The organism is Pseudomonas brassicacearum, assembly GCF_009601685.2.
Taxonomy (GTDB): Bacteria; Pseudomonadota; Gammaproteobacteria; order Pseudomonadales; family Pseudomonadaceae; genus Aquipseudomonas; species Aquipseudomonas kilonensis_B.
Map to the genome: position 1 here is coordinate 170,250 of NZ_CP045701.2, position 230,686 is coordinate 400,935.

Sequence of the window (230,686 nt, forward strand, 5' to 3'; positions counted from 1 at the left end):
GCAAGTGCTCGAAGGTGCAGTGCTGGACATGGAGCAAGGCGACAACGCCGAAACCGCTCGTCTGAACGGCTACCTGCACGCCATCGTCGCCCATGAACAGACGCCCGACAGCGAATGGCTGCAACTGACCTTCCGCTTCGTCGACAAAGACCCGCAGAAACTCGACTACATCTCCCGCCTGATCGCCCGCGGCACCGCGCAGAAGCACTTCGTACCTGGCGCCTGATTCGGCGGCGCTTTGAATACGCCATCGCGAGCAAGCTCGCTCCCACAGTGATTTGTTCACTGGCCACAGTTTTTGTGCCCTGCGCAAATCCCCCTGTGGGAGCGAGCTTGCTCGCGATGGGGCCATGAGCTTCAACACCGATCACTGATCCAATTTTGAAACATCCGTCGACTACTCTGGTCCATCCCAGCTGCTAGGCTGCTGTGCAGGCCTTCATTTTTCGACAGAACCTTTGCCCATGCTCGCACCCCTGCTGTTTGCCTGTGGTCTTGTCCTGGCCTCCACCTCGGCCGTGGCCATGACGATCTACAAATCCACCGATGCCAATGGCGTGGTGTCCTATAGCGATCGCCCCAGCAAGGGCGCCCAGGTGTTCGTGTTCCGCGATCGCATGGTCGAGCGCCTGGAGCGACAGGTGTTCCTCGATATCAAGAAGCACAAAGGCGCGGACGCGGTGTTCGTGCGCAACGATCTGTACGCGCCGGTGGAGATCGAGTTGAGTTTCGCCGGGCTGCGCAACGTCAGCGGGGCACCGAGCCGACCGATTCGTCGGGTGCTGCCGGCGCGCAGCAACCTGCGCCTGGCGCTGCTCACGGCCACGCGGCCCGGCAGGCCGCTGGTGTATACCCCAAGGTTCGAATACTCCCTGGGCGACCCTGCAGGCGCGGCACAGGCCTATCGGTACCCGTTGCCGTGGCGGGGCGGGCCGTTCCGGCTGAGCCAGGGTGCCAACGGCCAGTACAGCCATTACGGTCCGAAGAGCCGCTACGCCATGGACATCGCCATGCCCGTGGGCACGCCGATCATCGCGGCGCGGGGCGGCGTGGTCATCAAGACCGAAAACCAGCAGACCGGCCGTGGGGACGACCCTTCGGGCAACTTCGTGCGGGTGCTGCACGATGACGGGACCATGGGCGTCTATCTGCACTTGCAGAAAGGTTCGGTGAGCGTACGGGAAGGGCAGCGGATCGGGGTGGGCACGCCGTTGGCGTTGTCGGGCAATACCGGCAACAGCTCAGGCCCGCACCTGCATTTTGTGGTGCAGCGCAATACCGGCTTGGGGCTGGTGTCGATTCCCTACCAGTTCAATCAACCGGTGGGCGACTTGCCCAACTTTGCGCTGGGCAAGCAGTAGAACCTAGGCGTGATGAGGATGCTTTCGTGGTGGAGGGATTTATCTGTGGGAGCAAGGCATGCCCGCGATGAAAGCGACGCGGTCTTTCAGAAATCGCGTCGCCTGTATCGCGAGCAAGCTTTGCTCCCACAGCTTTGCCACCGGCTCGCCGGAACGGGTTGACACTCAATCGAGCATCAACACCTTCGCCAGGATGATCTTCGGCCCTTTCATCTTCTTGATGATGATCCGCAGGCCTTCGACTTCCAGCACTTCTTCCTCTTCCGGTACGCGCTTGAGGGTTTCATAGACCAACCCGGCCAGGGTTTCGGCTTCGATGTGGTCCAGGTCGATGCCCAGCAAGCGCTCGACCTTGAACAGCGGCGTATCACCCCGTACCAGCAGCTTGCCCGGCTGGTAGGCCAGGATGCCGCGTTCGGCCTTGCGGTGTTCGTCCTGGATATCGCCCACCAACACTTCCAGCACGTCTTCCATGGTCAGGTAGCCGATGATGTTGCCGTCGGCTTCCTCGACCAAGGCGAAGTGCGAACCGCCCTTGCGGAACTGTTCCAGCAATTGCGACAGCGGCATGTGCCGCGACACGCGCTCCAGCGGCCGAGTCAGTTCGGCCAGGTTGAACGACTCGGGGATGTGATCCAGGGCCGCCAGTTCCAGCAGCAGGTCCTTGATGTGCAGCAGGCCGACGAACTCCTGGCGCTCGCTGTCATACACCGGATAACGGCTGAACTTGTGGCGACGGAACATCGCCAGGATTTCCTTGAGCGGCGCGTTGAACTCCAGCGTCACCAGGTCTTCCCGGGAGTTGGCCCAGTCCACCACTTCCAGTTCGCCCATCTCCACGGCCGAGGCCAGCACGCGCATGCCTTGGTCGCTCGGGTCCTGGCCACGGCTGGAGTGCAGGATCAGCTTCAGTTCTTCGCGGCTGTAGTGGTGCTCGTGATGCGGGCCAGGCTCGCCTTGGCCGGCGATGCGCAAGATGGCGTTGGCACTGGCGTTGAGCAGGTAGATCGCCGGGTACATGGCCCAGTAGAACAGGTACAGCGGCACGGCGGTCCACAGCGACAGCAGCTCGGGCTTGCGGATCGCCCAGGATTTGGGCGCCAGTTCACCGACCACGATGTGCAGGTACGAAATGATGAAGAACGCGGTGAAGAACGACACGCCCTTGATCACTTCCGGCGACTGTACGCCGACCGCGCCCAGCAACGGCTCGAGGATGTGGGCGAACGCCGGCTCACCGACCCAGCCCAGGCCCAGGGAGGCCAGGGTGATACCCAGCTGGCACGCCGACAGGTAGGCGTCGAGCTGGCTATGGACGGTGCGCAGGATGTGCCCGCGCCAGCCGTTCTGCTCGGCAATGGCCTCGACCCGGGTCGAGCGCAGCTTGACCATGGCGAATTCGGCCGCAACGAAAAAACCGTTGAGCAAAACCAGGATCAGAGCAAAAAGAATCATGCCGAATTCGGCGAAGAGGGTAACGAGGGACAAGCCAGGGGAAGGGTCCATGATGGAGTTTTGCGGGTTCCGTATAGTCGTAGGAATTAAAAAATGAGCGCCTGAAAAGGCAGGCGCAAGTCAGTCAATGTAGCGGCTGACTGGGCGATTGCCTAGGGGGCGTGCTCAATCAGCGGGATGGGCCAGGCGTGTGCGAGTCACCTGGGCCGGGGCGAAATGGCAGGTAAAGGTGCTGCCATGGCCGGGTACGCTGCTGATTTCCATGCGGGCGCGATGGCGCAGCAGGACGTGTTTGACGATGGCCAGGCCCAGCCCGGTGCCCCCGGTATTGGAGTTGCGGCTGGAGTCGACACGGTAGAAACGTTCGGTCAGGCGCGGCAAATGCTTGCTGTCGATGCCGATCCCCGAATCCCGCACGCTCAGGTGCGCGCCTTGCTCATCGCCCCACCAGCGCACATGGATCCGGCCTTGCTCCGGGGTGTACTTGACCGCGTTGAACACCAGGTTGGAAAAGGCACTGCGCAGTTCCGCCTCGCTGCCTTTGAGCTGCACGGCAGGGTCGGCCTCCAGGGTGATGGTCTGCTGCTTGGAGCCGGACAGTTCCTGCGCATCTTCGACAATGGTTTGCAGCAGGTCGTCGATGGGCACTGGCTGGTTGTCCGACGGGTAATCGGTGGCTTCCAGCTTCGCCAGCAGCAACAAGTCGTTGAGTAGGGTCTGCATGCGCCCGCTTTGCTGGTGCATCTGCTGCAAGGCCCGGCTCCAGCGCGGGTTCACCTCCTCGACGTTGTCGAGCAGGGTTTCCAGGTAACCACAGATCACCGTCAACGGCGTGCGCAGTTCGTGGGAAACGTTGGCGATGAAGTCCTTGCGCATCTGTTCCAGCTGATGAATACGCGTGACGTCGCGCACCAGCATCAAGTGCTCATTGTTGCCATAGCGCGTGATGTACAGCTGGATGCGTAGCCGGTCATTGGTGGGCGAAGGGATCTCCAGCGGCTCGGCGTAATTGGCCTGCTCGAAATACTCCTTGAAGCGCGGATGACGCACCAGGTTGGTCACCGGCTGGCCGCTGTCCTGGGGCGTCTTGAGGCCCAGCAGGGTCTCGGCGGCGCGGTTCCACCACTCCAGGTTGCCGTCGCTGTCGAGCATGATCACCGCGTCTTTCAGCGCGGCGGTGGACTCCTGGACCCGGTCGATCACCGCCTGCAGGCGTCCGCGAACGCGCTGGTCGCGCCGTTGCAGGTGGTAGATGCTGTCGAACACCTCACCCCACAGGCCATAGCCGTCGGGCGGCGCTTCGTCGGGTTGGTGCAGGCGCAGCCATTCATGCAGGCGCAGCAATTGCTTGAGCGTCCAGGCCAGGTAAAGCCCCAGGCCCGCGGCCAGGCTCCAACCGTAGTAACCACTGATCAGGCCGATCAGCAAACAGCCGGTCACCAGCAACAACATGTGGCGAATCAGGGTGCCATGCCAGTTTTGGTTCACGTGACGCGCGTCCTTGTCAGCTTTGTCGGGCGGTAAGGGCTCGGATCAGGCCTTGGTCGAAAAACGATAACCGGTGCCGCGCACGGTTTGTACCAGATTTTCATAGGCGTCGCCGAGTGCCTTGCGCAGGCGCCGGATGTGCACGTCCACGGTGCGCTCTTCGACATAGACGTTGCCGCCCCAGACCTGGTCCAGCAGTTGGCCGCGGGTGTAGGCACGTTCCTGGTGAGTCATGAAAAATTGCAGCAGGCGGTATTCGGTCGGGCCCATCTCGGCGGGTTTGCCGTCGATGGTCACGCGGTGGCTGATCGGGTCGAGCAGCAGGCCACCGACTTCGATGGGGGCTTCGCCATCGGTCGGCCCGGCGCGTCGCAGCACGGCCTTCAGGCGCGCTACCAGCTCCCGCGGGGAAAACGGCTTGGTGATGTAGTCGTCGGCACCGACCTCCAGGCCCTGGATCTTGTTGTCCTCTTCGCCCTTGGCGGTGAGCATGATGATCGGAATATCGCCGGTCAGCTCGTCGCGCTTGAGGCGTCGCGCCAGTTCGATGCCAGACGTGCCGGGCAGCATCCAGTCCAGCAGAATCAGGTCGGGCTTGCGGTCGACGATGATGGCGTGGGCCTGTTGAGAGTTTTCTGCTTCCATGCAGTCATAGCCGGCCATCTCCAACGCAACAGCGATCATCTCGCGGATGGGCGCCTCGTCGTCGACGATCAGAATGCTCCTGCCAACCATGGGGTAATCCTCTTGTCATTTAACTGTCTTGCGCCGCATTAGATAACGGAATTATTGCAGTCGTGTGACACTTATTTCGGCACCCGGCAGTGTAGAGGATCCTGGACTAAGCTTTTCAGTCCGATTCCTGACAACTGCAAAAGAAGGTTTCCATGAAACAAATGACTGTTTCTTTCAAAGCCCTGCTGATGGCGGCTGCCCTGACGCTGCCTGGATTGGCGATGGCAGCCGATCCTGCGATGGAGAAGGACGGCATGTTCACCGACCATAAGGGCATGACGCTGTACACCTTCGCCAAGGACTCGGCCGGCAAGTCGATGTGCAATGACAAGTGTGCGGCCAATTGGCCACCGCTGATGGCTGAGGCGGGTGATAAATCCATGGGGGACTGGACCGTGATCAAGCGTGATGACGGCTCAATGCAGTGGGCCTATCAGGGCATGCCGCTGTACACCTTCGTGATGGACAAGAAGGCCGGAGACATGACTGGCGACGGTAAAATGGATGGCGCCTGGAAGGTTGCCAAGGCCAAGTAACGCGTCCCATTAAGACGCTTTTTTGTGGCGAGGGAGCTTGCTCCCGCTGGGCTGCGAAGCGGCCCAAAATCTTGCGGTCGCTGCGCAACCGAGCGGGAGCAAGCTCCCTCGCCACAAAGGCTTTCATGACCCAAGGTTCAGTGGGGGGCAGCGGATTCAGCGCAACGCGTAATCCAGCACGATCCCCACGAAAATCGCCAGCCCGGCCCAGTGGTTGTGCAGGAATGCCTGGAAGCAGCGCATCCGGTCCCGGTTACGGGTGTACCAGAACTCCCAGGCGAAGCATGCGGCAGCGGCCACCAGCCCCAGGTGGAACCAGCCGCCCAGCTGGAATTTCGACCCGGCCAACAGCAGGCAGCCCAAGGCCAGGCCTTGCAACGTCAGGATGATCACACGGTCGGCATCGCCAAACAGGATCGCCGTGGATTTCACGCCGATGCGCAGGTCATCGTCCCGGTCGGTCATCGCGTAATAGGTGTCGTAGCCCACCGTCCACAGCAGGTTGGCGATGTACAGCAGCCAGGCGGCGGCCGGCAGATGACCGGTTTCGGCGGTGAACGCCATTGGCATGCCCCAGGAGAACGCCGCGCCCAGGACCACTTGCGGGTAATAGGTATAGCGCTTCATGAACGGGTAGCTGAGTGCCAGCGCCAAACCCCCGAGGGAGAGCAGGATGGTCGGTGCGTTGGTGCACAGCACCAGCAGGAAACTCACGCTCATCAGCACGGCGAAGAACACCAGTGCCTCTTTCGAACTGATCTTGCCGCTCACCAGCGGGCGCTGCTCGGTGCGCTTGACGTGACCGTCGACCTTGCGGTCGGCCCAGTCATTGATCACACAACCGCCGGCGCGGGTCAGCACCACGCCGAGGACGAAAATCACCACGTTGGCGATGGACGGCGAGCCTTCCCCGGCAATCCACAACGCCCACAACGTCGGCCACAGCAGTAGGTAGATGCCGATGGGCTTGTCCATGCGGGTCAGTTGCACGAAGTCCCAGGCCCGTGGGTTCAGGCGATTCAAGGATTTGAGCAGTTGCACGTACATCAAAAACTCTCCGAATAGGCGCGGGCGACGGTCCACAGGCGCGGCAGGAAAATTTCCGCCACCAGCACGCTCAACGCACCGCGATCGAAGCGTGAACGGCGACCCCACAGCCCGCTGGCGCGCACTTCTTCCGGCAACCCGGCCTCGGGGTAATGGCAAACTTCGATGGCTCGGCGCTGGAACGCCTGGTCGCAAAACAGCAACTCCCCCAGGGAACGGCTGCCCAGTTCGTCCATCTGCAAGCCGTCACCCTGCAAGGCGCTGCGCGCCGCCACACTGCGGGCGAACACCCACGGCTGGTCATGGCCGCGCAGATACACCTCGCGTACCCAGCCCTCGCTGCCCTCGGCCAGGTCCAGGGCGGCGCATTCGTCGGCGCGCAATGGTTGCCAGCCTTCGAACAACGGCGTCACGCTGAAATGGCCGTCCGACAGGCGCGTGAGGCGCCGGGTCAGGGAGCCTTCGTCGAACAGCCAGTCGAGGACACCCGCATCGGGGCGAGGCGACAGCAGGGGCTGGGGCAGCCATTGGAGTGTAGGAAATATCGAATTTGTATGCGGCACAGAGGTCTTGAATGGCAGCAAATGAGGGCGCGAGCTTACCATGTCGGTCGGTGATTTTGACTGGCCTGGCCTGCCGTCCCGCCGATCATGCTTGCATCTGTGGCAACCGATCAGTACAAAACGGCCCTGAGCCGGAAAATACCGGCCAAGGCCTGACATCTTGAGGAAATATTGGAATGAAGAAGTGGCAATGTATCGTCTGCGGCCTGATCTACAACGAAGCTGACGGCTGGCCTGACGATGGCATCGCGCCCGGCACTCGCTGGGAGGACGTACCGGCAGACTGGCTGTGCCCGGACTGTGGCGTCGGCAAAATGGATTTCGAAATGATCGAAATCAACTGATCGTTTCATCAAATGGAGAGCAACATGAGCGCACCTGTCGTCATCGTCGGTACGGGCCTGGCCGGTTATAACCTGGCCCGGGAGTTTCGCAAGCTCGACAGCGAAACCCCGTTGCTGCTGATCACCGCGGACGACGGGCGCTCGTATTCCAAGCCGATGCTCTCCACAGGCTTTGGAAAAAACAAGGATGCCGACGGCCTGAGCATGGCCGAACCGGGGGCCATGGCCGAGCAACTCAAGGCCCAAGTACGCACCCACACCCGCATCAGCGGCATCGATCCGGGCCACAAGCGGCTGTGGATCGGCGAAGAGGCGGTGAGCTACCGTGACCTGATCCTGGCCTGGGGCGCCGAAACCGTGCGCGTGCCGGTGCAGGGCGATGCGGCGGAGCTGATTTTTCCGATCAACGACTTGGAAGACTACGCACGCTTCAGGGCCGCGGCCGCTGGCAAGCGTCGGGTGTTGTTGCTCGGCGCTGGCCTGATTGGTTGTGAGTTCGCTAACGACCTGAGCCTGGGTGGCTACGAAGTGCAACTGGTGGCGCCGTGCGAGCAAGTCATGCCGACGCTGCTGCACCCGGCCGCTGCCGCAGCGGTCCAGGCCGGGCTGGAAAGCCTCGGCGCGCGTTTCCACCTGGGCCCCGTGCTCAACCGTTTGCAGAAGGTCGCCGACGGGCTGGAGGCGCACCTGTCCGACGGCCAGGTGATTGCCTGTGACCTGGTAGTCTCGGCCATCGGCTTGCGCCCACGCATCGACCTGGCGGCCGCCGCCGGTCTGGTGGTCAACCGTGGCGTTGTGGTCGACCGTCAGTTGAAAACTTCCCACGCCAACATCTACGCCCTGGGTGACTGCGCCGAGGTCGACGGCTTGAACCTGCTGTATGTCATGCCGCTGATGAGCTGCGCCCGGGCCCTGGCCCAGACCCTGGCCGGCAACCCGACGGCCGTCAGCTACGGCGCCATGCCGATTACCGTAAAAACCCCGGTGTGCCCACTGGTGGTGTCGCCACCACCGCGAGGCAGCGAGGGTGTGTGGAGCGTCGAAGGGCAGGGTGCGGACATCAAGGCGTTATGCCGCGACGCTCAAGGCAACCTGCTGGGCTACGCGCTGACAGGCACGGCGGTGATGGAGAAACTGGCGCTGAACAAGGAACTTCCACCCTTGCTGGCGTAAATACTGGTCGTTCTGTCGCAAAAACCCTACTTTTGGTCCCACAAAGGTCGCCCGGACACTGGCGCCGTTTTCGGCACCGTGCCATCCTCACTCCCGTCTGCCGCAGAGTAGAGCCTGCGGCGCCTTAGGGGCCGTTCCAAAGAGAACGGCACGGACATAACAACAAAAAAACCGTCAAAGGGGCTTCATTCATGCGTAAACCAGAACTCGCCGCCGCTATCGCGGAAAAAGCAGACCTCACCAAAGAACAAGCCAACCGCGTCCTCAACGCCGTCCTCGAAGAAATCACCGGCGCCCTGCACCGCAAGGACAGCGTCACCTTGGTGGGCTTCGGCACTTTCCTGCAACGCCACCGCGGCGCCCGCACCGGCAAAAACCCACAGACCGGTGAGCCGGTGAAGATCAAGGCCAGCAACACCGTTGCCTTCAAACCAGGCAAGTTCTTGAAAGACAGCGTCAACCCATAATTGCTGCGAGTACCTCAACCAGGGGGAAGAAAGCGGCAATCAAAAGGGCATACCGATGAATCGGTATGCCCTTTTTTTGTGCTGGGTGTCCCGTTGTAGGAGCTGCCGAAGGCTGCGATCTTTTGATCTTTTGATCTTTCGCTTGAGACTCAAGCATCAGGGAAAAGATCGCAGCCTCGCTTCGCTCGGCAGCTCCTACACGCGATGACGTGCGCCTAATCCGCAGAGGTCTTCGGCGCTGCCAACGCCTTCAAGGCCGCCTTTCGCTCGTCGATCGGCAATTTGCCGAGCTTTTCCACCGCCGCATAAAACCCAATCCAATCGCCGCCCTTGTGCTTGAACAGCGCCGCAAACGCCGGCACCCACTGGTCATACAGCCCGAACGGCAGCAATCGCGCATTGTTCAGAGGGGCATAGACCCAGGCATCGTAGCGTTTGTCGCCTGCCCATTGAGTGTCGCGCAACTGCTCATAGTCGGTGCGCAGGCGTTCGAATTCCGCAGCTTTGCGTTGGCGCATCTGTTCAGCTGTCAGGGGTTGGGCATAGAGGGTTTCCAGGCGCTGGCGGGTGTCGAGAATCAATTGGATGAATTGGTCACGCTGGCGTACCCGTTTACCGTTATCCGGCGCCAGGCCTCGACTGGCGCGCCATTGCCGGCTGCCTTCCTGCTCGACGAAGGTGGCGAAGGACTCATTGAATTCTGTGTCGTCCTTTACATAAAAGCGCTGGTGCGCCAGTTCATGGAAAATCAGCGTCGCCAGGCGTTCGTCGCCCCAATGCATCATCGAACTCAGGATCGGATCGTTGAACCAGCCCAGTGTCGAATAGGCCTCTACACCACCGATCGACACGTCCATGCCCTGCAAACGCCGCAATGCGGCTTCGCCACGGGCTGCGCCCTGACTGTAGTAACCGCGATAAGCCACGCAACCGGCAATGGGGAAACAATGATTTTGCGGCGCCAGGGAAAACTCTGGCGTGGTGAAGACATTCCAGACTACGAACGGGCGGCCAATGTCGGCATACAGGCGATAGCTTTTGTTGTCCGGCAAATGCAGGTGATCACTGGCGAACGTCCGTGCCTCGCGCGCCTGGGTCAGGTGCGCTTTCAGTTGGGCATCGCGAGCAGGGTCGGCGATGACCTGGTCGACAGGCTCTCGGGCCTGCAACAACCGCAGTTGCCCACCGACGAGCTGGCTGTAATAAGCGGCGCTTGTGCAACCGTTCAGTAACAAAAGCAGGAGACTTGGAAACAAAATCTGGAAAACACGGTCGAGTAACCGATGGCTTGAACGCGGCCTGATCAATTGGAATCACCCTGGGAAGTCTGTCCACAAGACTATCTCGCTTGCCTGGAGCTTCGCTATGCGCGTGTTGATGCTGACGAGCGGCCTGTTGCTGCTGACCGGTTGCGCCGGTTTGCCTGACCCTGATCCATCCCAGGCGTGGATCGACCTGGGAAACCAGCAGGACACCGCGCTGCAAGCGCTAAAAGTCGATGACAAGACGTCTATCGACCGGCGCTATTTCGAAGTGCAACCCGGCAGCCATGAGCTGACGGTGCGTTATCAGTTTGCCGTCGAGCCCGGCAACATCGGCCCGGATGCCGAGCCGCTGTGGCGTGATTGCCGGTTGAATGTGAAGTTCAAGGATTTCAACGCGGGCCAACGTTACCAACTGCAGGCCGGCAGCATCGGTTTCCGGCCATGGGCCAAGCTTTACGATCAACAACGCAAAGTAGTGGGACAAGGTACGCCGGCGGGCTGCCAACACACTTGATTGGCGCTATGCTCAGTGCCTGATTTCCGGGAAATTCACCATGCGCTTACCTCTGCTGTTACTTGCCCTGGTCTCCATGGGCGGTTGTGCAACGAGCCCGCTGCCCCAGGTCGACCCGAACATGGCGTGGATCGATTTCGCTACCCCCATGCCGGGCGGCAAAATGTTGATGGCTGAAAGCCTCGATGGCCAGCGATTGCGGGACGGAAGGTTCTTTCAGGTTTCGCCGGGCAGTCACGAACTGAAAGTGCGCTTCGACTTCGAAGTGTTTAGCGGTGGTGGGTTGGGTATGCAAGCTGAACCGCGGGAGCGGTTGTGCTACATGCTCGTGCGTTATGACCATTTCGAGGCGGGCCAGCGTTATCGCCTGGAGGCTCGCAACCTGGCGTTCACACCCAGCGCCCGACTTTATAACGCCAAGCGTGAAATCGTGGCCGAAGAACGGCAGGTCAATTGCGTTCCGTAGGACTGCTTAGCTGTCGTTCTTCTGGTAGATGATCTTTTTGGTGCCGTTTTCGCAACTGCCCACGACCATATTTTCGTCGTGCACTTCATCATTGGTCACGATTTCCAATGTGTAGGAAGGCACGTTATTGGCCTGGATCTTCGCTTCGATTTCCGCTTTCAGCTCTTCGCAGGGTTTGGGGTCTGCAAGGGCTGATGCAGCGAATGCACAGCCGATGACCACCAGGGCTGATCGTTTCATGTTCGAATTCCTCATGGCAGCGCGCACTGCCTGTGCGCTGAAACTGCAGGCTTCATTCGATCATAATTGCGCCAGGGTAAACAGCTCGACCGTATTCAAGAAATCGCAGCCTTCAGCAGCGCCTGCAAAGGCTGCGACCCTTTCATGCGTCAGTTCACCAGCGTCGCATCCAGGGTGATCTGGGCGTTCAGCACCTTGGAAACCGGACACCCTTCCTTGGCCTTCTTGCTCAGTTCGTCGAATTGCGCCTGGCTGGCGCCGGGAATTTTCGCCTTGAGTACCAACTTGACTGCCGTGATCGCGAAACCGCCATCGACCTGGTCCAGGGTCACTTCAGCGTTGGTGTCGATGCTGTCGGCCTTGAGCCCGGCATCGCCGAGGATCATCGAAAAGGCCATGGAAAAACAGCCGGCATGGGCCGCGCCAATCAGTTCCTCCGGGTTGGTGCCCTTGCCGCCTTCGAAGCGCGCCTTGAAGCCATAGGGCGCTTCGCGCAACACACCGGTTTCCGTGGAAATGGAGCCGATACCAGTTTTCAGGTCACCTTCCCAATGAGCCGATGCTTTCTTGATGATAGCCATGTCTGCCTCCTGAAGATCCGGCGCGAGAGACGCGCCTGGGTGTTTTTTTAGCTGTCTGGGTTGTGAGGATAGACCGCCCGGAAAAGTTCACCTTGTCGATTAGCCGACGAATTTAGTAGGAAATTTCTTCGCAGCTATTGAAACTCGGGTATATGCCCACATTGCATGGAGCACACCTTTAGAAACGGCAGGCTTTTGCCCTTGGAAAAGCCCGGAACGCCGTTGGAGATCCCGGCCCATGAAACAGCTGTCCGAAGTGAAATTCTCAACCCTCGACCTGGTGCCTGTCCGCGCCGATGGCAATGCCGCCCAGTCCTTGCGCAACTCGCTGGACCTGGCGCAGCACGTGGAAAAATACGGTTACACCCGCTTCTGGGTGGCCGAGCACCACAACATGGACGGTATCGCCAGCTCCGCGACGGCGGTGCTGCTGGGGTATCTGGCGGGGGGAACTTCGACCATTCGTGTCGGCTCCGGCGGGGTCATGTTGCCCAATCACGCGCCGTTGATCATCGCCGAACAGTTCGGCACGCTGGAAAGCCTCTACCCGGGTCGGATCGACCTGGGGTTGGGGCGTGCGCCCGGTTCCGACCAGATGACCGCCCGGGCGCTGCGTCGTGAGCGCTCCGGCAGCGCGGACGATTTCCCTGAAGACGTGGCCGAACTGATGCGCTATTTGGGCCCGCGCACCCCGGACCAACGCATTATTGCCATGCCCGGCACCGGCACCAACGTGCCGGTGTGGTTGCTGGGGTCGAGCCTGTTCAGTGCACAACTGGCCGGTGAGCGCGGTTTGCCTTACGCGTTCGCCTCCCATTTCGCACCGCGCTACATGCACGAGGCAATTCGTATCTACCGCAACCACTTCAAGCCGTCGGCAGTGCTCGACAAGCCTTATGTGATGCTCGGTGTGCCGCTGGTGGCGGCAGACACGGATGAACAGGCCGATTACCTGGCGACGTCGGTGTATCAGCGGATCCTGGCGCTGATGCGCGGCCAGAGCCTGGTGCAGCGTCCACCGGTGGAAACCATGAACGGCCTCTGGTTACCCCACGAGAAAGAAGCGGTGGGTGATTTCCTTGGCCTGGCCATGGTCGGCGGCCCGCAGAAGATTCGCGCCAAGCTGGAGGTACTGATCGAGCAAACCCAGGCCGATGAGCTGATTTTTACCAGCGACCTGTATGAACACGCTGATCGCCTGCACTCGTATGAGTTGCTGGCGCAGGTCATGAAGGGCTGAGTTGCGGCAATAAAAAGCCGACGCTGTGCGTCGGCTTTGAACTGAACGCGCTATCAGCCGCGTTTGTAGACGATTTCCTTTGTACCGCCCTCACAGGTGCCTACGACTTTTCCGTCAGCCGCTGCGCCTTTATCGACGATTTCCAGCGAATACCCTGACACTCCCTTGGCGTCCAACTTCGCTGCGATTTCGCTTTTCAGCTCTTCGCAGGGCTTGCCGGCCGCAAACGCGCCACCGGCAAGGCTTAGCAAACCCAGGGCTACCATCAAATTTTTCATCGCTCGCACTCCTTGGTCGGATCAATAGGGCAGGGATCGAACAGACATGACGCGCTTGCCAGATAGCGCATCGCCATTCCCTATGGCACTCCGCCAGCGTGCAAGTTCACCGCCCCTCAGCTATTGGCAATCCGGAAGCCGACCTTGATGGTCACTTGGAAGTGCGCGGCCCGGCCATTTTCGATGTGACCACGGGTTTCCGTGACTTCGAACCACTCCAGGAGCTTGAGGCTTTTGCTGGCCTCGGCCAGGGCGTTGTTGATGGCGTCTTCTATGCTGGTGGGAGAGGAGCCGACCAGCTCGACTTTTTTGTAGGTGTGATGATCAGTCATGACGTTCTCCTTGGTTGTCTTTAACAGCCTAGCAGCGATTTTTCGCCTTACGTGTGGCGCCGTTTATGCCTTGAAGTTCAGATTTACTGCACTTTCAGAAGCGGTCGCAGTCCCAATTCACACACGCCACTCAACCACTGCAGGAGAGAGCCACCATGGCCAGCAATTCGTTACGCAAAGCCTCGTTGCAAAGCATGGAAGCGGAGATCGAGAGTCTGCTCAAGTCGTTGGAAAGCCTGAAGGACGACGCTTCGGACGAGTCGCGTAAGACCCTCAAGTCGCTCAAGGCCAATGCCGAGAACGCGCTGAAACATTCTCGCCATCTGCTCAGTGACGCGTATGAAGAGGTCAAGGTGAAAACCCGTGAAACCGGGATCGCCACCCGCGACTACGCGCAGGAACACCCATGGACCACGGCCGGTGTCGCGGTCGGTGCGCTTGGTTTGCTGGCTGCTTACTTGCTGTGCAAACGCGGTGACTGAGCCGGTTGGCTCAGCTCATGCTTGAGCCACTGGGCCAATTGTCGAGCGCGCCCGTCTGCGGCGCGCTTGGGTAGCCATAACGCCAGCCGCGCCGCCGTTTCATCGAACCCCCACGGCGCGACCAGGCGACCTGCGCGCACATCCTCGGCCACCAACGGCTCGGGTGCGATCGCCACGCCGAGCCCCGCTACGGCGGCCTCCAGCAAATAATACAGATGCTCGAATCCTTGCCCGAACTTCAATGCCCGAGGGTCAAGGTCGTTTTGCTGTGCCCAGGTCGGCCAGGCCTGTGGGCGGGACGTGGTATGCAGCAACGATTCATCCAGCAGCGCGCTGGCCGGTGCAGCCTGCAAGCGGGCGAATCCGGCGTAGTGCGGACTCATGACCGGGCCGATCTGCTCGCTCACCAGTTCATACACCTGCATGTCGGCCGGCCAGGGCGGCTCGGCGAATACCAGCAAGGCATCCAGTCCTGGTCGCCTGGGGTCCAGGTCACCCTCGCCAGCGGACAGGTGCAGGCGCAAATCCGGCAGGTCGGCATTGAGCCTGCCCAGGCGGGGAATAAACCAGCGCGCCAGCAGGCTTCCCGAGCAGCCCAGGACGAACGGGGCATCTGCCGTGCTTTGCGTCAGTTCTGCGCACACGCTGCGTAACCGCTCGAACGCGTCAGTGCTGGCATCGCGCAGACGCATGCCGGCATCTGTGAGTTTCAAGCCGCGTCCATCCTTGATGAACAGGCTGACACCCAAATGCTCTTCAAGCACCTTCAACTGTCGGCTCACGGCACCGTGGGTGACGTGCAGCTGTTCGGCCGCCTGGCTTACGCTGTTCAGGCGGGCGGTGGCCTCGAAGGCGCGCAAGGCATTGAGGGGGGGAAGGTCGTGGCTCATTTATCTGTGAGTTTTTCTGACAGGTTGTGGCGATCTTATCGGTTTTCAGCTGGGAATGTCAGGGGTAGAGTGAGCGTCATTGTCTTTCAATACATTTTTTGCCTGGAGCGCCCGATGACCCAGTCTACGACCCCTTTAAACCTGCGCAGCGGCCCCGATGCCAACGGCCTGTTCGGTGCGTTCGGCGGCCGCTATGTGGCCGAAACCCTGATGCCGCTGATCCTCGATCTGGCTCGCGAATACGAATTGGCGAAGGAAGATCCGGCATTCATTGAGGAATTGGCCTACTTCCAGCGTGACTATGTCGGTCGTCCGAGCCCGCTGTACTTCGCCGAGCGCCTGACCGAATACTGCGGCGGCGCCAAGATCTACCTCAAGCGTGAAGAGCTGAACCACACCGGCGCGCACAAGATCAATAACTGCATCGGCCAGATCCTGTTGGCGCGGCGCATGGGCAAGAAACGCATCATCGCCGAGACCGGCGCTGGCATGCACGGCGTGGCCACCGCCACCGTGGCCGCGCGTTTTGGCCTCGATTGCGTGATCTACATGGGCACTACCGACATTGAGCGGCAGCAGGCCAACGTGTTCCGCATGAAACTGCTGGGCGCCGAAGTTATCCCGGTGGTCGCGGGCACCGGTACCCTGAAAGATGCAATGAACGAGGCCCTGCGCGACTGGGTCACCAACGTCGACAGCACGTTCTACCTGATCGGCACTGTGGCTGGCCCGCATCCGTATCCGGCGATGGTGCGCGACTTCCAAGCCGTGATCGGCAAGGAAACCCGCGAGCAACTGCAAGCCCAGGAAGGTCGCCTGCCGGACAGCCTGGTGGCGTGCATCGGCGGCGGCTCCAACGCCATGGGCCTGTTCCACCCGTTCCTGGACGACAAGAGCGTCGAGATCATCGGCGTCGAAGCCGCCGGTTATGGCATCGAGACCGGTAAGCATGCGGCGAGCCTGAACGGCGGCGTCCCCGGTGTACTGCACGGCAACCGCACCTTCCTGTTGCAGGACGATGACGGTCAGATCATCGACGCCCATTCGATTTCGGCGGGTCTCGACTACCCCGGCATCGGTCCGGAACACGCCTGGTTGCACGATATTGGTCGCGTCCAGTACACCTCGGTGACCGACGCCGAAGCTCTGGAAGCCTTTCACAAATGCTGCCGCCTGGAAGGGATCATTCCTGCATTGGAAAGCGCCCATGCCCTGGCGGAAGTGTTCAAACGCGCACCCAACCTGCCGAAAGATCACCTGATGGTGGTCAACCTGTCCGGCCGTGGCGACAAAGACATGCAAACCGTGATGCACCACATGGAACAGTCCCAGCAGGAGAAACACTGATGAGCCGCCTGCAAACCCGTTTTGCCGAACTCAAGGAACAGAACCGCGCCGCCCTGGTGACTTTTGTCACGGCTGGCGACCCGGACTACGACACCTCCCTGGCAATCCTCAAGGGCCTGCCAGCGGCCGGTGCCGACGTGATCGAGTTGGGCATGCCGTTCACCGATCCGATGGCCGACGGCCCGGCGATCCAATTGGCGAATATTCGTGCCTTGGGCGCCCAGCAGAACCTGGCGAAAACCCTGCAGATGGTTCGTGAGTTCCGCAAGGACAACAGCGAGACACCGCTGGTGCTGATGGGGTACTTCAACCCGATCCACCGTTATGGCGTGCAGCGTTTCATCGGCGAGGCGCTGGAATCTGGTGTCGATGGCCTGATCGTTGTGGACATGCCGCCCGAGCACAACAGCGAACTGTGCGAACCGGCCCAGGCAGCCGGCCTGGATTTTATCCGCCTGACCACGCCAACCACAGACGACGTGCGTTTGCCGACGGTGCTCAACGGCAGTTCGGGCTTTGTGTACTACGTGTCGGTGGCGGGTGTGACCGGTGCCGGTGCCGCGACACTGGAGCACGTGGAAGAAGCCGTGGCACGCCTGCGTCGCCACACCGATTTGCCGATCAGCATTGGTTTCGGTATCCGTACGCCGGAGCAGGCGGCGGCCATCGCACGATTGGCTGATGGAGTGGTGGTTGGCTCGGCGCTGATCGACCATATCGCCAATGCCGATACATCGGAACAGGCGATTGATGGCGTGTTGAGCTTGTGTGCCGCCCTGGCTGATGGTGTGCGAAAGGCGCGTCTGGGCTGATGCCTGGTTCGGCTTTGTAGGAGCTGGCTAAGCCTGCGATTTTTTTATCTTTCGCTCCAGACTCAATTGGCAGTGAAAAGATCGCAGCCTCGCTTCGCTCGTCAGCTCCTACGGACCCAGCGGGATCAAGCTCCCTCGCCACAATGGTATCAAGGCAACTCCAACCCGCCCCCGGCCTTGTGCAGCTTGCGCAAATGCTCGCCGATCGCTTTCACATTGGCCTCGCTCGCAGCAATTTCAGCGGCGCGACTCGGCTCAAGCAATGCCCGGACTTCCTTGTCCAGGTCGCCAGTCAGCGTTTGAAGCTGTTTCTGACGCAAGCTGCTTTGCGATTCCAGGCGTTGCCACTCGCGCGGTTGCGGCAAGCCGTAACCGCTGCTGCCCAGCAGTTCGGCCGGGCGGCTCAGGAAACCGCTGTTGGCGAGGATCTGCTGCAGTGTCGCGTTGGCCCTTTCCATGCCGCCATTGTGCAATTCACGGGCACCGAGGTAGCGCTGTTTGACTTCATCCTGCGCCAACAGCAGTTGCCGACGATAACTGGCCTGTTCCAGCAGCAATAACGCTGCGCTGGTGCGCAGGTCGGCCTGTTCGAACCAGACGCGGCGTTCGGCGGCGTCCAGGGCCAGCCAGTCTTCCACCGTTTGTTGCTTGATCGGCAGATACTTCTTCAGCACATCGAACATCGCCTGGTACCGATCGCGGAATGAGTCGAAGCGGTAGCCCAGGCGCAAGGCTTCCTTGGGATCATCCAGCACGCTGGTGTCCGCCAGGCCGCGGCCTTTGAGTACTTCCAACAAGCCGTTAGGCATGATGCTGTCCAGGCCCTTGAGCTGCTCGTTATTGCTGCCGCTGCGCAGCAGCTTCAAGCTTTCAACGGCGCAGTTGTTGGACAGGAAGTAATAGTTGCCGTCATAGCTCCAATGCATTTCGGCGGCGTGCTCGACCGTCTCCTCGATCTCAGTGCGCGACAGGTTCAGCGGCACCGATGCCAGGCTGCGCAGCTCGGTCTTGGTGTATTCATCGATCACCTGGGCCAACGGCAATACGAACAGGCGCGACGGGTATTTGCCTACCAACCCATCCCAACTCGATAGCTGCACATCGCTCACGAAGGCGCGGTATGACAGTACCAGGTGTTGGTCCAGATCCAGGCGGCAGTCCGAGCCACGTGGGCGACCCGGTGCGCAGATCACCAGCCGGAGCATGCTGTGGCCCCAGCGGCTCACCCAGTTCTGATTGGCTTCGGCCAGCAGGTAATCAATGGAATAGACTCGCTCTGGATCGACCTTGCCCAGTGGCGTCTTGGCGAAGTCGTTGCCGGCGTTGAGGAACGCGAACGATTTGGCGCAGGTGTCCTTGGCGGCGGGCGCCCAGCCGAAGTGTTCCTGGTAGTAGCGATACAGGGCGGGGCGTCGGCAGGCGTAGCTCGGGTCGAGGAGAAAGTACTCCATATTGACCGCGACAAATTCCTTGGGGCTGCTCGTTTCGTAGATGTCCGGGCTGCGGGCGACCTGGCGGTTGTGCTGTTCCCGTTCACCGCGTCGGCCAACGTATTGCGGCCAGCCGGCCAGGTCCAGCAAGCGCGGATCATCGCTGAGGGTGAAACGGCGGTCGTTCTGGCCCCGGCATTCATCGGGAAGACCGATGAGCCCCGCGCTGCTGTTGCGTCGAGTGCAGCGCTGGATCAGCGTACGCTCGGCATCTGGCCATAGACGCGAGCGGTCATAAATGTGGGTCAGTTCGTGCAGGACCGTGGCGAGCATTTCCCGTCGTACGGTGCCGTGGGGGCGATGAGTCTTTTGCGTCGCGGCACTGCCGTCGACAAGGCCGTCGAGCAGGTTGCTATTGAGGTCCAGTTGCGACACCAGCGAGGCCTGGCCGTAGGCGTTGGCGGGCATCTGGTCGGTCCAGCCGACATCGATGCGTCGGTCCAGCCGCTCGATGAAGCGTGGCGGCAGCGCCTGCATGGCTTCATCGAGCAGCGCCTGGCTGGCCTGCTGTTGCGCCGGGCTCAGTCCCTCGGTGTTGAGGTGCAGTTGCAGGCCAGCCTGGGCCATGCTGCCCGTGAGCAGCAAGACCCCGGCCGCCAGCCAGGCGGCGAACCGCCTCACAATGCGAGGATGGCTTCGGCGAGAACCTGGTCACTGGCGTCGCGGGCTTCCGGCACGCGGGTGCGCAAGGTATCGAAGGCGGCCTCGAGATGAGCACCACGAATCTCCCCATTGCTGGCGACAAAACTGGCCGCATCGTCATGGGCTTCGCGGACGATTTTTGAATCACGGATGGAAGTGGTGGTGTCGGAAGTGAAATCAATCGTGCGCTGGGACGCGCGGACGATGATGTTACTGGTGGCTACCAGGGTGTGTGCCTGGGCCACATCGGCCAACACCAGCAGGCCTAGGGCGGCAGCAATCAGCGGGCTACGCATGGAACGACTCCGGAGAAATAAGGATAACTATTGGACGAGAATTGCTTGTGCCAGTTCAAGGTCGCTGACGTGAAGTTTTGGCTGGGTCCGGCGCAGGTAATCCAAGGCCGATTCCAGTTGTGCACCTCGCAACTGCCCGTCGCTGGCAACGAAGGCCGCAGCGTCATCGTGAGCGGCGACGATCAGTTTATGGTCGAAGGGCGCGGAGGTCACCATGCTCGTGGCATAGCCGCTGACCACCACTTGCTGGGTGGACACATCGAAGGCATGGGCCGGAACTGACCAGCAAAAAGCTACGAAGAAAGACGCTAAGAACAGATATGAGTAAGAACGCATGGGGCTCGACGATTGATGGCGAGCCTGAAGGCTAGCGCAAACCTGCGGGCCAGAGCCAGCGTTGAAACATCGGAACACCATTTGGCGCCCGATGTTTCATGTTGCATCAGATCACCAGGATGGCTTGGGCCAGCTGCGCATCGGTAGCGTTGAGCTGTGGTGCTTGCTGGCGGATGTAATCCAAAGCGCTTTCCAGCTTCACACCACGGATGGCGCCTTCGCTGGCCACGAAGCTGGCAGCGTCATCTCGGGCGGCTTGAACGATCTTGTTGTCCCGCAATGATGAAGTTGCATCGGAAGTCACGTCGGACGTGGCCTTGAGTGCGCCAACGATGGAGTCAGTGGTGACGATAAAGCTGCTGGCATTGGAGTGGGCGGCTACGGCCAGCAGGGCAACTGCGCTGAGCAGGCGAAGACGGTTCATGGTGAGACTCCTTGAATAATGAGGTGATGCCGGTGCTTGTAGCTGAAAGAGCAGACGCATGCTCGACTCGCTTCGCCACGTTTGCATCGATATTAGGACAGAACGCGTTGGGTGACAGCCCTTGCGAGAGCCATTGGCACGATGACGCTCACATTGGTGCTATGGCTCAAGATTAACTGTACTGGTCTGTTTTTATTTTTATGAAACTGTTGTATCTCTGCGGTCTTGCCAAAGTACGGTCCCGGAAACGACAAGACCCGTCGCGGTTTCCCGCGACGGGTCTTGTTTGTTCAATTCGGTGCTGGCGGTGGACCCGGTGGGTCAGGGCCAGCGACGCTGAGTTAGCGCCAGAACGGCTTGCTCAGCTCTTCGTAACGTTGTGCTTCGCTGATACCGGCGTCAGCCAGCAGGCGCGAATCCAGACGAGCCAGTTGGTGGCGGCTGGCGATGCGGCGCTGCCACAACATCAGGTTAGCGATAACGCGAAGAGGCAGGGAAGCCTGGTTTTTTTCAGCTTTGTCTTCGAAAAACAGCTCGGAACTGAGTGTACGTTCCATGGTTGACATCCTTCCGCTTGTGGCGGGATTAGGTAGTGGTTTAACTGGTGCCCATGATCCTCTCGTTTGGCCAGTCTCTCTAGATACAGTTCATCTGTATTGTGAGAGACCAGTTAACTGTTAAAGAGCGGTGTACTGGTCGATATTGAGGCAACTGTACTTGTCTGCACTGCATTGGTGCGTTTTTGGCAAATGTCTGATGTTTTGTGGGAAAAGACTGTAAGAAAACACCGGTACAGCAGTACAGTTTTTGTCGCGTCAGGCTCGAGTGACGGCCTTCAATCAAAACTGTATTTGCGACAACCGGTGATCCAGCTGTATCAGATGGCCAACATGCGCCCGGTTTCTTCGAGGTTCACGTGCCAGCTCAGTGCATCGCGCAGGATATGCGGGGTATGCCCACCCAGGGCGCACGCTGCTTCGAAATATTCATTCAACGCTTGGCGGTAGGATGGGTGCACGCAGTTGTCGATCACCACGCGTGCCCGCTCCCTTGGCGCCAGGCCGCGCAGGTCGGCCAGGCCAATCTCGGTCACCAGGATGTCGACATCGTGCTCGGTATGGTCCACATGGCTGACCATCGGCACGACACTGGAAATGGCGCCGCCCTTGGCAATCGACTTGGTGACGAAAATCGCCAGGTGGGCGTTGCGGGCGAAATCCCCCGAACCGCCGATGCCATTCATCATCCGAGTGCCACAGACATGGGTGGAGTTGACGTTGCCGTACAGGTCGAACTCCAGCGCGGTGTTGATACCGATGATGCCCAGGCGACGTACGACCTCGGGATGGTTGGAGATTTCCTGTGGGCGCAGGACCAGTTTGTCCTTATACCTTTCCAGGTTTCCGAACACATCGGTGTTGCGTCGGCTCGACAGCGTGATAGAACTGCCCGAGGCGAAGCTCAGCTTGCCAGCGTCGATCAAGTCAAATGTCGAATCCTGCAGGACCTCGGAATACATGGTCAGGTCTTCGAACGGAGAATCGATCAGCCCGCACATCACGGCGTTGGCGATGTTGCCAATTCCGGCCTGCAACGGCCCGAGCTTGTTGGTCATGCGTCCGGCCGCAACTTCCTGCTTGAAGAAGTCGATCAGGTGATCGGCGATGGCCTGGGTGTCGCTGTCCGGTGGCGCGACGGTCGAAGGCGAATCCCCTTGGTTGGTGATGACGATGGCGGCAATTTTTTCCGGCGGGATCGGGATGGCAGGGCTGCCAATACGGTCGTCCACTTTTACCAGGGGGATTGGGGTGCGGGTCGGGCGATAGGTCGGGATGTAGATGTCGTGCAGCCCTTCCAGGTTCGGGTTGTGGGCCAGGTTGATCTCGATGATCACTTGCCGGGCGAAGATGGCGAAACTGGCCGAGTTACCCACTGATGTGGTCGGTACGATATGCCCTTGTTCGGTGATGGCCACTGCTTCGATCACGGCAATATCGGGCAGCTTGAGCTGGCCGTTGCGCAGTTGTTCGACGGTTTCCGAGAGATGCTGGTCGATGAACATCACCTCGCCCGCGTTGATTGCCTTGCGCAACGTGCTGTCGACCTGGAATGGCATGCGTCGCGCCAGCACGCCGGCCTCAGTGAGTTCCTTGTCGAGGTCGTTACCCAGGCTCGCACCCGTCATCAGGCTGATTTTCAGCGGGGTGACCTTGGCGCGCTCAGCCAGGGCGTGGGGCACTGCTTTCGCTTCTCCGGCGCGGGTAAAGCCGCTCATGCCGACGGTCATGCCGTCCTGAATCAACAAGGCTGCTTCGGCAGCACTCATCACTTTATTCAATAACGAAGGCAGGCGGATGCGATCACGGTACATAGGTTGTTATCTCGGGCTGGAAAGCAAGATGCGCAGTCTAGTGAATTCGCGCTGTGCCCGACCCGCTACAAAGGTCGCATTTGACGCCTCTATTACGGGTGTTTCAGGCAAAACATTATTACCGGATCGGTAACGTTCGGCCTTGATACAAATCAAAACGCCCCGACAAGTCGGGGCGTTGATGGCGAAGCCGTGAGTGTTATTCCACCGCTTTGACCATGTCCTCGATGACCTTCTTGGCGTCACCGAACACCATCATGGTCTTGTCGAGATAGAACAGTTCGTTGTCCAGGCCGGCATAGCCGCTGGCCATCGAGCGCTTGTTGACGATGATGGTCTTGGCCTTGAAGGCTTCGAGGATCGGCATGCCGGCAATCGGCGACTTCGGATCGTTCTTCGCCGCCGGGTTGACCACGTCGTTGGCGCCGAGCACCAGCACCACGTCGGCCTGGCCGAACTCGGAGTTGATGTCTTCCATCTCGAACACCTGGTCGTAAGGCACTTCGGCCTCGGCCAGTAGCACGTTCATGTGCCCGGGCATGCGACCGGCCACCGGGTGGATCGCGTATTTAACGGTCACACCGTGGTGGGTCAGCTTCTCGGTCAGCTCTTTCAGCGCGTGCTGCGCCCGTGCCACCGCCAGGCCATAGCCTGGAACAATGATCACCGTGTCGGCGTTGGTCAGCAGGAAAGTTGCGTCGTCAGCCGAGCCGGATTTCACTGGACGGGCTTCTTTGGAGCCTGCCGGGCCGGCCGCATCTGCGGTGTTGCCGAAACCGCCGAGCAACACGTTGAAGAACGAACGGTTCATCGCCTTGCACATGATGTACGACAGGATCGCACCACTGGAACCTACCAACGAACCGGCAATGATCAGCATCGAGTTATTCAGCGAGAAGCCAATACCCGCCGCGGCCCAACCGGAATAACTGTTGAGCATCGAGACCACCACCGGCATGTCCGCGCCGCCGATCGGGATGATGATCAGCACGCCCAGTACAAAAGCCAGGGCCAGCATCAGGGCGAACGCGCCGAGGTTGCCAGTGAACATGAAGGTCAGGCCCAGGCCCAGCGTTGCCAGGCCCAGGATCAGGTTGAGTTTGTGCTGGCCGCCGAACTGTACCGGTGCGCCCTGGAACAGACGGAACTTGTACTTGCCCGACAGCTTGCCGAAAGCGATCACCGAACCGGAAAAGGTAATTGCACCGATGGCTGCGCCGAGGAACAGCTCCAGACGGTTACCGGCCGGAATCGAATCGCCCAATTGTTTGACGATACCCAGCGATTGCGGCTCGACCACTGCGGCAATCGCAATGAACACCGCCGCCAGGCCGATCATGCTGTGCATGAATGCCACCAGCTCCGGCATCTTGGTCATCTCGACGCGCTTGGCCATGATCGAGCCGGCGGTGCCGCCGATCAGCAGGCCGACGATGACGTAGCCTATGCCGGCTGTCGCTAGCTCAGCGCCCAGCTTATAGATGAGGCCCACAGTGGTGAGCACCGCCAGCGCCATGCCGAGCATGCCGAACAGGTTGCCACGGCGAGAGGTAGTGGGGTGCGACAGGCCTTTGAGGGCCTGGATGAAGCAGATCGACGCGATCAGGTAGAGCGTCGTTACCAGGTTCATGCTCATTACTTGGGCGCCTCTTCTTTTACGGCTTTCGGGGCTTTTTTCTTGAACATCTCAAGCATGCGGCGCGTCACCAGGAAGCCACCGAACACGTTCACCGCGGCCAGGGCCACGGCGAGGGTGCCCATGGTCTTGCCCAGTGGCGTTACGGTCAGCGCGGCGGCGAGCATGGCGCCGACGATCACGATCGCCGAAATGGCATTGGTCACCGCCATCAATGGCGTGTGCAGCGCAGGTGTTACGTTCCAGACCACGTGGTAACCGACATAAATTGCCAGCACGAAGATGATCAGGTTGTAGATACCGGGGGAGATAAGCTCTTCCATTGTCTGAATCCCTGCTTAGGCGTTTTTGCGGATGACTTGGCCGTCGCGGCACATCAGGCACGCGGCGACGATGTCGTCTTCCAGGTTCACGTCGAACTGACCTTCCTTGGTGAAGACCAGCTTCAGGAAGTCCAGCAGGTTGCGGGCATACAGCGCCGAAGCATCGGCCGCGACTTCGCCGGCCAGGTTGGTCGGACCGCAAATGGTCACGCCATTCTCGATCACGACCTGGTCGGCCACGGTCAGCGGGCAGTTACCGCCCTGGGCTGCCGCGAGGTCGATGACCACCGAGCCAGGTTTCATCTGCGCGACGGTTTCGGCGCTCAGCAGCGTCGGTGCCTTGCGGCCCGGAATCAACGCAGTGGTGATAACGATGTCAGCCTGTTTGGCGCGTTCGTGCACAGCCTGGGCCTGGCGCTGCATCCAGCTGGCCGGCATTGGCCGGGCGTAACCGCCGACGCCGACGGCGCATTCACGCTCTTCGTCGGTTTCGTAAGGCACGTCGACGAACTTGGCGCCAAGGGATTCGATTTGTTCCTTGACCGCCGGACGCACATCCGAGGCTTCGATCACCGCACCCAGTCGCTTGGCCGTGGCAATCGCCTGCAACCCGGCCACGCCAGCGCCAAGAATCAGCACGCGCGCCGCTTTCACGGTGCCTGCGGCGGTCATCAGCATCGGCATGAAGCGCGGGTAATAGTGGGCGGCCAGCAGCACGGCTTTATAGCCGGCAATGTTCGCTTGAGACGACAGCACATCCAGGCTCTGGGCGCGGGAGGTGCGTGGCGCAGCCTCTAGGGCAAAAGCGGTAATACCGCGTTCGGCCAGCTTGGCGATGGTTTCGTTGTTGAACGGATTGAGCATGCCCACCAGAACGGTGCCGCTCTTGATCAGCGCCAGTTCGCTGTCGCTGGGGGCGACCACCTTGAGGATCAGCTCGGCCCCGAATGCATCACTGGCGTTGCCAATGGTTGCGCCCGCTGCCTCATAGGCACTGTCGATAACGCTGGCCTTGATACCGGCGCCGCTTTGAACAGTGACTTTATGGCCTTGGCCGATCAGCTTCTTGATGGTTTCCGGGGTAGCAGCAACCCGTGTTTCACCCGTTTGGGTTTCGAGGGGAACACCAATGTGCACGTCAAATCTCCTGCGTGATCTTATTGAGTAAACCCAGGCACTTCGGATGGTGCGGCTGGGGCGGCCGATCAGCACGATCCCGCCAAACCAGGCGGGGCGCGGCATTTTGCAGGCGAAAATTCAGCCCTTCAAGGGATTATGACGGGTGACGGAAAATTAACTACAAGTCACCCTGTGACCGAATGTCGCAATAATCGATCGGCATCCCTTGTAGGCCGTGCTTTTCAAGGATTCAGGTTCAAATTGACAATTTTCCCCATCGGCCAGATGAATAGGCCCTGATGCGCTGCGCAATATGGCTCAAAGCCATGAATTTCAACGCTTTGGAGACTACTGCACCGACTTCATAACAGATTGACTGAATGCGACATAAACTTATATCTGTAGCGTCTTCTGTTAGTTTACTACCTAAGTCTGTTTAGACTTTTTCTTTATTAATCAAGGTGATAGTTGCTTGCTTGTTTCACGAGCCAATCGCGAAAAGCTCGAAGAGAGGCGGATTCGACCTTTCGCTCTGGAATCATCAGGTAATAGGCCTTGATGCTCGATAGCGCGCTACGGTTGGCCACGACCAGTCGTTTCTCTGCCAGCTCGCGCTGAATCAAGAAGGGCGGAATCAGCGCAATGCCCATGTCGTGCATGGCTGCCTGGGCAAGCATGGAGAATAGTTCATAACGCGGGCCTGTCAGGTCCCGTGCAATGTTCAGGTTCTGGGCGTTGAACCATTGGCGCCACGCATACGGGCGAGTGGTCTGCTGGAGCAAGGGCAATTCGGCGATGGTCTCTGGTGTCAGGCTCGTCCGGTCTCCCAGTAAGGTAGGGCTGCATACCGGCATAGGATTTTCACCCATCAGTTTGTGGGATTCGGTACCGGACCAGTCCGCGTCACCAAAATAGATGGCGGCGTCAAACTCTGTGTCCGCAAAGAGGAAGGGTCGTGTGCGGTTGGTCAGGTTGACGGTGACTTCTGGATGCTGCTGCTGGAAATCCTTGAGGCGTGGTAGCAGCCATTGAGTGCCGAAGGTTGGAACCACCGCCAGTTCGATCACGTTCGCACCGGTGTGTCCCATCACTGAAAGAGCATCGCGCTCGACCGCATCCAGTTGGGTGGCAACTCGACGGCTATAGGAAAGGCCGGCTTCGGTCAGTTTGACGCCTCGGCGTGAGCGTCGGAAAAGCTCCACGCTGAGGAAGTCTTCCAGGCTGGCGATCTGTCGACAGATAGCGCCTTGGGTAAGGGAAAGCTCGTGCGCCGCCTTGGTGAAGCTCTCATGACGTGCTGCAGCCTCGAAACTGATCAGGGCGGTAGTGCTGGGGATTTTACGGCGCATGTACGAAAGCCTCACTCAATATCAGCATTAACGGGGTTCATGGCGTTTACGGAGTGAGAAATTAGCACAAGATAGTGCGCAATCCTCGTTTGCCCTTGTAGGAAAGCGCGCCTAGGATCAATCCACGATTTTCATTTAATTGGCGAGGACTCTTTCATGGCCGGTAAAGCGAGCTTCAACTGGATCGATCCATTGTTGCTGGATCAGCAACTCACCGAAGAAGAACGCATGATCCGCGACACCGCTGAGCAGTTCGCCCAGCAGAAGCTCGCGCCGCGGGTGCTGGAAGCGTTCCGTCATGAGAAGACCGACCCGGCGATTTTCCGCGAGATGGGTGAAGTGGGCCTGCTGGGGGCGACCATTCCTGAGCAGTACGGCGGCAGTGGGCTGAACTACGTCAGCTATGGCCTGATCGCTCGTGAAGTCGAGCGCGTCGATTCCGGTTATCGCTCGATGATGAGCGTGCAGTCCTCGCTGGTCATGGTGCCGATCAATGAATTCGGTACCGAGGCGCAAAAACAGAAGTATCTGCCGAAGCTGGCGTCTGGTGAGTGGATCGGTTGCTTTGGCCTGACCGAGCCGAACCATGGTTCCGACCCAGGCGCGATGATTACTCGTGCGCGCAAAGTGGAAGGCGGCTACAGCCTGACGGGTAGCAAAATGTGGATCACTAACAGTCCGATCGCCGACGTCTTTGTTGTCTGGGGTAAGGACGACGCTGGCGATATCCGCGGCTTCGTGCTCGAGAAAGGCTGGAAGGGCCTGAGTGCGCCAGCTATTCATGGCAAGGTCGGCCTGCGCGCCTCCATCACTGGCGAGATCGTGATGGACAACGTATTCGTTCCGGAAGAAAACATCTTCCCGGATGTCCGCGGCCTGAAGGGCCCGTTCACTTGCCTGAACTCGGCTCGTTATGGCATCTCCTGGGGCGCCTTGGGGGCGGCTGAGTTCTGCTGGCATACCGCTCGCCAGTACACGCTGGACCGCCAGCAGTTTGGGCGTCCGCTGGCTGCCAATCAGTTGATCCAGAAGAAGCTGGCCGACATGCAGACCGAAATCACGTTGGCCTTGCAGGGATGCCTGCGTCTGGGGCGTATGAAAGATGAGGGAACGGCGGCGGTCGAGATCACCTCGATCATGAAGCGCAACTCCTGCGGCAAATCCCTGGATATCGCTCGCATGGCACGGGACATGCTGGGCGGCAACGGTATTTCCGATGAGTTCGGCATCGCTCGTCATCTCGTGAACCTGGAAGTCGTAAACACCTACGAAGGCACGCACGACGTTCATGCGCTGATCCTGGGGCGTGCGCAAACCGGTATCCAGGCGTTCTATTAATAGGGGAACGTTCATGGGCGCGCTTTCGCATCTGCGGGTATTGGATTTATCGAGGGTCCTGGCCGGGCCGTGGGCCGGGCAGATCCTGGCGGACCTTGGGGCAGATGTCATCAAGGTCGAGCGTCCCGGCAACGGTGACGATACGCGCGCCTGGGGGCCGCCTTTCCTGAAGGATGCCCGAGGCGAGAACACGACCGAGGCTGCATATTATCTGTCGGCCAATCGCAACAAGCAGTCGGTGACTATCGATTTCACGCGTCCAGAGGGGCAGCGGCTGGTGCGAGAGCTGGCGGCCAAGTCCGATATCCTGATCGAAAACTTCAAGGTTGGCGGGCTGGCGGCTTATGGCCTGGATTACGAGTCGTTAAAGGCGATCAATCCGCAATTGATCTATTGCTCGATCACCGGGTTTGGCCAGACCGGCCCTTATGCCAAGCGCGCCGGGTATGACTTCATGATTCAGGGGTTGGGTGGGTTGATGAGCCTGACCGGCCGCCCTGAGGGCGATGAGGGTGCGGGGCCGGTGAAGGTGGGGGTCGCGCTGACGGATATCCTCACGGGGCTGTATTCGACTGCTGCTATTTTGGCGGCGCTGGCGCATCGTGATCATGCCGGCGGCGGGCAGCACATCGATATGGCCTTGCTGGATGTCCAGGTTGCCTGCCTGGCCAATCAGGCGATGAATTACCTGACCACGGGCAATGCGCCGAAGCGGCTGGGCAATGCTCATCCGAACATCGTGCCTTATCAGGATTTTCCTACGGCCGATGGCGATTTCATCCTTACGGTGGGTAATGACGGCCAGTTCCGAAAGTTCGCTGAGGTTGCCGGTCAGCCGCAGTGGGCTGATGACCCGCGTTTTGCCACGAACAAGTTGCGGGTGGCGAATCGAGCGGTGTTGATTCCGTTGATCCGCCAGGCGACGGTGTTCAAGACCACAGCCGAGTGGGTGGCTCAGTTGGAGCAGGCGGGTGTGCCGTGTGGGCCAATCAACGATCTTGCCCAGGTGTTTGCCGATCCTCAGGTGAAGGCGCGTGGATTGGCGATGGAGTTGCCTCACGTACTGGCTGGTAGCGTGCCGCAGGTGGCCAGTCCGATTCGGCTCTCCGAGACACCGGTGGAATATCGCAATGCGCCTCCTTTATTAGGGGAGCATACGCTGGAGGTGTTGCAGCGAGTGTTGGGGCTGGACGAAGCGGCGGTGACGGCGTTCAGAGAGGCAGGAGTTCTTTGAGTCTTCTCTTCTTCTATATAGAGGAGGGTTTTAAAGGGCAAACGCAGCGGGTTTGCCCGTGTTGCGCAACTTATTGATAGAAAAGCGAAATTAGGGGTTGACGGCAGATTCTGGAAGTCTATAATTCGCCCCACTTCCGGCGCAGTCGAAACGGAAAACTCCTTGAGATTCAATGAGTTAAGTAAGTTTCGAAGGTGTTGGGCTTCAGTTCATCGAAGCCCGGAAGGAGCAGGTAGAGCAGTGTTGTTTGGCTCTATCGGCGGTTCGATCTTCTCGGTCGAAAGCGGTGAAAAAGAGGTGTTGACAGCAGCGAGTAACGCTGTAGAATTCGCCTCCCGCTAACGAGAGATCGGAAGCGCAAGTGGTTGAAGTTGTTGATGTTTCCGAAGCGAAACTTTGAAAACTTCTTAAAATAACCGCTTGACAGATACACGGGGCGCTGTAGAATGCGCGCCTCGGTTGAGACGAAAGACTCAGCCAGCCGCTCTTTAACAACTGAATCAAGCAATTCGTGTGGGTGCTTGTGGAGTCAGACTGCTAGTCAACAGATTATCAGCATCACAAGTTACTCCGCGAGAAATCAAAGATGTAACCAACGATTGCTGAGCCAAGTTTAGGGTTTTCTCAAAACCCAAAGATGTTTGAACTGAAGAGTTTGATCATGGCTCAGATTGAACGCTGGCGGCAGGCCTAACACATGCAAGTCGAGCGGTAGAGAGGTGCTTGCACCTCTTGAGAGCGGCGGACGGGTGAGTAATGCCTAGGAATCTGCCTGGTAGTGGGGGATAACGCTCGGAAACGGACGCTAATACCGCATACGTCCTACGGGAGAAAGCAGGGGACCTTCGGGCCTTGCGCTATCAGATGAGCCTAGGTCGGATTAGCTAGTTGGTGGGGTAATGGCTCACCAAGGCGACGATCCGTAACTGGTCTGAGAGGATGATCAGTCACACTGGAACTGAGACACGGTCCAGACTCCTACGGGAGGCAGCAGTGGGGAATATTGGACAATGGGCGAAAGCCTGATCCAGCCATGCCGCGTGTGTGAAGAAGGTCTTCGGATTGTAAAGCACTTTAAGTTGGGAGGAAGGGCATTAACCTAATACGTTAGTGTTTTGACGTTACCGACAGAATAAGCACCGGCTAACTCTGTGCCAGCAGCCGCGGTAATACAGAGGGTGCAAGCGTTAATCGGAATTACTGGGCGTAAAGCGCGCGTAGGTGGTTCGTTAAGTTGGATGTGAAATCCCCGGGCTCAACCTGGGAACTGCATTCAAAACTGTCGAGCTAGAGTATGGTAGAGGGTGGTGGAATTTCCTGTGTAGCGGTGAAATGCGTAGATATAGGAAGGAACACCAGTGGCGAAGGCGACCACCTGGACTGATACTGACACTGAGGTGCGAAAGCGTGGGGAGCAAACAGGATTAGATACCCTGGTAGTCCACGCCGTAAACGATGTCAACTAGCCGTTGGGAGCCTTGAGCTCTTAGTGGCGCAGCTAACGCATTAAGTTGACCGCCTGGGGAGTACGGCCGCAAGGTTAAAACTCAAATGAATTGACGGGGGCCCGCACAAGCGGTGGAGCATGTGGTTTAATTCGAAGCAACGCGAAGAACCTTACCAGGCCTTGACATCCAATGAACTTTCCAGAGATGGATTGGTGCCTTCGGGAACATTGAGACAGGTGCTGCATGGCTGTCGTCAGCTCGTGTCGTGAGATGTTGGGTTAAGTCCCGTAACGAGCGCAACCCTTGTCCTTAGTTACCAGCACGTTATGGTGGGCACTCTAAGGAGACTGCCGGTGACAAACCGGAGGAAGGTGGGGATGACGTCAAGTCATCATGGCCCTTACGGCCTGGGCTACACACGTGCTACAATGGTCGGTACAGAGGGTTGCCAAGCCGCGAGGTGGAGCTAATCCCACAAAACCGATCGTAGTCCGGATCGCAGTCTGCAACTCGACTGCGTGAAGTCGGAATCGCTAGTAATCGCGAATCAGAATGTCGCGGTGAATACGTTCCCGGGCCTTGTACACACCGCCCGTCACACCATGGGAGTGGGTTGCACCAGAAGTAGCTAGTCTAACCTTCGGGGGGACGGTTACCACGGTGTGATTCATGACTGGGGTGAAGTCGTAACAAGGTAGCCGTAGGGGAACCTGCGGCTGGATCACCTCCTTAATCGACGACCGCAGCTGCTCCATGAGCTCCCACACGAATTGCTTGATTCATTGAAGAAGACGAAAGAAGCAGCCCGAAATTGGGTCTGTAGCTCAGTTGGTTAGAGCGCACCCCTGATAAGGGTGAGGTCGGCAGTTCGAATCTGCCCAGACCCACCAATTTTGTGTGGGAAACGCCTGTAGAAATACGGGGCCATAGCTCAGCTGGGAGAGCGCCTGCCTTGCACGCAGGAGGTCAGCGGTTCGATCCCGCTTGGCTCCACCACTACTGCTTCGATTGTATAAAGCTTAGAAATGAGCATTCCATCGGTTCGATGGTGAATGTTGATTTCTAGTCTTTGACTAGTTCGTTCTTTAAAAATTTGGGTATGTGATAGAAAGATAGACTGAACGTTACTTTCACTGGTAACGGATCAGGCTAAGGTAAAATTTGTGAGTTGCTCTTTGAGCAAGATCGAATTTTCGGCGAATGTCGTCTTCACAGTATAACCAGATTGCTTGGGGTTATATGGTCAAGTGAAGAAGCGCATACGGTGGATGCCTTGGCAGTCAGAGGCGATGAAAGACGTGGTAGCCTGCGAAAAGCTTCGGGGAGTCGGCAAACAGACTTTGATCCGGAGATGTCTGAATGGGGGAACCCAGCCATCATAAGATGGTTATCTTGTACTGAATACATAGGTGCAAGAGGCGAACCAGGGGAACTGAAACATCTAAGTACCCTGAGGAAAAGAAATCAACCGAGATTCCCTTAGTAGTGGCGAGCGAACGGGGACTAGCCCTTAAGCTTCTTTGATTTTAGCGGAACGCTCTGGAAAGTGCGGCCATAGTGGGTGATAGCCCTGTACGCGAAAGGATCTTAGAAGTGAAATCGAGTAGGACGGAGCACGAGAAACTTTGTCTGAATATGGGGGGACCATCCTCCAAGGCTAAATACTACTGACTGACCGATAGTGAACTAGTACCGTGAGGGAAAGGCGAAAAGAACCCCGGAGAGGGGAGTGAAATAGATCCTGAAACCGTATGCGTACAAGCAGTGGGAGCCCACTTTGTTGGGTGACTGCGTACCTTTTGTATAATGGGTCAGCGACTTATTTTCAGTGGCGAGCTTAACCGAATAGGGGAGGCGTAGCGAAAGCGAGTCTTAATAGGGCGTCTAGTCGCTGGGAATAGACCCGAAACCGGGCGATCTATCCATGGGCAGGTTGAAGGTTAGGTAACACTGACTGGAGGACCGAACCGACTACCGTTGAAAAGTTAGCGGATGACCTGTGGATCGGAGTGAAAGGCTAATCAAGCTCGGAGATAGCTGGTTCTCCTCGAAAGCTATTTAGGTAGCGCCTCATGTATCACTGTAGGGGGTAGAGCACTGTTTCGGCTAGGGGGTCATCCCGACTTACCAAACCGATGCAAACTCCGAATACCTACAAGTGCCGAGCATGGGAGACACACGGCGGGTGCTAACGTCCGTCGTGAAAAGGGAAACAACCCAGACCGTCAGCTAAGGTCCCAAAGTTATGGTTAAGTGGGAAACGATGTGGGAAGGCTTAGACAGCTAGGAGGTTGGCTTAGAAGCAGCCACCCTTTAAAGAAAGCGTAATAGCTCACTAGTCGAGTCGGCCTGCGCGGAAGATGTAACGGGGCTCAAACCATACACCGAAGCTACGGGTATCACGCAAGTGATGCGGTAGAGGAGCGTTCTGTAAGCCTGTGAAGGTGAGTTGAGAAGCTTGCTGGAGGTATCAGAAGTGCGAATGCTGACATGAGTAACGACAATGGGTGTGAAAAACACCCACGCCGAAAGACCAAGGTTTCCTGCGCAACGTTAATCGACGCAGGGTTAGTCGGTCCCTAAGGCGAGGCTGAAAAGCGTAGTCGATGGAAAACAGGTTAATATTCCTGTACTTCTGGTTATTGCGATGGAGGGACGGAGAAGGCTAGGCCAGCTTGGCGTTGGTTGTCCAAGTTTAAGGTGGTAGGCTGGAATCTTAGGTAAATCCGGGATTCTAAGGCCGAGAGCTGATGACGAGTTACCCTTTGGGTGACGAAGTGGTTGATGCCATGCTTCCAAGAAAAGCTTCTAAGCTTCAGGTAACCAGGAACCGTACCCCAAACCGACACAGGTGGTTGGGTAGAGAATACCAAGGCGCTTGAGAGAACTCGGGTGAAGGAACTAGGCAAAATGGCACCGTAACTTCGGGAGAAGGTGCGCCGGTGAGGGTGAAGCACTTGCTGCGTAAGCCCACGCCGGTCGAAGATACCAGGCCGCTGCGACTGTTTATTAAAAACACAGCACTCTGCAAACACGAAAGTGGACGTATAGGGTGTGACGCCTGCCCGGTGCCGGAAGGTTAATTGATGGGGTTAGCTAACGCGAAGCTCTTGATCGAAGCCCCGGTAAACGGCGGCCGTAACTATAACGGTCCTAAGGTAGCGAAATTCCTTGTCGGGTAAGTTCCGACCTGCACGAATGGCGTAACGATGGCGGCGCTGTCTCCACCCGAGACTCAGTGAAATTGAAATCGCTGTGAAGATGCAGTGTATCCGCGGCTAGACGGAAAGACCCCGTGAACCTTTACTATAGCTTTGCACTGGACTTTGAATTTGCTTGTGTAGGATAGGTGGGAGGCTTTGAAGCGTGGACGCCAGTTCGCGTGGAGCCATCCTTGAAATACCACCCTGGCAACTTTGAGGTTCTAACTCAGGTCCGTTATCCGGATCGAGGACAGTGTATGGTGGGTAGTTTGACTGGGGCGGTCTCCTCCTAAAGAGTAACGGAGGAGTACGAAGGTGCGCTCAGACCGGTCGGAAATCGGTCGTAGAGTATAAAGGCAAAAGCGCGCTTGACTGCGAGACAGACACGTCGAGCAGGTACGAAAGTAGGTCTTAGTGATCCGGTGGTTCTGTATGGAAGGGCCATCGCTCAACGGATAAAAGGTACTCCGGGGATAACAGGCTGATACCGCCCAAGAGTTCATATCGACGGCGGTGTTTGGCACCTCGATGTCGGCTCATCACATCCTGGGGCTGAAGCCGGTCCCAAGGGTATGGCTGTTCGCCATTTAAAGTGGTACGCGAGCTGGGTTTAGAACGTCGTGAGACAGTTCGGTCCCTATCTGCCGTGGACGTTTGAGATTTGAGAGGGGCTGCTCCTAGTACGAGAGGACCGGAGTGGACGAACCTCTGGTGTTCCGGTTGTCACGCCAGTGGCATTGCCGGGTAGCTATGTTCGGAAAAGATAACCGCTGAAAGCATCTAAGCGGGAAACTTGCCTCAAGATGAGATCTCACTGGGACCTTGAGTCCCCTGAAGGGCCGTCGAAGACTACGACGTTGATAGGCAGGGTGTGTAAGCGCTGTGAGGCGTTGAGCTAACCTGTACTAATTGCCCGTGAGGCTTGACCATATAACACCCAAGCAATTTGTATGCTCCAAGCTGAAAAGCAAAGAGACCAGATTGCGGTGTGTGAAGACGAAACGAACCGAAAGTTCGATACTCACCAGCAACACACAAACTATCGCATACCCATTCGCTGGCACGTGACCGCAAGGCACGCACCGGCTACCGAATTTCTTGACGACCATAGAGCATTGGAACCACCTGATCCCATCCCGAACTCAGCAGTGAAACGATGCATCGCCGATGGTAGTGTGGGGTTTCCCCATGTGAGAGTAGGTCATCGTCAAGATTAAATTCCGAAACCCCTATCTGCTGATGCAGGTAGGGGTTTTGTTTTTAGTAGAAGTCATCGATTTTACCGACACGTTGTTGTTGAACGGGTCGGTCACAGAATTTCTTGACGACCATAGAGCATTGGAACCACCTGATCCCATCCCGAACTCAGCAGTGAAACGATGCATCGCCGATGGTAGTGTGGGGTTTCCCCATGTGAGAGTAGGTCATCGTCAAGATCGAATTCCCAGAACCCCTGTCTGCATCAGCAGCCAGGGGTTTTGTCGTTTTGGGCCGGTAATCGGATCGAGCCCCTGATGCCCCGGCAAACCCCCAACGCCGTTGCTATGCTGTGATAGTCGGGCTCTGGCGATCAAGCGATCAAGAGGGGCCACGACGTCACTGGTCATGGGGATTCCAATAATGAAAAACCCTTATGCTCCCGGCTTCTGGTGCGCCACTGCGGCATTGCTGCTGCTTTCGGCCACTTATTTCTATGGCGTCATGCTCACTCATCAAATCGACAAGGCGATGTTGTTCCTCGATAGCGCGGCGGCGTTGATTGGTGTCATATCCATTGCAATCGTGGCCTGGGCATCGCTTCAGGGCCAACGCATCAAGAAAAAACATCTCGAGCAAGGCAAAATCCTGGTGCTGATATGGGACACCAAGGTTGCGCTGCGACGTGTCGAAACGGTGTTCGACCGTTATTTCTGGGGCAGTTATTGGCAGCCTGGGCGCACGTTCCAGGAAGTCATGGGGGAGTTGACCGGTACCCCGCTGGAAAAGAGCCTGGAGGCCCTGAAAACCCAATGCGCTGCCTTGGACAAGCAAGTCACCCAGGACGGCTGGCATTGGCTCAATAACGCCCGAGAATTATGCGACGTGGCTAACGCCATGGCCCGTGAGCGCTATCAACTGGACTTCTGCGATTCACGCGCAGACTCATCATCGGGTGCGGCAGTGATCAATCGCGATTTCGAAGTGCTGGTGTATACCTGGACGGCCCGCCTCAAGACTTTCGACCATCAGCTCGACGAGATCGAAGTCCAATATTCGTAGACCACCTCGCAAGAAAACGTTTTTACCCCTTTAAACATTGGGCCCTCAGGGGTGCCTGATGGTAATCTCCGCTCCTCTTTACGGCGTCGAGCCACACCCTTTGCGGGTCAGGGAAGACGACGGCTTTTTTCAACCATGGATATCGATCGGGTCACTCATGAATAAATCAGCAAGCATACTTTTGGGAATCGTTGTGGCTGTCGGCGCCGTCAGCGCGGGCGGCGCCTGGTACACCGGGACAAAGCTCGAAGGCGTGTTGACGAATGCTATTGCCGACAGCAATAAGCAGATGCAGGCAGCCTTGGCCGGGTCTAACAGCACCGCCACCCTGGAGCTGGTTTCCATGGACCGTGGAACGTTCAGCAGCACCGCCCACTACCGTCTCAAGGGCGAGGGCGAAATCTTCGGTGGCGAGCCGGTTGAGTTGCTCTTCGTCGATCAGATCGAACACGGCCCACTGCCATTTTCGCGCTTGATAACGCTCAAATGGCTGCCGGTCATGGCCACCAGTCACACCGCACTCGAGCGCAATCCGCTGACTGACAAGTGGTTCGCCGCCACCAAGGACCAGTCGCCGCTCAAAGGTGTGGTCAACCTGGGTTACGACCAATCCATCAATGGAACGTACGAGCTGCTGCCCGTGGATACCAAGCTGGATGAGCAATCCCAGCTCACCTTTTCCGGCCTGAAAATCGACCTGGCCGCCAGCGCCCAGGGACAGAAGGTCAAGGCAGACGGCTACATGGACAGCTTCAAGCTGACCACCGTCGCCGAAGACCAGACTCCGGTGCAGGTTGAGCTGAACGGCCTGACATTGGCCAGTAACCTGAGCAAAAGCACCTACGGTTACTACATGGGTGACAACACCCTGCTGCTGAGCAACACCAAGGCCACCTTTGGTGAGCCGAAGTCGGTGCTGGGCCTGAAGAATTTCGAGATGAAGAACAGCAGCACCGAGAGCGGCACGAGCGCTTCGGGGCGTGCCGATTACAAGATCGGTGAGTTGTCGTTCAACGACAAGAGCATTGGTTCGGCGCAGATGGCAGTCAGCCTGAAGAATCTGGACATCCCGGCCACCATGTCGCTGATGCAGATTTACCAGACCAAGCTGCAACCATACGAAAAAGCGGCTGCCGAGGCCGCAGCAGCCGGTGAGCCGGCGCCAGAGCTGAGCCTGACCGAAGCCGAAGAAGCGCAGGTCAAGGCCGATTTGGAAAAACTGCTGGCCGGGGCCCCGCAAGTCGCATTGGAAAACCTTTCCTTCAACACCGCCAACGGTGAAAGCCGTGCCAGCCTGATCGTTAACCTGGCCAAGCCGCAGTCCATGGACCTGCCGCCGGATGAATTGGGGCGTCAGTTGCTCGCCCTGCTGGATTTCAACCTCAAGGTCTCCAAGCCGATGCTGGTGGACCTGATGACCGTACAGGCACAGATGGAAGGCCAGACCGATGCCAAGCTGATCGCCGATCAGGCCACCGCCACCAGCGATATGTTCAGCGCCATGGCCGTCGGTACTCAGCTGGCGACCCTTGAAGGCAACGACGTTGTCACCAAGTTGCATTACGCCAACAACCAGGTTGACTTCAACGGCCAGAAAATGACCGTCGAGCAATTCACGGCATTCGTGATGAGCAAGCTGGGTGGTGGCGTCGCCGTCCAGTAACGCGTTCGAGCAACACCCAAGACCCGGCCCGTGCATGACACATGGGCCGGGTTTTTTTACGCCTATCGATCAGCGCTGCGCCGAAATCTGTAGCGATTCTGAAGAATTGTGGCGTTCCTGAAGATGACCCGCCTGAGAATGCAAGACTAGGCCCATTAGAGCTTGGCTGGATTCCTTTGATCCGGCTTCCTGTTTGATGGGCAAGGGGGCACTGCGACCCGGCTGGCCATGTAAGGATGCTGACGAATGCCGCGTACTGTGGGTCCTTTTATTCAACGTGGTTTGCGTCCGTTGTTTCGCGTCGCGCTGTGCAGCCAATTGTGCTGGCCGATGCTGGCGTTTGCCGATACCGCCTATGACCAGATGGTGCTCGACGCCCGTGCAGGTCACTACACGCCTGCGCTGACCGCGTTGCGCCAGGTGCCGGCCGGCCAGGCCAGCACTGCGCAGATCAGCGACCACCTGCAGATCGCCAGTTGGGCCGGCCTCGACGCCGAGGTGGTGACGGTCTATGAGACCCAGGGCCGTCATCGAGCGCTGCCCGTCCAGGCGCTGACCGCTACGGCTCGCGCCTATCGAAACCTCAAGCGTTGGGATTCGGCGACCGAGCTGTACCGCCAGGCCTTGGTGATCGATCCCCACAACCCCGACCTGCAACTCGGCCTGGCCTTGACCCAGGCCGATGCAGGCCAGCCCGACGAAGCCGTCACTCGCGCCAAGGCCATGGTCGCCGCCAAACCGACAGATCCGATGCGTCGACTGGCACTGGGTTATGCCCTGACCCGTGCCAACAACCCCCACGAAGCGTTGTTCGAATACGACCAGGCTTTCACCCGCGCCGGCAACAGCCCAGAGATCGCGCGCGAATACATCTACGCCCTGCAGCGCGCGCGGCTGCCCGAGCCGGCGCTGCGCCTGGCACGTCTGCAGCCGGGGCTGATCGACCGTGGCGTGCAGCGTCGCCTGGAGGGTGACGTAGCCGCCGAACGGGTGCGCCTGGCGGATATGGCCAGCCGCAGCGAACAGGAGCGCTTCGTCATTGCCGACCGCGCCCTGGCCGACTACGACAAGTTGCTCGCCACCTGGACCCCGGTGGCAGAAGCCCATGACGACGTACTCCGTTGGCGCATCGATCGCATGGGCGCCCTCAATGCCCGCGCCCGTCGGGCTGAAGTGATTGCCGAATACCAGAAACTGACCGGCGAGGGCGTGAGCATTCCCACGTATGCCCTGCGCTGGGTGGCTTCCTCCTATCTGGAACAGCGTGAGCCGGAAATCGCCGTCGAGCTGTACCGCCAGGTATTGACGGCGCCGGATGCCGATCCTGCGGAACGCTTTGAGGACAGCACCGCGCTCTACTACGCGTTGCTGGAAAGTGAAAAATCCGAAGAAGCCCGCGCCCTGGCCGAAGACATGGCGAAAGCCCAGCGCCCGCGCATCGAGCTCAAGGGCCTGCCGATCGGCAACCCCAACGATCAATGGATGGACGCCCAGCAACTCGCTGCCCAGGCCGGCACTTATGGCGCCGACCTGCCCTCCGCCGAAGCGCGCCTGGACACCCTGGTCAACCAAGGCCCCGGCAACACCGGCATGCGCCTGGCCCAGGCCGATCTGTACCAGGCCCGCGACTGGCCGCGCCGTTCGGAAAACCTGCTCAAGGAAGTCGAGGCCACGATCCCGCGCAACCGTGACCTGGAAATCGCCCAGGCTCGCGCAGCCATGGATTTGCAGGAATGGCGGCAGATGGATGCACTGACCGACGACGTGGTCGCGCGCTATCCGGAAAACGCCCATGTCAAACGCCTGCAACGCCAGCGCGACGTACACGACATGGCCGAACTGCGCATCGAGGCCTACACCGGCAAGAGCTATGGCGGTGGCAACGGTGACGCCGGTGCCGTCACCGGCAGCCGGGACTTTGGTATCGAAACGCTGCTCTACAGCCCGCCCATTGATGAAGACTGGCGGCTGTTCGGCGGTGCCGGTTACGCCACCGGTGATTTCGAGGAAGGCACCGGCCACCACCGCTGGCAGCGTCTGGGTGTGGAGCGTCGCACCCGGGACATGACGCTGGAAGCGGAGGTCTCCAATCATTCCTATGGCTCCGGCGACAAGCAAGGCGCGCGCCTGGCCGTGGCACGGGACATCGACGATCACTGGCAGTACGGCGGCAGCCTGGATTATCTCTCGGCCAATACGCCGTTGCGGGCGCTCAACAGTGGCATTCGCTCTAACGGCGGCAGTGGTTTCGTACGCTGGCGGGCCAATGAAAGCCGCGAGTGGCGATTGGCGCTCAGCCCGTCCCATTTCAGCGATGGCAACAACCGCCTCGAAACCCAGCTGACCGGTCGCGAAGGCATCTACAGCACACCGCGTGTGCAAGTGGAGCTGGGTCTGGAAGTGGGTGCCAGCCGCAACAGCGGTTCCAACGAAGTGCCTTATTTCAATCCGAAATCGGACTTCAGCGTCATGCCGACCGTGAGCGTCAATCACGTGTTGCACCGCCGCTATGAAACCACGTGGAGCCAGCAGTTCCAGGTCGGTGCCGGTACCTACAGCCAGCGCGACTACAGCACCGCCGCCATGGGCTTGCTCAGCTACGGCCAGCGTTTCATCTGGAACGATGTGCTGGAGGCCGGCGCCGCGCTGAGCTGGCTGAACCGCCCCTACGACGGCGATCGCGAAAGCGATCTGCGCCTGCTTGTCGACCTCACCTATCGCTTCTAGAAGAGTTTGAAGATGCCTGTCATTTCGCGATTCATCCTTCTGCTGGGGGTCTTGCTGATCAGCGCTTGTGCCCAGCAAGCCCCGGCGTTCACGCCGCCCTCGCAGCGCCCGCTGGCGGCCAATGACGCCCCGTGGCCAAAGAACCATGTGCTCGGCATCGCCTACCACGATGTCGACGACCGAGACCCGGACCAGGCGCTGGTGGCCGTGCGCACCGAACGCCTGATCGAACAACTGGCGTGGCTGCGGGAGAACAACTACCAGCCGGTCACGGTGGATCAGATCATCACGGCCCGCAACGGCGGCCCGGAACTGCCGCCGCGTGCGGTGCTGCTGAGTTTCGACGACGGCTACGCGAGCTTTTACACCCGCGTCATGCCCATCCTGCGTGCCTATAACTGGCCGGCCATCCTCGCCCCGGTCGGCAGCTGGGTGGATACGCCGCTGAATCAAACGGTGGATTTCGCCGGGGTGCCGCGCAAGCGTTCCGAGTTCCTGACCTGGGAGCAGATTCGCGAGGTTTCCAAATCGGGCCTGGTGGAAATCGCCGCCCACACCGACGCCAACCACAAAGGCGTGCTCGCCAACCCGCAAGGCAACCAGCAACCCGCCGCGACCACCCGGCGCTACGACCCCGTCACCGGTGGTTATGAGACCGAGGCCGATTTTCAGGCTCGCCTGCGCAAGGACGTAGTGGCCATTTCTGAAAAAATTCGCAAGGTCACCGGCTACAGCCCGCGCGTCTGGGTCTGGCCTTACGGGGAAGCCGACGGCACGGCGTTGCAAGTGATTGGCAGCGAGGGTTATCAAATGGCCCTGACCCTGGAAGACGGTCTCGACAGCCTGGATAACCTGATGAGCGGCCCACGCTTCCTGGTGGCGTCCGATCCGGATGGCGCCCATTTCGCCGAAAGCATCGTGTCCGTGCAGACGATTGACCCGATGCGCGTGGTGCATGTCGACCTGGATTATGTCTACGACCCGGACCCGGTGCAGCAGGAAGCCAATGTCGGCCAGTTGGTCCAGCGCATCTACGACCTGGGCGCCAACACCGTATTCCTGCAGGCCTTCGCCGATCCGAAAGGCGACGGCCTCGTGCATTCGTTGTACTTCCCCAACCGTCACCTGCCGGTACGCGCCGACCTGTTCGACCGGGTTGCATGGCAATTGCGCACCCGGGCCAACGCCAAGGTTTATGCCTGGATGCCGGTGCTCAGTTTTGCTCTGGATGCGAAGCTTTCGCGGGTACAGCGCTGGGATCCGGAAACCGGCAAGACCGGCGTTGCCCCGGACCAGTACGTGCGTTTGTCGCCGTTCGACCCGAACGTGCGCAAGGTCATCGGCGAGATCTACGAAGACCTGGCGCGGATGAGCTCGGTGGACGGCGTTCTCTACCATGACGACGCGGTGTTTTCCGACTTCGAGGATGCCAGCCCCGCAGCCCTGAAAGTCTATGCCGCCAATGGCTTGCCGACGTCCATTGCCGCCCTGCGGGCCGATCCTGCAGCGATGCAACGCTGGACGCGCTTCAAGAGCCGCTACCTGATCGACTTCACTCATGAGCTGACCGCCAAGGTCCGGGCGATTCGTGGCCCGCAGGTGCGCACCGCGCGCAATATCTTTGCCGAACCGATGCTCAATCCTGACAGCGAAGCCTGGTTCGCCCAGAACCTCGACGACTTCCTCGGCGCCTACGACTGGACGGCACCGATGGCCATGCCGTTGATGGAAAAGCAAACCCGCGAACAGTCCGGCCCCTGGCTCGAGCGTCTGGTGGACACCGTCAAGGCTCGACCCGGCGCGCTCAAGCGCACGGTGTTCGAATTGCAGGCCCGTGACTGGCACAGCAAGCCGGTCAGCGACATCGACGGCGAACAACTGGCCGACTGGATGGGGCGCCTCAAGCGCAAAGGCGTGACCAGTTTCGGCTACTACCCGGACAACTTCATCGAAGACCAACCCGCCGTGAAAACCGTGCGGCCGGCGCTCTCCAACAAGTGGAATCCTTGACATGCTCGACAGACTGCTCGCCCTGCTGGTGCTGGCGATCGTCCTTGGGGTGCCCCTGGGCCTGATCTTCCTGGTCACCGGGCAATTCCTGATGGACTTCGTGTTCTTTTACCCGCTGTTCATGTCCGGGCTGTGGATCGCCGGCGGCCTGTATTTCTGGCTGCACTGGGAGCGTCACTGGCCGTGGAAGGACGACACCTTGCCACCGCCCCTGGCCGGCGAGCCGTTGATCAGCATCCTGATTCCGTGCTTCAACGAGGGCGATAACGTCGCCGACACCATTCACGCGGCGCTGGGCCAGCATTACCCGAACATCGAAGTCATCGCCATCAACGATGGCTCGAAAGACAACACCGCCCAGATGCTCGATCAACTGGCAGCTGAAGACCCGCGCCTGCGCGTCTTGCACCTGGCGGAAAACCAGGGCAAGGCCGTGGCCCTGCGCATGGGCGCCATCGCGGCGCGCAGTGAATACCTGGTGTGCATCGACGGTGACGCGCTGCTGGCGCCGAATACCTGTGCTTACCTAGTGGCGCCGATGCTGGACAACGCCCGCCTCGGCGCGGTGACCGGCAACCCGCGCATCCGCACCCGTTCGACTCTGATAGGCCGGGTCCAAGTTGGCGAGTTCTCCTCGATCATCGGCCTGATCAAGCGCACCCAGCGGGTGTTCGGGCGGATCTTCACCGTGTCCGGCGTGATCGTCGCGTTCCGGCGCACCGCCCTGCACCGGGTTGGCTACTGGAGCCCGGACATGATCACCGAAGACATCGACATCAGCTGGAAGCTGCAACTGGATCACTGGAGCATCTTCTACGAGCCGCGCGCGCTGTGCTGGATCCTCATGCCCGAAACCCTGCGTGGCCTGTGGCGGCAACGGCTGCGCTGGGCCCAGGGTGGCGCCGAGGTGCTGTTCAAGAACATCCGTGGCATCTGGCAGTACCGCCACCGCTACCTGTGGCCGCTGTTGTTCGAATATTGCCTGTCCACCGGTTGGGCGTTCACGTTCCTGCTGTCAGTGATTTTCTGGGGCGCCGGCAAATTCATCGAAATGCCAGCGGCCATTGCCGTGGATCACCTGATGCCGCCGGCCTTCACCGGGCTGTTGCTGGCGGTGGTGTGCCTGCTGCAGTTCGCGGTGAGCATCCTGATCGATCGGCGCTACGAAAAAGGCCTGTGGCACATCATGTTCTGGGTGATCTGGTACCCGTTGGTGTTCTGGCTGATCAGCCTCTTCACCACTCTGGTGAGTTTCCCCAAAGTGCTGTTCGGGCAGCATCAGAAGCGTGCGCGCTGGGTCAGTCCGGATCGCGGTATCAAACCGTTCGATGATCAGGAAGAGGAAGTGATCCGATGAAAATTATCAGGACCCGACAACGGCCCTTTCTGGTGCTCATCGATGCGTTTTTTACCGTGCTGGCGTGGGTGGGGTTGTTGTACTTGCTGGTCAATGGGCTGTGGCCGCTGTTCGATAGCCAGGCCGGCCCGCGCCTGGGAGGATCGTTGTTCGACACCTTGGGGACCTTGCAGGTCTATGGCTGGATCGCGTTGGTCAACGCGGTGCTGTTGATTACCTGGGCGCGTTATCAACAGCGCAAGAGCCGCAGTTTCGCCCAGCGCCGGTTGCCGGCGCCGGTCGTGAATGACCAGGGCTTGAGCGCCAGTTTCAAGTTGACCGACGAGCGCCTGGACACGCTGCGCCAGCCAGGCTCCAAGATCATCCACAACAACCAGGACGGCGACATCAGCCACGTCGTGCCGCATTTCCACTTGCTCAGCCCCGACTTGCAGCCACCGCCCCTGGCGCCATTGGAGCGGCCCCGGGTTATCCATTTGCCGGCTGATCAGTCCGTGCATTGATGGGAGCTGACCCACCGCTATCGCGAGCAGGGGATTTGGGGCTAGGACGAGAAATCCCGGATCAGCCGCCATGCCTCGTCCACCGGCAACGGTTGTTTCATGCGCTGGGCCAACGCTGCCATGGCCCGGCCTTCATCACAGGCCACTGCAGCAGCAACCAGGCCGTCCTTGCCCAGCAAGGCAATAAAGGGTGGATGCTCGGGCGTGCCCTTGAATTCCACTTCGTCCCAGTGCTCGGCGTGGCCGAGGTAGTCGTAGCGTTTGCCGAAGTGATAGGTCCAGAAAAACGGCACGTCCAGATAGTGCTCGTCGCCGCCGAGCATGTTCGCAGCGGCGATGCGCGCCTGTTGCTGGGCCAGGCGCCAGTGCTCGATGCGCTGGGGCTGGCCGTTCAGGGGGAAGGTCGCGATATCACCGACGGCCCATAAGCCATCGGTCACTCGCATGCCTGCGTCAACGGACAGTGACTGGTCCTGTTCCCGTGGCAGCCCGACGAAGGGCTCGGTGGCCGGGCGCACGCCGACGCCGATGATCACCAGGTCCGCGGCAACGCGCTGGCCGTTCTCCAACACCACGGCTTCAACCTTGCCCGCCCCCTCGATCCGCGCCGCTTCGCTGTCGGCGCGGTACACCACACCGTTGGCCCGGTGTCGGGCCAGGATGGCCTGGCCGACGCTTTCACCCAGCTGTGCGGCGAACGGCACCGGATGCCGGGCCAGGACGGTGACGTCCAGCTCGCGCTTGCGCAGGGACGAGGCGACCTCCATGGCGATGAAACTGTCGCCGATGATCACCGCCTGTTGCCCTGGCCGGACCGTATCGAGAATCTGCCGGGCGTGGGCAATCGAACGCAGCACGAAGACTTGCGGCAAATCGATGCCGGGCAGTGCTGGCATCTTGGGCTCCCCGCCAGTGGCGATGAGCGCGGCGTCGTAGTCCAGGCGCCGGCCATCGGCAAGTTGGATGTGCCGAGTATCGGGGTCTAAATGGGTGACCTCGCCATGGAGCCTTTCGATGCGCTGCTGGGTGAAATAAGTTTCATCGCGCAGCGGCGCCGTCTCGTTGACCGCCATGTCGCCGGCCAACACGTACTTGCTCAGCACCGTACGGTCGTAGCCGGCTTCGGCTTCACGGTCGATCAACAGGATTCGCCCGCCAAAGCCCTTCTCGCGCAACGCCGCCGCGCAAGCGGTGCCGGCAGCACCGGCGCCGATGATGACAAACGTGCGCGGGTCATCGGCCGGCGGGACTTTATCGGTTGGCAGTGGTTGGTCGTCGACCCAGACATCACCGTCCCGGACCTCGACGTGATAGCGCGTCAGGCTGTCGAGGGCCGGCGGCTCACACAAGGCACCATCTTCAGCCCGGAACGCGGCCTTGTGCCACGGGCAAATCAGCCGTCCATGGCACACCGCGCCCTTGGCCAGTGGTGCGCCGGCATGCGGGCATTTGCCCTGGAAGGCGCGCACCTGATCGCCGGAGCGCAACAGCAGGATGGACGTGTCGTCGATTTTGACTTCGAGACCGCGGTCTTCGCGAACATCGGCGAAACGGGCGACTTGATGCAGAGACATGGTCATTCTCCGGCAGGCGTTTCCCCTTAGAGTCGTGGGGCCGGAACGAGGTTCAGCATAATTGTCACTGCAACCCGGGCGAAGCTGCGGCTATAGTTCGCAAGCCGTCCATGGCCAGACACGCACAAGGTGCCCCGGTATGACTCGATTGAACTCTCTCTCCCCTTGGCTGGCGGCCGTCGCCCTGGTGCTGTGCGCGCAAGGGGCTGTCCAGGCCGAGGAGCGTTTTACCCTCAGCATTCCGGGCGTGTCGGACAACCGCCTCTTCACGGCGGCGTCGGCCAGTGACGCCAACACCTGTGGTGGCAAGAACATTTCTCCGGCCCTGAGCTGGAATGCCGGCCCACCTGGCACCCTCAGCTACGCCATCGTCATGTCGGACCCTGACGGTCAAAGGGGCCAGGGTGTCGACCACTGGATCCACTACGGCATCAAGGCCACCACGCGGCAGATCCCGGTGGGCGCCGGCACCAAGTCCTCGCTGGAGGGCATGAGCGGCATCAACAGCAAGAACACCCACGGCTACATCGGCCCTTGCCCGCCCATCGGCGACAGCGCTCACCATTACCTGATCCAGCTCTTCGCCCTGGACCTGCCGCCGCAAGCCCTGCCCGCGGGCCTCACACGGGCTCAACTGATGGAAAAAATCAAAGGCCACGTCCTGCGCAACAGCAGCGTCGTGCGCCGCTACCATCGCTGACCCGAACAGCACAAAAACCGCGTGGCGAGGGAGCTTGCTCCCGCTGGGCTGCGACGCAGCCCCCCACAGTCGCGCTGACACCCAGACACAACATTGGCATCACACGCCAAAAGCGAGCACTATCGAGCCCCTGTTCACTCATGCCGGAGGATGGCGATGACGCAGAAACCCGACGGCATCGCCCGCCTTCTGAACTGCCCCACCAAGGGCGACGAGATGCGCCGGGCCATCGCCCAGAGCCGCAAGGATTTCCTGCCTGTCGACGAGGCCGAAGACGCCGAGCCAGGCCAGCCACCGGTTCAACCGGTGATTAATGATCGCGACGACTGAGCCGTCGCCCTTTTACAAATTTATTGTTCAACTCTGCCTATGACTGCCACCCCTGTTTTACCCGGTGACCGATTCAGCCGATCCGATTACAAGACCCTGGGCCTGGCCGCCTTGGGAGGCGCGCTGGAGATCTACGATTTCATCATCTTCGTGTTCTTCGCCCTGACCCTCAGCCAGTTGTTCTTCCCGCCGGAAATGCCCGATTGGCTGCGCTTGCTGCAAAGCTTCGGGATTTTTGCCACCGGCTACCTGGCCCGGCCCCTGGGCGGCATTCTCATGGCGCACTTTGCCGATCGCCTGGGGCGCAAGCGCGTGTTCAGCCTGAGCATCCTGATGATGGCCTTGCCGTGCCTGCTCATCGGGGTGATGCCGACCTACGCGCAAATCGGTTATTTCGCACCGTTGCTGTTGCTGGCGCTGCGTATCCTGCAGGGTGCGGCGGTGGGCGGTGAGGTGCCCAGCGCCTGGGTGTTCGTGGCTGAACATGCGCCGCTGCATCATCGCGGCTATGCCCTGGGTTTCCTCCAGGCCGGCCTGACCTTCGGCTACTTGCTGGGCGCCTTGACCGCAACAGCACTGGCGCGGATCTACACACCGGCAGAGATGCTCGATTACGCCTGGCGCCTGCCGTTCCTGTTGGGAGGTGTCTTTGGCGTGATCGGTGTCTGGCTGCGCCGCTGGCTGAGCGAGACGCCGATCTTCATGGCCCTGCAAGCCAATCGCGAAGGTGCTGCGGAACTGCCGTTGCGCACGGTCCTGCGCGACCACCGCCAAGCCTTGCTCCCCGCCGCTATCCTGACCTGCGTGCTGACCTCAGCCGTGGTGGTGTTCGTGGTCATCACCCCGACCGTGATGCAGAAAAGCTTCGGCATGACCCCCAGCCACACCTTCGCCCTGAGCAGCCTGGGCATCGTGTTCCTGAACATCGGCTGCGTCCTGGCCGGCCTCATCGTCGACCGCATCGGCGCCTGGCGCACCGTCATGCTCTACAGCCTGCTGCTGCCCGTGGGCATCGCCGTGCTCTACGCCAGCCTGATCAGCGGTGGCGCCTGGCTGGGCCTGGCCTACGCCGTGGCCGGCCTGGGTTGCGGCGTGGTTGGCGCGGTGCCGTCGGTGATGGTCAGCCTGTTCCCACCGAAGATTCGCGTGTCCGGCATCTCGCTCACCTACAACATCGCCTATGCCCTGTGGGCCAGCATGACGCCGTTGATGTTGATTGCTCTGGTGCCTTGGAGCCCGTGGGTGTGCGTGGCCTATTGCGGGGTGATGGGGGCGGTGGGCGTGGCTGCGGCGGCGTATTTTCCAGGGCGGCATGGGAAGGCTGCGCAGCCATCATTGGCCTGTGAATCCTAGGCCGGCTGTTCAAAGACGCTCGCGCAAAAAATCCACAAAGGCTCGGGTGCGTGCCGAGCGGCGTCGATCCTGACTGAACACGGCGCTGATGGGCAGCGCCAGTGGTGGGTAATCGGCAAGCACGGTGCGGACGGTTCCCTGGCGAACATCGGCCGCGAACAACCACTGCGGCGACAGCGAAACGCCCAGGCCCGACAGCACCATTTCCCGGATTGCCTCGCTGCTGTTGCAGGTGACGTTGCCCTTGATCGTGACGTTGTGCTGTAAGCCATCCTGGTCGAACCGCCAGACGTCGTAATGCTCCAGCAGCGTGAAAGCCAAACAGTTATGGCGGGCCAGATCAGCCGGTGCGAGGGGCGTGCCATGCAGTTGCAGATAGGCGGGGGAGGCGTACACCCGGCGCGGGCTGTCGCCGAGAGAAATCGCTACCAGCCCTTCGCTTTTCACCACGCCGATGCGAATGGCCAGGTCGATGTTCTCCTTCAACATGTCCTCGTTTTGATCGCTTAGCCTCAAGTCGATCCGAAGCTGTGGATGACGCGCGAGGAACTCGCCCACCAACGGCGCAATGCACAACCGGCCGAAACTGACGGGCGCCGCTACGCGCAGAAGGCCGGCGATCTGTTCCTGCCCACTGGCGAAACTGAGCCGTGCCGCGTCCACGCTGGCGAGTATGTCCTTGCTTTCAGCGTAGAAGCGCTGCCCCTGGTCGGTCAGCGCGAGATGGCGGGTGCTGCGGGCAAACAGTGCGCCGCCCAGATGCTGCTCCAACGCGCGGATCTGCTTGCTCACCGCCGGTTGGCCCAGGTTCAGCTCCCTGGCGACGGCCGAGAACGAGCCGCGTTCCACCACCCGCACGAACACCTGCATTGCGTCGAACAGATCCATCAGGATTCAGCCTCTTATTGGAATAAATCCTATCCATTGTTGCTCACTTATCGGAATGCGTCTTCGCTCGCACTATGAACCTGCCCACTCATTGGAGGTTTACCGTCATGAACAACACCATGTTCGCCGCCGTTGCCGAAACGGCTCAGGCTGCGCTGATTGTCCGTTCCATCTCCCGACCTGTTCCCGGCAAAGGCCAGGTATTGATCAAGGTTCATGCTGCCGGAATCAACCCGCTGGATACCAAGATCGCGGCGGGAGGCGGTGCCCATGCCCGCCAGCCGCTGCCCGCCGTATTGGGGATTGACCTGGCCGGGACGGTGGTTGAACGGGGAGAGGGCGTGAATGACTTTGCGCCTGGCGACGAGGTGTTCGGCATGGCCGGCGGGATCGGCGGGGCCCAAGGCGCGCTGGCCGAATACATCGCGGTCGACGCCCGCCTGATTGCACCCAAGCCCCGCTCACTGAGCATGCGCGAAGCGGCCGCCTTGCCGCTGGTCTTCATCACCGCTTGGGAAGGGCTGGTAGACCGCGCCAACGTTCGTAGTGGCCAACAAGTGCTGATCCACGGCGGCGCGGGCGGTGTCGGCCAAATGGCCGTGCAGATTGCCAATGCCCGAGGTGCCAAGGTCTACGCCACCGGTTCGGCCAGCAGCCAGGACTTCATTCGCGAACTGGGCGCAACCCCGATCGACTACCGGACCCAGGACACCGACAGCTACGTGCGCCAATACACCGATGGCGAAGGCTTCGACATCGTCTACGACACCGTGGGTGGCCCGACCCTGGATGCGTCCTTCAACGCGGTAAAGACCTACACCGGCCATGTGCTCAGTTGCCTCGGCTGGGGCCAGCACAGCCTCGCACCGTTGTCGTTCCGAGGGGCGAGCTATAGCGGGGTGTTTACGTTGATGCCGCTGCTGACTGGCAAGGGGCGCGAACACCATGGTCGGATCTTGCGGGAGGCGACGGCTCTGGTTGAGGCCGGAGCACTGCGGATCAAGGTGGATCACCACAGCTTTGATCTGGAGAACATCAATGAAGCGTTCGCACAGGTGGCCGAGGGGCGTGGCGATGGGAAAACGGTGGTGGAGATAGGGGGTAAGTGAGGCGGGCCCCCGCTTCGAAAAAAAGCCCGGTCGGTACGGATCACAGTGGGTTCAGGGTGGAATGACGCTGTGGAGAAGGAACTTGCTCCCGCTCGACCGGGCTGACGCACCAGTGCGGAGCGCTCACAAAAAAGAGTCGCTTCGCAGACAGGCCGGAGCAAGCTCACCGCGATTCAGGCACTTGAAGTGAGCACGTCTCGCTAAAAACCGGGCTTTCAAGAACGGATGTTGCAGGGACAAGTCAGTTGCAGAAAACCTCGCTGAGGCGAAAACAGCTTGAGAAGCGATACGAACCTCGTAAAATGCTGCCGCCATTGTGCTATCACGTCTTCAAGGACGAACTCAGCATTCTTTCCCGCATACCTGCTGCAATTTGTTGACTCTTCACTTCAGGAGCATCACGTGAAACTACCGTCCCCCATCCTGCTGTCGGGCCTGATCGCCGCAGCGCTGCTGACTATGGCCGGTTGTGCCTCGGAGAGCTCCCGGGCACTGCCGGTGGAAAAAGTCGCCAGCGCCAGCATTGCCTATGCCGGCCAGCGCGTACCGATCGCCGTGGGCAAGTTCGATAACCGCTCCAGTTACATGCGCGGGATCTTTTCCGACGGCGTTGATCGTCTTGGCGGCCAGGCCAAGACCATCTTGATCACCCACCTGCAGCAGACCAACCGCTTCAGCGTGTTGGACCGCGACAACATGAGTGAGATATCCCAGGAAGCCGCGATCAAGGGTACAGCCCAGAAGCTCAAGGGCGCTGACTACGTAGTGACCGGCGATGTGACCGAGTTCGGCCGCAAAGAGACCGGCGACCGCCAGTTGTTCGGCATCCTCGGTCGCGGCAAGACCCAGGTGGCCTACGCCAAGGTCAACCTGAACGTGGTCAACATCAGCACTTCCGAAGTGGTGTATTCCACCCAGGGCGCCGGTGAATACGCCCTGTCCAACCGTGAAGTCATTGGTTTCGGCGGCACCGCCAGCTACGACTCCACCCTCAATGGCAAAGTCCTGGACCTGGCCATGCGCGAAGCGATCAACCGCCTGGTGGACGGCATCAATGCCGGCGCCTGGAACCCGCGCAACTGAATAACCCGTACCCCAAGGAGTTGTACACGGATGAAGAAGGCAGTGAAGTTGGCGCTGATGCTGACAGCAGTCGCGACGGTCGCTGGGTGCCAGACGGCGCCTCAGGGTTTGTATCAATGGGAAAGCTATCAGCCGCAGGTCTACGAATACTTCAAGGGTGAGCCCAAGGAAGCCCAGGTCGAAGCATTGGAGCGGGATCTGCAAAAGATCAACGCCAGTGGCCGAAAGGCGCCGCCGGGTTATCACGCCCACTTGGGCATGCTGTACCTGAGCATGGGCAAGGATGACCAGATGGTGCAGGAGCTGCGCACCGAGAAGGCGCTGTTCCCTGAGTCTGCCGTATACATGGACATGCTGCTCAAGAACGCCAAAACCGGAGACGTCAAATGAGCCTTTTGAAACTGACGGGCGCCCTGCTGGCCCTGGCGTTGCTGGGCGGCTGTGCCGCTCCCAAGACCATTGACTATTCGGCCTTCAAGCAGGCACGACCCAAGTCGATCCTGGTGCTGCCGCCGATCAATGAATCACCTGAGGTGCAGGCATCCTACAGCCTCGTGTCTCAAGTGACGTACCCGTTGGCCGAAGCCGGTTACTACGTGTTACCGATTGCACTGGTGGACGAAACCTTCCGCCAGAATGGCCTGACGACGGCAAATGACATCCAAGGCGTGGCTCCGGCCAAACTGCATGAGATTTTCGGCGCCGACGCGGCGCTGTACATCACTATCACGGAGTACGGCACCCGCTACATGCTGATCTCCAGTGAAACGGCGGTCACCGCTTCGGCCAAGCTGGTGGACCTGCGCACAGGCATCACCCTGTGGACCGGCTCGGCTCGCGCCTCCAGTGAAGAGGGCGGAAACAACAGCGGTGGCGGGCTGGTTGGTATGCTGATCACTGCGGCGGTCAAGCAAATTATCAACAGCTCCACTGACGCTGGCCACCCGATTGCCGGTATTACCAGTGCGCGTCTGCTGTCGGCCGGTCAGCGCACCGGGATCCTGTACGGGCCGCGCTCGCCAAAATATGGTTCGGATTGATCGATCTGCGATAAACCTCCTGGCCACCATTGGGTGGCCAGGTAATGTCTTTTCAGTGCTCATCAAAAAAATTTCCAGTCGTTAACCCGAACCACAAATGCCCTGCGTCTGACTCTGTGAACGGATCATTCATTCACGAGGTTCAGCCCATGTCCCGTCCACTTCCCTTTATGCGTCCTGCTGCCCAGGGCTTCGCCGTGACTTTGCTGGTGGCGTTGGCCGGTTGTGGATTGTCTTCCCGGGAGGCCGCCAAGTCGTCCGAGCCGGTGCCTGTGGCGCCAAGCGTTGTACCGCAAGGCGAGATCGCCGAAGTGCGCCAGGCGACGGTCAAGCGCATGCTCATGAAGCCGGCATCGATGCCCGCCCCGAATGTGGCGAACGATGCCATCGCCGCGGGTTACCGCGCCGAGCCGCGTGAACAGTACGAAAAACTGCCGGACAACCCGATTCACAGCGTGGCCGAAACGCCGGTCTCCACCTTCAGCGTGGATGTCGATACCGGCAGCTATGCCAATGTGCGACGTTTGCTCAATCAAGGCAGCCTGCCCCCCGAAGGTGCCGTGCGGCTGGAGGAAATGGTCAATTATTTTGCGTATAGCTACGCCCTGCCCACCGACGGTTCATCCTTCGGCGTGACCACCGAAGTGGCCCCATCGCCGTGGAACCCCCACACCCGCTTGCTGCGCATTGGCATCAAGACCAGCGATCGCGCCGTGGCGGATCTGGCGCCGGCCAACCTGGTCTTCCTGGTGGACGTTTCCGGTTCCATGGACCGTCGCGAAGGCCTGCCGCTGGTCAAGAGCACGCTGAAATTGCTGGTGGACCAATTGCGCGACCAGGACCGCGTGTCCCTGGTGGTCTATGCCGGTGAGTCCCGGGTGGTGCTCAAGCCCACCTCGGGGCGCGACAAGGTGAAAATCCGCAACGCCATCGATCAACTCGACGCCGGTGGTTCCACCGCAGGCGCCTCGGGTATCGAACTGGCCTACCAGATGGCTCGGGAAAGCTTTATCGACAAGGGCATCAACCGCATCCTGCTGGCCACCGATGGCGACTTCAACGTCGGCATCAGTGATTTCGACAGCCTCAAGCAGATGGCGGTGGACCGGCGTAAAAGCGGCGTTTCCCTGACGACGCTGGGTTTTGGTGTGGATAACTACAATGAACACCTGATGGAGCAATTGGCTGACGCCGGTGACGGTAACTACGCCTACATCGACAACCTGCTCGAAGCGCGCAAGGTCCTGGTGGACCAGCTCAGTTCCACCCTGGCGGTGGTGGCGCGGGACGTGAAGTTGCAGGTGGAGTTCAACCCTGCCCAGGTCAGCGAATATCGCCTGCTCGGTTATGAGAACCGCGCGCTCAAGCGTGAGGATTTCAACAACGACAAGGTCGATGCCGGCGAGATCGGTGCCGGGCATACGGTGACGGCCTTGTATGAGATTGTCCCGAAAGGCGAGCCGGGCTGGTTGGAGCCGCTGCGTTACGCCAGTACGCCCCAGTCGGAGGGTAAATCAGGCGAATTGGCGATGTTGCGCGTACGCTACAAACCCGCTGAGGGCGGTAGCAGTCGATTGATCGAGCATCCCATTGCTGGCGTGCAGAACGATGACAAACCCAGCGATGACCTGCGCTTCTCCGCCGCCGTGGCGGCCTTCGCCCAGCAGCTCAAGGGAGATGGTCGTTACACTGGGACGATGAGTTTGAAGGACACCGCACAATTGGCTAGCTCGGCCCGTGGTGATGACCCGTTTGGGCTGCGTGCCGAGTTTGTGCAGTTGGTGGAGCTTGCGCAGAGCTTGAAACCTGCACCCTGACCAGCGAAAGGAGTTCGTCACCCACATGCCCGCTGCGCTTGATTCTCCCAGCGACGAATCGCTGCTGGCCCGCTACCGCAACGGCGACGGGGCTGCTTTCGAAGCCCTGTACGCCCGCCATCGGCAAGGGCTTTACCGGTTCCTCGTGTCCTTGAGCAACAAGGCCGAACTGGCCGAGGAAGTGTTCCAGGACACCTGGCTCAGCCTGATTCGCAGCACCACCGAGCCACAAGGCCGGGCAAGTTTTCGTACCTGGCTGTTCCAGATTGCCCGCAACCGCTTGATCGACCACTGGCGCAAGCATGGTGTCCACAACCCGTTGCACGACAGCTACGATGAGCAGCTTCACGTCCAGCCCGACGACACCAGCAGCCCTGAGCAACAGTTGAGCCTGAGTCGCGACCAGGCGCGTCTCGACGCGGCATTGCAGGCCTTGCCCGAAGATCAGCGGGAAGTCTTCCTGCTGCGCCTGCACGGCGACCTGGAGCTGCCACAGATTGCCGCCTTGACCGGCGCCCCACTGGAAACGGTCAAGAGCCGCTTGCGTTACGCCCAGCAGAAACTGCATCGACTGCTGGCCGAGGAGGTATCCGCATGATCGACCCTAAACACACCCCGGCCCCCGACGATAAAGTGCTGATCGAGCATTTCCGCCAACACGCCAGCGCCGAGCCGCCGGCCTCCCTGGACGCCTTCATCCTGGCCGCCGCCCGCCGTGAAGCCCCGACGCCCACGCCAAGCCTGTGGCAACGCTGGCTGCAAGCCTGCCAACGGCCGCGCTGGCAAATGGCATTCGCCACGGTCGCCGGCGTGGCGCTGATGATCGGCCTGGTGCTGCGCTCGCCCGTGCCCCACGACGAGCTGGCCGCACCCGCCTCGATGGAGTTTTCCGCTGATCGGCAAGCGCCCGCCGTTGCCGCCGCACCCCCACCGGCCATGCCCGCCCCCGCCCCGATCACCCGCATGGCGCCCCAGGGCGAACTGGCCCGGGCGCCGGCAAGCCCGATGCAATCGTTGGCGCAAAAGCCTGCGGCGAAAATGAGCAAATCGGCGTCGGCTGCACTGCCATCGCTGGAGCAGGGTTTGCTGGAAATCCTGCGTTTGCGCGAGGTGGGTGAGAGCAAGGCTGCTGATGAGAAACTGCTGGCGCTGCATCAGCGCTTTCCCGAGGAGGACTTGCCGGCGCGGTTGGAGGCGTTGCGCAAGCGTTGAAATCGGGTGGGCACTAAAAGGCTGGCACAACGTCCGTGGCGAGGGAGCTTGCTCCCGCTGGGTTGCGCTGTAGGAGCTGCCGAAGGCTGCGATCTTTTGATCTTTCGCTTGAGATTCAAGCGCCTGCGCAAAGATCGCAGCCTCGCTTCGCTCGGCAGCTCCTACAGGCCGAGCGGGGGGTAAGCTCCCCGACACAATGGCTTATGCAAGCCATAAATGAACGGGGCTACGGTCCATGACCGAGACATCTGAAATGCTAGTGGGCCCAGAAGCTGAAGGATCATTCGCCCTTGAGCGCCCTTTCATAGTCGGCTGAAAAACTCGTCAAATCGGTGCCCAAAACCAGACACAAATCCCGCAACTGAACCGTATCCAGCCTTCGCACCCCCCGCTCCACATCGCTCATGAATGACTGCGGTCTGCCCAGCGCTGCCGAACACTGTGCCTGAGTCAGTCCGGATTCGATGCGTATGCGCTTGAGGACCTGAAGAAAAACCTCGTGCTCGCGTCGATAAATAGCTTTGGTCATGGCTGCATCCATTGAGATTCGCTTCGCCACGCTATATCTGCTTTTCGGATATCTGAATTTCAGGTATTTTGATTTGAATGGCGGTTAGGACGGAGCGTTCAGGCTCTTTCTTGGCGCCTGGAGTCCGTTTCATCCATTTATCGATTCGCCTGACAAGGAGTCATGCGGATGTCGCATTACATACCGTTGCAAACCAACAATCCCGAGTGCCCCGTTCTACTGATCGACAGCCAGATGCCCACCGCGATGCTGATTGACAGTGCGCTCAGCCGCATCAAGGCTGGGACCGACCTTTTGGAAAGCATCACTTCGGTCACGATCAAGGGCATCGACGATGGGGATTTGTATAGATTTACCAACGCGGCGTATCTGCTGCTGCGAGAAGGTTCGGACTTGCTGGAGGTGGTGAGTCGTAATGTCGATGGTGCTGGCAGATCGTAACCGTAGTAAGCAGGCGCTCGTGCATGGGGCTGCATGCAAGACGTGCCTGCTGCATGTCGTATTGATGGAGCCGGATTGAGTGAATGGTATCTTGCACGCAAGGTGCGTCCGCTACTTAACCCCCAAAGGTAAAGGCCCTCTCCCATGGTTATTATCAAGCAAGGTAGCGTCCAGGGACGTTTGTATTCTGTTGGTGGGGAGGGCGTGACGGTTCCTGTTCTGCTTGAGGGCAGCGGTGGCGAAAGTCTTTTTTGTGAAGCCGATGCGGCATTGGCAGAACAGTTAGGTAACCTGTTGTTCAAGTCCATCCGTGTCCATGGGGCGGGGGCGTGGGAAAGTCGGCCACAGGGGGGCTGGCGCCTGCGGAGAATGTTCATTCAATCCTACGAGAGCCTTGAGCAAATATCTTTGCGCAGTGCGGTTGCCCAGCTTAAAGAACTCGATGGTGCTGTCTGGAGCGGGATGGACGATCCTCATGGAGTAATTCAGCGCTTGAGAAATGAGGAGTATAGGACAACCTGATTGATGACCTTTTTCGTGACGTCACGTAAGCGGTGCTGCTGCCGGGTGGTTGACGGAAGACCCCTAGCCTTTATAGTTGATCGCAACACGGCCCCTGTCGGTTGATGCGCTGCGGCGCTGATACCGCTCAGGGGTTTTTTAATGCCTGAATTGCTTACTTGCAGGCTCCCAAGGTTAGACGCCCACAAAAAAGCCCCAGGTCTTGCGACCTGGGGCTTTTGATTCTGAAGATGGTGCACCAGGCGGGATTCGAACCCACGACCCCTGCCTTCGGAGGGCAGTACTCTATCCAGCTGAGCTACTGGTGCGACGCGGGCGCCATGATACTCATATGCATCGCGGGCGTCCATGCTGCTGATTTGCCGGTGTTTTCATAAGCCTGGGCGGGCATCGGCTACGCTGATCAGAAAAAGCGGGCAAATTCGGCTTTTTCGTTCTTTTTTTCGAACAGCCTATTGTCCTTCACCCCTATCGGCCCTAGGATTCGTTTGAGATTTCAAACGCTCTTGTCTGGGTGCTGAACCGCACGTCTGTGCTTATGTGCGTTATTTCTGTGCTTCAGCCCGGTGAATGATTTCCCTGACGGCAGCCCCCGAGGCGCCTTTCTACAAATCTAATTCGCTCCGCGCGTGCGCGGTGCTGTTAAGGAAAGCCGACATGCAGCTTAAAGACACCCAGTTGTTCCGCCAACAAGCCTTTATCGATGGCGCTTGGGTCGATGCGGACAATGGTCAGACGATCAACGTCACCAACCCGGCAACGGGCGAAGTACTGGGCACTGTGCCGAAAATGGGCGCCGCCGAAACCCGTCGGGCGATTGAAGCCGCCGACAAGGCACTGCCGGCCTGGCGTGCGCTGACGGCCAAGGAGCGCGCCAACAAGCTGCGCCGCTGGTACGAATTGCTGATCGAGAACCAGGACGACCTCGGTCGCCTGATGACCCTGGAACAAGGCAAGCCGCTGGCCGAAGCCAAGGGCGAAATCGTCTACGCCGCCTCGTTCATCGAGTGGTTTGCCGAAGAAGCCAAGCGCATCTACGGTGATGTGATTCCCGGCCACCAGCCCGACAAGCGCCTGATCGTGATCAAGCAGCCGATCGGCGTGACCGCGGCCATTACCCCGTGGAACTTCCCGGCCGCGATGATCACCCGCAAGGCCGGCCCAGCCCTGGCCGCTGGTTGCACCATGGTCATCAAGCCAGCTTCGCAAACCCCTTTCTCGGCCCTGGCCCTGGTGGAACTGGCGCACCGTGCTGGCATTCCGCAAGGCGTGTTGAGCGTTGTCACCGGCAGTGCCGGCGACATCGGCGGCGAGCTGACCAGCAACCCGATCGTGCGCAAGCTGTCCTTCACCGGTTCGACCGAGATCGGTCGCCAACTGATGGCCGAATGTGCCAAGGACATCAAGAAAGTCTCCTTGGAACTGGGCGGCAACGCACCATTCATCGTGTTCGACGACGCGGACCTGGATAAGGCCGTCGAAGGCGCGATCATTTCCAAATACCGCAACAACGGCCAGACCTGCGTCTGCGCCAACCGTCTGTACATCCAGGATTCGGTGTACGACGCATTCGCCGAAAAACTCAAGGCAGCGGTCGCCAAGCTCAAGATCGGCAACGGCCTGGACGATGGCACCACAACAGGTCCCTTGATCGACGGCAAAGCGGTCGCCAAGGTGCAGGAACACATCGCTGATGCAGTCAGCAAAGGCGCGACCGTGCTGTCAGGCGGCAAGGCAATGGAAGGCAACTTCTTCGAGCCGACCATCCTGACCAACGTGCCGAAGAATGCCGCCGTGGCGAAGGAAGAAACCTTCGGTCCGCTGGCACCGCTGTTCCGCTTCAAAGACGAAGCCGAAGTGATCGCGATGTCCAACGACACCGAGTTCGGCCTGGCCTCGTACTTCTATGCCCGCGACCTGGGCCGTGTGTTCCGTGTGGCCGAAGCCCTGGAATACGGCATGGTCGGCGTCAACACCGGATTGATTTCCAACGAAGTCGCGCCGTTCGGCGGCATCAAGGCTTCGGGCCTGGGCCGTGAAGGCTCCAAGTACGGCATTGAGGATTACCTGGAAATCAAATACCTCTGCCTGGGTATCTGATCTGCTTCAAGCGCAAAGGGCACGAGAGCGCTGTCCCTTTGCGCGTTTCACCCGTTCTGTTTCTTGTGGCCGGAACGCTGCGGCAGTCGATCATCGCATGCTGTCGCAGTTGCCTCCCCGCCATGTATTCCTTGATCCACGCCGCCCCGAGCTGCGAATGAGGACATTTTAATGAGCAAGACCAACGCAGACCTGATGGCCCGCCGTATCGCCGCTGTTCCACGCGGTGTTGGCCAGATTCACCCGATCTTTGCCGAATCGGCGAAGAACGCCACGGTAACCGACGTTGAAGGTCGTGAGTTCATCGACTTCGCCGGCGGCATCGCCGTGCTGAACACCGGCCACGTACACCCGAAAATCATCGCCGCCGTGACCGAACAGCTGAACAAGCTGACCCACACCTGCTTCCAGGTCCTGGCCTACGAGCCGTACGTGGAACTGTGCGAAAAAATCAACGCCAAGGTCCCGGGTGACTTCGCCAAGAAAACCCTGCTGGTGACCACCGGTTCGGAAGCGGTGGAAAACGCCGTGAAAATCGCCCGCGCCGCCACGGGCCGTGCCGGTGTGATCGCCTTCACCGGCGCTTACCACGGTCGCACCATGATGACCCTGGGCCTGACCGGTAAAGTCGTACCGTACTCGGCCGGCATGGGCTTGATGCCCGGCGGCATCTTCCGCGCGCTGTACCCGAACGAGCTGCACGGCGTGAGCATCGACGATTCCATCGCCAGCATCGAGCGCATCTTCAAGAACGACGCCGAACCGCGTGACATCGCGGCAATCATCATCGAGCCGGTACAGGGCGAGGGTGGTTTTTATGTGGCGCCCAAGGAATTCATGAAGCGCCTGCGCGCCCTGTGCGACCAGCACGGCATCCTGTTGATCGCTGACGAAGTGCAGACCGGCGCCGGCCGTACCGGCACCTTCTTCGCCATGGAGCAGATGGGCGTTGCCGCCGACCTGACCACGTTCGCCAAATCCATCGCTGGCGGTTTCCCGTTGGCCGGTGTGTGCGGCAAGGCCGAGTACATGGATGCCATCGCGCCGGGTGGCCTGGGTGGCACCTACGCCGGTAGCCCGATCGCCTGTGCGGCGGCGTTGGCGGTGATGGAAGTGTTCGAAGAAGAACACCTGCTGGAGCGCTGCAAGGCCGTGGGCGAGCGTCTGGTGACTGGCCTCAAGGCGATCCAGAAGAAGTACCCGGTCATTGGTGATGTGCGTGCCCTGGGCGCGATGATCGCCGTGGAGTTGTTCGAAAACGGCGACTCCCACAAGCCGAACGCGGCAGCGGTAGCCCAAGTCGTGGCCAAGGCGCGTGACAAGGGCTTGATCCTGCTGTCCTGCGGCACCTATGGCAACGTTTTGCGGGTGCTGGTGCCGCTGACCGCGCCGGACGAGCAACTGGACAAAGGCCTGGCAATCATCGAAGAGTGCTTCTCCGAACTCTGAGTGACGGTTGCGCGCTGATCCACAAAAACCCGCCTTCTGGCGGGTTTTTTCATATCTGCGAACCTGCCTGGTGGATTTTGAGCTGTCTGGAACGACCACCAAGGTCTAAGGTGCAAGTATGGCAAGGGAGCGTGCTGCATGACTGCTGTGGATTTACCCGCTGTACCCCGTGTGTTGATCGCCGAGGCCGATCCGGCGTCCCGTGAGCTGCTTGAACAGGTGTTGTCGGGCGTGCGCTGCGATGCACGGGTGGACACCTGTGGCGACGGCAAAGAGGCTTTGGATTTGCTGGCCAAACATCCCTACGACCTGGTGATTGCCGATTGGGAGCTGCCGCAGGTTGATGGCCTGGCTATCCTGCGTGGCCTTCGCCAGCAGCATCGCACCCCACCGCTACCGTTCATCCTGATGAGCCGGCGCAACGACAGCGCCAGCGTGCGCGAGGTCCTGCCGCTGGCGCCGACCGCGTATCTGACCAAGCCTTTGAACCGGGAACACCTGACCCAGCGTTTGCAGGGGTTGTTGGTGGGCGGCGAAGAAACCTCCAACGATGCGCCGATCCCGGGAGCGGGGCTGACCTTGGCCACCTTCCTGGAGCGTCGGCGTGACCTGTCCGAGGGCGCGCCCTTGATGACCGATGTGCAAGTGGCGGTCAGGCGCAGCCTCAACCCCGGCGGCCTGGATTTGAAACTGCTCGAAGAAGAGCTCCGCACCGACCCGCAAATCACCGCGGTGCTGATCGCGGCGGCCAACGGCGCTGCCCAGCATCAGGGCGGCGGCCCGGTGCAGACCGTGGCCCAGGCACTGCACCAGCTCGGCACCGGACAAAGCATGAACTTGATCCTCGGCCTGGCCCTCAAGCGCTGCGCCCGGCTCAGCGTCCCGTGCCTGGCGGACTATGCCGAGCGTTACTGGGAACTGTCGCTGCAAGCCGCCGAGTACGCCCGAATCCTGGCTCGGTTGCTGGATCTGGAACCGGAACGCTGTTATTGCGCCGGGCTGTTACACCGCCTGGGTGACCTGGCGCTGTTGCGTTGCCTGGAGGAGTGGACGCAGGCGGGTGGCGAGCTGGATGAGTTGGAGGAAGTAGGGAGTTGCCTCGATCAATACGGCGCTGGTTTCGGCTCGGCGCTGCGCACCCGTTGGCGCCTGCCGCTGGAGCTGCGTGAGTTGATCGCGGCAGCCTATAGCCTGGGTGGTGGGGTGTATTCCCGCGAGGCACTGGTGATGAACATGGCGGCGCAGATGGCCCACCTGACCGAGCATGAAGGACTTGAAGAGCTGGCCCGGGGGCGCACGGCGCGGTTGCTGAAGATCGGCTTGCCCGAGTTGATGCGGTTGCGCCGCAAGTAAGACCACCGCCCAACCCTGTGGGAGCGAGCTTTGTGGGAGCAAAGCTTGCTCGCGATGCAGGCAACTCGGGTTCAAGTGGACACCGAGGCGCTGCTATCGCGGGCAAGCCTTGCTCCCACAGGGGTTCAGTGGCGGGACAACTCACTCAAGCCGCGATGATGCGGTTCTTACCCTTGCGCTTGGCTTCGTACATGGCCGCGTCGGCGCGGGCGAACAGGCTGTCGAGGCTCTGGTCGTCGGCCGTGATGCTGGTCAGGCCCTGGCTCACGGTAATGCCGAAGCTCTGCTCGCCGCAGCGAAACATCAAGCGCTGGATTTCCCGTTGCAGCCGCTCGGCCACTTGCAATGCCATGTCGGGGGCGCAGCCGGGGAACACCGCAGCGAACTCTTCACCACCAATCCGCCCGAACAGGTCGCCGCGCCGGAGCACGGACCGCCCGCTTTCGGCGATTCTCTGCAGCACGGTATCGCCTTCCTGATGGCCGTAGGTGTCGTTGATCACCTTGAAGTCATCGATGTCCAGCAACAGGAACGCCATGGGCATCCCTTGTAGCCGTGCCTGCTCGAACTCACGGTGGGCGCATTCGAAAAAATGCCGGCGATTGCTGCTTTGGGTCAGCACGTCGGTGGTCGCCAGGCGCTGCAGTTCGCTTTCCAGCAGCTTCTTTTCGGTGATGTCTTCGGCAATGCCCACCACAATCACCGGTTGCCCTGGCTCGGCCTTGCGGTTGATGAAGCATTTGTCGCTCAGCCAGCGGACCTGGCCGTCGCCGGCGATGATGCGGTATTCACGGTCTTCGACGGCGCCCTTGACCAATACCTCGGCCAGGCTGCGCTCGGCATACTCCAGGTCGTCGGGGTAGATTGCGTCGCGCCATTCGTTGAAGTCAGCCAGGACCAGACCGGCGGGGCGGCCGAAGATCCGCTCGTAGGCGGGGCTGACATACAGCACCTGCCGGGTTTCCCAGTTGAACGCCCACAGCACGGCATTGACGCTGACCAGCAACGAGCTGAACAGCTGCTCACGCTCGCTCAGGCGCGCCACTTCGCCCTGGGCATGCATCAGCGCCATGAGCGTCTGGGCTGCCTCGGGCCAATGAGGTAGGGAGTAATCCTGTAGGTTCTTGTCGACCATCGGCACAAATCTCAAAGAGCATGCACTGCTGTTGGTTCGCACGCGCTTTCTCCAAAACCCGCCTGGATGGCGAAGTGCTCTTTGAGATAGGGGATTTGGGGCGAAGTTCCTTTTCAGGCGACGAAGGGCGGGGGATTTGGCGAGTCAAAGTATGGGGTTGACCCTGTGGCCAGAGATTGCTCCCGCCGGGCCTGTAGGAGCTGTCGAGCGGAGCGAGGCTGCGATCTTTCCCCTGACGCTTGAATCTCAAGCGAAAGATCAAAAGATCAACAGATCGCAGCCTTCGGCAGCTCCTACAGAGCCCCGCGCAAGCCTTTGCCATGGAGTTGCATTGTCAGGCCGTGGCAGGCCGTAGCGAGTAGGTCTTGAGCTGGTCGGCGAAGTCCCGCAGGGACTGGATGCCGCTGGCCTCGGCCTCGTGGACCCATTCCTTGATGGCGGCGAGCATGTCGTGGCCGTTGCTGCTGGTCTTGACCCAGATCTGCTGCAAGGCCAGGCGTTTCTCGTAGATCACCTTCAGCGCCTGGCTGTGTTCGAGCATGTTCTGGATGCGCACGTGGTGACGGTCGTCCAGCAGGCTGGTTTCCCGCGAGAGCAGGCGTTTGGCCCGGTGGAACTGGTGACGCACCGAGTGATCGACCTTCTCCAGTTCCTGCTTGACCAGCGGCGCGATGACCAGCCGGCGGTACTGCGCCATGATCTGGAAACGGTTGTTGAGAATCGCCATGGCCGTGTCCATGTCCAGGTGGCCCTTGCCTTCGACCCGGTGGGCGATCGGCGCAACCCGCTGGACCTTGGCCAGGCCCAGGACACTGAACACCCGGATCCAGGCCCAGCCCAGGTCGAACTCCCATTTGCGTACCGACAGCTTGGCCGAGTTGGGGTAGGTGTGGTGGTTGTTGTGCAGTTCTTCGCCGCCGATCAGGATGCCCCAGGGCACCAGGTTGGTCGCTGCGTCGCGGCATTCGAAGTTGCGGTAGCCCACGGCATGGCCCAGGCCATTGACCACGCCGGCGGCCCACACGGGAATCCACATCATCTGGATGGCCCAGATGGTGATGCCGATGGTGCCGAACAGCAGCAGGTCGATGATGCCCATGATCGCCACGCCCACTAGCGGGAAGCGGCTGTAGAGGTTGCGCTCGATCCAGTCGTCGGGGCAGTTCTTGCCGTAGATGCGCAAGGTTTCCGGATTTTCCGCCTCGGCGCGATACAGCTCGGCGCCTTTGCGCAGCACGGTGGACAAGCCTTTTATGACCGGGCTGTGGGGGTCGTCGACGGTTTCGCATTTGGCGTGGTGCTTGCGGTGGATGGCGGTCCACTCGCGGGTGTTCTGCGCTGTGGTCAGCCACAGCCAGAAACGGAAGAAATGTTTGAGGCCAGCGTTGAGCTCCAAGGAGCGATGCGCCGAATAACGGTGCAGGTAGACCGTGACGGCAATGATCGTGACGTGGGTCATCAGCAGGGTGACTGCCACCAGTGACCAGGCCGACAAACCAAGAAAACCTTCGTACCACATAGGCTGTAGGGCCCTCGATAAAAATAGAAACTGCCGTTGCATTATCCCCAGACCTACAGATAAAACCAGTCGGCCTTTCAGATAAGAGTGGCTGGATGTTTCTTCCTCTATAATCCCTACCTCTTTGTAGGGACATGGATGGCTGAATGACCGCCTATCAACGCAGTGCCATGCGCGTAGCGCTGCTTTACCTCGTGCTGTCAGTCATATGGCTGCAACTGATTGGTTATTTATCGAGCAGTTTCTTCGATCAATTTTCCGACAGGCAGCATTGGTTATTGATCAACGGTTATGCCTGGATCCTGCTCAGCGCCGGGTTGGTCTTCCTGGCGCGAGCGCGGATCTCGCGTTTTTTCGGCAAGGCCGAGCCTGGCGCCGATCGAGAGCGCCTGCGCCAGGCTGCCGCCGTCTTCGATTGCACCCGTGAAGGGGTGTTGGTAACGGACCGCCAGGGCCTGATCGTGCACGTGAACCGGGCTTTCATGGCGATCACCGGTTATGTGCGGGACGAAGTGCTGGGCCAGCGCCCCAACCTGTTCAAGTCCGGTCGCCATGGGCCGGAGTTCTACCGCGACATGTTTGCCTCCCTGGCCAGCCAGGGCGAATGGAGCGGCGAGATCTGGAACCGGCGTAAAAGTGGAGAGATCTACCCGCAATGGCAGACGATACGCGTCATTCGCGACGATAACGACCAAGTCAGCCATTATGTCGCAGTGTTTTCCGACATCAGCGCCATCAAGGACTCCGAGCACGAACTGGCCTACCTGGCCCATCACGACCCGTTGACAGGCTTGCCCAACCGCCTGCTGTTTTCCGATCGCACCGAGCAGGCCCTGGCGTCGGCGCAGTTGCACAAGCGTGGCTGCGCCCTGTTGCTGCTGGACCTGGATCACTTCAAGAACATCAATGACAGCCTGGGTCACAACGTCGGCGATGAGTTGCTCAAAGGCGTGGCCGAGCGGTTCCGTGGGCTTTTTACGCCGGGGGTGACCCTGGCCCGGTTGGGGGGCGACGAATTTGCGGTGCTGGTGGAAAATTGCTCGCAGCCAGGCCAGGCCGCGGCGTTGGCCCGGCGCATCCTCGACGCGTTGAAAGAGCCCCTGCGGTTCGATGACCACGCATTGTTCATCAATGCCAGCATCGGCATCAGCCTGTTTCCCGGCGATGCTCTGAGCGCCGGGCAGTTGCTGCGCAATGCCGATTCGGCGTTGTTCAAGGCCAAGAGCGCCGGACGCGACGGCTACGCCTTGTACACCGAAGAACTCACGGCCCACGCCCAGCAGCGGGTCGAGATTGCCTCCGAACTGCGTCGGGCGCTGCAGCAGCAGGAGTTGCGCGTTCACTATCAGCCGGTCCACGACCTGGCGACCAGTCGTCTGATCGGGGTCGAGGCGCTGGTGCGATGGGAGCACCCCACGCGAGGGCTGGTGTCGCCGGCTGAGTTCATTCCCATCGCTGAGCGTACCGGCCTGATTGCCCAGGTCGACGCCTGGGTCATGGACCAGGCCTGCCGGCAGATGTGCCAGTGGCAGCAGGCCGGCGTGGCGCTGTCGTTTGTTGCCGTCAACGTTTCGAGTCGGTTGTTTGCCCGTCGCGAGTTGTATGAGCAGGTCGCCCAGGTGTTGCACGACACGGGCCTGGACCCGGCCTGCCTGGAACTGGAAGTGACGGAAAGCGCGGTGATGGAAGACCCGGAAGTGGCGCTGGAGCAGATGCATCGCCTGCGAGAGTTGGGCGTGCGCCTGGCCATCGATGATTTTGGCACGGGTTATTCGTCGCTGCTGCGGCTCAAGCGTTTGCCGGTGCAGAAGCTCAAGATCGACCAGGGTTTTGTCGCGGGGTTGCCGTGGGATGAGGATGATGCGGCGATCGTCCGGGTGATCATTGCTCTGGCCCATAGCATGGGTATGCAGGTGCACGCCGAGGGCATCGAGCAGCGTGAGCAGGCGGCATTTTTGCTTGGCCAGGCTTGTGAGCTGGGGCAGGGTTACTGGTTTGGCCGGCCCGTGGCGGCGGCGCTGTTGGATTGGGATCGGGTGCCGGTTATTGCTTGATCGTCAGGGGTATTGATGTTGGTCGAGTGCATATCCGTTGCTGCGGTAACGGCTACTGGCGGTTCCGCCCTTACGGCGGGTCACTTTTTTCAGACGCCAAAAAAGTAACCAAAAAGGCTTTGCCCCACCACTCGGCACCTCGCTTAGGCTCGGTGTGCCCTCACTCCGGCATTGCTCCGTGGGCCCGCCGCGAAGGGCCATCCATGGCCCAGAGTGTGTCAAAACCCTGAAGCCAACCCTTGCTATGATTTCCCCAGGACTTCATTGCAAGGGCTGCCCATGAAACGCTTCATCCAAGGTGAACATCGAGATCAAACTACCTTGCTCCCCGAGAGCTTGGACGACTACGTCAGCGATACCAATCCGGTGCGCGTTGTCGATGTCTTCGTGGATGAACTCGACCTGATCACCTTGGGTTTTGAAAGCGCTGTCCCCGCTAAAACGGGCCGACCGGCTTATCACCCTGCAGTCATGCTGAAAATCTACATCTACGGCTATCTCAACCGTATCCAGTCAAGCCGGCGTCTTGAGTGCGAGGCGCAGCGCAACGTCGAGTTGATGTGGCTGACCGGTCGCCTGATGCCGGATTTCAAGACCATCGCCAACTTCCGCAAAGACAACTCAAAGGCCATTCGAGGAGTCTGTCGGCAGTTCGTCGTGCTGTGTCAACAACTGGGGCTTTTCTCGGAACATTTCGTTGCCATCGATGGCAGTAAATTCAAGGCGGTGAACCACCGCGACCGCAACTTCACCAGCGCCAAGCTGAAGCGCCGGATGGAAGAGATCGAATCAAGCATTGCCCGTTATCTGAAGGCGCTGGATGAGGCTGATCGGCAAGAGCCCAAGTCTTCAGGGCCCAAAGGCGGCCTGGAAGAGAAGATCGCCAAATTGAAGGAGCAGATGAAGGCGCTCCATGCGATTGAAATACAGCTTGAAGCATCGCCGGACAAACAGATCTCGCTGACCGACCCGGACGCGCGCTCGATGATGATGACGAGCGGTCATGGCATCGTGGGCTACAACGTGCAGACAGCAGTCGATACCAAACACCATTTGATTGTCGCGCACGAGGTGACCAATGTCGGTCACGACCGTGATCAGCTTAGCTCGATGGCCCAGCAGGCCCGTGAGGCGATGCAAATCGAATCGTTGTCGGTGGTAGCGGACCGAGGGTATTACAAAAGCAGAGAAATCCTGGCCTGTCACGAGACAGGGATCACCGCTTATGTGCCGAAAACGCTGAGTTCGCGGGCCAAATTTGATGGCCGTTTCGGTAATGACGAGTTTATTTACGACGCGGACAAAAATGTGTACGTCTGCCCCGCCAAGCAAGTGCTGATCTGGCGCAACTCTTATGTCGACAAGGGCAAGAAGCTGGACGTTTACTGGCACTCCAACTGCCAGGCCTGTTCGATAAAGGCGCAATGCACACCGGCCAGAGAGCGGAAGATTCGGCGCTGGGAACATGAGGCGGTACTGGAGGAAATGCAGGTCCGCCTGAACAATGAGCCGCAGATGATGAGCATCCGCAAGCGAACGGTCGAGCACCCCTTCGGGACGCTGAAGCAATGGATGGGGGCGACGCATTTTTTGACGCGGCGGCTGGCTGGGGTAAGCACCGAAATGAGCTTGAATGTACTCGCTTACAATTGGAAAAGGGTGATGAAAATCCTTGGTGCGCAGGGTCTGATGAAAGCGCTGGCGGCCTGAAACCTGCCGTTTTGCCCCGTTAATCAAGCCTACGGAGCCTTGCTAGCGCTTGTAGGGGCCGTTTGGAGCTACAAGAGCGCTTTAGGTTTTAATCAATTGGCCAACACCTGTCGGCACTACGTGCCGACGATGTTTTATTTGTTTTTACACACTCTGGGCCCAGCGCGGCTATCCCGGCATCCATGCCGGGATGCCCACTCCACAATGCCTGCGTTCGGCCATCGTGGTTAACGGGGCGCCCGAGATCAACGTCCACCGCGAGGCGGCCTAGTAGCCGGCCTGGCTCGCCCGGTCGTACACCCGTCAGATCTGTTTGAGCAGGACCTGTGGGAGCAAAGCTTGCTCGCGAGGCGGCCTAGTAGCCGGCCTGGCTCTCCCGGTCGTACACCCGTCAGATCTGTTTGAGCAGGACCTGTGGGAGCAAAGCTTGCTCGCGAGGCGGCCTAGTAGCCGGCCTGGCTCACCCGGTCGTACACCCGTCAGATCTGTTTGAGCAGGACCTGTGGGAGCAAAGCTTGCTCGCGAGGCGGCCTGACAGCCGACCTGGCTCTCCCGGTCGTACACCCATCAGATATCTGTTTGAGCAGGACCTGTGGGAGCAAAGCTTGCTCGCGAGGCGGCCTAGTAGCCGGCCTGGCTCTCCCGGTCGTACACCCGTCAGATCTGTTGGAGCAGGACCTGTGGGAGCAAAGCTTGCTCGCGATGGCGTAAGCCCAGCCTGCATCAATGCAAGCGTTACACCTTGGCCCCAGGCGCCGCCATCTCCTTGGTTTCCAAATGATCCAACGCCCGCTCGACCAACAACTGCACCCCATCGGCCATGCGGCTGATCGCCAGGGCGACGCAGCGGCGTGAGTCATCGACGTCGTCAGCCAGGTCGGCGGCGATGGTGCTGATGGACAGTAGGTCTTCGGAGGCGTTGGCGAGCAGGGTTTCGGTGTCGATGTGGGGGGACACGATGAAGAGTTGGTTTTTATCGGGTTCGGGCGGTGAGGCGGGCTTGGGTTTGAGGTAGTAGTCGAGGGCGCGGGTGGCGGCGTCATCGAGCTTTTTTTCTTCCTGCGCTTGGACGCGGGATTTGTGGCCGCTTTGCGGCGGATTCGGTGAATGCTTGACCATACTTTATGTACCAGAGTTGGGGTCGACATCCTTTCGCTTGCATTCGAAGAGGTGGCAACTGTGCGTAGGTGTGCAAGACCGGTCCGGTACCGCCGGCAGACCCGAAGGTCTCCCACGCACAATTGCCATAACGGACGCGAGCATAAAAAAATGCTCGGTCAATAGCCATGATCAATTGCGTACCAATCCGGACTTGCACGTCCGTGTCACCGTTTTTTGCGATGACGAACAGAGGTTAGCCGCGCCATAGAGCGCTGCCTAGTTCATGAACAGCCCGGCGTTTTGAAGGAAATATCCGAGGGTTTGGCAGGGAAAAAGCTCCCAGTCACCCCTGCCGTAGGACATCGACTACTTCATGTAATTTTGGTTATATAAAAATTCTCAAATAGTCTTTTTAAGAATATCCGCGCTTATCTAGTATTGCTCCCACGCCGCAAGCAGTGCCGCCCACTGCCAGGTATTCATTCAAGGAGCAGCAGCATGAGCGCATCTCTACGTAGCGTTGACGGCCAGGACGAAGCAACCATCTTGCGCGAGATCCAGAGCGCCTTGCGCGATCTGCGTTTTGGGGCGGTGGAAATCACCGTGCACAACGCACAGGTGGTCCAGATCGAACGCAAGGAAAAATTCCGGCTGCAACAACCCAGTCATAAGCCGTCTTGAGAAAGCCAAAAAGATCGCAGCCTTCGGCAGCTCCTACTGGGGGCTAGGCGTAGGAGCTGCCGAAGGCTGCGATCTTTTCAGGACCACAACGATTTCGAAGCCATAAAAACCAGAATTCCAGGAGCTTTCACCATGTCGTTCATTCGTCGTTATGCCCTGGCCGCGCTGGCCAGTGGTGTTTTTGCAGGTTCCGCCGTCGCCAAGGATTACGAGCTGCTCAATGTGTCCTACGACCCGACCCGCGAGCTGTATCAGGATTACAACGCCGAATTCGCCAGTTTCTGGAAGAAAACGCACCCGGACGACAGCGTGAAGATCCAGCAGTCCCACGGTGGTTCGGGCAAGCAAGGTCGGGCGGTGATCGATGGTCTGCGGGCCGATGTGGTGACCCTGGCCCTGGCCGGCGACATCGATGAAATCGCCAAGCTGGGCAAGTCCCTGCCGACCGACTGGCAAACACGCCTGCCGGAAGCCAGCACGCCCTACACGTCCACCATCGTGTTCCTGGTGCGCAAGGGCAATCCCAAGGGCATCAAGGATTGGGGCGACCTGATCAAGAATGACGTGTCGGTCATCACCCCGAACCCGAAGACTTCCGGCGGTGCGCGCTGGAACTTCCTCGCCGCCTGGGCCTACGGCCTGAAGGCCAACGGGGGCGACGAAGCCAAGGCCAAGCAATACGTGCAGGCGTTGTTCAAGCGCGTGCCGATCCTCGACACCGGCGCCCGTGGCTCGACCATTACCTTCGTCAACAACGGTCAGGGCGACGTGTTGCTGGCCTGGGAAAACGAAGCCTTCCTGGCGCTGAAAGAGGACGGCGGCGCGGACAAGTTCGACATCGTCGTGCCGTCGCTGTCGATCCTCGCCGAACCGCCCGTGGCGGTGGTGGACAAGAATGCCGAGAAAAAGGGCAACCTGGAGATCGCCGAAGCCTACCTCAAGCACCTGTACAGCCCGGCCGGCCAGGAAATCGCCGCGAAGAACTTCTATCGTCCACGGGACAAGGACGTGGCCGCCAAGTACGCCCGGCAGTTTCCAAAGCTGGACCTGGTGACCATCGACAAGGACTTCGGCGGCTGGAAAAGCGCCCAGCCGAAATTCTTCAACGATGGCGGTGTGTTCGACCAGATATATCAGGCGCAGTGAGCTGAAACAAAGCTAAAGCCGGACACCGAATGTGTGGTGAGAGGATTTTGTGGGAGCAAGGTTTGCTTCCATGTTTAGTGTTTTTAACCAAGGACCTTTATGTCGCGTCGCATATCCCCCGTCATACCCGGCTTCGGGCTGACGCTGGGCTACACCCTGGTGTACCTCAGTCTGATTGTGCTCATACCGCTGGCGGCCATGTTCGTGCATGCCGCTCAACTCACCTGGGAACAATTCTGGGCGATCATTTCGGCGCCGCGGGTGCTGGCGGCCTTGAAACTCAGTTTCGGCACCGCGCTGTTCGCCGCCATCATCAACGGTGTGATCGGTACGCTGTTGGCCTGGGTGCTGGTGCGCTATACGTTCCCCGGCCGCAAGATCATCGACGCGATGATCGACCTGCCGTTCGCCCTGCCCACCGCCGTGGCCGGTATTGCGCTGACGGCGTTGTATGCGCCGACCGGCCTGGTCGGCCAGTTCGCCACTGACCTGGGCTTCAAGATCGCTTATACGCCGCTGGGCATTACCCTGGCGCTGACCTTCGTGACGCTGCCGTTCGTGGTGCGCACGGTGCAGCCGGTGCTGGCCGATATTCCCCGTGAAGTCGAAGAAGCCGCCGCTTGCCTGGGCGCCAAGCCGTGGCAGGTGTTCCGCCACATCCTCGTGCCGGCGTTGTTGCCGGCCTGGTTGACCGGTTTCGCCCTGGCTTTTGCCCGTGGCGTGGGCGAGTACGGTTCGGTGATTTTCATCGCCGGCAACATGCCGATGAAAACCGAGATCCTGCCGCTGCTGATCATGGTCAAGCTCGACCAATACGACTACACCGGCGCCACCTCCATCGGCGTGCTGATGCTGGTGGTTTCCTTCGTCCTGTTGCTGCTGATCAACCTGCTGCAGCGGCGCATCGAAACCCCTTAAGGAGGCGCGAACATGTCCCAATCGTCTATTTGCGCGGCCTCCACCAACGCTGCCCGTCGCGGCAGTGCAACGTCGCGGCGCGTGCTGATCGGCTTCGGCTGGCTGATTTTTGCGCTGTTTCTGCTGTTGCCGTTGTTCATCGTGGTGTCCCAGGGCCTGAAGCTCGGGCTGGGGGCGTTCTTCACGGCGATCTTCGAGCCCGATGCACTGTCGGCGTTGAAGCTCACGGTAGTTGCCGTGCTGATCTCGGTGCCGCTGAACCTGGTGTTCGGCGTCAGTGCCGCGTGGTGCGTGAGCAAATATTCATTCCGTGGCAAGAGCATGCTGGTGACGCTGATCGACCTGCCGTTCTCGGTGTCGCCGGTGATCGCGGGCCTGGTCTACGTGCTGATGTTCGGCGCCCAGGGCCTGTTCGGGCCGTGGCTGTCGGATCACGACATCCAGATCGTGTTTGCGCTGCCGGGGATCGTCCTGGCGACCATCTTCGTCACCGTACCGTTCGTGGCCCGTGAGCTTATCCCGCTGATGCAGGAGCAGGGCACCCAGGAAGAAGAGGCCGCGCGCTTGCTCGGCGCCAATGGCTGGCAGATGTTCTGGCATATCACCGTGCCGAACATCAAGTGGGGCCTGATCTACGGCGTGGTGCTGTGTACCGCCCGGGCCATGGGTGAGTTCGGTGCGGTGTCGGTGGTGTCCGGGCACATTCGCGGGGTGACCAACACCCTGCCGCTGCACGTCGAGATCCTCTACAACGAATACAACCACGTGGCCGCGTTCGCTGTGGCGAGCCTGTTGCTGATCCTGGCGCTCTTGATCCTGCTGCTCAAGCAGTGGAGCGAAAACCGAATCAACCGCCTGCGCGCCAGCGCCGCGGAGGAATAAGTCATGTCGATCGAAGTTCGTAACGTCAGTAAGAATTTCCACGCCTTCAAGGCCCTGGACGACATCAGCCTGGACATCCAGAGCGGCGAGCTGGTGGCGCTGCTGGGCCCGTCGGGCTGCGGCAAGACCACGCTGCTTCGGATCATCGCCGGCCTCGAAACCCCGGACCAAGGCAACATCGTGTTCCACGGCGAGGACGTGTCCGGCCACGACGTGCGCGATCGCAACGTCGGTTTCGTGTTCCAGCACTACGCCTTGTTCCGCCACATGACGGTGTTCGACAACGTTGCCTTCGGCCTGCGCATGAAGCCCAAGCACCAGCGTCCGAACGAAAGCCAGATCGCGACCAAGGTCCATGAGCTGTTGAACATGGTGCAACTGGATTGGCTCGCCGACCGCTACCCGGAGCAACTGTCTGGCGGCCAGCGCCAGCGTATCGCACTGGCCCGCGCCCTGGCGGTGGAGCCCAAGGTGTTGCTGCTGGATGAACCGTTCGGCGCCCTCGACGCCAAGGTCCGCAAGGAACTGCGCCGCTGGCTGGCGCGGCTGCACGAAGACATCAACCTGACCTCGGTGTTCGTGACCCACGACCAGGAAGAGGCCATGGAAGTCGCCGACCGGATCGTGGTGATGAACAAAGGCGTGATCGAGCAGATCGGCTCGCCTGGCGAGGTCTACGAAAACCCGGCCAGTGACTTTGTGTATCACTTCCTCGGCGATTCGAACCGCCTGCACTTGGGTGAGGACCGGCATGTTCTGTTCCGCCCTCACGAAGTTTCGCTGTCGCGTTCGGAGCTGGAAGACCACCATGCCGCCGAAGTGCGCGACATCCGTCCGCTCGGCGCCACCACCCGGGTGACCCTGAAGGTGGAAGGCCAGAGCGAACTGATCGAAGCGCAAGTGGTGAAGGATCACGACAGCCTGGTGGGCCTGGCGAAGGGCGAGACGTTGTTCTTCAAGCCGAAGGTCTGGCAGAAAGTTGCCAACCTCTAAAGCAAAAAGCATCGCGAGCAAGCTCGCTCCCACAGTAGAGCTTCAGTGAACACATATTTTGTGAACATATGGAGATCCATTGTGGGAGCTTGCTCGCGATGGCGTCCCCACTGACACCGATCCGAATCTGAATAACCCCACCCAACCTTGCTTCGATTGGTTCTACTGCAACACCTTTTCCCATCTCAAACCCTACCTAGACTCTGACTTGCCAGGAGGCAGTAAGAGTCCAATGACGGACCGGTGTGATCTCCTGGCGCCTGATGCCAAGGAGATGAGTATGAGAATGGAAGTCAGTCGGCATGGCCCGCTTGGCTGTGCATTGTTAAGCGTCTTGCTGGCCCCGACCGCCAGCGCCTCCCCCTCGTTGTCCCCCCAGATACCCTTCGATGTCACGGTAACCAAGCCCGTTTCACTGGTCAGCCTGCAAGCCAATTTCGATGACCTGTCGTGGCAGACCTTCATTGCCCTGAACTGGCCAGCGCTGGATAACGGCGATCCCAATACCGGCACCTCCATCGGCAAGCAGGATGGCGCCACCGTGTGGGAAAGCTGGAAAGAGAGCTACCAGATTTTCCGGGCCAAGGGCCAGGCCCCGCTGCCCTGGAACGCCCCGGCGACCCTGCCTGAGGCGTGCAAGTCGCTCAAGCCCGGTCGCCTGTTGCAGCAGATGGGCAAGGTGCCCGATGTGCTGGATGAATTTATCCAGCCCTTCGAGAGCGGCCCGCTGGTGGACCAGAACGGCACTTACACGCGCAACGAAATCGTGGTCAACCAATCGATGTTCAACGGTATCGTCGACAACGGCCTGTACAGCATCGAAGGGCAGCAGAAGTTTTTCGCCGCCAAGCCGACCAACGCCGTGGCGTTCAGCTGTGGTTCCACCGAGACCAAACAGGTCGGTGCGGTGATGGTGAAGGCGTCGTGGAAAGTGTTGGGCCCCAACGACAACCGGCAGGATTTTCACACTGTCGATGCGCTGGTCTACACCCCGGGCAACAACGATCCGAGCCATGGGCCGATCGTCGAGGAGTCATGCGTGTCCGAGCCGGTCGGGTTGGTGGGGTTGCACATGGTCCATAAGACTGCCAGCGCCGCGCAATGGGTCTGGTCAACCTTTGAGCATGTGAAAAACGTGCCGGAAAAAACCACGCCTGTTGCCCAGCGGACGGGGCCTTATCTGTTCTATAACGCTGCCAGCAACAGCGACATCAACCAGCCGCCGCCACGGCCATGGAACCCGGCCGTGAAGGCGACGCCCTCGCAAATCGTGCGGGACGTGCCGCTGACCGAGGCCACCAAAAAACTGAACGCTACGTATCAAAGCCTGCTGCGTACGGTGAACCCGCAGAGCGTCTGGGCGAACTATCAACTGATCAGCACCCAGTGGCCGTCAGACCCACCCAAGAACTGCCAGGTATCGGCCGCCAACCCGCTGGGCAGCCCCGCGCCGTTGTTCCTGGCCAACGCCACGCTGGAGACCTACATCCAGGGCACGGTGCCCCAGGCGTCTTCCAGTTGCATGGCCTGCCATGGCAATGCGGCCACCCATGTCACCGAGTCCCCGCGTACCAGCTTCGCGGATTTCACCTATTTGCTCGAACGCGCACAGTCCACTGGCGGACAAGGAGTCAACCATGAGCAGTGATCTGGACAATTTTGTAGGCCTGTCATCGGCCTTGACCGGCATTCCTACCGATCGGCTGGCACCGGCGATCGACCAGGTGGGTTTGCCGCCGACTTTTCTCGCATTCATCACCCCGCGTATCACCCCTGAGGTGCTCAACGCGCTGCTGACTCAGTACGCCACGCTGGTGGCCGACCACATGCCGCCTGACCAGATCGCCAAGGCGGTGCTGATGGACGGATCGCGACCGGCCGTCACGCAAGCGGCCCAAGCCGCGCGTTCGATCATGAAGCTGTGGTTGCTGGGGGTCTGGTATCAGCCCTATGCCACCGGCAGCTACAAATCGACCGATTCGACGGTGGTGTCCGACCAGGCGTACATCCAGAGCTGGGCCTGGAAAATCGCCCAGGCCCATCCCATGGGCTACAGCGAGATGTTTTTCGGCTATTGGAACACCACGCCACCGAGCCTTGAGGACTACACTGGCGTGCCCGCCAACGGGCAAGGAGCTTCGTCATGAGTACCGAACAAGCCGAGGTGATCATCGTTGGCGCGGGGCTGGCGGGCAGCATCATCGCTTATCAGTTGGCCATGGCGGGCGTGGATGTGCTGGTGCTCGAATCGGGCCCGGAGATCCCGGCCAACCGCGCGCAATATCTGGAACGCTTCTACACGGCCACCTTGAAAACCCCGGAGTCCCCTTATCCTCCGGTGTCGTCCCTGGACTCGCCGCGTGACCCGAGCAAGGAAAATGCCCCTCGGGCGACCATCGCCGACCTGATCCTTGGCTGGAAAGAGCCGAAAACCAGCTACCTGGTGCAGAAGGGCCCGCTGCCCTTCAACAGCACCTATGAACGGGTGGGCGGCGGCACGACCTGGCATTGGGTCGGGACGTGCCTGCGCATGGTGCCGAACGATTTTCGCCTCAAGAGCAAGTACGGCGTCGGGGTGGATTGGCCGATCGGTTACGACGATCTGCAAAGCGCTTATTGCCGGGCCGAGGCGGAAATCGGCGTGTCGGCCAATGTCGCCGACCAGGCCTACCTGGGCATGACCTTTCCCGAGGGTTATTCATTCCCGATGCACAGCATTCCGTTGTCGTTGGTCGATGGCAGTTTTGTCGGCGCCGTGACCGGGCAGACGTTCGACGGTTTGCCGCTGGTGGTCAGCCCGACCCCGGCTGGACGCAACTCCCAGCCCTACGCCGGGCGCCGGGTGTGTGCCGGCAATACCAACTGCACGCCGATCTGCCCGATCCAGGCCAAGTACGACGCGACGGTGACCCTGAACAAGGCCCTGAACACCGGCAAGGTCCGGGTCATGTACCGGACCGTGGCCAGCAAAGTGACCGTGGGCCCGGACAAGAACATCAATGGTATCGAATTCATTCAATACCAGCTTGGCGAGGGGCCGCAGACGGGCACTGGCGTGGCCATCGGGCAGCGTTACGTGATCGCGGCCCATGCCATCGAAACCCCTAAATTGTTGCTCAATTCCAAGACCCCGGCCTGGCCCGATGGCGTGGCCAACAGCAGTGGGCAAGTGGGACGCAGTTTGTCCGACCACCCGATTTACCTGGCATGGGGGCTGATGCCGGAAGGCAAGACGGTATTTCCGTACAGGGGCCCGGTGTCCACGGCGGGCATCGAGAGCCTGCGTGACGGCGATTTTCGCAGCCAGCGAGCGGCGTGGCGCATCGAAATCGGCAACGAGGGCTGGAACTGGCCGGTGGGCGACCCTTACGTCACCGTGGCCGATTTTATCGACGGGAAGAACAAAAGCTGCACCAACCCGTTGCCATCGAAAGAGAACCCGCCGCCGCCCACTGAGGCGCTTTACGGCACGGCGCTGATTCAACGGCTCAACGATTTGTTCATCCGCCAGTTTCGGATCGGCTTTTTGGTGGAGCAGGTAGAGAAGGATCCCGACCGGTCCAATAGCTACATCGTGCCCTCGACGGACAAACTCACGGACGGGCTCGGCATTCTCCGGCCGGAAATCCACTACGACCTGTCCGATTACACCAAGGAAGGTTTCAGGCAGGCGAAGATACTGGCGAGCCATATCATCAAGGACCTGCTTGGTGCCGTGGAGCTGACGGTGCCGATTGGCCAAGGGACTTTCAGGTACAAAGAAGAGGATTACAGCTTCCAGGGCGCCGGGCACCTGATGGGCACCTATCGCATGGGCGATGATCCGGCCAAGTCGGTGGTGGACAAGGACCAGCGCAGTTGGGACCACAAGAACCTGTTCCTGGTGGGCGACGGCGTCTTTCCCAGCACCGGCACTTCGAACCCGAGCCTGACGATTGCAGCGCTGTCGTTCCGGGCCGGGGACACTGTGGCCAACGACCTGAAGGCGGTGACGATGCAGGTCCAATCCACCATCGCCTGGCAGGGCACCGGCGTGCAGGTCAACGGGTTGGTCCCGCGCCTGGTTCGCTACGTCAGCGGGCTCTGGTGTGCCAGCCCGCAGGGCGGCAATGTCGATGGAAATGGCGGTTCGAGGCACATCGACTACAGCAGCTATGCCTTGCCCGGTGCCGCCGAAGGCGCCTTGATCGGTCGCGTGGGCAATGGTGGCAAGCCGTTCCTGGTGGGTGATCTGGGACAGGTTCCGGGCAACGAGCAAGGGGAACTGCAACTGTGCATCAACGATGACCTGACCGGGCAGCACGGGTCTGGCTTGAAAGATAACACCGGCGCGCTGACGATACGGGTCGAGTTTGGTGCGCTGTAACGCTTGAGTGGTAATGGTCCAACACCCTGTGGGAGCGAACCTGTGGGAGCAAGGCTTGCCCGCGATGCAAACACCTCGGTGTAGCTGATAGACCGAGGCGATGCTATCGCGGGCAAGCCTTGCTCCCACAAGTTCATTCCCACAGGTTCGCTCCAACAGGGGGAGGCTGGTGGTGCGTTGTGTTCAGGCGACCGAGCGCTGGTGGCGCAAGGCTACGGGCCCGACGCGCTCTTCGATGGCCCGCTTCAGTTCGCCGCGAAGCCCCAGCAGAAAGCCTGCCTCCACCACCACAAACAGCGGCCCGACAATCAGCCCGGTGAGGTCGTCGACGAACGCCGGCTTGCGGCCTTCGTAATAGTGGCCGACAAACTGGATCACCCAACCCACCACGAACATCCCCAGGCCACTGCCCAGCCATACCCAGGTGCTTTGCGCGGCGAGCACCTGGCCCAGCCATAGCGCCAGGCCCAGCAACACCGTCATCAGCACCCCCAGGCGCAACTCCAGGCGCAAGTAGAACCAGGCACTGGCCACGGCCACCAGCAGCGCTGGCGACACCAGGACCGCACCTACCTGCCAGCCTGGCCGCGACAGCAGCACGGCGACGGCGACGAAGATCAGCGGAATGCCGATGAAATGGCTGGCGATGTTGCGCGGGTCGCGATGATAGGCGGCGTATTGACTGAGATGATCGACGAGGCTTTTCATTGTTGTTCCTCCTGAGGTGATGCTTGCATGATGCCCAGGTACCACAAGGCGTTCTGTCAGTTAGCCGACACTTGTCCCGGAGTTCCCATGAATTCGCATCCCTGGCACTCACACCTGATGGCCGGCCACTGGTACAGCCATCTGCCTGCTGAGTTTCAGAATAGTCTGCTGGGCATGGCGCGGGTGCGCCGCCTGACGCCGGGTCATCGGCTGTTCCAGCGCGGCGATCCACCGTGCGGGCTGTATGCCCTGCTGGAAGGCGCGGTGCGTGTTGGAGCAGTGAACGAACAGGGCAAGGAGGCGCTGCTGAGCGTGGTGGAGGCGCCCCACTGGTTCGGTGAAATCTGCCTGTTCGATGGCCAGCCGCGCACGCATGATGCGGTGGTCGTCGGTCAATGTACGCTGCTGCACGTGCCCCAGGCGCCGTTGCTGGCATTGCTGCAAGAGCAGCCGATCTACTGGCGGCATCTCGCATTATTGATGAGCCACAAACTGCGCCTGACCTTCATCAACCTGGAGCACCTGAGCCTGATGCCCGCCCCGGCCCGCGTGGCCTACCGCCTGCTGATGATCGCCGAGGGCTACGGCGAAATCGAACCGGCCCGACGGGTCCTGCAACTGCCCCAGGAACAACTGGCGCTGATGCTCGCGCTGTCACGCCAGACCACCAACCAAATCCTCAAGGACCTGCAGGCCCAGGGCATTCTTCACCTGGGGTATGGCGAGATAGAAATCGTCGACATCGAGCGGTTGCGGGCGTTGACCACGCCCTGAAACAGGTGGGCGCGAGCTTGCTCCCGCTGGCCTGCGCTGTAGGAGCTGCCGAAGGCTCGGGCCGCGTTCGGACGATCTTTTGATCTTTTGATCTTTTGATCTTTTGATCTTTCGCTTGAGATTCAAGCGTCAGGGGAAAGATCGCAGCCTCGCTCCGCTCGACAGCTCCTACGGGTCGAGCGGGAGCAAGCGCCCTCGCCACGGGTCTTGGATTGTCTGGGCGATAGGGCCCGCCCAGGCGCTGCAAAGCCCCTAGCGCAACCCATCCCGAAACTGCCCCGGCGTCATCCCGGTCCAGCGCTTGAAGGCGCGGCTGAAGCTGCTGGCATCGGCAAAGCCCAGCAGATAACTGACTTCGCTCAGCGAGCAATTCGGATCACGCAGATGCAGCAGCGCCAGATTCTCCCGGCACTCGTTGAGCAGTGCGTCGAAGCGGCAGCCTTCGTCGGCCAGGTGCCGTTGCAGGCTGCGCAGGCTCAGGTGCATGGCTTGGGCGATGCGTTCGGCGCTGGGTTCGCCTTCGGGCAGTTGGGCCTCGATGGCCGCGCGTACCTTGCGCTCCCAGGTCAGCGGCTTGAGCTGGGCGAGGGTGCGTTCGAGCACGGTTTCGTTGTGTTCGGCCAGTTCCGGGTTGGCGTCGTCCAGGTGGCTGTCGAAATCGGCGAGGTTGAACTCCAGGCGATCCTGGTCGGCGCCAAAATGCACTGGCGAGCGGAACACCTTGTGCCAGGGGCTGGGGTCCGCGGGTTCCGGGCGCCGCAGGTACACCGCCAGCGGTGCGTAATCACGGCCGAGGCGATTGCGGCAGGTGCGCACGTAAATCGCCGCGAACGCATCGATGGCTTCAAAGGCTGGCGCCGGTCGGCCCGGCGGCACCTCGAGGCTGAAGCGATAACGGTCCCCGGCGCGGATCAGCTGGAGGGTCAAGGCATCGCTGACCACCGGGTGATAGCGCACGATCCGCTCGAACACTTCCCGCAGGCTGCCGCTGGCCACCAGGGCATAACCCAGCGCATGAAACGTGGTGGGGCTGACGAAGCGCGACACCCGCAGGCCGATGGCCGGGTCGCCGCTGGCCTGCACGGCCAATGCCCACAGGCGCGTGGTGGCCGAGAGCGGGTAACGGGCATTCGGGTCGTCCATCCATTGCGGGTCGAGGCCGGCTTCTACGCACAGGGCATGGCTGTCCAGGCCCAGCGCATCGAGCTGTTTGCGCAGGGCGCGGGTCCAGCTGGCGAGGGAAGTCGGTTCAGTCATGACGATTGGCGCTTGCGGTCAACAGGTTGGCGTTTACGGCTACCACCCCAGGGGACAACGCCCGGCAGGATGAGCACATCTCTAACAGAGGATGTAAGCCATGCACGGCACTTGCGCAAGCCCCGAGCGATTGAATGCACAACAACGATCGGCCCATATTCGCCAGGTGGTCCTGGCCCGGGGCGAAGAGTTGCGGCGGCGCTATCCGATCCTGCGCCACCAGGATGCGTTGGGCGCGGGCATCCTGGCGTTCGCCCTGGCCGGGATGATCGGTTCGGCGCTGCTCTACATCAATGGTTACCTGGCCGGGTGGGCGTGCCTGTTGCTCAACGCGTTTTTCGCTTCGCTGACCCACGAGTTGGAACACGACCTGATCCACAGCATGTATTTTCGCAAGCAGCGCCTGCCCCACAATTTGATGATGGGCCTGGTGTGGCTGGCGCGGCCGAGCACGATCAATCCGTGGATCCGCCGCCACCTGCACCTCAACCATCACAAGGTGTCCGGCAGCGAGGCCGACATGGAGGAACGGGCCATCACCAACGGCGAACCCTGGGGATTGGCGCGGTTGCTGATGGTCGGCGATAACGTGATGTCGGCCTTCATCCGCCTGCTGCGGGCCAAGAGCTGGGCGCACAAGCGCAGCATCCTCAAGCGCACGCTGAAGGTGTATTTCCCACTGGCGTTGCTGCACTGGGGCGCCTGGTATGTGTTCCTGGGATTTCATGGGGCCAACGGTATTGCCAGCCTGCTGGGTACGTCGATTGACTGGTCGGCCACCACGCTGGCGACGATGCAGGTGATCGACATCGCCGCGGTGGTGATCATCGGCCCGAACGTGCTGCGCACCTTTTGCCTGCACTTCATCAGCTCGAACATGCACTACTACGGCGACATCGACCCGGGCAATGTCATCCAGCAGACCCAGGTGCTCAACCCCTGGTGGCTATGGCCGTTGCAAGCGTTCTGCTTCAACTTCGGCAGCAGCCACGGTATTCACCATTTCGTGGTGAAGGAGCCGTTCTACATTCGCCAATTGACGGTGCCGGTGGCCCATGAGGTGATGCGCGAGATGGGTGTGCGGTTCAATGATTTCGGTACGTTTGGACGGGCGAACCGGTTTGTGCGCGAAGAGGGTGAGGTGCGGGAGAAAGCTCCCGCCGGTCCTGCAGGAGCTGTGTAAGAGCCGTGTAGGACCTATGTAGGAGCTGTCGAGTGCAACGAGGCTGCGATCTTTCCCCAGACACTTGAATCCCAAGCGAAAGATCAAAAGATCGTCCGAACGCGGCCCGAGCCTTCGCCAGCTCCTACAGAGCCCAGCGGGAGCAAGCTCTCATGGAACAAATTGCAACACCATGTTTTTAAAGTGCTTTTCAAAAAACTGCAATGTGACTCAGTTGGACCGCTATTCCCGTGTGGCGAGGGGATTTATCCCCGCTGGGCTGCGCAGCAGCCCCAAAAGCAACGACCTCGATCTTACTGGCACACCGAGTTGTCTGGTTGGGGGCCGCTGCGCAGCCCAGCGGGGATAAATCCCCTCGCCACAAGACCTGTTCCCTGCGCGACAGCGCAGCGTCGGCGACTCCCTCGCCACAATGGTATGCGTCAAGACCGGGAACAGGTTAGAACTGGTAACTCACCGTCGCTGCCACATTGCGCTCTTCACCCATGTAGCAATAGCTCAGGCTGGCGCACGAGGCGACGTAGCTTTCGTTGGTCAGGTTGTTTGCGTTCAGGCGTACATCCACGCCCTTCAAGCCGACCTTGCCCAGGTCATACCCCACCGACGCATCGAACAACGTGTAGGACGGCACCTTCATGGTGTTCTCCGCATCGGCCCAGCTGTAGCCGACATAGCGCACACCGCCACCCAGGCGCAGGCCGTCGAGGGCGCCGCTGTCGAACTTGTAGTCAGCCCAGACCGACGCCATGTGGCGTGGGGCCTGGGTCGGTGAGTTGCCCTTGTTTTCGATGATGTCGGTGGCGGTGCTCAAGGTGCTGATCATCGATTTCGAATATTCGATGTCGGTGAAGGTGTAGCTGCCCAGCACTTTGAATTGTTCGGTCAACTGCAGGTGCGCTTCCAGTTCCAGGCCTTGGGAGCGCACGGCCCCGACGGCGCGGTAGAAGTTTTCCTGGGGCAGTTTGGTTGCCAGGTTTTCCTGGTCGATGCGAAACAGCGAGGCGGTGTACAGGTCATCGGTGCCCGGTGGCTGGTACTTCAGGCCCAGTTCCCATTGCTTGCCATCGGTGGGCGGCAGCGGGTTGCCGGCGCTGTCGGCGTAGGAGTTGGGGTTGAACGACTCGGAGTAGCTGATGTACGGCGCCAGGCCATTGTCGAACAGGTACAGCGCCCCGGCGCGGCCGGTGAGCTTGGTGCGTTTGTCGTTGATCTCGGTGCCTTGTGGGCGGCCGAATTCGGCGATGCGGTTTTCGTCCGAGGTCTCGACCCAGTCCTGGCGCAGGCCGAGGGAGAATCGCCATTTGTCCATCTCGATCAGGTCTTGCAGGTACACACCGGTCTGCTCCAGGCGCCGCAGGTAGCTGGTGGGGCTGAAGTAGGTGATGGCCGAGTTGCCGTAGGTCGGGTCGAAGGCATTGATCGGCGCCAGGCTGCCGCTGGTCCAGTCGACCACGGTTTTGCGCCGCTGGTAGTCAGCCCCCATCAGTACGGTGTGCTTGGTCGCGCCGGTGAAGAATTCGGCTTGCAGCATGTTGTCGACGATGAAGGAATGGAGCTTTTCTTCGGCGCCGGTGTAATAGCGGTTCAGCTCGTTGCTGGTGGGCGTAGTCCAGCCATAGGCGTAGACCTGATCGTTGGTGACTTTGGAATCCAGGTAACGGAAGTTCTGCCGGGCGGTGAAGACATCGTTGAAACGGTGCTCGAATTGGTAGCCGAACGACTGTTGGTCGCGCTCGTAACCGTCGACGCCCGGTTCGCCTTCGAAGAAGTTTTCGGAGATCCGCCGGCCGTTGCGCTGATGCAAGGTGCCGTCGGCCGGCATGCCACCGTGGTAGCCGCCGTCGGGGTCATGTTGCAGGTAGGCTTGCAGCGTCAGCGAGGTGTCCTCGCTGAAATCGATGTTCACCGTGGGCGCGAGGGCGAAGCGTTTTTCCTTGTTGTGGTCGAACTGGGTGTCGGAGCTGTCCGCCAGGCCGATCAACCGATAGGTGATGCGTTTGTCGTCATCCACGGGGCCGGTAAAGTCCAAACCCATGCCGCGTTGGCCCTGGGTGCCGACCGTGGCATGGATCTGGTGATAGGCCTCGTACTGCGGCTTCTTGCTGGTGAGCGCCACCAGGCCGCCGGGCGAACTGCGGCCGTAGAGCACCGAGGACGGGCCCTTGAGAATGTCGACCCGCTCCAGGAAATACGGATCGACCTGCATGGAACTGTAGGTGCCGCTGTCGCCCATGGACTTGAGACCGTCGAGGTAGATGTTATCCACCGAGCCGTCGTTGAAGCCGCGCATCGCCACGTAGTCGTAGCGGTGGGTCGCGCCATAGGGGTTGGTCAGCACGCCAGGGGTGTAGCGCATGGCCTGGGACACGGTTTGCGCGCCCTGATCGTCCATTTGCTCGCGGGTGACCACGGACACGCTCTGGGACGTTTCGCGCAGGGCGGTACTGGTCTTGGTGGCGATCTGGCTGTGGGTGGCGTTGTAGCCTTCCATGCTGCCCAGGGCGTTACCCAGGGCGAAGCCCTTGATGTTGGTGGTCGGCAGTTCCAGCGTGCTGCCAACGGTCTGGGTTTGCAGCACGTAGCTGCTGCCATCCTGGCTGACGGCAACCAGTCCCGAGCCACTGAGCAACTGGCTCAGGGCCTGGTCGGGCGAGTATTGACCCTTGAGCCCCGGGGACTGGACACCGCCGGTTTGCGCTGGCGTGCTTGCCAGGGTGATCCCTGCCTGGCGGGCGAACTGATTCAGTACATCGCTCAGTGGGCCGGGGGTGATGTTGTAGCTCTGAGGGCCGGCGGTCACGCTGCTTTGTGCGGCGACCGCGAGCATCGGCACGACACTGACCCCCAGCGCCGTGGAGAACAGCGCGGCATGGATCGCCTGGCGCAACAGGCCCGGTTGCGCAGAGAGGCCGAAGGGGTTCTTGGGAAGTACGCGCTCAGTCATTGTGGGTTCCGTTGCAGTCGCCGAAGGCAGATAAGGGTTGCTTACTGTCCTAGCCGGACGCCGGCGTGAAACCCGCCAAAAAAATCAAGCCAGGCGTTCCACCGTGATCCACCAACGGGTTCGATAACGGAGCTGCACCGGGAGCGTGCGTGGCAGGACGGCGAGCAATTTGTCGGTGTCCTCCAAGCGGAAAACCCCCGACAAGCGCAGGTCGGCAATCGACGCCGCGCAGTTCAAATAGCCTGGGCGGTAGCGTCCTACCTCGTTGATAAAGTCTTCCAGGCGCATGTTGCGCGTGACGATCAGCCCGTCGACCCAGGCGCCTGCGTCCATGTCCAGCGGCGGTGCCAGGGTCGCTGTCGATGCGCTGATCAGGTAGCTTTGCCCGGCTTCGACCTGGAGGGGCGTGCCATCGCTGTTTGGGTGCGAACGGATAACCACCCGGCCGCTGGTGACGCTCAAGCGTGTGCAGTCGCTGTCCTGGCGCACGACGAAGCGCCCCTCCAGCCCTTCGAACAGACCATGCCGGCCTCGTACCCGCAGCGGGCGCTCCGGGTCGCGGCCACAGGTGACCCTGATCTCGCCGCGAGCCAGGGTAATCAGGCGCTGCCGGGCGCTGAAATCCAGGTCGGCGGCGCTGTGGGTATTGAGCTCGAGTCGCGTGCCGTCCGGCAGTTGGAAACCTCGTCGTTCACCCGTGCCGGTGGCGAAATCGGCACGCCACGGCTGCCAGCCCAGGTCCTTGCCCAGCCATGCCGCGCAGCCCACCAGTGCGACGCCCGACAACAACTTCAGTGCCTGGCGCCGGTTGAGGCGCTGGGCACTGTTTTCCAGGGTATCCAGGGCGACATGGGCACCGGGCAATGCCCGCAGGTTGGAGGTCAATTCGCTGTGCAGCGCTTGCACCCGTTGCCAGGCCAGTTCGTGTTCCGGGTGGGCGGCGCGCCAGGTGTCGCACTGTTGGCGCAGGGTCGGGTGAGAGGTGTGATTGCGCAGGCGCAGCAGCCAATTGATCGCCTGCCTGACCACCTGTTGCGACGGGCCGTTGCGTCGGCTCTGCAAGTGATCCGCCGGCTCAGCGTTCATAGCGCAGCACATAGCAGTGGTACAGCGCATCGGCGACGTAGCGCTCCACCGAGCGCAACGAGATGCCCATCTGTTCGGCAATCTGCTTGTACGTCAGGCCTTCGCACTGGGCCAACAGAAAGGCCCTGCGCACTTTTGGCTTGAGGCCTTCGAGCATCCTGGCAATCGCTTCGAGCAGTTCCAGGATCAGGGCCTGGGCTTCAGCGCCAGGGGTTTCGGCTTCCGGCAGGTGAGCTATGGTTTCCAGGTAAGCGCGTTCGATTTCTGCTCGACGCCAATGGTCGATCACCAGGCCTTGGGCGATGGTGCGCAAAAAGGCGCGTGGGGCTCGAAGTTCCAGGCGTTCGCTACGCTGCAACAGGCGCACGAAGGTGTCCTGGGCCAGGTCCGCGGCATCGGCGGCGTTGCCCAGCCGGGTGCGCAGCCACGTATTGAGCCAGCCGTGATGACGGCTGTAGAGCGCCTGTACTGCAAACTCGGGAGATGACATGGACGCGACGGCCTGGATGTTACAAATGATAATAGGTCGCATTGTCATCAGCCGTCGGCGAATTTGCAACCACCGTTCGCTCGCCGTGTCCTCTCGTCGCCTATTTCTTCGAATCCCTAATTATTTGTACCGGTATGCCGACAGACTGGTATGCGTGCACCAAAGTGGAGCGCAATGACAACCGCTCGTGCTGTTACATGAAACGTTGCAAACCTGGAATGCATCCCCACTCCTTGCATAAGAAGCCTCATCGATGAATCTAAAGTTCAGTCACAAAATCCTCCTGGCCGCCTCCGGTGTGGTAGTCCTGGCTTTTGCCCTGTTCACGCTTTACAACGACTATTTGCAGCGCAACACCATTGGCAGCAGCCTTGAATCGTCCATTGAGCAGTCTGGCGACCTGACGGCCAGCAGCATCCAGAACTGGATGAGTGGCCGGATACTGGTGTTGGAAAACCTGGCGCAAAACATCGCGCACCAGGGCGCTGCGGCCGATCTGCCGGGGCTGGTCGATCAGCCGGCACTGACCTCGAACTTCCAGTTCACTTATGTAGGCCAGGCCAACGGTGTCTTCACCCAGCGCCCGGACGCCAAAATGCCTGACGGCTACGACCCGCGTCAGCGCCCTTGGTACAAACAGGCGGTGACCGCCGATAAAACCATGCTGACCCCGCCTTATATGGCAGCGGTGGGTGGCCTGGTGGTGACCGTAGCCCTGCCGGTGAAGCACAACGGCGAACTGCTCGGCGTGGTGGGCGGCGACCTGAGCCTGGAAACCCTGGTGAAAATCATCAACTCCGTGGATTTCGGTGGCATCGGCCATGCCTTCCTGGTCAGCGGCGACGGTCAGGTGATCGTCAGCCCGGATAAAGACCAGGTGATGAAAAACCTCAAGGACATCTACCCCGGCACCCCGGTGCGCATCGGCAAGGGTATCCAGGAGGTTGAGCTGAACGGGCAGGACCGCATTCTTTCGTTCACCCCAATCACCGGCCTGCCGAACGCCGAGTGGTACATCGGTTTGTCGATCGACAAGGCCAAGGCCTACGCGCCGTTGAGCCAGTTCCGTACGTCTGCGCTGATTGCGATGTTTGTCGCGGTGTCGGCCATTGCGGTGCTGCTGAGCCTGCTGATCCAGGTGCTGATGCGTCCATTGACCACCATGGGCCGCGCCATGCAGGACATCGCCCAGGGCGAAGGCGACCTGACCCGGCGCCTGGTGGTGCAGGGCAAGGATGAATTCGCGGTGTTGGGTGGCTCGTTCAACCAGTTCGTGGAGCGGATTCACGCGTCGATCTCGGAAGTGTCTTCCGCCACCCGCCAGGTGCATGACCTGTCGCAACGGGTGATGACCTCGTCCAACGCTTCGCTCGTCGGCTCGGATGAGCAGAGCGCCCGCACCAACAGCGTGGCCGCGGCCATCAACCAGTTGGGCGCCGCGACCCAGGAAATCGCCCGCAATGCCGCCGATGCCTCGCAACATGCCAGCGGCGCCAGCGAGCAGGCCGACGACGGTCGCCAGGTGGTGGAAAAAACCATCCAGGCCATGACCGAGCTGTCGCAGAAGATCAGCCTTTCGTGCACCCAGATCGAAACCCTGAACGCCAGCACCGACAACATCGGCCACATCCTGGACGTGATCAAGGGCATCTCCCAGCAAACCAACCTGCTGGCCCTGAACGCGGCCATCGAAGCGGCCCGTGCCGGTGAAGCCGGCCGTGGTTTTGCGGTGGTGGCCGATGAAGTACGCAACCTGGCGCACCGTACTCAGGAGTCGGCGGAAGAAATCCACAAGATGATCACCTCGCTGCAGGTTGGCTCCCGTGAAGCGGTGTCCACGATGAACGCCAGCCAGACGTCCAGCGAAGAGAGCGTGGAAGTGGCCAACCAGGCCGGCCTGCGACTGGTCAGCGTGACGCAGCGTATCGGCGAGATCGACGGCATGAACCAGTCGGTGGCCGCGGCGACCGAAGAGCAGACTGCTGTGGTTGAAACCCTCAACATGGATGTCAGCCACATCAACCTGCTGAACCAGCAAAGCGTGGCCAACCTCAATGAAACCCTGAAGGATTGCGATGCCTTGTCGCAGCAGGCCAACCGTCTGAAGCAATTGGTGGACAGCTTCAAGATCTGACCCAGTCGCAAGCCGACCCGCTCCCCTGTGGCGAGGGAGCTTGGTCCCGCTGGCCTGTGCCCTGTAGGCGCTGCCGAAGGCTGCGATCTTTTGATCTTTCGCTTGAGATTCAAGTGTTGGGGGAAAGATCGCAGCCTCGTTGCACTCGACAGCTCCTACACAGCTCCACGGCGCCGGCACGCAGGCTTGGTCCCGCTGGCCTGTGCCCTGTAGGAGCTGCCGGAGGCTGCGATCTTTTGATCTTTCGCTTGAGATTCAAGTGTCTGGGGAAAAGATCGCAGCCTCGTTGCACTCGACAGCTCCTACACAGCTCCTTGTATCTCGACTATCGCTCCGACAGAAGCGATAGTTCTCGACTGATCATCGAGGGAGGGACTTGGAAGCCGTACAGCTCCTTAGGCTTTTTGCCTGTGATGTAGATAGTGCTCCAGCCCTCCACACTCACTCGTATAGTTCGAACGGTATCTTGGGCCCGTCCCTGGCGAGAGCCCGCATTCGCAAGGTTGGACAGAGTGCAGTGATGATCGGAAACGGATCAACGGAGAGACGGTCATGTCCAATTTCGTCGGTGTCGACGTCGCTAAAAACACTTTTGATATCGCCACTCATCTGCCAAACGGCAAGCACAAAACCAAAGCCAAACTGGCTAACAACTCGAAAGGCTTCAAGGAGTTTGAAGCTTGGCTGAACAAGCATGCCGAGCCTGCAGCCCGGATCGTGATGGAAGCTACCAGCGTTTATCATCTTGAACTTGCCGAGTTCGTCTACAACAAGGGTTACCGGGTCTGCGTAGTAAATCCGGCAACAACCCACGCTTACGCCGACAGCGAGTTACGTCGGATCAAAACCGATAAAAGCGATGCCAAACTGATTGCTGACTTTGCTCGGGAAAAGGCGGAAAAGCTTCAGCAGTGGGCACCGGAGCCGAAGAAATACCGCCAACTAAAGGCAATGGTCCGTCGGCTGGATGATCTTCAGGAAATGGAGCAAATGGAGCTCAACCGCCTGGATGTGTCTGACGAAAAAGTCAAAGACTCGATCAACTCCGTGCTGCGCCACATCGAAAAAGAGATTGCTGAAACTCACAAAGTGATCAAAAAACACATCGACGATGATCCGGACATGCGCCAAATGCGCGATTTGATCGTGACCATCGACGGGATCGGGCAGAAAACCCTTGAGCGGCTGCTGGCCGAACTGGGCGACCTGCGTAAATATGATGACCCTCGCAAACTGGTCGCTGCTGCTGGGTTGAACCCAAAGCTACAGGACTCAGGAAAGCTCAAAGGCAGAACAGTAATTTCGAGGATTGGCTCGGCGCGCGTTCGTGCGGGTCTGTACATGCCTGGCCTGGTAGCGTTGAAGCACAACGAACCCATTATCGCCATGAAGAATCGCTTGAAGGCCAACGGCAAGGCCCCCAAGCAGATCATCTGCGCAGCGATGCGCAAGCTACTACATTTCGTTTACGCCGTTCTCAAATCGGGTCAGCCATTTGATCCAAAATTTGCCCTTGCTCGATGAGGGGCAAGACGGTATCTACACAGCTCCACGGCGCCGGCACGCAGGCTTGGTCTCGCTGGCCTGTGCCCTGTAGGAGCTGCCGGAGGCTGCGATCTTTTGATCTTTCGCTTGAGATTCAAGTGTCTGGGGAAAGATCGCAGCCTCGTTGCACTCGACAGCTCCTACACAGCTCCACACAGCTCCACACAGCTCCTACACGGCGCCGGCACGCAGGCTTGGTCCCGCTGGCCTGTGCCCTGTAGGAGCTGCCGAAGGCTGCGATCTTTTGATCTTTCGCTTGAGATTCAAGTGTTGGGGGAAAGATCGCAGCCTCGTTGCACTCGACAGCTCCTACACAGCTCCTACACAGCTACACAGCTACACAGCTACACAGCTACACGGCGCCGGCACGCAGGCTTGGTCCCGCTGGCCTGTGCCCTGTAGGAGCTGCCGGAGGCTGCGATCTTTTGATCTTTTGATCTTTCGCTTGAGATTCAAGTGTCTGGGGAAAAGATCGCAGCCTCGTTGCACTCGACAGCTCCTACACAGCTCCTACACAGCTCCTACACGGCGCCGGCACGCAGGCTTGGTCTCGCTGGCCTGTGCCCTGTAGGAGCTGCCGAAGGCTGCGATCTTTTGATCTTTCGCTTGAGATTCAAGTGTTGGGGGAAAGATCGCAGCCTCGTTGCACTCGACAGCTCCTACTCTCAAGGCCACCCTGGGGCAGGTTATGCCTCGGGGAACATCCCCTGCACATTCCCCATCGCCTCATCGGCAAAGCCCTGGAGGAAATCCCGGAAGCCCGACGGCGTATGGGAGTCGGTGTGGTCGGCGATGATGGTCCAGGTGGCGCGGCAGCGGTTGTCCGCCAGGGGTTCGACGCGCATGGCCGCCCACAGGTTGTCGATGCCCAGGGTGTTGTAGATCAGCGTCCAGGTCATGTGCATGGCCTGGTCGTCACGGCTATTGAGCTGTTCCACCACCAGGTTTTGCCCATCGCGGAAGAATTTCTTGCGCAGGGACCTCACGCCTTCGCCGGTCATTTCGATGCGTTCCAATGCCGGAATGAAATGGTTGAATCCGCCAAAATCTCCCACCACGTCCCAGACGCGCGCCGCGTCGGCCGCGACCTCCACCGAGGTTTCGACCTGGCAGGCTTGGGGGTTTTTGATCAGGGTGTCGGGTTGAAATGCACTCATGGTCTTGCTCCTTGCTTTGGGTTGAGGGTGTTTCAGATGAAGTCGATGGCTTTGAGGTAATCGGCGCCGCGACGCAGCAGGGCCGGGGACTTTTCCGGGTAGCTGGCGCCCATCTGCCGCACGCCGGCGCGGGCGTTGTCATGGCTGATCAGCGAGATGTCGCCGATGTCTTCCTCGAAGCCGTTGAGGTAAAAGCCCAACACGCCAAACAACGCGTTGTCGGCATCGACCCGAGCCAATTGCCGTTGCCACTCGGCGACGCTGACCAGCGAAAACTCCCGGCCGCTGTCGCGAAACGACGCGACATACGCATCCCAGCTCAACGGCTGTGGGTTGTGCAGGTTGAACACCGCTTGCGTCGGCTGGTAACGGCTGGCATGGAAGGCGATGAAGCGCGCCAGGAAATCCACCGGCATCAGGTCGAAGTTGAGGGACAGCTCCGGTACCTGGCCGAGCTGGATCGAGCCCTTGAGCATCAGCATCAGTCGATTTTTATGGGGCTGGCAGACCCCGGTCAGGCTGTTGAAACTGATGTTGCCGGGACGGAACAGATTGACCCACACCCCGCGATCCCGGGCCCGTTGCAGGATCCGTTCGCCGACCCATTTGGACAGGTTGTAGCCGTTCTTGATGTAGATCGGCGGCGTCTTGGCGGCAGGCTGTTCCAGCACCTGGCCGTCGGCATCCAGGGCGCTGGAGGCGGAAAGCGTGGAGACGAAGTTGAAGATCTTCTTGCTGCGCCCTTCACACAGGCGCAGGCATTCGAAGATCGGCTCCACGTTGTCCCGCGCCAACGACTCGTAGTCGAGCACATGATTGACGTGGGCGGCGTTGTGCACCAGTGCGCCGAAGGTGCGGTCGATGCGGGTGTAGACGTCATCCGGCAAACCCAATTGCGGTTGGGTGATGTCGGCGGCGTACACACTGACGCGGTCCAGGTCCAAGTGGGTCAGGTGATTGTCCTGAAGGGCCTGGGAGAAGCGCTCGGCCGCGCTTTGTCCAGCGCTTGCGCGCACCAGGCACGCGACTTCGGTGGCGCCCCAGGCCAGCAGTGCTTCGACGATGTGCACGCCGAGAAAGCTGTTGGCGCCGGTCACTACCACCTTGTGCACATCGCCGCACTGGCTGATGGGCAGCGGATCGAGGTTGAGTTCGGCCTCGGCATCGATGAAGGCTTGGGGGCTGAGGATCGATGCGCTGCTGTGTTCCGGGTCGTCCAGCAACTTGGCCAAGGTCATCAGCGTCGGCGCTTCGATGAAGCGATTGATCGACAGGCTGCGACCGAACGTCTGGCGAATGCTCAGCAGCAGTCGCGATAACAGGATCGAGTGCCCGCCCAGGTTGAAGAAGCTTTCATCGGTGGCGATGTCTTCGACCGGCAGTTCCAGCAGTTCGGCCCACAGTTGCTGCAATTGTGTCTCGAGGGCGTTCTGCGGCTGCCGGCGTTGGCCGTCGACCTGCACCTGCACCGCCATGGCGAGCAAGGCCCGACGATCGACCTTGCCGTTGCTGGTGTACGGCAGGCTCGGCAGTTCGACATAGGCGGCCGGGTGCATGTAGCTGGGCAAGCTGTTCTGCACATGCTCGCGCAACGCCTGGAGGGCGCCGTCGGAGTGCTCGGGATGAACCAGGAACGCCAGGATTCGCCGCCGTTCATCGACCCCTACTGCCACTTGGCGAAACAACTGGCTATCGCGCAGGCAGTGCTCGATTTCCTCGGGTTCGACCCGAAAGCCGCGGATCTTCACCTGGTTATCGCGCCGGCCACACAACTCGATGCCGTTGTCGGTCCACTGGCCGATATCACCCGTGCGATAGACCCGCAGCGTTTGCCCGGTGGGCAGCGCCAGGTCGAGGTAGCGTGTCGCGGTCAGGGTCGGGTCGTTCAAATAACCCAGGCCGACGCCCGGGCCGGCGATGTACAGCTCGCCGGGGACGCCTTGGGGAACCGGTTGCAGTTGTTCGTCCAGGATCAGCACCCGGCCGTTGGCGATGGGCACGCCTAGGTTGCGGTTGTTGTCGCCGCCGCCGAACTGTCGTGTGGTCGCCAGCACCGTGGTTTCGGTCGGGCCGTAGATGTTGTGGAAGCGGCATTGTGGCGCGAGCTGTTCGATCACGAACGGTTCGCAGACATCGCCACCGGTGATCAGGTGCGCCAGGCCCAGCGGTGCATCAAGGGGCATGACGCTCAGCAGCGCCGGCGGCAGAAAGGCGTGGCTGATGTGCTGCTGGTGAATCAACGCGACCAATTGTTGCGGATCGCGGCGCTGGTCTTCGCTGGGCACCACCAGCAGGGCGCCGTGGATGAACGTCGGCAGGATATCCAGCAGCGATGCGTCAAAGTTGATGGTGGAAAACTGCAACGCCCGGCTGTCGCGCTGCAACCCGACGTAGTCGCCGTACCAGGCACAAAAGTGACTGAGGTTGCGGTGGCTGAGCAACACGCCCTTGGGCTGGCCGGTGGTGCCGGAGGTGTAGATGGCCACGGCCGGTTCGTCGCTGTCCACCGTGCGGCGGATCAATGAGGCTGGGATGCCGGGCTTGGGCGCTGGCAGTTGATGGACATTGAGCGTTGGCAACGACAGGTCGCCCAGGTCGCTGTCGCCATCGTGCAGCAGCAGGTCGGCCTGGGCGTTTTCCAGGATAAAGCGTCGACGTTGCGCCGGGTGCTGTGGGTCCAACGGCAGGTACACCGCCCCACAGCCCAGCACGGCGAGGATCGCCGCATACAGGTGCGCGGACTTGGGCAGGCACACACCGATCACCTTGCGGGAGGACGGCCTGTGGGAGGAAGGCTTGCCCCCGATGAACGATGACGCGGTTGGGTTGAGAACCTCGGTGTCCTCATCGCGGGCAAGCCTTGCTCCCACAGGGTTTACTCTCCTTGTTCCTGCAGGCTCGCAGCTGCGTAGCATTTGCAGCATCGGCTCTTGCAACCTCAGCGCCAGGCGACGCAAGGATTTGTAGTCGATGAGTTGTCCATCGACCCACAGGGCCGGTTGCGTCGCGTCGTCGAGCATGCGCTGTTCGATGCTGTGCATCACCGGCACATCGGCGGCGGCCAGCAGCCAGGGTACTTGTGGCCGATTGAGGCCGTGCTCGAACGCCAGCGGCTCCAGCGCATCGAGCCCGAGCAGAGGTGGGGCGACAGCGTCAGCGTGCACTGTCGGCCAGTGATCGAAGCAGGTCTCATCCCGGGATAACTGGCTGACCAGCCGTGCGCCGGTCTCGACCACTGTCGCCAGCGTACGCAACCGCAGGGACTGACCGTTGCCATCGCCTTGCGGCGCAATCACTTCCTGGCACAACAGCCGCTGCGCACCGTCGCGGAATATCACCACCGGTTGCGGCAATACCTCGCCGGGTAGCGTGCGCAGCGCCACGCGCACCTGGAGGCATGAGCGGGCGTCAATGGCGTGCGGTGTCGTACCGTCGTCGATCCACAGATCGACCGCGCCGAGGCTGGCCGGCGATTGCCGATCCACGATGCCGTGGCCGTGCAGCTCCAGTTCCCGGGCCAGTTCGGCCATGGCCTGGCTGGTGCCAGGCACTGCAATTTCGAGGCGTTTCATCGAAAAGTCCTCATGGAGTCAGGTAATCGGCGAGGGCGTCGCGCACGCAGGGGGACGCGAGCATCGAGCTGCCGCGGAAAAAACGCGTGATGTTGCCCACCAACGGGTGAAAACGATTGATCGGATAGGCCAGCGCACTGGCGTCTTCACGCAGCGACTGGCGTACCGATTCGTCGACGGGCAGGTGCGCAATCAGCTCGAAGTCGAACGCTTGCTGCAGGTCGCTCGCCAGGTACTGGGCGATGAAACCGGGCATCAAGCGTGCAATCGCCGCGCGGTCCTCTTCAGGCGCGGTGCGCCAGTAAATCTGCACCAGTCGTGTCCAGAAACCGGAGTGCCGGCCCTCGTCGAGCAAGTGATCGGCCATCAGCCCCTTGATCGAGGCCTTGACCGAGTCGTCCCGGGCGAAGGCCGCCACTTCGTTGGTGACGGTGTTCTCGGCGATGGCGATGCAGATCAGCTCCACGGCGCTGAGCAAATGTTCCGGCGCCTGGGCCAGGGTCGCCGGTATCGCGCGGCTGAGTTCGATCTGCCCAGGCAATGGGATCGGTGCGATGCCGGTCATGTCGATGGTCTGCTGCATGAAGTCCATCGCCACCAGCGCGTGGTAATCCTCGTCCACCACCACGGTCATCGCGTCGTAGCGGCAGGCGAACGGGAACTCGATGCCGAAGCGGTTCTTGGCGATACGGCGGGCGGTGTGGTCCACCAGTTCGGTCTCGAAAATCACCACGTCGTTGATGAACTTGTAGAGGCTCTGCACCAGCACAAAGTCGCGCAATTGCGGACAGTGGCTGAGGAAGGTCTGGCTGTGCACCAGCGGCTGGCGGCTCATCGGGAAGATCAGCTTGTCGTCGTCTTCGACCCGGCGCCGTGGCCGAGTACGGATCGTGGCGCGGCTTTCCCAGGCGTCGGCGAAGGATTGGTATTCGACGGCGTTCATGGCGTCACCTGTGCAACCGGTTGGGCCATGCTCTGGCGCAAGCCGTCCCACAAGGCTGCGCGGCTGTGGACAGCGGCGAGCGCGGCGACCAGTACGTCGTTTTCGCGCTGCGGGTCGCCATCGATCAGCCGGGCCAACAACTTTTCTGCCGCCGGGCCATGGTCTTCGGAGTCGACTTCAATGTGCCGCTGCAGGTAATAACGAAAGGTCGGCGCCTGATCCAGGCCAATGCCCCAGGCGTCCAACATGCGCTGGAACATCTGCGGGATGACACTCTCGCGACCGTGCACGAACGCGGCGGCTACGCTGTGGGCCGGGGCGTGCAGGGCGCTGTGCAAGGTCTGGCGGACGAACCGTGCCGTCGCCGGTTCGACATCGACGCTGTCCAGTGCAGTCTCGGGGCTGACGCCTTCCTGTTGCAGCGTAATGAATTGCTCGATCACGCGGGTATCGGCACCGATTTCCCGCATGGCGTCCAGGTACAGTTCGAAATGGCTGCAATAGCCTGCGCCGGGGCGGTCATCCGATTCTTCCCCCAGCACGATTTCATTGATCAAGCGTGCCGCGTGCGGGTCGGCCGGCGGCAGCCAGGGCAGTTGGACACAGGTGAGCTCGCGTTGCAGCCGCTTGGTCAGCGACATGAAGTCCCAGACGGCAAAGACATGGCTTTCCATAAAACGGCGTAACAGATCGATTGATGTAATCTCGGAAAAAACCGGGTGTTCGCTAAGTTCGCGTTTTTGTAGGGAAAGTTTCAGGGATAGTTGTTCTTTGGATGGCTGCATTTGAACGTCCTCATCAATGATTTTTTGTCCGGAAGGCTGCTCGTTATTTAATGTGGGCGAGCGGGCGCCTGAACCGGAATCCATGAATTGCCCAAGGGGCTTAAGCATTCTCTTTTAATCGTTAATTCGGCTTTTGAAGCCTGTATTTGCTGGGCTTGTCGCAAGTCGAAAGAGCCGGAAGTAACGCGGCGAATAAAAAACTAATACATCGGGCAAGTAGGTGGCAAGCAACTTTTTTAATTATTTAAACTTGGGTTTTTATTGGGCGCGAAGAGTACTTTTAAAACTTACTTGGTAAGTTTTATTGAGGCGAAGGAGCTCCTTCCGATTTAGCAGTATCAGAATCGAATAGTTCGAGTGAATGCCTCACTCGGAGCACTTCAGGGATCGGGGAATAAGGAAGTTTTATGTTATGGGCAGGACGTCGGTCGGACATCCGATCATCCCGCCGGTTGGACGAAGCTCCTTGCGTATTGGCTTCGATTCACCCGGCCTCAGCCAGGCGTTGACTTCTTCAGGTCTGTTTTGAATCGACAAGCGCAAGAGTGAGCCCAAATCGATGGCAGTGCCATTGAACTGATGGGACGACGAGTCGCGGCCACGGCCAGGCCGCGCCGCGCAGGCGACAAGTGGGTCGGAAGGATATGTAAGAAATTTTTACGCCGGCTGGACCGTTGAGGTGGGATCAAAGATTCGACGACTGTTCCAGATACCGGCGCATGGTGACGGAGGCTTTTTCCAGGTGCCGCTCCAGCAATTCGACGGCCTTATCGATGTCCTTGGCACGCGCGGCGGCGAGCAGCGCGCGATGATCGTCCTGGCTCAACTTGCCCAGCCCCATGGATGACAGATGAAAGCGCAGGAAGCGCTCTTCTTCATTGAGCTCACGCTCGATCAGGTCCAGCAGCTTGCTGTTGGGTGCCTTGTGATAAAGCGACATGTGGAACAGCCGGTTGAGCTTGCCGATCTGGGCGTGATCGGTTTCTGTTTCCAGCTGTTCGATGTACTGGGCGGCCAGTTCCAGGTCGTTGTCATCGAGCAGCGGGATGGACAGGCGCAAGGCGAACGATTCCAGGACCGAGCGCAGGGCGTAGGTTTCTACCGCATTGTTGGTGATCAACGGTGCCACCACGGCGCCCTTGTGCTGAACCACATTGAGCAGCGACTGCGCTTCGAGCTGGCGCAATGCCTCGCGCACTGGCATGCGGCTCACGCCGAACAGGTCGGCCAGTTCCTGCTGGCGCAGGGCGGTACCGCAAGGCAGGCGCCCGTCGAGGATGGCCTCGCGCAGAGACTCTTCGATGATCGAGCGTGCCCGGTCGGCCGGGATGGGCCCGGTGACCTGAATAGTGCTAAGCGGTTTGGGCTTCTGTGTCACGACAACACCTGACTGGTAGTAACGAAAATTGGATCCAAGCCAACGTTAGTTACAGAATGCCAAGCCGTCAAAACCTTACGGCCCCAATTCCTGAACTAAAGTTTAGTCTGCTTGTGGTGATTGCAACCTGCCATTGTTTTTTACCGGGCCAGGCTTCACCATCCAACGAGTTTCCAACGGCCCTTTTCGGATGTATTCCCTTGGCTGCACCTTTCCCTGTTCCCAGGTCCTTGCGCTGGCTGTGTTCGGCATTGTTGCTGGCCGGCCTGATGCTGGGTGGCTTGCAGGCCGACTGGGACTTTGCGCAGATCAGCCGACGGGCGCAAGCGTTATATGGCCCCTTGGGCCAAGGTCAGCAACGAATCGACGCATGGCAGCAACTATTGGCGACCCAGAAACAGATCCCGGAACTGGAACAACTCAAGGTGGTGAACCTGTTCTTCAACAAACAGGTGCGCTACGTGGAAGACATCGACCTGTGGCGCGAGGTCGACTACTGGGAAACCCCGATCCAGGCGCTGTGGAAGGGGGCTGGCGATTGTGAAGACTACGCCATCGCCAAGTACTTCAGCCTGCGCCATCTCGGGGTCTCCAGTGACAAGCTGCGCATCACCTACGTCAAGGCCTTGCGGCAGAACCGTGCGCACATGGTGCTCACCTATTACGCCACGCCCGAGGCGATGCCGCTGGTGCTCGACAGCTTGATCGACGGCATCCTGCCGGCCAGCCAGCGAACCGACTTGCTCCCGGTCTACTCTTTCAACGCCGAAGGGCTGTGGCTGCCGGGTGCCAAGGGCAACAAAAAAGTGGGTGACACCAAGCGCCTGTCCCGGTGGCAGGATGTGTTGAAGAAAATGCAGGCCGAAGGTTTCCCGGTCGAGACGACTAACTAGGAGCGCGCGCTCAGATGTCCTTGTTCAAACAGCTGTTGATCGCTATCTGTCTGTTCCTGGTGGTTGCCTTCAGCGGCAGCTTCATGGTCAGCCTGGAGAGCTCGCGGGCCCAGTACGTCAACCAGTTGCGCTCCCATGCCCAGGACGCGGCCACGGCGCTGGCGCTGTCGCTGACGCCGAACATCGACGACCCGGCGATGGTCGAGCTGATGGTCAGCTCGATCTTCGACAGCGGCTACTACGCCAGCATCCGCGTGGTCGACGTGGCCACCGACAAGACCCTCGTCGAGCGCACCGGCACGCCGGATGCCGGCAGCGTGCCGCAATGGTTCGTCAAGCTGATCGGTCTGGAGCCGGCCGGAGGCGATGCCATCGTCAGCCGCGGCTGGGAACAGGCGGCGCGGGTCGAAGTGGTCAGCCATCCGATGTTCGCCCTCGCCAAGCTGTGGCAGAGCGCGTTGGGCAGCCTGGGGTGGCTGTTGCTGTGTGGCGCCGTGAGCGCGGTGCTCGGGGCCTTGCTGTTGCGTCGCCAGCTCAAGCCGCTGGACTACATGGTGCATCAGTCCCATGCCATCGCCCGTCGCGAGTTCCTGAGCCTGCCGGAGTTGCCGCGCACGCCTGAGCTGCGCCGCGTGGTGCAGGCGATGAACCAGATGGTCGAGAAGCTCAAGGCGCTGTTCCAGGAGCAGGCCGAGCGTAGCGAGAAACTGCGGGTTGAATCCTACCAGGACAACCTCACGGGCCTGGCCAACCGGCGCTATTTCGAAATGCAGCTCAATGCCCGGGTGAGCAACCCGGAGCAGGCCAGCTCCGGTTATCTGCTGTTGCTGCGGGTCAAGGACCTGGCCGGTTTGAACCAGCGGTTGGGCGGGCAGCGCACCGACCAGTTGCTTAAAGCGGTTGGTGAGCAATTGCAGCGTGAGTGCGCCCGCTACCCGGAAACCCACAACCTGGTGACGCGTATTCGCGGCGGCGAGTTCGCGGTGCTGGCACCTGGGCTGGTGCGCGAGGAAGCGCTGCAACTGGCGCAGAACCTTGAGGCCGCGTTGGCGAGCCTGCATGCGACCGGCGCGACGGATGTGGCGTCGGTGGCCTCCATCGGGCTGGCGCCGTTCGTCCATGGCGACTCGCCGCAAGCGGTGCTCCAGCTCGGCGACCAGGCCTTGGCCCAGGCCGAAAGCCAGGGCGAGCCGGGTTGGGCCTGCCTGGACCACAGTGCCTCGGCGAGCGTCGGTGACGATCATCATGCCTGGCACACGTTGCTCGACCAGGCGTTGAATCATCAGCGCTTCGAGCTGTACTTCCAGCCGGTGGTGGCCGCCCAGGACACCCAGGTGGTGCTGCATTACAAAGTACTGTCGCGGTTGCTCGACGAGCAGGGCCAGATCATCCCCGCCGGGCGGTTCCTGCCCTGGTTGGAGCGCTTCGGTTGGACCGCGCGCCTGGACCGCTTGATGCTTGAACAGGTGCTCAAGCAAATGGCCGGGCATGAGCAGTCCCTGGCGTTGAACCTGTCTTCGGCGACCTTGGCTGATCCGCAGGCGCTGAACAAGATTTTTGAGATCCTGCGGGCGCATTCCAATCTTGGGGCGCGCCTGACGTTGGAGATCGGGGAAGAGCAGCTGCCGGAGCAGGCGGTGCTGGAGCAGTTGACCCGGCGTCTGCGTGAGTTGGGCTTCTCTTTGAGCCTGCAGCGTTTTGGTGGGCGGTTCAGCATGATCGGTAACTTGTCGCGGTTGGGGTTGGCTTACTTGAAGATCGATGGCAGTTATATCCGTGCGATTGATCAGGAAAGTGACAAGCGACTGTTCATCGAGGCGATTCAGCGGGCGGCTCACAGTATTGACCTGCCGTTGATTGCTGAGCGGGTTGAGACGGAGGGGGAGTTGGCGGTGATTCGGGAGATGGGGTTGTTTGGGGTTCAGGGGCAATTGGTGGGTGAGCCTAAGCGTTGGGGGTGAGGCTGGCTGGTGAGGTGGCCTGTGCCCTTCTGACCGCGTACATATCCATTGCTGCGGTAACGGCCACTTAGGGTTCCGCCCTGACGGCGGCTCACTTTTGAGAAGCGCAAAAGTAAGCAAAACGCTCCTGCCCCACCACTTGGCACCTCGCCTAGGCTCGGTGTGCCCTCACTCCGGCATTGCTCCGTGGGCCCGCCGCGAAGGGCCATCCATGGCCCAGCGCGGCTATCCCGGCATCCATGCCGGGATGCCCACTCCACAATGCCTGCGTTCGGCCAGCGTGGTTAACGGGGCGCCGAGATCAACGTCCACCACGAGGCGGCCTAACAGCCGACCTGGCTCTTCCGGTCGTACACCCATCAGCTCTGTTCGAGCAGGATCTGTGGGAGCAAAGCTTGCTCGCGAGGCGGCCTAGTAGCCGACCTGGTTCTTCCGGTCGTACACCCATCAGCTCTGTTCGAGCAGGACCTGTGGGAGCAAAGCTTGCTCGCGAGGCGGCCTAGTAGCCGACCTGGCTCTTCCGGTCGTACACCCATCAGCTCTGTTCGAGCAGGATCTGTGGGAGCAAAGCTTGCTCGCGAGGCGGCCTGATAGCCGGCCTGGCTCTCCCGGTCGTACACCAACCAGACTTGTTTGAGCAGGACCTGTGGGAGCAAAGCTTGCTCGCGAGGCGGCCTGATAGCCGGCCTGGCTCTCCCGGTCGTACACCAACCAGACTTGTTTGAGCAGGACCTGTGGGAGCAAAGCTTGCTCGCGAGGCGGCCTAGTAGCCGACCTGGCTCTTCCGGTCGTACACCCATCAGCTCTGTTCGAGCAGGATCTGTGGGAGCAAAGCTTGCTCGCGAGGCGGCCTAGTAGCCGACCTGGCTCTTCCGGTCGTACACCCATCAGCTCTGTTCGAGCAGGATCTGTGGGAGCAAAGCTTGCTCGCGAGGCGGCCTAGTAGCCGACCTGGTTCTTCCGGTCGTACACCACCAGACTTGTTTGAGCAGGACCTGTGGGAGCAAAGCTTGCTCGCGAGGCGGCCTGATAGCCGGCCTGGCTCTCCCGGTCGTACACCAACCAGACTTGTTTGAGCAGGACCTGTGGGAGCAAAGCTTGCTCGCGAGGCGGCCTGATAGCCGGCCTGGCTCTCCCGGTCGTACACCAACCAGACTTGTTTGAGCAGGACCTGTGGGAGCAAAGCTTTGCTCCCACAGGGACCGGCGGTGGACACTGATCTTATAAACGACCAAAAACCTGTGTGGGAGCCTGAACGCGATAGCGCTGGTTCAGTCACATGGATGCTGGGTTTGCCGGCCTCTTCGCGAGCAAGCTTTGCTCCCACAGGGGAAATGCGGTCCCTCCAAGAACCAGGTCGGCTACTAGGCCGCCTCGCGGTGGACGTTGATCTCGGGCGCCCCGTTAACCACGCTGGCCGAACGCAGGCATTGCGCAGTGGGCACCTCGGCATGGATGCCGAGGTAGCCGCGCTGGGCCATGGACGGCCCTTCGCGGCGGCCCACGGAGCAATGCCGGAGTGAGGGCACACCGAGCCTAAGCGAGGTGACAAGTGGTGGGGCATGAGCGCTTTGGTTACTTTCGCGCTTTTCGAAAGTGACCCGCTGTAAGAGCGGAACCATAAGCCGCCGTTACCGCAGAAACGGATATACACCCCCTTCCAAAAGTAACGTCCTAGGAGATTTCCTTCGAGTTGTAGCGAACTTGGTGAACTTGTCCGGCGTCTGCCTCATGGCTAGTCTGGGTTTGTCATTGAAAAAAACGGTGACACTGGCGTGCAAGCCGGTTAGAAAGACGCCCAACAATATCACCAGCCACTTATCGTGCATTCGTGCTCATGTTTTATGGTAGCTGTGTGCGGGAGATCTTCGGATCTGCCGAGTTTTTGGGCGTTGTCTTACTCGGTCTTGCACACTCGCACATAGCTGCCACCCTTCATCGCGTGCAAGCGAGCCAGGGCGGCTCTGAATTGAATAGGAAGCCCAAACCATGTTCAAAGCTACGCCTAACCCCCCACAGCCCTCATCCAAATCCCGAGTCGAAACCCAGCAAGCAAAAAAACTCGACGAAGCCACCGAACGCGTCCTTGACTATTACCTCAATCCCAAACCCACCGATGAAGCCTCGGGAAAAAACCAAACCGCCCAGCTCTTCATGGTCTCCCCGGACATCGACACCGAAACCCTCCTGGCCAACGCCTCCGAAGACCTGCTGTCCATCAGCGCCATCGCCGCCGACCTGGCTGACGACGTCGACGGCTCACGCCGCAGCGTAATCCTGGCGATCAGTCGAATGGCCGATGGAGTGCATCTGTTGGTGGAGCGGGCGATGGATCGGCTGGAGGTTCAAGCGGCGGGCTGACAAGTCTATGGTGGATTGAAAATCGCCTTCGCGAGCAAGCCCGCTCCCACACTGGATTTGTGTTGAGCCGAAATACTGAAATCAACACCGATCAACTGTGGGAGCGAGCCTGCTCGCGAAGGCGTCAGCCCAGACAACCCCAAACCCTGTAGCGAGGGAGTGGATAACTTGCAGGCCTAGATCAACCCCTTCTCATCATCATCGATCAACCGGCTCAACCCGCCCAAGGCTTCCCGGGCCTGGTTGCGGTCCATCAGCTTGGCCTGGGCTGCTGGTGGCAGGTCGGTGACGCGGATGACGCCTTTGCTGGTCAGCACCTGGATCAAGTCATCGAGTACCCGGATCATCTCCAGGTCGCTTTGCTTGAGCTGCTTGAGGCTGTTTTCCACCGCCTGGTTGGCGAACCAGTCCTGGATCTCGTGGTTGTCGGCCGGCAAGGTTTCGCTGGCCTCGGCGTAAGCGGTGGCTTCTACGCGCACCAGCAGGCCTTGTGCATTGCGTTGCACATAAAACATCGGGCATCCCTCATGTATGAAGCGGCGTCATGCTGGGCAGCATAGGCCAACTGTGGGGGAGTATGGAGGGTGGAGACGAAATCGTCATCCCGGGGAACAGCCACGCACGACCGCCCTGTGAAGGGCGGCCGTGAGGGCTCGGTCAACTGTTGTTGTGATCGACCTTGATGGTCGGGTCACTGCCGGCGATCAACGAGTTCAGGTTGACGTTCGACCAGTTGTTGCCTTCGAGCTTGATCGTGACGTCCGGTGTGGCCGCTGCGCCATTGTCCGCGTTGAACTGGCCGGTCGTGCTGACCTGCAGCGAGGATACGCCATCGACCGTACTGATTTTCAGGAAGTGGTCGATGGTGCTGCCGGTTTCGCCCTGCAGCAGATCCCGCAGGTCGATCCGGTCGCCATCGCCGGCCTTGAAGTCCTTGATCACGTCAGTGCCGGTATCGCCGGATTTCCAGACAAAGGTATCGCCCCCAAGCCCGCCGATCAGGGTGTCATTGCCCTGGCCGCCGATCAGTGTGTCGTTACCCGTGCCACCCAGCAGGATGTCGTTGCCCTTGCCACCGTCGAGCGTGTCGTTGCCGCCCTGGCCGAAAATGATGTCGTTGCCGGCACCGCCCAGCAGGGTGTCGTTGCCATCGTGGGCACCGGATACATCGAACGTGGTGTAGTGCTCGGTGATGTACTGGTGCACATTGCTGGTGGTGACCTTGCCGACCTCCACGCCGTTCTGCTGGGCGACGAAGGCCTGGAGGGCCTGGTAGCCCTCGCCAGCGACACCGTTGAAGCTCACCAGGTCACCGAACAGGATGTCGTTGCCGTTGCCGCCATTGACCGTGTCGGAACCCGGCAAGGTCGCTTCGGTGTGACCGATGATCGAGTTGGCCAGGTTGCTTGGGTCGATGTTGGTCTGCGGGGTTTTGTCCGAGTCGTAGTCCTTCAGGTCGTCCAGTGTCACGCCTTTGTTCAAGCCGATGGCTTCCACGCCAGACACCGAGCTCAACAGCGCGAAAGCGCTCAGGGAGTTGCTGGTGGTGTTTGAGTTGGTGCTGCTGCCAGTGCCGTCGCGGTACGACAATTCGTAAGTACCATCACCTTGGGCGCGCAAAGTGCCCAACTCCTCACTGCTCCAGTAACCGCCCCAGGACTTGTGCCAGGACTGCAGCGTGACGTTGCCGTCAGTGTCGACCTGGATGCGATGCTTGCTGTCCAGGTCGGCGCTGAATGTCTGGCCCAGCTTGTAGTTGGTTGTCGTGATCAGGCTGTCGAGCTTCACGTCGCCATACAAGGTCGGGTTGGTCTGCTCGCCGGACTGATAGAAGGTCGGCTGGCCGTCGGTGATGAAGTACGTCAGGTTCGTCGCGCCGGTGTTGCTCGAGGCTTCGCTGCCCTTGAACCAGTTGGCCGTGGTCTTGAACACGTCCTCATAGTTGGTGCCGCCGCCGGACACCATCGTGTCCAACACGTTCTGGAGCAACGTCAGCGCGTTTGGATCGTTGAGGTTGACCGAAACGGTCTTGTTCACCTGGCTGTCGAAGTCCGCCAGGAAGATGTTCACCGTCCCGGAGTTTCCGCCCATGCTCTGCTTGAGGGTGTTGAACACCGAGGTCAGCGAGTTCTTGGCCGCTGTGATGGACGCGTCGCTCATGCTGCCGGAGCTGTCGACCATGAAGGCGATGTTGTAGTTGACCCCCGGCACCACGGTCAGCCCACCAATGTCGGCGACCACGATGTCATTGCCGTCGGTGCCGGTGACGTTGTCACTGCCCGACGTGGCGGTGATGGCGTTGTAGGTGGCCGGGTACACGGTGACCGGGATCTGCGCCGTGCTCGTTGCCGAGCCGCCAAGGGCTTCGGTGGAGGTCGACGTCACGGTCAGGTTGAACTGGCCGTTGTAGTAGGTCGGTGGGGTCAGGGTCAGGCTGCCCAGGTTCCAGCCGGTGACCGAGGCTTCGCCGTTGCTGCCCACGGTCGCGGTATGACCTGCGCCGTCGCTCAGCACGCTACCTTCCGGAATGCCACCGATCTTCACGCTCAGGCTTTCGGAGCCGTCGGTGTCGGTCAGGGCGGTGGTGATCTTCGACAGGTTCACGCTGGTGCCTTCGGCGCCTTCGTTGAGCTTGTAGCCGTCGTAGTAGCCTTCGCCGTTGGTGCCGTGCAGGTCGGAGACGGTCACGCCCGCGTTCGCCAAGTCGGCCACGCCGGTGTACAGCGGCACGCCGGCACTGCTCAGGTCGACCGGTGTGCTGCCGTTGACCGACAGGTTCACGTCATAGCTGCCCGGGCCGGTCTGGTTGTGGTGGTAGATGTCCAGGGTGTAGTAGCCGCTGGTGGTCGGCGTGAACGAACCGTTCAACTGGCCGCCCGCACCCCACGTGGTTGCCGCGGCGGTTTTGCCGCCGATGGTCACCAGCAGGCTGTCATCGCCCGTGCCGCTGAAGGTGTAGGTCTTGCCGGCTTCGAGGAAGATCAGGCCCGAGGTCTTCGACGCGGTGCCCGGGTTGACGTTGCTGTCGGACTGCACGTTGGTCACGTTGGCGCTGCTGTTCGGCGTGCCGGCGGCATCGATCACCGACTTGAGCGTGCCGGATGGCGCGCCGCTGCCATCGGTGCCCAGGCCCGACAGGCCGGTCCAGACTTCCTTGATCAGACCCGTGGAAGTCACGTTGTTGCCGGCCACGTTGAGACTCGGTGCGTCGGCGACCGGCGTGATGTCGATCTTCACGGTGCTGGTATTGCCCAGCGCCTGGCCATCGGTTGGCTGGAAGCTGATTTGTGCGTAGTCGGCCTTCTGATCGCCCACGCCAGCCGGGTTGCCGTTGGCGCCGGACTCGTTGGCATCGGGAGTGAAGCGCAGCTTGCCAGCGTCGATGTCAGCCTTGGTGAAGGTCTGGTTGTTGGCCACGTCCTTCCAGGTTGCACCGTCCAGGTACTGCAACTTGCCGTCGCTCGGCAGCCCGGTGATTTTCACACCCTGGCTGGCGGCGGCGCTGTCCACATCGCTGATGCCGAACGTCGACCAGCCGAGTACCAGCGAAGTGTCTTCGGTGCCGGTCACCGCGCCGCCAGTGGCTACTGGCGCGTCGTTGACTCCGACCACGTTCACGGTGGTGGTGGCGGTGTTGGAGTAGCTCGCGCCGTCGGTCACTGTCACGGTGATGATGCGCGGTACGGTGCTCGGATCTTCGCTGTTGTTGATGAAGCTGATGTTCTTGATCTGCTGCATGTAGTCGGCCAGCGTCGCGTTGCCCGACAGCGTCAGGACGACCTTGCCGTCGGTGCTGTTGGCGTTGATGCTGATGCCGTTGACGCTGTTGCCCAGGTTCAGCGCATCGCCGGGCTGACGGTTGGTCAGCACGATGGTGGCGCCGGTCAGCATGGTGCTATCCGGGTCTGTGATGGTCAGGTCGGTGTCGGCGATGGACACGCCCGGGCCGGTGGTGCCTTCGGTGAAGGTTACCTGGTAATCGGCGCCGGTCTTGCCGCTGGAGTTGTTGGCGTCCAGGTCGAGCACCGGTGGCGCGTCGTTGTCGATGATCGAGGTGCTGACGCTGCCGTTGGTGCCGCTGACCGCCAGGTGCTCGAAGTTGCCACCGGTGGCCGAGTCGATCTTGACCACGAAGTTTTCCGTGCCTTCGGTGATCTTGTCGTCCAGCGTTGCCACGTTGAAGGTGGCGCTGGTGGCGTTGGCCGGGATCTTAACGGTGTAGACACCGGTGAAGTCCGTGCCGTCGGCGGCGGTGCCGCTGTAGACGATCTTGAGCGTCACCTCGGTTTGTGCCGGGTTCGTCAGGCTGACGGTGTACGTGGCCGCCTGGCCTTCGGTGACCGACGTGCTGCCGGTGATGCTGACAGTGGTGTTGTCGATGGTGTCGGTAACGTCGGTCGCTGCTGGCGTGGTGCTCGGCACCAGGTTCTCGAAGTTACCGCCAGTGGCGTTGTCGATGCTGACTTCAACTTTACCGGCGTCTTTATAGACGTCGTCTGTTGGCGCGTCGACGGTCACGGTGCCGGTGGTGGCGCCAGCGGCGATGTTGATGACGGCGCCGTTGCTCAGGGTGACAGTGACAGGCGAGCCGGCCGCGTTGGTCAGGGTCGCGGTGTAAACGATGGAGCCGCCTTCAGCAACGGTATCGGTTGCACTCAAGGTCAGGCCGGTAGTGTCCTGCACATCGGTAACGGTGGTGTCCGCTGGAGTAGCGTCGATGTCCAGTTTTTCGTAGTTGCCGCCCTGGGCGTCGTCGATTTTGACGCTCAGGTTGTCGCCGCCTGCGAGGGCGTCGTTCTGGGTCACGAAGTTGACCGAGCCACTGCTGGCGCCAACCGGAATGGTAATGGTCTGGCCGTTGCTCAACGTTACGACGAGCGGGGCATCAGTGACCGGAGCATTGACCGAAGCGGTGTACACCACGGTGCCGCCTTCAGCGACGGTGGACGTTGCGGTCAGGCTGACAGTCGAAGTGTCGATGGTGTCGGTGACATCGGTGACTGCTGGTGTAGTGCTCGGCACCAGGTTCTCGAAGTTGCCGCCCGTGGCGTTGTCGATGCTGACTTCGACTTTGCCGGCGTCTTTATAGACGTCGTCTGTTGGCGCGTCGACGGTCACGGTGCCGGTGGTGGCGCCTGCTGCGATGTTGATCACCGCGCCGTTGCTCAGGGTGACGGTGACAGGCGAGCCGGCCGCGTTGGTCAGGGTCGCGGTGTAAACGATGGAGCCGCCTTCAGCAACGGTATCGGTTGCACTCAAGGTCAGGCCGGTAGTGTCCTGCACATCGGTAACGGTGGTGTCCGCTGGAGTAGCGTCGATGTCCAGTTTTTCGTAGTTGCCGCCCTGGGCGTCGTCGATTTTCACGCTCAGGTTGTCGCCGCCTGCGAGGGCGTCGTTTGGCGTGACGAAGTTCACCGAAGAGGAGCTGGCGCCGACCGGAATGGTAATGGTCTGGCCGTTGCTCAACGTTACGACGAGCGGGGCATCAGTGACCGGGGCGTTGACCGAGGCGGTGTACACCACGGTGCCGCCTTCAGCGACGGTGGACGTTGCGGTCAGGCTGACAGTCGAAGTATCGATGGTATCGGTAACGTCGGTGACTGCTGGTGTAGTGCTCGGCACCAGGTTCTCGAAGTTACCGCCCGTGGCGTTGTCGATGCTGACTTCAACTTTGCCGGCGTCTTTATAGACGTCGTCTGTTGGGGCATCGACGGTCACGGTACCGGTGGTGGCGCCAGCGGCGATGTTGATCACCGCGCCGTTGCTCAGGGTGACGGTGACAGGCGAGCCCGCGGCGTTGGTCAATGTTGCGGTGTAAACAATCGAGCCGCCTTCAGCAACGGTATCGGTTGCACTCAAGGTCAGGCCGGTAGTGTCCTGCACATCGGTAACGGTGGTGTCCGCCGGAGTGGCGTCGATGTCCAGTTTTTCGTAGTTGCCGCCCTGGGCGTCGTCGATCTTGACGCTCAGGTTGTCGCCGCCCGCGAGGGCGTCGTTTGGCGTGACGAAGTTCACCGAAGAGGAGCTGGCGCCGACCGGAATGGTAATGGTCTGGCCGTTGCTCAACGTTACGACGAGCGGGGCGTCAGTGACCGGAGCATTGACCGAAGCGGTGTAAACGACAGTACCGCCTTCGGCGACATTCGCGGTCGCAGTGAGCGAAACGGTGCTGGTGTCGATGGTGTCGGTGACGTCAGTCACCGCAGGCGCGGTGCTCGGAACCAGGTTTTCGAAGTTGCCGCCAGTGGCGTTATCGATGCTGACTTCAACTTTGCCAGCGTCTTTATAGACGTCGTCTGTTGGCGCGTCGACGGTCACGGTGCCAGTGGTGGCGCCTGCTGCGATGTTGATGACTGCGCCGTTGCTCAGGGTCACGGTCACTGGCGAGCCAGCGGCGTTGGTCAGGGTGGCGGTGTAAACGATCGAACCGCCTTCAGCGACAGTGTCGGTTGCCGAGAGCGTCAGGCCGGTGGTGTCCTGCACATCGGTAACGGTGGTGTCCGCCGGAGTGGCGTCGATGTCCAGTTTCTCGTAGTTGCCGCCCTGGGCATCGTCGATTTTGACGCTCAGGTTGTCGCCGCCTGCAAGGGCGTCGTTTGGCGTGACGAAGTTCACGGTGCCACTGCTGGCGCCCACGGGGATGGTAATGGTCTGACCGTTGCTCAACGTTACGACGAGCGGGGCATCAGTGACCGGGGCGTTAACCGACGCGGTGTACACCACGGTCCCACCTTCGGCCACCGTCGAAGTCGCTGTGAGCGAAACGGTGCTGGTGTCGATGGTGTCGGTGACGTCAGTCACCGCAGGCGCGGTGCTCGGCACCAGGTTCTCGAAGTTACCGCCAGTGGCGTTGTCGATGCTGACTTCGACTTTGCCGGCGTCTTTATAGACGTCGTCTGTTGGGGCGTCGACGGTCACGGTGCCGGTGGTGGCGCCTGCTGCGATGTTGATGACGGCGCCGTTGTTCAGGGTCACAGTAACAGGCGAGCCAGCGGCGTTGGTCAGGGTAGCGGTGTAAACAATCGAACCGCCTTCGGCGACAGTGTCGGTTGCCGATAGCGTCAGGCCGGTAGTGTCCTGCACATCGGTAACGGTGGTGTCCGCTGGAGTAGCGTCGATGTCCAGTTTTTCGTAGTTGCCGCCTTGGGCGTCGTCGATCTTCACGCTCAGGTTATCGCCGCCTGCGAGGGCGTCGTTCGGCGTGACAAAGTTCACCGAAGAGGAGCTGGCGCCGACCGGGATGGTGATGCTTTGACCGTTGCTCAACGTTACGACGAGCGGGGCGTCAGTGACCGGGGCGTTAACCGACGCGGTGTACACCACGGTCCCACCTTCGGCCACAGTCGAAGTCGCTGTGAGCGAAACAGTGCTGGTGTCGATGGTGTCGGTGACGTCAGTCACCGCAGGCGTGGTGCTCGGCACCAGGTTCTCGAAGTTACCGCCCGTGGCGTTGTCGATGCTGACTTCGACTTTGCCAGCGTCTTTATAGACGTCGTCTGTTGGCGCGTCGACGGTCACGGTGCCGGTGGTGGCGCCGGCAGCGATGTTGATCACCGCGCCGTTGCTCAGGGTCACGGTGACCGGCGAGCCAGCAGCGTTGGTCAGGGTGGCGGTGTAAACGATGGAACCGCCTTCAGCAACAGTGTCAGTTGCCGAGAGCGTCAGGCCAGTAGTGTCCTGCACATCGGTAACGGTGGTGTCCGCCGGGGTGGCGTCGATGTCCAGTTTTTCGTAGTTACCGCCCTGGGCATCGTCGATTTTGACGCTCAGGCTGTCGCCGCCTGCGAGGGCGTCGTTCGGCGTGACAAAGTTCACCGAAGAGGAGCTGGCGCCGACCGGGATGGTGATGGTCTGACCGTTGCTCAACGTTACGACGAGCGGGGCGTCAGTGACCGGGGCGTTAACCGACGCGGTGTACACCACGGTCCCACCTTCGGCCACAGTCGAAGTCGCTGTGAGCGAAACAGTGCTGGTGTCGATGGTGTCGGTGACGTCAGTCACCGCAGGCGTGGTGCTCGGCACCAGGTTCTCGAAGTTACCGCCAGTGGCGTTGTCGATGCTGACTTCAACTTTGCCGGCGTCTTTATAGACGTCGTCTGTTGGGGCATCGACGGTCACGGTACCGGTGGTGGCGCCAGCGGCGATGTTGATCACCGCGCCGTTGCTCAGGGTGACGGTGACAGGCGAGCCCGCGGCGTTGGTCAATGTTGCGGTGTAAACAATCGAGCCGCCTTCAGCAACGGTATCGGTTGCACTCAAGGTCAGGCCGGTAGTGTCCTGCACATCGGTAACGGTGGTGTCCGACGGAGTAGCGTCGATGTCCAGTTTTTCGTAGTTGCCGCCCTGGGCATCGTCGATTTTGACGCTCAGGCTGTCGCCGCCTGCAAGGGCGTCGTTTGGCGTGACGAAGTTCACCGAAGAGGAGCTGGCGCCGACCGGAATGGTAATGGTCTGGCCGTTGCTCAACGTTACGACGAGCGGGGCGTCAGTGACCGGAGCATTGACCGAAGCGGTGTAAACCACGGTGCCACCTTCAGCAACGGTGGACGTTGCGGTCAGGCTGACAGTCGAAGTGTCGATGGTGTCGGTGACGTCAGTCACCGCAGGCGTGGTGCTCGGAACCAGGTTCTCGAAGTTACCGCCCGTGGCGTTGTCGATGCTGACTTCGACTTTGCCAGCGTCTTTGTAGACGTCGTCTGTTGGGGCATCGACGGTCACGGTACCGGTGGTGGCGCCAGCGGCGATGTTGATCACCGCGCCGTTGCTCAGGGTGACGGTGACAGGCGAGCCCGCGGCGTTGGTCAATGTTGCGGTGTAAACAATCGAGCCGCCTTCAGCAACGGTATCGGTTGCACTCAAGGTCAGGCCGGTAGTGTCCTGCACATCGGTAACGGTGGTGTCCGACGGAGTAGCGTCGATGTCCAGTTTTTCGTAGTTGCCGCCCTGGGCATCGTCGATTTTGACGCTCAGGCTGTCGCCGCCTGCAAGGGCGTCGTTTGGCGTGACGAAGTTCACCGAAGAGGAGCTGGCGCCGACCGGAATGGTAATGGTCTGGCCGTTGCTCAACGTTACGACGAGCGGGGCGTCAGTGACCGGAGCATTGACCGAAGCGGTGTAAACCACGGTGCCACCTTCAGCAACGGTGGACGTTGCGGTCAGGCTGACAGTCGAAGTGTCGATGGTGTCGGTGACGTCAGTCACCGCAGGCGTGGTGCTCGGAACCAGGTTCTCGAAGTTACCGCCCGTGGCGTTGTCGATGCTGACTTCGACTTTGCCAGCGTCTTTGTAGACGTCGTCTGTTGGGGCATCGACCGTGACGGTGCCAGTGGTGGCACCGGCAGCGATGTTGATCACTGCGCCGTTGCTCAGGGTGACTGTCACTGGCGAGCCGGCCGCGTTGGTCAGGGTAGCGGTGTAAACGATGGAACCGCCTTCAGCGACAGTGTCGGTTGCCGAGAGCGTCAGGCCAGTGGTGTCCTGCACATCGGTAACGGTGGTGTCCGCCGGAGTGGCGTCGATGTCCAGTTTTTCGTAGTTGCCGCCCTGGGCATCGTCGATTTTGACGCTCAGGTTGTCGCCGCCTGCGAGGGCGTCGTTTGGCGTGACGAAGTTCACCGAAGAGGAGCTGGCGCCGACTGGGATGGTGATGGTCTGGCCGTTGCTCAACGTCACGACGAGCGGGGTATCAGTGACCGGGGCGTTGACCGAGGCGGTGTAAACCACGGTACCGCCTTCAGCGACGGTGGACGTTGCGGTCAGGCTGACAGTCGAAGCATCGATGGTATCGGTAACGTCGGTGACTGCTGGCGTGGTGCTCGGCACCAGGTTCTCGAAGTTGCCGCCAGTGGCGTTGTCGATGCTGACTTCGACTTTGCCGGCGTCTTTATAGACGTCGTCTGTTGGGGCGTCGACGGTCACGGTGCCGGTGGTGGCGCCAGCGGCGATGTTGATCACGGCGCCGTTGCTCAGGGTGACAGTGACAGGCGAGCCCGCGGCGTTGGTCAAGGTTGCGGTGTAAACGATCGAACCGCCTTCGGCGACAGTGTCGGTTGCCGATAGCGTCAGGCCGGTAGTGTCCTGCACATCGGTAACGGTGGTGTCCGCTGGAGTAGCGTCGATGTCCAGTTTTTCGTAGTTGCCGCCTTGGGCGTCGTCGATCTTCACGCTCAGGTTATCGCCGCCTGCGAGGGCGTCGTTCGGCGTGACAAAGTTCACCGAAGAGGAGCTGGCGCCGACCGGGATGGTGATGGTCTGACCGTTGCTCAACGTTACGACGAGCGGGGCGTCAGTGACCGGGGCGTTAACCGACGCGGTGTACACCACGGTCCCACCTTCGGCCACAGTCGAAGTCGCTGTGAGCGAAACAGTGCTGGTGTCGATGGTGTCGGTGACGTCAGTCACCGCAGGCGTGGTGCTCGGCACCAGGTTCTCGAAGTTACCGCCCGTGGCGTTGTCGATGCTGACTTCGACTTTGCCAGCGTCTTTATAGACGTCGTCTGTTGGCGCATCGACGGTCACAGTGCCAGTGGTGGCGCCGGCGGCGATGTTGATGACGGCGCCGTTGCTCAGGGTCACGGTGACAGGCGAGCCGGCGGCATTGGTCAGGGTCGCGGTGTAAACGATCGAACCGCCTTCGGCGACAGTGTCGGTTGCACTCAAGGTCAGGCCGGTAGTGTCCTGCACATCGGTAACGGTGGTGTCCGCCGGAGTGGCGTCGATGTCCAGTTTTTCGTAGTTGCCGCCCTGGGCGTCGTCGATCTTGACGCTCAGGTTGTCGCCGCCTGCGAGGGCGTCGTTTGGCGTGACGAAATTCACGGTGCCACTGCTGGCGCCAACCGGAATGGTAATGGTCTGACCGTTGCTCAACGTCACGACGAGCGGAGCATCAGTGACCGGGGCGTTGACCGAGGCGGTGTAAATGACAGTGCCACCTTCGGCCACAGTCGAAGTCGCTGTGAGCGAAACGGTGCTGGTGTCGATGGTGTCGGTGACGTCAGTCACCGCAGGCGTGGTGCTCGGAACCAGGTTTTCGAAGTTGCCGCCAGTGGCGTTATCGATGCTGACTTCAACTTTGCCAGCGTCTTTATAGACGTCGTCTGTTGGCGCATCGACGGTCACGGTGCCGGTGGTGGCGCCTGCTGCGATGTTGATGACGGCGCCGTTGCTCAGGGTCACAGTAACAGGCGAGCCAGCGGCGTTGGTCAGGGTGGCGGTGTAAACAATCGAGCCGCCTTCAGCAACGGTATCGGTTGCACTCAAGGTCAGGCCGGTAGTGTCCTGCACATCGGTAACGGTGGTATCCGCCGGAGTGGCGTCGATGTCCAGTTTTTCGTAGTTGCCGCCCTGGGCGTCGTCGATCTTCACGCTCAGGCTGTCGCCGCCCGCGAGGGCGTCGTTTGGCGTGACGAAGTTCACGGTGCCACTGCTGGCGCCGACCGGGATGGTGATGGTCTGACCGTTGCTCAACGTCACGACGAGCGGGGCGTCAGTGACAGGAGCATTGACCGAAGCGGTGTAAACCACGGTGCCGCCTTCAGCGACGGTGGACGTTGCGGTCAGGCTGACAGTCGAGGTGTCGATGGTGTCGGTAACGTCGGTCGCTGCTGGCGCGGTGCTCGGAACTAGGTTCTCGAAGTTGCCGCCAGTGGCGTTGTCGATGCTGACTTCGACTTTGCCGGCGTCTTTATAGACGTCGTCTGTTGGCGCATCGACGGTCACGGTACCAGTGGTGGCGCCGGCGGCGATGTTGATGACGGCGCCGTTGCTCAGGGTGACGGTGACAGGCGAGCCGGCCGCATTGGTCAGGGTCGCGGTGTAAACAATCGAACCGCCTTCGGCGACAGTGTCGGTTGCCGAGAGCGTCAGGCCGGTAGTGTCCTGCACATCAGTAACGGTGGTGTCCGCCGGCGTGGCGTCGATGTCCAGTTTTTCGTAGTTGCCGCCCTGGGCGTCGTCGATTTTGACGCTCAGGTTATCGCCGCCTGCGAGGGCGTCGTTCTGGGTAACGAAGTTCACCGAACCGGAGCTGGAGCCGACCGGAATGGTGATGCTTTGGCCGTTGCTCAACGTCACGACCAGAGGTGCGCCGGTTACCGGAGCATTGACCGAAGCGGTGTAAACCACGGTGCCACCTTCAGCAACGGTGGACGTTGCGGTCAGGCTGACAGTCGAAGTGTCGATGGTGTCGGTGACGTCAGTCACCGCAGGCGTGGTGCTCGGAACCAGGTTCTCGAAGTTACCGCCCGTGGCGTTGTCGATGCTGACTTCGACTTTGCCGGCGTCTTTGTAGACGTCGTCTGTTGGGGCATCGACCGTGACGGTGCCAGTGGTGGCACCGGCAGCGATGTTGATCACTGCGCCGTTGCTCAGGGTGACTGTCACTGGCGAGCCGGCCGCGTTGGTCAGGGTAGCGGTGTAAACGATGGAACCGCCTTCAGCGACAGTGTCGGTTGCCGAGAGCGTCAGGCCAGTGGTGTCCTGCACATCGGTAACGGTGGTGTCCGCCGGAGTGGCGTCGATGTCCAGTTTTTCGTAGTTGCCGCCCTGGGCATCGTCGATTTTGACGCTCAGGTTATCGCCGCCCGCGAGGGCGTCGTTCTGGGTAACGAAGTTCACCGAACCGGAGCTGGAGCCGACCGGAATGGTGATGCTTTGACCGTTCGACAGGGTAACGACCAACGGAGCGCCAGTTACCGGGGCGTTGACCGATGCGGTGTAAACCACGGTGCCGCCTTCAGCCACGGAGGACGTCGCCGTCAGGCTGACAGTCGACGTGTCGATGGTGTCGGTCACGTCGGTGACTGCTGGTGTAGTGCTAGGCACCAGGTTCTCGAAGTTACCGCCGGTGGCGTTATCAATGCTGACTTCCACCTTGCCAGCGTCTTTATAGACGTCGTCAGTCGGCGCATCGACGGTCACGGTGCCGGTGGTAGCGCCGGCAGCGATGTTGATCACCGCACCGTTGCTCAGGGTCACGGTGACCGGAGTGCCGGCAGCATTGGTCAATGTTGCGGTGTAAACAATCGAACCGCCTTCGGCCACTTCGGTAGACGCGGACAGGCTCAGGCCAGTGGTGTCCACCGAATCGGTAATCGTGGTGACCGCAGGCGTGGTGCTTGGCACCAGGCTTTCAAAGTTGCCACCCGTAGCCCCGGTAATGGTGGTGCTGACGGTGCTGCCGTTGTTGTAGACGTCATTGGCCGGCGTCTCGACGTTAACGGTGCCAGTGGTCTGGCCGGCGGCGATGGTGATGACCGAGCCATTGCTCAAGGTCACGGTCACCGGGGTCTGGGCCGGGTTGGTCAATGTTGCGGTGTAAACAATCGAACCGCCTTCGGTGATGGTGTCACTGGCAGTCAGGGTCAGGCCAGTGGTGTCCACCGAATCGGCGATCGTGGTGACCGCAGGCGTGGTGCTTGGCACCAGGTTTTCAAAGTTGCCACCCGTCGCACCGGTAATGGTGGTGCTGACGGTGCTGCCGTTGTTGTAGACGTCATTGGCCGGCGTCTCGACGTTAACGGTGCCAGTGGTTTGGCCGGCGGCGATGGTGATGACCGAGCCGTTGCTCAAGGTCACGGTCACCGGGGTCTGGGCCGGGTTGGTCAGGGTAGCGGTGTAAACAATCGAACCGCCTTCGGTGATGGTATTGCTGGCAGTCAGGGTCAGGCCAGTGGCGTCCACCGAATCGGTGATCGTGGTGACCGCAGGCGTGGTGCTTGGCACCAGGTTTTCAAAGTTGCCACCCGTCGCGCCGGTAATGGTGGTGCTGACGGTGCTGCCGTTGTTGTAGACGTCATTGGCCGGCGTCTCGACGTTAACGGTGCCAGTGGTTTGGCCGGCGGCGATGGTGATGACCGAGCCATTGCTCAAGGTCACGGTCACCGGGGTCTGGGCCGGGTTGGTCAGGGTAGCGGTGTAAACAATCGAACCGCCTTCGGTGATGGTGTTGCTGGCAGTCAGGGTCAGGCCGGTGGTGTCCACCGAATCGGTAATCGTGGTGACCGCAGGCGTGGTGCTTGGCACCAGGTTTTCAAAGTTGCCACCCGTCGCGTCGGTAATGGTGGTGCTGACGGTGCTGCCGTTGTTGTAGACGTCGTTGGCCGGCGTCTCGACGTTAACGGTGCCAGTGGTCTGGCCGGCGGCGATGGTGATGACCGAGCCATTGCTCAAGGTCACGGTCACCGGAGTTTGAGCCGGGTTGGTCAGGGTGGCGGTGTAGGTGATCTGGCCGCCTTCGGTGACGGTGTTGCCCGCCGTCAGGGTGACGGTGGTGGTGTCGATGGTGTCGGTGATCTGGGTCACGGCCGGCGTGGTGGGCACGGTCACGGCAATGCCAGTGCCACCGGTGGTGCCAGTGACGGTCACGCTGATCTGGCTTGGGTCGTTGTAGACCGTGTCATTAGGCGCGAGTGGAACGTTGACGCTACCGGTCAACTGACCCGCCGGTATCACGATGACCGCGCCGTTGGACAAGGTCACAGTCAAGGCGGTTTGCGGGGCCTGGGTCACGGTAGCGGTGTAGACCAGCACGCCGCCGGCTTCGGTCAGGGTTGGCGTGGCGCTCAGGGTCATCGTCGCATTGAGCACGGCGTTGGCGGTCGTGTCCGTGGTATCGCCACCCAGGGTGTTGTTATCGGTGGCGGCAGCCGAAGCGAGGCCTTCAGTCGGGAAGCCGATGGTAGGGTCGACGCTGCCAGCGGTGGCATCCAGCACCACAAAGCTGTGCCCGCCACCGGCGGCACCACCCGTACCTGCGGCAGTCGCACCGGCGGCGGTGGCTTCCAGGGCGGTCGTCGGGTCGACGCCTGCGGCGATGGCTTGTTGCAGCTCTTCTACCGACGGCGCGGCCTGGGCTGTGGCCTGTTCAAGATCGGTGGACGAGTCTGGGGCATTGGCGCTCCACTGGGTGTCGCGACCCAGGTCCAGGGTACGGCCATCGGCCAGGTCCAATGTGACGGCGCCAGAAGGGCCTGTGTCCAGCTGATCGCCGGTGTACAGGCGATCCCCTTCAATGAGTACGCGCCGGATGCCCTCGGGGGATACGACGAAAACCTGACCAACAATGCTTTTGACAACGGCAATAACACTGCTCATTGAAGACTCTCCGGGTGCCACGCTCAGTAGACTTCCATGGACCCGGCAGCTTGTAGGCGGCAGCGGTCTGGACGTTCATGTTCACAAAGTAAGGTTATTTGACGCTTTTACATGTCAATATTTTGGCTGTGTTTAATCAATTATTTTGTTTGTGCCAAACTATTGACCTTCTGCTGGCCATCCTAAACAATCGCTGCCGCAATGTCACATTGATATTTAAGCGGCGACCTGTTCTCTCGGTGCGTGTTCCAGCTCCTGCTTTGAACTTTCCGACATACGGTCATTCCGGTTGCCATCATCCGATGCAGCGCCACGTTTCGCTGTGATCCAAGACAAGTGTTTCAGGAAGAAATCCACCATGCGTTCGCCCCTGTTCATGGCTTTACCCTTCGCCCTCGCCGCCAGTTTCGTACAAGCACAAACCTTGCCGCAGGCCATGCAACAGGCGCTGGATGTCCATCCTGAAATCCAGGCCGGCGTAAACAGTCGCCTCGCGGCGGATTACCAGCTCAAGGCGGCCAAGGGCGGTTATCTGCCCAGGGTGGACCTGGCTGCCGGATATGGTCGTGAAGGCACCGACAGTGTCACCACCCGATCAGGGGGGACCAATCATTGGGAAACCCTGAACCGCGGCGAGTCGAGCCTGCGTCTGACGCAAATGGTTTTTGACGGTTTTGCGACATCCAGCGAAGTGGGGCGTCAACAAGCCACCGTCAATGCCCGTGCCTACTCGTTGCTGGACGCGTCCGAGCGCACCGGGTTGACGGTGGCCCAGGTCTACCTGGACGTGTTGACCCGTCGCGAGTTCGTGCGCCTGGCCGAGGAAAACCTCAAGAGCCACGAGCGCATCTTCGACCAGATCAAGCTGCGCACTTCCCGTGGTGTGGGCAGCGGTGCCGACCTGGACCAGGCCGAAGCCCGGATGGCCCAGGCCCGCAACAACCTGATCACCGAGCAGACCAACCTGGCCGACGCCGAGACCAACTACCTCAGCGCCGTGGGTCAATTGCCCGACCAATTGGAACGTCCCGCCGACTTCCTGGCATTGCTGCCGGCCAACCTGACCGAAGCCCGCGCCCAGATGCTGGAAAACAGCCCGGTATTGCGCTCGGCCGAGGCTGACATTGCCGCCGCCGAGAAGCAGTACGAAGCCGCCAAGTCGAGCTTTTACCCGCGCTTCGACGCCGAGTTGGGCCGTACCGCCGACAACGACCTGGACGGCGAGAACGGCCACAACAATGAATGGCAAGCGATGCTGCGCATGCGTTTCAACCTGTATGCCGGCGGCAGCAACAAGGCGGACCTGGAATCCAAGTCGTACCTGTCCAACCAGGCCCTGGACATCCGCAACAACGCGCTGCGCCAGCTCAATGAAGAGCTGGGCCTGGCCTGGAACGCCTTGAACAACGCCAACGCCCAGGTGCCGATCGCCCAACAATACGTGGATCGCAGCGCCAACGTGCGCACCGCCTACCAGAAGCAGTTCAGCCTCGGCGAGCGGACCCTGCTCGACTTGCTCGACAGCGAAAACGAGCTGTTCAGCGCATCCCGCCGCCTGGCGGAAATCAAGAACGTGCAGTTGTTCACCCAGTACCGTATCAAGGCAACCATGGGCCAGCTGTTGAAAAGCCAGGGTGTGGTCGCGCCGTTGGCATCGGTTGTGCAGAACGACGTGAAACCCAGGGTTCAGTTGCCTGGGATGAATTGAGTCCTACCACCCGTTTTAATCAGTCAGAGTGCCGAGCGTGGAATCAGAAGTCAGTCCAGTCGAACTAGTTCATGACCCGCGCACGCTGCACGATGACCCGCTGCTGGACGGTCTGCTGGCACTCTGCATGCTGCATCAGAAGCCGGCCAGCGCGGCAATGCTCACCACCGGCCTGCCGCTGCCCAAGCAACGGCTGAGCGTCGAATTATTGTCGCGCGCGGCGGCCCGTGCCGGTCTGCAAGGTCGGGTGCTGCAACGCAAGCTCGAGCAAATCCCGACCATCGCCATGCCGGCGCTGTTGCTGCTCAAGGAAGGTCGCAGTGCCGTGCTGCTGGGCTGGGTCGGCGACGACCAGGCGCGACTGCTGCTCAGCGAAAGCGACGGTGGTGAGGTCACGGTCAGCCGAGAGCTGCTGGCCGATGACTACAGCGGCAAGGTGTTCTTTGCCCAACCGCAGCATAAATTTGACGTGAACCACGGCACGCTGATCCCTCGCGCGCGTTCGTGGTTTCGCGACACCCTCAAGCGGTCCCGCTGGCTGTATGCCGACGCTATCGCGGCGAGCCTGTTGATCAACATCATCGCCATGGCCGCGCCGCTGTTCGTGATGAACGTCTACGACCGCGTGGTGCCGAACCAGGCCGAAGCGACCCTGTGGGTATTGGCCGTCGGCATTACGGGTGCCTACATTTTCGACCTGATCCTCAAGATGTTGCGCAGCTTGTGCCTGGACCTGGCCGGCAAGAAAACCGACCTGATCATTTCGGCGACGCTGTTCGAGCGCATCGTCGGCATGTCCATGAAGTACCGCCCGGCGCGGGTCGGCAGCTTTGCCCAGAACATCCATGAGTTCCAGAGCCTGCGGGACTTCCTCGCCTCGCTGACCCTCACCAGCCTGATCGACCTGCCGTTTACCCTGCTGATCTTCGCGGTCATTGCGATTCTCGGCGGGCACCTGGTGTGGATTCCGGTGCTGGCTTTCCCGATTGCCCTGCTGATCGGCTACGCCTTGCAAAAGCCCTTGGTGGCGACCATGGAGCGAACCATGGCCCTGGGCGCCGAGCGTCAGTCCAGCCTGATCGAAACCCTGGCCGGCCTGGACGCCGTGAAGGTCAACAACGCCGAGAGCGAGCGCCAGTACCAGTGGGAACAGACCATCGGCACCCTCAGCCGTCTCGAACTGCGGGTGAAGATGCTGTCCGGCCTGGCGATGAACATCACGTTGCTGATCCAGCAATTGGCCGGGGTGATCATGATCGTCTTCGGCGTGTACCAGATCATCGCTGGCAACTTGAGCATGGGCGGGCTGATCGCCTGCTATATGCTCAGCGGTCGCGCCCTCAGCCCATTGGCTTCGCTGTCGGGGCTGCTGACTCGCTACCAGCAGGCGCGGGTGACCATGACCTCGGTCGACCAGATGATGGAGCTGCCCCAGGAGCGCAATTTCGACGAGCGCCCGCTGAGCCGCAGGGTTCTGCAGGGTGCCATTGAGTGCCGCCAGTTGAATTTCACCTACCCGAACCAGCAGAACGCCGCGCTGAAGAACATCAACCTGGTGATCAAGCCGGGCGAGAAAATCGGCATCATCGGCCGCAGCGGTTCGGGCAAGAGCTCCCTGGCCAAGTTGCTGGTGGGGCTTTACCAACCCGACGACGGCGCCTTGCTGGTGGACGGCGTGGACATCCGCCAGATCGACGTCAGCGAGCTGCGCTACAACATTGGCTACGTGCCCCAGGACATCCAGCTGCTGGCCGGTACCCTGCGGGACAACCTGACCTCAGGCGCCCGGTACGTCGAAGATGAGCTGGTGCTCCAGGCCGCCGAGCTGGCGGGGGTGCATGAATTTGCCCGCCTGCATCCGCAAGGCTATGAACTGCAAGTCGGTGAGCGCGGGCAGAACCTGTCCGGTGGTCAACGCCAGAACGTCGCCCTGGCCCGCGCATTGCTGCTCAACCCGCCCATCCTGTTGCTGGACGAACCCACCAGCGCCATGGACAACACCGGCGAGGAGCGCTTGAAACAGCGCTTGGCCGCGGTGGTGGAAAACAAGACCGTGTTGCTGGTGACGCACCGGGCATCCTTGCTCTCGCTGGTGGATCGCCTGCTGGTGATCGACCGTGGACAGATCCTCGCCGATGGCCCGAAAGCGGCCGTCATGGAAGCGTTGAAGAAGGGGCAGATCAGTGTTGCTTAAGTCAGGTTTCAGGGGCGCTGTGGGCCGTTATTTCAAAGGCTCCGACTCACTGCACGGCCAGCCGCTGCCCGAAGTCAACAAGGCGCTGATCGAAGACGCTCCCCGGGTGGTGCGCTTGACGATCTGGAGCATCATCGGCTTCTTCGTGTTCCTGTTATTGTGGGCCAACTTCGCCGTGATCGACGAAGTGACCAAGGGCGACGGCAAGGCGATTCCCTCGTCCAAGATCCAGAAAATCCAGAACCTGGAAGGCGGCATCGTCGCAGAGCTGTTCGTCAAGGAAGGGCAGATCGTCGACGCTGGCGCCCCGTTGATTCGCCTGGACGACACCCGGTTTGTCTCCAACGTCGGTGAAACCGAGGCGGATCGCCTGTCCATGTTGTTGCGGGTCGAGCGCCTGAGTGCCGAGGTCGATGACCGGCCGCTGAATTTCCCGGCCGATGTGCTCAAGGCAGTGCCGCGCCAGGCCGCCAGCGAGGAGTCGCTGTACATCAGCCGCCGCCAGCAGTTGCATGATGAAATCGGCGGCTTGCAGGAGCAGTTGATCCAGCGCCAGCAGGAGCTGCGCGAATTCATCTCCAAGCAGGCGCAGTACCGCTCCGGCCTGGCGCTGCAACGCCAGGAAATCAACATGTCCGAGCCGCTGGTGGCCCAGGGCGCGGTATCGCCGGTGGAAGTGCTGCGGCTCAAGCGCGCCGAAGTCGAGACCCGTGGGCAGCTGGACGCCACGACGCTGGCGATCCCTCGTGCCGAATCGGCGATCAAGGAAGTGCAGCGCAAGATCGACGAGACCCGCGGCAAGTTCCGCAGCGAAGCCCTGACCCAGCTCAACGAAGCTCGCACCGACCTGAACAAGGCCCAGGCCACCGGCAAAGCCCTGGAAGATCGGGTGAGCCGCACCCTGGTAACGTCGCCCGTGCGCGGCATCGTCAACAAGTTGCTGGTGAACACCATCGGCGGCGTAATCCAGCCTGGCAGCGACCTGGTGGAAGTCGTGCCGTTGGACGACACCATTCTGGTGGAAGCGAAAATCCGCCCCCAGGACATCGCTTTCCTGCACCCCGGCCAGGACGCCACGGTGAAGTTCACCGCGTACGACTACACCATCTATGGCGGTATGAAAGCCAAGCTGGAACAGATCGGCGCTGACACCATCACCGATGAAGACAAGAAGACCACTTACTACGTCATCAAGCTGCGCACCGAACGCAGCCACCTGGGCACCGATGACAAGCCGCTGCTGATTATTCCGGGCATGGTGGCGTCGGTGGACATCATCACGGGCAAGAAAACCGTGCTCAGCTACCTGCTCAAGCCGATCATCAAGGCCCGGTCCGAGGCGTTGCACGAGCGGTAGCACCTCAGAGCTGACTCCTCAAACTGCCAATCTATGGCTTGAGGGCTTGAGGGCTTGAGGGCTTGGGGCTGGGAAGCTTTTGTGGCGAGGGAGCTTGCTCCCGCTTGAGTGCGCAGCGCTCATCGCTTTTTTTGGGGCCGCTGCGCGCCCCAGCGGGAGCAAGCTCCCTCGCCACAGGGTTTTGGGTTGTCTGGGCGACGCCTTCGCGAGCAGGCTCGCACACAGTTGATTGGTGTTGATCTCGATATTTTGGTTCGACACAGATCCAGTGTGGGGAGCCTGCTCGCGAAGGCGGTTTTCAGTTCACCACAGGCCTGTCAGCCCGCCGCTTGAACCTCAAGCCGAACCGTTTTTTCAGTGACAAACCCAGACTAGCGGTGAGCCCCAAGCCGGACCAGTTCACCAACATCGCCACAACTCGAAGGAAATCTCCTAGGACCCTGCTGTAAGTAAGCGGTACACCGATCCACTGGACTGCACCTTGTAGGAGCTGTCGAGTGCAACGAGGCTGCGATCTTTTGATCTTTCGCTTGGGACTCAAGTGGCTGGGGAAAGATCGCAGCCTCGTTGCACTCGTCAGCTCCTACACAGCGCCTGCACGCAGTCCAGCGGGAGGAAGTACCCTCGCCACGGGGAGGGCGTTCAACTCAGGAGCTGTTCTCAATCCCCAGTAACGAAAAAACCGGCCGAAGCCGGTGTCTTCACCCCAACGGCCAGAGAGCTTAATCTCTGCGTACGGGGTTGAGCAGTGAGCGAACCCTAAGTTGAAGAACTCGTGAGGCCAACGCTGCTGTTGCCACAGAGATTCCCTCGATTAACCGCGATCCCCTTGACGCTACCTGCTGCTGTCGTAGACTCCGCCCATCCGTCAGGGAGTAACGGTCATGCGGCGTTTGAGTAGTTGGTTTGTGGGATTGGCCTTTGTAACGTGCGGGGCCCAGGCGCAAACGCCGGTTTCCGACGATCCATTGTTTGAGAGTAACGTCTCGGCCAGTGCGTCGGGCAATGAGGCGCGGGGCGTCCTTCGGGCGCGGGATCAGGCGGTGCTGGCCAGTGAGTTGGCCGGGCGTATTGTCGAGTTGCCGTTCAGTGAGGGCGAGTCATTCAAGAAGGGCGACACCCTGGCGCGTTTCGATTGCTCGGCCTATCAGGCCCAGCTCAATGCAGCCCAGGCGGCCAGCCGTGGCGCCAGTGAGGAGCTGGCCCATAACCGGCAGTTGGCCGCATTGAAGTCCGTCGGACGTTTCGAGGTGTCGCGGGCCGAGGCCCGGCTCAGCGAGGCCCAGGCGCAGTCCCAGGTGTATCAGGTCCAGGTCAAGCGCTGCAGCGTGATCGCCCCGTTCGACGGGCAAGTGGTGGCGCGCAAGGTCCAGCGTTATGAAAGCGTCGCGGCCGGTGCGCCGTTGCTGGACGTGGTCGACAACCGCACCCTGGAGATTCACCTGCTGGTGCCTTCGCGCTGGATGGACAGGCTCAAGCCCGGTCAGCCCTTCACCTTTGTCCCCGATGAAACCGGCAAGCCGTTGCAAGCGACGGTCAAGCGCCTGGGCGCGCGCATCGACGAGGGCAGCCAGACCCTGCTGCTGGTGGCGAGCGTGCCGGATGCCAGCGGCCTGCTGTCGGGCATGAGCGGCACGGCACGTTTCGCGGAGCCCAAGTGAACGCGCCGATAGCGGGCAGCGCCGAGCAGGTCTTTGCCCGCTTTCTCGACCTTGAACGCCAGACACGGGCCGCACGAACGCCGGCGCAATTGAGCTACAGCCTGGTCAACGACGGCCAGGCCCTGTTCGGGTTTCGCCACGCCGCGTTATTGATCGCCGGCAAGGTCCAGGCCGTGACCGGCGTCAGTACCGTGGAGCCCAATGCCCCGTTCGTGGCGTTTGTCGAGCAGGCTGTGGCGCAGATGTTCAAGCAGGGGGTACTGAAGCAGGCCCGAGTGATTGCCGCCGAGGGGGTGAGCGAATCCATCCGGGCAGACTGGCGAAGCATGTCGGCCACACACGTATTCTGGCTGCCGTTGATCGATCATCAGGGCCAGGTGTTCGGCGGTTTGTGGCTGGCCCGTGACCTGCCCTGGAGCCCACCCGAACAGGTGCTGTTGTCGCAACTGGGCGACACCTACAGCCATGCGTGGCTGGCGCTGCAACCGCGCAAGCCGTGGCGCCTGCGCTGGACGCGCAAGCGCCAGGTCGCCCTCGTGGCGGTGCTGCTGCTGGGGTTGCTGATTCCTGTGCGCCAGTCCGTGTTGGCCCCGGCCGAAGTGGTGCCCCTGGGCGGGCAGGTGGTGGCGGCGCCGTTGGATGGGGTGATCGCCGAGTTCCTGGTCAAGCCCAACCAGACCGTCAAGAACGGCGACCTGCTGCTGCGTTTCGAAAGCACCAGCCTCAAGGCTCAGGCTGATGTGGCCGAGCGTTCGTTGGGCGTGGCCGAGGCGGAACTCAAGGCCAATTCCCAGCGCTCGTTTGCCGACGCTGAATCCAGCTCGAAGGTTGACTTGCTGGCCGCCCGTGTCGAACAGAAACGCGCCGAGCGCGACTATGCGCTTGAACTGCTCAAGCGCAGCGAAGTACGCGCCGAGCGGGACGGCATTGCCGTGTTTGCCGACGCCGAGCGCTGGCTCGGCAAGCCCGTGCAGACCGGCGAGCGATTGATGGAAATCGCCGACCCGAACCAGGCCGAATTGCGTATTGAATTGGCGGTGGGCGATGCGATTGCCTTGGAGCCCGGTGCGCGAGTGGCGTTGTTTCTCGATAGCGACCCGTTGCAGCGGCACCTGGCCTGGCTCGAGCGCTCGGCCTATGAGGCGCAGCCGACCGCTGCCGGGCAACTGGCATATCGGTTGGATGCGCGTTTCGATGCTCAGGCGCCGCGCATCGGCCTGCGGGGTACGGCGAAGGTCTTTGGCGACCGCGCGCCGCTGGCGTTGTACCTGTTACGTCGGCCACTGGCCGGGCTGCGCCAGAGCGTAGGGCTGTAGCGTGGTCCTGCCGAGCCTGCGGCCAGACCTGCAACTGTCCCCGGCGGCCCCGGACCCGGATGGTTCGCCGCAGTGGACCTTGGCCGACCCGGTGCGCGGGCGCTATTTCAAGCTGGGCGCGGCGGCGATGCGCATGTTGCGGCACTGGTCACTGGGTGATCCGCAGCAGGTGCTGCAAGCTGCAAACCGCGAGCCGGGCCTGCCGCTCAATGGTGAATCGCTGGAGCAACTGCTGGGCTTCTTGCGCGGCCATGATCTGATCAGCGCGATGGACCCGCAACAGCGCGACAGCTATCTCTTCAAGACCGCGGCGCAGCGCCAGAGCCTGTGGCAGATCCTGCTGCATCAATACCTGTTTTTTCGCATTCCGCTGTGGCGTCCGGATGCCTTTCTCAACCGTGCCTGGCCCTGGTTGGCGCGGTTCGGTCCCGGGATCCTGCGCTATGGCCTGCCGCTGACCCTGGGCCTCGGCGTCTTCCTGGTGTCGCGAGACTGGCAGCGATTCATCGCGACGTTTCCGCACCTGTTCAGCCTGGGCGGTGCGCTGGCCTTCGGGACGGCGTTGCTCTTTGCCAAGCTATGTCACGAATTCGGCCATGCCTTCATGGCCAAGCGCGCTGGCTGCCGTGTGCAAAGCATGGGCGTGGCGTTCATGGTGCTGCTGCCGATGTTCTACACCGACGTCAGCGATGCCTGGCGGATCAATGATCGCCGCGCGCGGTTGCTGATTGGTGCTGGCGGGGTCCTGGCCGAGCTGCTGTTGGCGTGCGTCGCGTTGCTGGCCTGGTCACTGCTGCCTGACGGGCCGGCGCGCACCGCAGCGTTCATGTTGGCCAGCGCCACCTGGATCACCACGCTGGTCATCAACCTCAACCCATTCATGCGTTTTGACGGGTATTTCCTGCTCAGTGATTTCTGGGCGGTGGATAACCTTCAGGGGCGAGCGTTCGCCCTGTGCCGTTGGCGACTGCGCGAAGCCTTGTTCGGTTATGGCGCGGCAGCGCCGGAGCCCTGGTCGCCGAAGATGCGTCGTCGTTTGCTGGTGTGGGGTTATGGCTCCTGGCTGTGGCGGGCGTTGCTGTTTTTCGGGATTGCCCTGGCGGTCTATCACCTGTTCTTCAAGGTGCTGGGCATTTTTCTGATGATGGTGGAATTGGTGTGGTTCATTTTTATGCCCATCGTGAATGAATGGCGGCAATGGTGGAGTCGCCGTGAGCAAGCCCATGGTGCGCGCGTGCTCCTGAGCGGCCTGGTCGTGCTGGCGTTGCTGCTGGTGCTGTTGCTGCCCTGGCGCAGCGCGGTGGAAGTGCCGGCCATGCTTGAGGCCGGGCGTGCCAGCGCCTTGCATGCGCCGGTGGCGGCACGGGTCAAGCAGGTGAATGTGCGCGACGGCCAGACCGTGGCCCAGGGCGATGTATTGATTGAATTGGAGTCGCCGGACATGGCGTCGCGCCTGGCCATCGTGCGCCGGGAGATCGAGATCCAGCAGTTGCAGATGCGTCGTCAGGCCGGGCGCAGTGAAACCGCTGCCGATGCCGGCATCATCGAACAGCAACTGGCCGAAGCGGTGGCCGAATACCGGGGCCTGGCCGCTCAGCGTGAACGCCTGTTGCTGCGTGCGCCCCATGCCGGCCAAGTGCGCGATTTGTTGCCGCAACTGTCGGTCGGGCGCTGGTTGTCGCCCACGCAGGCGCTGGCGCGGGTGGTGCAGACCGATTCGCGGTTGCGCGGGTACCTCACCGAAGCCGAGCTTTGGCGGGTCGAGCCGGGTGCCACGGGACGGTTCATTGCTGACGATCCGATGCACACCTCGATCGCCGTACAGTTGGATGAAATCGACACCAACGGTGTCGCCTGGGTCGAGCAGCAAGCGTTGACGTCCGACCATCACGGGCCGATTGCGGTGCGCCGCGACTCGCAGCAGCGGGCCGAGCCGGTGCAGGCGCAATACGGCGTGCGCCTGAGTGCGGTGGACGACACGTACGCCCCGGTGCAACCGCTGCGTGGCGTGGCGGTGCTGCAGGGCAAGGGCGAGTCGGTGTTGGGAGCGGCCTGGCGTCGATTGGCGGCGTTGGGTGTCAGGGAAAGCGGATTCTAGTCTTAGGAAGCGAGCATGGATTCAGTGGCGGCAGAAGGATTGGTGGTGCGTCCATCGCGCGTCAGCGACGGGCCGTTCTTGCAGGGTCTGTACCAGGCGGCGCGACCGGACCTGCAATGGATCGACGGCGACCCTGAACAGGTGCAGCAGGTAATTGCCCAGCAATTCCAGGTGCAGGAGCAAGGGTTGGGCGAGAATTTTCCCAACGCCATGCATTACGTCGTGGAAAAACTTGGCACCGCCATCGGCGCCTTGAGCACGGATTTTGGCCCCAATGAAATCCGCGTGCTTTACCTGGCCTTCATCCCCCAGGCCCGTGGACAGGGATATGGCCGAACGGTGTTGCAAGGGGTGCAGAAAGCCGCGCAACAGATCCGATGCCCGGTGGCGACCGTGGTCTGGGCCAGCAACCCCCACGCCCGCCGGCACTACCTGGCCTTGGGCTTCGAAGTGCAAGAGCGCAACCCGGCGGCGGAGCGGTTGGTCTGGTATCCGAAAGGCGACTGACCCAATCTTGCAGACACCATAAATCCCTGTGGGAGCGGGCTCTGATGCAAGCACAGATTTTGTATGTGTTCCCCTGTCGTATTAGTTAAACGCGATATAGAAATACCCCAGCGCCGGATCCCGGCCCATGGGCGGTATCCGCGACACGAACACCCCCTCGATCTTGCCCAGTTCCGGCACCTCCAGAGCGCAGAGGCCGTCCACGAACGCGGTACTTTCCAGGCTGTTGAGTTCCACGCTGAACGGCATGCGTTCGCTGTGCGGCATCTTTGCCCGAGGTGTTTCTTCGAGGGTTTCGAAGCGCACGGGCAGGCAACTGCCGTCGGGCAAGGTCAGGCTGGCGGTCTGGCCCAGCAGCGGTTGGAAATGGCGGCTATGAACCTGTTGCAGCATGTCGACACTCCAAAAGGCCGGAGGACCGCAGCCCTCCGGCGGTTCATCAGTTGCGGGACGGGAAGAGGCCGTTCAGGGCGATGCTGAAGTTGATCGCCAAAAACGGGTTCATGATCGCCATGGGCATGCTGTTGCCCGTGGCGGAGACCGAGCCGCTGACGGTGGTGGTCACGCCTTGCAGCGGCACTGGGGAAGCGCCTATCTGGTCGGAATAGATTGCCGCCGCGCCCGGCCCGGTGCCCGAAGTGCCGATAAACGAGTTGGTGGCCGTAGGGGTGTTCACCGGGTTGCTGGCTGGGTTGGCCAACTGCAGGGTGGTCGAGGCGGTGATGCCCGTGAGCGTGTGGGTATGGTTGGGCAGGTTGTTGATCGTGGCACTGACGTTTTCGGTGCCGGAGACTTCGCCGATGGTCCGTGGGGTCAGGCCCAGGCCGTTGCCCATGCCCACCGGCATCCGGCCTTGCAGGTTGGGGAGCACGAAGGTGGTCTGGCCATTGCCTCCGTACGTCACGCCGATCAGGGCGAACAGGGTCTGGTACTGGGAAAGGGCAAGCGTTTGCCCGTTGCATAGAGCCCAATCCCTGGGTGCAAAGTTAAAAGCGAATGATTGGATAGTGCCGATGAATACTTCCATAGATTCCTCATCCCTCAGGTTATTGGTCTGGCGATGCCGGCAGGATTCTGGGAGAGAGGTTTCACTCCCTGGCCCGGTCACGCACGGCTGAGCGTAGACCGGGATATTTGATTCTGCCGAGCGAAACGGGCGGAAAAATTTGGCGGGTCTGCTTAATCGATTCACGTCCCCCTGCGTCTGTACCGTCCATCTTTTTTTCAGGTCTGGGTGTATCTGATGTCAAAGTACTACTAGGCGAAGATTGTTTCCTCGGCTACGCTTCGCGATACAAAAGGACTACAAACAAGGTGAAGGGATTGTCGCAGTTTCACTTTATCTCCGGTTTACCGCGTTCTGGCTCGACCCTGCTTTCTGCCATTTTGCTGCAGAACCCGCGCTTTCATGCCGGCATGACCAGCCCCGTCGGTACGCTGTTCAGCAGCGTCCTGCAGCAATGCAGTGCCGGCAGTGAGTTCGGTTCGGTGATCGACACCGACCTGCGCCGCCGTCTGCTGCGCGGACTCTTCGATTCCTACTACGCCGACAAAGCCGACAAGCCTGTCATCTTCGATACAAACCGCCAGTGGTGTGCCCGCTTGCCCGCCCTGCAGGATCTGTTTCCCCAAGCCAAGACCATCGCCTGTGTGCGCAACGTCGCCTGGGTGCTCGACAGCCTGGAGCGGCTCTACCGCGCCAATCCGTTCGAAAACACCAAGCTGTTCAACGACGATGACGAGCGCAACACCGTCTACAGCCGCTGCGAAACCCTGGCCCAGCGCAACCGCCTGGTGGGGTTCGCCTGGACGGCGCTCAAAGAGGCTTATTACGGTGAAAACGCCGAGTCGCTGCTGATCGTGGACTACGACTTGTTGAGCCAGGCCCCCGAGCGGGTGATGCGCCTGGTGTACGAGTTCATCGGTGAACCCTGGTTCGAGCACGATTTCAATCACTTGACCTACGACGCACCGGCCTTCGACCAGGCCCTGGGCGTTGCCGGCCTGCACAAGGTCAAGCCCAAGGTCGCGCCGCAAACCCGACGGACCTTGTTGCCGCCGGATCTGTTTGAAAAGTATGCCGAGTTGTCGTTCTGGCGCGATGGGTCCGCAAGCGCCGCCAATGTCATTCGTATGAAAACCGACGCCGCCCTCAGCTGATGGCGGCTTTTCTCATTTGCGTGTTCAAGAAGTTCGAGTCCAGGTGATCGTCATGTGGTGGAGCAAAGGCAAATCGCGGGTAACCGAGGGCACGCAAGCCCTGGCATCGCCAATGATCATGTCCCTGGAGCCGCGAATGCTGTTCGACGGCGCGGTGGCTGCAACCGTGGCCGATGCCGCGCAACCGGACGCGCATCCGACGGCCGAGGCGGCGAAGACGCCCACGGCGGACCAGCCGGCCGACACCCATGCGCCCCAGGGCCAGGCCGATGCCACCGAGGCGGCCGTTCCTGGCAAGGCCGTGGTGTTCGTCGATTCCCGGGTCAAGGATTCCGCCAGCCTGCTCGAAGGCGTGGCGCCCGGTACCCAGGTCGTGCAACTGGATGCCACCAAGGACGGCTTGCAACAGATTGCCGATTACCTGGACACCCACCAAGGCATCAGCTCGGTGCAGATCATTGCCCACGGTAACGCCGGTGATTTGTGGCTGGGCAACAGCTACCTGTCGGCGGACAACGTCCAGGCCCGCAGCGAGGTGCTGGCGCAGATCGGCCAGGACATGAACGCTGGCGGCGACATCTTGATCTATGGCTGCTACACCGCCGAAGGCGAACGTGGCCTGAGCCTGGTCGATTCATTGGCGCAGTTGACCGGCCGCGACGTGGCGGCGTCCAACGACCGCACCGGCCTGGGCGGCGACTGGGACCTGGAAATCGCCACCGGCAACATCGAAAGCGCCAACGTGCTGTCGAGCACTGCCATGAGCGAGTACCAATGGGGCTTGGCCACCTGGACCGCCACCAACAACCTCAATTCGGGTATCGGTTCTTTGCGCGCTGCCCTGAGCTCGGCGCAGAACGGCGACATCGTCACTTTCAATGCAGGCATGACCGTCGCGCTGACCCAGGTGCTGGTGGTCGACAAGAACGTCACCATCGATGGCGACCTCGACAACGACAACGTGGCCGATGTGACCCTGGATGGGCAATACCGCACCCAGATCATCAACGTGACGGCGGGTACCACCGCCACCCTCGATGGCCTGGTGATTACCCGGGGCATGGTGGCAGGCAACGGTGGTAACGGCGGCGACGATGCGTTGGTGTCCAAGGGCGGTGGCATCTACAACGCCGGCACCTTGACCCTGCGCAACGTTACGGTCACCGCGAACGCCGCTTCGGGCGGTGGTGGTGGCGGCGGTGTGACGCCGCAGTACGCCGGTGGCGCCGGTGGTGGCGGTGGCGCAATCACCGGCGGTACCGGTGGCAAGGGCGGCGACACACTCAACTCCACGGGCTCCAACGGCACGGCCGGACAGGGCGGCGCGGGCGGCGGCTTCTTCAACATTGGCGGGCGTGGCGGTTCCACCACCGGTGGCGCGGGCGGTGCGGCTTATCCGGGCTACAGCACCGGCTCGGCCGGCGGCACGGCGGTCAGTGGCGGATTGTCCATCGGCGGTGGTGGCGGTGGCGACGGGTATAACGACATCGGTGGTGCCGGCGGCGGTGCGGTCGGTGGTATCTACAACGATACCGGCGCGACCCTGCGGATCATCGGCAACTCGGTCATCTCCAACAACGTCGGTGCCGGCGGTGGCGGCGGCGGCGGCGGTGCCGGTGGTAGCTATTACCACGCGGGCGGTGCGGGCGGTGTCGGTGTCGGCGCCATCTGGAACAAAGGCTCGATCCTGATCACCGCTGCCAACTTCGCCGCCCTGGCCGGTAACGTCGGCGGCAGCGGCGTGGGTGGGACGAGTGCGGGGACCGCGGGCGTTTCTCCGGCGTCGGTGGCCAACGTCTACGGCGATGGCGGCACCATCAACACCAACTATGTGCCGGACGAAACGCCGCCCACCGCGACCGTAGTGGTGGCCAACACCAACCTGAACTCCGGTGGCACGTCGACGGTGACCATCACCTTTTCCGAGGCCGTGACCGGCCTTACCGCGGCGGACCTGACGGTGCAGAACGGCAGCGTCGGCACCTTGACCAGCGGCGACGGCGGCATCACCTGGACCGGTACGCTGACTGCGGCCAGTGATATCGCCGACACCACCAACATCATCACCCTGAACAACACCGGCGTGGCCGACCTGGCCGGCAATGCCGGAGTGGGCACCACCGACTCGAACAACTACATCGTCAACGACACCGTGGCGCCCACGGCGTCCATCGTGGTGGCCGACACTGCCCTGAGGATTGGCGAGACCTCGACGGTCACCATCACCTTCAGCGAAGCAGTGAGCGGTTTCACCGTCGCCGACCTGACCGTCGCCAACGGTACCCTCAGCGGCCTGAGCAGTAGCGACGGCGGCATCACCTGGACGGCCACGCTGACACCGGATGCGGCGATCACCGATACCTCCAATCTCATTGTCCTGAATAACACCGGCGTGGCGGACCTCAATGGCAATGCTGGCGTGGGGACTACCAACTCCAACAACTACGCCATCGACACGCAGCGCCCGACCGCCACCATCGTGGTGTCCGATACCGCGCTGCGCGTTGGTGAAACCTCCGTGGTGACCATCACCTTCAACGAGGCAGTGAGTGGTTTCACCACCGCCGACCTGACGGTCGCCAATGGCACGGTCACCGGCCTGAGCAGCAGCGACGGTGGTATCACCTGGACTGGGACGCTCACACCCAGTGCCAGCGTCAACGACACCACCAACTTGATCACCCTGGATAACACCGGCATTGCCGACCTGTCCGGGAACGCCGGCAGTGGTACCACCGACTCCAACAACTACGCGATCGACACCCAGCGCCCGACCGCCACCATCGTGGTGGCCGATACCGCGCTGAACATCGGCGAAACCTCGCTGGTGACGATTACCTTCAGCGAGGCCGTGACTGGTTTCACCCTGGCCGACCTGACGGTGGCCAATGGCAGCCTGAGCGGGCTGAGCAGCAGCGACGGCGGCATCACCTGGACCGCGACGCTCACCCCGAGCGCCAGCGTCAGCGATGCCACCAACCTGATCATCCTGGCCAATACCGGTGTGGCGGACGCGGCGGGCAATACTGGCAGCGGTACCACCAGCTCCAACAATTATGCCGTCGACACGCAACGGCCAACCGCTAGCATCGTTGTCGCCGACACCTCCCTGAGCGTTGGCGAAACCTCGGTGGTGACCATCACCTTCAACGAAGCGGTGACAGGCTTTACCACTGCCGACCTGACCGTCGCCAACGGCACGATCACCGGCCTGAGCAGCGGCGACGGCGGCATCACCTGGACCGGCACGCTCACGCCAAGCGCCAGCATCAGCGACACCAGCAACCTGGTCACCCTGGATAACACGGGCGTGGCTGACGCGGCGGGCAACGCTGGCAGCGGCACCACCGACTCCAACAACTACGCCATCGACACCGCGCGCCCGACCGCCACCATCGTGGTCGCCGACACGGCCATCGCCGTTGGCGAAACCTCGGTGGTGACGATCACCTTCAGCGAGCCCGTGACAGGTTTCACCCTGGCGGACCTGACCGTCGCCAACGGCAGCCTGAGCGGCCTGAGCACCAGCGACAACATCACCTACACCGCGACCTTCACGCCGAGCGCCGGCATCAGCGATACCAGCAACCTGATCACGCTCAATAACACGGGCGTGGTGGATGGTGCGGGCAACGTCGGCAGCGGTACCACCGATTCCAACAACTACGTGGTCGACACACTGCGTCCGACCGCCACCATCGTGGTCGCCGATACGGCGCTGAGTGTCGGCGAAACGTCGTTGGTCACCATCACCTTCTCCGAAGCAGTGACGGGTTTCGACAATTCGGACCTGAGCGTGGCTAACGGTACGCTGAGTGCGGTCAGCAGCAGTGATGGCGGCATCACCTGGACGGCCACCTTCACCCCGGCCCTTGGCGTCAGCGACACGTCCAACGTCATCACCCTGAACAACACCGGCGTCAGCGATGCGGCGGGCAACACCGGTACCGGCACCACCAACTCCAACAACTACCAGGTCGACACCAACGTGCCGACGGCGACCATCGTGATTGCCGATACCACATTGAGCATCGGCGAGACGTCGTTGGTCACCGTGACATTCAATTCGGCGGTCAGCGGGTTCGACAACGCAGACCTGACTGTCAGCAACGGCACGCTCAGTTCCATGAGCAGCACCGATGGCGGCGTCACCTGGACGGGCACGTTCACGCCGAGCGCGAGCATTTCCGATACCAGCAACGTGATCACCCTGGACAATACCGGCTTGATCAACGGTGCGGGCAACGCGGGCGTGGGCACCACCGACTCCAACAACTACGCCGTCGACACCGTGCGCCCAACGGCGACCATCGTCGTGGCCGACACTGCCATTGCCGCCGGCGAGACCTCGCTGGTGACCATCACCTTCAACGAGGCCGTGACAGCCTTCACCAGTGCTGACCTGACAGTCGCCAACGGCGTGATCTCCGGGCTGAGCAGCAGCGATGGCGGCATCACCTGGACCGCGACCTTCACGCCAACCAGTGGCGTCACGGACACCAGCAACGTCATCTCGCTCAATAGCGGCGGCATCGTTGACCTGGCGGGCAACCTCAATGTCGGTGGCACCGACTCCAACAACTACGCGCTGGACACCGAACGTCCGACCGCAACGATCGTGCTGGCCGATTCGAACCTCAGTGTCGGCGAAACCTCGTTGGTGACCATCACCTTCAGCGAGGCGGTGACCGGTTTCACCAACGCTGACCTGAGTGTTGCCAATGGCACCCTCAGCGCCGTCAGCAGCAGCGATGGCGGCCTGACCTGGACTGCGACCTTCACGCCGACCCTCGGTGTGCGGGATACATCCAACCTGATCGTCCTGAACAATACCGGCGTGAGTGACGCGGCGGGCAATACCGGAACCGGCACGACCAACTCGGCCAACTACGCGGTTGACACGCAGGTGCCAACGGCGACCATCGTGGTGGCCGATACGACCCTGAGCATCGGTGAAACCAGCCAGGTGACCATCACCTTCAACGAAGCGGTGAGCGGTTTCGACAACAGCGACCTGACCATCAGCAACGGCACGCTAAGCAACGTGTCGTCCACCGACGGCGGCGTCACCTGGACGGCTACGTTCACGCCGAGCGCGAGCATTTCCGATACCAGCAACCTCATCACCCTGGACAATACCGGTGTCGTCAACATCTCAGGCAACGCTGGCATCGGCACCACTGATTCGAACAACTACGCCGTCGACACCGTGCGCCCAACGGCGACCATCGTCGTGGCCGACACTGCCATTGCCGCCGGCGAGACCTCGCTGGTCACCATCACCTTCAACGAGGCCGTGACAGCCTTCACCAGTGCTGACCTGACGGTCGCCAACGGCGTGATCTCCGGGCTGAGCAGCAGCGATGGCGGCATCACCTGGACCGCGACCTTCACGCCAACCAGTGGCGTCACGGACACCAGCAACGTCATCTCGCTCAACAGTGGCAGCATCGTTGACCTGGCGGGCAACCTCAATGTCGGCGGCACCGACTCCAACAACTACGCGCTGGACACCGAACGTCCGACCGCAACGATCGTGCTGAGCGATTCGGTGTTGAAACCGGGTGAAACCGCGCAGGTGACCATCACCTTCTCCGAGGCCGTGACCGGTTTCACCAACGCGGACCTGAGCGTTGCCAACGGCACCCTCAGCGCTGTCAGCAGCAGCGACGGCGGCTTGACCTGGACCGCGACCTTCACGCCGAGCCTGGGTGTGACCGACACCAGCAACCTGATCACCCTGGACAATACCGGCGTGATCGACGCGGCCGGCAATACCGGGACAGGCACTACCGATTCGGCTAACTACGCGGTCGAGACGCAAGTGCCGACCGCTACCATCGTGGTGGCCGATAACGCACTCAAGGTGGGGGAAACCTCGCAGGTGACCATCACCTTCTCGGAAGCGGTCAGCGGGTTCGACAATGCCGACTTGAGTGTGAGCAACGGCACGTTGAGCAATGTGTCGTCCACCGACGGCGGCGTCACCTGGACGGCCACATTCACGCCGAGCGCCAGCATCACCGATACCAGCAACCTGATCAGCCTGGACACTAGCGGTGTGGTCAACGTTTCGGGCAACAGCGGTGTCGGCGTGGTGGACTCCAACAACTACGCGATCGACACGGTTCGCCCTGGCGCCACCATCACCGTGGGCGACAACACCCTGGGCATCGGCCAGAGTACCACCGTGACCATCAGCTTCACTGAGGCGGTGTCCGGCTTCGACTTATCGGATCTGAGTGTCGCCAATGGCGTGTTGTCCAACCTTGCCAGCAGCGACGGTGGCCTGACCTGGACAGCGACCCTGACGCCGACGGCGGGCGTGAACGATGCCACCAACCTGATCCTGCTCGACGCCAGCAATGTGCAGGACCTGGCCGGCAACGCCGGCGTGGGCATCGCGATTTCCGCCAACTACGCACTCGACGCCACCCGGCCGACGGCAACCATCGTGGTCGCCGACCCGAACCTGACGGTGGGCGAGACGACCCAGGTGACCTTCACCTTCAGCGAAGCGGTGACGGATTTTGACCTGTCGGACCTGAGCGTCACCAACGGTGAACTGACCAACCTGACCACCAGCGATGGTGGCAAGACCTGGACCGCGACGTTCACACCGACGGTAAACCTTACCGACCCGAGCAACTTCATTGCCTTGGACACCAGCAACGTCAGCGACCTGTCGAGCAACGCCGGGGCCAGCGTGGCGGTGTCCAACAACTATGCGATCGACACCGTGGTGCCCAACGATGTGAAGCCGCCGCCGGAGTTCCTGACTTCCGACCCGGTCACGGTTATCCCGCCGTCCGAGGTGCCGTTGCAGCCGATTATCTTTACCCCGCCGACCGGCAACCTGGGTTCGCCGCTGGGCTTCCCACCGCTGTTCGAGCAACGGGACGTGGGCGGGGGCCTGCGGCCGATTGGGGATATTTTCATCAACCATGGTGCGCTGGCGCCGAGCTATATCGCCCAGGTCTTCAGCACTGACACCGCCGGCGACGGTAGCGGCCAGGGGTTCCTGGGCTTTGGGGGTGGCGATGGCGGAGTGTTTGGCAGCAGCACGCTGTCGACTCTGTTCAACCAGGACTCCGCTTCCGAGGGCGAGTCGATGGACGCCTTCGACAGCCAGTCGATGCAGGGCGGCGATGTGTCCCAAGGGCTGCGCGGGATGTTCGGGGCGCCAACCCTGGGTCAGCAGTTGCAACAGCTCAAGGACACTGAACAACGTCAGGTCGACAGCCTGGCAATCGCGTTACGACAGGTCGGCATCAGCCAAGCGCTGGCCTGAATTCTAAAAAATATTGGGGCAGCCAGGGGCAATCCAGGGAATGAATAGAAGTCAGAAGTTATTCGGTATGAGTTTGCTGGCGTTGGTGGTGAGTGGTTGTGCGGTCACTAGCGATCCGATCGAGCGTAGTGTCAGCGAACAGCGCGCTCGAACCGACTTGCAGAATATGTACAAGGATCAGGAGCCGCTCAGTGGCCCGCTGACCCTGCACCAGGCCATGGCCCGGGCTGTGAAGTACAACCTCGAAGGCCGCTTGAAGATCATGGAGGAAGCCCTGGCCAAGCGTCAGTTGGACTTGGCCAGTTTCGACATGCTGCCGCGCATGGCCTTGGACGCCGGTTATGTGGGCCGCAACAACGTCAACGCCTCCAGTAGCCAGAGCGTGGAAACCGGTACCCAGTCCCTGGAACCGTCGACCTCCCAGGACCGCGACCGCGAGGTGGCGGACCTGACCATGGTCTGGAACGTGCTCGATTTTGGCGTCAGCTACATCAGCGCCAAGCAGGCCGGGGACCAGCGGCTGATCGTGCAGGAGCGCCGGCGCAAGGTGATCAACACCATCGTCCAGGACGTGCGCTCGGCCTACTGGCGCGCCATGGCCGCCGAGCGCCTGCTCAAACAGATCGACAGTCTGATGGCCCGGGTCGAGGAGGCGCGTGACAACAGCCAGAGCATGAGCGAACAGCGCATCGGTGACCCGGTGCAGGCTCTGGGCTACCAGCGCTCGCTGATCCAGGCTACCCGTCAACTGGAAGAGCAGCGTCGGGCGCTGTCCCTGGCCAAGACCGAACTGGCGACCCTGATCAACTTGCCCTTGGGCACCGAGCTGACCCTGGCGACCCAGGATGAATACAACATCCCGGAACTCAAGGTCGACCTGGCCCGTCTCGAACAGGAAGCCCTGGCCAGCCGTCCGGAACTGCGCGAGCAGGATTACCAGACCCGCATCACCGCCGCCGAAACCCGCAAGGCGATGCTGCGCCTGCTGCCGGGGCTGGAGTTTTCCGCTGGCGGGCATTACGACAGCAACTCGTTCCTGGTGGAGCAGGGCTGGGCCGACTATGGCGTGAAAGTCACCTGGAACCTGTTCAACGTGATTTCCGCCCCGGCGGCCATCGACGTGGCCAAGGCCGGTGAAGAAGTGGCGGCGGCGCGGCGCCAGGCGATGTCGATTGCTGTGTTGGCGCAGTTGTACGTGGCCAATGCCAACTATCGCGAAGCGCTACGCCAGTTCAAGACCAGCCAACAACTGGCGGACATCGATGGGCAGATTGTCGGTCAACTGCGTAACCGTTATCAGGCAGCAGGCATCGGTGAGCTGGATCTGATCCAGGGTGAACTGAACACCCTGCAGGCCGATCTACGCCGGGACCTGGCCTACGCCGACCTGCGCAACGCCTACGGGCAGATCTTCGCCAGCGCCGGCCTCGACCCGCTGCCAAACGAAGTGCAATCGACCCAAGTCCAGTCGATTGCCACAGCGCTGGCTAACCGTGAAGCGGCCTGGGCCCAGGGCGACATCACGGAGCCGACGACGGCCGCGGTGACTCAATAACCGGGCGCTGGCATGACACGCCCGGCGTTTTCCCGGCTGCCGGTGGCGGTGAACCTGCCGTTGCTGTTGCAGGCACTGGCCGCCATTGAAGACGAACGCTGGCAGGGGCATTTCAACCGTGCCTATTACAGCGGCGACTGGAGCGGGGTGGCGCTGATTTCGGCGGCCGATGCCCTCACCGAGCTGTCGCCCGGGCGCGGTCAGCCCCTGCACCGCGCGCCTTGGTCAACGGATGGCCGCTGGCATGAGGCGTTGCGCGACTGGCCCCTGGAGATCGTCTCGGCCCGGCTGCTGCGGCTCGGGCCCGGCGGGTGCATCCACGAACATCACGATTATGACTTGGGCGGGCCGGACGCCGACCTGCGCCTGCACGTGCCGCTGCTCAGCTCGCCTGGCGTGGACTTTTTCCTGGATGGGCAAATCATTGCGATGACGACGGGCGAGTGCTGGTTCCTCGACCTGGCGCGACCTCATCGGGTGGTCAATCGAAGTGCTCATCCACGGGTTCACCTGGTGCTCGATTGTCGCCCCGGGCCGTGGCTGGCCCAGCAGATTGCCGATGGGCTGCCCACCACGCCTTCCGCGGGCGTCGGGCAAAGCGACTTTGGCCGTTTTCAGCAGCGCGTGGAAACGGATCCTCATCTCGCCCGAACCTTGCAGAGCCTGCATGACCTCGACACTTTCATTGAGTCCGCGCGGGCCCTGGGGGCCGAGCAAGGGCTTCATTTCACCCGGGAAGAGTTACGCACTGCGATGCGCAACGGTCGCCAGCAGTGGAGCAACCAGTGGAAGGCCTGAACCTGCACGGTTGGCTGCCGATCCGCGTATGGCAGGAGGCCGGGCAGTGGCGGGTTGATTGGTGTTGGTTTGGCGACGCGCGACTGTCGCAACCGTTCTTCAGCGATGCCGTGGAAGACGCCCTGCGCTTGCCCTTCAACCAGGCGTTCCGTCGCCAGACACCCTTGGACGTTCTCGGTCAGTGGCAACGACAGAGCCCGGGCCTGGCGCCCGGTGCGTTCATTTTCCATGCCTCCCGTTGCGGCTCGACATTGATCAGCCAGATGCTCGCCCAACTGGACGACCACATCGTCATCTCGGAACCGCCGCCCCTGGATACGCTGCTGCGCAGTGATGTGCCGCCGGCCGAGCGGTGCGTGGCGCTCAAGGGCTTGATGTCGGCCTATGGGCAGCGCCGCCGAGGTGTGGAGCAGCGCCTGGTGGTCAAGCTCGATGCTTGGAACATTGGTGAGCTGGCGCTGTTGCGTGAGTGTTTTCCCGACACGCCGTGGCTGTTCCTGTACCGCGACCCCTTGGAAATCGCCGTCTCCCATCTGCGCCGTCCTGGCATGCACATGGTGCCGGGCATGATCGGGACGAGTGTCCTGGATGATGGACTGCCGTTCAGCAGCCGGGAAGATTTCATCTCGCGCCGGGTGGGGCGGTTGTTGGCGACAGGCTTGGAACACTGCCAGGCCTATGCCGCAATGGCGGTCAACTACACCGAACTGCCCGAGGCGATGACGGGCCGGCTCGCGGCGTTTTTTGGGCTCGATGATGAGCAATGCAGGCAAGTGTTCGCCGCAGTGGGGCAGCATGCCAAGCAGCCGGCGCAGGCGTTTGTTGGCGATAGCGAGGACAAGCGCCGGGAGGCTTCGGCGTTGTTGCGTGAGCGGGTCATGCGCTGGGCGCAGGGGCCTTACGAGGCGTTGAAGGCACTGCCCCTGTAGCGGGGTCAAACACGCTTTTTGTGGCGAGGGGATTTATCCCCGCTGGGTTGCGAAGCGGCCCCCAAACCAGCCAACTCGGTGTGCCAGGAAGATTGAGTTCACTGCTTTAGGGCTGCTGCGCAACCCAGCGGGGATAAATCCCCTCGCCACAAAGGCCAGCCTTCAGTCCATCATCAATGCATCAAGCCTTGTTGGGCGATAACTCCGCCATCCCCTTGAGCAATTCAATCGGCAAGGGAAAGACGATCGTGGAGCTTTTGTCTCCGGCAATCGAGCTCAGTGTCTGCATGTAGCGCAACTGCATGGCGCCAGGCTGGCGGCCGAGCATTTCGGCGGCCTGCATGAGTTTTTCCGAGGCTTGCAGTTCGCCTTCGGCATGGATCACTTTGGCCCGGCGTTCCCGTTCGGCTTCGGCTTGTCGAGCGATGGCGCGGATCATTGATTCGTTGAGGTCCACGTGCTTGATCTCGACGTTCGCGACTTTGATGCCCCAGATGTCGGTCTGGGCGTCGAGCACCTGTTGAATGTCGCTGTTCAATTGCTCGCGCTCGGCCAGCAATTGGTCCAGCTCATGCTTGCCGAGGACCGCACGCAAGGTGGTCTGGGCCAGTTGGCTGGTGGCCATGAGGAAGTTTTCGACCTGGATGATGGCCTTCTGCGGGTCGAGCACGCGGAAATACAGCACCGCGTTGACCTTCACCGAGACGTTGTCCCGGGTGATCACATCCTGAGGCGGCACGTCGAGGACAATGGTACGCAGGTCGACGCGGATCATCTGCTGCACCACCGGAATCAGCAGGATCAACCCCGGCCCCTTGACCTGCCAGAACCGACCGAGCTGGAACACCACGGCGCGTTCGTATTCACGCAGGATCCGGAATGTCGAAGCCGCCAGTGCGATCAACAGCAACAACAGCAGCGTAAAACCGATTTGCATGCCCATCTCATACCCCTCCTGAGTCAGCGGCGGCCACTTCCAGCAGCAAACCCTTGCGTGCGATAACTCGCACCGCTTGCCCAGGCCGCAGCGGCGTTGCGCTTGCCACCTGCCAGCGTTCGCCTTCCAACTGGACCCAGCCATGATGATTATTGCCGGCCTGCAACGCGGTCACCGCCGTGACGCTGCCCAACAGCGCGGCATCGCCGCTGACAGGCTGGCGCGGTCGTGTTTTCAAAGCACGGACCAGCAGGACGATCAGCAGCAAAGCACTGACCAGGCCCAGGCCGAGCATCAGCGGAACCGGGACATCGGTGTTGGTCAGGATGACCGCACCAATCACGCACAAGACAATGCCGCCCAGCCCCGCGACGCCATAATTGGGCAGGGACGCCTCGAAGACCAGCAAGGCCACCCCCGCCGCGACCAGCCAGAAACCGAGGGGATCGGTGCCCGGCAACACGAGGCCATCGGCGCCGAACGCAGGCCCGCTGATCGCCAGCAGCGCAACCGTCAACCAGTGAATGTTCACAGGACCCTCCACAACCGTAGTCGTCGGGATGTTACTTAAAGTCTAGTCGAGTCGAGGGTTGATTGAATTTTGATCAGTCTGACGGTCGTCAAGGGACTAGACTGAGTAAAGAACCAGCCATCCGTCTTATGCTCAGGAGTCCCGCATGGAATCGCCGATCCACAGCCTGCCCGCGCTGTTCAAACAATTGGGCCTATCTGACAAGGCCGTTGATATCGACAAATTCATCTCCACCCATTCACCCCTCAAACCCGACCTTCACTTGGCCGATGCGTTTTTCTGGAGCGAAAGCCAGCAGCAACTGCTGCGCGAAGAAATCCTCGAGGATGCGGACTGGGCGGAGGTAGTGGACCAATTGAATGTGTTGCTGAGGAGGGGACGCAGCGAGTGAGGTACATACGCAACCTGTGGGAGCGGGCTTGCTCGCGAATGCGTCGTGTCAGGCAGCATCAGCGTCAACTGACCCCCCGCTTTCGCGAGCAAGCCCGCTCCCACAACAGTGATATTCTTTATTGTTATTAACAAATATCTTCTTATTCCTTAAATAATATAGCTCTCCTCCCTATACTCGTCCGGGAACAGACACGCAGGAGAGCACCCATGCGCAACGAATCGATTCGCTACCTGATTGTGCCGGGCTGGCAAGGATCGCCGGAAGATCATTGGCAAACCCACTGGCAGAACAGCCTGCCCAACAGCGCCCGGGTCGAGCAGGCCGATTGGGTGACGCCTCGGCGTGAAGACTGGGTCGCGGCGTTGGCCGAGGCCGTGGCCGCCGACAGCACGCCGGTGATCCTGATTGCCCATAGCCTGGGTTGCATCGCGGTGGCCCATTGGGCCGCCACCGCCCCGGTGCAGTTTCTGCGACAGGTGCGTGGGGCGTTGCTGGTGGCGCCAGCGGATGTCGAGCGGCCAGCCTGCGCTCCGGCGCTGCGCAACTTCGCGCCGATTCCCACTGATCTGTTGCCGTTCCCAAGCCAAGTGGTCAGTTCCGACAACGACGCCGCCGTGAGCGCCCCGCGCGCTCTGGAACTGGCGCGCAACTGGGGGGCCGAGGCCGGGATCCTGGCGGGGGCGGGGCATATCAACGTGACGTCCGGCCACCAGCGCTGGGAGCAGGGTTTCGCTTACCTCTATCGTCTGCAAAACCGCATGGAGCATCACGCCCTGCGCCGCGCCTGATCGTTTAGCGCCCCCCCGTCTCCCGACGGCCTGGGGCGGGAGCCTGCCATGAGTTTGCATGAAACCTTCGGTCAGCCATTGCTGACCTTTCCCGATGCGGAAAAAAGCCCCCTGAGCATTCGCGCCAAGGCGCTGGTGTTCGTCGACCCCCGTTCCCGGCAGTTGCGCCAGGCATTGGAGCAACTGGCGCCGCGTGCGATCTCGGTGCTGATACGCGGCGAAACCGGTAGCGGCAAGGAACTGCTGGCCCGGCATATCCACCGTGAAAGCGATCGCGGTGGATTGTTCGTGTCGGTCAACTGCGGCGCCATCAGCCCGACCTACGCCGACGCCGAACTGTTCGGCTATGCCGCTGGCAGCTACAGCGGCTCGGCCAGCAGCCGGGCCGGTTGGTTCGGTTCGGCCAATGGCGGCACCCTTTACCTGGATGAAATCGGTGATTTGCCGCTGCCGATCCAGATCAAATTGCTGGCGGCGCTGGAAAACCACGAAGTCACTCGTGTGGGCGCGCATCAGCCCAGCCCAGTGGATGTCCGCCTGGTGGCGGCCACCAGCATCGACCTGGCGCAAGCAGTGGCCGCCGGGAAATTCCACGAACGGCTCTACCATTACCTCGGCGAAGGCCAGCTGGAACTGCCGGCCCTGCGCGAACGGGTAGGCGATATCCAGTCCCTGGCCGAATACTTCCTGGGCATCTACAGCCAGCGCCTCGGCCTCACCGTGCCGCTGATCAGTGAAGCGGCGCAGCAAGCCCTTGAGCGGCACGGTTGGCCGGGCAACACCCGCGAGCTGGAAAACGTCATTCACTTCGCATTGCTGGTGAGCACGGGGGATGAGATTTTGCCGGAGCACTTGAATCTCCCGTCCCAGCCTTCAGCCCTGGAGCTGATTGATCAGCAGGTGGCGCAGGTCATTGCCCAAGGCTCGCAAGCTGAGCACCAAGCCCTCAAGGCGCTGCTCAATCGACTGAACCCAACACCCTAGACCGAAACCTTACTCCCACAGGCGCTGTGTAGGAGCTGTGTAGGAGCTGTCGAGTGCAACGAGGCTGCGATCTTTCCCCAGCCACTTGAATCTCAAGCGAAAGATCAAAAATCAAAAGATCGCAGGCTTCGCCAGCTCCTACACAAAGCGGGAGCAAGCTCCCCCGCCACAAAAATAGTGTTTTCTATATGAGTAAAATGAATATGAACTTGAATAAAAGATATTGTTAAGGAATAAAAAATATCGGTATCGTCCACATCACGCCAGCGATAGCACTTCACTGGCACTCTCATAGTTGGCCGTCGTCCATGACGACAGTGATTTTCGATAAGGACACTGCATGAAAAAGGTTCTGTTGTTCACCGCATTGGCGGCAGCCCTGGCCTCGGGCCTGGCCCAGGCCGCGGAGAAACTGGTGGTGGCTGCCACGCCGGTGCCCCACGCTGAAATCCTCGAGCTGATCAAGCCGGCCCTGGCCAAAGAAGGCGTGGACCTGGAAATCAAGGTCTTCACCGACTACGTCCAACCCAACGTACAGGTCGATCAGAAGCGCCTGGACGCCAACTACTTCCAGACCCTGCCGTACCTGACGAACTTCAACGAAGGCAAAGGCACCCATCTGGTGACCGTGATCGGCGTTCACGTCGAACCGTTCGGCGGCTACTCGAAAAAGTACAAAAAGCTGGCTGATCTGCCAGACGGCGCGACCATCGCGTTGCCTAACGAAGGCAGCAACAGCGGTCGTGCGCTGATCCTGCTGCAGAAGGCTGGCCTGATCGAGTTGAAAGACCCGAAAAACGCATTGGCGACCCCGAAAGATATCGCCAAGAACCCGCACAACTTCAAGTTCAAGGAACTGGAATCGGCCATGCTGCCGCGCGTGCTGGACCAGGTCGACCTGGACCTGATCAACACCAACTATGCCCTGGAAGCGGGCCTTAACCCGGCCAAGGATGCACTGGTGATCGAAGGTTCGGATTCGCCTTACGTCAACTTCCTGGTGGCCCGTCCAGACAACAAGGACAGCCCGGCCATCCAGAAACTGGCCAAGGCCCTGACCAGCCCTGAAGTGAAGGCGTTCATCGAGAAGAAATACAGCGGCGCGGTACTGCCGGCGTTCTGATTCGCGGGCTAAATCTTTTCACGGTTTCAAGCGCCGACGGCTGATACAGCGTCGGCGTTTTTTGTGCGCGCGATTTAAGTTGTGGGAGCTTGCTCGCGATTCGGTTTATCAGGCGCCACTCAATCCGGCCAATGCCACGCCGGCTCATCCAACACTCGCTGCCCGACAATCCCGGTCTGCCCCAGCTCTTTTTCCAGCACGATGCAATTGCAATGTTCATCCTGCTCCAGGGCGGCGATCAGGCGCGTGGCGTGGGACACCACCCAGACCTGGCAATTGACTGAAGCGCGGATGATCAGCCGCGCCAAGGCCGGCAACAGATCGGGGTGCAGGCTTGTTTCCGGTTCGTTGAGCACCATCAGCGAGGGCGGCCTGGGGGTGAGCAGGGCGGCCACCAGCAACAGATAGCGCAGGGTCCCGTCCGACAGTTCGGCGGCGGACAGTGGGCGCAGCAGGCCATGCTGCTGAAACGCGATGGCGAAACGACCGCCTTGCAGTTTCTCGATGTGCAGGTGGGCGCCGGGGAACGCGTCACCGATGGCGGCATGCAAAGCCTCTACGTCGCCGATTTCAAGGATGGTCTGCAGCGCGGCGGCCAGGTCGCGTCCGTCGTGGTGCAACACCGGCGTGCGGGTGCCCAGTTGCGGCTGGCGCACCGGGGCGTCGGCGTCGCTGCGAAAATGGTCATAGAAACGCCAGCGACGAATGAACTCGCGCATCTGCAAGACCTCCGGCGAAGTGCGCAGGCTGCCGACCTGGTCGAACAGGCTGTCGAAGGTCGGCGTGTGCTGGGCCAGCACATCCCAGGAACGGCCTTCGCGGGCACGGATCATCGGCCCATTGCGGTCCACCAGCAGGCTGGCCGGCCGAAACACCGGGCCGGCCCAGATGCATTCGCGCTTGATTTCAGGGTCCAGGGAAAACGCTGAAAGGCTGGGTTCCGGCAGGCCCAGGGAGATCGAGTAGCTGAAGTCCTCGCCGGCGAAACCCAGGCGCAAGCGCTTGATACGCTGCCATGCCGTCGCCTGGACCGGCACCTCGCCGTTGCGCATGCGTCGGCTGATTTCTTCCGGCCCGGCCCAGAAGGTCGAGTCCAGTCCGCCTTCGCGGGCCAGGGCGTTGACCACCCCGCCCTGGGCCGTCTCCGCCAGCAGGCGCAGGGCGCGATACAGATTGGATTTGCCGCTGCCGTTGGGGCCGGTGATCAGGTTCAGCCGGCCCAGAGGAATGACCAATTTATTGATCGATCGATAGTTGGCCACCGCCAATGTCTTGAGCATCAGCAAACTCCTTCTGCATGGGGTTGTAGGCGCTGTCGAGCGAAGCGAAGCTGCGATCTTTCCAAACCCCGTTGGGTCTCAAGTAAAAGATCAAAAGATCGCAGCCTCGCTTCGCTCGACAGCTCCTACGGGAAAGAGACCAGTCTGCCTGACTGCTACGCATTCGTTGAACCCTGTTCTAAGCTCACAGTCGTATCGTCACTGGTACGTCCGTACAGCGCAAAGGAGTCCGCATGTCTGGTCCTGGAATCAAATTGATTGTTGTCTTGGGCGTGTATGCGTTGTTGACGGGATGCGGTGATAAAAAAATCGAAGAAAAAGCCCTGCCACGGGTTTTCGTGCAACAAGCCGTGCCCAGCGAATACGCCGCCTCGGTGACCCTGACCGGCGATATCCAGGCGCGGGTGCAGGCTGACTTGTCGTTTCGCGTGGGTGGCAAGATCATCGAGCGCAAGGTCGATGTCGGCGACCGCGTCTCGGCCCGGCAAGTGCTGGCCCGGCTCGATCCTCGGGACCTGCAGACCAACGTCGACTCCGCCGAGGCCCAGGTGGCCGCCGAGCAGGCGCGGGTCAAGCAGAGTGCGGCGGCGTTCGTGCGCCAGCAGAAACTCTTGCCCAAGGGCTACACCAGCCAGAGCGAATACGACGCGGCCCAGGCCCAACTGCGCAGCAGCCAAAGCGCGTTGACCGCCGCCCAGGCCCAACTGGCCAACGCTCGCGAACAACTGAGCTACACCGCACTGGTTGCCGAGGCACCGGGCATCATCACGGCGCGCCAGGCGGAAGTCGGCCAGGTGGTGCAGGCCACTGAGCCGATCTTCAGCCTGGCCCGGGATGGCGAACGCGACGCAGTGTTCAACATCTACGAATCGCTGTTGCGCGAACCGCCGTCGGACCCTGCAATCACCATCAGTTTGTTGGATAACCCCGCCATCAAGACCACCGGCACGGTGCGTGAAATCACCCCGGTGGTGTCTGCCCAGACCGGCACCGTGCAGGTCAAGGTCACCCTCGATGACTTACCCGAAGGCATGCACCTGGGCTCGGTGGTCAGCGCCACGGCCAAGTCTGCCGGCAAGACCGCCTTCGAGCTGCCTTGGTCGGCATTGACCAAGAACCTCAGTGACCCGGCCGTGTGGCTGGTGGACGGCGAGGGCAAGGCGCAGTTGCAAACGGTGACCGTCGGCCGCTACCTGACCGGCAAGGTCATCATCAGCGATGGCCTCAAGGGCGGTGAGAAAATCATCACCGCGGGCGGGCAATTGCTGCACCCCGGCGTACGCGTCGAGATCGCTGAAAACACCGCTGGAAAAACCACGCCGGGAGCCCAGCCATGAAGCGCCTGTGGATGGTCTCGGCCGGCCTGTTGCTGGCCGCCTGCTCCAAGGAAGAAGCGCCGCCCGAACCGGTGCGCCCGGTGTTGTCCGTTGAGGTCAGGGCCCTCGACCAGCAGGCGCTTGGGCGGTTCGCCGGGAATATCCAGGCCCGTTACGAGAGCAACCTGGGTTTCCGCGTGCCAGGACGGATCGCCAGCCGCAATGTCGACGTCGGCGCGCAGGTGAAGAAGGGCGACCTGCTTGCCACGCTCGATCCCACCGACCAGCAGAACCAGTTGCGCGCCGCCCAGGGCGATCTGGCGCGGATCGAGGCGCAGTACATCAATGCCCAGGCCAATGCCCGTCGCCAGCAGCAATTGTTCGACCGTGGCGTCGGTGCCCAGGCGCAACTGGACCTCGCCCAGACCGACCTGAAAACCACCGGCGCTTCTCTCGAACAGGCCCGGGCCTCGGTGGAGCAGGCCCGCGATCAGCTTAACTACAGCGAGCTGCACACCGACCACGATGCCATCGTCACGGCCTGGAATGCCGAAGCCGGGCAGGTGGTCACCGCTGGCCAGCAAGTGGTGACCCTGGCCCGCCCGGACATCAAGGAGGCGGTGATCGACCTGCCGGCCGGGCTGGCCGAGCGCCTGCCCCCGGACGTAGTGTTCGAGGTCGCCGCGCAATTGGACCCGAGCATCCACACCACCGCCACCGTGCGCGAGATCGAACCCCAGGCCCAGAGCGCCACCCGCACCCGCCGCGCGCGCCTGACATTGGCCGATACACCGCCAGGTTTTCGCCTGGGCACGGCTGTCAGCGTGACCCTGAGTTCGAGCATCGAACCGCGCATCGAGCTGCCACTCAGCGCATTGCAGGAGGTCGACGGCAAGGCGCGGATCTGGCTGGTCGATCCACAAAGCCAGACCGTTTCACCCCGTGACGTACGGATTCTCGAACGTTCGGACAACTCGGTGCTGGTGGCCAACGGCATCAAGGCCGGCGACCGCGTGGTCAGCGCTGGGGTGAACAGTCTCCAGCCGGGGCAGAAAGTGAAACTCGACGAGGAAGCACGATGAAAGGGCCCTTCAACCTGTCCGAGTGGGCCCTGCGGCATCAATCGTTCGTCTGGTACCTGATGTTCGTTGCATTGTTGATGGGCGTGTTTTCTTACATGAACCTGGGGCGCGAAGAAGACCCGTCGTTCACCATCAAGACCATGGTCATCCAGACCCGCTGGCCCGGCGCGACCCAGGAAGAAACCCTCAAGCAGGTCACCGACCGCGTCGAGAAAAAACTCGAAGAGCTCGATTCCCTCGACTACGTCAAAAGCTACACCCGACCGGGGGAATCGACGGTGTTCGTGTACTTGCTCGACACCACCGGGGCCAAGGAAATCCCCGAGATCTGGTACCAGGTGCGCAAGAAGATCAACGACATTCGCGGCGATTTTCCTGACGGCCTGCAAGGGCCCGGGTTCAACGACGAGTTCGGCGATGTCTACGGTTCGGTGTACGCCTTCACCGGCGACGGCCTGTCGATGCGCCAGTTGCGCGACTACGTGGAACAGGTGCGCGCCGAGATCCGTGACGTACCGGGCCTGGGCAAGGTCGAGATGGTGGGCGAGCAGGACGAAGTGCTGTACCTGAACTTCTCCACGCGCAAACTCGCCGCCCTGGGGATCGACCAGCGCGAGGTCGTGCAAAGCCTGCAATCCCAGAACGCCGTGACCCCGGCCGGGGTCATCGACGCCGGGCCAGAGCGGATTTCCGTGCGCACGTCCGGGCAGTTCCAGTCGGAAAAAGACCTGGCCAACGTCAACCTGCGGCTCAATGACCGCTTCTATCGACTGGCCGACATCGCCGATATCAGCCGCGGTTACGTTGACCCCGCCACGCCGATGTTCCGTTTCAACGGCACACCGGCCATCGGCCTTGCCATCGCCATGAAGAAGGGCGGCAACATCCAGGACTTCGGCAAGGCGTTGCATGCGCGCATGAGCGAGCTGACCGCCGACCTGCCGGTGGGCGTTGGCGTGCATACGGTGTCGGACCAGGCCGAAGTAGTGGAGGAGGCGGTCGGCGGCTTCACCAGTGCCCTGTTCGAGGCGGTGATCATCGTCCTGGTCGTCAGCTTCATCAGCCTCGGCGTCAGGGCCGGTCTGGTGGTGGCCTGTTCGATTCCGTTGGTGCTGGCGATGGTCTTCCTGTTCATGGAATACAGCGGCATCACCATGCAGCGCATTTCCCTCGGCGCGTTGATCATCGCCCTCGGCCTGCTGGTGGACGACGCGATGATTACCGTGGAAATGATGGTCACGCGCCTGGAAAAAGGCGACAGCAAGGAGCAGGCCGCGACCTTCGCCTACACCTCGACGGCGTTCCCGATGCTTACCGGGACCCTGGTGACCGTGGCCGGTTTCGTGCCCATCGGCCTGAACGCCAGTTCCGCCGGTGAGTACACCTTCACCCTGTTCGCGGTCATCGCCGTGGCGATGCTGGTGTCGTGGATCGTCGCGGTGTTGTTTGCCCCGGTGATCGGCGTGCACATCCTCAGCACCAACGTCAAACCCCACAGCGCCGAGCCGGGGCGGATCGGCCGGGCATTCAACGGTGGCCTGCTGTGGGCGATGCGCAATCGCTGGTGGGCCATCGGCATCACCTTGCTGTTGTTCGTGCTGTCGGTGTTTTGCATGCGCTTCGTGCAGAACCAGTTCTTTCCGTCTTCGGACCGGCCGGAAATCCTGGTGGACCTCAACCTGCCGCAAAACGCCTCGATGGACGAGACCCGCAAGGTTGTCGATCGCCTGGAAGCGACCCTCAAGGGCGACCCGGACATCGAGCGCTGGAGCACCTACATTGGCGAAGGCGCAATTCGCTTTTACCTGCCGCTGGACCAGCAACTGCAGAATCCGTACTACGCGCAACTGGTGATCGTCAGCAAGGGCCTGGAGTCGCGCACGGCCCTCACCGAGCGCCTGCAAAAGCGCCTGCGTGAGGATTTCGTCGGGATTGGCAGTTACGTGCAGGCCCTGGAAATGGGTCCGCCGGTGGGAAGGCCGATCCAGTATCGGGTCAGCGGCAAAGACATCGACCAGGTGCGCAAGCATGCGATCGAACTGGCCACCGAGTTGGACAAGAACTCGCACATTGGCGAAATCATTTACGACTGGAACGAACCGGGCAAGGTGCTGCGCATCGACATCGCGCAGGACAAGGCGCGGCAGTTGGGCTTGTCTTCCGATGATGTGGCCAGGTTGATGAACAGCATTGTCAGCGGCACGCCCGTGACCCAGGTCAACGACGATATTTACCTGATCGACGTGGTCGGCCGTGCCGAAGATGCCGAGCGTGGTACGCCGGAAACCCTGCAGAACTTGCAGATCGTCACGCCGGGCGGCACTTCGATTCCGTTGCTGGCGTTTGCCACGGTGCGTTATGAACTGGAGCAGCCCTTGGTGTGGCGTCGTGACCGTAAGCCGACCATCACCATCAAGGCTGCCGTGCGCGACGAGATCCAGCCCACCGACCTGGTCAAGCAACTGCAACCGGACATCGACAAGTTCGCCGCCGGCCTGCCAGTGGGCTACAAGGTCGCTACGGGCGGTACCGTGGAGGAGAGCAGCAAGGCCCAAGGGCCGATCGCCAGTGTCGTGCCGTTGATGCTGTTCTTGATGGCGACCTTCCTGATGATCCAGCTGCACAGCGTGCAGAAACTGTTCCTGGTGGCGAGCGTCGCGCCCCTGGGGTTGATCGGCGTGGTGCTGGCGCTGGTGCCGACGGGCACGCCCATGGGCTTCGTGGCGATCCTGGGGATCCTCGCGTTGATTGGCATCATCATCCGTAACTCGGTGATCCTGGTGACCCAGATCGATGAATACGAACGTGACGGCTACGAGCCCTGGGACGCGGTGGTGGAAGCCACCGAGCACCGGCGCCGACCGATCCTGCTCACCGCGGCCGCGGCGAGCCTGGGGATGATCCCGATTGCCCGGGAAGTGTTCTGGGGGCCGATGGCCTACGCGATGATCGGCGGGATCATCGTCGCCACCCTGCTGACGCTGCTGTTCCTGCCGGCGCTGTATGTCGCCTGGTACAAGATCCGCGAGCCCCAGCGCGACTGAATAGGCGTTAACTCATGAGGGCTGCTGTGCGGCCCATCGCGAGCAAGCTTTGCTCCCACAGTGGATCGTTGCGAGTACAGAGTTTGAACTCACTGCAGATCTGCTGTGGGAGCAAAGCTTGCTCGCGATGAGGCCCTCCCGGTCACCGCAAACTTTACTTGCGCAACAACCGCAACCCATTGAACACCACCAGCAAACTCACCCCCATGTCGGCAAACACCGCCATCCACATGGTGGCGACCCCGGCGAAGGTGAACCCGAGAAAGATCGCCTTGATCACCAACGCCAAGGCAATGTTCTGTTTCAGGATGCTGGAAGTCTGCCGCGACAGGCGAATGAAGGCCGGGATCTTGCGCAGGTCGTCGTCCATCAAGGCGACATCGGCGGTCTCGATGGCCGTGTCGGTGCCGGCCGCGGCCATGGCGAAACCGATTTCCGAACGGGCCAGGGCCGGGGCGTCGTTGATGCCGTCGCCGACCATGCCGACGCGGTGACCCTGGGCGTACAACGCTTCGATGGCTTGCAGCTTGTCTTCGGGCAACAGGTCGCCCCGAGCCTGGTCCATGCCCACCTGCGCGGCAATCGCATCGGCGGTGTGGGCGTTGTCGCCGGTGAGCATCAAGGTCTTGATGCCCAGGTCATGCAGTTGGCGGATGGCTTCACGGCTGGAGTCTTTCACGGTGTCGGCCACGGCAAACAGCGCCAAGGGGCCTGTAGCGCCGAGCAGCAGCACCACGGACTTGCCTTGTTTTTCCAGGGCGAAGAGTTTCTCTTCCAGTTCGGGGGAGCACAGGCCGAGGTCTTCCACGAGGCGGTGGTTGCCCAGGTGGTAAGTCTGTCCGCCGATGTCGCCGCGCACGCCGCGCCCGGCGAGCGCCTCGAAGTTATCCACAACCTGCTGTGTCAGTTGCTTATCCACAGCCGCGTTGGCAATCGCCCGGGAAACCGGGTGGTCGGAGCGGGCGGCGAGGCTGGCGGCCAGTGCCGGAGCGGTGGTTTCCAGGCTCGGGTCCAGCGCCACATAGTCGGTTTGCACCGGCTTGCCGTGGGTAATCGTGCCGGTCTTGTCCAGAGCCAGGTAGTCGAGCTTGTAGCCACCCTCCAGGTACACGCCGCCCTTGACCAGGATGCCTTTGCGCGCAGCAGCAGCGAGGCCGCTGACGATGGTCACGGGGGTGGAAATCACCAGCGCACACGGGCAAGCGACCACCAGCAGCACCAGCGCCCGGTAGATCCAGTCGAACCACGTCGCACCCATGAACAGCGGTGGGATGATGGCTACAGCCAGGGCCAGGACAAACACCGCCGGGGTGTAGATTCTAGAGAACTGGTCGACGAAGCGCTGGGTCGGCGCGCGGGAGCCCTGGGCCTGTTCCACGGCATGGATGATCCGCGCCAGGGTGGAGTGATCGGCCGCCGCGGTCACGGTGTATTCCAATTCGCCGGCCTGGTTGATGGTCCCGGCAAACACCTTGTCGCCGATGGTTTTTTCCACCGGCAGGCTCTCGCCCGTGATCGGTGCCTGGTCAATGGTCGAACGACCGGCGACCACGTCGCCGTCCAGGCCAACCCTTTCCCCCGGGCGAACCCGTACCCGCGCACCGAGGGCGATGACTTTTACATCTTGCACCTGCCAGCTGCCATCGGCCTGTTGCACGGTGGCCTGTTGTGGGGCCATCTGCATCAGGCCGCTGATGGCGTTGCGCGCTCGGTCCAGGGATTTGGCTTCGATCAGCTCGGCCACGGTGAACAGGAACATCACCATCGCCGCTTCCGGCCATTGGCCGATCAGCACGGCGCCGGTCACGGCGATGCTCATCAACGCGTTGATGTTCAGGTTGCGGTTCTTCAGGGCGATCCAGCCCTTCTTGTAGGTACCCAGGCCACCGCTGAGGATCGACACCAACGCTACCAGCGCAACCACCCAGTTGGGCGCGGCGTTGGTGAAATGGATCACCTCGGCGCCCAGGGCCGTCACGCCGGACAGTGCCAATGGCCACCAGGGCTTGGCCGGGGCGGGCGAGTGAGGGGCAGCCTTCTCTTGGCCCGGGGTCATTGGCTCGGCCTGCATCCCCAGTGATTCGATGGCCTTGATGATCGGTGCGTCGCTAGGCAAATCGTGGGTTACGCCCAGCACGCGGTTGATCAGGTTGAACTCCAGTTGCTGCACGCCTTCGAGCTTGCCGAGCTTGTTCTGGATCAGCGTCTGTTCGGTGGGGCAGTCCATGGCTTCGATACGGAAACTGCTCAGTCGCGCACCGTCCGTCGGCGTTTTGCCAAGGTTGACCACTGCCGGGGCTGCTTTCGAGGCGCAGCAGGAATGCCCGTGGTCATGGCCGTGGTCGGGTTTGTGGATGTGAAGGGAATCGCTCATCGGGTGACGTCCGTGAAAAGTGCCTGTTGCGCAGTAAAGACCCTGTAGCCACTATAGGGTCAAGCACCTATTTGGGAGGCCGCCTCATGAAAATCGGAGAACTGGCGAAAATCACCGACTGCCAGGTCGAAACCATCCGCTATTACGAACGCGAAGGCCTGCTGCCGGAACCGGCCCGCAGCGACGGCAATTACCGCGTCTACACCCAGGCCCATGCCGAGCGGCTGACGTTCATTCGCAACTGCCGCACCCTGGACATGACCCTGGAAGAAATCCGCAGCCTCCTGGCCCTGCGCGACAGCCCCCAGGACCAGTGTGAAAGCGTCAACGCGCTGATCGACGAACACATCCAACACGTCAAGGCCCGCATCGACGGCCTGCTGGCCTTGCAGACGCAACTGATCGACCTGCGCCATCGCTGCGGCGAAGGGCCGGACCCGGATCAATGCGGGATCTTGCAGCGGTTGGAGGTGAGTGGGGCGGTGGCGCCGGAGGTGGAGCATTCGCATGTGGGGCGCAGTCATGGGCATTGAACCCTTGCCGCCAATCCGAATACACAGAGCCGCCTATGGGCGAGCCTATGGGAGCAAAGCTTGTGAGAACCTGCCTGTGGGAGCAAAGCTTGCTCGCGACGAACGATAACGCGATCTTCTGACGGATCGAGGCGTTTCCATCGCGAGCAAGCTTTGCTCCCACAGGCCCGCACACAGGGGTGATGGTGGGATTCTTTTAGACCGCCATCGGCGCGGTCATCGGCGCGTGGTGCTGGTAGCCTTCGAGGGAGAAGTCGCCCGGCTCCACCAACTCCAGCCATTCAGGCTGGTACACACCGGTCTTGGCGAACTCCGGCACACGCTCGGAAATCACCAGCTTGGGCATCGGGAACGGCTCGCGCGTGAGCTGTTCGTTGAGCATGTCCAAGTGGTTTTCGTAGACGTGGGCATCACCGATGAAATAGGTGAACCAGCGCGGCGTGTAGCCGGTCAGGCGACCGACCAGGCTCAGCAGCGCGGCGCCTTCGGTGAGGTTGAATGGCGTGCCCAGACCCAGGTCGTTGGAGCGGATATAGAGGGTCAGGGAGATTTCCTTGGTCTCGACATTCGGGTGGAACTGGTAGAGCAGGTGGCACGGCGGCAGGGCCATTTCATCGAGCTGGGCGCAGTTCCAGCCGTGGAACAGGATGCGCCGGCTGCCCGGGTCCTTGATGATGGTGTCGACGCACTGGCGAACCTGGTCGATGGCCTTGTACAGCACCACGTAGGCCTGGCCGTTTTCTTCGCCCTTGGCGATCTGCCGGTAACCCTGGGCCAGCGTCTGCTCGATGGCCGCCGGGTTGCTCAGGGGGATCTGTTTGTAGGCCGGCCACTTGCGCCATTGCACGCCGTAGATCTCGCCCAGGTCGTCTTCGCCCTGGCGGAACGGGTTGGCCAACCATTGGGCGTTTTCGTTGGCGTTCTGGTCCCAGACCTTGCAGCCCAGGGCGCGGAATTCGGCGGCGTTGTTCACACCACGGAGAAAACCGCACATCTCGCCGATGGCCGATTTGAAGGCCATTTTGCGGGTGGTGATGGCCGGGAAACCGTCTTTCAAGTCATAGCGCAGCATGGCGCCGGGGAAGCTGATGGTGTTCACACCGGTGCGGTTGGCTTGCTTGGTGCCGTTCTTGATGACGTGGGCCACCAGATCGAGATATTGCTTCATGGATTACCTGTGTCCTTGAACCCGGGGCCAGCGCCCCGGGGTTCGAATTTTAAATCTTGGCCGCCGCAGCCGGCGCGCGATGATAAGCCAGCCAGATCAGCGCCAGGCCGCCGACGATCATTGGCAGGCACAGCAGTTGGCCCATGGTCAGCCAGTTCCATGCCAGATAGCCGAGCTGGGCGTCCGGTACGCGGACGAATTCAACGATGAAACGGAAGATCCCGTAGAACAGCGCAAACATGCCCGACACCGCCATGGTTGGCCGCGGCTTGCGCGAGAACACCCAGAGGATCAGGAACAGTGCCACGCCCTCGAGGGCGAACTGGTACAACTGCGACGGGTGGCGCGGCAACTGCGCCGGGTCGCTGAACGGCGGGAAGATCATCGCCCATGGCACGTCGGTCGGCTTGCCCCACAATTCGGCATTGATGAAGTTGCCGATGCGCCCGGCGCCCAGGCCGATCGGCACCATCGGCGCGACGAAGTCCATCAGTTGGAAAAACGACTTGTTGTTGCGCTTGCCGAACCACAGCGCTGCCAGCATCACGCCGATGAACCCGCCGTGGAACGACATGCCGCCCTTCCAGACTTCGAAGATCAGCGTCGGGTTGGCCAGGTACGCGCTCAGGTCGTAGAACAATACATAACCCAGGCGCCCACCGACGATCACGCCCATGGACAGCCAGAATATCAGGTCGGAGAGCTTTTCCTTGTTCCAGGTCGGGTCGAAACGGTTGAGCCGACGCGACGCCAGCAACCAGGCGCCGCCGATACCGACCAGGTACATCAGGCCGTACCAGTGGATTTTCAGCGGGCCGATGGCCAGGGCCACCGGATCGATCTGCGGGTAAGGCAGCATTGATATTCCTCGTAAACGTCAAAAATACCCGGGCGACGCTGCCACCTCGGGATTAAGCCAGGATTGCGTCAGAACAGGAAACTCAAGCCGACGCACAATAGCAGGGCGGCGAACAACCGCTTGAGCAAGCGCGGTGACAGGCGATGGGCCAGCCGCGCACCGAAGCGGGCGAAGACCATGCTGGTCAGGGCGATGCCCAGCAGCGCCGGCAAATACACAAAACCGAGACTATGAGCCGGCAGCAGCGGATCGTGCCAGCCCAGAATCATGAAACTTAATGCACTGACCAAGGCGATGGGCAGTCCGCAGGCCGATGAGGTCGCGACCGCTTGCTGCATCGGTACGCTGCGCCAGGTCAGGAACGGCACGGTCAGCGAACCGCCACCGATGCCGAAAATCGCCGAGGCCCAGCCGATCACCGTGCCGGCCAGGGTCAGTCCGGCCTTGCCCGGTACGCTGCGACTGGCGTTGGGCTTGAAGTCCACGGCCAGTTGCATGGCAACGATCAAGGCGAACACGCCAATGATCTTCTGCAAGTGCGGGCCGGAAATCGCTTCGGCGGTGATCGCGCCGAATCCGGCACCGATCAGGATGCCGACGGTCATCCAGGCGAACACCGGCCAGCGCACCGCGCCTTTGCGCTGATGCTCGCGTACGGCATTGACCGAGGTGAAGATGATCGATGCCAGCGAGGTGCCGACAGCCAAGTGCGTCAACACCTGCGGGTCGAAGCCCTGCAGGGTGAAACTGAACACCAGCACCGGGACGATGATGATCCCGCCGCCCACGCCGAACAACCCGGCCAGCACGCCGGCGCAGGCACCGAGCAGCAGATAGAGCACAAATTCCACCAGCCTCTCCCCGCCCATCCCCGAAATAAGAGCGGCATGGTAACGGATCCATGGCCCCTGGCTCCACTGAAGACGATGGATGCGAGGGCGATGTGTGGGTAGAGTGGCGAACAGATGTTGTGGCGAGAGAGCAAGCTCGCGCTCGCTCGACTGCGCCCAAGGAGCTGTGTAGGAGCTGTGTAGGAGCTGTGTAGGAGCTGTCGAGTGCAACGAGGCTGCGATCTTTCCCCAGACACCTGAATCTCAAGCGAAAGATCAAAAGATCAAAAGATCAAAAGATCAAAAGATCAAAAGATCAAAAGATCAAAAGATCGCAGGCTTCGCCAGCTCCTACAGAGCCCAGCGCGAGCCTTATTTGGTGATTGGCATTTTTAACAGGACGACCTGATGTGTCTGATCGTATTTGCCTGGCGACCCGGCCATGCCCGGCCGCTGATCGTGGCGGCCAACCGCGACGAGTTCTACGCCCGGCCGACCTTGCCCCTGGCCCAGTGGCCTGATGCGCCCCATGTGCATGCCGGTCGCGATCTGGAGGCCGGCGGCACCTGGCTCGGGATTGGCGCCGAGGGACGCTTTGCGGCGCTGACCAACATCCGGGACCCGGGCCAGTTGCCAGCATTCAAGTCGCGCGGCGAACTGGTGGCGCGGTTCCTGGCTGGGAATCTGTCGATTGCCGACTACCTGAGTGAAGTCGTGCCCCGCGCCAGCGAGTATGGCGGGTTCAACCTGCTGCTCGGCGATGGCGTCGAGCTGTGGCACCACAACGCCCGCGATGCCCAGCCGCAGCGGTTGGGCGAGGGGGTCTATGGCTTGTCGAACGCTGGGCTGAACACGCCCTGGCCCAAGTTGCTCAAGGCCCGCGCGGCGCTGGGCGAGGTGTTGGACGATCCGCAGCCCGAGGCACTGCTTACGCTGCTGAACGACCCGCAACCTGCTCCGGTGGCTGAGCTGCCTGATACGGGGGTGGGCGTGGCGACTGAGATGCTGCTGTCGAGTGTGTTCATTACCAGCCCGGCCTACGGGACGCGGGCCAGTACAGCGTTGATTGTCCATGCCGATGGGACGCGGCAGATGGTCGAGCGCAGTTTCGGGCCACATGGGGGGCATTTGGGGGAGGTGGCGCTGCACATTTGATCCAGCCCTGTAGAAGCTGTGTAGGAGCGTAGGAGCGTAGGAGCTGTCGAGTGCAACGAGGCTGCGATCTTTCCCCAGACACTTGAATCTCAAGCGAAAGATCAAAAGATCAAAAGATCAAAAGATCAAAAGATCGCAGGCTTCGCCAGCTCCTACAGAGCTCAGCGGGAGCAAGCTCCCTCGCCACAAATGCTCGTTGAACGGTCTAGAGGGTCTTGTTCGAAGCCGGATTAATCATCCGCGCCAACCCCAGGTTCTTCAGCGCCAGTTGCAAGGAGCTGTGGATCACTTGCGGGTTGTCGATGGTCATTACTTCCGCGAGCAATTCCTGGGCCTTGCTGAGGTTGATCTGGCGCAGCATCCACTTCACTTTCGGCAGGTTGGTGGCGTTCATCGACAAACTGTCGAACCCCATCGCCATCAGCAGCACAGCAGCGGCCGGGTCGCCGGCCATTTCGCCGCAGATGCTCACCGGCTTGCCTTCGGCATGGGCGTCACGCACCACGTTCTGCAAGGCTTGCAGCACGGCTGGGTGCAGGTAGTCGTACAGGTCCGCGACCCGTGGGTTGTTACGGTCCACGGCCAGCAGGTACTGGGTCAGGTCGTTGGAACCCACCGACAGGAAGTCCACCTGCCGCGCCAGTTCCTTGGTCTGGTACACCGCTGCCGGAATCTCGATCATCACGCCGACCGGCGGCATCGGCACATCGGTGCCTTCGTCGCGTACTTCGCCCCAGGCCCGGTGGATCAGGTGCAGGGCCTCTTCCAGTTCATGGGTGCCGGAGATCATCGGCAACAGGATGCGCAGGTTGTTCAGGCCTTCGCTGGCCTTGAGCATGGCGCGGGCCTGGACCAGGAAGATTTCCGGGTGGTCGAGCGTCACGCGAATGCCGCGCCAGCCGAGGAACGGGTTGTCTTCCTTGATCGGGAAGTAGGACAGGGACTTGTCGCCGCCGATGTCCAGGCTGCGCATGGTCACCGGTTGCGGGTGGAAGGCGGCCAGTTGTTCGCGGTAGATCGCCAGTTGTTCCTTTTCGCTGGGGAAGCGCTGGTTGATCATGAACGGCACTTCGGTGCGGTACAGGCCCACACCTTCGGCGCCACGCTTCTGCGCCCGGGCCACGTCGGCCAGCAGGCCGGTGTTGACCCACAGCGGCATGCGGTGGCCGTCGAGCGTCACGCACGGCAGGTCCCGCAGCGCGTCCAGTCCCAGGGACAGTTGCTTTTCTTCCTCGACCACATCGGCAAACTGCTTGCGCAGCACTTCGCTGGGGTTGGTATAGACCTCGCCGTGGTAGCCATCGACGATCATCTGGATGCCGTCGACCTTGGAGTACGGCAGGTCCACCAGGCCCATCACCGTCGGGATGCCCATGGCCCGGGCCAGGATCGCCACGTGGGAGTTGCCCGAACCCAATACCGAGACCAGCCCCGCCAGCTTGCCTTCGGGCACTTCGCCGAGCATGGCCGGGGTCAGTTCTTCGCTGACCAGGATGGTGTTGTCGGGGTAGACCAGGGTCTGCTGGCGCTCTTGCTGCAAGTAGGCCAGCAGCCGGCGGCCAAGGTCCTTGACGTCCGAGGCCCGCTCGCGCAGGTAGGCGTCGTCCATCAGTTCGAAACGGTTGACGTGATCGGTCACCACCTGGCGCAGTGCGCCCTGGGCCCACTGGCCGGTCTTGATGACGGTGGTCACTTCGCTGCCCAGCGAGGCATCGTCGAGCATCATCAGGTAAACGTCGAACAGCGCGCGCTCTTCAGGGCGCAGCTGTGTCGCCAGCTTGGCCGACAGGGCACGCATGTCGGCGCGCACGCCCTCAATGGCGGTCTTGAACAGCCCCAGTTCGGCGTCGATATCGGTGATGGTCTTGTCTGGCACCACGTCCAGGTCGGCGGGCGGCAGCATGACCACCGCCGTGCCCACCGCCGCGCCCGGTGAACCCGGTACGCCGACGAACTTGGCTTCCTGGATGCCCTTGCCCTGGCGACCCAGGCCGCTGATCGAGCCAGTGGCCTCGGCGTGAGCGATAACCCCGGCCAGTTGCGCGCTCATGGTCACGAGGAAGGCTTCTTCACCCTCATCGAACTGGCGACGTTCTTTTTGCTGGATGACCAACACGCCGACCACGCGGCGGTGGTGGATGATCGGTGCTCCGAGGAACGAGGCGTAGCGTTCTTCGCCGGTTTCGGCGAAGTAGCGGTAGCGCGGGTGATCCGCGGCGTTTTCGAGGTTCAGGGGTTCTTCGCGCGTGCCGACCAGGCCGACCAGGCCTTCATTGGGGGCCATGCTGACCTTGCCGATCGAGCGCTTGTTCAAGCCCTCGGTGGCCATCAGCACGAAACGGTTGGTCTCGGGGTCCAGCAGGTAGACCGAGCAGACCTGGCTGCCCATGGCCTCTTTGACACGCAATACAATAATCCCCAACGCCGCCTTGAGATCCTTGGCGGAGTTAACTTCCTGGACGATCTTGCGCAGCGTATTGAGCATGGCTCGGGGTCGAACTCCGTCGTCAGTCGCGCGTCAGCAGGCGCGGGGCAAGCTCTTTGAGAGCGCGTCGGTACACTTCGCGCTTGAATGTCACCACCTGGCCCAACGGATACCAATAGCTGACCCAGCGCCAGCCATCGAACTCCGGTTTACCGGTCAAATCCATCCGCACCCGCTGCTCGTTGGAGATCAGGCGCAGGAGAAACCATTTCTGCTTCTGGCCGATGCACAGCGGTTGGCTGTGCGTGCGAACCAGGCGTTGCGGCAAACGATAGCGCAACCAGCCTCGGGTGCAGGCGAGTATTTCGACATCTTCTCGCTCAAGCCCCACTTCTTCGTTCAACTCGCGGTACAAGGCCTCTTCCGGCGTCTCCTGGGGGTTGATCCCGCCCTGGGGAAACTGCCAGGCGTCTTGATTGATACGGCGAGCCCATAGCACCTGCCCTGCATCATTCGTAAGAATGATCCCCACATTGGGACGGAAACCATCGGGGTCGATCACGGCAACAACCTCGCAAACGCATGTCGCCGCATTGTTCCACAAAGGTTGTGAAAGCAGCAACGAGCGTCCCTAGCTTATGTGCACTCTTGTGAAAAGTCCGTATTCTGGACGCCTTTCTTCAGATTTTTCAGCGAGTAACTGCAATGCGGCTGGCTTTATTCGACTTGGACAATACATTGCTGGGCGGCGACAGTGATCACGCGTGGGGCGATTACCTATGCGAGCGTGGTTTTCTCGACGCTGTCGCGTACAAGGCGCGCAACGACGAGTTCTACCAGGATTACCTGGCCGGCAAGCTCGACAATGCCGAGTACCTGAATTTTTGCCTGGAAATCCTCGGCCGTACCGAAATGCACGTGCTGGCCCAATGGCACCTGGACTACATGCGCGACTGCATCGAGCCGATCGTGTTGCCCCAGGCCATCGAGTTGCTTGGAAAGCACCGTGACGCCGGCGACAAGCTGGTGATCATCACCGCCACCAACCGCTTTGTCACCGGGCCGATTGCCGAGCGCCTGGGCGTCGAGACCCTGATCGCCACCGAGTGCGAGATGATCGACGGGCGCTACAGCGGGCGCAGCACGGATGTCCCATGCTTTCGCGAGGGCAAGGTGACCCGGCTTAACCGTTGGCTGGAGGAGACCGGACATTCGCTCGACGGCAGCTATTTTTACAGCGACTCGATGAATGACCTGGCGCTGCTGGAGGTGGTGACGCACCCGGTGGCGGTGGATCCGGATCCGAATCTTCGGGCCGAGGCCCAGAAGCGGGGTTGGCCGGTGATTTCGTTGCGCAATTGACTGTGGGAGCAAGGCTTGCCCGCGATTGGCATTTGTACCTTTGCATCCGCGTAAAGCCAATCGCGGGCAAGCCTTGCTCCCACAGAGTCGCGAGCAAGCCTTGCTTCCACAGACTGTGTTTTAAACCGGCTTGGCCCCCATCAACCCCGCAATGGCGATAAAGCAGGCAACACTGAACAGTGCCAAGGCAAAGGTAAACTTCCCGCTACTTCCCGGCGCCTTGCGCAATTTGTTCAGTCGCACCATTAGCCAGAACCCCGCCAGCGCCGCCAGGGTGTAGAGCACGCTGGAGGCCAGCAGCCAGGTCTGCCCCAGCGGCCAGCCCACCTGATGCACCATCCACCAGCCCGTAAAGGGCAGGCTCGCCAGTGCCAGGATCATCACCAGCCAGATGAACAGGCGCGGACGTTGCAGCGTGCGCGCAGCCGCCGTGGCATCGCCGTTGCGGCGCGTACGCCAGACCCAGGCGGCCAGCCCCAGGGCGCCCGCCAGCAGCACTACGGTGGCGATGGCGTGAGCGATCTTCAGCGCGGTCAATGTTTCCATTGTTGGATTTTCCTTAAGTCTTGCTCACAGCCTAGCCCGGCTTTATCAACCCAGGAACAGTTGATAGGCCGGGTTATCGCTTTCATCCCAGTACGGGTAGCCGATTTCTTCGAGGGCGGCCGGCACCAGGTGGCGCTCATCGTGAGGCACCTGTAGCCCGGCGACCACACGGCCATCCGCCGCGCCATGGTTGCGGTAGTGGAACATCGAGATGTTCCAGCGCCCGCCCAGCTTGTTGAGGAAGTTGAACAGCGCCCCCGGGCGTTCCGGGAATTCGAAGCGCAGCACCACTTCATCGATGACATGGGCGGCATGCCCGCCGACCATGTGGCGAATGTGCAACTTGGCCAGTTCGTTGTCGGTCAGGTCCAGCACCGGGAACCCTTGATCGGTCAGGCTGGCGATCAGCGCGCTGCGCGGGTCGTTTTCCGGGTGGGTCTGCACACCAACGAAGATGTGCGCTTCGCTGCCGGTGTTGTAGCGATAGTTGAATTCGGTGATCTGGCGCTTGCCGACGGCTTCGCAGAACGCCTTGAAGCTGCCCGGTTTCTCGGGAATGGTCACGGCGATGATCGCTTCGCGGCCCTCGCCCAGTTCGGCGCGTTCGGCAACGTGGCGCAAGCGGTCGAAGTTGACGTTGGCACCGGAATCGATGGCCACCAGGGTCTGGCCGCTGATGCCTCGTGATTCGACGTATTTCTTGATCCCGGCCACGCCCAAGGCGCCGGCAGGTTCGGTGATCGAGCGGGTATCGTCGTAGATATCCTTGATCGCAGCGCAGATCTCGTCGGTGCTGACGGTGATCACTTCGTCCACGTAGTGTTTGCAGATATCGAAGGTGTGCTGGCCGATCTGCGCCACGGCGACGCCGTCGGCGAACAGTCCCACGGTCGGCAGGACCACGCGCTCGCCAGCAGCCATGGCCGCTTGCAGGCAATTGGAGTCGTCCGGCTCGACGCCGATGACCTTGATGTCCGGGCGCAGGTATTTCACGTAGGCCGCGATTCCGGCAATCAGCCCGCCACCGCCCACCGGGACGAAGATCGCATCCAGGCGCCCCGGGTGTTGGCGCAGGATTTCCATCGCCACCGTGCCCTGCCCGGCAATGGTGTGGGGATCGTCATACGGGTGGATGTAGACGTAGCCTTTTTCGTCGACCAGTTTCAGCGAATAGGCCAGGGCTTCGGGGAACGAATCACCGTGCAGCACCACTTTGCCGCCCCGTGAGCGCACGCCTTCGACCTTGATTTCCGGGGTGGTCTTGGGCATCACGATGGTGGCCTTGACGCCCAGCACCTTGGCCGCCAGGGCCAGGCCCTGGGCATGGTTGCCCGCCGACGCCGTGACCACGCCGCGTGCGCGCTCTTCGTCGCTGAGCTGGGTCAGCTTGTTGTAGGCCCCGCGAATCTTGAACGAGAACACCGGCTGCAAGTCTTCGCGCTTGAGCAGGATGCTGTTGCCCAGCCGCTCGGAGAGCTGGCGAGCGGCCTGCAGCGGGGTTTCTACGGCAACGTCGTAAACGCGCGAGGTGAGGATCTTTTTGACGTACTGTTCAAGCATCGGAAAGCATCACTGAGCGGGTTGGGCAGGGCCAAGGAGTCTAACCCGGCTTTTAGCTGGGCGACCACACGAATCCCAAGGTTTTGTTGGGTTATACTCACGCCCCTCTTTACTTCCTGCCCGCTTTCGGAGCTCGCATGACCCAGGATCAACTCAAACAGGCCGTGGCCCAGGCCGCCGTCGACCTCATCCTCCCGAAGCTGGATGACAAGAGCGTCGTCGGGGTTGGCACCGGCTCTACGGCCAATTGCTTCATCGACGCGCTGGCGCAACACAAGGGCGCGTTCGACGGCGCGGTGGCCAGCTCCGAAGCAACCGCCGCGCGCCTCAAGGGCCACGGGATCCCGGTGTACGAGCTCAACACCGTGAGCGACCTGGAGTTCTACATCGACGGTGCCGACGAAAGCGACGCGCACCTGAACCTGATCAAGGGCGGCGGCGCGGCCCTGACTCGCGAGAAGATCGTCGCGGCCGTGGCCAAGACCTTCATCTGCATCGCCGACGCCAGCAAGCTGGTGCCTGTGCTTGGCGCGTTCCCCTTGCCGGTGGAAGTCATTCCCATGGCCCGCAGCCATGTGGCCCGCCAACTGGTGAAGCTGGGCGGCGATCCGGTGTATCGCGAAGGCGTGCTGACCGACAACGGCAACATTATCCTGGACGTGCACAACCTGCAGATCACCAACCCGGTGGAACTGGAAAGCCAGATCAACGCCATCGTGGGCGTGGTCACCAACGGTTTGTTCGCGGCACGTCCTGCGGATGTGCTGTTGCTGGGGACCCCTGAAGGGGTGAAGACCCTGCGGGCGGAATAACCTGCTCTTTTGAGTGAGTAACCCTTGTGGGAGCGAGCTTGCTCGCTCCCACATTGGTTTGTAGTTCAGGGTAAGTGGATCAAGGCTGCGGCTTCTTGAACACGTAGAACAGATTCGGCTCGCTCACCAGATACAGGTTGCCATCGTCATCCATGGCCAGGCCTTCGGCCTGGGGCACGGTTTTTTGCAGGCCCTGGCGGCCCTTGCTCAACGACAGCGTGCTCAACGGCCGGCCGTTGATATCCAATTCGATAATTAACCGCGACTCCTCGGACAGCGCCAGCAAATGGCCGCTGCGTTCGTCGTATTGCAGGCTTGAGAGGTCGCGCACGAACAACCCGGCATCGCGCTTGGGGTTGTTGATCACATGGACTGCGTAGGACTTTTCTGGATTGTGGTGGGGAAACCCATGCACTTCATAAATCAGCATCGGGTCGCGTTCCTTCGCCACGAACAGGCGTTTGCCCACTGAGTCGTAGGCCAGCCCTTCGAACCCCTTGTTGCCGCTCATGTGCACGCCCAGGGTCATCTGTTCGGCTTCGGCGGCGTCGAGGAATTGGGTGTCGTCGTCCAGGTGAATCTTGATCAGGCGCTGCTGGCGCTCGTCGGTGATGACGTAGATGTCTTCGCTGATGAATTCCACCGCCTCCGGATCGCCAAAGCCGATCAGGGTGATGCGCCGCAAAATCTTGCCGTCCAGCGACAACTCGACCAGCTCGGCATTTTGATTGGTGACGGTGAACAGGCTCTTGCGGATCGGATCGAACGTCAGCGCTGAAACGTCATCGTCCAGGCCTTCGATCACCTGCGCCTCAACCGTGACCCGGTATTGGTCCAGGGCAATGGCCTGCTCGCTGGTGGTTTTCCAGAGGGTGTTGAGGTTGAACCAGGCGCGTTCGAACAGGCGCAGGTGCTGACCGGCGGCGATCAGGAGAGTCAGCGCCAGCGTCAGGAGAATCAGGATCACCGGCTTGGGATGGGCGAGTCGACGCATGTTGGGGTGGGCTCGGATAAGAACAGGACCGTGGAAATATCACGACTGCCTGAACTGAAGCTTAATGGCTGTGTGCCACACCCTACAACGAAGGAAGATTTATCCTACAGAGTTAGTGCTGTCAGCGCTGTTTTTCGAAACGATAGAACAGATTCGGCTCGCTGACCATGTACAGGTTGCCGGCTTCATCGACGGTGACGCCTTCGGCGCGAGGGATTGTGTCCTTCAAGCCGTTGAAGCCGCCCAGCAAGGTCATGAAGCTGACCTGCTCGCCTTTTTCGTCCAGTTCCAGCAGCAGATGGGAGTCGGCCGAAAGCACCAGCATGTGACCTGTGCGCGGATCGACCGCCAGTGCCGAGAGGTTGCGCAGGTCCAGTTCATTGCTGACATGGATCTGCTTGTCGCCCTTGAGCGACTGGCTGCCATCGCTTTTCCAGGTGAACAGCGCCGGCGGGCGTTCCTCTCCGAGCACCAGTTGCTGGTTGCGCGGGTCCCAGACGATCGCTTCGAACCCTTTGTTCTGGTTCTTGGATGGACCGAGATCATGGTGGGGGAAGTCGGCATTGTTCAGTTCGCGGGTATCGGCATCAATGTGAACGATGGTCAGCGTATGACTTCGTTCGTCAGTGATGGCCAGCAGGCCGTTTTCCATATAGGCCACGCCCTCGGGGTTGCTCCAGCCCACCAAGGGCATCTTGCGCAGCACGTCGCCTTGCAGGGTCAGTTCCACCAGGAATGGGTGTTTGCCCATGACGGCGAACAGGGTCTTGGTCTGCGGGTTGTAGGTCACATCGGACGCTTCGTCCTTCTCCATGCCCAGTAGCGGCTTGGCGTCGATCACGGCGCGGTAGTCCGGCAGCCAGACGCTCTCCTGGCGCTGGGCCGGGCTCTGGAAGTGTTCCGATAGCCAAAGTAGGCCGCGGTCGTCCCAGTGCATCGCGAACGCCAAGCCATAGGCGGCGGCCACCGCCAACAGCGACCAAGCGTACCAGGGCAGGGCAAAGCGGGAGCGGCGGGCAGGTTTGGCGGCAGACAGTGCTTGGGTTTTGGCCATCGGGGAATGCGTTCCAGAAAATTCGGCTAGGGGAGTGGCTGGCTCAGATGCCGCATTCCCCGGAATTATCCGGATGGCATGTGAAAAAAACGGTAAATGGTGGGAGATGCGCCCTGTATACGCTGTGGGAGCGAGCTTGCTCGCGATAGCGGTGTGTCAGCCAACATCAGATGTGATGGCCTCATCGCGAGCAAGGGCGCACAGGTTCAGCGTTTAGCGAACGCTGCTTTCGAAGCGGCTCGCCCCGGGCAGTTCCAGGATCAGTTCATCGCCTGCATTCAGCGGCCCGACGCCCGCCGGGGTGCCAGTGAGGATCACGTCGCCGGCCTGCAGCGAGAAGCAGCCGGCCATGTACTGGATCATCGGCACGATGGGGTTGAGCATCAGGCTGCTGTTGCCGTCCTGGCGCACTTCACCGTTGATGGTCAGGCGCACGGGGATGTCGGTCAGGTCGGCAAAAGTATCCTTCGAGACAAATGGAGCGATCACTGCCGCGCCGTCGAAGGACTTGGCCACTTCCCACGGCAGGCCCTTGGCCTTGAGCTCGGCCTGTTTGTCCCGCAAGGTCAGGTCCAGGGCCGGTGCAAAGCCGGAGATCGCGTCCAGTACTTCTTCAACGCTGGGCTTGGTCGATAGCGGCTTGCCGATCAGCACCGCGATTTCCGCCTCGTAGTGCACCGCGCCGCGCTCGGCAGGAATGCTGAAACCGCCTTCCAGCGGCACGACGCAACTGCCCGGCTTGATGAACAGCAAGGGTTCGGTGGGCACCGGGTTATCCAGTTCCTTTGCATGTTCGGCGTAGTTACGGCCAATGCACACCACTTTCCCCACCGGGAAATGAATACGGGTACCGTCGACATACTGGTGCTGATAGCTCATTACCGACTCCTGCTTCTGGGATTCATCAGGTGTTTTTAGGCGTCAAATCGCGAAAATCTTGCCCGGGTTCATGATGCCGTTCGGGTCGAATACCGCCTTCACGGCTTTCATGTATTCGATCTCCACGGGTGAACGACTATAGGTCAGGTAGTCGCGCTTGGTCATGCCCACGCCGTGTTCGGCGGAAATCGAGCCGTTGTACTTCTCGACGGTTTCAAAGACCCATTTGTTCACGGTCGCGCACTTGGCGAAGAACTCGTCCTTGCTCAGGTTTTCCGGCTTGAGGATGTTCAGGTGCAGGTTGCCGTCGCCGATGTGGCCGAACCAGACGATTTCGAAGTCCGGGTAATGTTCGCCGACGATTGCGTCGATTTCCTGTAAAAACGCCGGGACTTTCGAGACGGTCACCGAAATATCGTTCTTGTACGGCGTCCAGTGGGAGATGGTCTCGGAGATGTATTCGCGCAGCTTCCACAGGTTTTGCAGTTGGGTTTCGCTCTGGCTCATCACGCCGTCCAGCACCCAGCCTTGCTCCACGCAATGCTCGAAGGTTTCCAGGGCGTGGTTGGCGACTTCTTCGGTGGTGGCTTCGAATTCCAGCAGGGCGTAGAACGGGCACTCGGTTTCGAACGGTGCCGGCACGTCGCCGCGAGCGAGGACCTTGGCCAGGGCCTTGTCGGAGAAAAATTCGAAGGCGGTCAGGTCGAGCTTGCCCTGGAAGGCGTGCAGCACCGGCATGATCGAATCGAAGTCCGGCGTGCCGAGTACCATGGCGGTGAGGTTTTTCGGTGCACGGTCCAGGCGCATGGTGGCCTCGACCACGAAGCCCAGGGTGCCCTCGGCGCCGATGAACAGCTGCCGCAAGTCATAGCCGGTGGCGTTCTTGATCAGGTCCTTGTTCAGCTCCAGCAAATCGCCCTTGCCGGTGACGACCTTCATGCCCGCCACCCAGTTGCGGGTCATGCCGTAGCGAATGACCTTGATCCCGCCGGCATTGGTGCCGATATTGCCACCAATCTGGCTGGAGCCTGCCGAAGCGAAGTCTACCGGGTAGTACAGGCCATGTTCTTCGGCCTTGTTCTGCAGCTGTTCGGTGACCACGCCCGGCTGGCAGACGGCGGTGCGGTCGGTGAGGTTCACGTCGAGCACCTGGTTCATGTAGTCGAACGACACGACCACTTCGCCGTTGGCCGCGACCGCTGCGGCGGAAAGCCCGGTGCGCCCGCCCGATGGCACCAGCGCGATTTTGTGCGCGTTGGCCCAGCGCACGATGGCCTGGACTTGCTCAGTGGTCTTGGGGAAGACGATGGCGCTTGGCGCCGGGGCGAAGTGCTTGGTCCAATCCTTGCCGTAAGCGTTCAGGGAGTCGGCATCGGTCAGGACCTTGCCAGGCTCAACCAGGGTCTTCAGCTCATCTATCAGGGCAGGATTGGTCATCGACAGAACTCTCGAACAATTCATGGTCATCCTGAGAACGCTTCACGTCGCAGGAATGAGTGTTTAGCGGGGTGCATATGCTAGCATACCGACCCCGCAGCGTAGTGCCCAACGGCTGTTCTGCGGCGACGGCTGTCATGCCGGTCGGGCCAGCATGCGCTGTCCGATTCCCTGCCATTTTTCTCCGGGACACAGGTTTACGCAGATGAGCAAGACTTCTCTCGATAAGAGCAAGATCAAGTTCCTTCTTCTCGAAGGCGTCCACCAATCGGCTGTCGACGTCCTCAAGTCGGCGGGCTACACCAGCATCGAGTACATCACCAGTTCTCTGCCGCAAGACCAGCTCAAGGAAAAGATCGCCGATGCTCACTTCATCGGCATTCGCTCCCGTACCCAACTGACCGAAGAGGTCTTCGACCACGCCAAGAAACTGGTGGCGGTCGGCTGCTTCTGCATCGGCACCAACCAGGTTGACCTCAACGCGGCGCGCGAGCGCGGTATCGCGGTGTTCAACGCGCCGTACTCCAACACCCGTTCCGTTGCCGAACTGGTGCTGGCCGAAGCGATCCTGCTGCTGCGCGGCATCCCTGAGAAGAACGCTTCCTGCCACCGTGGCGGCTGGATCAAGAGCGCGGCCAACTCCTTCGAAATCCGCGGCAAGAAGCTGGGTATCGTTGGCTACGGCTCGATCGGCACCCAGTTGTCGGTACTGGCTGAAGGCCTTGGCATGCAGGTGTTCTTCTATGACACCGTGACCAAGCTGCCCCTGGGCAACGCCACCCAGGTCAACAACCTGCACGAATTGCTGGGCATGTCCGATATCGTGACCCTGCACGTGCCGGAAACCGCCGCCACCCAGTGGATGATCGGCGAGAAGGAAATCCGTGCCATCAAGAAGGGCGGGATCCTGATCAACGCCGCGCGTGGCACCGTGGTCAAGCTCGACGCCCTGGCCGACGCGATCAAGGACAAGCACCTGATCGGCGCCGCCATCGACGTGTTCCCGGTGGAGCCACGCTCCAACGACGACATCTTCGAAAGCCCGCTGCGTGGCCTGGACAACGTGATCCTGACCCCGCACATCGGCGGTTCCACCGCTGAAGCCCAGGCCAACATCGGTCTGGAAGTGGCGGAAAAACTGGTCAAGTACAGCGACAACGGTACTTCGGTATCGTCCGTGAACTTCCCGGAAGTGGCCCTGCCGGCACACCCTGGCAAGCACCGTTTGCTGCACATCCACGAAAACATCCCGGGTGTGATGAGCGAGATCAACAAGGTCTTCGCCGAAAACGGCATCAACATTTCCGGTCAGTTCCTGCAGACCAACGAGAAAGTCGGCTACGTCGTGATCGACGTCGACGCCGAATACTCGGACCTGGCGCAAGAAAAGCTGCAGCACATCAACGGCACCATTCGTTGCCGCGTGTTGTTCTAAGCCGGTCTGGCTTGCAATAAAAAACGGGAGCCCCAAAAGGGCTCCCGTTTTTTATTGCCTGACACCGTGTTACTTCACGTTGACTTTGATTTTCTCGGACACGATCGACGGATCGAACGGCATGTGGCCGCTGTCACCCAGGATCAATTGCAAGGTGTGCTTGCCCGGGGCCAGTTTGATGGTGGCCTGGGTTTGCGCCTTGCCGAAGTGCATGTGGTTGGCGTCGTTTGGAATCGGTGCGCCGGCGGCAGGCAGTTTGTCGACATCGATCAGCAAATGGTGATGGCCGGTGTTTTTGGTCATATCGCCCGCCGGGGCCAGGGCGATATTCTTGACGCCGAACTTGACCGTGAACTCCTGGGCGACGGTGGCGCCGTCTGCCGGGGAAACGATGAACACTTCTGCATCTTTGGGCGCCGGGGTCGCGGCGGTTGCCAGCATCGAAGCGCCCAGTAACAGGCCGGTCAACGCGGCACGAGACATAAAACTTTTCATTTTTTTCTCCAGTTTTTCCATGAAATCCGCCTGGCCATGACAACTTCATGACCAATCGTTGTCGAAGCCTGCAACAACCATAGCAAAGCGAGCCTGAAACGAGCGTCGCTTGTATAAATACCTAGGAGTGACCATGCGCTTTCTGCCTGGCCTGATTTGCCTGCTACCCCTTTTGAGTCCCCTGGCTCATGCCGAACTGATCGATGACGTCAATGACCGTGGCGAACTGCGCATTGCCTTGGAGGCCAACACCGCGCCCTTCAACTTCAAGGAAGACGGCAAGCTCACCGGTTTCGAAGTGGAACTGGGCGAAATGCTTGCCAGTGAGCTCGATGTACGCCCCGACTTCGTGGTCACCGATGCCGGGGACCTGCTGAGCGGGGTAGAGAGCGGCAAGTACGACGTCGCCATCAACCACATAGCAATGACCCCGGAACTGGCGGAACGTTTCGATCTCAGTGCTGCTTACAGCCATCCGGATGCACAACTGCTGGCGGGCAAGGATGAGACGCCACGCCCGTTGGTCTTGGCGCAGTCGTTCCAGCCAGAAAAAAAGAGCGACCCGGCGCCGAGCCTGGTGATCCCGTTCCAGAAGGGCAACCCGGCGTTCAAAGCCAGTCTGGACAACGCCCTGGCACGTATCAAGGATGATGGGCGGTTGGAGAAGTTGTCGCAGAAGTGGTTGGGTCGGTAGGAGCTGACGAGTGGAACGAGGCTGCGATCTTTCCAAGGACGCTTGAATCTCAAGCAAAAGAGCAAAAGATCAAAAGATCGCAGGCTTCGCCAGCTCCTACGGGGGATGGGTATTCAATCCTTACGCCAGACACTCGCCAACCAAGGCTGTTGCTCGCGCGGCAGCCCCGCCGGTCGGTAGTAATGCTCCAGTTCCACGAAGCCTGCATCGCCCAGCAGCGTGCGCCAGGCCGCGAGGTCGTGGTAGGCGCCGAAGCGCTGGCCGTTCCAGCCCTCCTGGTTTTCGCCCCGCGGGTTTGAGCTGAACAGCACGCCGCCGGGCTTGAGCGTGGCGTGCAGTTGCTTGAGCACCCGAGGCAGTTCCTGGACGGGAACATGAAACAGCACCGCGTTGGCGAAAATCCCGTCAAAACGCTCGGCCGGCAGGTCGAGTTCCAGGAAGTCCTGTTGCCACACCTCACAGCCGCTGTCCTGGCGCGCCATCCGGGCAAACTCTTCTGAACCGTCGAGGCCGACCGCGACATGGCCCAGGGCCGTGAACGTGCGCAAGTCGCGCCCCGGGCCGCAGCCCAAATCCAGGATGTGCAGCGGTGCCTGGCCTTGGATATGGCGCAGCAAGGCGTCGATGTTCTGGCTGACATCGTGATCGCGGGTGCCTTCGCGAAAGCTTTCTGCCACGGCGTTGTAATGGCCCAGGGTCGTGGCAGTGATGGCGTGCAGGTCTTCGCTGGTGTGCTTCATGATTGCGGGCTTAGGTGGGGAACGTCAGCCGACTATACCGCAAGCGCACTGGTCTGCCTGTGGGAGCAAGCTTTGCTCCCACAGGTCAGCGCTTGTTCAAAGAAACGCCGCGTTGAATGCGGCGAGCGAAATCAAGAATGTCCGGTGGTCCGGTGTATATACCCTGAATGCGTATAAATTTGGCTTTCAGGGCGATGGATAGAGGGCTTTTGCCGGGGGATGTTGCGGCTCGACACAAAAGCCTCTTCAGAGTGTTCATGTTCGATGACGTGGCTCGGCCGCCATGAGGACTTCTTTCGGCGGGTTTTTCAGATACGGATTGACGCACCCGATCTTCAACGTCCGTGGCGGTGCCCAGTGGGAGTTGTTGCCCACGCGGTCGAGGATGCAGTAGGTCACTTCCAGGCGCAGGTCTTCTCCCGCCTCCAGGATGATCTGCGGCGGGACCCAGATATTGATTGGCTGGCCGACCTCGCTGGCGGTGACGGCAGGCAGGTCCATGCGCACATCGCCCCAGCGCAGGGTCACGGCATCGCCGGCGGCCATGTTCAGGTAGGGCTCGATGGTCAGCGGTACCCCGCGCTTGATCTGGTTGGGGTTCACCCCTTGGCGTCGGATAGTGCCGGGAATGCGCACTGGCGCCAGCCCCTGGTTTTCATCGCCGCTCAGGGCCGACGGCTGCCCGCCGGGGCAATCGAGCTTGGCGTGTACCCGCTGCTTGGCTGACAGCGCCGGTCCACGCCCGACCTGCATCACCCGATAATGGATGCGCGAGGCTCCATTGACGATGAAACTTTCCGGGACCCGCATCGTGATGCCGCCTGGTACATCTGCCTGCGACAGCAAGCGCGAGCCGACGTAGCAGTTGTCCCAGAACAGTTCGATCAGGTCTCCCGCATCCATGCCGGGGTAGGGCGCAATGGCAACCTCCAAGTGGGCGGCGCTGGCGATATTGATGCCGGTAGGGTGGGCATTGGCCAAGGTGGGGGCAGCCAACTCAGGACTTTTCGACTTACATGTCATGGTGTTCTCCTTGATACTTGAAAACTAAGTCCGTTTCGGGAAGATCAACGGCGATGACTAATCGCGACATATCTTATGTGTGCAGCCATATAGGCTAGGCTGCGCCTAGTCACTGTGCAGAAAATAAATAATGTGCATCGCCTGTTGGTCACTAGATAAGGGCTCAATAGTTTCAGTGTCAATAGAGGCACTTGCTTAATAATTAATTATGATGGGCTTCAGAAACATCCTACGCATTCATGTTAATAATGCGCGGCCTCACAAGCTCTTTTCCTAGGCCTGCCGGTTTATGGAAAAGGCTCGAATGGAGGGCTTGAGACTAAATGGAAGAAGCGCTTGGGCCGCAGGGAAGTGTTACCAGTGTTATGTCCATGCCGCACAGGGTGCGGTCGAGGATGTTGGGTAAGCCTAAGTTTCAAGTTGTTTCGTCATGGCGCCAAGTTGACTGCGGTGTTGGCTTGAGTGTGTTGTCGCAGCCTCACTTCCATCCCTGGAAGTGATGACGCTGTCCATAACTTACTGGGCGCCGTGTCCGGCGGAGAGGAACTTGCTGAGGAACTGTCGCGTGCGTTCTTCCTTGGGTGCTGCAAACAAGGCCTTGGCTTCGCCTTGTTCGACGATCACGCCTTTGTCGAAAAACACCACGCGGTTGGCCACGTCCCGGGCGAAGCCCATTTCGTGGGTCACGATGACCATGGTGCGTTTTTCTTCGGCCAAGCCGCGAATGGTTGCCAGCACCTCGCCCACCAGTTCCGGATCGAGGGCCGAGGTCGGCTCGTCGAACAGGATCACTGCCGGTTCCATCGCCAACGCCCGGGCAATCGCCACGCGCTGTTGCTGGCCGCCGGAAAGGCGCCGTGGATAGGCGTCCTCCTTGCCGGCCAGCCCGACCTTGGCCAAGAGCTTGCGCCCCAGGGCTTCGGCTTCGGCGCGGGGCACTTTCTTCACCACCTGCGGGCCTTCAGTGACGTTTTCCAATGCGGTGCGATGGGGAAACAGGTTGAAGTTCTGGAACACGAAGCCCACCTGCTGGCGCAAACGGCGGACCAGGCCCTGTTGCTGGTTCAGCGGACGACTGCCATCGATCTCGATGTCGCCGACCTTGATCCGGCCACTGGTAGGTTCTTCGAGGAAGTTCAAACAGCGCAGGAAGGTGGTCTTGCCCGAGCCGCTGGGGCCGATGATCGCAACCACTTCGCCTTCTTCGATCTTCAGGTCGATGCCATTGAGCACCACCTGGCCCTTGAACTGCTTTGTCAGTTTTTCCACGACAATCATGGGTCAGGACTCCTGGTCATGCCGATTGACCCGGGCTTCCAGGACGTTCTGCAGGTGCGAGAGCACGCTGGCCAGAACCCAATAGATCAGCGCGGCGGCAAGGTACATGGTGAAGATTTCGAAGGTTCGCGCGGTGATCAACTGCGCCTGGCGGAACAGCTCCGGTACCTGGATGGTCGCCGCCAGCGCGGTGTCCTTGACCAGGGAAATGAAGCTGTTGCCCAACGGTGGCAGGGCTGTGCGTGCTGCTTGCGGCAGGATGGCCCGGCGCAGGGTCTGGGCGCGGGTCATGCCAATGCTTGCCGCCGCTTCCCACTGGCCGCGCTCGATGGAGCTGATGGCGGCCCGCAGGATTTCACACGCGTAGGCGGCCATGTTCAGCGAGAAACCGATCAGGGCCGCCGGCAGCGGATCCAGCTCGATGCCCAGTTGCGGCAACCCGTAATAGATCACGAACAGCTGCACCAGCAACGGCGTGCCACGAAAGAACGACACGTAGATGCGGGCGATCCAGTTCACCAGTTTGAAGCGCGACAGGCGCATCAGCGCCAGGCCGAACCCCAGCAGCAAGCCGAAAAACATGCCGCCCAGGCTGAGGAAGACCGTGTAATACGCGCCCTTGAGCAGGAAGGGCGCGGAGTCCAGTGCGAGTTGAAGAGCTGCTTCCATTATTGGGTAACGTCAGCGCTGAAGTATTTTTCCGAAAGCTTTTTCAGCGTACCGTCGGCGCGCAGTTTTTCGATGGCCTTGTTCACGGCTGCCAACAGCTCAGGCTCGCCTTTGCGCAGGGCAATACCGGACTCCAGGCGCGAAAAGGCTTCGCTGGTGACAGTGGTGTCCTTGGCTTTCTTGGCGTATTCCAGTGCGGCCAGGCGGTCGATCAGGATGGTGTCGATACGACCGACGCGCAGGTCCTGGAACTTGGTTGGGTCGTCATCGTAGGTTTTGACTTGGGCGCCCGGTACTTCTGCCTTGACCCACTGTTCGTAGTTGGTGCCCAGGCCCACGCCGACTTTTTTACCATCCAGGTCGGCGGCCTTCTTGATGTTCAGCTCGGCGGCTTTCTTGGTCAGTACCAGCGCCTGAATCCCGGAAACGGTATACGGCGTGGAGAAGTCATATTTTTTCTTGCGCTCTTCGGAAATGGTCACCTGGTTGACCACTGCGTCCAGGCGCTTGGATTCCAGGGCCGCGAGAATGCCGGCCCATGGGGTCGTCTGCAGCTTGACCTTCACACCCAGTTCCTTGGCCAGGGCTTCGGAGAACTCCACTTCGAAGCCGGTCAGCTTGCCGCTTTCATCAACGAAACTGAACGGTGGATAAGTGCCTTCCAGGCCGATCTTGATTTCGCCGGCGTCCTTGATTTTTTGCAGCTGCTCACCGGCAACCGCTTGCCCCAACAGCCCGGCACTCAATGCCAGGCCCAGCGAACCTACCAACAGGTTGCGACGTAATGCGGAAAAATTCATGACAAGCCCCTGTGTTTTCTTATGAAGAGGTTATTTTGGCTGAGATAAGGCGTAGCCGCGATCCGAAAAGATTGCCACATCCTGCCTTAAAGCAGCTTGGGCGTCTCGCGGCAAATGCACTTGCGGCGAGACTATAGGATGGCTTTTATAGATTGGAAAATAATATTAAATCAAGAATTTATGTTTATTTGGAATGAGGCCCTGTGGGAGCGAGCTTGCTCGCGATCGCGGTATGTCAGCCCCATAAATTTCGGCTGACCCACCGTATCGCGAGCAAGCTCGCTCCCACAAAAGCCTTCCTCCGAAGTCTGCACTACGCCTGGAATGCCGCGCTGTAGGCAAACAACGCCGGTGCACCGCCGGTGTGCAGGAAGATGATCGGGCCTTCGTCGAAACGGTCGCGACCCAGGCCGTCGAGCAGGCCGGCCATGGCCTTGCCGGTGTAGACCGGATCGAGCAGCAGCCCTTCCTGGCTGGCCAGCAGCTTGACCGCCGCCAGTGTCCCGGCGTTCGGTTCACCGTAGCGGGGGGCGAAATATTCGTCCCACAGGTTCACTTTGAACGCGTCTGGAAGGGCGACTTCGAGCAACGCTGCCGTGCGCTCGGCCAGGCCCTGGACCTTCGGGAACTGGTCCTCCTCGCTGCGCGAAACCGTGACGCCGATGACAGGCAGCGCCGGCAGGGCTTCACTCAGTGCCAGCGCCAGGCCGCTGTGGGTGCCGGCACTGCCCGAGGCCAGTACCACGGCGGCAAATTCAATCCCGGTGTCCTTGATCTGCTCGGCCAGTTCCAGGCCGGCGCGCACATAACCCAGCGCGCCCAAGGCGTTCGAACCACCAATCGGCACCAGGTAGGGTTTTTTCCCGTTGCTGCGCAGGCGACCGGCCAGGGCCTGTAGCTGCTCATCGGCGTTGTCCAGGTTGTCCACCAGTTCGATCTTGGCGTCGAACAGCTCCAGCAGCAGCCGGTTGCCGTTGCCCAGGTAATTGCTGTCTTCGGTGCCGATGGGGTTTTCCAGCAAGGCCACGCAACCCAGGCCCAGCTTCGCGGCCAGGGCGGCGGTCTGGCGCACATGGTTGGACTGGATCGCCCCGGCGGTGATGAGGGTATCGGCGCCCTGGGCGATCGCATCGGCGGCCAGGTATTCAAGCTTGCGCAGTTTGTTGCCGCCCATGGCCAGGGGTGTCAGGTCGTCACGCTTGACATAGATGTCCCGGCCAAGCCAGGTGGAGAGGCGGTCGAGTTTTTCCAGCGGTGTCGGATGGCCGAGCAGGTCGAGACGGTTAAAGCGAGACAGCTGTTCTTTGATCATGGGTCCGTACTGGTTGTAGGCGATGCCTGGACTATAGGCACGGCGATATTCATGGGCAACCGGCATGTTTTTATTCGAGCGTGGATCTGGCGACAACGTCGTCGGTTTGGCCCGCACTGATCTGTGGGAGCGGGCTTGGCGCCAGTGAACGAATGCTCTACTGGCAACGTCATACCCTCCCGTAGGCTTGCGTAGGAAACATGCCGCTGAGCCCTGCGATTAGTCCTTAGCTAGCTATTGATGTTTAACTTGAACGCTCATTCAAGTTAAACCGTCGGTTTGCTGCCCGCTCACAACAGGAGGCTTGCCTTTGCCGAGTCCGTTTTCGACCGTCACGATTCTTTTTCCCGAGGTGCTCGTTTCATGAGTGCCTCGTCCGTTCCACCCAGCGGCCTGGTCCGCATGAACCCGCCGGTCTTTTACTTCGCCGCGACCTTTATCCTGCTGTTCGGCCTGGTGGTGATTGCCATGCCCGCGCAGGCCGGCGCATGGCTGCTGGCTGCGCAGAACTGGGCGGCCAACACGGTCGGCTGGTACTACATGCTGGCGATGACGTTGTATCTGGTCTTCGTGGTGGTCACCGCCTTGTCCGGCTACGGCAAGATCAAGCTCGGTGCCGACCACGACGAACCAGAATTCAGTTATCTGTCCTGGGCCGGCATGCTGTTCGCCGCCGGCATCAGCATCACCCTGTTTTTCTTCTGCGTGTCCGAGCCGCTGACCCACATGGTCCAGCCGCCCCAGGGCGAAGCCGGGACGGCCGAGGCGGCGCGCCAGGCCATGCAGATCCTGTTCTTGCATTGGGGGCTGCATGGCTGGGGCGTTTTTGCGTTCGTCGGCATGGCCCTGGCGTACTTCGCCTACCGGCACAATTTGCCACTGGCCCTGCGTTCAGCGTTGTATCCGTTGATCGGCAAGCGCATCAACGGCCCCATCGGCTACGCCGTGGACGGCTTCGGCATTATCGCCACGGTGTTCGGCCTCGGCGCGGACATGGGCTTTGGTGTGCTGCACCTCAATTCCGGGCTCGACTATCTGTTCGGCATCGCCCACACACAGTGGATTCAGGTCGGCCTGATCGTGCTGATGATGGGCGCGGCGATCATTGTGGCGGTGGCCGGTGTCGACAAGGGCGTGCGGGTCATGTCCGACATCAACATGCTGCTGGCCTGTGCGTTGCTGCTGTTCGTACTGTTCGCCGGGCCCACCCAGCATTTGCTCAACACCTTGATCCAGAACATCGGCGATTACCTTGGCGCTCTGCCAATGAAGAGCTTCGACCTGTACGCCTACAACGAACCGAGCGACTGGCTGGGCGGCTGGACGGTGTTCTACTGGGCCTGGTGGATCGCCTGGTCGCCGTTCGTGGGGCTGTTCATCGCGCGGATTTCCCGTGGCCGCACCATTCGTGAATTCGTGTTTGGCGTGCTGCTGATTCCCCTGGGTTTCACCCTGGCGTGGATGTCGATCTTCGGCAACAGCGCCATCGACCAAGTGCTGAACCACGGCATGAGCGCCCTGGGCATGTCTGCCCTGGAAAACCCATCGATGAGCCTTTACCTGCTGCTGGAAACCTACCCCTGGAGCAAGACCGTCATCGCGGTCACCGTGTTCATCAGCTTCGTGTTCTTCGTCACGTCCGCCGATTCGGGCACCGTGGTGCTGTCGACGTTGTCGGCCAAGGGCGGCAACCCCGATGAGGACGGGCCGAAATGGCTGCGGGTGTTCTGGGGTGCGATGACGGCCCTGGTGACCAGTGCGTTGCTGTTCTCCGGCAGCATCGATGCCTTGAAATCGGCAGTGGTGCTGACGTCCTTGCCGTTCTCGTTGATTCTGCTGCTGATGATGTGGGGCCTGCACAAGGCGTTCTACTTGGAGTCGCAGAAGCAGATCGCGCAATTGCACTCCCTGGCGCCGGTGTCGGGTTCACGACGGGGCACGGGCGGCTGGCGCCAGCGCTTGAGCCAGGCGGTGCATTTTCCGTCCCGTGATGAGGTGTACCGTTTCCTCGACACGACGGTGCGCCCGGCCATTGAAGAAGTGACGGCGGTGTTCGTCGAAAAGGGCCTGACGGTGGTGACCCAGCCCGACCCGGCCAACGACAGTGTCAGCCTGGAGATCGGTCACGGCGAGCAGCATCCGTTTATCTATCAGGTGCAGATGCGCGGCTACTTCACGCCGTCCTTCGCCCGCGGCGGCATGGGCTCCAAGGAACTCAACAACCGCCGTTACTACCGCGCCGAGGTGCACTTGAGCGAAGGCAGCCAGGATTACGACCTGGTGGGCTACACCAAAGAGCAAATCATCAACGACATCCTCGACCAGTACGAGCGACACCTGCAGTTCCTGCATTTGGTGCGCTGACCGAGGCCAAAACACCGCCGATTGTTTTTCATCTGCGCTGGCCTCGATGGCGGTTTAGCTGGCGACGCAGAAAAAACCTCAGACCAGTCCGCCGTTGGCCCGCAGGATCTGCCCATTCACCCAGCCAGCGGCCGGGCTCACCAGGAACGCGACGATGTTGGCGATGTCTTGCGGCTGGCCGAGGCGCTCCAAGGGCGGCATCTTGGCGAAGTGCTGGACCTGCTCTTCGCTTTTGCCATGCATGAACAGTTCGGTGGCGACCGGCCCCGGGGCCACGGCATTGACGGTGATCTGCCGACCGCGCAGTTCCTTGGCGAACACCTGGGTCAGGGATTCCACCGCGGCCTTGCTGGCGATGTACACCGAGTAGCCCGGCAGGTTCAGGCCTACGGTGCTGCTGGAAAAATTCACGATCCGGCCTGCGTCATTCAAACGGGTCGCGGCTTCGCGAAGCGTGTTGAAGGTGCCGCGCGTATTGATAGCGAACGTGCGATCGAACAGTTCATCACTGTGCTGCGCCAGTGGCATCACCTGGAGGATGCCGGCGTTGTTGATCAACACGTCGACCTTGCCCAGTTGCGCTTCGACTTCATCGAACATCCGACGGACATCGACGGCCGAGGACACGTCTGCCTTCACCGCTATGGCCTGGTGGCCGGCCTGGCGCAACTGGACCACCAGTTTCGAGGCTTCGGTGGCGCTGCTGGCGAAATTGATGGCCACGGCAAAACCGTCGTTGGCCAACTGCTTGGCAATTTCTGCACCGATGCCGCGGGAGGCGCCGGTCACGATGGCTACTTTGGAGGTTTGGACAGTCATGGCGAAGGGGCTCCTTGTCTTTGGAACGTTGTGATTCGTTGGAGGCAGGTTCACATGTTTACTCTCGGCGATAAATGCAGGAGAGTTGCCTTTACTGTTCAAAATTCTTCAACAATCAGGGCGCGGGATTTCAGATGGATCAGGTCAAGGCGATGAGGGTGTTTGTCCGAATATACGAGCGCAGCAGCTTCACCCTGGCCGCTGAAGACTTGACCATGCCACGGGCCACGCTGACCCACACCCTCAATCAATTCGAAGCCTGGCTGGGCGTTCGCTTGTTGGAGCGCAGCACCCGCAAGGTACGGCCGACCCTCGATGGCGAAGCCTATTACCCACGCTGCGTGCAACTGCTGGCGGAGCTCGAAGAAGCCGAACTGGCGTTTCGCGGCGTGGCGCCCAAAGGCAAGCTGAGGGTGGACTTGCACGGAACCCAGGCACGGTATTTCGTGATTCCGGCGTTGCCGCAGTTCATGGCCCGCTATCCCGACATAGAACTGTTCATCAGCGAGGCTGATCGTTTCGTCGACCTGATTGCCGAAGGCGTCGATTGCGTGCTGCGCTCCGGTGAGCTGGCGGATTCGTCACTGATCGGCCGGCGTGTCGCCAATCTTCGACAGATCACCTGTGCCAGTCCCGGTTACTTGCGCCAGTACGGCGAGCCGAAGTGCCTCGATGACTTGAAACATCACAAGGCGGTGAATTACGTCTCGCGGACCACCGCTAAACTGTATCCGTTTCAGTTCATGGTCGATGGCGAGCTCAAGGAGGTGCCTATCGGGGGCTCGCTGTCGGTGTCCGGCGCCGAAATCTATGCCGCCTCGGCTATCGCCGGCCTGGGCCTGATCCAGTGCCCGCATTACCGAATGGAGGAGCAGATCCAGCAGGGACTGATCCAGGAAGTCCTCACCGCCACCCCACCACCGTCCATGCCGGTCTCAGTGCTCTACCCGCACAACCGGCTCATGTCGCCGCGGGTGCGGGTGTTTGTGGATTGGTTGGGGGAGGTGTTTGCGCAGGCGCGTTAATATGGTCTCCGATTTCCTGGCGCTCCCACACCTGATCTGCGAACTTTCAGCCTGACCGATGCGTCTGTGAAGTGTTAGCTTCTGCCACCAGTGTCCGAACAGAGAGCCTTTCGATGACCTACACCGCTGCGCAAAACCGCTACGAGTCCATTCCTTATCGCCGCGTCGGTCGCAGCGGGCTGGTACTGCCGGCGCTGTCGCTGGGGTTGTGGCACAACTTTGGCGACAGTACGCCCATCGATACCCAGCGCGCCTTGCTGCGCACGGCGTTCGACCTGGGCATCAACCACTTCGACCTGGCAAACAACTACGGCCCTCCCTACGGTAGCGCCGAGATCAATTTCGGCCGATTGCTGCGCGAAGATTTCAAGCAGTACCGCGATGAGTTGATCATCTCCAGCAAGGCCGGTTGGGACATGTGGCCAGGCCCATACGGCCAGGGCGGTGGCTCGCGCAAATACGTGCTCGCCAGTCTCGACCAGAGCCTGCAACGCCTGGAGCTGGACTATGTGGATATCTTTTATTCCCACCGTTTCGACCCCGACACCCCACTGGAAGAAACGGCCAGCGCACTGGCCACTGCCGTGCAGCAGGGCAAGGCGTTGTACATCGGTATTTCCTCGTATTCCGGCGTGAAGACCCGGGAAATGGCGGCACTGCTCAAAGAGTGGAAAGTCCCGCTGCTGATTCACCAGCCGGCCTACAACCTGCTCAACCGCTGGGTGGAAAAAGACCTGCTGGATGCCACCGACGAACTGGGCACCGGTGTGATTGCTTTCACACCACTGGCCCAAGGCCTGCTGACCGACAAATACCTCAAGGGCATTCCCGCCGATGCGCGGGTGAACCGTCCGGGCGGCGGCTCGTTGCAGGCTTCGCACCTGTCGGAGGAAAACATCGCCCATGTACGTGCGCTCAATGAGATTGCCCAGCGGCGTGGCCAAAGCCTGGCGCAAATGGCCCTGGCCTGGACTCTGCGCGATCCACGCGTGACCAGCGCGCTGATCGGCGCCAGCCGGCCGGAGCAAATCATCGAGAACGTCGGGGCGTTGCAGAACCTGAGCTTCAGTGCCGAAGAACTGGCGCAGATCGATCGGTTTGCCCAGGAGGGCGGGATTAATCTTTGGGAGAAGCCTTCGTCGGCTGAGTAACGCCTGACACCCTCTGGCGAGGGTGCTTGCTCCCGCTGGGCCTGTAGGAGCTGTGTAGGAGCTGTCGAGTGCAACGAGGCTGCGATCTTTCCTCCAACGCTTGAGTCTCAAGCGAAAGATCAAAAGATCAAAAGATCAAAAGATCGCAGCCTTCGGCAGCTCCTACAGTGCAAGCCAGCGACGCGTCCTCGGGGTCAGTTACTGATCGCCAGAATGCTCGCCTGATACGAACCCACGAACACATCGAAATCCCCCACCTCGTTCTGCTCCAGCTCAGTTTGCTGGACCAGCGATTCACGAGCGTTTTCCTCGAAGGCCGTCTGTTCCTCGGCAGGCAAAGGTTCGGCGCGGAAGAATTCGGCGTGGGCCTTGCTTTGGCGCAGGGAGAACTGGGCGAAGCTTTCCTGATGCTCGGCCATGGCGGCCAGTACCTGGGCGGAGGGCGTCAGGGACGGATCGCGGACCTTCGCCAATTGCGCATCCAGCGCCTGGCGGTGGACATCGCCACCTTGGCTTTGGTCGAGCAGCGAGGCCAGCGGCGCGATTTTTTCCAGTAATTCGATGGCCCAGGCCTGCATGTCCACCGCTTGGCCTTGGCGCTGCAATTGCAGGCCCGGCTTGCGACCTTCCTTGACCACCGTCAGGAAGTTGCTCGTGGCGTTGCTGCATTCGTTGTTTTCCAGCTGCGGGCTGTCGTTGAGGCCGCAATACAGCAGGAACGCATCGAGGAACCGCGATTCGGTGAGGTCGATGCCCATCGGCAGGAACGGGTTGATGTCCAGGCAACGCACTTCGACGTACTGGATACCCCGGGCCATCAAGGCCTGGATCGGCCGCTCGCCGCTGTAGGTCACGCGTTTGGGGCGGATGTTGGAGTAGTACTCGTTTTCGATCTGCAAAATGTTGGTGTTGAGCTGCACCCACTCACCGTTCTGGTGGGTGCCGACTTCGACGTACGGCGCGTAGGGCGTCGCCACCGCTTTGCGCAGGCTGTCGGTGTAGCTGGTCAGGTCGTTGTAGCAAGGCGTGAGGCCAGCCTGGGCGTTGCTTTGGTAACCCAGGTCGCTCATGCGCAGGCTGGTGGCGTAGGGCAGGTACAAGGTGTCCGGGTCCAGTTGCTCCAACTGGTGCGGGCGCCCCCGCAGGAAACCGGCGTCCAGGGCTGGCGAGGCGCCAAACAGGTACATCAGCAACCAGCTGTAGCGGCGGAAATTACGGATCAGCGCGATGTAGGCCGACGACTGGAAGTCGCGGTCGCTGGCCTCGACGCCTTCGGCCTGCCGGAGCAGGGGCCAGAGCTTTTCCGGCAGGGAAAAGTTGTAGTGGATCCCGGCAATGCATTGCATGGTCTTGCCGTAGCGCAGGGCCAGGCCCTTGCGGTAGACGTACTTGAGCCGACCGATGTTCGAGGTACCGTAATACGCGATCGGGATGTCCTCTTCCGCCGGCAGTGGGCACGGCATCGAAGGGCTCCACAGGTACTCGTCGTCCAGTTTGCTGTAGGCAAACCGGTGGATCTTGTCGAGGCTGCGCAGGGTATCGGCCGGGTTGGCCAGGGCCGGCGTGATGAATTCCAGCAGCGACTCGGAATAGTCGGTAGTGATCTGTTCGTTGGTCAACGCCGAACCCAGGGCCTTGGGGTGCGGGGTCTGCGCCAGGTGCCCATCGCCGGTGACGCGCAGGCATTCACGCTCGATGCCGTGCAGGCACTGTTCGAGCAGGGAGAGGTTGGCGCGCTCGCCAAGCAGGGCCAGGCGGCGGTTTAAAAGGTCGCTCAAGTTGAATTCCTTCACGCGTCAGTCGCCCCAATATGGGGGTGGGCAAGACGGTCTACAAGGGTGAAGTTAAAACTGGCGTTTTCGCCTGGTTTTTGTGCGGCCTCAAGGCTAATCGCCGCTGTCCCTTGTGGGAGCGGGCTTGCTCGCGATGGCGGATGGTCAGTCAGCATCAACGCTGCTGATCCACCGCTATCGCGAGCAAGCTCGCTCCCACAGGAAATCTCGACACCGCATTCGTGGCGTCGAAATTACCCCAAATCGATGACAGGGAGCTATAGGACAGCGAACGTGCCTTGCGCTTTTGCGACCAGTTTTTCGCCTTGCATCACCTCGGCCTCGACCACCAGCGTGCGCCGCCCCGGGTGGATGACCCGGGCGGTGCACAACACATCGCCGTCGGACACGGCGCGAATGTAGTTGATCTTGCATTCGATGGTCGCGCTCTGCTGGTCAAAGCCATGGACACTGGAGCAGGCCAGTCCCATGGCGATGTCCACCAGGCTGAACAGCGCGCCGCCGTGCAGCTTGCCGCCGCGATTGCGCAGCGGCGGCTCAAGGCTCAGGGCGACTTGCGCCACCCCGTCCCCAAGGCTGTGCAGACGGCAGCCGAGCAGCTTGAAAAACGCGCTCTCCACCAACCCGGCTGGCACGTCCATCAGCGTTTCTTCAACTGCTTGGCGTTGGCGAACAACGAGGCCATGGCGTTGTTCGCCGGCGCCGCGGTGGCGGTTTCCTTGCGCGGCGCGGTGTTTTGCGACTGGCGTGGCGTCGAGCCTGGACGCGCACCGCGGGCACCGTCGACTTTCTCGCCCGGTGTGTCGCTCATGCGCATCGACAGGCCGACGCGTTTGCGCGCAATGTCGACTTCCATGACCTTCACTTTCACCACATCACCGGCCTTCACCGCTTCGCGCGGGTCCTTGATGAACTTCTCGGACAAGGCCGAGATGTGCACCAGGCCGTCCTGATGCACGCCGATGTCGACGAAGGCGCCGAAGTTGGTGACGTTGGTCACCACGCCTTCGAGGATCATGCCCGGTTGCAGGTCCTTGAGGTCTTCGACGCCGTCCTGGAACTCGGCGGTCTTGAACTCGGGGCGCGGGTCGCGGCCCGGTTTCTCCAGTTCCTGGAGGATGTCGGTGACGGTGGGCAGGCCGAAGGTTTCGTCGGTGAATTTCTTCGGATCCAGGCGTTTGAGGAACCCGGCGTCACCGATCAGCGAACGGATGTCGCGGTCGGTCTGGGCGGCGATGCGTTGCACCAGCGGGTAGGCTTCAGGGTGGACCGCAGAGGAGTCCAGCGGGTTGTCGCCGTTCATGACCCGCAGGAAGCCGGCGGCCTGTTCGAAGGTCTTTTCGCCCAGGCGCGGGACTTTCTTCAACGCGGCGCGGGTCTTGAACGCGCCGTGTTCGTCGCGGTGGGTGACGATGTTCTGCGCCAGCGTGGCGTTCAGGCCGGAGATACGCGCCAACAGCGCCACCGAAGCGGTGTTCACGTCCACGCCCACCGCGTTCACGCAATCCTCCACCACGGCGTCCAGGCCACGGGCCAGTTTCAACTGGGAAACGTCGTGCTGGTACTGGCCGACACCGATGGATTTGGGGTCGATCTTCACCAGTTCCGCCAGTGGGTCCTGCAAGCGACGGGCGATGGACACCGCGCCACGGATCGACACGTCCAGGTCCGGGAATTCCTTGGAGGCCAGTTCCGACGCCGAGTAAACCGAAGCGCCGGCCTCGGAAACCATGACCTTGGTCATCTTCATGGCTGGGTATTTCTTGATCAACTCGGCGGCCAGCTTGTCGGTCTCGCGGCTGGCGGTGCCGTTGCCGATGGCGATCAGGTCCACCGAATGCTTGGCGCACAGGGCGGCGAGCACGGCGAGGGTCTGGTCCCACTTGTTGTGCGGCACGTGCGGGTAGACCGTGGCGTGGTCCAGCAACTTGCCGGTGGAATCCACCACCGCCACCTTGCAACCGGTGCGCAGGCCCGGGTCCAGGCCCAGGGTGGCGCGCGGGCCGGCCGGGGCGGCCAGCAGCAGGTCGTGCAGGTTGTGGGCGAACACATTGATCGCCTCGGTCTCGGCGTTATCGCGCAACTCGCCCAGCAGGTCGGTTTCCAGGTGGGTGTAGAGCTTGACCTTCCAAGTCCAGCGCACCACCTCGGCCAGCCATTTGTCGGCGGCGCGGTTCTGGTTCTGGATGCCGAACTGCTGGCCGATCATGCCTTCGCACGGGTGCATGGTGCCGGGCAACTCTTCACCGACTTTCAATGCGGAACTGAGGATGCCTTCGTTGCGGCCGCGGAAAATCGCCAGGGCGCGGTGCGATGGCATGCTCTTGAGCGGTTCGTCGTGTTCGAAGTAGTCGCGAAACTTCGCGCCTTCCTCTTCCTTGCCGGCGATCACCCGGGCGCTGAGGGTGGCTTCCTGCTTGAGGTAGTTACGCAGTTTTTCCAGCAGGTTGGCGTCTTCGGCGAAACGCTCCATGAGGATGTACTTGGCACCTTCCAGCGCCGCTTTTACGTCCGCCACGCCTTTTTCGGCATCGACGAAGCGCGCGGCTTCGGTTTCAGGGGTCAGGGTCGGGTCGTTGAACAAGCCGTCGGCCAGCTCGCCGAGGCCGGCTTCCAGGGCGATCTGGCCCTTGGTGCGGCGCTTTTGCTTGTAGGGCAGGTACAAGTCTTCAAGGCGGGTCTTGGTGTCGGCCAGCTTGATATCGCGCTCAAGTTGCGGGGTCAGCTTGCCCTGCTCCTGGATGCTGGCCAGGATGCTTATACGCCGTTCGTCGAGTTCTCGCAGGTAGCGCAGGCGTTCTTCCAGATGCCGCAATTGGATGTCATCGAGGCTGCCGGTCACTTCTTTGCGGTAACGAGCGATGAAAGGCACCGTGGAGCCTTCATCGAGTAGCGCGACGGCCGCTTCGACCTGTTGTGGGCGTACACCGAGTTCCTCGGCGATGCGGCTGTTGATGCTGTCCATAAAACCACCTGACAAATTGTGAAATCAGGCTCGCCACCGCAGAAGCCGGGCTCGGCGAGACTGGTTGAGCGGCCTGGCATGCGCCGCTGCCTGGGTCAAAAGGCTGCCTGTTGACCCGTGAAATTCAAAAAGTGCTGCCGGGCCAAGGAGAGAAAATGACACGCCGGATCACGAGCCGGCATTCCCTGGCACAAAAGGCCGCGCATTATAACCAGCGTTCCGTCCCGAGGGGGGGACATGGTCTGTCGGCTTGATCCCCGGATTTGTGGTGATAGAGGAAAAATCTGCTAACAATGCACACGGTGCGTATAACGGCAGCTAGGCCATAATGCGCGCCGAGATCAAAGGAGCTTCCTATGAGCAGCACTGCACAAACTGCTGAAGGCGAAAAAATTCTTATTGTTGACGACGATCCGGGGCTGAGCAGCTTGCTGGAACGCTTTTTCGTCAGCAAGGGCTACCGCGCCCGCACCGTACCGAACACCGAGCAAATGGATCGACTGCTGGCCCGTGAAGTTTTCAACCTGGTGGTGCTCGACCTGATGCTGCCCGGTGAAGATGGCCTGACCGCCTGCCGCCGCCTGCGCGGCGCCAACAACCAGATCCCGATCATCATGCTCACCGCCAAGGGCGACGAGCTGAGCCGTATCAAGGGCCTGGAACTGGGCGCCGACGATTACCTGGCCAAGCCGTTCAACCCCGACGAGCTGATGGCCCGCGTCAAGGCGGTGCTGCGTCGTCAGTCGGCGCCGGTACCTGGCGCGCCAGGTAGCGAAGATGAAAGCGTGAGCTTCGGCGACTATGAGCTGTCCCTGGCCACTCGTGAGCTCAAGCGCGGTGATGAGGTCCACATGCTCACCACCGGCGAGTTCGCCGTGCTCAAGGCCCTGGTGATGAACGCCCGCCAGCCGCTGACCCGCGACAAACTGATGAACCTGGCCCGTGGTCGTGAATGGGATGCGCTGGAGCGCTCCATTGACGTGCAGATTTCCCGTCTGCGCCGGATGATCGAACCCGATCCTTCCAAGCCGCGATATATCCAGACCGTCTGGGGCGTAGGTTACGTGTTCGTACCGGATGGCGCCGCCAGCAAGTGATCGGCGATTTGTAGGAGCGAGTGGCCTGGCCGGTTGAAGTGTCTTCTTCCAGGCGACTCGCGGTCTGTCATTGTGCGAGCATCGCTCGCTCCTGCAAGTGTGTAGCGGTTATTCATGAAAACCCCCGTTTGGTTCCCCCAGAGTTTCTTCTCCCGCACCCTCTGGCTGGTGCTGATCGTCGTGCTCTTCTCCAAGGCTCTGACGCTGGTGTACCTGCTGATGAACGAAGACGTGCTCGTGGACCGGCAGTACAGCCACGGCGTTGCCTTGACCCTGCGGGCTTACTGGGCGGCGGACGAAACCAATCGCGCGAAAATTGCCGAGGCGGCGACGTTGATCCGCGTCGTCGGTGCCGGCGTACCGGAGGGCGAGCAGCACTGGCCCTACAGCGAGATCTATCAACGCCAGATGCAGGCCGAACTGGGTGCCGATACCGAGGTGCGGTTGCGCATGCACTCGCCACCGGCGCTGTGGGTGCGGGCCCCGAGCCTGGGGGATGGCTGGCTGAAAGTGCCGTTGTACCCGCATCCGCTGCGCGGCCAGAAAATCTGGAACGTGCTCGGCTGGTTCCTGGCCATCGGCCTGCTGTCGACGGCGTCGGCGTGGATCTTCGTCAGCCAGCTCAACCAACCGTTGAAACGCCTGGTCTATGCAGCCCGCCAACTGGGCCAGGGGCGCAGCGTGCGGCTGCCCATCAGCGATACGCCCAGCGAGATGACCGAGGTCTACCGTGCCTTCAACCAGATGGCCGAGGATGTCGAACAGGCCGGGCGCGAGCGTGAGTTGATGCTCGCTGGCGTCTCCCATGACCTGCGCACGCCGCTGACCCGGCTACGGTTGTCGCTGGAGCTGATGGGCGAGCACACTGACCTGACCGACGAAATGGTCCGCGACATCGAGGACATGGACGCGATTCTTGACCAGTTCCTGGCGTTCATTCGCGACGGTCGTGATGAGTCTGTGGAAGAGGTGGATCTCAGCGAACTGGTGCGGGAAGTGGTCGCGCCCTATAACCAGAACGATGAGAAAGTGCACCTGCGCCTGGAGCCGATCCAGCCATTCCCGTTGCGCCGCGTGTCGATGAAGCGTTTGCTGAACAACCTGATCGGCAATGCCCTGAACCACGCTGGCACGGGTGTCGAAGTCGCAGCCTATGTCTCCGGTGACACCAGCGCGCCTTATGTGGTGCTGAGTGTCATGGACCGTGGCGCCGGCATCGATCCCTCTGAGCTGGAAGCCATTTTCAACCCCTTCACTCGCGGCGATCGAGCCCGGGGTGGGAAGGGCACCGGGCTGGGCCTGGCCATCGTCAAGCGCATCGCCTCGATGCACGGCGGCAACGTCGAACTGCGTAACCGTGTCGGTGGCGGGCTGGAGGCTCGGGTGCGCTTGCCGTTGGGCTTGATGCTGCCGCGGGATGCGGTGTAGCGATCTCTCAAGTAAGACAGAGAAAGAGCCTGTGGGAGCAAGCTCAGCTCCCACAAAGGCTCGCCGCTCCCGCAGGGTTTTGTGTTGAGTTAACCCTTGCCCTTGGTCCGGGTCATGTTCGGCCCGCCATTCTTTTCCAGATGCTCGATGATGATCCCCGCCACGTTCTTGCTCGTGGTGGTCTCGATCCCTTCCAGGCCTGGCGAGGAATTGACTTCCATCACTAGCGGTCCGTGGTTGGAGCGCAGGATGTCCACGCCCGCCACGGCCAGGCCCATGACTTTCGCGGCCCGCAGGGCGGTCATGCGCTCTTGCGGCGTGATCTTGATCAGGCTGGCACTGCCACCGCGATGCAGGTTGGAGCGAAACTCACCGGGCTTGGCCTGGCGTTTCATCGAGGCAATCACTTTGTCGCCGACCACGAAGCAGCGAATGTCTGCGCCACCGGCTTCCTTGATGTACTCCTGGACCATGATGTTCTGCTTCAGGCCCATGAACGCCTCGATCACCGATTCCGCCGCCGTCGCGGTTTCACACAAGACCACGCCGATGCCCTGGGTGCCTTCCAGCACCTTGATCACCAGCGGTGCGCCGTTGACCATCGCAATCAGGTCGGGAATGTCGTCGGGGGAGTGGGCAAAACCGGTTACCGGCAGGCCGATCCCTCGCCGTGACAGCAACTGCAGCGAGCGCAGCTTGTCCCGCGAGCGAGCGATGGCCACCGACTCGTTGAGGGGAAACACCCCCATCATTTCGAACTGACGCAACACGGCGCAGCCATAGAACGTCACCGATGCGCCGATGCGCGGGATCACCGCATCGAACCCTTCCAGCGGCTTGCCACGGTAATGGATCTGCGGCTTGTGGCTGGCAATGTTCATGTAGGCGCGCAGGGTATCGACCACCACCATTTCATGGCCTCGTTCGGTCCCGGCTTCAACCAGGCGACGAGTGGAATACAGACGCGGATTACGCGACAGCACAGCGATCTTCATGCAACACCTGTGGCAGAGGTAGTGGACGCCGGGAATGCCGGCTTGTCTTGAACGTATTTGATACCTGGATTGACCACCAATTGGCCGTCGATCAAGGCTTTGGAACCCAGTAACAGGCGGTATCGCATGGACTTGCGGCAGGCAAGGGTGAATTCGACCCGCCAGATCCGGTCACCCAGCGCCAGCGTGGTGCTGATCACGTAGCGGACCTGAGCGTGGCCGTTGGAGCTCTTTATGGTCTTGCGGGCCACCAGTGGCGCTTCGCAGCGGCGATGGCGCAGCTGCACCACGGTGCCGAGGTGCGCAGTGAAACGTACCCACTTTTCGCCATCGCGCTCGAACGGCTCGATGTCAGTGGCATGCAGGCTGGAAGTACTGGCGCCGGTGTCGATTTTTGCCCGCAGGCCCACGACCCCCAAGTCCGGGAGCGCGACCCACTCGCGCAGACCGACAACGGTCAAATGGTCAAAAGTCTTCAATAAAAAAACCTGCGATCAGTACATCGGATCGTGGACTCCGCGAATCGCGGTATTCACGCAGAATAATCACAAAATGGCGACAGTTATCTACGCACTTGTTTGTGCTTGTAACCGATTCCGACCCCCACCATGCGCGTGACGGCGATTTGGCGGGCATTCTATCCGTCGGGCCGGATTCGTGCGCTCGACAAAAACGGTAGTACAGTTCTGGCTATTGGCAGAAAAGAGGAATGGCAGTGGCGCAAAAAAAGGAAGAGGACGACAAGGTCCGTCTCGATAAATGGTTGTGGGCGGCGCGATTCTACAAGACGCGAGCCTTGGCCAAGACCGCCATCGAAAGCGGCAAGGTTCATCACCGGGGAGAGCGTTGCAAGCCGGGCAAGGAGCCGCGCGTGGGCGATGAATTTGTCATCCGCACCGGCTTCGATGAAAAGACCGTGGTGGTCGAGGCGTTGTCGATCGTACGTCGCGGTGCCCCTGAGGCGCAGGCGCTGTATCGCGAGACCGAAGCCAGCATCGCCAAGCGCGAAACCGCCGCCGCGCAACGCAAGGCCGGCGCCCTGGGGGTCAGCACCGACGGCAAGCCGAGCAAGAAGCAGCGCCGGGACCTGTTCAAGTTTCATGGCAGCAATAGCGAATAGACACGCAGGCCGGCGATTGTGGCGAGGGGATTTATCCCCGCTGGACTGCGCAGCAGGCCCTGAATTTTGCGCGCCGTGTCAGCTCTGTCGCATGTTTATTTGGGGGCTGCTACGCAGCCCAGCGGGGATAAATCCCCTCGCCACAGGTTCTCTGGAAGATAGGTGGTGATTCTCCTTCCCGTCAGGCCAGCCGACGCCTTGCTTGGAACCCACCCTGAATGCCCATAAAATGCCCGCCATCATTTGTCATCACCTCAGATACCAGACCCCTATGACTGATTTACCGGATACCGACTACACCCAACGTTTCATCTTCGATGACAGCGACGCCCGTGGCGAGCTGGTAGCGTTGGAGCGTAGCTACGCCGAAGTCCTCGCCAAGCACCCCTATCCGGAGCCGGTCGCACAACTGCTCGGCGAGCTGATGGCGGCTGCGGCGTTGTTGGTGGGCACCTTGAAGTTCGATGGCTTGCTGATTCTCCAGGCGCGTTCCGAAGGCCCGGTGCCGTTGCTGATGATCGAATGCTCCAGCGAACGTGAGATCCGTGGCCTGGCCCGTTATCACGCCGAGCAGATCGCGCCCGACGCGACCCTGGCCGACATGATGCCCGACGGCATGTTGGCCCTGACGGTCGACCCGACCCATGGCAAGCGCTACCAGGGCATCGTCGATCTCGACGGCGCGACGCTGGCAGAGTGCTTCACCAACTACTTCGTCATGTCCCAGCAGACCAATACCCGCTTCTGGCTCTATGCCGACGGGCGGCGTGCCCGCGGTTTGCTGTTGCAACAACTGCCTGCCGATCGCCTGCGCGACCCGGAAGAACGTGACGCCAGTTGGCAGCACATCACCGCTCTGGCCAGCACCCTGAGCGCCGATGAGCTGTTGAGCCTGGACAACGAAACCGTGCTGCATCGCCTCTATCACGAGGAGCAGGTGCGCTTGTTCGACGGCCAGCCGTTGCGCTTCCAATGCAGCTGCTCTCGTGAACGTTCCGCCAATGCGTTGGTCAGTCTGGGTCTGGAAGATGCGCAGCAACTGGTGATCGAGCATGGCGGCGCCATCGAGATCGATTGCCAGTTTTGCAACGAGCGCTACCTGTTCGACGCGGCGGACATCGCGCAATTGTTCGCCGGTGCGGGTGTCGACACACCGTCAGATACTCGTCACTAAAACGTTTCAGCGCAGGTAAATCTCCTGGCAAACGCCGGATTTACGCCGTACTGACGGGAGGGCCCTACTCTTTTTGGGGTTTTCTGGCATAATCCGGCCCACTTTTTTCGGGTAGTAGTGCGCGACTTTCTACTACAAAACGTTTGGAGCACTCGGCCACGGGCCGACGGGGAATCTCATGACGCAAGCCAATAACGCCGTGTACACCGATCTGAGTGTCGATGATCTGGTCAAAGAAGCCCTGAATCGCGGTGAAGGCGAGCTTGCCGATACTGGCGCGCTGGTTGTTCGTACCGGTCATCGTACCGGTCGCTCGCCAGTCGACCGTTTCATTGTGGAAGAGCCAACCACTCAGCACGCCATTGCCTGGGGCCCGATCAACCGCAAGTTCCCGGCCGACAAGTTCGATGCCCTGTGGAACCGCGTCGAAGCCTACCTGGGCGAGCGCGAGCGTTTCGTCTCCCACGTGCATGTAGGCTCCGATCCTGCGCACTACCTGCCGGTCAAGATGACCACCGAGACCGCGTGGCACAACCTGTTTGGCCGTTGCCTGTTCATCAACCCCGAGCAATACAACGCCGGCGGCAAGGATGAATGGCAGATCCTCAACGCGCCGAACTTCGTCTGCGAGCCTGAGCGCGACGGCACCAACTCCGACGGCACCGTGATCATCAACTTCGCGGCCAAGAAAGTGCTGATCGCCGGCATGCGCTACGCCGGTGAAATGAAGAAAGCCCTGTTCTCCGTGCAGAACTTCCTGCTGCCAGCCGTTGACGTGCTGCCGATGCACTGCGCCGCGAACATGGGCGAAGAGGGCGATGTGACCCTGTTCTTCGGCCTGTCGGGCACCGGCAAGACCACCCTGTCCGCCGACGAAAGCCGTTACCTGATCGGTGACGACGAGCACGGCTGGGGCGTGGGCGTGGTGTTCAACATCGAAGGCGGCTGCTATGCCAAGTGCATCGACCTGTCCGAGAAGAACGAGCCGGTCATCTGGAAAGCCATCCAGCACGGCGCCGTCCTGGAAAACGTCGTCATCGACCCGGTCACCAAGAAAGCCGACTACGCCGACGACAGCCTGACCCAGAACAGCCGCGCCGCCTACCCGCGTGAGCTGATCGAAAAACGCGCACCGAAAAACCTCGGTGGCGAGCCAAACGCCGTGATCTTCCTGACCTGCGACCTGACCGGCGTACTGCCGCCAGTGTCGATCCTCAGCGAAGAACAAGCCGCCTACCACTTCCTGTCCGGCTACACCGCACTGGTGGGCTCGACCGAAATGGGTTCGGGCAGCGGCATCAAGTCGACCTTCTCCACCTGCTTCGGCGCCCCGTTCTTCCCGCGCCCGGCCGGTGAATACGCTGAGCTGCTGATCAAGCGCATCCGTGGTTTCGGCTCCAAGGTCTACCTGGTCAACACCGGCTGGACCGGCGGCGGCTACGGCGTCGGCAAGCGCTTCAACATCCCGACCACCCGTGCGGTGATCGCGGCGATCCAGAGCGGTGCGCTGATCGGTGCAGAAACCGAACACCTGGACATCATCAACCTGGACGTGCCGCTGGCTGTTCCAGGCGTCGAGACTGGCCTGTTGAACCCACGCAACACCTGGGCCGACAAAGCTGCCTACGACGAAGCGGCCAAGGCATTGGCCGGTCTGTTCACCGAGAACTTCAAGAAGTTCGACGTGAGCGACGCGATCAAGGCGGCGGGTCCGCAGCTGTAAGGCTTGGTTAGCGAATGAAAAAGCCGCCCTTCATGGGCGGTTTTTTTATGGGCGACTATTTGAGGCGCCCCGATCAGCTAGGCCTCTTCCACTTCCCGCGTATCCCATCGTTGCGCCTTGATCGCCTTGTAGAGCATGCCGATGGTCAGTGGCATCTTGTTCCCACGGCCCTTGGCCCTGCGCTTTTGAAACACATCAAATCCTTCCGGCTGAAAATAACGGTAAGCGTCGTAGTCGATGAGCTCGATGGCGAACCGCTCCTCCAAGGCCTCCATCAGATGCCGGGCATCCGCGCCATCGCAACCCAAGTCGAGATTGATCGCGGTATCCAGGCGGATGGTCTTGCGTTCCGGTAGGCCGATCTCTTCGTGCAGCAGTTCCATGAGCTGGCGCATGGCGTGATCGTCGGGGAAGTCTGGGGCGAGGTACATGGCGAGGTTTCCAGGAGTTTGGCGTGCGTGCGTCTGGAGGGAAAGTTTAGGGGGAAATCGTTGCCCGTTGGAAAAGAAGAAATATCTCACAGCAGTCTCGGAACCGTCTGCTGAGTATTTCTCTGGCGGCTCGGTAAGGTTCACCGCGCCCTTTCAATGGGGGTAACGGCGACCGAGCAGGGACGAAGCATGACGAAAGGAAAGGCCGGTGTTCCGCAGGCCTGGGAGCATTACGGCGGCGATCGGGGCTACAGGATCCTGCGGGACATGACCCCCAGCGAACTGGCGAAAAGAGACGCCGATCAACAGGCCTATGAGGGCATGCTGGCCAGGCAAGCGGCTTACATGAGCGAGCGTCTGGCCCAGGTCCGAGAAGCATCACCTTCCGACGTGAAGGGCTGTGTATTTGCAAAGTCCTGCAAGCTGCCTGATTCGGTTATCGACTATCACAACCCCACCGGTTACATCCCGACTGAAGCCCTGAGGGAGTACGGCCAATTTACGTTGTTGGGTGGGCGTCAGGCCGACGACTCAGAGCACATTCAATTTAAGCGCATCAGCGGGTCTGGGTGACGGTTCGTTGTACACCGAAGAGCAATTGCGCTCCCTGGAACAGGCACGTACGCGGGTGCGGTTGCATGTCGAAACCCAGGCCGATGGAACACTCAAGGGATACGGCTACAACACCCAGGCGCGACGTGACTGGGAAATGATCCCGGTGGTGACTTTCCAGGCTCGCGGCGCGCAGCAAGTGGCGGACTTTGGCGATGGGGTCGAATTGATCTGGACGCCGGCGGTCGATCCGTCCTCGACGCTGGGCATCCCGGCGCTGGAGGCCGCGCCACAGGCTCCGCACATCTGGATTTTTCCGCCGACACCTGCGGCGGACAGCATCATCGTCAACCCGATTTATCCGCCGGAGTACAAGGATTTCATTCTTGTGTTTCCGGCGGATTCTGGGGTTTCGCCGTTGTATATCGTGCTCAGCATTTCTGATCACAAATATCACCCGACCCCGAAAGGTGTAATTCCTGCTTTTCCTGATCTTGTTCGCGGTCGGTCAAAAACTCCCGTACAAGGAGGTGGAGGATTACGTCCACGTTGGCACGACCGCAAAGGCAATATTTATGAATGGGACCGGCAGCATGGTGCCCTTGAAAAGTACAACCCGCGTGGAAACCATTTAGGTGAGTTCAATCACATCACGGGCGAACAGACCAAAAAAGCGGATAAGACAAGGAAGGTAGAGCCATGAGTTTTTGGGTGTTGGGTTTTTATCCTGGCAAGGATGAGCTGGTATTTGAGCAGAGCATCAGCTTGTCGGTGGAGGACTTGAAGCCCGTGATGCAATGGGCAGGTAGTAATGATCATATTGGTGCGGACTTCAGGCTTTCAGCAAAGCAAGTGCTTGAAATCGAGCGATTGGCATCGTTGGTTCTTCCTCAAGAACTGGATCTTTATTTAACGTCTTATGACTGAACGCCAAGCTCAAACTGTCAGCTATCAAACGTCTCCGCGCTTGCGTTGACTCCCGAGTCGATCAGCGTCACGGCCATTCAGGCTGTATCATCCCGTATCGATTCGACCCCGACCTTTTCTCGACTCGCCGCATTGTCCCGCTAGGCTTTGGGCATCGCAGCAGTCAAAGGAGCGACCGCGCATGCACAGCACCCTGGAACAGGTTTTCGGTTATCCACAGTTTCGTCCCGGTCAGGAGGCGGCCATCGGCGCCGTGCTGGCCGGTCGGTCGGCGGCGGCCATTTTTCCCACTGGCTCGGGCAAGTCCCTGTGTTATCAACTGCCGGCCCTGCTATTGCCACACCTGACCCTGGTGGTCTCGCCGTTGCTGGCGCTGATGCAGGACCAGTTGGCGTTCCTCAAGCGCCACGGCATTGCGGGGGCGAGTATCGATTCGGCCCAGGGCCGTGACGAAACCAACGACGCCATGGCGCGAGCCCGGTCGGGTGAGTTGAAGATCCTGATGATTTCCGTAGAGCGCCTGAAGAACGAGCGCTTTCGCAATTTCCTGCAGCAGGTGCCAATCTCGTTGCTGGTGGTGGACGAAGCCCACTGTATTTCGGAATGGGGGCATAACTTCCGACCTGACTACCTCAAGCTTCCCGATTACCAGCGCCAGTTCAACATTCCCCAAGTATTGCTGCTGACGGCCACCGCGACACCCAAGGTCATCACCGACATGCAGGCGAAATTCGCCATCGCCGCCCCTGATGTGGTGACGACCGGTTTCTACCGGTCGAACCTCAATCTGCTGGTCGAGCCCGTGAGTGGTGCCGACAAGCGCGAACGGCTGGTGCAATGGCTGGGCGAACGTGCCGGGCAGCCGAGCATCGTCTACGTGACCTTGCAGCGAACCGCCGAGCAGATCGCCGAACACCTGGGCCGGCACGGGATCGAGGCCGAGGCCTATCACGCCGGCTTGCCCCATGAACAACGTGAAGATATCCAGCGGCGGTTCATGGGCGGGCAATCCAATTGCATCGTCGCGACCATCGCTTTTGGCATGGGCATCGACAAGAGTGACATTCGCAACGTCGTGCATTTCGACCTGCCCAAATCCATCGAAAACTACAGCCAGGAGATCGGCCGCGCCGGTCGGGACGGGCAGCCTTCCGATTGCCTGGTGCTGGCCAACCGCGACAGTCTCAACGTGCTGGAAAACTTTGTGTATGGCGATACGCCGGAGCTTGCGGGCATTCGTTGCGTGCTCGATGAACTGAAGGCCGCCGCTCCCGATGGGCAATGGGAGTTCTTGCTGGGACCCCTGGCGGACCAGAGCAACATACGGCAGTTGCCACTCAAGACGTTGCTGGTCCAGTTGGAGCTACGCGGGCTGATCGCGCCGCGCTATGCCTACTTCGCGGAGTACCGCTTCAAGTTCCTGACTGAGCCACAAGAATTGCTGGAGCGCTTCGAGGGCGAGCGAAGGGACTTCGTCTCGGCCATCATCCAGACCTCCAGTCGCGCCCGGGCCTGGGCCACGGTGAACTTCGACGGGATGTACCAGCACTATCACGCTGAGCGTAATCGCGTGGTCAAGGCGCTGGATTATTTCCAGGAAAAGGGCTGGATCGAGCTGGAAAGCAAACAGATGACCGAGGTGTACAGCGTGCTGGACGCGGACCTGGATGTGCAGGTCTTGAGCGCTGAGCTACACGCCTATTTCACCCGGCACGAACAAGGTGAAATCGCACGGATCCACGCCATGCTCGAGTTGTTCGCCACCGACCGTTGCCTGGGTTATCGCTTGGCGCAATATTTCGGCGACGAGAATGCGCCACGCCAGTGTGGTCATTGTTCGGTGTGCCATGGGCATGTCGCTCGCCTGCCGGAGCCGCCTGCGTTGCCAGCGCTTGTGGATAAGAATTTCGAGGCGTTGTGTGGCGACTTTATCCACAAGCATGAGCAGCACAGCGGCAGCGTGCCGTCTGCCGAGCGCCTGACCCGCTTCCTCTGCGCAATCAGCGTGCCGCTGTTCACCCGATTGAAGGCACGGAAGATCGGTGGGTATGCCGCACTGGAAGCGTATCCATACGCTGAAGTTCGTCAGTGGGCCCAAGCGCACCTGTGAGCTGCATCCATCCGCTGAATACCCTTCATCACACGAATAAATTTCAAAAATATTCGGCGGCTGACTAAGGTGAAGGCTGTCTTCGGATCGCCAACAAGAGAGCCAACATGAGCCAGACACCTTTCGATATTCAGCGTGCCGCGGTGGTCGGTGCGGGCACCATGGGCCGGGGCATCGTGATGTGCCTGGCCAACGCTGGCGTGGCGGTGCAGTGGGTCGACAACAATCCGCAGATGCTCGAGCAGGCACTGCTGGCCGTGGCCGAGACCTATGCCCATGGCGTGCGCCAGGGCCGTATCGACCAGGTCGAGGCTGACGCGCGGATCGCCCGGGTAACACGGGCGGATGATTATGCGGCGATCCGCAATGTGGACCTGGTGATCGAAGCGGTTTACGAAAACCTCGAACTCAAGCAGACCCTCTTTCGTGAGCTGGACGGCCTGCTCAAGCCCGAGGCTATCCTGGCGAGCAACACGTCGGCGCTGGACATCGATGCCATCGCCGCTGTCACCCGCCGGCCAGCCCAGGTCCTGGGCCTGCATTTCTTCAGCCCGGCGCACATCATGAAACTGCTGGAAATCGTTCGCGGCGCGCACACCTCCAAAGCAGTGCTGGACGCGGCGCTGGTGCTGGGCAAGCGCATGGGCAAGGTCAGCGTTGTCTCAGGCAATTGCCATGGATTCATCGGCAACCGAATGCTTCATCCCTATGTGCTGGAAGCGCGCAAGATGTTGCTGGAGGGGGCATTCCCCCATCAGGTGGATGCGGCGTTGCAAGGCTTTGGCTTCGCCATGGGGCCGTTCCGTATGTACGACGTCGTTGGCATCGACCTGGAATGGCGCGCCCGTGAGCTGGCGGGCAAGGGCCAGGACGCGCCCGAGGTGCAGGTGGACAACCGGTTGTGCGAGCTGGGACGGTTCGGCCAGAAAAGCGGCAATGGGTACTATCACTACGAGCCGGGCAGTCGCCAGGCCGAGCATGATGTCGAGGTCGATGCGCTGGTGCTACGGGTCAGTGAAGCGCTGGGTTTCCAGCGACGCGAGATCGGCCCGGAGGAAATTATCGAGCGGTGCTTGCTGGCGCTGGTCAACGAGGGGGCGAAAATCCTGCAGGAAGGCATTGCCGAGTCGGCCCACGATATCGACCTAGTCTACCTCAACGGCTACGGCTTCCCTGTGGACAAGGGCGGGCCGATGGCCTGGGCCGACGGGCAGGGGCTGGAGGATATACACGCACGTCTGCTGGAGCTCGAAACGAAGCAGGGCGACCAGTGGAAGCCCGCGCGCCTGATCGGCGAGCTGGCAACACAGGGCAAGGGGTTCGCGCAGGCCTGAGGCCGTGCAACGCCAGGATCATTGAACAACCGTAAAGGACACCTGATGCCCCAACGCAACGAATACCCACACTTGCAACCCATCACCACACGCTGGCACGACAACGACGTGTACGGTCACGTCAATAACGTCACCTACTACAGCTTTTTCGATAGCGCAGTGAATACCTACCTGATCGAAGTCGGTGGCCTGGATATCCATGATGGAGAGGTGGTGGGGTTCGTGGTGAGTTCAGCCTGCGATTACTTTGCCTCGATCGCCTTTCCAGACCGGATTGAAATCGGCCTGCGGGTCGGGAAGCTGGGCAGCAGTTCGGTGCAGTACGAACTGGCGGTGTTCAAGGCGGGCGAGAAGGAGGCCTGCGCGGCGGGGCGTTTTGTTCACGTATTCGTGGACCGGGCATCGAATCGGCCGGTAGCGATTCCGGACCGGCTACGTGGGGCTTTGGAGCGGTTGGTGGTCTGAAACAAAAAATCGCAGCCCCTGTCAGCTCTAAAGCTGCCGGGGGCTGCGATCTTCAACGGCGGTTTATCAGCCAGCCGTTAATCGCGGTAGTAGCGATGATGTTTTTTGCGATGTCCGTAGGCATGGCCACGACCTGGATGGCCGTCACGGTAGTAGCGGCGATCGCCACGGCGGCCGTCATAATGACGATCATCGTCATCATCCTTGCCCATGTAGTTACCCAGGGCGCCACCCGCGCCGCCGCCCGCTGCCGCACCGATCAGGCTGCCAGTGGTGCCGCCGACGCTACGGCCGACCACGTTACCGCCGGCTGCGCCCAGCGCGCCGCCGATCGCCGCTTCGCCGCGGCTGTGTTTGTCTGCGCCGACTGCACTGCCGCCTGCGCCGCCCAGCGCCGCGCCGATAGTGGAACCGGTGTTGCCGCCCAGGGACTGGCCGACGACCGAACCCAAAACCCCGCCCAATGCGCCGCCCACACCTGCTTCGGCAGTACCACCGGCAGAAGCGATGCCACTGGCCAGGCTAAGGGACAACAAGAGAATGGAGGAGAACTTCATAGAGGAGCCTCAAAGGGATGACGGCGCGATCCTGAGGCTGGCTTCGCTTGGTTACAATCGAAATCCGACGAGTAACACGACTTGTGCACAATTCGCTAAGTTATTGTTTTTGACGGGGAACTTCAGGCAAAACGGTTGGTCTTTAGCTACTTCGGACAGGCCGTTTTCTATGGAAAACGGCCTTTTTTGTGCGAGCTGGAAAGTACTTTGTGGCGAGGGGATTTATCCCCGCTGGGGCGCGGAGCGGCCCTAAACCTGATAACTCGGTATGCCAGCATAACCAAGTCGATTGTTTTAGGGGCCGCTTCGCGCCCCAGCGGGGATAAATCCCCTCGCCACAGGGCCATCATGATCCGAAAGGCTGTGTCAGGCCGATTTGGCCAGGATCAATCCATTCTCGCTCGCCGCTTCCAGACGGATCGCGACGAACTTCGATGTTGGAGTGTGGCTGCCGTCGCCCGTGCTTTCCAATGGCACCAGCGGGTTCACTTCTGGGTAATAGGCCGCAGCCTGCCCGGCAGGGATGTCGAATGCCAGCAGGGTAAAGCTCTTGACCCGCCGTTCGCGCCCGTCATCCCAGAGTGAGACGATGTCGGCTTTCTGCCCCGGCTTGAAGCCCAGGCGAATGATGTCCGCTTCGTTGACAAACAACACATCACGCTGGCCCTTCACACCGCGATAGCGGTCATCGAGGCCATAGATGGTGGTGTTGTACTGATCGTGGGAGCGCATGGACTGCATGATCAGGTCGGGCAACTGGCCGGTGGCCCGGGTGCGTTCATGCACAAGGTCGGTCGGCAACCGGTTGGGCTTGAAGTTGGCGCGGCCCGACGGGGTGTTCCAGCGCCGCGAACCGGCGCTATTGCCCAGATAGAACCCGCCGGGGTTCTTCAGCTTTTCGTTGAAGTCCTTGAAGCCGGGTACGGTGTCGGCGATCAGGTCGCGGATGCGACTGTAGTCGGCCACCAGCCAGTTCCAGTCCACCGGACGGCTACCCAGCGTGGCGGCGGCGATGCCGGCGATGATCCACGGTTCGGAGCGCATCTGGTTCGACAGCGGCTGCAACTGGCCCATGGAGGCATGCACCATGCTGAAGGAGTCTTCCACGGTCACCGCTTGAGCTCCATCGGTTTGCAGGTCGATGTCGGTGCGGCCCAGGCACGGCAGGATCAGCGCTTGCTTGCCGTGGGCCAGATGGCTGCGGTTGAGCTTGGTGCTGATCTGCACCGTCAGGTCGCAATTGGCCAAAGCCTGGAACGTACGATGGCTGTCCGGCGTGGCTTGGGCGAAGTTGCCGCCCAGGGCGATGAATACCTTCGCCTGACCGTCGGCCATGGCGTGGATCGCCTCGACCACGTTGTGGCCGTTTTCACGCGGTACCTTGAATTGGAAACGCCGCTCCAGCGAGTCGAGGAACGCCTCTGGCGGACGCTCGTTGATGCCCATGGTCCGGTCGCCCTGGACGTTGCTGTGCCCGCGTACCGGGCACAGGCCTGCGCCTGGCCGGCCGATGTTGCCGCGCAGCATCATCACGTTGGCGATTTCCTGGATGGTCGCCACCGAATGACGGTGCTGGGTGATCCCCATCGCCCAGCACATGATCACGTTCTCGCTTTTGGCGTACATGCGCGCCGCTTGTTCGATGTCGACCAGGGGCATGCCCGATTGCTCGACGATCTGTTCCCACGGCGTGTCGTCGACCGCCGCCAGGTAATCCAGCACGTTGGTGCTGTGCTCATTGAGGAATGCGTGGTCGAACACCGCCGCAGCGCCGCTGTTCTGCGCTTCGCGCTCCCACTGCAGCAGGAACTTCGCCATGCCGCGCAATATCGCCATGTCGCCACCCAGGGCAGGGCGGAAATAGGCGGTGTTGGTCGGCTTGTTGCCGTTGGTGAGCATTTCGATCGGGTTCTGCGGATGCTGGAAGCGCTCCAGGCCACGCTCCTTGAGCGGGTTGATGCAGACCACTTGGGCGCCGCGTTTCACCGCCTCGCGCAGTGGTTCGAGCATCCGTGGATGGTTGGTCCCGGGGTTCTGGCCCCAGACGAAAATCGCGTCGGCATGTTCGAAATCGTCGAAGGTCACCGTGCCCTTGCCCACACCCACGCTTTGGGACAGCGCTACGCCGCTGGCCTCGTGGCACATGTTCGAGCAGTCGGGGAAGTTGTTGGTGCCATAGGCGCGCACGAACAGTTGATACAAGTAGGCCGCTTCGTTGCTGGCCCGGCCCGAGGTGTAGAACTCGGCCTGGTTCGGGTTGGACAGCCCTTGCAGGTGCTTGCCGATCAGGTCAAACGCCGCTTCCCAACTGATGGGTTTGTAGCGGTCGGTCTCGGCGTCGTAGCGCATGGGCTCGGTCAGGCGACCCTGGTACTCGAGCCAGTAATCGCTCTGCTCCAGCAGCGAGCTCACGCTGTGCTTGGCGAAAAATGCACCATCGACGCGGCGCTTGGTGGCTTCCCAGTTCACGGCTTTGGCGCCGTTCTCGCAGAACTTGACCATGCCGCTTTCCGGCGAGTCACCCCAGGCACAGCCTGGGCAGTCAAAACCGCCATTCTGGTTGGTCTTGAGCATCATGCGGATATTTTTCAGCGCATTGTCGCTGGTCAACCAGGCCTGAGCGACGCTGATCAGTGCTCCCCAGCCACCGGCCGGGCCCTTGTAGGGCTTGTAGCGCGGTACGGGTTTCTGGTCGGCTTGTTGATGATTGCTCACGCTTGTTTCTCCATCGCAGGGCTGTAGACCCGCGGCGCACTTTTTTGCGGCAGGTGGATGAGGTTGAGGTTGTGTCGGCGGGCCCATTGCACCGCGAGGCCCGTGGGCGACGACAGGCTGACCAGGGTCTGGATGCCGGCCCGCAGGACTTTCTGGATCAGTTCGAGGCTGCAACGGCTGGTGACGATCGCCACGCCGCCGGCCACCGGGATCTGCTGCCGGATCAACGCGCCGATCAGCTTGTCGAGGGCGTTGTGCCGGCCAATGTCTTCGCGACCCAGCAGCAATTCGCCTTGGGCGTTCATGAACAACGCGGCGTGGACTGCGCCGCAGTATTGGCCCAGGGGCTGGAACTGGCTGATACGGTCACGCAGGCCATCGAGCCATTGGGCCGGTGGCAGCGGTGCGCCGGGCAGCACCTTGAGGTTTGGCAGTGCTTGTTCCACCGCTTCCACGCCGCACAACCCGCAGCCACTGGTGCCCGTCAATTGCCGACGTTGCTGCTTGAGGTTCCAGAAGGCGCGATTGGCGATGGTCACCTCGGCATGGTGCGCCGCTCCCGTGCCGCTCAGTTGCAGGTCATAGATGTCCGATGAATCTTCGATGATGCCGCTGCCGAGGCTGAAGCCGACGATGAAGTCTTCAAGATCGCTGGGGGTGACCAGCATGACCGCCTGGCTGATGCCGTTATAGGCAATCGCCAGCGCCACTTCCTCGGCCAGCGCGGTGCTGTCCGATCGGGAGTGGTCCAGATTGCAGTAGCGATAGCTCTGGCTGGCGGCCGGCGCGGATGTTTCCATCGCTGGCGCTGGACTGACCGGAGGCTTGTCGTTCATAGGCATCACTGAAAGTAGGAATAGTGTTAAGACTAAATGCGGCAATCTGCCACGTCTAATCGCTATTACTGATCTCTCAATAGATGACGTCGATCAAGAAGTCGTCGATGATTTCTGGTAAAGGGCAAAACAGGCCTCTGCCAAGGCCGAACGTGGGGCGCCGCGCCGCATGATCAGGCCCAGCGGGACCAACGTCTGCGCGCTTTCGATGGGCTGGATGCGCAAGTCTTCGGTCAGCACATCCAGGCCGCTGTCCAGGGGCATCACCGCGCAACACAGCCCGCCGTGCACAGCTTGTAACAATTGATGCACCGCGTCGGTTTGCAACAGCGGTTGAGGCGTTAGGCCTCGGCTGTGGAAGTTGTGGTCGATGGATTGGCGAAAGTGCATGCCGCTGGTGAGCATGCCCAGGGGCAGTTCGATCAGCGCTTCCCAGCTCAGCGGTTGTTCGCCGAAGAAGAAAAAGCGCTGATCGTAGAGCAGGCCCATGCGGGTGTGGCTGAAGGGCAGGGCTTCGAAGCGTTCGTTGTCCAGGCGTTCCAGGTAGGAGACACCCAGGTCGATACGGTTGTTGGCCAGCTGTTCAAGGATGCGTTCGGAGCTCAGGGACGACAATTCGAAACGCAGGCTGGGGTGCTCGGCATGTAAACGCTGCATCATGGCCAGGGGGTCGAAATCCGACAACGGCACCACGCCCAGGCGCAGCGTACCCACCAGGTTGCCACGACAGGCCGCCGCTTCGGCCTGCAGCCCGTCATAGGCCGCCAGCACCGTGCGCGCCCAGGCCAGCACCCGTTCCCCCGGCGCGGTGAAACCTTCAAAGCGCTGGCCGCGGTTGACCAGCGGCAGGTCGAGTTCTTCTTCAAGGCTGCGCAGGCGCATCGACAAGGTCGGCTGGGTGATATGGCAGCGTGCGGCGGCCTGGCCGAAGTGACGGGTTTCGTCCAGCGCGATGAGAAATTTCAGCTGCTTGATGTCCATCTTCGCTCCAGGGCGCAGGAAGGTTGGGATTCTAGCGCTTGCGCGTGGCGGGGTCATTGGTCGGTTGGGAACCGGGTTCGTCTCGCCTGGTCTAGTCTTTGCGTCTGGACACTTAAATCAAGGAGCGTGTGCCATGAGTATCTTTAGTTTTGTGAAGGAAGCCGGTGAAAAGCTGATCGACCTGCTGACCCCCGGCAATGCCAATGCCAGCGAACAACTGAAAACGCATATTAAAAAGGTTGGCCTGGGTAATCCGAATGTCCATGCGACCATCGACCGCGACAAAGTCATCGTCACCGGTGAAGTAGCCAGTCAGGAAGAGAAGGAAAAGATCCTGTTGGCGGTGGGTAATATCGCCGGTGTTGGCAGTGTCGACGATCAGATCACGGTGACGGGCCCTGTGGCACAGGCGGCGCGTTTCGTGACGGTGAAGAAGGGCGACACACTCAGCGCCATCTCCAAGGCCGAGTACGGCGACGCGAACAAGTACAACAAGATCTTCGAGGCCAACAAGCCGATGCTGTCGCACCCGGACAAGATTTATCCGGGGCAGGTGTTGCGTATTCCCGAGTAATCCGATCCCTGTGGCGAGGGAGCTTGCTCCCGCTGGGCTGCGAAGCGGCCCCAATGCGTCTGCTGCGCAGCCGAGCGGGAGCAAGCTCTCATGGAACAAAGTGCAACCCCATGTTTTTAAAGTACTTTTCAACAAGCTGCAATGTGACTCAGTTGGACCGCTATTCCCGTGTGGCGAGGGGATTTATCCCCGCTGGGCTGCGCAGCAGCCCCAAAAGCAACGACCTCGATCTTACTGGCACACCGAGTTGTCTGGTTGGGGGCCGCTGCGCAGCCCAACGGGGATAAATTCCCTCGCCACAAGACCTGTTCCCTGCGCGACAGCGCAGCGTCGGCGACGCGGACTCCCTCGCCACACTGGTCCTGTCAAAGCCCGGCAATCAAGTCCCGATAATCCCCCAGCGCCTCAAACTCCCCCGTGTCCTTCGGCCCTTTGCGGCTATCTGGCTCGCTGACGGCCAGTAAGTGCGCCACGCCGAAGTCCCGGGCGCTGCGCAACACCGCCAGGGTGTCGTCGATGAACAGGCTGCGGGCCGGGTCGAAATTCAAGTCGGCTTGCAGCGCGTCCCAGAACTGCAGGTTTTCCTTGGGGAAACCGTAGTCGTGGGAACTGATCAAACGCTCGAAGTACGGGGCCAGTTCGATGCGTTCCAACTTCAGGGACAATGAATCGCGGTGGGCGTTGGTGATCATCACCACGCGTTTGCCGGCCCGCTGGATCGCCGCCAGGAATGTGTCGGCGTCCGGGCGCAAGGCGATCAGGTGGGCGGTTTCCAACTTCAGTTCGCGCACCGGCAGTTTCAGCTCGGTGCTCCAGAAATCCAGGCAATACCATTGCAACTGGCCAGCGTTGCGCTCGAACAGCGGCTGCAACTCCATCTCGGCCATCGCCCGGCTCACGCCATGCAGTTCGGCGTAGCGCTGGGGCAGGTGTTCCAGCCAGAAATGGTTGTCGTAATGCAGGTCCAGCAGGGTGCCGTCCATGTCCAGCAGAACCGTATCGATCTCATGCCAGGGCAGCAAAACCATAAAACTTCTCCAGCGGTAATCGGATATCCGACACAAACAATCAGAATAGGCCGGGTATAGTAGCCCGCTATCGCCCAGGGAGCCGTTTATGCGCCAGAAACCCACCATACTCGATCGCCAGATCGTCGCTACCAGCCGCCTGTTTTGCGTGGAAGAACTGAAATTGCGGTTTTCCAACGGTGTGGAGCGCACCTATGAACGTCTGGCGAGCAAGGGGGCGGGCTACGGCGCGGTGATGATCGTGGCGATGCTCGACGCCGACCATGCGGTGTTGGTGGAAGAGTATTGTGGTGGCACCGACGCTTACGAACTGTCCCTGCCCAAGGGTTTGATCGAGCCAGGTGAAGACGTGCTGGCGGCGGCCGAGCGGGAGCTCAAGGAAGAGGCCGGTTTTGGTGCGCGTCAGTTGGAACACCTGACCGAACTGTCGTTGTCCCCCGGCTACATGAGCCAGAAGATCCAGGTGGTATTGGCGACCGATCTATATGAAGAACGGCTGGAGGGTGACGAGCCCGAGCCGATGCGCGTGGACAAGGTCAACCTGCGTGAGCTGTCGGCCTTGGCACAGAACCCGCAGTTCACGGAGGGGCGGGCCTTGGCGGCGCTGTACCTGGCCCGTGACCTGCTGACCCAGCGTGGAGCGTTCCTGTCATGACTTTCCCTCATCCGTTGATGGCCCCTGTAGTCGAGCTGGCGCTCAAGGCTGGTGAAGCGATCCTGCCGTTCTGGCGCGCCAACGTGCAGGTCAACCACAAGGCCGACGAGTCGCCGGTGACCGCCGCAGACATGGCCGCTCATGATGTGATCGTGGCCGGGCTGAAGGCGCTGGCCCCGGATATTGCGATCCTCTCCGAAGAAGACGCCGATATTGCCCAAAGCGTGCGCGCCGGCTGGCAACGCTGGTGGCTGGTAGACCCGCTGGATGGCACCAAGGAATTCATTTCCGGCAGCGAGGAGTTCACCGTCAACATCGCGTTGGTGGAGCAGGGCCGTGTGGTGTTCGGCGTGGTGTCGATGCCCACCAATGGGCGTTTTTATGTCGGCGGAGCGGGACTGGGCGCCTGGCGTGGCGACAAGGGGGGCGAGCCTTTGCCGATCGCGGTTCGTGACACACTGGCGCCCGGTGAAGCCTTCACCGTGGTTGCCAGTCGCCGACACACCAGCCCGGAGCAGGAACGCCTGCTGAGTGGCTTGAGCGGGAGCCTGGGTGAGCTGCAACTGACCAGTATTGGCAGTTCGTTGAAGTTTTGCCTGGTGGCCGAAGGCGCGGCGGATTGTTATCCACGGCTGGCGCCGACCTCCCAGTGGGACACCGCTGCCGCACAGGGTGTCTTGGAAGGCGCGGGTGGTGAGGTACTGGACTTGAGGGGCGAGCCGTTCTGTTATCCACCGCGCGAGTCGCTGTTGAATACGTCGTTCCTGGCGTTGCCGGCGAAAGCGGCGTGGCGCGCAAAGTTGTTGGAGCTTGCTCGCTCTTGATACCGGCTCGATCCTTTGTGGCGAGGTGATTGTGGGAGCAAAGCTTGCTCGCGATACAGGCGCCTCGATCGCTGAAAGACCGCGGCGCTTCCATCGCGGGCAAGCCTTGCTCCCACACAGCGATACCTCGCCACAGGGGCCGGCGGTGTTTTAGCGGTGCAACACGTACTGCCCCTCAAACTGCACCGCCACGTCCTCGCTCCCGATATTCATGACCTGCGTCTGCAACGCCAGCCGCGCCCGTCCGTAACGCCGGTAGGTGGCCAGGAAGCGCTTCCAGACCTTTTCGTCCGGCGCTTCGCAGACGACGGTCGCATCGCCGGTTACCGGCAGCGGATAGCTGATCTGCCCTTCCTGAATCACGATATGTCCGTCTACGATGCCTTCCTCGCGCAGGGCCAGGTGCAGCCATCCCCAGCCGCCGAGCACCGCGCCGCAATACAAGCTGCCACCGAACATGGTGCTCTTGTGATTGACGTTGGCCGCAAGCGGCAAGGACAGGCGCAGTTGCCGGGCCTGCCAATCGAGCACCTTGAGGCCCATGTCCCGGGTCAAGGGGATGTCGTGGTGCAGGATCGATTCCAGGTAACGACAATCGCGGTTCATTGCGGGGCCTTCTGCTTGAAAGGGAAATGACGATAACTCAATCGGACTCATCGGCCGAGCCATGGCTGCTGTCGCCGAAGTTCAGCCCATGCTTGCGTAACTTGTCATGCAAGGTCTTGCGTGGGATGCCCAGGGCTTCGGCCAGGCTGCGTACCGAGCTGTGGGGACGGGCCAATTCGGCGGCGATCAGGGTTTTCTCGAAGTTTTCCACCTGCTCGCTCAAGCCGCCGCTGACCAATTCCACCGGTGCGCTGGGGCTGCCGTCGGGCGCGTTGTTGTCCAGGGCCAGTTCCAGGCCCAGGGCAAAGCGTTCAGCGGCGTTCTGCAGTTCCCGCACATTGCCCGGCCAACTGTGGCGCAGCAGCAGCGCCCGTTGTGCCGGCTGCAATTCATGGGGCGGCAGGCCGTGGCGAGTGCTGGCTTCGTCGGCGAAGTGCTGGAACAGCATCAGCGCATCCTCACCCCGTTCGCGCAACGGCGGTATGCGCAGCGGCGCGACGTTCAGGCGGTAATACAGGTCGGCGCGAAAGCGCCCCTGGTCGGCGGCCTGGCGCAGGTCTTCCTTGGTGGCGGCGATCACGCGGATATCCAGCGGGATCTGTTGATTGCCCCCCAGCCGCTCCACCATGCGTTCTTGCAGCAGACGCAGCAGCTTGACCTGGACATCCAGGCTCATGCTTTCGATTTCATCCAGAAACAGAGTGCCGCCGTTAGCGAATTCGAACTTGCCGATACGGCGTTTTTGCGCACCGGTAAAAGCGCCGGGTTCGTGGCCGAACAGCTCGCTTTCCACTACGGATTCGGCCAGGGCTCCGGCGTTGATCGCCACGAAGGGGCCGTTGCGTCGGCCTGAAAGATCGTGCAGTGCGCGGGCGACCACTTCCTTGCCGGCACCGGTTTCACCGAGGATCAGCACGTCGGCGCGGGTGGCGGCCAGTGCGCCGATTTGCTCGCGCAGGCGCAATATCGGTGCCGATTGGCCGACCAGGCGGGCGCTGAGTTCATGGCGATCGCTCAGGGCCAGGCGCAGGCTGCGGTTGTCCAGCACCAGTCGGCGCAAGGCCAGGGCCCGGCGCACGGTGTCGAGCAGATGATCGCTGGCGAAGGGCTTTTCCAGGAAGTCATAGGCTCCGGCACGCATCGCCTGCACGGCCAGCGGCACGTCGCCGTGGCCGGTGATCAGCAGCACCGGCAGCTCCGGGTCCTGGGCGTGGAGCTCGCCCAGCAGTTCGAGGCCATCCATGCCTGGCATGCGAATATCACTGACCACCACCCCTGGCCAGTCGCGGGGCAGTTGCCCGGCCACGCCCTTGGCTTCGGCCAGGGTCAGCGTTTTCAGGCCGGCCAGGTCGAGGGTCTGGCTCAAGGCCTGACGCAAATGGGGATCGTCGTCGATCAGCACCACCTCAATCCGGTTGTCGATGGTCATGCACTTCGGTCCTCGGACGGTTGCAGGCTCACCCCAGGGGCGCCGGCACGTAGCTTCAGGGTAATCAGGGCGCCGCCTTCCTTGTGGTTGGCGAATGACAGTTCACCGCCAAAGGCGCGCATCAGGGTGTCGCAGATCGCCAGCCCCAGGCCAAGGCCTTGGGTGCGGGTCTTGGTGGTGTAGAAGGGCTCGCCGGCGCGGCCCAGGGCTTCCATGCAAAACCCCGGGCCGTTATCGCGGATGTACAGGTTGACGCCGGTTTCGGTGGCCTGGGCACTTAGCCAGAGTTTGCGCGGCGGGCCTTTTTCGGTGAGGGCATCGAGGGCATTGGCCAGCAGGTTGCCGAGCACTTGGCGCAAGCGGGTTTCGCCGGCCTCGACCCACAGTGTGGCGGCCGGCAAATCGCGGATCAGTTCCACTTCCATGCTGCGCCGGCGCTTGGCGAGCAGCGCCAGGGCATCGTCCAGCGCCGGCTGCAAAGCGACGCTTTCCGGCGCATGTCGGTCGCGGCGGGCGAAGGCGCGCAGATGGGCGATGATCGAGGCCATGCGCCCGGTCAATTCGCTGATCAGCTTGAGGTTGCCCCGGGCGTCTTCGGTGCGTTGGTGGTCGAGTAGAATCTCGGCGTTTTCCGCGTAGCTGCGAATCGCTGCCAGCGGTTGGTTGAGTTCGTGGCTGATGCTCGCCGACATGGTGCCCAGGGCCGACAGCTTGCCGGCCTGCACCAGGTCATCCTGGGCGCGGACCAACTCCTGCTGGGCCTGCTCACGCTCCAGTACTTCCTGCTTCAACCGTCGGTTCAGCCCTTGCAGGTCACTGGTACGCTCCGCCACCCGGCCCTCCAGCTCTTGGCGGGCCTTGGCTTCGAAGGCGATCCGATCCAGGTAATGGCGCCGGCGTTGCATCATCAACCCGAGCAACAGCATCAAGACCAGTAACGCCGCGCCGCCGATGGCGACCACGGTGCGCACCGGACGATCAATCAGCGTGCGCGGGGCGAGAATGCTCACGCTCCAGCCGGTTTCCTCGATGGACTGGGTCTGGGGCAGCCAGGCGTTGGCGTCCAGGTTCAGCGGCTTGGGATCGCGGGTCGGATACGGTTGTACCGCGCTGATGGCCTTGCGCTCGTCGTCACTGAGCGGCCGGGTTGCGCGAAATCGCCATTCCTGGCGCGACGTGAGAATGACCACGCCATTGTGGTCGGCCACCAGCAACTGTTCCGGGGTCTTGCCCCACAAGCTTTCGGTGTGGTCGAGGTCGACCTTGACCACCAGCACGCCGATGACTTTTTCGCGCTCGTGCACGGCGGCAGCAAAGAAATAACCGCGCTTGGCCGACGTCGTGCCCAGGCCGAAGAAGCGGCCCAGGCGTCCGGCCATGGCTTCGATGAAGTACGGCCGGAAGGCGAAATTGCGTCCGACGAAACTGTCGTGTTTGTCCCAGTTCGACGCGGCCAAGGTCTTGCCGGAAGGGTCCATCAGGTACATGACTTCGGCGCCGGTCTGGGCGCTGATGTTTTTCAGCAGCCGGTTGGCATTGCCTTGGGTCACGCCATCGTCCGGGGCCGACAAGGCGGCGCGCAAGGCCGGCAGGTCGCCGAGAATCTGTGGCAGCACCTCATAGCGGTGCAGCGTGCCCAGCAGGTTGGCGACGTAGAGGTCCAGGGTCTGGCGGTTCTGCCCGGCCAGCTCGCTGCGGTAATAACGTTCGGCCAGGTGCTCCAACGGCCACAGCAACGGCGCCAGGCACAACGCGAGCAAGGCCAGGCTGCGCCATCGGGGTCTGCGAGGAAGGGTGGAATTCATGAGCATGAGGCGCCTGTGGTGACAGGCGTATTATGCCCAGCGCCGCCTCACAAATACTATTTGTAAGGCAGTACTAGATTTGTCCGGCAAGGCACTGCTGCAATGCATTTCGCCAATCAGGTTGGCTCACCCCCCACGCCTTGAGCAGGCGGCTGCAATCCAGGCGCGAGTTCAGCGGCCGAGGGGCCGGCGTCGGGTAGGCGCTGGATGCAATGGGCTCAAGCAGCGCGCACGGCTTGTGTCGAACGAGCAGGTCTTCGCCGATGGCCTGGGCGAAACCGAACCAGGACGTCTCGCCCCGGGCTGTCAGGTGATAGGTGCCCCACGCGCCGGGTTGGCCGGCCTGCCAGCGCTCAATCAGTTGCGCGGTGCTGTCGGCAATGGTGCCGGCCCAGGTCGGTGCGCCAATCTGGTCGGCAACCACCCGCAGCTGCGGTTTTTCCTGCAACAGGCGCTGCATGGTCAACAGGAAGTTGCGGCCCTCGGTGGAGTACACCCAACTGGTGCGCAGAATCAGGTGCTGGCCGCCAGCCTGGCGGATGGCATTCTCGCCGGCCAGTTTGCTGCGTCCGTAGACACTCAGCGGGTTGGGCGTGTCGTCCTCGGTGTAGGGGGTGGGCTTGAGGCCATCGAAGACGTAATCGGTGGAGTAATGAATCAACGGGACGCCTAGCGCAACCGCTGCCTGGGCCAGGATGCCCGGTGCCGTGGCATTGATGGCGAACGCCCGCTCCGGTTCACTTTCGGCCTGGTCGACGGCCGTGTGGGCGGCGGCATTGATGATCAGACCGGGCCTCAACGCCTCGATGGGGGCGCGCAGGGAATCCGGTTGTGCCAGATCGAGCTGGTCGCTGCCGCGTACGATCAACTCGCCCAGGCCGCTCAGGCGTGATTGGAGTGCCCGGGAAACCTGGCCATTCTGGCCGATGATCAGGATGCGCAACGGGGTACTCATGGGAACAGGTCTGCCTCATGCAGGGGCTTGCCATTCTGGTCTTTGGCCGAGAGGACCGGCGCGCCTTCGAGCTCCCAATCGATGGCCAACTGCGGGTCGTCCCAGCGGATGCAGCGTTCGGCCGACGGGGCGTAGTAATCAGTGGTCTTGTAAAGGAAGTCCGCTGATTCGCTCAGTACGACGAAACCGTGGGCAAACCCTGGCGGGACCCACATCTGCCGGTGGTTCTGCGCCGACAGGCGTACGCTGGTCCATTGGCCGAAGGTCGGCGAGCTGCGGCGGATGTCCACCGCGACATCCAGCACTTCCCCCGCCGTGACGCGCACGAGTTTTCCCTGGGCCTGTTCGATCTGATAGTGCAGGCCCCGCAGCACGCCCCTGGTGGAGCGTGAATGGTTGTCCTGGACGAACTGCAGGGTGCAGCCGGTCGCTTCGGCAAACGCCCGGGCATTGAAGCTTTCGTAGAAAAAACCGCGGTCGTCGCCAAAGACTTTCGGTTCGATGACCAGCACATCCGGCAGGCGAGTGGCGATGACGTTCATCGTGTTTCTCCGGCGATATTGAACAAGTACTGGCCGTAGCCGGTCTTGCCAAAATACTGGGCGCGTTCAAGGACGTGCTCGCGGCTGACCCAACCTTGCTGGTAGGCAATTTCTTCCAGGCACGCCACTTTCAGGCCTTGGCGATGTTCGATGGTCTGCACGTATTGCGAGGCTTCCAGCAGGCTGTCGTGAGTGCCGGTGTCCAGCCAGGCGAAACCACGACCGAAGCGCTCGACGTGCAGGTCGCCGCGTTGCAGGTAGGCATTGTTGACGTCGGTGATTTCCAGTTCGCCGCGCTTGGAGGGCTTGATAGCCTTGGCGATCTTGATCACGTCGTTATCGTAGAAATACAGGCCGGTCACCGCGTAGCTGGATTTGGGCGCGGTGGGTTTTTCTTCGATGGACATCGCTCGTCCTTCTGAATCGAAGTCGATCACGCCAAAACGCTCAGGGTCCTTGACCCAGTAGCCGAACACCGTCGCGCCACTCTGCCGGTTGACGGCGGTCTGCAATTGTTCGCCAAAATGCTGGCCGTGGAAAATGTTGTCGCCCAGGATCAGGCACACCGAGTCGCTGCCAATGAACTGTTCGCCGATCAGGAACGCCTGGGCCAGGCCATCGGGCGTCGGCTGCTCGGCGTAGCTGAACTGCACGCCGAACTGTTGGCCGTCGCCGAGCAAATTGCGGTATTGCGGCAGATCCTGCGGGGTGGAGATCACCAATATGTCCTTGATGCCGGCGAGCATCAGCACCGAGATCGGGTAATAGATCATCGGCTTGTCATAAACCGGCAGGAGTTGCTTGGAAACCCCAAGAGTAATCGGGTGCAAGCGTGTGCCGGAACCGCCGGCCAGAACAATGCCCTTCATCATGCAATCGCATCCTTGTTGTCGAGCGAGCCGAGGCGCTCGCCCTGATAGCTGCCGTCCTGGACACGCTGGCACCACAGCAGGTTCTCGAGGTACCACTGCACGGTCTTGCGCAGCCCGGTCTCGAAGGTTTCCCGGGGGGTCCAGCCCAGTTCCCGTTCGATCTTGCTGGCGTCGATGGCGTAGCGCAGGTCGTGGCCTGGGCGGTCCTGGACGAAGCTGATCAGGTCGGCATAGTGCTCGACCCCTTCGGGTTTGCGTGGCGCCAGTTCCTCGAGCAGCGCGCAGATGCTGCGCACCACGTCGATGTTTTTCTGCTCGTTGTGGCCGCCAATGTTGTATGTCTCGCCGACCGCGCCTTCTGTGACGACCTTGAGCAGCGCACGGGCATGGTCTTCGACGAACAGCCAGTCGCGCACTTGCTGGCCGTTGCCGTAGACCGGCAAGGGCTTACCGGCCAGTGCGTTGAGGATCACCAGTGGAATGAGTTTCTCGGGGAAGTGAAACGGCCCGTAGTTGTTCGAGCAGTTAGTCAACAGCACGGGCAAGCCATAGGTGCGTTGCCAGGCGCGGACCAGGTGGTCGGACGCCGCCTTGCTCGCCGAATACGGTGAGCTTGGGGCATAGGCGGTGGTCTCGGTGAACAAGTCATCCACGCCGTGCAGGTCGCCATACACTTCGTCGGTGGAAATGTGGTGGAAGCGAAACGCGTGCTTCTGTGGCTCGGGCAGGGCCTGCCAATAAGATCGAGTGGCTTCCAGCAGGCTGTAGGTGCCCACGATATTGGTCTGGATGAAATCCGCCGGGCCATCAATGGAACGGTCTACATGGGACTCGGCTGCCAGATGCATGATGGCGTCAGGCTTGAATCGCGCCAGCACTGCACCGACGGTGGGTTGATCGACGATATCGGCCTGGACGAATTCGTAGCGGCTGTCGTGATCGATGCAGCTCAGCGATTCGAGATTGCCAGCATAGGTCAGCTTATCGAGGTTCAGGACCTGGTGTCCGGTATCAAGAATCAAGTGCCGTATGAGGGCCGAGCCGATGAAGCCGGCACCGCCAGTGATGAGAATGCGCATCCGGGTAAGCCTTTTTCCATGAGACGACAGAGCTTTAGGAGCATAGCTTGTCGGCATGGTGGGAGGCGGTGCAAGCGAGATGTTTGAAGGAAAGCAATTAGCATCGGAATAAACCTGTGGCGAGAGGAGCATCGTGCCCAATTAAAGAGGGGTTGCTTATCCCACGACTCAGTGGCGAGATAGTCATCCGAACAAAACCACCTCAGGGGTCGTTGTATGCCACTCACTACGTTGGTTCACCGTGCCAGTTTGCCAAGCCCACAGATCAGCGCCGAGCAGGCGTTGGTGCTGTTGCGCTTGAATTACGGACTCAGCGGTGACCTGCGACCCCTCGGCAGCCACCAGGACCTCAACTACCGCGTCGACAGCGAGCGCGGGCGCTTTGTGCTGAAAATTTGCCATGGCGACTACGCTGTCCAGGAGCTCCAGGCCCAACACGCTGCCCTCAAGCAGTTGGCCGGGCACGGCGCGGTGAAAGTGCCGCGGGTGATTGCGGCCAACAACGGCCAGGACCTGCTGACATTGGACGTCGACGGGCAAGCGGTTCACATGCGACTGCTGGAGTACATCGACGGCCAGTCCCTCACGCAGCTCAAACACCTGCCGCCTGAGTTGGTGACCGGCCTGGGCCGCCTGTGCGCGGAAATGGACCTGGCCCTGGCGACATTCGACCACCCAGGCCTGGAGCGTACCCTGCAATGGGACGCGCGCCACGCTCCCGCCCTGGTCGATCACCTGTTGCCTGTCATCGACGACGATCAGCGGCGGCAACTGATCGCCGAGGTCGCGCAACAGGCCGAGCGGCGCTTGCAGCCGCTCAAGGCCAGCCTGCCGGTGCAGGCGATCCACATGGACATCACCGACGACAACGTGGTCTGGCAGCGCGATGCCCAGCGCCAATGGAAATTGCAGGGCGTCATCGATTTCGGCGACCTGATCCGCACCTGGCGCGTCACTGACTTGTCGGTGACGTGCGCGGCCCTGCTGCACCACGCCGACGGCGATCCATTCTTCATCTTGCCGGCGATCAAGGCCTACCACACAGTCAACCCCTTGCAACGCGAAGAACTGTTGGCGCTGTGGCCACTGATCGTGGCGCGCGCCGCGGTACTGGTGCTCAGCGGTGAGCAGCAGGTCTCCATCGACCCGGACAACCAATACAGCCGCGACAACCTGGCGCATGAATGGGAGATTTTCCGGGTCGCCCACTCGGTGCCCCTCGAACTGATGGAAGCGGCGATTCTTAGCGTCGTCGACCAAAGCCTGCCGCCGATTGCCAGCGAAGGCTTTGCGCCGCTGTTGCCGACCTTGGTGGGGCGTGAGTTCGCGCTGATTGACCTGGGGGTGCTGAGCCCGCATTTCGAGGCTGGCAATTGGGAGCAGCAGGGGATCGACCAGCGCTTGCTGAGCGAGGCCGCCGGCGTTCATGGCCTGGCCGCCAGCCGCTACGGGCAGTACCGGTTATCCCGCACTCGGCCGGACAGTGCCGTCGAACCCGATACTTATCCACTGCACGTGGAGTTGAGCGTTCCGCTGGGGACGCCGCTCGAATCCCCTTTCGCGGGGGTCGTGCACAAGACCGCCGAGGGCTTATTACAGCTGGACAGTACCCAGTTGAGCGTGCGGCTGTGGGGTGTGACCTCGCCGCTGCATTCTGGCGCGGCACTGGTCAAGGGGCAGGTGCTGGGCGAAGTGACGGGGCCGTTGCGGGTCCAGTTGTGCCGGGGTGCCCAGGTGAATCCGCCGCTGTTCTGCACGCCCTCCAGGGCACCGGCCTGGCAGGCGCTTTGCCCTTCGCCGGCGGTGCTGCTGGGGCTGGCTTGCGATGCCGAGCCGGAGATCGATCCCGACGTGCTGCTGGCCCGTCGCGATGCGAGCTTTGCCCGTTCGCAAAAGCACTACTACGTCGACCCGCCGCGCATCGAGCGTGGCTGGCGCAACCACCTGATCGACATGCAGGGCCGCTCGTACCTGGACATGCTCAACAATGTCGCCGTGCTGGGCCACGGCCATCCACGTATGGCGGCAGTGGCTGCCCGGCAGTGGTCGCTGCTCAATACCAACTCGCGTTTCCACTATGCGGCGGTTGCCGAATTCTCCGAACGTCTGCTGGCATTGTCGCCGTCCAGCATGGACCGGGTGTTCCTGGTCAACAGCGGCACCGAGGCCAACGACCTGGCGATCCGCCTGGCCTGGGCCTACAGCGGCGGGCGGGACATGCTCAGTGTATTGGAGGCCTATCACGGCTGGTCGGTGGCGGCCGATGCGGTCTCGACGTCCATTGCCGACAACCCCCAGGCCCTGAGCAGTCGCCCGGACTGGGTGCATCCAGTGACCGCCCCAAACACCTATCGCGGCGAATTCCGTGGCCTCCACACTGCGCCGGACTACGTGCGCAGCGTCGAACATAACCTGGCGAAAATCGCCAAGAACAAGCGCCAGCTCGCCGGTTTCATCTGCGAACCGGTGTACGGCAACGCGGGGGGGATCGCGCTGCCGCCCGGTTACCTGAAACGGGTCTACGCGATGGTGCGCGAGCGTGGTGGGGTCTGCATCGCCGACGAAGTACAGGTCGGTTACGGGCGCATGGGCGAGTTTTTCTGGGGCTTCGAAGAGCAAGGCGTGGTGCCGGACATCATCACCATGGCCAAGGGCATGGGTAACGGCCAGCCGTTGGGCGCGGTCATCACCCGCCGGGAAATCGCCGAGGCGCTGGAAGCCGAGGGCTACTTCTTCTCGTCGGCCGGAGGCAGCCCGGTCAGTTGCCAGATCGGCATGGCGGTGCTGGATGTCATGGAAGAAGAAAATCTCTGGGAAAACGCCCGGGTGGTGGGTGGGCATTTCAAGGCTCGGCTGGAGGCCTTGATCGACCGCTATCCATTGGTCGGTGCGGTGCATGGCTCGGGGTTCTACCTGGGTGTGGAACTGATCCGCGACCGCGACACGTTGGAGCCGGCCACCGAAGAAACCACGGCGCTGTGCAATCGCCTGCGCGCGTTGGGGATATTCATGCAACCGACCGGCGATTACCTGAACATCCTCAAGATCAAACCGCCGATGGTCACCACGCGCCAGAGCGTGGATTTCTTCGTCGACATGCTGATGAAGGTACTGGACGAGGGGCTGTAATCGATCTGGAATGCAGGCTGTAAAGCTGTGTTCCCCACAGGTTTTTTCGTCATAAGATCGATTTTTGTCGGTGTTTTAAGATGCTTTTTGATTGGTCGCGATTTTTTGTACTTTATTAGTCGATATTTATCGTTTATAAGGTTGCCACTTGCCCGTCGCCCAGGAGATGACCCATGACAACGTTGCACAGCACTCCCCGCGCGGATGGTTTCCATATGCCTGCCGAGTGGGCGACCCAGACCCAGGTCTGGATGATCTGGCCCGAGCGTCCGGACAACTGGCGCCTGGGCGGCAAGCCCGCGCAGGCCGCCCACGTCGCGGTCGCCAAGGCCATCGCCCGTTTTGAACCGGTGACCGTGGCGGTGTCTGCGGCCCAATACGAAAATGCCCGGGCGCGTCTCGACGTGCCGAATATCCGCCTGGTGGAAATGTCCAGCGACGACGCCTGGGTTCGCGACACCGGCCCCACGTTCGTGATCAACGACAGTGGTGAAGTGCGTGGTGTCGATTGGGATTTCAACGCCTGGGGCGGTTTCGACGGTGGCCTGTATGCGCCGTGGAACCGTGATGCGCAAGTGGCCGGCAAAATCCTCGAGATCGAGCGCAGCCCGCGTTATCGCACCGAAGGTTTTGTGCTTGAGGGCGGCTCGATCCATGTGGATGGCGAAGGCACCCTGATCACCACCGAAGAGTGCCTGCTCAACCGCAATCGCAACCCGCACTTGAGCCGTGAAGAGATCGAGGCAGTGCTCAGCGCGCAGTTGGCAGTGGACAAGATCATCTGGCTGCCTGATGGGCTGTTCAATGACGAAACCGACGGCCACGTGGATAACTTTTGCTGCTACGTGCGGCCGGGCGAAGTCCTGCTTGCATGGACCGACGACCCGCAAGACCCGAACTACACCCGCTGCCACGCGGCAATGAACGTGCTGCAAAACAGCACTGACGCCAAGGGACGCCCGTTCACAGTGCACAAAATGCCAATTCCGGGGCCGTTGTACGCCACCGAGGAAGAATGCGCTGGCGTCGATGCGGTAGAAGGTTCCCAAGAGCGCAACCCAACCGTGCGCCTGGCCGGGTCCTATGTGAATTTCCTGATCGTCAACGGCGGCATCATTGCCCCACGTTTTGACGATCCGCTGGACGCACCGGCCAGGGACATCCTGCAGAACCTGTTCCCGCAACACGAAGTGGTCATGGTGCCAGGGCGCGAACTGTTACTGGGAGGCGGTAATATCCATTGCCTTACTCAACAGCAACCCGCACCGCGGGCAAAATGAGTGGCGATGTAACAGCAGGGTGATATCGACGGCTCCGGCTCCAAGTCGGCGTTTTTGGATCCACCCTGGCAAGCCCGCGGCCCAGTTGGGTCGTGGGCTTTTTTTGTGCCTGTTTATGGCTGTCATGGATACATTGGCATAGCTCTTGTATCAGCATCCCAGCAGTTTCAGGAGCGCAACTGCGTTGTTTTGTCATAAACCTTGGATAAATTGGCCGCTCATCAACCAGGAGAGGGCGCTGGAATGAATATGACAAGCGAGCGCACATGCCATCCCTTGGCCATTAATGGTGAGTCGCTTCAAGCCTTGGCGCAGTGGTTGAAGTCCAATGGAACGCGTCAGATCAGGGAACCTGATCCGCGCCGGATGATCGTTGAGCGTTACCCCGCTGGCCTGTTCAGCGAGGCGGAGCTGGAAGCGCTGTGGGATGTGATGCAAGGATAGAATTCGACGGATTGATAAAGGCGCTGGCCGGGATGGCAGCGCTTTTTTTATGTCCGCTGGCTTTCGAATCCACACAAGTCACTGTGTGCGAGCTTGCTCGCGATAGCGGTGGATCAATAACACTGCTGTTGACTGACACACTGCCATCGCGAGCAAGCTCGCTCCCACAGGGGGCGGTGTTTAATTCAGTGAGGCATTCGACCGATCCACGAAACACACTGAAAACCGTTCCAGCGTTTTTGCGCAGCGCTCTCAAGGCTACCCTGCTGCCATCCAATCCCCATGGTTAGCGGAGTCCTCATGGCCACTCTTCATTATATCTACGACCCACTGTGCGGCTGGTGCTACGGCGCCAAGCCGTTGGTGCAGGCCGCCCGGGCCGTTTTGCCGGTCATTGCCCATGGCGGAGGCATGATGACCGGTGCCAATCGCCAGCAGGTCTCGCCGCAACTGCGCAATTATGTGATGCCCCACGACCGGCGCATCGCTGAATATTCCGGGCAGCCATTTGGCGAGGCCTATTTCGAAGGTTTGCTGCGTGACCACAGCGCCGTGTTCGATTCGGCGCCGCCGACCGCCGCCATCCTCGCTGCCGAACAGCTCGGCGGCCACGGCCTGGAACTGCTCGGGCGCCTGCAAACCGCGCACTACGTCGAGGGCCGGCGCATCGCTGACGAAGCCGTCCTGCTGGAGCTCGCTCAATCCATTGGCGTGCCGGCCCAGGCGTTCCTGGCGGCGTTGCGCGCGGTTGATGTACAGGGGCATATCAAGGCCAGTCGTACCTTGCTGGCCCAAGTCGGCGGCCAGGGTTTCCCGACCTTGGCCCTGGAGCAGGACGGCCAGTTCACGCTGCTCGATATCGGCCCCTGGCTCGACAAACCCGAGGCATTCGCCCAATGGCTGACGCAAACCCTGCCGGCGCAGGTCTCTACGCCCTCGGCGGTCTGCGGTCGGGATGGCTGTTTGTTTTGAACGATTCTTAGATGTTTTTCGCCTAATTACAGACGATTCACGAAATTGACACACTGTTGAGGGCGCGACTAGGATTCGTCCTACGCCTGTGGCTAACAGCCATGACTCTTAAATAATAAAAAGGCCCGACACGATCACTCGTGGGCGGGCCTTTTCATTATTTTCAGGAGCAAGAGTCCGAAAAAAGAGCGCGAAAAGCGCCATTTCGGTTGCCCGCCGCAGTGCGTATCAACCCGTACAAGGAAAATAAACATGTTGAACAAGCGCATTAGTTTGATCGCACTGGGGATATTGAGCACGACACACGCCATGGCCAATGACCAGGCGCAGTCCAAGGGGTTCGTTGAAGACAGCAGCTTGAAAGTGCTGTTGCGCAACGCTTATATCAACCGCGACTATAAAGATGGCAACGAAGACAAGGCCGAATGGGGCCAAGCGGCCATCGCTACCTTTTCGTCTGGTTTCACCCAGGGCACCGTGGGTGTAGGTGTGGATGCGTTCGGCCTGTACGCGCTGCGACTGGACGGCGGTAAAGGCCGCAGCGGTGCGGGCGGCATCGACTTCTTCAAGCAAGGCGACAGCGGTAACGCAGCCGATGACCTGTCCAAGTTCGGGGCAGCGGTCAAGTTCCGCGTCTCCAACACCGTGCTGGCCTACGGCGACCAGATGCCGGCCTTGCCGGTGCTCAACTATGACAACTCGCGCCTGCTGCCGGAAAGCTACACCGGCACGCTGATCACCTCCAAGGAGATCAAGGGCCTGGAACTCAATGCCGGCCGTTTCACCGCCGAATCGCGCAAGAGCGCCGAAGGCCGCGACAGCGGTGGCCTGAAGTCGATCAACGTCTTGGGCGGCAGCTATCAGTTCACCGAGCAGTTCAAGGCTTCGCTCTACGCCTCGGATGTCGAGGATGTATTGAAGAAGCAATACGTGAACGCCAACTATGTGTTCCCGCTGGCCAAGGATCAGTCCCTGACCCTGGATTTCAACGGTTATCGCACCAAGTTGGACAACAGCTATGTGCGTGAAAACAACGTCACGGGCGACGACAACAAAATCTGGAGCCTGGCAGCCACCTTCGCCACGGGCCCGCACAGCTTCACGCTCGCCCACCAGCGCAGCACCGGCGACAGCAACCTGGGTTATGCCTATGGCGGCTATCAGCGCGGGCAGAATCGGGTGGGTGATGGCGGCAACACGATCTACCTGGCCAACTCCTACTGGTCCGACTTCAACGCTGAAGACGAACGCAGCTGGCAGTTGGGCTATGGCCTGGACTTCACCACCTTCGGCGTACCGGGCCTGAGCTATAACGTCGCTTATGTGCGTGGCGATAACATCACCACCTCCACCAGCGAAGGCGGCACCGAGCGCGAGATCTTCAACCAGTTCAAGTACGTGGTCCAGAGCGGCCCGGCCAAGGACTTGAGCGTCAGGTTGCGCAGTTCCGTGCTGCGGGTGTCGCAGAAGTCCAGCGAGTACAACGTCAGCGGTAATGAGCTGCGGGTGTTTGTGGATTATCCGATTAATGTTTTTTGAGGGTGGATGGAATAACTAGCGCTTGATAAATGCCCCCGGTCTTCGGACTGGGGGTTGTTAGGGTTGTTGTTTTTTTTTCGATTGCGATATTAACTTCGTTCTCCAAATAACTCGTCGTGATGAGCCGTTTGTATTCCATTTTTTTATGGGGTGTTTTTGGGGTGTCGTTAATATACTAAATTTGCTCTGCTATGTTTTGATAGGCTGAAGGGCCGCATAGTAATAGGTGTTTGGTCTCGAACTTTATGAGCGATGTATCGTTTGAGGCGTGAACTGTAAATGTATTTTGTTGTTGAGATATTCGAAGGGCTAGTTTGTTTTTTGTTGGTATGTTTGTAATTGTTAAGTTTGTGGGGGCGCTGCAGTTAAGTCCAATTCGGCAAGTATTGAAGCCCGATTGTTTCCATTTATGTGGAGGCGCATCGGGGTATTCCTCAATGTCGAATTCAAATACGATTGTAGACGTGTCGTTGTCTATGGCTAACGAAAACAGTTCGATTGTCCCAATGGGTACGGGAGAAGAAAAAATTTTATTGAAAAACGTGCTGCCTTCTAAGTCGTTCCAAAAATTCATTTTCAATCCTTGAAGTAGTAGTGATCATTTGCGTTGTTAATTTTTCCTGTTCTTTTGTTTTCGATAGGACGCAAATTAAAATGAGCTTTCTGGTCGCCTCTGTTTCCCGGCTGTTTATATTGATGTCCGGCAGAGTGGTCTTGGACTATGACTTTAGAACCGTCGGGGCGTGTAAATTGATATTCTCGAGCCAAGATTGGTTTTCCTTCGCTGGTTAAAACGCTCTCGCCGGATTTATCCGTCATTCTTGCATAGCTATACTGATGTGTTTTTCCAGTGGTGGCGTCATAAATAAGGTCTGGTTGCTGGGTTTTTGGTACGCCAGCGTCTAATTTTGCTTGCCTAAATGCGCCGTGGCGAGACAGTTCGGGTAGTGGAGGCTCGCTTTTTTGTTCGCCTTCAGCTGGTTTATTTTTGCTCCCTGGACAGCGAGCATTCAACCCCAACGGATCCACCCACCCCGTAGGGTTGGGCACATACTGGTAGGCATTCAACCCACCCGCCAGCTTGATCGGATCCGGTGTCAGATAGCGACCCGTCTCTGGATTGTAGTAGCGATGGCGGTTGTAATGCAGGCCGCTTTCCAAGTCATGGTATTGCCCCTGGAAACGTAGCGGTTGTTCCAGTTGCTCGCCGCCGCCGTGCTCAAGCCCGGTGAGTTTACCGTAGCCGTTGTAGCGAGCCGACCAGACCACTTTGCCGCTATAGCTGGTCAATTCCTGCGGCGTGCCGAGGTGGTCGAGGTGGTAATAGAACGGGGTTGCCTTGAGGGGACCTTCGCCGTCGAGCATGGCGAGCGGGCGAAAGGTGCCGGGTTCGTAGAGGTAGCTGCGGTAATGCTGGCCGCCGCTTTCGGCGACGACCCGGTCGCCTTGCCAGATAAATTCGGTGGTCTGGCCGTCCACGATCTTGCTGATGCGACGGCCAAAGGCGTCGTAGCGGTAGGACGTTTCGCGCCCGTCCGGCGTGATGACACCGATCAGGCGGTGCTGGCAGTCATAGCGGTATTCGCTGACGAGTTTTTGTCCGGTGCCGCGGCGTTCGCGGATCAGGTTGCCGAAGGCGTCGTAGTCGTAGTGACGATCACCCTCCATCAGCAGGCGGTTGCCCTTGAGGGTGGTCGGGCCGGGGCGGTCCTGCATCATCAGGTTGCCGGCCGGGTCGTGACAGAAGTGTTCTGGTGGCTCGCTGTGGGAAAAGTCGATGCGAACCAGACGATCCAGCGGGTCGTACTGGTAATGACGTCGGTTTCGGTTATCGGAAAGGGTTTCCAGGTTGCCGTTGGCGCTGTAGGCATAATCGCGCCAGAGCAGTTGTTGCTGTTGGTTCTGCCACACCGTCTGGGCCTTGAGGCGGCCCTGTTCGTCGTACTCGTAGTCGCTGAGGAGTCGGCCTTGCCGGCGTTGCCGTTCGCGCCCACCGCTGAACCGATGCTCGGTCAGGCGGGTGCCGTTGAGGTCGATGGCTAACAGCGCACCGCCCGCAGCGTGGTGATAGTCGAGCGTACTGCGGTCGGGAAGGCGACAGTGCTTCAACTGGCCGACAGCGTCGTACTCATAGCGCAGGGTGCCCCAGCCCTGGTGTTCAGTGACGAGGCGGTCCTGGTGATCGTATTCGTAGGCCAGCGGCCAATGACCGTCGTCGACGCTGACCAGGCGCCCTAGGGCGTCGTAGCGGTAATCAACCGTTTCGCCGTCCGGCAGGGTTTTACGTAGCAAACGGCCGGTGGTGTCGCGTTGGTAGGCGGTGATCCGCTGGCTGCCATCGTCGCCAAATTCGGTTTTTTCCAGCAAGTGTCCGTTGAGATCGTAGGCATAACCGGTACGCTGGCCGTCGAAGCCGACTTCCTCGCGGATGAGGCCGTTCGAGTAGTAGTCGAGGTGGTAGTGCTCGCCGCGTTCGTTTTCTATCTGGGTGAGCAGCAGGCTTGAGTTGTCGTAGCGGTAGCGCAACTGGCTGCCATCGGGATTTAGCCGTCGACTGACCAGGTGCAAACCGTTGGCGTATTCATAACGGGTTATACGCCCCAGTTCGTCCCGCTCGGCCGTGACCTTGCCGTAGGCGTTGTAGCTCCATGCGCGGGTCGCGCCGGTTGGCAAGGTGAGCTGGAGCAACCGACCCACGGCGTCCCATTGATATTGGGTGATGGCGCCGGTTTCGTCTTTGCGGCTGATCTGCCGGCCGAGCACGTCGTAGGTATATTGAAGACGGCTACCATCAGGCAGGCATTCTTCCAGCAACTGGCCCAGGCGATTCCAGCCCAACAAATGAAAACTTCCGTCGGGATGGGTGATCCGCGTCAGACGACCTTGATCGCTGTAGTGGTAATAGGTGATGTTTCCATCGGGATCGATCTGCCGGGTGATATCGCCTTGTCGATTCCGGCGGTATTTCCAACTGGCTTTGCCGCGATGGACATCGCTCACGAACCCGTTGATGTGCTCATAAGTCGTCGCTTCTTCTTCCGGCGGGATCACGGCTATCAGCAAGCCATCTTCGTCGTAGCGGTATTGGGTCACGGCGCCCAGCGGGTCTTTTTCCGCGATCAACTGGCCTTTTTCGTTATAGGCCTTGCGATGTTTCGCACCGTCCGGATCGGTCTTGCTGACCAGCCGTGCTTTGTCGTCGTGGGTGTAGACCTCCTCGCTACCGTCAGCATTGATTACAGTGACGCTGCCCTTGTCGTCCCAGGCGTAACGGGCTTGCATTTGCGAGA

General features: G+C 61.0%; 183 protein-coding genes, 3 tRNA genes, 4 rRNA genes and 2 pseudogenes (2 of these 192 only partly in view). 106 read left to right on the forward strand and 86 right to left on the reverse strand.

Annotated elements, in window-relative coordinates:
* Both GFU70_RS00770 and GFU70_RS00775 read left to right on the forward strand, forming a co-directional pair.
* Positions 1 to 226, forward strand: the end of a protein-coding gene (locus GFU70_RS00770; RefSeq protein ID WP_058544184.1) for a response regulator. Its footprint begins 695 nt before the window's first position; the window shows 226 of its 921 coding nt (coding positions 696-921); its start codon lies off the left edge, out of view; the stop codon is at positions 224 to 226.
* Positions 227 to 464: 238 nt separating this feature from the next.
* The gene (locus GFU70_RS00775; RefSeq protein WP_058544185.1) at positions 465 to 1,361 is read left to right on the forward strand and encodes a peptidoglycan DD-metalloendopeptidase family protein; all 897 of its coding nucleotides are present in this window, start codon (positions 465 to 467) and stop codon (positions 1,359 to 1,361) included.
* Positions 1,362 to 1,526: 165 nt separating this feature from the next.
* Here the strand turns inward: GFU70_RS00775 and GFU70_RS00780 are convergent, their stop codons facing one another.
* The 3 genes from GFU70_RS00780 to phoB form a co-directional block, all read right to left on the reverse strand.
* Positions 1,527 to 2,867 (reverse strand): hemolysin family protein, encoded by a 1,341-nt coding sequence (locus GFU70_RS00780; RefSeq protein ID WP_014335895.1) that lies wholly within the window; start codon positions 2,865 to 2,867, stop codon positions 1,527 to 1,529.
* A gap of 114 nt (positions 2,868 to 2,981) precedes the next feature.
* Positions 2,982 to 4,268, reverse strand: coding sequence for a phosphate regulon sensor histidine kinase PhoR (phoR, locus tag GFU70_RS00785; protein WP_217501342.1), 1,287 nt, complete (start codon positions 4,266 to 4,268; stop codon positions 2,982 to 2,984).
* Positions 4,269 to 4,349: 81 nt separating this feature from the next.
* A complete protein-coding gene (gene phoB, locus GFU70_RS00790; RefSeq protein WP_003177195.1) occupies positions 4,350 to 5,039 on the reverse strand; it encodes a phosphate regulon transcriptional regulator PhoB in 690 nt (229 codons plus the stop codon).
* 152 nt (positions 5,040 to 5,191) lie between these two features.
* On the opposite strand from phoB, the gene GFU70_RS00795 reads away from it, so the two are divergent.
* Positions 5,192 to 5,575 (forward strand): hypothetical protein, encoded by a 384-nt coding sequence (locus GFU70_RS00795; RefSeq protein ID WP_153387465.1) that lies wholly within the window; start codon positions 5,192 to 5,194, stop codon positions 5,573 to 5,575.
* A gap of 156 nt (positions 5,576 to 5,731) precedes the next feature.
* On the opposite strand, the gene ubiA is transcribed toward GFU70_RS00795, so the two are convergent.
* Both ubiA and GFU70_RS00805 read right to left on the reverse strand, forming a co-directional pair.
* A complete protein-coding gene (gene ubiA, locus GFU70_RS00800; protein WP_058544942.1) occupies positions 5,732 to 6,622 on the reverse strand; it encodes a 4-hydroxybenzoate octaprenyltransferase in 891 nt (296 codons plus the stop codon).
* Entirely contained in the window at positions 6,622 to 7,185 is a 564-nt protein-coding gene (locus GFU70_RS00805) for a chorismate--pyruvate lyase family protein (RefSeq protein ID WP_058544943.1), read from the reverse strand. The genes ubiA and GFU70_RS00805 overlap by 1 nt, the downstream gene beginning before the upstream one ends.
* Positions 7,186 to 7,361: 176 nt before the next feature.
* Here GFU70_RS00805 and GFU70_RS00810 point away from each other — a divergent pair, with 176 nt between their 5' ends.
* The 3 genes from GFU70_RS00810 to GFU70_RS00820 all read left to right on the forward strand — a co-directional run bounded on the left by GFU70_RS00810 (position 7,362) and on the right by GFU70_RS00820 (position 9,169).
* Positions 7,362 to 7,529, forward strand: coding sequence for a rubredoxin (locus tag GFU70_RS00810; protein WP_003177199.1), 168 nt, complete (start codon positions 7,362 to 7,364; stop codon positions 7,527 to 7,529).
* 24 nt (positions 7,530 to 7,553) lie between these two features.
* Entirely contained in the window at positions 7,554 to 8,702 is a 1,149-nt protein-coding gene (locus GFU70_RS00815) for an NAD(P)/FAD-dependent oxidoreductase (protein ID WP_058544941.1), read from the forward strand.
* A gap of 191 nt (positions 8,703 to 8,893) precedes the next feature.
* Positions 8,894 to 9,169: an HU family DNA-binding protein gene (locus GFU70_RS00820; protein WP_003177201.1), complete on the forward strand. Its 276-nt coding sequence runs from the start codon at positions 8,894 to 8,896 to the stop codon at positions 9,167 to 9,169.
* A gap of 215 nt (positions 9,170 to 9,384) precedes the next feature.
* Here GFU70_RS00820 and GFU70_RS00825 read toward each other — a convergent pair whose 3' ends face one another.
* Positions 9,385 to 10,476: an aminopeptidase gene (locus tag GFU70_RS00825; RefSeq protein ID WP_058544940.1), complete on the reverse strand. Its 1,092-nt coding sequence runs from the start codon at positions 10,474 to 10,476 to the stop codon at positions 9,385 to 9,387.
* A gap of 58 nt (positions 10,477 to 10,534) precedes the next feature.
* Between GFU70_RS00825 and GFU70_RS00830 the strand changes: the two genes are divergently transcribed.
* Positions 10,535 to 10,948 carry a hypothetical protein gene (locus GFU70_RS00830; protein WP_058544939.1) on the forward strand — a complete coding sequence of 138 codons (414 nt, stop codon included), beginning with the start codon at positions 10,535 to 10,537 and terminating at the stop codon, positions 10,946 to 10,948.
* 40 nt (positions 10,949 to 10,988) lie between these two features.
* The gene (locus GFU70_RS00835; protein ID WP_058544938.1) at positions 10,989 to 11,414 is read left to right on the forward strand and encodes a hypothetical protein; all 426 of its coding nucleotides are present in this window, start codon (positions 10,989 to 10,991) and stop codon (positions 11,412 to 11,414) included.
* Positions 11,415 to 11,420: 6 nt separating this feature from the next.
* Here the strand turns inward: GFU70_RS00835 and GFU70_RS00840 are convergent, their stop codons facing one another.
* Positions 11,421 to 11,654, reverse strand: coding sequence for a DUF1161 domain-containing protein (locus tag GFU70_RS00840; RefSeq protein ID WP_058544937.1), 234 nt, complete (start codon positions 11,652 to 11,654; stop codon positions 11,421 to 11,423).
* Between the two features lie 149 nt (positions 11,655 to 11,803).
* A complete protein-coding gene (locus tag GFU70_RS00845) occupies positions 11,804 to 12,235 on the reverse strand; it encodes an OsmC family protein (RefSeq protein WP_003196419.1) in 432 nt (143 codons plus the stop codon).
* A gap of 238 nt (positions 12,236 to 12,473) precedes the next feature.
* Between GFU70_RS00845 and GFU70_RS00850 the strand changes: the two genes are divergently transcribed.
* Positions 12,474 to 13,475 (forward strand): LLM class flavin-dependent oxidoreductase, encoded by a 1,002-nt coding sequence (locus GFU70_RS00850; RefSeq protein ID WP_058544936.1) that lies wholly within the window; start codon positions 12,474 to 12,476, stop codon positions 13,473 to 13,475.
* Between the two features lie 53 nt (positions 13,476 to 13,528).
* On the opposite strand, the gene GFU70_RS00855 is transcribed toward GFU70_RS00850, so the two are convergent.
* Together GFU70_RS00855 and GFU70_RS00860 are read right to left on the reverse strand one after the other, a co-directional pair.
* Positions 13,529 to 13,753, reverse strand: a complete 225-nt coding sequence (locus tag GFU70_RS00855) for a DUF1161 domain-containing protein (protein ID WP_058544935.1) — start codon at positions 13,751 to 13,753, stop codon at positions 13,529 to 13,531.
* Positions 13,754 to 13,869: 116 nt separating this feature from the next.
* Positions 13,870 to 14,085 (reverse strand): dodecin, encoded by a 216-nt coding sequence (locus tag GFU70_RS00860; RefSeq protein ID WP_058544934.1) that lies wholly within the window; start codon positions 14,083 to 14,085, stop codon positions 13,870 to 13,872.
* 155 nt (positions 14,086 to 14,240) lie between these two features.
* On the opposite strand from GFU70_RS00860, the gene GFU70_RS00865 reads away from it, so the two are divergent.
* Positions 14,241 to 14,567, forward strand: a complete 327-nt coding sequence (locus tag GFU70_RS00865) for a DUF883 family protein (protein ID WP_003196426.1) — start codon at positions 14,241 to 14,243, stop codon at positions 14,565 to 14,567.
* Here GFU70_RS00865 and GFU70_RS00870 read toward each other — a convergent pair.
* Positions 14,540 to 15,457 carry a LysR family transcriptional regulator gene (locus tag GFU70_RS00870; protein ID WP_058544933.1) on the reverse strand — a complete coding sequence of 306 codons (918 nt, stop codon included), beginning with the start codon at positions 15,455 to 15,457 and terminating at the stop codon, positions 14,540 to 14,542. The genes GFU70_RS00865 and GFU70_RS00870 overlap by 28 nt on opposite strands.
* A 114-nt stretch (positions 15,458 to 15,571) precedes the next feature.
* On the opposite strand from GFU70_RS00870, the gene trpB reads away from it, so the two are divergent.
* The gene (gene trpB / locus GFU70_RS00875) at positions 15,572 to 16,804 is read left to right on the forward strand and encodes a tryptophan synthase subunit beta (protein WP_058544932.1); all 1,233 of its coding nucleotides are present in this window, start codon (positions 15,572 to 15,574) and stop codon (positions 16,802 to 16,804) included.
* Positions 16,804 to 17,616 carry a tryptophan synthase subunit alpha gene (gene trpA / locus GFU70_RS00880; RefSeq protein ID WP_058544931.1) on the forward strand — a complete coding sequence of 271 codons (813 nt, stop codon included), beginning with the start codon at positions 16,804 to 16,806 and terminating at the stop codon, positions 17,614 to 17,616. Before trpB ends, trpA begins: the two co-directional genes overlap by 1 nt.
* A gap of 149 nt (positions 17,617 to 17,765) precedes the next feature.
* On the opposite strand, the gene GFU70_RS00885 is transcribed toward trpA, so the two are convergent.
* The 10 genes from GFU70_RS00885 to GFU70_RS00930 form a co-directional block, all read right to left on the reverse strand.
* Positions 17,766 to 19,727 (reverse strand): DUF4105 domain-containing protein, encoded by a 1,962-nt coding sequence (locus GFU70_RS00885; RefSeq protein ID WP_153387466.1) that lies wholly within the window; start codon positions 19,725 to 19,727, stop codon positions 17,766 to 17,768.
* On the reverse strand, positions 19,724 to 20,044 hold the full coding sequence (locus tag GFU70_RS00890; RefSeq protein WP_003187020.1) for a DUF2388 domain-containing protein: 321 nt from the start codon (positions 20,042 to 20,044) through the stop codon (positions 19,724 to 19,726). Before GFU70_RS00890 ends, GFU70_RS00885 begins: the two co-directional genes overlap by 4 nt.
* A 27-nt stretch (positions 20,045 to 20,071) precedes the next feature.
* A complete protein-coding gene (locus GFU70_RS00895; RefSeq protein ID WP_116643474.1) occupies positions 20,072 to 20,380 on the reverse strand; it encodes a DUF2388 domain-containing protein in 309 nt (102 codons plus the stop codon).
* 106 nt (positions 20,381 to 20,486) lie between these two features.
* A complete protein-coding gene (locus tag GFU70_RS00900) occupies positions 20,487 to 20,804 on the reverse strand; it encodes a DUF2388 domain-containing protein (RefSeq protein ID WP_058544928.1) in 318 nt (105 codons plus the stop codon).
* A 341-nt stretch (positions 20,805 to 21,145) separates the two neighbouring features.
* The gene (locus GFU70_RS00905) at positions 21,146 to 21,361 is read right to left on the reverse strand and encodes a DUF1127 domain-containing protein (protein WP_003187014.1); all 216 of its coding nucleotides are present in this window, start codon (positions 21,359 to 21,361) and stop codon (positions 21,146 to 21,148) included.
* Positions 21,362 to 21,681: 320 nt separating this feature from the next.
* Positions 21,682 to 23,175 carry an acetyl-CoA hydrolase/transferase family protein gene (locus GFU70_RS00910; protein WP_058544927.1) on the reverse strand — a complete coding sequence of 498 codons (1,494 nt, stop codon included), beginning with the start codon at positions 23,173 to 23,175 and terminating at the stop codon, positions 21,682 to 21,684.
* Positions 23,176 to 23,374: 199 nt separating this feature from the next.
* Positions 23,375 to 24,811, reverse strand: coding sequence for an NAD(P)(+) transhydrogenase (Re/Si-specific) subunit beta (locus tag GFU70_RS00915; RefSeq protein ID WP_030139190.1), 1,437 nt, complete (start codon positions 24,809 to 24,811; stop codon positions 23,375 to 23,377).
* Positions 24,811 to 25,134 (reverse strand): NAD(P) transhydrogenase subunit alpha, encoded by a 324-nt coding sequence (locus GFU70_RS00920; protein ID WP_003187010.1) that lies wholly within the window; start codon positions 25,132 to 25,134, stop codon positions 24,811 to 24,813. Before GFU70_RS00920 ends, GFU70_RS00915 begins: the two co-directional genes overlap by 1 nt.
* Before the next feature lie 15 nt (positions 25,135 to 25,149).
* Complete coding sequence (locus GFU70_RS00925) at positions 25,150 to 26,271, reverse strand: Re/Si-specific NAD(P)(+) transhydrogenase subunit alpha (RefSeq protein ID WP_064106847.1); 1,122 nt, start codon at positions 26,269 to 26,271, stop codon at positions 25,150 to 25,152.
* Between the two features lie 434 nt (positions 26,272 to 26,705).
* Positions 26,706 to 27,602, reverse strand: a complete 897-nt coding sequence (locus tag GFU70_RS00930; RefSeq protein WP_058545471.1) for a LysR family transcriptional regulator — start codon at positions 27,600 to 27,602, stop codon at positions 26,706 to 26,708.
* Between the two features lie 156 nt (positions 27,603 to 27,758).
* On the opposite strand from GFU70_RS00930, the gene GFU70_RS00935 reads away from it, so the two are divergent.
* From GFU70_RS00935 to pgaD, 14 genes are all read left to right on the forward strand, one after another.
* Positions 27,759 to 28,940, forward strand: coding sequence for an acyl-CoA dehydrogenase (locus tag GFU70_RS00935; protein ID WP_014335919.1), 1,182 nt, complete (start codon positions 27,759 to 27,761; stop codon positions 28,938 to 28,940).
* 13 nt (positions 28,941 to 28,953) lie between these two features.
* Positions 28,954 to 30,174 (forward strand): CaiB/BaiF CoA transferase family protein, encoded by a 1,221-nt coding sequence (locus GFU70_RS00940; protein WP_116643471.1) that lies wholly within the window; start codon positions 28,954 to 28,956, stop codon positions 30,172 to 30,174.
* 643 nt (positions 30,175 to 30,817) lie between these two features.
* A 16S ribosomal RNA gene (locus GFU70_RS00945) occupies positions 30,818 to 32,354 on the forward strand.
* 81 nt (positions 32,355 to 32,435) lie between these two features.
* A tRNA-Ile gene (locus GFU70_RS00950) sits at positions 32,436 to 32,512 on the forward strand.
* A gap of 30 nt (positions 32,513 to 32,542) precedes the next feature.
* Positions 32,543 to 32,618, forward strand: a tRNA-Ala gene (locus tag GFU70_RS00955).
* A gap of 245 nt (positions 32,619 to 32,863) precedes the next feature.
* Positions 32,864 to 35,755, forward strand: a 23S ribosomal RNA gene (locus GFU70_RS00960).
* 167 nt (positions 35,756 to 35,922) lie between these two features.
* Positions 35,923 to 36,038 (forward strand): 5S ribosomal RNA (gene rrf, locus GFU70_RS00965).
* A gap of 107 nt (positions 36,039 to 36,145) precedes the next feature.
* Positions 36,146 to 36,261, forward strand: a 5S ribosomal RNA gene (gene rrf / locus GFU70_RS00970).
* The 16S, 23S and 5S rRNA genes sit together here with 2 tRNA genes alongside, the layout of an rRNA operon.
* Before the next feature lie 184 nt (positions 36,262 to 36,445).
* The gene (locus tag GFU70_RS00975) at positions 36,446 to 37,084 is read left to right on the forward strand and encodes a hypothetical protein (protein WP_058544680.1); all 639 of its coding nucleotides are present in this window, start codon (positions 36,446 to 36,448) and stop codon (positions 37,082 to 37,084) included.
* A 157-nt stretch (positions 37,085 to 37,241) separates the two neighbouring features.
* On the forward strand, positions 37,242 to 38,747 hold the full coding sequence (locus GFU70_RS00980) for a YdgA family protein (RefSeq protein WP_058544681.1): 1,506 nt from the start codon (positions 37,242 to 37,244) through the stop codon (positions 38,745 to 38,747).
* A gap of 246 nt (positions 38,748 to 38,993) precedes the next feature.
* Positions 38,994 to 41,474: a poly-beta-1,6 N-acetyl-D-glucosamine export porin PgaA gene (pgaA, locus tag GFU70_RS00985; protein WP_116643468.1), complete on the forward strand. Its 2,481-nt coding sequence runs from the start codon at positions 38,994 to 38,996 to the stop codon at positions 41,472 to 41,474.
* Between the two features lie 12 nt (positions 41,475 to 41,486).
* A complete protein-coding gene (gene pgaB, locus GFU70_RS00990; RefSeq protein ID WP_153387467.1) occupies positions 41,487 to 43,484 on the forward strand; it encodes a poly-beta-1,6-N-acetyl-D-glucosamine N-deacetylase PgaB in 1,998 nt (665 codons plus the stop codon).
* 1 nt (position 43,485) lies between these two features.
* Positions 43,486 to 44,841 carry a poly-beta-1,6-N-acetyl-D-glucosamine synthase gene (gene pgaC, locus GFU70_RS00995; RefSeq protein WP_058544684.1) on the forward strand — a complete coding sequence of 452 codons (1,356 nt, stop codon included), beginning with the start codon at positions 43,486 to 43,488 and terminating at the stop codon, positions 44,839 to 44,841.
* Positions 44,838 to 45,344, forward strand: coding sequence for a poly-beta-1,6-N-acetyl-D-glucosamine biosynthesis protein PgaD (pgaD, locus tag GFU70_RS01000; protein WP_058544685.1), 507 nt, complete (start codon positions 44,838 to 44,840; stop codon positions 45,342 to 45,344). Before pgaC ends, pgaD begins: the two co-directional genes overlap by 4 nt.
* A gap of 41 nt (positions 45,345 to 45,385) precedes the next feature.
* Here the strand turns inward: pgaD and GFU70_RS01005 are convergent, their stop codons facing one another.
* Positions 45,386 to 46,918, reverse strand: coding sequence for an apoptosis inducing factor family protein (locus GFU70_RS01005; protein ID WP_153387468.1), 1,533 nt, complete (start codon positions 46,916 to 46,918; stop codon positions 45,386 to 45,388).
* 139 nt (positions 46,919 to 47,057) lie between these two features.
* On the opposite strand from GFU70_RS01005, the gene GFU70_RS01010 reads away from it, so the two are divergent.
* The 3 genes from GFU70_RS01010 (at position 47,058) to GFU70_RS01020 (ending at position 49,301) form a co-directional block, all read left to right on the forward strand.
* Positions 47,058 to 47,618, forward strand: coding sequence for a YbhB/YbcL family Raf kinase inhibitor-like protein (locus GFU70_RS01010; RefSeq protein WP_058544687.1), 561 nt, complete (start codon positions 47,058 to 47,060; stop codon positions 47,616 to 47,618).
* Positions 47,619 to 47,774: 156 nt separating this feature from the next.
* Positions 47,775 to 47,948, forward strand: coding sequence for a hypothetical protein (locus GFU70_RS01015; protein WP_165826057.1), 174 nt, complete (start codon positions 47,775 to 47,777; stop codon positions 47,946 to 47,948).
* A gap of 39 nt (positions 47,949 to 47,987) precedes the next feature.
* Entirely contained in the window at positions 47,988 to 49,301 is a 1,314-nt protein-coding gene (locus GFU70_RS01020; protein WP_058544688.1) for an MFS transporter, read from the forward strand.
* A 9-nt stretch (positions 49,302 to 49,310) separates the two neighbouring features.
* Here GFU70_RS01020 and GFU70_RS01025 read toward each other — a convergent pair whose 3' ends face one another.
* The gene (locus tag GFU70_RS01025) at positions 49,311 to 50,189 is read right to left on the reverse strand and encodes a LysR family transcriptional regulator (RefSeq protein ID WP_058544689.1); all 879 of its coding nucleotides are present in this window, start codon (positions 50,187 to 50,189) and stop codon (positions 49,311 to 49,313) included.
* A 107-nt stretch (positions 50,190 to 50,296) separates the two neighbouring features.
* Here GFU70_RS01025 and GFU70_RS01030 point away from each other — a divergent pair, with 107 nt between their 5' ends.
* The 7 genes from GFU70_RS01030 to GFU70_RS01060 all read left to right on the forward strand — a co-directional run bounded on the left by GFU70_RS01030 (position 50,297) and on the right by GFU70_RS01060 (position 56,450).
* Positions 50,297 to 51,298 (forward strand): zinc-dependent alcohol dehydrogenase family protein, encoded by a 1,002-nt coding sequence (locus GFU70_RS01030; RefSeq protein ID WP_153387469.1) that lies wholly within the window; start codon positions 50,297 to 50,299, stop codon positions 51,296 to 51,298.
* A 459-nt stretch (positions 51,299 to 51,757) separates the two neighbouring features.
* Positions 51,758 to 52,381, forward strand: coding sequence for a CsgG/HfaB family protein (locus GFU70_RS01035; RefSeq protein ID WP_162493981.1), 624 nt, complete (start codon positions 51,758 to 51,760; stop codon positions 52,379 to 52,381).
* 30 nt (positions 52,382 to 52,411) lie between these two features.
* Positions 52,412 to 52,771 carry a DUF4810 domain-containing protein gene (locus GFU70_RS01040; protein ID WP_116643462.1) on the forward strand — a complete coding sequence of 120 codons (360 nt, stop codon included), beginning with the start codon at positions 52,412 to 52,414 and terminating at the stop codon, positions 52,769 to 52,771.
* Positions 52,768 to 53,421 (forward strand): DUF799 domain-containing protein, encoded by a 654-nt coding sequence (locus GFU70_RS01045; RefSeq protein ID WP_116643461.1) that lies wholly within the window; start codon positions 52,768 to 52,770, stop codon positions 53,419 to 53,421. The genes GFU70_RS01040 and GFU70_RS01045 overlap by 4 nt, the downstream gene beginning before the upstream one ends.
* 149 nt (positions 53,422 to 53,570) lie before the next feature.
* Positions 53,571 to 55,238, forward strand: coding sequence for a vWA domain-containing protein (locus GFU70_RS01050; RefSeq protein WP_116643460.1), 1,668 nt, complete (start codon positions 53,571 to 53,573; stop codon positions 55,236 to 55,238).
* 25 nt (positions 55,239 to 55,263) lie between these two features.
* Entirely contained in the window at positions 55,264 to 55,836 is a 573-nt protein-coding gene (locus GFU70_RS01055; RefSeq protein WP_058544693.1) for an RNA polymerase sigma factor, read from the forward strand.
* Positions 55,833 to 56,450: a hypothetical protein gene (locus tag GFU70_RS01060; RefSeq protein WP_193034271.1), complete on the forward strand. Its 618-nt coding sequence runs from the start codon at positions 55,833 to 55,835 to the stop codon at positions 56,448 to 56,450. The genes GFU70_RS01055 and GFU70_RS01060 overlap by 4 nt, the downstream gene beginning before the upstream one ends.
* Before the next feature lie 280 nt (positions 56,451 to 56,730).
* Here GFU70_RS01060 and GFU70_RS01065 read toward each other — a convergent pair whose 3' ends face one another.
* The gene (locus GFU70_RS01065) at positions 56,731 to 56,979 is read right to left on the reverse strand and encodes a helix-turn-helix domain-containing protein (RefSeq protein WP_058544702.1); all 249 of its coding nucleotides are present in this window, start codon (positions 56,977 to 56,979) and stop codon (positions 56,731 to 56,733) included.
* Positions 56,980 to 57,147: 168 nt separating this feature from the next.
* Between GFU70_RS01065 and GFU70_RS01070 the strand changes: the two genes are divergently transcribed.
* Positions 57,148 to 57,420, forward strand: a complete 273-nt coding sequence (locus tag GFU70_RS01070) for a hypothetical protein (RefSeq protein WP_116643457.1) — start codon at positions 57,148 to 57,150, stop codon at positions 57,418 to 57,420.
* Between the two features lie 144 nt (positions 57,421 to 57,564).
* Positions 57,565 to 57,942 (forward strand): hypothetical protein, encoded by a 378-nt coding sequence (locus GFU70_RS01075; RefSeq protein ID WP_116643456.1) that lies wholly within the window; start codon positions 57,565 to 57,567, stop codon positions 57,940 to 57,942.
* A gap of 231 nt (positions 57,943 to 58,173) precedes the next feature.
* On the opposite strand, the gene GFU70_RS01080 is transcribed toward GFU70_RS01075, so the two are convergent.
* Positions 58,174 to 58,250 (reverse strand) — tRNA-Arg (locus tag GFU70_RS01080).
* Between the two features lie 349 nt (positions 58,251 to 58,599).
* Here GFU70_RS01080 and gabD point away from each other — a divergent pair.
* From gabD to GFU70_RS01095, 3 genes are all read left to right on the forward strand, one after another.
* Complete coding sequence (gene gabD / locus GFU70_RS01085) at positions 58,600 to 60,042, forward strand: NADP-dependent succinate-semialdehyde dehydrogenase (RefSeq protein WP_109756567.1); 1,443 nt, start codon at positions 58,600 to 58,602, stop codon at positions 60,040 to 60,042.
* A 171-nt stretch (positions 60,043 to 60,213) separates the two neighbouring features.
* A complete protein-coding gene (gene gabT, locus GFU70_RS01090) occupies positions 60,214 to 61,491 on the forward strand; it encodes a 4-aminobutyrate--2-oxoglutarate transaminase (protein WP_058544698.1) in 1,278 nt (425 codons plus the stop codon).
* Positions 61,492 to 61,629: 138 nt separating this feature from the next.
* Positions 61,630 to 62,844, forward strand: a complete 1,215-nt coding sequence (locus GFU70_RS01095) for an HDOD domain-containing protein (protein WP_153387470.1) — start codon at positions 61,630 to 61,632, stop codon at positions 62,842 to 62,844.
* Between the two features lie 145 nt (positions 62,845 to 62,989).
* On the opposite strand, the gene GFU70_RS01100 is transcribed toward GFU70_RS01095, so the two are convergent.
* Together GFU70_RS01100 and desA are read right to left on the reverse strand one after the other, a co-directional pair.
* Entirely contained in the window at positions 62,990 to 63,979 is a 990-nt protein-coding gene (locus GFU70_RS01100) for a GGDEF domain-containing protein (RefSeq protein WP_058544700.1), read from the reverse strand.
* Positions 63,980 to 64,313: 334 nt separating this feature from the next.
* The gene (gene desA / locus GFU70_RS01105; RefSeq protein ID WP_153387471.1) at positions 64,314 to 65,498 is read right to left on the reverse strand and encodes a delta-9 fatty acid desaturase DesA; all 1,185 of its coding nucleotides are present in this window, start codon (positions 65,496 to 65,498) and stop codon (positions 64,314 to 64,316) included.
* A gap of 146 nt (positions 65,499 to 65,644) precedes the next feature.
* Between desA and dibA the strand changes: the two genes are divergently transcribed.
* Together dibA and GFU70_RS01115 are read left to right on the forward strand one after the other, a co-directional pair.
* Positions 65,645 to 67,552 carry a phosphodiesterase DibA gene (gene dibA / locus GFU70_RS01110; protein ID WP_116643454.1) on the forward strand — a complete coding sequence of 636 codons (1,908 nt, stop codon included), beginning with the start codon at positions 65,645 to 65,647 and terminating at the stop codon, positions 67,550 to 67,552.
* 279 nt (positions 67,553 to 67,831) lie between these two features.
* Positions 67,832 to 69,262, forward strand: coding sequence for an IS1182 family transposase (locus GFU70_RS01115; RefSeq protein ID WP_153388958.1), 1,431 nt, complete (start codon positions 67,832 to 67,834; stop codon positions 69,260 to 69,262).
* 735 nt (positions 69,263 to 69,997) lie between these two features.
* Here the strand turns inward: GFU70_RS01115 and GFU70_RS01120 are convergent.
* On the reverse strand, positions 69,998 to 70,381 hold the full coding sequence (locus GFU70_RS01120) for a DUF6124 family protein (RefSeq protein ID WP_058546451.1): 384 nt from the start codon (positions 70,379 to 70,381) through the stop codon (positions 69,998 to 70,000).
* A gap of 480 nt (positions 70,382 to 70,861) precedes the next feature.
* On the opposite strand from GFU70_RS01120, the gene oscA reads away from it, so the two are divergent.
* From oscA to GFU70_RS01160, 8 genes are all read left to right on the forward strand, one after another.
* Positions 70,862 to 71,044, forward strand: a complete 183-nt coding sequence (gene oscA / locus GFU70_RS01125; protein WP_003186967.1) for a sulfur starvation response protein OscA — start codon at positions 70,862 to 70,864, stop codon at positions 71,042 to 71,044.
* Between the two features lie 132 nt (positions 71,045 to 71,176).
* Entirely contained in the window at positions 71,177 to 72,190 is a 1,014-nt protein-coding gene (locus GFU70_RS01130) for a sulfate ABC transporter substrate-binding protein (RefSeq protein WP_058546452.1), read from the forward strand.
* A 99-nt stretch (positions 72,191 to 72,289) separates the two neighbouring features.
* Positions 72,290 to 73,108: a sulfate ABC transporter permease subunit CysT gene (gene cysT, locus GFU70_RS01135; RefSeq protein ID WP_116643450.1), complete on the forward strand. Its 819-nt coding sequence runs from the start codon at positions 72,290 to 72,292 to the stop codon at positions 73,106 to 73,108.
* 12 nt (positions 73,109 to 73,120) lie between these two features.
* Positions 73,121 to 73,990, forward strand: a complete 870-nt coding sequence (cysW, locus tag GFU70_RS01140) for a sulfate ABC transporter permease subunit CysW (protein WP_153387472.1) — start codon at positions 73,121 to 73,123, stop codon at positions 73,988 to 73,990.
* Positions 73,991 to 73,993: 3 nt separating this feature from the next.
* A complete protein-coding gene (locus GFU70_RS01145; RefSeq protein ID WP_153387473.1) occupies positions 73,994 to 74,983 on the forward strand; it encodes a sulfate/molybdate ABC transporter ATP-binding protein in 990 nt (329 codons plus the stop codon).
* 280 nt (positions 74,984 to 75,263) lie between these two features.
* Complete coding sequence (locus GFU70_RS01150) at positions 75,264 to 76,631, forward strand: cytochrome C (RefSeq protein ID WP_153387474.1); 1,368 nt, start codon at positions 75,264 to 75,266, stop codon at positions 76,629 to 76,631.
* Positions 76,621 to 77,130 (forward strand): hypothetical protein, encoded by a 510-nt coding sequence (locus GFU70_RS01155; RefSeq protein ID WP_058545661.1) that lies wholly within the window; start codon positions 76,621 to 76,623, stop codon positions 77,128 to 77,130. Before GFU70_RS01150 ends, GFU70_RS01155 begins: the two co-directional genes overlap by 11 nt.
* Positions 77,127 to 79,349, forward strand: coding sequence for a GMC oxidoreductase (locus GFU70_RS01160; protein ID WP_116643447.1), 2,223 nt, complete (start codon positions 77,127 to 77,129; stop codon positions 79,347 to 79,349). Before GFU70_RS01155 ends, GFU70_RS01160 begins: the two co-directional genes overlap by 4 nt.
* 183 nt (positions 79,350 to 79,532) lie before the next feature.
* Here GFU70_RS01160 and GFU70_RS01165 read toward each other — a convergent pair whose 3' ends face one another.
* The gene (locus GFU70_RS01165; protein WP_153387475.1) at positions 79,533 to 80,057 is read right to left on the reverse strand and encodes a DUF962 domain-containing protein; all 525 of its coding nucleotides are present in this window, start codon (positions 80,055 to 80,057) and stop codon (positions 79,533 to 79,535) included.
* Between the two features lie 87 nt (positions 80,058 to 80,144).
* Here GFU70_RS01165 and GFU70_RS01170 point away from each other — a divergent pair, with 87 nt between their 5' ends.
* Positions 80,145 to 80,831, forward strand: coding sequence for a Crp/Fnr family transcriptional regulator (locus tag GFU70_RS01170; RefSeq protein ID WP_058545664.1), 687 nt, complete (start codon positions 80,145 to 80,147; stop codon positions 80,829 to 80,831).
* A gap of 252 nt (positions 80,832 to 81,083) precedes the next feature.
* Here GFU70_RS01170 and GFU70_RS01175 read toward each other — a convergent pair whose 3' ends face one another.
* Positions 81,084 to 82,088: an AraC family transcriptional regulator gene (locus GFU70_RS01175; RefSeq protein ID WP_116643444.1), complete on the reverse strand. Its 1,005-nt coding sequence runs from the start codon at positions 82,086 to 82,088 to the stop codon at positions 81,084 to 81,086.
* A gap of 100 nt (positions 82,089 to 82,188) precedes the next feature.
* Between GFU70_RS01175 and GFU70_RS01180 the strand changes: the two genes are divergently transcribed.
* Positions 82,189 to 83,271: a fatty acid desaturase gene (locus tag GFU70_RS01180; RefSeq protein WP_116643443.1), complete on the forward strand. Its 1,083-nt coding sequence runs from the start codon at positions 82,189 to 82,191 to the stop codon at positions 83,269 to 83,271.
* A gap of 439 nt (positions 83,272 to 83,710) precedes the next feature.
* On the opposite strand, the gene GFU70_RS01185 is transcribed toward GFU70_RS01180, so the two are convergent.
* The 3 genes from GFU70_RS01185 to GFU70_RS01195 all read right to left on the reverse strand — a co-directional run bounded on the left by GFU70_RS01185 (position 83,711) and on the right by GFU70_RS01195 (position 87,791).
* The gene (locus tag GFU70_RS01185) at positions 83,711 to 86,215 is read right to left on the reverse strand and encodes a TonB-dependent siderophore receptor (RefSeq protein ID WP_153387476.1); all 2,505 of its coding nucleotides are present in this window, start codon (positions 86,213 to 86,215) and stop codon (positions 83,711 to 83,713) included.
* 84 nt (positions 86,216 to 86,299) lie between these two features.
* Positions 86,300 to 87,301 (reverse strand): FecR domain-containing protein, encoded by a 1,002-nt coding sequence (locus GFU70_RS01190; RefSeq protein ID WP_058545668.1) that lies wholly within the window; start codon positions 87,299 to 87,301, stop codon positions 86,300 to 86,302.
* Positions 87,291 to 87,791: a sigma-70 family RNA polymerase sigma factor gene (locus GFU70_RS01195; RefSeq protein WP_058545669.1), complete on the reverse strand. Its 501-nt coding sequence runs from the start codon at positions 87,789 to 87,791 to the stop codon at positions 87,291 to 87,293. Before GFU70_RS01195 ends, GFU70_RS01190 begins: the two co-directional genes overlap by 11 nt.
* 253 nt (positions 87,792 to 88,044) lie before the next feature.
* Between GFU70_RS01195 and GFU70_RS28955 the strand changes: the two are divergent.
* The 3 genes and pseudogenes from GFU70_RS28955 to GFU70_RS01205 all read left to right on the forward strand — a co-directional run.
* Positions 88,045 to 89,070 (forward strand): annotated as a pseudogene (locus tag GFU70_RS28955) (cache domain-containing protein); the annotation flags it as partial.
* A gap of 69 nt (positions 89,071 to 89,139) precedes the next feature.
* Positions 89,140 to 89,925, forward strand: a complete 786-nt coding sequence (locus GFU70_RS28960; protein WP_411829956.1) for a methyl-accepting chemotaxis protein — start codon at positions 89,140 to 89,142, stop codon at positions 89,923 to 89,925.
* Between the two features lie 552 nt (positions 89,926 to 90,477).
* Complete coding sequence (locus GFU70_RS01205) at positions 90,478 to 91,449, forward strand: IS110 family transposase (RefSeq protein WP_153387477.1); 972 nt, start codon at positions 90,478 to 90,480, stop codon at positions 91,447 to 91,449.
* 707 nt (positions 91,450 to 92,156) lie between these two features.
* Here the strand turns inward: GFU70_RS01205 and GFU70_RS01210 are convergent.
* The 5 genes from GFU70_RS01210 to GFU70_RS01230 form a co-directional block, all read right to left on the reverse strand.
* Entirely contained in the window at positions 92,157 to 92,627 is a 471-nt protein-coding gene (locus tag GFU70_RS01210; protein ID WP_153387478.1) for an SRPBCC family protein, read from the reverse strand.
* Positions 92,628 to 92,659: 32 nt separating this feature from the next.
* Positions 92,660 to 96,199, reverse strand: a complete 3,540-nt coding sequence (locus tag GFU70_RS01215) for a non-ribosomal peptide synthetase (RefSeq protein ID WP_153387479.1) — start codon at positions 96,197 to 96,199, stop codon at positions 92,660 to 92,662.
* A 10-nt stretch (positions 96,200 to 96,209) separates the two neighbouring features.
* On the reverse strand, positions 96,210 to 97,142 hold the full coding sequence (locus GFU70_RS01220) for a diiron oxygenase (protein WP_058542643.1): 933 nt from the start codon (positions 97,140 to 97,142) through the stop codon (positions 96,210 to 96,212).
* A complete protein-coding gene (locus GFU70_RS01225; protein WP_153387480.1) occupies positions 97,139 to 97,927 on the reverse strand; it encodes a DUF3050 domain-containing protein in 789 nt (262 codons plus the stop codon). Before GFU70_RS01225 ends, GFU70_RS01220 begins: the two co-directional genes overlap by 4 nt.
* A 685-nt stretch (positions 97,928 to 98,612) precedes the next feature.
* The gene (locus GFU70_RS01230) at positions 98,613 to 99,305 is read right to left on the reverse strand and encodes a GntR family transcriptional regulator (protein ID WP_058542641.1); all 693 of its coding nucleotides are present in this window, start codon (positions 99,303 to 99,305) and stop codon (positions 98,613 to 98,615) included.
* A 269-nt stretch (positions 99,306 to 99,574) separates the two neighbouring features.
* On the opposite strand from GFU70_RS01230, the gene lapG reads away from it, so the two are divergent.
* Both lapG and lapD read left to right on the forward strand, forming a co-directional pair.
* The gene (gene lapG, locus GFU70_RS01235; RefSeq protein ID WP_413468840.1) at positions 99,575 to 100,198 is read left to right on the forward strand and encodes a cysteine protease LapG; all 624 of its coding nucleotides are present in this window, start codon (positions 99,575 to 99,577) and stop codon (positions 100,196 to 100,198) included.
* Positions 100,199 to 100,212: 14 nt separating this feature from the next.
* Positions 100,213 to 102,159 (forward strand): cyclic di-GMP receptor LapD, encoded by a 1,947-nt coding sequence (gene lapD, locus GFU70_RS01240; RefSeq protein WP_153387481.1) that lies wholly within the window; start codon positions 100,213 to 100,215, stop codon positions 102,157 to 102,159.
* Between the two features lie 1,364 nt (positions 102,160 to 103,523).
* Here the strand turns inward: lapD and GFU70_RS01245 are convergent.
* Positions 103,524 to 103,688, reverse strand: a complete 165-nt coding sequence (locus tag GFU70_RS01245) for a hypothetical protein (RefSeq protein ID WP_153387482.1) — start codon at positions 103,686 to 103,688, stop codon at positions 103,524 to 103,526.
* 460 nt (positions 103,689 to 104,148) lie between these two features.
* On the opposite strand from GFU70_RS01245, the gene GFU70_RS01250 reads away from it, so the two are divergent.
* Positions 104,149 to 104,520: a DUF6124 family protein gene (locus GFU70_RS01250; protein ID WP_058542589.1), complete on the forward strand. Its 372-nt coding sequence runs from the start codon at positions 104,149 to 104,151 to the stop codon at positions 104,518 to 104,520.
* A gap of 176 nt (positions 104,521 to 104,696) precedes the next feature.
* Here the strand turns inward: GFU70_RS01250 and GFU70_RS01255 are convergent, their stop codons facing one another.
* Together GFU70_RS01255 and GFU70_RS01260 are read right to left on the reverse strand one after the other, a co-directional pair.
* Positions 104,697 to 105,035: a hypothetical protein gene (locus tag GFU70_RS01255; RefSeq protein WP_058542590.1), complete on the reverse strand. Its 339-nt coding sequence runs from the start codon at positions 105,033 to 105,035 to the stop codon at positions 104,697 to 104,699.
* 142 nt (positions 105,036 to 105,177) lie between these two features.
* On the reverse strand, positions 105,178 to 119,613 hold the full coding sequence (locus tag GFU70_RS01260) for a LapA family giant adhesin (RefSeq protein WP_153387483.1): 14,436 nt from the start codon (positions 119,611 to 119,613) through the stop codon (positions 105,178 to 105,180).
* A gap of 358 nt (positions 119,614 to 119,971) precedes the next feature.
* Between GFU70_RS01260 and GFU70_RS01265 the strand changes: the two genes are divergently transcribed.
* The 7 genes from GFU70_RS01265 (at position 119,972) to GFU70_RS01295 (ending at position 130,454) form a co-directional block, all read left to right on the forward strand.
* Positions 119,972 to 121,321 (forward strand): TolC family outer membrane protein, encoded by a 1,350-nt coding sequence (locus GFU70_RS01265; RefSeq protein ID WP_058544779.1) that lies wholly within the window; start codon positions 119,972 to 119,974, stop codon positions 121,319 to 121,321.
* A gap of 37 nt (positions 121,322 to 121,358) precedes the next feature.
* Positions 121,359 to 123,515, forward strand: a complete 2,157-nt coding sequence (locus tag GFU70_RS01270) for a type I secretion system permease/ATPase (RefSeq protein ID WP_116643821.1) — start codon at positions 121,359 to 121,361, stop codon at positions 123,513 to 123,515.
* Positions 123,505 to 124,872: an HlyD family type I secretion periplasmic adaptor subunit gene (locus GFU70_RS01275; RefSeq protein ID WP_153387484.1), complete on the forward strand. Its 1,368-nt coding sequence runs from the start codon at positions 123,505 to 123,507 to the stop codon at positions 124,870 to 124,872. The genes GFU70_RS01270 and GFU70_RS01275 overlap by 11 nt, the downstream gene beginning before the upstream one ends.
* 884 nt (positions 124,873 to 125,756) lie before the next feature.
* The gene (locus tag GFU70_RS01280) at positions 125,757 to 126,533 is read left to right on the forward strand and encodes an efflux RND transporter periplasmic adaptor subunit (RefSeq protein ID WP_058544781.1); all 777 of its coding nucleotides are present in this window, start codon (positions 125,757 to 125,759) and stop codon (positions 126,531 to 126,533) included.
* Complete coding sequence (locus GFU70_RS01285; RefSeq protein ID WP_058544782.1) at positions 126,530 to 127,849, forward strand: efflux RND transporter periplasmic adaptor subunit; 1,320 nt, start codon at positions 126,530 to 126,532, stop codon at positions 127,847 to 127,849. Before GFU70_RS01280 ends, GFU70_RS01285 begins: the two co-directional genes overlap by 4 nt.
* 1 nt (position 127,850) lies before the next feature.
* Positions 127,851 to 129,947, forward strand: a complete 2,097-nt coding sequence (locus GFU70_RS01290) for a biotin/lipoyl-binding protein (RefSeq protein ID WP_153387485.1) — start codon at positions 127,851 to 127,853, stop codon at positions 129,945 to 129,947.
* A 15-nt stretch (positions 129,948 to 129,962) separates the two neighbouring features.
* Entirely contained in the window at positions 129,963 to 130,454 is a 492-nt protein-coding gene (locus GFU70_RS01295; RefSeq protein ID WP_058544784.1) for a GNAT family N-acetyltransferase, read from the forward strand.
* A gap of 81 nt (positions 130,455 to 130,535) precedes the next feature.
* Here the strand turns inward: GFU70_RS01295 and GFU70_RS01300 are convergent, their stop codons facing one another.
* Together GFU70_RS01300 and GFU70_RS01305 are read right to left on the reverse strand one after the other, a co-directional pair.
* Positions 130,536 to 130,847, reverse strand: coding sequence for a DUF6916 family protein (locus GFU70_RS01300; RefSeq protein WP_058544785.1), 312 nt, complete (start codon positions 130,845 to 130,847; stop codon positions 130,536 to 130,538).
* 46 nt (positions 130,848 to 130,893) lie between these two features.
* Complete coding sequence (locus GFU70_RS01305; protein ID WP_116643433.1) at positions 130,894 to 131,481, reverse strand: phage tail protein; 588 nt, start codon at positions 131,479 to 131,481, stop codon at positions 130,894 to 130,896.
* 287 nt (positions 131,482 to 131,768) lie between these two features.
* On the opposite strand from GFU70_RS01305, the gene GFU70_RS01310 reads away from it, so the two are divergent.
* From GFU70_RS01310 to GFU70_RS01330, 5 genes are read left to right on the forward strand one after another with little or no spacing between them, the layout of a single operon-like run.
* The gene (locus GFU70_RS01310; RefSeq protein WP_058544787.1) at positions 131,769 to 132,614 is read left to right on the forward strand and encodes a sulfotransferase family protein; all 846 of its coding nucleotides are present in this window, start codon (positions 131,769 to 131,771) and stop codon (positions 132,612 to 132,614) included.
* A 52-nt stretch (positions 132,615 to 132,666) separates the two neighbouring features.
* Positions 132,667 to 139,905 carry an Ig-like domain-containing protein gene (locus GFU70_RS01315; RefSeq protein ID WP_153387486.1) on the forward strand — a complete coding sequence of 2,413 codons (7,239 nt, stop codon included), beginning with the start codon at positions 132,667 to 132,669 and terminating at the stop codon, positions 139,903 to 139,905.
* Positions 139,906 to 139,945: 40 nt separating this feature from the next.
* Positions 139,946 to 141,460 (forward strand): TolC family protein, encoded by a 1,515-nt coding sequence (locus GFU70_RS01320; protein ID WP_153387487.1) that lies wholly within the window; start codon positions 139,946 to 139,948, stop codon positions 141,458 to 141,460.
* A 12-nt stretch (positions 141,461 to 141,472) separates the two neighbouring features.
* Positions 141,473 to 142,258, forward strand: coding sequence for an aspartyl/asparaginyl beta-hydroxylase domain-containing protein (locus tag GFU70_RS01325; RefSeq protein WP_153387488.1), 786 nt, complete (start codon positions 141,473 to 141,475; stop codon positions 142,256 to 142,258).
* Positions 142,246 to 143,187 (forward strand): sulfotransferase family protein, encoded by a 942-nt coding sequence (locus tag GFU70_RS01330; RefSeq protein ID WP_153387489.1) that lies wholly within the window; start codon positions 142,246 to 142,248, stop codon positions 143,185 to 143,187. Before GFU70_RS01325 ends, GFU70_RS01330 begins: the two co-directional genes overlap by 13 nt.
* 181 nt (positions 143,188 to 143,368) lie before the next feature.
* Here the strand turns inward: GFU70_RS01330 and GFU70_RS01335 are convergent, their stop codons facing one another.
* Together GFU70_RS01335 and GFU70_RS01340 are read right to left on the reverse strand one after the other, a co-directional pair.
* Positions 143,369 to 144,130 (reverse strand): slipin family protein, encoded by a 762-nt coding sequence (locus tag GFU70_RS01335; RefSeq protein ID WP_058546781.1) that lies wholly within the window; start codon positions 144,128 to 144,130, stop codon positions 143,369 to 143,371.
* A gap of 1 nt (position 144,131) precedes the next feature.
* Positions 144,132 to 144,656 carry an NfeD family protein gene (locus tag GFU70_RS01340; protein WP_064106973.1) on the reverse strand — a complete coding sequence of 175 codons (525 nt, stop codon included), beginning with the start codon at positions 144,654 to 144,656 and terminating at the stop codon, positions 144,132 to 144,134.
* Between the two features lie 145 nt (positions 144,657 to 144,801).
* Between GFU70_RS01340 and GFU70_RS01345 the strand changes: the two genes are divergently transcribed.
* From GFU70_RS01345 to GFU70_RS01360, 4 genes are all read left to right on the forward strand, one after another.
* On the forward strand, positions 144,802 to 145,047 hold the full coding sequence (locus tag GFU70_RS01345) for a DUF2789 domain-containing protein (protein WP_058543945.1): 246 nt from the start codon (positions 144,802 to 144,804) through the stop codon (positions 145,045 to 145,047).
* A gap of 209 nt (positions 145,048 to 145,256) precedes the next feature.
* Positions 145,257 to 145,838, forward strand: a complete 582-nt coding sequence (locus GFU70_RS01350) for an alpha/beta hydrolase (protein ID WP_153387490.1) — start codon at positions 145,257 to 145,259, stop codon at positions 145,836 to 145,838.
* Between the two features lie 48 nt (positions 145,839 to 145,886).
* A complete protein-coding gene (locus tag GFU70_RS01355; RefSeq protein WP_153387491.1) occupies positions 145,887 to 146,822 on the forward strand; it encodes a sigma 54-interacting transcriptional regulator in 936 nt (311 codons plus the stop codon).
* 340 nt (positions 146,823 to 147,162) lie between these two features.
* Positions 147,163 to 147,945, forward strand: a complete 783-nt coding sequence (locus GFU70_RS01360) for a MetQ/NlpA family ABC transporter substrate-binding protein (RefSeq protein WP_058546630.1) — start codon at positions 147,163 to 147,165, stop codon at positions 147,943 to 147,945.
* A gap of 119 nt (positions 147,946 to 148,064) precedes the next feature.
* Here the strand turns inward: GFU70_RS01360 and GFU70_RS01365 are convergent, their stop codons facing one another.
* The gene (locus GFU70_RS01365; protein ID WP_116643428.1) at positions 148,065 to 149,225 is read right to left on the reverse strand and encodes an AAA family ATPase; all 1,161 of its coding nucleotides are present in this window, start codon (positions 149,223 to 149,225) and stop codon (positions 148,065 to 148,067) included.
* 233 nt (positions 149,226 to 149,458) lie between these two features.
* Between GFU70_RS01365 and GFU70_RS01370 the strand changes: the two genes are divergently transcribed.
* The 3 genes from GFU70_RS01370 to GFU70_RS01380 are packed head-to-tail and all read left to right on the forward strand — an operon-like array spanning position 149,459 to position 154,667.
* Positions 149,459 to 150,562, forward strand: a complete 1,104-nt coding sequence (locus tag GFU70_RS01370; RefSeq protein ID WP_058546632.1) for an efflux RND transporter periplasmic adaptor subunit — start codon at positions 149,459 to 149,461, stop codon at positions 150,560 to 150,562.
* Positions 150,559 to 151,623 (forward strand): efflux RND transporter periplasmic adaptor subunit, encoded by a 1,065-nt coding sequence (locus GFU70_RS01375; protein WP_058546633.1) that lies wholly within the window; start codon positions 150,559 to 150,561, stop codon positions 151,621 to 151,623. The genes GFU70_RS01370 and GFU70_RS01375 overlap by 4 nt, the downstream gene beginning before the upstream one ends.
* Positions 151,620 to 154,667, forward strand: coding sequence for an efflux RND transporter permease subunit (locus tag GFU70_RS01380; protein ID WP_153387492.1), 3,048 nt, complete (start codon positions 151,620 to 151,622; stop codon positions 154,665 to 154,667). The genes GFU70_RS01375 and GFU70_RS01380 overlap by 4 nt, the downstream gene beginning before the upstream one ends.
* Before the next feature lie 154 nt (positions 154,668 to 154,821).
* Here the strand turns inward: GFU70_RS01380 and GFU70_RS01385 are convergent, their stop codons facing one another.
* The gene (locus GFU70_RS01385) at positions 154,822 to 157,041 is read right to left on the reverse strand and encodes a heavy metal translocating P-type ATPase (protein WP_153387493.1); all 2,220 of its coding nucleotides are present in this window, start codon (positions 157,039 to 157,041) and stop codon (positions 154,822 to 154,824) included.
* A gap of 86 nt (positions 157,042 to 157,127) precedes the next feature.
* On the opposite strand from GFU70_RS01385, the gene cadR reads away from it, so the two are divergent.
* On the forward strand, positions 157,128 to 157,574 hold the full coding sequence (cadR, locus tag GFU70_RS01390; RefSeq protein ID WP_072409253.1) for a Cd(II)/Pb(II)-responsive transcriptional regulator: 447 nt from the start codon (positions 157,128 to 157,130) through the stop codon (positions 157,572 to 157,574).
* 196 nt (positions 157,575 to 157,770) lie between these two features.
* On the opposite strand, the gene GFU70_RS01395 is transcribed toward cadR, so the two are convergent.
* The 3 genes from GFU70_RS01395 to GFU70_RS01405 all read right to left on the reverse strand — a co-directional run bounded on the left by GFU70_RS01395 (position 157,771) and on the right by GFU70_RS01405 (position 160,452).
* Complete coding sequence (locus tag GFU70_RS01395) at positions 157,771 to 158,742, reverse strand: thymidylate synthase (protein ID WP_153387494.1); 972 nt, start codon at positions 158,740 to 158,742, stop codon at positions 157,771 to 157,773.
* A gap of 49 nt (positions 158,743 to 158,791) precedes the next feature.
* Positions 158,792 to 159,601 carry a prolipoprotein diacylglyceryl transferase gene (lgt, locus tag GFU70_RS01400; protein WP_058546638.1) on the reverse strand — a complete coding sequence of 270 codons (810 nt, stop codon included), beginning with the start codon at positions 159,599 to 159,601 and terminating at the stop codon, positions 158,792 to 158,794.
* Positions 159,602 to 159,669: 68 nt separating this feature from the next.
* Positions 159,670 to 160,452: a sulfite exporter TauE/SafE family protein gene (locus GFU70_RS01405; protein WP_058546664.1), complete on the reverse strand. Its 783-nt coding sequence runs from the start codon at positions 160,450 to 160,452 to the stop codon at positions 159,670 to 159,672.
* Positions 160,453 to 160,839: 387 nt separating this feature from the next.
* Between GFU70_RS01405 and GFU70_RS01410 the strand changes: the two genes are divergently transcribed.
* Positions 160,840 to 161,586: an NRDE family protein gene (locus GFU70_RS01410; protein WP_058546639.1), complete on the forward strand. Its 747-nt coding sequence runs from the start codon at positions 160,840 to 160,842 to the stop codon at positions 161,584 to 161,586.
* Positions 161,587 to 161,791: 205 nt separating this feature from the next.
* On the opposite strand, the gene ptsP is transcribed toward GFU70_RS01410, so the two are convergent.
* Positions 161,792 to 164,071 (reverse strand): phosphoenolpyruvate--protein phosphotransferase, encoded by a 2,280-nt coding sequence (gene ptsP, locus GFU70_RS01415; RefSeq protein ID WP_058546640.1) that lies wholly within the window; start codon positions 164,069 to 164,071, stop codon positions 161,792 to 161,794.
* A gap of 22 nt (positions 164,072 to 164,093) precedes the next feature.
* Positions 164,094 to 164,573, reverse strand: coding sequence for an RNA pyrophosphohydrolase (locus GFU70_RS01420; RefSeq protein ID WP_003186867.1), 480 nt, complete (start codon positions 164,571 to 164,573; stop codon positions 164,094 to 164,096).
* Between the two features lie 143 nt (positions 164,574 to 164,716).
* On the opposite strand from GFU70_RS01420, the gene GFU70_RS01425 reads away from it, so the two are divergent.
* Positions 164,717 to 165,373 carry an HAD family hydrolase gene (locus GFU70_RS01425; RefSeq protein ID WP_058546641.1) on the forward strand — a complete coding sequence of 219 codons (657 nt, stop codon included), beginning with the start codon at positions 164,717 to 164,719 and terminating at the stop codon, positions 165,371 to 165,373.
* A 120-nt stretch (positions 165,374 to 165,493) separates the two neighbouring features.
* Here GFU70_RS01425 and GFU70_RS01430 read toward each other — a convergent pair whose 3' ends face one another.
* Complete coding sequence (locus tag GFU70_RS01430) at positions 165,494 to 165,919, reverse strand: DUF2269 family protein (RefSeq protein WP_058546642.1); 426 nt, start codon at positions 165,917 to 165,919, stop codon at positions 165,494 to 165,496.
* A gap of 45 nt (positions 165,920 to 165,964) precedes the next feature.
* Positions 165,965 to 167,479: a threonine ammonia-lyase, biosynthetic gene (gene ilvA, locus GFU70_RS01435; RefSeq protein WP_058546643.1), complete on the reverse strand. Its 1,515-nt coding sequence runs from the start codon at positions 167,477 to 167,479 to the stop codon at positions 165,965 to 165,967.
* 137 nt (positions 167,480 to 167,616) lie between these two features.
* Here ilvA and rpiA point away from each other — a divergent pair, with 137 nt between their 5' ends.
* A complete protein-coding gene (rpiA, locus tag GFU70_RS01440; RefSeq protein ID WP_014336005.1) occupies positions 167,617 to 168,291 on the forward strand; it encodes a ribose-5-phosphate isomerase RpiA in 675 nt (224 codons plus the stop codon).
* Positions 168,292 to 168,370: 79 nt separating this feature from the next.
* On the opposite strand, the gene GFU70_RS01445 is transcribed toward rpiA, so the two are convergent.
* The 4 genes from GFU70_RS01445 to GFU70_RS01460 form a co-directional block, all read right to left on the reverse strand.
* Positions 168,371 to 169,285: an SdiA-regulated domain-containing protein gene (locus tag GFU70_RS01445; RefSeq protein ID WP_058546644.1), complete on the reverse strand. Its 915-nt coding sequence runs from the start codon at positions 169,283 to 169,285 to the stop codon at positions 168,371 to 168,373.
* Between the two features lie 121 nt (positions 169,286 to 169,406).
* Entirely contained in the window at positions 169,407 to 170,339 is a 933-nt protein-coding gene (locus tag GFU70_RS01450; protein WP_058546645.1) for an SdiA-regulated domain-containing protein, read from the reverse strand.
* 213 nt (positions 170,340 to 170,552) lie between these two features.
* Positions 170,553 to 171,218 carry a fumarylacetoacetate hydrolase family protein gene (locus tag GFU70_RS01455; RefSeq protein WP_058546646.1) on the reverse strand — a complete coding sequence of 222 codons (666 nt, stop codon included), beginning with the start codon at positions 171,216 to 171,218 and terminating at the stop codon, positions 170,553 to 170,555.
* A gap of 42 nt (positions 171,219 to 171,260) precedes the next feature.
* Positions 171,261 to 172,655, reverse strand: a complete 1,395-nt coding sequence (locus GFU70_RS01460; protein WP_058546647.1) for an FAD-binding oxidoreductase — start codon at positions 172,653 to 172,655, stop codon at positions 171,261 to 171,263.
* Between the two features lie 205 nt (positions 172,656 to 172,860).
* Here GFU70_RS01460 and serA point away from each other — a divergent pair, with 205 nt between their 5' ends.
* Entirely contained in the window at positions 172,861 to 174,090 is a 1,230-nt protein-coding gene (gene serA, locus GFU70_RS01465) for a phosphoglycerate dehydrogenase (RefSeq protein WP_153387495.1), read from the forward strand.
* Between the two features lie 69 nt (positions 174,091 to 174,159).
* Here the strand turns inward: serA and GFU70_RS01470 are convergent, their stop codons facing one another.
* Entirely contained in the window at positions 174,160 to 174,585 is a 426-nt protein-coding gene (locus tag GFU70_RS01470; RefSeq protein ID WP_058546665.1) for a DUF4399 domain-containing protein, read from the reverse strand.
* 133 nt (positions 174,586 to 174,718) lie between these two features.
* On the opposite strand from GFU70_RS01470, the gene GFU70_RS01475 reads away from it, so the two are divergent.
* The gene (locus GFU70_RS01475; protein WP_058546649.1) at positions 174,719 to 175,279 is read left to right on the forward strand and encodes a transporter substrate-binding domain-containing protein; all 561 of its coding nucleotides are present in this window, start codon (positions 174,719 to 174,721) and stop codon (positions 175,277 to 175,279) included.
* A gap of 113 nt (positions 175,280 to 175,392) precedes the next feature.
* On the opposite strand, the gene GFU70_RS01480 is transcribed toward GFU70_RS01475, so the two are convergent.
* From GFU70_RS01480 to GFU70_RS01505, 6 genes are all read right to left on the reverse strand, one after another.
* Positions 175,393 to 176,019, reverse strand: a complete 627-nt coding sequence (locus GFU70_RS01480) for a class I SAM-dependent methyltransferase (protein ID WP_058546650.1) — start codon at positions 176,017 to 176,019, stop codon at positions 175,393 to 175,395.
* A gap of 255 nt (positions 176,020 to 176,274) precedes the next feature.
* Positions 176,275 to 177,042, reverse strand: coding sequence for a hypothetical protein (locus GFU70_RS01485; protein ID WP_058546651.1), 768 nt, complete (start codon positions 177,040 to 177,042; stop codon positions 176,275 to 176,277).
* Between the two features lie 516 nt (positions 177,043 to 177,558).
* Positions 177,559 to 178,320 (reverse strand): L-cystine ABC transporter ATP-binding protein TcyN, encoded by a 762-nt coding sequence (gene tcyN / locus GFU70_RS01490; protein WP_058546652.1) that lies wholly within the window; start codon positions 178,318 to 178,320, stop codon positions 177,559 to 177,561.
* Positions 178,321 to 178,323: 3 nt separating this feature from the next.
* Positions 178,324 to 178,989, reverse strand: coding sequence for a cystine ABC transporter permease (gene tcyL / locus GFU70_RS01495; protein ID WP_003196663.1), 666 nt, complete (start codon positions 178,987 to 178,989; stop codon positions 178,324 to 178,326).
* A complete protein-coding gene (tcyJ, locus tag GFU70_RS01500) occupies positions 178,989 to 179,789 on the reverse strand; it encodes a cystine ABC transporter substrate-binding protein (RefSeq protein ID WP_058546653.1) in 801 nt (266 codons plus the stop codon). The genes tcyL and tcyJ overlap by 1 nt, the downstream gene beginning before the upstream one ends.
* A gap of 313 nt (positions 179,790 to 180,102) precedes the next feature.
* Positions 180,103 to 181,101, reverse strand: a complete 999-nt coding sequence (locus GFU70_RS01505) for a D-cysteine desulfhydrase (RefSeq protein ID WP_153389141.1) — start codon at positions 181,099 to 181,101, stop codon at positions 180,103 to 180,105.
* A gap of 402 nt (positions 181,102 to 181,503) precedes the next feature.
* On the opposite strand from GFU70_RS01505, the gene betT reads away from it, so the two are divergent.
* Positions 181,504 to 183,465 carry a choline transporter BetT gene (betT, locus tag GFU70_RS01510; RefSeq protein WP_165826104.1) on the forward strand — a complete coding sequence of 654 codons (1,962 nt, stop codon included), beginning with the start codon at positions 181,504 to 181,506 and terminating at the stop codon, positions 183,463 to 183,465.
* Between the two features lie 78 nt (positions 183,466 to 183,543).
* Here betT and GFU70_RS01515 read toward each other — a convergent pair whose 3' ends face one another.
* Positions 183,544 to 184,284 (reverse strand): SDR family oxidoreductase, encoded by a 741-nt coding sequence (locus GFU70_RS01515; protein ID WP_058546655.1) that lies wholly within the window; start codon positions 184,282 to 184,284, stop codon positions 183,544 to 183,546.
* Positions 184,285 to 184,418: 134 nt separating this feature from the next.
* Here GFU70_RS01515 and GFU70_RS01520 point away from each other — a divergent pair, with 134 nt between their 5' ends.
* Together GFU70_RS01520 and mgrA are read left to right on the forward strand one after the other, a co-directional pair.
* Positions 184,419 to 185,309, forward strand: a complete 891-nt coding sequence (locus GFU70_RS01520; RefSeq protein WP_116643399.1) for a LysR family transcriptional regulator — start codon at positions 184,419 to 184,421, stop codon at positions 185,307 to 185,309.
* Positions 185,310 to 185,422: 113 nt separating this feature from the next.
* Entirely contained in the window at positions 185,423 to 186,460 is a 1,038-nt protein-coding gene (gene mgrA / locus GFU70_RS01525) for an L-glyceraldehyde 3-phosphate reductase (protein ID WP_153387496.1), read from the forward strand.
* A gap of 194 nt (positions 186,461 to 186,654) precedes the next feature.
* Here the strand turns inward: mgrA and gshA are convergent, their stop codons facing one another.
* From gshA to GFU70_RS01540, 3 genes are all read right to left on the reverse strand, one after another.
* Positions 186,655 to 188,238 (reverse strand): glutamate--cysteine ligase, encoded by a 1,584-nt coding sequence (gene gshA / locus GFU70_RS01530; RefSeq protein WP_153387497.1) that lies wholly within the window; start codon positions 188,236 to 188,238, stop codon positions 186,655 to 186,657.
* A gap of 272 nt (positions 188,239 to 188,510) precedes the next feature.
* Positions 188,511 to 188,894 carry a PaaI family thioesterase gene (locus GFU70_RS01535; protein WP_153387498.1) on the reverse strand — a complete coding sequence of 128 codons (384 nt, stop codon included), beginning with the start codon at positions 188,892 to 188,894 and terminating at the stop codon, positions 188,511 to 188,513.
* A complete protein-coding gene (locus tag GFU70_RS01540; RefSeq protein ID WP_064106970.1) occupies positions 188,894 to 191,218 on the reverse strand; it encodes a Tex family protein in 2,325 nt (774 codons plus the stop codon). Before GFU70_RS01540 ends, GFU70_RS01535 begins: the two co-directional genes overlap by 1 nt.
* 356 nt (positions 191,219 to 191,574) lie before the next feature.
* Between GFU70_RS01540 and ompR the strand changes: the two genes are divergently transcribed.
* The gene (gene ompR, locus GFU70_RS01545) at positions 191,575 to 192,315 is read left to right on the forward strand and encodes a two-component system response regulator OmpR (protein ID WP_058546659.1); all 741 of its coding nucleotides are present in this window, start codon (positions 191,575 to 191,577) and stop codon (positions 192,313 to 192,315) included.
* 114 nt (positions 192,316 to 192,429) lie between these two features.
* Positions 192,430 to 193,743: an ATP-binding protein gene (locus GFU70_RS01550; protein ID WP_058546660.1), complete on the forward strand. Its 1,314-nt coding sequence runs from the start codon at positions 192,430 to 192,432 to the stop codon at positions 193,741 to 193,743.
* An 89-nt stretch (positions 193,744 to 193,832) separates the two neighbouring features.
* Here the strand turns inward: GFU70_RS01550 and rimK are convergent, their stop codons facing one another.
* Both rimK and GFU70_RS01560 read right to left on the reverse strand, forming a co-directional pair.
* The gene (gene rimK / locus GFU70_RS01555; protein ID WP_058546661.1) at positions 193,833 to 194,738 is read right to left on the reverse strand and encodes a 30S ribosomal protein S6--L-glutamate ligase; all 906 of its coding nucleotides are present in this window, start codon (positions 194,736 to 194,738) and stop codon (positions 193,833 to 193,835) included.
* Positions 194,735 to 195,199 (reverse strand): ATP-dependent zinc protease, encoded by a 465-nt coding sequence (locus GFU70_RS01560; protein WP_175360899.1) that lies wholly within the window; start codon positions 195,197 to 195,199, stop codon positions 194,735 to 194,737. Before GFU70_RS01560 ends, rimK begins: the two co-directional genes overlap by 4 nt.
* On the opposite strand from GFU70_RS01560, the gene GFU70_RS28965 reads away from it, so the two are divergent.
* From GFU70_RS28965 to GFU70_RS01580, 4 genes are all read left to right on the forward strand, one after another.
* Positions 195,133 to 195,417 carry a hypothetical protein gene (locus GFU70_RS28965; RefSeq protein WP_153387499.1) on the forward strand — a complete coding sequence of 95 codons (285 nt, stop codon included), beginning with the start codon at positions 195,133 to 195,135 and terminating at the stop codon, positions 195,415 to 195,417. The two genes, GFU70_RS01560 and GFU70_RS28965, sit on opposite strands and share 67 nt — an antisense overlap.
* Before the next feature lie 36 nt (positions 195,418 to 195,453).
* Positions 195,454 to 195,858, forward strand: a complete 405-nt coding sequence (locus tag GFU70_RS01570) for an RNA-binding S4 domain-containing protein (protein ID WP_003196700.1) — start codon at positions 195,454 to 195,456, stop codon at positions 195,856 to 195,858.
* 271 nt (positions 195,859 to 196,129) lie between these two features.
* Positions 196,130 to 197,032: an Hsp33 family molecular chaperone HslO gene (gene hslO / locus GFU70_RS01575; RefSeq protein WP_116643395.1), complete on the forward strand. Its 903-nt coding sequence runs from the start codon at positions 196,130 to 196,132 to the stop codon at positions 197,030 to 197,032.
* Positions 197,033 to 197,210: 178 nt separating this feature from the next.
* Entirely contained in the window at positions 197,211 to 198,755 is a 1,545-nt protein-coding gene (locus GFU70_RS01580; protein ID WP_064106969.1) for a phosphoenolpyruvate carboxykinase, read from the forward strand.
* Positions 198,756 to 198,832: 77 nt separating this feature from the next.
* On the opposite strand, the gene GFU70_RS01585 is transcribed toward GFU70_RS01580, so the two are convergent.
* On the reverse strand, positions 198,833 to 199,186 hold the full coding sequence (locus GFU70_RS01585; RefSeq protein WP_057449203.1) for a DUF1493 family protein: 354 nt from the start codon (positions 199,184 to 199,186) through the stop codon (positions 198,833 to 198,835).
* A gap of 189 nt (positions 199,187 to 199,375) precedes the next feature.
* On the opposite strand from GFU70_RS01585, the pseudogene GFU70_RS01590 reads away from it, so the two are divergent.
* The 5 genes and pseudogenes from GFU70_RS01590 (at position 199,376) to GFU70_RS01610 (ending at position 204,574) form a co-directional block, all read left to right on the forward strand.
* A pseudogene (locus tag GFU70_RS01590) lies at positions 199,376 to 200,441 on the forward strand (colicin E3/pyocin S6 family cytotoxin).
* Complete coding sequence (locus GFU70_RS01595; protein ID WP_058544955.1) at positions 200,438 to 200,665, forward strand: hypothetical protein; 228 nt, start codon at positions 200,438 to 200,440, stop codon at positions 200,663 to 200,665. The pseudogene GFU70_RS01590 and the gene GFU70_RS01595 overlap by 4 nt, the downstream one beginning before the upstream one ends.
* A 181-nt stretch (positions 200,666 to 200,846) precedes the next feature.
* Entirely contained in the window at positions 200,847 to 202,775 is a 1,929-nt protein-coding gene (locus GFU70_RS01600) for an ATP-dependent DNA helicase RecQ (RefSeq protein ID WP_153387500.1), read from the forward strand.
* A gap of 107 nt (positions 202,776 to 202,882) precedes the next feature.
* Entirely contained in the window at positions 202,883 to 204,109 is a 1,227-nt protein-coding gene (locus GFU70_RS01605) for a 3-hydroxyacyl-CoA dehydrogenase (protein WP_058544957.1), read from the forward strand.
* Between the two features lie 45 nt (positions 204,110 to 204,154).
* Complete coding sequence (locus tag GFU70_RS01610; RefSeq protein WP_153387501.1) at positions 204,155 to 204,574, forward strand: acyl-CoA thioesterase; 420 nt, start codon at positions 204,155 to 204,157, stop codon at positions 204,572 to 204,574.
* A 77-nt stretch (positions 204,575 to 204,651) separates the two neighbouring features.
* Here the strand turns inward: GFU70_RS01610 and GFU70_RS01615 are convergent, their stop codons facing one another.
* From GFU70_RS01615 to GFU70_RS01630, 4 genes are all read right to left on the reverse strand, one after another.
* Positions 204,652 to 205,131, reverse strand: a complete 480-nt coding sequence (locus GFU70_RS01615; protein ID WP_058544959.1) for a glycine zipper domain-containing protein — start codon at positions 205,129 to 205,131, stop codon at positions 204,652 to 204,654.
* 366 nt (positions 205,132 to 205,497) lie between these two features.
* Positions 205,498 to 207,846 carry an FdhF/YdeP family oxidoreductase gene (locus tag GFU70_RS01620; RefSeq protein WP_116643392.1) on the reverse strand — a complete coding sequence of 783 codons (2,349 nt, stop codon included), beginning with the start codon at positions 207,844 to 207,846 and terminating at the stop codon, positions 205,498 to 205,500.
* Positions 207,843 to 208,682 (reverse strand): formate dehydrogenase accessory sulfurtransferase FdhD, encoded by an 840-nt coding sequence (fdhD, locus tag GFU70_RS01625; protein WP_058544961.1) that lies wholly within the window; start codon positions 208,680 to 208,682, stop codon positions 207,843 to 207,845. The genes GFU70_RS01620 and fdhD overlap by 4 nt, the downstream gene beginning before the upstream one ends.
* Positions 208,683 to 208,775: 93 nt before the next feature.
* Positions 208,776 to 209,663 carry a LysR family transcriptional regulator gene (locus tag GFU70_RS01630; RefSeq protein WP_058544962.1) on the reverse strand — a complete coding sequence of 296 codons (888 nt, stop codon included), beginning with the start codon at positions 209,661 to 209,663 and terminating at the stop codon, positions 208,776 to 208,778.
* A 133-nt stretch (positions 209,664 to 209,796) separates the two neighbouring features.
* On the opposite strand from GFU70_RS01630, the gene lysM reads away from it, so the two are divergent.
* The gene (lysM, locus tag GFU70_RS01635) at positions 209,797 to 210,237 is read left to right on the forward strand and encodes a peptidoglycan-binding protein LysM (protein ID WP_153387502.1); all 441 of its coding nucleotides are present in this window, start codon (positions 209,797 to 209,799) and stop codon (positions 210,235 to 210,237) included.
* A gap of 365 nt (positions 210,238 to 210,602) precedes the next feature.
* On the opposite strand, the gene yrfG is transcribed toward lysM, so the two are convergent.
* On the reverse strand, positions 210,603 to 211,265 hold the full coding sequence (yrfG, locus tag GFU70_RS01640; RefSeq protein WP_153387503.1) for a GMP/IMP nucleotidase: 663 nt from the start codon (positions 211,263 to 211,265) through the stop codon (positions 210,603 to 210,605).
* An 88-nt stretch (positions 211,266 to 211,353) separates the two neighbouring features.
* On the opposite strand from yrfG, the gene nudE reads away from it, so the two are divergent.
* Both nudE and cysQ read left to right on the forward strand, forming a co-directional pair.
* Positions 211,354 to 211,920 carry an ADP compounds hydrolase NudE gene (nudE, locus tag GFU70_RS01645; RefSeq protein WP_003196729.1) on the forward strand — a complete coding sequence of 189 codons (567 nt, stop codon included), beginning with the start codon at positions 211,354 to 211,356 and terminating at the stop codon, positions 211,918 to 211,920.
* Positions 211,917 to 212,744 carry a 3'(2'),5'-bisphosphate nucleotidase CysQ gene (gene cysQ, locus GFU70_RS01650; RefSeq protein WP_153387504.1) on the forward strand — a complete coding sequence of 276 codons (828 nt, stop codon included), beginning with the start codon at positions 211,917 to 211,919 and terminating at the stop codon, positions 212,742 to 212,744. Before nudE ends, cysQ begins: the two co-directional genes overlap by 4 nt.
* 150 nt (positions 212,745 to 212,894) lie before the next feature.
* Here cysQ and GFU70_RS01655 read toward each other — a convergent pair whose 3' ends face one another.
* The 7 genes from GFU70_RS01655 to rfbB form a co-directional block, all read right to left on the reverse strand.
* Positions 212,895 to 213,350 carry a YiiD C-terminal domain-containing protein gene (locus GFU70_RS01655; RefSeq protein WP_058544966.1) on the reverse strand — a complete coding sequence of 152 codons (456 nt, stop codon included), beginning with the start codon at positions 213,348 to 213,350 and terminating at the stop codon, positions 212,895 to 212,897.
* A 37-nt stretch (positions 213,351 to 213,387) separates the two neighbouring features.
* Positions 213,388 to 214,779, reverse strand: coding sequence for a sigma-54-dependent transcriptional regulator (locus GFU70_RS01660; protein ID WP_058544967.1), 1,392 nt, complete (start codon positions 214,777 to 214,779; stop codon positions 213,388 to 213,390).
* On the reverse strand, positions 214,776 to 216,584 hold the full coding sequence (locus GFU70_RS01665) for a sensor histidine kinase (protein ID WP_058544990.1): 1,809 nt from the start codon (positions 216,582 to 216,584) through the stop codon (positions 214,776 to 214,778). The genes GFU70_RS01660 and GFU70_RS01665 overlap by 4 nt, the downstream gene beginning before the upstream one ends.
* A gap of 73 nt (positions 216,585 to 216,657) precedes the next feature.
* Entirely contained in the window at positions 216,658 to 217,539 is an 882-nt protein-coding gene (gene rfbD / locus GFU70_RS01670; RefSeq protein WP_153387505.1) for a dTDP-4-dehydrorhamnose reductase, read from the reverse strand.
* Positions 217,536 to 218,081, reverse strand: coding sequence for a dTDP-4-dehydrorhamnose 3,5-epimerase (gene rfbC, locus GFU70_RS01675; RefSeq protein ID WP_116643387.1), 546 nt, complete (start codon positions 218,079 to 218,081; stop codon positions 217,536 to 217,538). The genes rfbD and rfbC overlap by 4 nt, the downstream gene beginning before the upstream one ends.
* Positions 218,078 to 218,953, reverse strand: coding sequence for a glucose-1-phosphate thymidylyltransferase RfbA (gene rfbA, locus GFU70_RS01680; RefSeq protein ID WP_116643386.1), 876 nt, complete (start codon positions 218,951 to 218,953; stop codon positions 218,078 to 218,080). Before rfbA ends, rfbC begins: the two co-directional genes overlap by 4 nt.
* The gene (gene rfbB, locus GFU70_RS01685; RefSeq protein ID WP_153387506.1) at positions 218,950 to 220,032 is read right to left on the reverse strand and encodes a dTDP-glucose 4,6-dehydratase; all 1,083 of its coding nucleotides are present in this window, start codon (positions 220,030 to 220,032) and stop codon (positions 218,950 to 218,952) included. The genes rfbA and rfbB overlap by 4 nt, the downstream gene beginning before the upstream one ends.
* 216 nt (positions 220,033 to 220,248) lie before the next feature.
* Between rfbB and GFU70_RS01690 the strand changes: the two genes are divergently transcribed.
* The 5 genes from GFU70_RS01690 (at position 220,249) to GFU70_RS01710 (ending at position 227,396) form a co-directional block, all read left to right on the forward strand.
* A complete protein-coding gene (locus tag GFU70_RS01690; protein ID WP_116643385.1) occupies positions 220,249 to 223,161 on the forward strand; it encodes an aminotransferase in 2,913 nt (970 codons plus the stop codon).
* A 173-nt stretch (positions 223,162 to 223,334) separates the two neighbouring features.
* Positions 223,335 to 224,441, forward strand: a complete 1,107-nt coding sequence (aguA, locus tag GFU70_RS01695) for an agmatine deiminase (RefSeq protein WP_058544973.1) — start codon at positions 223,335 to 223,337, stop codon at positions 224,439 to 224,441.
* Between the two features lie 243 nt (positions 224,442 to 224,684).
* Positions 224,685 to 224,885, forward strand: coding sequence for a hypothetical protein (locus GFU70_RS01700; protein ID WP_058544974.1), 201 nt, complete (start codon positions 224,685 to 224,687; stop codon positions 224,883 to 224,885).
* A gap of 300 nt (positions 224,886 to 225,185) precedes the next feature.
* Positions 225,186 to 225,857: a DsbA family protein gene (locus tag GFU70_RS01705; RefSeq protein WP_058544975.1), complete on the forward strand. Its 672-nt coding sequence runs from the start codon at positions 225,186 to 225,188 to the stop codon at positions 225,855 to 225,857.
* Between the two features lie 252 nt (positions 225,858 to 226,109).
* Positions 226,110 to 227,396, forward strand: a complete 1,287-nt coding sequence (locus GFU70_RS01710) for an OprD family porin (RefSeq protein ID WP_153387507.1) — start codon at positions 226,110 to 226,112, stop codon at positions 227,394 to 227,396.
* 175 nt (positions 227,397 to 227,571) lie between these two features.
* Here the strand turns inward: GFU70_RS01710 and GFU70_RS01715 are convergent, their stop codons facing one another.
* The gene (locus tag GFU70_RS01715) at positions 227,572 to 227,970 is read right to left on the reverse strand and encodes an Imm50 family immunity protein (protein ID WP_081264474.1); all 399 of its coding nucleotides are present in this window, start codon (positions 227,968 to 227,970) and stop codon (positions 227,572 to 227,574) included.
* A 2-nt stretch (positions 227,971 to 227,972) separates the two neighbouring features.
* Positions 227,973 to 230,686: the 3' portion of an RHS repeat-associated core domain-containing protein gene (locus GFU70_RS01720; protein WP_153387508.1), read on the reverse strand. The gene runs 1,987 nt beyond the window's last position; the window shows 2,714 of its 4,701 coding nt (coding positions 1,988-4,701); the start codon falls outside the window, past its right edge; its stop codon occupies positions 227,973 to 227,975.

What these genes read in the sequence shown, in the direction of transcription:
- GFU70_RS00775 (WP_058544185.1), top strand. Translation starts at nt 465, where the DNA reads ATGCTCGCACCCCTGCTGTTTGCCTGTGGTCTTGTCCTGGCCTCCACC.
- GFU70_RS00780 (WP_014335895.1), bottom strand. Translation starts at nt 2,867, where the DNA reads ATGGACCCTTCCCCTGGCTTGTCCCTCGTTACCCTCTTCGCCGAATTC.
- phoR (WP_217501342.1), bottom strand. Translation starts at nt 4,268, where the DNA reads ATGTTGTTGCTGGTGACCGGCTGTTTGCTGATCGGCCTGATCAGTGGT.
- phoB (WP_003177195.1), bottom strand. Translation starts at nt 5,039, where the DNA reads ATGGTTGGCAGGAGCATTCTGATCGTCGACGACGAGGCGCCCATCCGC.
- GFU70_RS00795 (WP_153387465.1), top strand. Translation starts at nt 5,192, where the DNA reads ATGAAACAAATGACTGTTTCTTTCAAAGCCCTGCTGATGGCGGCTGCC.
- ubiA (WP_058544942.1), bottom strand. Translation starts at nt 6,622, where the DNA reads ATGTACGTGCAACTGCTCAAATCCTTGAATCGCCTGAACCCACGGGCC.
- GFU70_RS00810 (WP_003177199.1), top strand. Translation starts at nt 7,362, where the DNA reads ATGAAGAAGTGGCAATGTATCGTCTGCGGCCTGATCTACAACGAAGCT.
- GFU70_RS00815 (WP_058544941.1), top strand. Translation starts at nt 7,554, where the DNA reads ATGAGCGCACCTGTCGTCATCGTCGGTACGGGCCTGGCCGGTTATAAC.
- GFU70_RS00820 (WP_003177201.1), top strand. Translation starts at nt 8,894, where the DNA reads ATGCGTAAACCAGAACTCGCCGCCGCTATCGCGGAAAAAGCAGACCTC.
- GFU70_RS00830 (WP_058544939.1), top strand. Translation starts at nt 10,535, where the DNA reads ATGCGCGTGTTGATGCTGACGAGCGGCCTGTTGCTGCTGACCGGTTGC.
- GFU70_RS00835 (WP_058544938.1), top strand. Translation starts at nt 10,989, where the DNA reads ATGCGCTTACCTCTGCTGTTACTTGCCCTGGTCTCCATGGGCGGTTGT.
- GFU70_RS00840 (WP_058544937.1), bottom strand. Translation starts at nt 11,654, where the DNA reads ATGAAACGATCAGCCCTGGTGGTCATCGGCTGTGCATTCGCTGCATCA.
- GFU70_RS00845 (WP_003196419.1), bottom strand. Translation starts at nt 12,235, where the DNA reads ATGGCTATCATCAAGAAAGCATCGGCTCATTGGGAAGGTGACCTGAAA.
- GFU70_RS00850 (WP_058544936.1), top strand. Translation starts at nt 12,474, where the DNA reads ATGAAACAGCTGTCCGAAGTGAAATTCTCAACCCTCGACCTGGTGCCT.
- GFU70_RS00855 (WP_058544935.1), bottom strand. Translation starts at nt 13,753, where the DNA reads ATGAAAAATTTGATGGTAGCCCTGGGTTTGCTAAGCCTTGCCGGTGGC.
- GFU70_RS00860 (WP_058544934.1), bottom strand. Translation starts at nt 14,085, where the DNA reads ATGACTGATCATCACACCTACAAAAAAGTCGAGCTGGTCGGCTCCTCT.
- GFU70_RS00865 (WP_003196426.1), top strand. Translation starts at nt 14,241, where the DNA reads ATGGCCAGCAATTCGTTACGCAAAGCCTCGTTGCAAAGCATGGAAGCG.
- GFU70_RS00870 (WP_058544933.1), bottom strand. Translation starts at nt 15,457, where the DNA reads ATGAGCCACGACCTTCCCCCCCTCAATGCCTTGCGCGCCTTCGAGGCC.
- trpB (WP_058544932.1), top strand. Translation starts at nt 15,572, where the DNA reads ATGACCCAGTCTACGACCCCTTTAAACCTGCGCAGCGGCCCCGATGCC.
- trpA (WP_058544931.1), top strand. Translation starts at nt 16,804, where the DNA reads ATGAGCCGCCTGCAAACCCGTTTTGCCGAACTCAAGGAACAGAACCGC.
- GFU70_RS00890 (WP_003187020.1), bottom strand. Translation starts at nt 20,044, where the DNA reads ATGCGTAGCCCGCTGATTGCTGCCGCCCTAGGCCTGCTGGTGTTGGCC.
- GFU70_RS00895 (WP_116643474.1), bottom strand. Translation starts at nt 20,380, where the DNA reads ATGCGTTCTTACTCATATCTGTTCTTAGCGTCTTTCTTCGTAGCTTTT.
- GFU70_RS00900 (WP_058544928.1), bottom strand. Translation starts at nt 20,804, where the DNA reads ATGAACCGTCTTCGCCTGCTCAGCGCAGTTGCCCTGCTGGCCGTAGCC.
- GFU70_RS00905 (WP_003187014.1), bottom strand. Translation starts at nt 21,361, where the DNA reads ATGGAACGTACACTCAGTTCCGAGCTGTTTTTCGAAGACAAAGCTGAA.
- GFU70_RS00910 (WP_058544927.1), bottom strand. Translation starts at nt 23,175, where the DNA reads ATGTACCGTGATCGCATCCGCCTGCCTTCGTTATTGAATAAAGTGATG.
- GFU70_RS00915 (WP_030139190.1), bottom strand. Translation starts at nt 24,811, where the DNA reads ATGAGCATGAACCTGGTAACGACGCTCTACCTGATCGCGTCGATCTGC.
- GFU70_RS00920 (WP_003187010.1), bottom strand. Translation starts at nt 25,134, where the DNA reads ATGGAAGAGCTTATCTCCCCCGGTATCTACAACCTGATCATCTTCGTG.
- GFU70_RS00930 (WP_058545471.1), bottom strand. Translation starts at nt 27,602, where the DNA reads ATGCGCCGTAAAATCCCCAGCACTACCGCCCTGATCAGTTTCGAGGCT.
- GFU70_RS00935 (WP_014335919.1), top strand. Translation starts at nt 27,759, where the DNA reads ATGGCCGGTAAAGCGAGCTTCAACTGGATCGATCCATTGTTGCTGGAT.
- GFU70_RS00940 (WP_116643471.1), top strand. Translation starts at nt 28,954, where the DNA reads ATGGGCGCGCTTTCGCATCTGCGGGTATTGGATTTATCGAGGGTCCTG.
- GFU70_RS00975 (WP_058544680.1), top strand. Translation starts at nt 36,446, where the DNA reads ATGAAAAACCCTTATGCTCCCGGCTTCTGGTGCGCCACTGCGGCATTG.
- GFU70_RS00980 (WP_058544681.1), top strand. Translation starts at nt 37,242, where the DNA reads ATGAATAAATCAGCAAGCATACTTTTGGGAATCGTTGTGGCTGTCGGC.
- pgaA (WP_116643468.1), top strand. Translation starts at nt 38,994, where the DNA reads ATGCCGCGTACTGTGGGTCCTTTTATTCAACGTGGTTTGCGTCCGTTG.
- pgaB (WP_153387467.1), top strand. Translation starts at nt 41,487, where the DNA reads ATGCCTGTCATTTCGCGATTCATCCTTCTGCTGGGGGTCTTGCTGATC.
- pgaC (WP_058544684.1), top strand. Translation starts at nt 43,486, where the DNA reads ATGCTCGACAGACTGCTCGCCCTGCTGGTGCTGGCGATCGTCCTTGGG.
- pgaD (WP_058544685.1), top strand. Translation starts at nt 44,838, where the DNA reads ATGAAAATTATCAGGACCCGACAACGGCCCTTTCTGGTGCTCATCGAT.
- GFU70_RS01005 (WP_153387468.1), bottom strand. Translation starts at nt 46,918, where the DNA reads ATGTCTCTGCATCAAGTCGCCCGTTTCGCCGATGTTCGCGAAGACCGC.
- GFU70_RS01010 (WP_058544687.1), top strand. Translation starts at nt 47,058, where the DNA reads ATGACTCGATTGAACTCTCTCTCCCCTTGGCTGGCGGCCGTCGCCCTG.
- GFU70_RS01015 (WP_165826057.1), top strand. Translation starts at nt 47,775, where the DNA reads ATGACGCAGAAACCCGACGGCATCGCCCGCCTTCTGAACTGCCCCACC.
- GFU70_RS01020 (WP_058544688.1), top strand. Translation starts at nt 47,988, where the DNA reads ATGACTGCCACCCCTGTTTTACCCGGTGACCGATTCAGCCGATCCGAT.
- GFU70_RS01025 (WP_058544689.1), bottom strand. Translation starts at nt 50,189, where the DNA reads ATGGATCTGTTCGACGCAATGCAGGTGTTCGTGCGGGTGGTGGAACGC.
- GFU70_RS01030 (WP_153387469.1), top strand. Translation starts at nt 50,297, where the DNA reads ATGAACAACACCATGTTCGCCGCCGTTGCCGAAACGGCTCAGGCTGCG.
- GFU70_RS01035 (WP_162493981.1), top strand. Translation starts at nt 51,758, where the DNA reads ATGGCCGGTTGTGCCTCGGAGAGCTCCCGGGCACTGCCGGTGGAAAAA.
- GFU70_RS01040 (WP_116643462.1), top strand. Translation starts at nt 52,412, where the DNA reads ATGAAGAAGGCAGTGAAGTTGGCGCTGATGCTGACAGCAGTCGCGACG.
- GFU70_RS01045 (WP_116643461.1), top strand. Translation starts at nt 52,768, where the DNA reads ATGAGCCTTTTGAAACTGACGGGCGCCCTGCTGGCCCTGGCGTTGCTG.
- GFU70_RS01050 (WP_116643460.1), top strand. Translation starts at nt 53,571, where the DNA reads ATGTCCCGTCCACTTCCCTTTATGCGTCCTGCTGCCCAGGGCTTCGCC.
- GFU70_RS01055 (WP_058544693.1), top strand. Translation starts at nt 55,264, where the DNA reads ATGCCCGCTGCGCTTGATTCTCCCAGCGACGAATCGCTGCTGGCCCGC.
- GFU70_RS01060 (WP_193034271.1), top strand. Translation starts at nt 55,833, where the DNA reads ATGATCGACCCTAAACACACCCCGGCCCCCGACGATAAAGTGCTGATC.
- GFU70_RS01065 (WP_058544702.1), bottom strand. Translation starts at nt 56,979, where the DNA reads ATGACCAAAGCTATTTATCGACGCGAGCACGAGGTTTTTCTTCAGGTC.
- GFU70_RS01070 (WP_116643457.1), top strand. Translation starts at nt 57,148, where the DNA reads ATGTCGCATTACATACCGTTGCAAACCAACAATCCCGAGTGCCCCGTT.
- GFU70_RS01075 (WP_116643456.1), top strand. Translation starts at nt 57,565, where the DNA reads ATGGTTATTATCAAGCAAGGTAGCGTCCAGGGACGTTTGTATTCTGTT.
- gabD (WP_109756567.1), top strand. Translation starts at nt 58,600, where the DNA reads ATGCAGCTTAAAGACACCCAGTTGTTCCGCCAACAAGCCTTTATCGAT.
- gabT (WP_058544698.1), top strand. Translation starts at nt 60,214, where the DNA reads ATGAGCAAGACCAACGCAGACCTGATGGCCCGCCGTATCGCCGCTGTT.
- GFU70_RS01095 (WP_153387470.1), top strand. Translation starts at nt 61,630, where the DNA reads ATGACTGCTGTGGATTTACCCGCTGTACCCCGTGTGTTGATCGCCGAG.
- GFU70_RS01100 (WP_058544700.1), bottom strand. Translation starts at nt 63,979, where the DNA reads ATGGTCGACAAGAACCTACAGGATTACTCCCTACCTCATTGGCCCGAG.
- desA (WP_153387471.1), bottom strand. Translation starts at nt 65,498, where the DNA reads ATGTGGTACGAAGGTTTTCTTGGTTTGTCGGCCTGGTCACTGGTGGCA.
- dibA (WP_116643454.1), top strand. Translation starts at nt 65,645, where the DNA reads ATGACCGCCTATCAACGCAGTGCCATGCGCGTAGCGCTGCTTTACCTC.
- GFU70_RS01115 (WP_153388958.1), top strand. Translation starts at nt 67,832, where the DNA reads ATGAAACGCTTCATCCAAGGTGAACATCGAGATCAAACTACCTTGCTC.
- GFU70_RS01120 (WP_058546451.1), bottom strand. Translation starts at nt 70,381, where the DNA reads ATGGTCAAGCATTCACCGAATCCGCCGCAAAGCGGCCACAAATCCCGC.
- oscA (WP_003186967.1), top strand. Translation starts at nt 70,862, where the DNA reads ATGAGCGCATCTCTACGTAGCGTTGACGGCCAGGACGAAGCAACCATC.
- GFU70_RS01130 (WP_058546452.1), top strand. Translation starts at nt 71,177, where the DNA reads ATGTCGTTCATTCGTCGTTATGCCCTGGCCGCGCTGGCCAGTGGTGTT.
- cysT (WP_116643450.1), top strand. Translation starts at nt 72,290, where the DNA reads ATGTCGCGTCGCATATCCCCCGTCATACCCGGCTTCGGGCTGACGCTG.
- cysW (WP_153387472.1), top strand. Translation starts at nt 73,121, where the DNA reads ATGTCCCAATCGTCTATTTGCGCGGCCTCCACCAACGCTGCCCGTCGC.
- GFU70_RS01145 (WP_153387473.1), top strand. Translation starts at nt 73,994, where the DNA reads ATGTCGATCGAAGTTCGTAACGTCAGTAAGAATTTCCACGCCTTCAAG.
- GFU70_RS01150 (WP_153387474.1), top strand. Translation starts at nt 75,264, where the DNA reads ATGAGAATGGAAGTCAGTCGGCATGGCCCGCTTGGCTGTGCATTGTTA.
- GFU70_RS01155 (WP_058545661.1), top strand. Translation starts at nt 76,621, where the DNA reads ATGAGCAGTGATCTGGACAATTTTGTAGGCCTGTCATCGGCCTTGACC.
- GFU70_RS01160 (WP_116643447.1), top strand. Translation starts at nt 77,127, where the DNA reads ATGAGTACCGAACAAGCCGAGGTGATCATCGTTGGCGCGGGGCTGGCG.
- GFU70_RS01165 (WP_153387475.1), bottom strand. Translation starts at nt 80,057, where the DNA reads ATGAAAAGCCTCGTCGATCATCTCAGTCAATACGCCGCCTATCATCGC.
- GFU70_RS01170 (WP_058545664.1), top strand. Translation starts at nt 80,145, where the DNA reads ATGAATTCGCATCCCTGGCACTCACACCTGATGGCCGGCCACTGGTAC.
- GFU70_RS01175 (WP_116643444.1), bottom strand. Translation starts at nt 82,088, where the DNA reads ATGACTGAACCGACTTCCCTCGCCAGCTGGACCCGCGCCCTGCGCAAA.
- GFU70_RS01180 (WP_116643443.1), top strand. Translation starts at nt 82,189, where the DNA reads ATGCACGGCACTTGCGCAAGCCCCGAGCGATTGAATGCACAACAACGA.
- GFU70_RS01185 (WP_153387476.1), bottom strand. Translation starts at nt 86,215, where the DNA reads ATGACTGAGCGCGTACTTCCCAAGAACCCCTTCGGCCTCTCTGCGCAA.
- GFU70_RS01190 (WP_058545668.1), bottom strand. Translation starts at nt 87,301, where the DNA reads ATGAACGCTGAGCCGGCGGATCACTTGCAGAGCCGACGCAACGGCCCG.
- GFU70_RS01195 (WP_058545669.1), bottom strand. Translation starts at nt 87,791, where the DNA reads ATGTCATCTCCCGAGTTTGCAGTACAGGCGCTCTACAGCCGTCATCAC.
- GFU70_RS28960 (WP_411829956.1), top strand. Translation starts at nt 89,140, where the DNA reads ATGACCTCGTCCAACGCTTCGCTCGTCGGCTCGGATGAGCAGAGCGCC.
- GFU70_RS01205 (WP_153387477.1), top strand. Translation starts at nt 90,478, where the DNA reads ATGTCCAATTTCGTCGGTGTCGACGTCGCTAAAAACACTTTTGATATC.
- GFU70_RS01210 (WP_153387478.1), bottom strand. Translation starts at nt 92,627, where the DNA reads ATGAGTGCATTTCAACCCGACACCCTGATCAAAAACCCCCAAGCCTGC.
- GFU70_RS01215 (WP_153387479.1), bottom strand. Translation starts at nt 96,199, where the DNA reads ATGAAACGCCTCGAAATTGCAGTGCCTGGCACCAGCCAGGCCATGGCC.
- GFU70_RS01220 (WP_058542643.1), bottom strand. Translation starts at nt 97,142, where the DNA reads ATGAACGCCGTCGAATACCAATCCTTCGCCGACGCCTGGGAAAGCCGC.
- GFU70_RS01225 (WP_153387480.1), bottom strand. Translation starts at nt 97,927, where the DNA reads ATGCAGCCATCCAAAGAACAACTATCCCTGAAACTTTCCCTACAAAAA.
- lapG (WP_413468840.1), top strand. Translation starts at nt 99,575, where the DNA reads ATGCTGGGTGGCTTGCAGGCCGACTGGGACTTTGCGCAGATCAGCCGA.
- lapD (WP_153387481.1), top strand. Translation starts at nt 100,213, where the DNA reads ATGTCCTTGTTCAAACAGCTGTTGATCGCTATCTGTCTGTTCCTGGTG.
- GFU70_RS01250 (WP_058542589.1), top strand. Translation starts at nt 104,149, where the DNA reads ATGTTCAAAGCTACGCCTAACCCCCCACAGCCCTCATCCAAATCCCGA.
- GFU70_RS01255 (WP_058542590.1), bottom strand. Translation starts at nt 105,035, where the DNA reads ATGTTTTATGTGCAACGCAATGCACAAGGCCTGCTGGTGCGCGTAGAA.
- GFU70_RS01260 (WP_153387483.1), bottom strand. Translation starts at nt 119,613, where the DNA reads ATGAGCAGTGTTATTGCCGTTGTCAAAAGCATTGTTGGTCAGGTTTTC.
- GFU70_RS01265 (WP_058544779.1), top strand. Translation starts at nt 119,972, where the DNA reads ATGCGTTCGCCCCTGTTCATGGCTTTACCCTTCGCCCTCGCCGCCAGT.
- GFU70_RS01280 (WP_058544781.1), top strand. Translation starts at nt 125,757, where the DNA reads ATGCGGCGTTTGAGTAGTTGGTTTGTGGGATTGGCCTTTGTAACGTGC.
- GFU70_RS01295 (WP_058544784.1), top strand. Translation starts at nt 129,963, where the DNA reads ATGGATTCAGTGGCGGCAGAAGGATTGGTGGTGCGTCCATCGCGCGTC.
- GFU70_RS01300 (WP_058544785.1), bottom strand. Translation starts at nt 130,847, where the DNA reads ATGCTGCAACAGGTTCATAGCCGCCATTTCCAACCGCTGCTGGGCCAG.
- GFU70_RS01305 (WP_116643433.1), bottom strand. Translation starts at nt 131,481, where the DNA reads ATGGAAGTATTCATCGGCACTATCCAATCATTCGCTTTTAACTTTGCA.
- GFU70_RS01315 (WP_153387486.1), top strand. Translation starts at nt 132,667, where the DNA reads ATGTGGTGGAGCAAAGGCAAATCGCGGGTAACCGAGGGCACGCAAGCC.
- GFU70_RS01320 (WP_153387487.1), top strand. Translation starts at nt 139,946, where the DNA reads ATGAATAGAAGTCAGAAGTTATTCGGTATGAGTTTGCTGGCGTTGGTG.
- GFU70_RS01325 (WP_153387488.1), top strand. Translation starts at nt 141,473, where the DNA reads ATGACACGCCCGGCGTTTTCCCGGCTGCCGGTGGCGGTGAACCTGCCG.
- GFU70_RS01335 (WP_058546781.1), bottom strand. Translation starts at nt 144,130, where the DNA reads ATGGGCATGCAAATCGGTTTTACGCTGCTGTTGTTGCTGTTGATCGCA.
- GFU70_RS01345 (WP_058543945.1), top strand. Translation starts at nt 144,802, where the DNA reads ATGGAATCGCCGATCCACAGCCTGCCCGCGCTGTTCAAACAATTGGGC.
- GFU70_RS01350 (WP_153387490.1), top strand. Translation starts at nt 145,257, where the DNA reads ATGCGCAACGAATCGATTCGCTACCTGATTGTGCCGGGCTGGCAAGGA.
- GFU70_RS01355 (WP_153387491.1), top strand. Translation starts at nt 145,887, where the DNA reads ATGAGTTTGCATGAAACCTTCGGTCAGCCATTGCTGACCTTTCCCGAT.
- GFU70_RS01360 (WP_058546630.1), top strand. Translation starts at nt 147,163, where the DNA reads ATGAAAAAGGTTCTGTTGTTCACCGCATTGGCGGCAGCCCTGGCCTCG.
- GFU70_RS01365 (WP_116643428.1), bottom strand. Translation starts at nt 149,225, where the DNA reads ATGCTCAAGACATTGGCGGTGGCCAACTATCGATCGATCAATAAATTG.
- GFU70_RS01370 (WP_058546632.1), top strand. Translation starts at nt 149,459, where the DNA reads ATGTCTGGTCCTGGAATCAAATTGATTGTTGTCTTGGGCGTGTATGCG.
- GFU70_RS01375 (WP_058546633.1), top strand. Translation starts at nt 150,559, where the DNA reads ATGAAGCGCCTGTGGATGGTCTCGGCCGGCCTGTTGCTGGCCGCCTGC.
- GFU70_RS01380 (WP_153387492.1), top strand. Translation starts at nt 151,620, where the DNA reads ATGAAAGGGCCCTTCAACCTGTCCGAGTGGGCCCTGCGGCATCAATCG.
- GFU70_RS01385 (WP_153387493.1), bottom strand. Translation starts at nt 157,041, where the DNA reads ATGAGCGATTCCCTTCACATCCACAAACCCGACCACGGCCATGACCAC.
- cadR (WP_072409253.1), top strand. Translation starts at nt 157,128, where the DNA reads ATGAAAATCGGAGAACTGGCGAAAATCACCGACTGCCAGGTCGAAACC.
- GFU70_RS01395 (WP_153387494.1), bottom strand. Translation starts at nt 158,742, where the DNA reads ATGAAGCAATATCTCGATCTGGTGGCCCACGTCATCAAGAACGGCACC.
- lgt (WP_058546638.1), bottom strand. Translation starts at nt 159,601, where the DNA reads ATGCTGCCTTACCCGCAGATCGATCCGGTGGCCCTGGCCATCGGCCCG.
- GFU70_RS01410 (WP_058546639.1), top strand. Translation starts at nt 160,840, where the DNA reads ATGTGTCTGATCGTATTTGCCTGGCGACCCGGCCATGCCCGGCCGCTG.
- ptsP (WP_058546640.1), bottom strand. Translation starts at nt 164,071, where the DNA reads ATGCTCAATACGCTGCGCAAGATCGTCCAGGAAGTTAACTCCGCCAAG.
- GFU70_RS01425 (WP_058546641.1), top strand. Translation starts at nt 164,717, where the DNA reads ATGCGGCTGGCTTTATTCGACTTGGACAATACATTGCTGGGCGGCGAC.
- GFU70_RS01430 (WP_058546642.1), bottom strand. Translation starts at nt 165,919, where the DNA reads ATGGAAACATTGACCGCGCTGAAGATCGCTCACGCCATCGCCACCGTA.
- ilvA (WP_058546643.1), bottom strand. Translation starts at nt 167,479, where the DNA reads ATGCTTGAACAGTACGTCAAAAAGATCCTCACCTCGCGCGTTTACGAC.
- rpiA (WP_014336005.1), top strand. Translation starts at nt 167,617, where the DNA reads ATGACCCAGGATCAACTCAAACAGGCCGTGGCCCAGGCCGCCGTCGAC.
- GFU70_RS01445 (WP_058546644.1), bottom strand. Translation starts at nt 169,285, where the DNA reads ATGCGTCGACTCGCCCATCCCAAGCCGGTGATCCTGATTCTCCTGACG.
- GFU70_RS01450 (WP_058546645.1), bottom strand. Translation starts at nt 170,339, where the DNA reads ATGGCCAAAACCCAAGCACTGTCTGCCGCCAAACCTGCCCGCCGCTCC.
- GFU70_RS01455 (WP_058546646.1), bottom strand. Translation starts at nt 171,218, where the DNA reads ATGAGCTATCAGCACCAGTATGTCGACGGTACCCGTATTCATTTCCCG.
- GFU70_RS01460 (WP_058546647.1), bottom strand. Translation starts at nt 172,655, where the DNA reads ATGACCAATCCTGCCCTGATAGATGAGCTGAAGACCCTGGTTGAGCCT.
- serA (WP_153387495.1), top strand. Translation starts at nt 172,861, where the DNA reads ATGAGCAAGACTTCTCTCGATAAGAGCAAGATCAAGTTCCTTCTTCTC.
- GFU70_RS01470 (WP_058546665.1), bottom strand. Translation starts at nt 174,585, where the DNA reads ATGAAAAGTTTTATGTCTCGTGCCGCGTTGACCGGCCTGTTACTGGGC.
- GFU70_RS01475 (WP_058546649.1), top strand. Translation starts at nt 174,719, where the DNA reads ATGCGCTTTCTGCCTGGCCTGATTTGCCTGCTACCCCTTTTGAGTCCC.
- GFU70_RS01480 (WP_058546650.1), bottom strand. Translation starts at nt 176,019, where the DNA reads ATGAAGCACACCAGCGAAGACCTGCACGCCATCACTGCCACGACCCTG.
- GFU70_RS01485 (WP_058546651.1), bottom strand. Translation starts at nt 177,042, where the DNA reads ATGACATGTAAGTCGAAAAGTCCTGAGTTGGCTGCCCCCACCTTGGCC.
- tcyN (WP_058546652.1), bottom strand. Translation starts at nt 178,320, where the DNA reads ATGATTGTCGTGGAAAAACTGACAAAGCAGTTCAAGGGCCAGGTGGTG.
- tcyL (WP_003196663.1), bottom strand. Translation starts at nt 178,989, where the DNA reads ATGGAAGCAGCTCTTCAACTCGCACTGGACTCCGCGCCCTTCCTGCTC.
- tcyJ (WP_058546653.1), bottom strand. Translation starts at nt 179,789, where the DNA reads ATGAATTTTTCCGCATTACGTCGCAACCTGTTGGTAGGTTCGCTGGGC.
- GFU70_RS01505 (WP_153389141.1), bottom strand. Translation starts at nt 181,101, where the DNA reads ATGATCAAAGAACAGCTGTCTCGCTTTAACCGTCTCGACCTGCTCGGC.
- betT (WP_165826104.1), top strand. Translation starts at nt 181,504, where the DNA reads ATGAACCCGCCGGTCTTTTACTTCGCCGCGACCTTTATCCTGCTGTTC.
- GFU70_RS01515 (WP_058546655.1), bottom strand. Translation starts at nt 184,284, where the DNA reads ATGACTGTCCAAACCTCCAAAGTAGCCATCGTGACCGGCGCCTCCCGC.
- GFU70_RS01520 (WP_116643399.1), top strand. Translation starts at nt 184,419, where the DNA reads ATGGATCAGGTCAAGGCGATGAGGGTGTTTGTCCGAATATACGAGCGC.
- mgrA (WP_153387496.1), top strand. Translation starts at nt 185,423, where the DNA reads ATGACCTACACCGCTGCGCAAAACCGCTACGAGTCCATTCCTTATCGC.
- GFU70_RS01535 (WP_153387498.1), bottom strand. Translation starts at nt 188,894, where the DNA reads ATGGACGTGCCAGCCGGGTTGGTGGAGAGCGCGTTTTTCAAGCTGCTC.
- GFU70_RS01540 (WP_064106970.1), bottom strand. Translation starts at nt 191,218, where the DNA reads ATGGACAGCATCAACAGCCGCATCGCCGAGGAACTCGGTGTACGCCCA.
- ompR (WP_058546659.1), top strand. Translation starts at nt 191,575, where the DNA reads ATGAGCAGCACTGCACAAACTGCTGAAGGCGAAAAAATTCTTATTGTT.
- GFU70_RS01550 (WP_058546660.1), top strand. Translation starts at nt 192,430, where the DNA reads ATGAAAACCCCCGTTTGGTTCCCCCAGAGTTTCTTCTCCCGCACCCTC.
- rimK (WP_058546661.1), bottom strand. Translation starts at nt 194,738, where the DNA reads ATGAAGATCGCTGTGCTGTCGCGTAATCCGCGTCTGTATTCCACTCGT.
- hslO (WP_116643395.1), top strand. Translation starts at nt 196,130, where the DNA reads ATGACTGATTTACCGGATACCGACTACACCCAACGTTTCATCTTCGAT.
- GFU70_RS01580 (WP_064106969.1), top strand. Translation starts at nt 197,211, where the DNA reads ATGACGCAAGCCAATAACGCCGTGTACACCGATCTGAGTGTCGATGAT.
- GFU70_RS01585 (WP_057449203.1), bottom strand. Translation starts at nt 199,186, where the DNA reads ATGTACCTCGCCCCAGACTTCCCCGACGATCACGCCATGCGCCAGCTC.
- GFU70_RS01595 (WP_058544955.1), top strand. Translation starts at nt 200,438, where the DNA reads ATGAGTTTTTGGGTGTTGGGTTTTTATCCTGGCAAGGATGAGCTGGTA.
- GFU70_RS01600 (WP_153387500.1), top strand. Translation starts at nt 200,847, where the DNA reads ATGCACAGCACCCTGGAACAGGTTTTCGGTTATCCACAGTTTCGTCCC.
- GFU70_RS01605 (WP_058544957.1), top strand. Translation starts at nt 202,883, where the DNA reads ATGAGCCAGACACCTTTCGATATTCAGCGTGCCGCGGTGGTCGGTGCG.
- GFU70_RS01610 (WP_153387501.1), top strand. Translation starts at nt 204,155, where the DNA reads ATGCCCCAACGCAACGAATACCCACACTTGCAACCCATCACCACACGC.
- GFU70_RS01615 (WP_058544959.1), bottom strand. Translation starts at nt 205,131, where the DNA reads ATGAAGTTCTCCTCCATTCTCTTGTTGTCCCTTAGCCTGGCCAGTGGC.
- fdhD (WP_058544961.1), bottom strand. Translation starts at nt 208,682, where the DNA reads ATGAACGACAAGCCTCCGGTCAGTCCAGCGCCAGCGATGGAAACATCC.
- GFU70_RS01630 (WP_058544962.1), bottom strand. Translation starts at nt 209,663, where the DNA reads ATGGACATCAAGCAGCTGAAATTTCTCATCGCGCTGGACGAAACCCGT.
- lysM (WP_153387502.1), top strand. Translation starts at nt 209,797, where the DNA reads ATGAGTATCTTTAGTTTTGTGAAGGAAGCCGGTGAAAAGCTGATCGAC.
- yrfG (WP_153387503.1), bottom strand. Translation starts at nt 211,265, where the DNA reads ATGGTTTTGCTGCCCTGGCATGAGATCGATACGGTTCTGCTGGACATG.
- nudE (WP_003196729.1), top strand. Translation starts at nt 211,354, where the DNA reads ATGCGCCAGAAACCCACCATACTCGATCGCCAGATCGTCGCTACCAGC.
- cysQ (WP_153387504.1), top strand. Translation starts at nt 211,917, where the DNA reads ATGACTTTCCCTCATCCGTTGATGGCCCCTGTAGTCGAGCTGGCGCTC.
- GFU70_RS01655 (WP_058544966.1), bottom strand. Translation starts at nt 213,350, where the DNA reads ATGAACCGCGATTGTCGTTACCTGGAATCGATCCTGCACCACGACATC.
- GFU70_RS01660 (WP_058544967.1), bottom strand. Translation starts at nt 214,779, where the DNA reads ATGACCATCGACAACCGGATTGAGGTGGTGCTGATCGACGACGATCCC.
- GFU70_RS01665 (WP_058544990.1), bottom strand. Translation starts at nt 216,584, where the DNA reads ATGAATTCCACCCTTCCTCGCAGACCCCGATGGCGCAGCCTGGCCTTG.
- rfbD (WP_153387505.1), bottom strand. Translation starts at nt 217,539, where the DNA reads ATGAGTACCCCGTTGCGCATCCTGATCATCGGCCAGAATGGCCAGGTT.
- rfbC (WP_116643387.1), bottom strand. Translation starts at nt 218,081, where the DNA reads ATGAACGTCATCGCCACTCGCCTGCCGGATGTGCTGGTCATCGAACCG.
- rfbA (WP_116643386.1), bottom strand. Translation starts at nt 218,953, where the DNA reads ATGATGAAGGGCATTGTTCTGGCCGGCGGTTCCGGCACACGCTTGCAC.
- rfbB (WP_153387506.1), bottom strand. Translation starts at nt 220,032, where the DNA reads ATGCGCATTCTCATCACTGGCGGTGCCGGCTTCATCGGCTCGGCCCTC.
- GFU70_RS01690 (WP_116643385.1), top strand. Translation starts at nt 220,249, where the DNA reads ATGCCACTCACTACGTTGGTTCACCGTGCCAGTTTGCCAAGCCCACAG.
- aguA (WP_058544973.1), top strand. Translation starts at nt 223,335, where the DNA reads ATGACAACGTTGCACAGCACTCCCCGCGCGGATGGTTTCCATATGCCT.
- GFU70_RS01700 (WP_058544974.1), top strand. Translation starts at nt 224,685, where the DNA reads ATGAATATGACAAGCGAGCGCACATGCCATCCCTTGGCCATTAATGGT.
- GFU70_RS01705 (WP_058544975.1), top strand. Translation starts at nt 225,186, where the DNA reads ATGGCCACTCTTCATTATATCTACGACCCACTGTGCGGCTGGTGCTAC.
- GFU70_RS01710 (WP_153387507.1), top strand. Translation starts at nt 226,110, where the DNA reads ATGTTGAACAAGCGCATTAGTTTGATCGCACTGGGGATATTGAGCACG.
- GFU70_RS01715 (WP_081264474.1), bottom strand. Translation starts at nt 227,970, where the DNA reads ATGAATTTTTGGAACGACTTAGAAGGCAGCACGTTTTTCAATAAAATT.